At 70.5% G+C, this 230,686-nt stretch carries 180 protein-coding genes, 1 tRNA gene, 3 rRNA genes, 4 pseudogenes and 1 riboswitch (2 of these 189 only partly in view); of the genes and pseudogenes, 128 read left to right on the top strand and 60 right to left on the bottom strand.

Annotated features, from left to right (window positions below; translation table 11 throughout):
• From OG440_RS09700 to OG440_RS09660, 9 genes are all read left to right on the top strand, one after another.
• A protein-coding gene (locus OG440_RS09700; protein ID WP_406006438.1) for an RNase A-like domain-containing protein crosses the window boundary here: on the top strand, positions 1-1,430 show its 3' portion. It extends 322 nt beyond the left edge of the window; only the last 1,430 of its 1,752 coding nucleotides appear in the window; its start codon lies off the left edge, out of view; its stop codon occupies positions 1,428-1,430.
• Positions 1,431-1,447: 17 nt separating this feature from the next.
• The gene (locus OG440_RS09695; protein ID WP_406006437.1) at positions 1,448-2,011 is read left to right on the top strand and encodes a hypothetical protein; all 564 of its coding nucleotides are present in this window, start codon (positions 1,448-1,450) and stop codon (positions 2,009-2,011) included.
• 60 nt (positions 2,012-2,071) lie between these two features.
• Complete coding sequence (locus OG440_RS09690; protein WP_406006436.1) at positions 2,072-2,371, top strand: RNase A-like domain-containing protein; 300 nt, start codon at positions 2,072-2,074, stop codon at positions 2,369-2,371.
• A gap of 23 nt (positions 2,372-2,394) precedes the next feature.
• Complete coding sequence (locus tag OG440_RS09685; RefSeq protein ID WP_406006435.1) at positions 2,395-3,060, top strand: contact-dependent growth inhibition system immunity protein; 666 nt, start codon at positions 2,395-2,397, stop codon at positions 3,058-3,060.
• A 223-nt stretch (positions 3,061-3,283) separates the two neighbouring features.
• Positions 3,284-3,718 (top strand): hypothetical protein, encoded by a 435-nt coding sequence (locus OG440_RS09680; RefSeq protein WP_406006434.1) that lies wholly within the window; start codon positions 3,284-3,286, stop codon positions 3,716-3,718.
• Entirely contained in the window at positions 3,718-5,448 is a 1,731-nt protein-coding gene (locus OG440_RS09675; protein ID WP_406006433.1) for a hypothetical protein, read from the top strand. The genes OG440_RS09680 and OG440_RS09675 overlap by 1 nt, the downstream gene beginning before the upstream one ends.
• A 202-nt stretch (positions 5,449-5,650) precedes the next feature.
• Positions 5,651-6,751, top strand: a complete 1,101-nt coding sequence (locus OG440_RS09670; RefSeq protein WP_406006432.1) for a S8 family serine peptidase — start codon at positions 5,651-5,653, stop codon at positions 6,749-6,751.
• Positions 6,752-6,793: 42 nt separating this feature from the next.
• A complete protein-coding gene (locus OG440_RS09665; protein WP_406006431.1) occupies positions 6,794-7,132 on the top strand; it encodes a WXG100 family type VII secretion target in 339 nt (112 codons plus the stop codon).
• 49 nt (positions 7,133-7,181) lie between these two features.
• The gene (locus OG440_RS09660; protein ID WP_406006430.1) at positions 7,182-7,487 is read left to right on the top strand and encodes a WXG100 family type VII secretion target; all 306 of its coding nucleotides are present in this window, start codon (positions 7,182-7,184) and stop codon (positions 7,485-7,487) included.
• 167 nt (positions 7,488-7,654) lie between these two features.
• Here OG440_RS09660 and OG440_RS09655 read toward each other — a convergent pair whose 3' ends face one another.
• From OG440_RS09655 to eccCa, 4 genes are all read right to left on the bottom strand, one after another.
• Positions 7,655-8,203 carry a hypothetical protein gene (locus OG440_RS09655; protein ID WP_406006429.1) on the bottom strand — a complete coding sequence of 183 codons (549 nt, stop codon included), beginning with the start codon at positions 8,201-8,203 and terminating at the stop codon, positions 7,655-7,657.
• Between the two features lie 68 nt (positions 8,204-8,271).
• Positions 8,272-10,536, bottom strand: a complete 2,265-nt coding sequence (locus OG440_RS09650; protein WP_406006428.1) for a DUF6571 family protein — start codon at positions 10,534-10,536, stop codon at positions 8,272-8,274.
• The gene (locus OG440_RS09645) at positions 10,536-11,054 is read right to left on the bottom strand and encodes a hypothetical protein (protein ID WP_406006427.1); all 519 of its coding nucleotides are present in this window, start codon (positions 11,052-11,054) and stop codon (positions 10,536-10,538) included. Before OG440_RS09645 ends, OG440_RS09650 begins: the two co-directional genes overlap by 1 nt.
• 234 nt (positions 11,055-11,288) lie before the next feature.
• Entirely contained in the window at positions 11,289-15,254 is a 3,966-nt protein-coding gene (gene eccCa, locus OG440_RS09640) for a type VII secretion protein EccCa (RefSeq protein ID WP_406006426.1), read from the bottom strand.
• A 257-nt stretch (positions 15,255-15,511) separates the two neighbouring features.
• On the opposite strand from eccCa, the gene eccD reads away from it, so the two are divergent.
• Positions 15,512-17,023, top strand: coding sequence for a type VII secretion integral membrane protein EccD (eccD, locus tag OG440_RS09635; protein WP_406006425.1), 1,512 nt, complete (start codon positions 15,512-15,514; stop codon positions 17,021-17,023).
• Positions 17,024-17,234: 211 nt separating this feature from the next.
• Here eccD and OG440_RS09630 read toward each other — a convergent pair whose 3' ends face one another.
• The gene (locus OG440_RS09630) at positions 17,235-17,531 is read right to left on the bottom strand and encodes a DUF397 domain-containing protein (RefSeq protein ID WP_406006424.1); all 297 of its coding nucleotides are present in this window, start codon (positions 17,529-17,531) and stop codon (positions 17,235-17,237) included.
• Positions 17,532-17,901: 370 nt separating this feature from the next.
• Between OG440_RS09630 and rpsO the strand changes: the two genes are divergently transcribed.
• From rpsO to OG440_RS09605, 5 genes are all read left to right on the top strand, one after another.
• The gene (rpsO, locus tag OG440_RS09625) at positions 17,902-18,189 is read left to right on the top strand and encodes a 30S ribosomal protein S15 (protein WP_020128575.1); all 288 of its coding nucleotides are present in this window, start codon (positions 17,902-17,904) and stop codon (positions 18,187-18,189) included.
• A gap of 426 nt (positions 18,190-18,615) precedes the next feature.
• On the top strand, positions 18,616-20,835 hold the full coding sequence (locus tag OG440_RS09620) for a polyribonucleotide nucleotidyltransferase (RefSeq protein ID WP_406006423.1): 2,220 nt from the start codon (positions 18,616-18,618) through the stop codon (positions 20,833-20,835).
• Positions 20,832-22,211, top strand: a complete 1,380-nt coding sequence (locus OG440_RS09615; protein WP_406006422.1) for a M16 family metallopeptidase — start codon at positions 20,832-20,834, stop codon at positions 22,209-22,211. The genes OG440_RS09620 and OG440_RS09615 overlap by 4 nt, the downstream gene beginning before the upstream one ends.
• Before the next feature lie 44 nt (positions 22,212-22,255).
• Positions 22,256-23,008, top strand: coding sequence for a 4-hydroxy-tetrahydrodipicolinate reductase (dapB, locus tag OG440_RS09610; protein ID WP_406006421.1), 753 nt, complete (start codon positions 22,256-22,258; stop codon positions 23,006-23,008).
• Between the two features lie 7 nt (positions 23,009-23,015).
• The gene (locus tag OG440_RS09605; protein WP_406006420.1) at positions 23,016-23,471 is read left to right on the top strand and encodes a hypothetical protein; all 456 of its coding nucleotides are present in this window, start codon (positions 23,016-23,018) and stop codon (positions 23,469-23,471) included.
• A gap of 94 nt (positions 23,472-23,565) precedes the next feature.
• Here the strand turns inward: OG440_RS09605 and OG440_RS09600 are convergent, their stop codons facing one another.
• Both OG440_RS09600 and OG440_RS09595 read right to left on the bottom strand, forming a co-directional pair.
• Positions 23,566-24,117 (bottom strand): hypothetical protein, encoded by a 552-nt coding sequence (locus OG440_RS09600; RefSeq protein WP_406006419.1) that lies wholly within the window; start codon positions 24,115-24,117, stop codon positions 23,566-23,568.
• Between the two features lie 124 nt (positions 24,118-24,241).
• On the bottom strand, positions 24,242-24,478 hold the full coding sequence (locus tag OG440_RS09595) for a hypothetical protein (protein ID WP_406006418.1): 237 nt from the start codon (positions 24,476-24,478) through the stop codon (positions 24,242-24,244).
• Positions 24,479-24,665: 187 nt separating this feature from the next.
• On the opposite strand from OG440_RS09595, the gene thyX reads away from it, so the two are divergent.
• From thyX to OG440_RS09555, 8 genes are all read left to right on the top strand, one after another.
• Entirely contained in the window at positions 24,666-25,406 is a 741-nt protein-coding gene (gene thyX, locus OG440_RS09590) for an FAD-dependent thymidylate synthase (RefSeq protein ID WP_406006417.1), read from the top strand.
• A gap of 204 nt (positions 25,407-25,610) precedes the next feature.
• On the top strand, positions 25,611-26,510 hold the full coding sequence (gene dapA, locus OG440_RS09585) for a 4-hydroxy-tetrahydrodipicolinate synthase (RefSeq protein ID WP_406006416.1): 900 nt from the start codon (positions 25,611-25,613) through the stop codon (positions 26,508-26,510).
• 127 nt (positions 26,511-26,637) lie between these two features.
• Positions 26,638-28,323 carry a ribonuclease J gene (locus OG440_RS09580; protein WP_406006415.1) on the top strand — a complete coding sequence of 562 codons (1,686 nt, stop codon included), beginning with the start codon at positions 26,638-26,640 and terminating at the stop codon, positions 28,321-28,323.
• A gap of 521 nt (positions 28,324-28,844) precedes the next feature.
• Positions 28,845-30,370, top strand: a 16S ribosomal RNA gene (locus OG440_RS09575).
• A 314-nt stretch (positions 30,371-30,684) separates the two neighbouring features.
• A 23S ribosomal RNA gene (locus tag OG440_RS09570) occupies positions 30,685-33,807 on the top strand.
• Between the two features lie 91 nt (positions 33,808-33,898).
• A 5S ribosomal RNA gene (rrf, locus tag OG440_RS09565) occupies positions 33,899-34,015 on the top strand.
• The 16S, 23S and 5S rRNA genes sit together here, the layout of an rRNA operon.
• Positions 34,016-34,129: 114 nt before the next feature.
• Positions 34,130-34,792: a DegT/DnrJ/EryC1/StrS family aminotransferase gene (locus OG440_RS09560; RefSeq protein WP_406011304.1), complete on the top strand. Its 663-nt coding sequence runs from the start codon at positions 34,130-34,132 to the stop codon at positions 34,790-34,792.
• A gap of 75 nt (positions 34,793-34,867) precedes the next feature.
• Positions 34,868-34,943, top strand: a tRNA-Thr gene (locus OG440_RS09555).
• Between the two features lie 58 nt (positions 34,944-35,001).
• On the opposite strand, the gene OG440_RS09550 is transcribed toward OG440_RS09555, so the two are convergent.
• On the bottom strand, positions 35,002-37,743 hold the full coding sequence (locus tag OG440_RS09550; RefSeq protein WP_406006414.1) for a SpoIIE family protein phosphatase: 2,742 nt from the start codon (positions 37,741-37,743) through the stop codon (positions 35,002-35,004).
• A 375-nt stretch (positions 37,744-38,118) separates the two neighbouring features.
• On the opposite strand from OG440_RS09550, the gene OG440_RS09545 reads away from it, so the two are divergent.
• From OG440_RS09545 to OG440_RS09505, 9 genes are all read left to right on the top strand, one after another.
• Positions 38,119-43,581: a HAMP domain-containing protein gene (locus OG440_RS09545; RefSeq protein WP_406006413.1), complete on the top strand. Its 5,463-nt coding sequence runs from the start codon at positions 38,119-38,121 to the stop codon at positions 43,579-43,581.
• Between the two features lie 271 nt (positions 43,582-43,852).
• Positions 43,853-44,539 carry a two-component system response regulator gene (locus OG440_RS09540; protein ID WP_406006412.1) on the top strand — a complete coding sequence of 229 codons (687 nt, stop codon included), beginning with the start codon at positions 43,853-43,855 and terminating at the stop codon, positions 44,537-44,539.
• A 164-nt stretch (positions 44,540-44,703) separates the two neighbouring features.
• The gene (locus tag OG440_RS09535) at positions 44,704-47,415 is read left to right on the top strand and encodes a DNA translocase FtsK (protein WP_406006411.1); all 2,712 of its coding nucleotides are present in this window, start codon (positions 44,704-44,706) and stop codon (positions 47,413-47,415) included.
• Positions 47,416-47,682: 267 nt separating this feature from the next.
• Complete coding sequence (locus OG440_RS09530) at positions 47,683-48,522, top strand: helix-turn-helix domain-containing protein (RefSeq protein ID WP_406006410.1); 840 nt, start codon at positions 47,683-47,685, stop codon at positions 48,520-48,522.
• 89 nt (positions 48,523-48,611) lie between these two features.
• Positions 48,612-50,081, top strand: coding sequence for a 30S ribosomal protein S12 methylthiotransferase RimO (gene rimO, locus OG440_RS09525; RefSeq protein WP_406006409.1), 1,470 nt, complete (start codon positions 48,612-48,614; stop codon positions 50,079-50,081).
• Positions 50,078-50,878 carry a CDP-diacylglycerol--glycerol-3-phosphate 3-phosphatidyltransferase gene (gene pgsA / locus OG440_RS09520; protein WP_406006408.1) on the top strand — a complete coding sequence of 267 codons (801 nt, stop codon included), beginning with the start codon at positions 50,078-50,080 and terminating at the stop codon, positions 50,876-50,878. Before rimO ends, pgsA begins: the two co-directional genes overlap by 4 nt.
• Positions 50,875-51,420: a CinA family protein gene (locus OG440_RS09515; protein ID WP_406006407.1), complete on the top strand. Its 546-nt coding sequence runs from the start codon at positions 50,875-50,877 to the stop codon at positions 51,418-51,420. The genes pgsA and OG440_RS09515 overlap by 4 nt, the downstream gene beginning before the upstream one ends.
• A 109-nt stretch (positions 51,421-51,529) precedes the next feature.
• On the top strand, positions 51,530-51,910 hold the full coding sequence (locus tag OG440_RS09510) for a helix-turn-helix domain-containing protein (protein WP_020125026.1): 381 nt from the start codon (positions 51,530-51,532) through the stop codon (positions 51,908-51,910).
• Positions 51,911-52,114: 204 nt separating this feature from the next.
• Positions 52,115-52,585, top strand: coding sequence for a Dps family protein (locus OG440_RS09505; RefSeq protein ID WP_406006406.1), 471 nt, complete (start codon positions 52,115-52,117; stop codon positions 52,583-52,585).
• Between the two features lie 1,218 nt (positions 52,586-53,803).
• On the opposite strand, the gene OG440_RS09500 is transcribed toward OG440_RS09505, so the two are convergent.
• The 3 genes from OG440_RS09500 to OG440_RS09490 all read right to left on the bottom strand — a co-directional run bounded on the left by OG440_RS09500 (position 53,804) and on the right by OG440_RS09490 (position 60,571).
• Positions 53,804-54,568: an SDR family NAD(P)-dependent oxidoreductase gene (locus OG440_RS09500; protein ID WP_406006405.1), complete on the bottom strand. Its 765-nt coding sequence runs from the start codon at positions 54,566-54,568 to the stop codon at positions 53,804-53,806.
• A gap of 106 nt (positions 54,569-54,674) precedes the next feature.
• Positions 54,675-55,517: an Fpg/Nei family DNA glycosylase gene (locus OG440_RS09495; RefSeq protein ID WP_406006404.1), complete on the bottom strand. Its 843-nt coding sequence runs from the start codon at positions 55,515-55,517 to the stop codon at positions 54,675-54,677.
• Between the two features lie 44 nt (positions 55,518-55,561).
• Positions 55,562-60,571: an ATP-dependent helicase gene (locus OG440_RS09490; RefSeq protein ID WP_406006403.1), complete on the bottom strand. Its 5,010-nt coding sequence runs from the start codon at positions 60,569-60,571 to the stop codon at positions 55,562-55,564.
• Positions 60,572-60,793: 222 nt separating this feature from the next.
• On the opposite strand from OG440_RS09490, the pseudogene OG440_RS09485 reads away from it, so the two are divergent.
• The 3 genes and pseudogenes from OG440_RS09485 to OG440_RS09475 all read left to right on the top strand — a co-directional run.
• Positions 60,794-61,552: pseudogene (locus OG440_RS09485) on the top strand (AraC family transcriptional regulator); the annotation flags it as partial.
• Positions 61,453-62,208 carry an AzlC family ABC transporter permease gene (locus OG440_RS09480; RefSeq protein WP_406006402.1) on the top strand — a complete coding sequence of 252 codons (756 nt, stop codon included), beginning with the start codon at positions 61,453-61,455 and terminating at the stop codon, positions 62,206-62,208. The pseudogene OG440_RS09485 and the gene OG440_RS09480, both read left to right, overlap by 100 nt.
• On the top strand, positions 62,205-62,513 hold the full coding sequence (locus OG440_RS09475) for an AzlD domain-containing protein (RefSeq protein ID WP_406006401.1): 309 nt from the start codon (positions 62,205-62,207) through the stop codon (positions 62,511-62,513). Before OG440_RS09480 ends, OG440_RS09475 begins: the two co-directional genes overlap by 4 nt.
• A 130-nt stretch (positions 62,514-62,643) precedes the next feature.
• Here OG440_RS09475 and OG440_RS09470 read toward each other — a convergent pair whose 3' ends face one another.
• Positions 62,644-63,588 (bottom strand): hypothetical protein, encoded by a 945-nt coding sequence (locus tag OG440_RS09470; protein ID WP_406006400.1) that lies wholly within the window; start codon positions 63,586-63,588, stop codon positions 62,644-62,646.
• A gap of 79 nt (positions 63,589-63,667) precedes the next feature.
• Here OG440_RS09470 and OG440_RS09465 point away from each other — a divergent pair, with 79 nt between their 5' ends.
• Together OG440_RS09465 and OG440_RS09460 are read left to right on the top strand one after the other, a co-directional pair.
• Positions 63,668-63,862, top strand: coding sequence for a DUF3046 domain-containing protein (locus OG440_RS09465; RefSeq protein WP_406006399.1), 195 nt, complete (start codon positions 63,668-63,670; stop codon positions 63,860-63,862).
• A 60-nt stretch (positions 63,863-63,922) separates the two neighbouring features.
• Entirely contained in the window at positions 63,923-65,182 is a 1,260-nt protein-coding gene (locus OG440_RS09460) for an AI-2E family transporter (protein WP_406006398.1), read from the top strand.
• 13 nt (positions 65,183-65,195) lie between these two features.
• Here OG440_RS09460 and OG440_RS09455 read toward each other — a convergent pair whose 3' ends face one another.
• Positions 65,196-66,038 carry a hypothetical protein gene (locus tag OG440_RS09455; protein WP_406006397.1) on the bottom strand — a complete coding sequence of 281 codons (843 nt, stop codon included), beginning with the start codon at positions 66,036-66,038 and terminating at the stop codon, positions 65,196-65,198.
• 354 nt (positions 66,039-66,392) lie between these two features.
• On the opposite strand from OG440_RS09455, the gene recA reads away from it, so the two are divergent.
• From recA to OG440_RS09430, 5 genes are all read left to right on the top strand, one after another.
• Positions 66,393-67,523, top strand: a complete 1,131-nt coding sequence (gene recA / locus OG440_RS09450; protein WP_406006396.1) for a recombinase RecA — start codon at positions 66,393-66,395, stop codon at positions 67,521-67,523.
• Positions 67,524-67,525: 2 nt separating this feature from the next.
• Positions 67,526-68,317 carry a recombination regulator RecX gene (gene recX / locus OG440_RS09445; RefSeq protein ID WP_406006395.1) on the top strand — a complete coding sequence of 264 codons (792 nt, stop codon included), beginning with the start codon at positions 67,526-67,528 and terminating at the stop codon, positions 68,315-68,317.
• Positions 68,318-68,440: 123 nt separating this feature from the next.
• The gene (locus OG440_RS09440) at positions 68,441-69,166 is read left to right on the top strand and encodes an ArsR/SmtB family transcription factor (protein ID WP_406006394.1); all 726 of its coding nucleotides are present in this window, start codon (positions 68,441-68,443) and stop codon (positions 69,164-69,166) included.
• Positions 69,163-71,700 carry an FtsX-like permease family protein gene (locus OG440_RS09435; protein ID WP_406006393.1) on the top strand — a complete coding sequence of 846 codons (2,538 nt, stop codon included), beginning with the start codon at positions 69,163-69,165 and terminating at the stop codon, positions 71,698-71,700. Before OG440_RS09440 ends, OG440_RS09435 begins: the two co-directional genes overlap by 4 nt.
• Before the next feature lie 270 nt (positions 71,701-71,970).
• Positions 71,971-72,948, top strand: coding sequence for a sugar ABC transporter substrate-binding protein (locus OG440_RS09430; RefSeq protein WP_406006392.1), 978 nt, complete (start codon positions 71,971-71,973; stop codon positions 72,946-72,948).
• A 21-nt stretch (positions 72,949-72,969) separates the two neighbouring features.
• On the opposite strand, the gene OG440_RS09425 is transcribed toward OG440_RS09430, so the two are convergent.
• The 8 genes from OG440_RS09425 to OG440_RS09390 all read right to left on the bottom strand — a co-directional run bounded on the left by OG440_RS09425 (position 72,970) and on the right by OG440_RS09390 (position 79,416).
• On the bottom strand, positions 72,970-73,398 hold the full coding sequence (locus OG440_RS09425) for a rhodanese-like domain-containing protein (protein WP_406006391.1): 429 nt from the start codon (positions 73,396-73,398) through the stop codon (positions 72,970-72,972).
• Entirely contained in the window at positions 73,395-73,925 is a 531-nt protein-coding gene (locus tag OG440_RS09420; RefSeq protein ID WP_406006390.1) for a cysteine dioxygenase, read from the bottom strand. Before OG440_RS09420 ends, OG440_RS09425 begins: the two co-directional genes overlap by 4 nt.
• A 102-nt stretch (positions 73,926-74,027) precedes the next feature.
• Entirely contained in the window at positions 74,028-74,099 is a 72-nt protein-coding gene (locus tag OG440_RS09415) for a putative leader peptide (RefSeq protein ID WP_309544753.1), read from the bottom strand.
• A gap of 131 nt (positions 74,100-74,230) precedes the next feature.
• Positions 74,231-75,862 (bottom strand): FAD-dependent monooxygenase, encoded by a 1,632-nt coding sequence (locus OG440_RS09410; protein WP_406011303.1) that lies wholly within the window; start codon positions 75,860-75,862, stop codon positions 74,231-74,233.
• A 175-nt stretch (positions 75,863-76,037) separates the two neighbouring features.
• Entirely contained in the window at positions 76,038-76,940 is a 903-nt protein-coding gene (locus OG440_RS09405) for an amino acid ABC transporter permease (protein ID WP_406006389.1), read from the bottom strand.
• Positions 76,937-77,602, bottom strand: coding sequence for an amino acid ABC transporter permease (locus tag OG440_RS09400; protein WP_406006388.1), 666 nt, complete (start codon positions 77,600-77,602; stop codon positions 76,937-76,939). Before OG440_RS09400 ends, OG440_RS09405 begins: the two co-directional genes overlap by 4 nt.
• Before the next feature lie 112 nt (positions 77,603-77,714).
• Positions 77,715-78,575, bottom strand: coding sequence for a glutamate ABC transporter substrate-binding protein (locus tag OG440_RS09395; RefSeq protein ID WP_406006387.1), 861 nt, complete (start codon positions 78,573-78,575; stop codon positions 77,715-77,717).
• A 64-nt stretch (positions 78,576-78,639) separates the two neighbouring features.
• A complete protein-coding gene (locus tag OG440_RS09390; protein WP_406006386.1) occupies positions 78,640-79,416 on the bottom strand; it encodes an amino acid ABC transporter ATP-binding protein in 777 nt (258 codons plus the stop codon).
• A 314-nt stretch (positions 79,417-79,730) separates the two neighbouring features.
• Between OG440_RS09390 and OG440_RS09385 the strand changes: the two genes are divergently transcribed.
• Together OG440_RS09385 and OG440_RS09380 are read left to right on the top strand one after the other, a co-directional pair.
• Positions 79,731-80,417 (top strand): response regulator transcription factor, encoded by a 687-nt coding sequence (locus OG440_RS09385; protein ID WP_406006385.1) that lies wholly within the window; start codon positions 79,731-79,733, stop codon positions 80,415-80,417.
• A 12-nt stretch (positions 80,418-80,429) separates the two neighbouring features.
• Positions 80,430-81,836: an ATP-binding protein gene (locus OG440_RS09380; RefSeq protein ID WP_406006384.1), complete on the top strand. Its 1,407-nt coding sequence runs from the start codon at positions 80,430-80,432 to the stop codon at positions 81,834-81,836.
• 9 nt (positions 81,837-81,845) lie between these two features.
• Here the strand turns inward: OG440_RS09380 and OG440_RS09375 are convergent, their stop codons facing one another.
• The gene (locus tag OG440_RS09375; protein WP_406006383.1) at positions 81,846-82,844 is read right to left on the bottom strand and encodes a TAXI family TRAP transporter solute-binding subunit; all 999 of its coding nucleotides are present in this window, start codon (positions 82,842-82,844) and stop codon (positions 81,846-81,848) included.
• A 99-nt stretch (positions 82,845-82,943) separates the two neighbouring features.
• On the opposite strand from OG440_RS09375, the gene OG440_RS09370 reads away from it, so the two are divergent.
• Entirely contained in the window at positions 82,944-83,351 is a 408-nt protein-coding gene (locus tag OG440_RS09370; protein ID WP_406006382.1) for a MazG nucleotide pyrophosphohydrolase domain-containing protein, read from the top strand.
• Between the two features lie 150 nt (positions 83,352-83,501).
• Here the strand turns inward: OG440_RS09370 and OG440_RS09365 are convergent, their stop codons facing one another.
• The gene (locus OG440_RS09365; protein ID WP_406006381.1) at positions 83,502-84,725 is read right to left on the bottom strand and encodes a cation:proton antiporter; all 1,224 of its coding nucleotides are present in this window, start codon (positions 84,723-84,725) and stop codon (positions 83,502-83,504) included.
• Between the two features lie 4 nt (positions 84,726-84,729).
• The gene (locus OG440_RS09360; RefSeq protein WP_406006380.1) at positions 84,730-85,215 is read right to left on the bottom strand and encodes a cation:proton antiporter regulatory subunit; all 486 of its coding nucleotides are present in this window, start codon (positions 85,213-85,215) and stop codon (positions 84,730-84,732) included.
• A gap of 389 nt (positions 85,216-85,604) precedes the next feature.
• Here OG440_RS09360 and OG440_RS09355 point away from each other — a divergent pair, with 389 nt between their 5' ends.
• From OG440_RS09355 to OG440_RS09340, 4 genes are all read left to right on the top strand, one after another.
• Positions 85,605-86,612 carry a sensor histidine kinase gene (locus tag OG440_RS09355; RefSeq protein ID WP_406006379.1) on the top strand — a complete coding sequence of 336 codons (1,008 nt, stop codon included), beginning with the start codon at positions 85,605-85,607 and terminating at the stop codon, positions 86,610-86,612.
• Positions 86,609-87,310: a response regulator gene (locus OG440_RS09350; RefSeq protein WP_406006378.1), complete on the top strand. Its 702-nt coding sequence runs from the start codon at positions 86,609-86,611 to the stop codon at positions 87,308-87,310. The genes OG440_RS09355 and OG440_RS09350 overlap by 4 nt, the downstream gene beginning before the upstream one ends.
• 122 nt (positions 87,311-87,432) lie before the next feature.
• Entirely contained in the window at positions 87,433-88,962 is a 1,530-nt protein-coding gene (gene miaB, locus OG440_RS09345) for a tRNA (N6-isopentenyl adenosine(37)-C2)-methylthiotransferase MiaB (protein WP_406006377.1), read from the top strand.
• 61 nt (positions 88,963-89,023) lie between these two features.
• Entirely contained in the window at positions 89,024-89,740 is a 717-nt protein-coding gene (locus OG440_RS09340; protein ID WP_406006376.1) for a class III extradiol dioxygenase subunit B-like domain-containing protein, read from the top strand.
• Positions 89,741-89,948: 208 nt separating this feature from the next.
• On the opposite strand, the gene OG440_RS09335 is transcribed toward OG440_RS09340, so the two are convergent.
• Both OG440_RS09335 and OG440_RS09330 read right to left on the bottom strand, forming a co-directional pair.
• Complete coding sequence (locus tag OG440_RS09335; RefSeq protein ID WP_406006375.1) at positions 89,949-90,218, bottom strand: antitoxin; 270 nt, start codon at positions 90,216-90,218, stop codon at positions 89,949-89,951.
• A 24-nt stretch (positions 90,219-90,242) separates the two neighbouring features.
• Positions 90,243-90,572 carry a hypothetical protein gene (locus tag OG440_RS09330; RefSeq protein ID WP_406006374.1) on the bottom strand — a complete coding sequence of 110 codons (330 nt, stop codon included), beginning with the start codon at positions 90,570-90,572 and terminating at the stop codon, positions 90,243-90,245.
• 180 nt (positions 90,573-90,752) lie between these two features.
• Between OG440_RS09330 and miaA the strand changes: the two genes are divergently transcribed.
• The 6 genes from miaA to hflX all read left to right on the top strand — a co-directional run bounded on the left by miaA (position 90,753) and on the right by hflX (position 99,083).
• Positions 90,753-91,691: a tRNA (adenosine(37)-N6)-dimethylallyltransferase MiaA gene (gene miaA, locus OG440_RS09325; protein WP_406006373.1), complete on the top strand. Its 939-nt coding sequence runs from the start codon at positions 90,753-90,755 to the stop codon at positions 91,689-91,691.
• A 108-nt stretch (positions 91,692-91,799) separates the two neighbouring features.
• Entirely contained in the window at positions 91,800-92,309 is a 510-nt protein-coding gene (locus tag OG440_RS09320) for a hypothetical protein (RefSeq protein ID WP_406011302.1), read from the top strand.
• Positions 92,310-92,385: 76 nt separating this feature from the next.
• Positions 92,386-93,255, top strand: coding sequence for a diaminopimelate epimerase (dapF, locus tag OG440_RS09315; RefSeq protein WP_406006372.1), 870 nt, complete (start codon positions 92,386-92,388; stop codon positions 93,253-93,255).
• A gap of 301 nt (positions 93,256-93,556) precedes the next feature.
• Entirely contained in the window at positions 93,557-95,761 is a 2,205-nt protein-coding gene (locus tag OG440_RS09310) for a RelA/SpoT family protein (protein ID WP_406006371.1), read from the top strand.
• 181 nt (positions 95,762-95,942) lie between these two features.
• The gene (locus tag OG440_RS09305) at positions 95,943-97,454 is read left to right on the top strand and encodes a M1 family metallopeptidase (RefSeq protein ID WP_406006370.1); all 1,512 of its coding nucleotides are present in this window, start codon (positions 95,943-95,945) and stop codon (positions 97,452-97,454) included.
• A gap of 135 nt (positions 97,455-97,589) precedes the next feature.
• Entirely contained in the window at positions 97,590-99,083 is a 1,494-nt protein-coding gene (gene hflX, locus OG440_RS09300; RefSeq protein WP_406006369.1) for a GTPase HflX, read from the top strand.
• Between the two features lie 75 nt (positions 99,084-99,158).
• Here the strand turns inward: hflX and OG440_RS09295 are convergent, their stop codons facing one another.
• The gene (locus tag OG440_RS09295) at positions 99,159-100,358 is read right to left on the bottom strand and encodes a hypothetical protein (RefSeq protein ID WP_406006368.1); all 1,200 of its coding nucleotides are present in this window, start codon (positions 100,356-100,358) and stop codon (positions 99,159-99,161) included.
• A gap of 264 nt (positions 100,359-100,622) precedes the next feature.
• Positions 100,623-101,846, bottom strand: coding sequence for a trypsin-like serine peptidase (locus tag OG440_RS09290; RefSeq protein ID WP_406006367.1), 1,224 nt, complete (start codon positions 101,844-101,846; stop codon positions 100,623-100,625).
• Between the two features lie 360 nt (positions 101,847-102,206).
• Between OG440_RS09290 and OG440_RS09285 the strand changes: the two genes are divergently transcribed.
• The 4 genes from OG440_RS09285 (at position 102,207) to OG440_RS09270 (ending at position 109,161) form a co-directional block, all read left to right on the top strand.
• Complete coding sequence (locus OG440_RS09285) at positions 102,207-104,147, top strand: diaminobutyrate--2-oxoglutarate transaminase family protein (protein WP_406006366.1); 1,941 nt, start codon at positions 102,207-102,209, stop codon at positions 104,145-104,147.
• 163 nt (positions 104,148-104,310) lie between these two features.
• A complete protein-coding gene (locus OG440_RS09280; RefSeq protein ID WP_406006365.1) occupies positions 104,311-106,251 on the top strand; it encodes an IucA/IucC family protein in 1,941 nt (646 codons plus the stop codon).
• A gap of 95 nt (positions 106,252-106,346) precedes the next feature.
• Entirely contained in the window at positions 106,347-106,967 is a 621-nt protein-coding gene (locus OG440_RS09275; protein ID WP_406006364.1) for a GNAT family N-acetyltransferase, read from the top strand.
• 172 nt (positions 106,968-107,139) lie between these two features.
• Positions 107,140-109,161: an ATP-dependent DNA helicase gene (locus OG440_RS09270; RefSeq protein ID WP_406006363.1), complete on the top strand. Its 2,022-nt coding sequence runs from the start codon at positions 107,140-107,142 to the stop codon at positions 109,159-109,161.
• Between the two features lie 137 nt (positions 109,162-109,298).
• Here the strand turns inward: OG440_RS09270 and lexA are convergent, their stop codons facing one another.
• The gene (gene lexA, locus OG440_RS09265) at positions 109,299-110,078 is read right to left on the bottom strand and encodes a transcriptional repressor LexA (protein ID WP_406006362.1); all 780 of its coding nucleotides are present in this window, start codon (positions 110,076-110,078) and stop codon (positions 109,299-109,301) included.
• A 582-nt stretch (positions 110,079-110,660) separates the two neighbouring features.
• Here lexA and nrdR point away from each other — a divergent pair.
• Both nrdR and OG440_RS09255 read left to right on the top strand, forming a co-directional pair.
• On the top strand, positions 110,661-111,230 hold the full coding sequence (gene nrdR, locus OG440_RS09260; protein ID WP_406006361.1) for a transcriptional regulator NrdR: 570 nt from the start codon (positions 110,661-110,663) through the stop codon (positions 111,228-111,230).
• Positions 111,231-111,395: 165 nt separating this feature from the next.
• Entirely contained in the window at positions 111,396-114,296 is a 2,901-nt protein-coding gene (locus tag OG440_RS09255) for a vitamin B12-dependent ribonucleotide reductase (protein ID WP_406006360.1), read from the top strand.
• Between the two features lie 127 nt (positions 114,297-114,423).
• Here OG440_RS09255 and OG440_RS09250 read toward each other — a convergent pair whose 3' ends face one another.
• A complete protein-coding gene (locus tag OG440_RS09250; protein ID WP_406006359.1) occupies positions 114,424-114,957 on the bottom strand; it encodes a TerD family protein in 534 nt (177 codons plus the stop codon).
• Positions 114,958-115,113: 156 nt separating this feature from the next.
• Between OG440_RS09250 and OG440_RS09245 the strand changes: the two genes are divergently transcribed.
• The 3 genes from OG440_RS09245 to OG440_RS09235 all read left to right on the top strand — a co-directional run bounded on the left by OG440_RS09245 (position 115,114) and on the right by OG440_RS09235 (position 117,442).
• Positions 115,114-115,719: a YdbC family protein gene (locus OG440_RS09245; RefSeq protein ID WP_406006358.1), complete on the top strand. Its 606-nt coding sequence runs from the start codon at positions 115,114-115,116 to the stop codon at positions 115,717-115,719.
• 130 nt (positions 115,720-115,849) lie between these two features.
• The gene (locus tag OG440_RS09240) at positions 115,850-116,509 is read left to right on the top strand and encodes a histidine phosphatase family protein (RefSeq protein ID WP_406006357.1); all 660 of its coding nucleotides are present in this window, start codon (positions 115,850-115,852) and stop codon (positions 116,507-116,509) included.
• 12 nt (positions 116,510-116,521) lie between these two features.
• Positions 116,522-117,442: an ADP-ribosylglycohydrolase family protein gene (locus tag OG440_RS09235; protein ID WP_406006356.1), complete on the top strand. Its 921-nt coding sequence runs from the start codon at positions 116,522-116,524 to the stop codon at positions 117,440-117,442.
• A gap of 408 nt (positions 117,443-117,850) precedes the next feature.
• Here the strand turns inward: OG440_RS09235 and OG440_RS09230 are convergent, their stop codons facing one another.
• Complete coding sequence (locus OG440_RS09230; RefSeq protein ID WP_406006355.1) at positions 117,851-119,398, bottom strand: MFS transporter; 1,548 nt, start codon at positions 119,396-119,398, stop codon at positions 117,851-117,853.
• A gap of 187 nt (positions 119,399-119,585) precedes the next feature.
• On the opposite strand from OG440_RS09230, the gene OG440_RS09225 reads away from it, so the two are divergent.
• From OG440_RS09225 to OG440_RS09215, 3 genes are all read left to right on the top strand, one after another.
• On the top strand, positions 119,586-120,209 hold the full coding sequence (locus tag OG440_RS09225; protein WP_406006354.1) for a TetR/AcrR family transcriptional regulator: 624 nt from the start codon (positions 119,586-119,588) through the stop codon (positions 120,207-120,209).
• Positions 120,210-120,303: 94 nt separating this feature from the next.
• Entirely contained in the window at positions 120,304-121,005 is a 702-nt protein-coding gene (locus OG440_RS09220) for a ribonuclease HII (protein WP_406006353.1), read from the top strand.
• Between the two features lie 68 nt (positions 121,006-121,073).
• Positions 121,074-121,712, top strand: coding sequence for a hypothetical protein (locus OG440_RS09215; RefSeq protein WP_406006352.1), 639 nt, complete (start codon positions 121,074-121,076; stop codon positions 121,710-121,712).
• Positions 121,713-121,930: 218 nt separating this feature from the next.
• Here OG440_RS09215 and OG440_RS09210 read toward each other — a convergent pair whose 3' ends face one another.
• Complete coding sequence (locus OG440_RS09210; RefSeq protein WP_356253066.1) at positions 121,931-122,551, bottom strand: hypothetical protein; 621 nt, start codon at positions 122,549-122,551, stop codon at positions 121,931-121,933.
• A gap of 344 nt (positions 122,552-122,895) precedes the next feature.
• Positions 122,896-125,061, bottom strand: coding sequence for a RecQ family ATP-dependent DNA helicase (locus OG440_RS09205; RefSeq protein ID WP_406006351.1), 2,166 nt, complete (start codon positions 125,059-125,061; stop codon positions 122,896-122,898).
• 163 nt (positions 125,062-125,224) lie between these two features.
• On the opposite strand from OG440_RS09205, the gene OG440_RS09200 reads away from it, so the two are divergent.
• From OG440_RS09200 to OG440_RS09170, 7 genes are all read left to right on the top strand, one after another.
• Entirely contained in the window at positions 125,225-127,228 is a 2,004-nt protein-coding gene (locus OG440_RS09200) for a DUF4192 family protein (protein ID WP_406006350.1), read from the top strand.
• A gap of 813 nt (positions 127,229-128,041) precedes the next feature.
• A complete protein-coding gene (locus OG440_RS09195; RefSeq protein WP_406006349.1) occupies positions 128,042-129,961 on the top strand; it encodes a glycogen debranching N-terminal domain-containing protein in 1,920 nt (639 codons plus the stop codon).
• A 129-nt stretch (positions 129,962-130,090) separates the two neighbouring features.
• Entirely contained in the window at positions 130,091-130,858 is a 768-nt protein-coding gene (locus OG440_RS09190) for an NUDIX domain-containing protein (RefSeq protein ID WP_406006348.1), read from the top strand.
• A gap of 129 nt (positions 130,859-130,987) precedes the next feature.
• Complete coding sequence (locus OG440_RS09185) at positions 130,988-133,357, top strand: ATP-binding cassette domain-containing protein (protein ID WP_406006347.1); 2,370 nt, start codon at positions 130,988-130,990, stop codon at positions 133,355-133,357.
• Between the two features lie 160 nt (positions 133,358-133,517).
• Positions 133,518-134,405: a FadR/GntR family transcriptional regulator gene (locus OG440_RS09180; RefSeq protein ID WP_406006346.1), complete on the top strand. Its 888-nt coding sequence runs from the start codon at positions 133,518-133,520 to the stop codon at positions 134,403-134,405.
• A 435-nt stretch (positions 134,406-134,840) separates the two neighbouring features.
• Positions 134,841-136,379, top strand: coding sequence for an RNA polymerase sigma factor (locus tag OG440_RS09175; protein WP_406006345.1), 1,539 nt, complete (start codon positions 134,841-134,843; stop codon positions 136,377-136,379).
• 134 nt (positions 136,380-136,513) lie between these two features.
• Positions 136,514-137,374, top strand: a complete 861-nt coding sequence (locus tag OG440_RS09170; RefSeq protein ID WP_406006344.1) for a S1 family serine peptidase — start codon at positions 136,514-136,516, stop codon at positions 137,372-137,374.
• Between the two features lie 138 nt (positions 137,375-137,512).
• On the opposite strand, the gene OG440_RS09165 is transcribed toward OG440_RS09170, so the two are convergent.
• Positions 137,513-137,743, bottom strand: a complete 231-nt coding sequence (locus OG440_RS09165; protein WP_406006343.1) for a hypothetical protein — start codon at positions 137,741-137,743, stop codon at positions 137,513-137,515.
• Between the two features lie 445 nt (positions 137,744-138,188).
• Here OG440_RS09165 and OG440_RS09160 point away from each other — a divergent pair, with 445 nt between their 5' ends.
• From OG440_RS09160 to OG440_RS09135, 6 genes are all read left to right on the top strand, one after another.
• The gene (locus OG440_RS09160) at positions 138,189-140,309 is read left to right on the top strand and encodes a type IIA DNA topoisomerase subunit B (protein ID WP_406006342.1); all 2,121 of its coding nucleotides are present in this window, start codon (positions 138,189-138,191) and stop codon (positions 140,307-140,309) included.
• Positions 140,310-140,504: 195 nt separating this feature from the next.
• Positions 140,505-141,029, top strand: a complete 525-nt coding sequence (locus tag OG440_RS09155) for a DUF1453 domain-containing protein (RefSeq protein WP_406006341.1) — start codon at positions 140,505-140,507, stop codon at positions 141,027-141,029.
• A complete protein-coding gene (locus OG440_RS09150; RefSeq protein ID WP_406006340.1) occupies positions 141,026-142,177 on the top strand; it encodes a sensor histidine kinase in 1,152 nt (383 codons plus the stop codon). Before OG440_RS09155 ends, OG440_RS09150 begins: the two co-directional genes overlap by 4 nt.
• Positions 142,174-142,857, top strand: a complete 684-nt coding sequence (locus OG440_RS09145) for a response regulator (RefSeq protein ID WP_406006339.1) — start codon at positions 142,174-142,176, stop codon at positions 142,855-142,857. Before OG440_RS09150 ends, OG440_RS09145 begins: the two co-directional genes overlap by 4 nt.
• Before the next feature lie 80 nt (positions 142,858-142,937).
• Positions 142,938-143,513, top strand: coding sequence for a DUF485 domain-containing protein (locus OG440_RS09140; RefSeq protein WP_406006338.1), 576 nt, complete (start codon positions 142,938-142,940; stop codon positions 143,511-143,513).
• Entirely contained in the window at positions 143,510-145,102 is a 1,593-nt protein-coding gene (locus OG440_RS09135; RefSeq protein ID WP_406006337.1) for a cation acetate symporter, read from the top strand. The genes OG440_RS09140 and OG440_RS09135 overlap by 4 nt, the downstream gene beginning before the upstream one ends.
• 63 nt (positions 145,103-145,165) lie before the next feature.
• Here OG440_RS09135 and OG440_RS09130 read toward each other — a convergent pair whose 3' ends face one another.
• Positions 145,166-145,858, bottom strand: coding sequence for a response regulator (locus tag OG440_RS09130; protein ID WP_406006336.1), 693 nt, complete (start codon positions 145,856-145,858; stop codon positions 145,166-145,168).
• A gap of 161 nt (positions 145,859-146,019) precedes the next feature.
• Between OG440_RS09130 and OG440_RS09125 the strand changes: the two genes are divergently transcribed.
• Genes OG440_RS09125 through OG440_RS09115 form a run of 3 tightly spaced genes read left to right on the top strand, consistent with a single transcriptional unit; the run spans position 146,020 to position 148,810 of the window.
• Positions 146,020-146,835, top strand: coding sequence for an ABC transporter ATP-binding protein (locus OG440_RS09125; protein WP_406006335.1), 816 nt, complete (start codon positions 146,020-146,022; stop codon positions 146,833-146,835).
• Positions 146,825-147,688, top strand: a complete 864-nt coding sequence (locus OG440_RS09120; protein ID WP_406006334.1) for an ABC transporter permease — start codon at positions 146,825-146,827, stop codon at positions 147,686-147,688. The genes OG440_RS09125 and OG440_RS09120 overlap by 11 nt, the downstream gene beginning before the upstream one ends.
• A gap of 60 nt (positions 147,689-147,748) precedes the next feature.
• On the top strand, positions 147,749-148,810 hold the full coding sequence (locus OG440_RS09115) for an ABC transporter substrate-binding protein (RefSeq protein WP_406006333.1): 1,062 nt from the start codon (positions 147,749-147,751) through the stop codon (positions 148,808-148,810).
• A 74-nt stretch (positions 148,811-148,884) separates the two neighbouring features.
• Here the strand turns inward: OG440_RS09115 and OG440_RS09110 are convergent, their stop codons facing one another.
• The 4 genes from OG440_RS09110 to OG440_RS09095 all read right to left on the bottom strand — a co-directional run bounded on the left by OG440_RS09110 (position 148,885) and on the right by OG440_RS09095 (position 153,792).
• Complete coding sequence (locus OG440_RS09110; protein WP_406006332.1) at positions 148,885-149,565, bottom strand: response regulator; 681 nt, start codon at positions 149,563-149,565, stop codon at positions 148,885-148,887.
• On the bottom strand, positions 149,562-151,232 hold the full coding sequence (locus OG440_RS09105; RefSeq protein WP_406006331.1) for an ATP-binding protein: 1,671 nt from the start codon (positions 151,230-151,232) through the stop codon (positions 149,562-149,564). The genes OG440_RS09110 and OG440_RS09105 overlap by 4 nt, the downstream gene beginning before the upstream one ends.
• 129 nt (positions 151,233-151,361) lie before the next feature.
• Positions 151,362-152,303, bottom strand: a complete 942-nt coding sequence (locus tag OG440_RS09100) for a sucrase ferredoxin (protein ID WP_406006330.1) — start codon at positions 152,301-152,303, stop codon at positions 151,362-151,364.
• 232 nt (positions 152,304-152,535) lie between these two features.
• Positions 152,536-153,792: a citrate/2-methylcitrate synthase gene (locus tag OG440_RS09095; protein WP_406006329.1), complete on the bottom strand. Its 1,257-nt coding sequence runs from the start codon at positions 153,790-153,792 to the stop codon at positions 152,536-152,538.
• A gap of 98 nt (positions 153,793-153,890) precedes the next feature.
• Here OG440_RS09095 and OG440_RS09090 point away from each other — a divergent pair, with 98 nt between their 5' ends.
• On the top strand, positions 153,891-155,060 hold the full coding sequence (locus tag OG440_RS09090; protein WP_406006328.1) for a citrate synthase/methylcitrate synthase: 1,170 nt from the start codon (positions 153,891-153,893) through the stop codon (positions 155,058-155,060).
• 78 nt (positions 155,061-155,138) lie between these two features.
• Here the strand turns inward: OG440_RS09090 and OG440_RS09085 are convergent, their stop codons facing one another.
• Positions 155,139-155,378, bottom strand: coding sequence for a hypothetical protein (locus OG440_RS09085; protein ID WP_230194432.1), 240 nt, complete (start codon positions 155,376-155,378; stop codon positions 155,139-155,141).
• 265 nt (positions 155,379-155,643) lie between these two features.
• Complete coding sequence (locus tag OG440_RS09080) at positions 155,644-156,201, bottom strand: DUF6082 family protein (protein WP_057605691.1); 558 nt, start codon at positions 156,199-156,201, stop codon at positions 155,644-155,646.
• 324 nt (positions 156,202-156,525) lie between these two features.
• Here OG440_RS09080 and OG440_RS09075 point away from each other — a divergent pair, with 324 nt between their 5' ends.
• Positions 156,526-157,641, top strand: coding sequence for a CobW family GTP-binding protein (locus OG440_RS09075; protein ID WP_406006327.1), 1,116 nt, complete (start codon positions 156,526-156,528; stop codon positions 157,639-157,641).
• Between the two features lie 62 nt (positions 157,642-157,703).
• On the opposite strand, the gene OG440_RS09070 is transcribed toward OG440_RS09075, so the two are convergent.
• Positions 157,704-160,175: a DNA topoisomerase (ATP-hydrolyzing) subunit A gene (locus tag OG440_RS09070; RefSeq protein ID WP_406006326.1), complete on the bottom strand. Its 2,472-nt coding sequence runs from the start codon at positions 160,173-160,175 to the stop codon at positions 157,704-157,706.
• A gap of 270 nt (positions 160,176-160,445) precedes the next feature.
• Between OG440_RS09070 and OG440_RS09065 the strand changes: the two genes are divergently transcribed.
• The 4 genes from OG440_RS09065 to OG440_RS09050 all read left to right on the top strand — a co-directional run bounded on the left by OG440_RS09065 (position 160,446) and on the right by OG440_RS09050 (position 165,193).
• Positions 160,446-161,795, top strand: coding sequence for a M16 family metallopeptidase (locus OG440_RS09065; RefSeq protein WP_406006325.1), 1,350 nt, complete (start codon positions 160,446-160,448; stop codon positions 161,793-161,795).
• Positions 161,792-163,180, top strand: coding sequence for a M16 family metallopeptidase (locus OG440_RS09060; RefSeq protein WP_406006324.1), 1,389 nt, complete (start codon positions 161,792-161,794; stop codon positions 163,178-163,180). Before OG440_RS09065 ends, OG440_RS09060 begins: the two co-directional genes overlap by 4 nt.
• Positions 163,181-163,382: 202 nt before the next feature.
• Positions 163,383-163,551: riboswitch (cyclic di-AMP (ydaO/yuaA leader) on the top strand.
• A 14-nt stretch (positions 163,552-163,565) separates the two neighbouring features.
• On the top strand, positions 163,566-164,309 hold the full coding sequence (locus OG440_RS09055) for a M23 family metallopeptidase (protein ID WP_406006323.1): 744 nt from the start codon (positions 163,566-163,568) through the stop codon (positions 164,307-164,309).
• A gap of 188 nt (positions 164,310-164,497) precedes the next feature.
• Positions 164,498-165,193, top strand: a complete 696-nt coding sequence (locus OG440_RS09050) for a GntR family transcriptional regulator (protein WP_406006322.1) — start codon at positions 164,498-164,500, stop codon at positions 165,191-165,193.
• 150 nt (positions 165,194-165,343) lie between these two features.
• On the opposite strand, the gene OG440_RS09045 is transcribed toward OG440_RS09050, so the two are convergent.
• Entirely contained in the window at positions 165,344-165,625 is a 282-nt protein-coding gene (locus OG440_RS09045; protein ID WP_406006321.1) for an HPr family phosphocarrier protein, read from the bottom strand.
• Positions 165,626-165,802: 177 nt separating this feature from the next.
• On the opposite strand from OG440_RS09045, the gene OG440_RS09040 reads away from it, so the two are divergent.
• The 4 genes from OG440_RS09040 to OG440_RS09025 all read left to right on the top strand — a co-directional run bounded on the left by OG440_RS09040 (position 165,803) and on the right by OG440_RS09025 (position 171,308).
• Positions 165,803-168,619 (top strand): GNAT family N-acetyltransferase, encoded by a 2,817-nt coding sequence (locus OG440_RS09040; protein ID WP_406006320.1) that lies wholly within the window; start codon positions 165,803-165,805, stop codon positions 168,617-168,619.
• Between the two features lie 169 nt (positions 168,620-168,788).
• Positions 168,789-169,385, top strand: a complete 597-nt coding sequence (locus tag OG440_RS09035) for a DUF5998 family protein (RefSeq protein WP_406011301.1) — start codon at positions 168,789-168,791, stop codon at positions 169,383-169,385.
• Positions 169,385-170,590 carry an alkaline phosphatase family protein gene (locus OG440_RS09030; RefSeq protein ID WP_406006319.1) on the top strand — a complete coding sequence of 402 codons (1,206 nt, stop codon included), beginning with the start codon at positions 169,385-169,387 and terminating at the stop codon, positions 170,588-170,590. The genes OG440_RS09035 and OG440_RS09030 overlap by 1 nt, the downstream gene beginning before the upstream one ends.
• Before the next feature lie 70 nt (positions 170,591-170,660).
• Positions 170,661-171,308 (top strand): thymidine kinase, encoded by a 648-nt coding sequence (locus tag OG440_RS09025; RefSeq protein WP_406006318.1) that lies wholly within the window; start codon positions 170,661-170,663, stop codon positions 171,306-171,308.
• A gap of 25 nt (positions 171,309-171,333) precedes the next feature.
• Here OG440_RS09025 and OG440_RS09020 read toward each other — a convergent pair whose 3' ends face one another.
• Entirely contained in the window at positions 171,334-172,134 is an 801-nt protein-coding gene (locus OG440_RS09020) for a VOC family protein (RefSeq protein WP_406006317.1), read from the bottom strand.
• Positions 172,135-172,353: 219 nt separating this feature from the next.
• On the opposite strand from OG440_RS09020, the gene OG440_RS09015 reads away from it, so the two are divergent.
• Entirely contained in the window at positions 172,354-173,205 is an 852-nt protein-coding gene (locus tag OG440_RS09015) for a sulfurtransferase (protein WP_406006316.1), read from the top strand.
• Between the two features lie 127 nt (positions 173,206-173,332).
• On the opposite strand, the gene sepH is transcribed toward OG440_RS09015, so the two are convergent.
• Entirely contained in the window at positions 173,333-174,370 is a 1,038-nt protein-coding gene (gene sepH / locus OG440_RS09010) for a septation protein SepH (protein ID WP_406006315.1), read from the bottom strand.
• Positions 174,371-174,841: 471 nt separating this feature from the next.
• Between sepH and OG440_RS09005 the strand changes: the two genes are divergently transcribed.
• Positions 174,842-175,657, top strand: a complete 816-nt coding sequence (locus tag OG440_RS09005) for a hypothetical protein (RefSeq protein WP_406006314.1) — start codon at positions 174,842-174,844, stop codon at positions 175,655-175,657.
• On the opposite strand, the gene OG440_RS09000 is transcribed toward OG440_RS09005, so the two are convergent.
• A complete protein-coding gene (locus OG440_RS09000; protein WP_406006313.1) occupies positions 175,581-176,909 on the bottom strand; it encodes a D-arabinono-1,4-lactone oxidase in 1,329 nt (442 codons plus the stop codon). The genes OG440_RS09005 and OG440_RS09000 overlap by 77 nt on opposite strands.
• Positions 176,869-178,107, bottom strand: coding sequence for an MFS transporter (locus OG440_RS08995; protein WP_406006312.1), 1,239 nt, complete (start codon positions 178,105-178,107; stop codon positions 176,869-176,871). The genes OG440_RS09000 and OG440_RS08995 overlap by 41 nt, the downstream gene beginning before the upstream one ends.
• Positions 178,108-178,339: 232 nt before the next feature.
• Between OG440_RS08995 and OG440_RS08990 the strand changes: the two genes are divergently transcribed.
• Together OG440_RS08990 and OG440_RS08985 are read left to right on the top strand one after the other, a co-directional pair.
• A complete protein-coding gene (locus OG440_RS08990; RefSeq protein ID WP_406006311.1) occupies positions 178,340-179,467 on the top strand; it encodes a ferrochelatase in 1,128 nt (375 codons plus the stop codon).
• An 8-nt stretch (positions 179,468-179,475) separates the two neighbouring features.
• On the top strand, positions 179,476-180,291 hold the full coding sequence (locus OG440_RS08985) for an inositol monophosphatase family protein (protein WP_406006310.1): 816 nt from the start codon (positions 179,476-179,478) through the stop codon (positions 180,289-180,291).
• A gap of 74 nt (positions 180,292-180,365) precedes the next feature.
• Here the strand turns inward: OG440_RS08985 and OG440_RS08980 are convergent, their stop codons facing one another.
• The gene (locus OG440_RS08980) at positions 180,366-180,539 is read right to left on the bottom strand and encodes a hypothetical protein (RefSeq protein ID WP_406006309.1); all 174 of its coding nucleotides are present in this window, start codon (positions 180,537-180,539) and stop codon (positions 180,366-180,368) included.
• Positions 180,540-180,954: 415 nt separating this feature from the next.
• On the opposite strand from OG440_RS08980, the gene OG440_RS08975 reads away from it, so the two are divergent.
• From OG440_RS08975 to OG440_RS08960, 4 genes are all read left to right on the top strand, one after another.
• On the top strand, positions 180,955-181,608 hold the full coding sequence (locus OG440_RS08975) for a response regulator transcription factor (protein ID WP_020125132.1): 654 nt from the start codon (positions 180,955-180,957) through the stop codon (positions 181,606-181,608).
• Positions 181,609-181,614: 6 nt separating this feature from the next.
• On the top strand, positions 181,615-182,856 hold the full coding sequence (locus tag OG440_RS08970; RefSeq protein WP_406006308.1) for a sensor histidine kinase: 1,242 nt from the start codon (positions 181,615-181,617) through the stop codon (positions 182,854-182,856).
• 397 nt (positions 182,857-183,253) lie between these two features.
• Positions 183,254-183,550: a DUF4193 domain-containing protein gene (locus OG440_RS08965; RefSeq protein WP_003993510.1), complete on the top strand. Its 297-nt coding sequence runs from the start codon at positions 183,254-183,256 to the stop codon at positions 183,548-183,550.
• Positions 183,551-183,563: 13 nt separating this feature from the next.
• On the top strand, positions 183,564-184,565 hold the full coding sequence (locus tag OG440_RS08960) for a hypothetical protein (protein ID WP_406006307.1): 1,002 nt from the start codon (positions 183,564-183,566) through the stop codon (positions 184,563-184,565).
• Between the two features lie 7 nt (positions 184,566-184,572).
• On the opposite strand, the gene OG440_RS08955 is transcribed toward OG440_RS08960, so the two are convergent.
• The gene (locus OG440_RS08955) at positions 184,573-185,037 is read right to left on the bottom strand and encodes a DUF3093 domain-containing protein (protein ID WP_406006306.1); all 465 of its coding nucleotides are present in this window, start codon (positions 185,035-185,037) and stop codon (positions 184,573-184,575) included.
• 58 nt (positions 185,038-185,095) lie between these two features.
• Here OG440_RS08955 and OG440_RS08950 point away from each other — a divergent pair, with 58 nt between their 5' ends.
• The 8 genes and pseudogenes from OG440_RS08950 (at position 185,096) to OG440_RS08915 (ending at position 193,088) form a co-directional block, all read left to right on the top strand.
• Positions 185,096-185,680, top strand: a complete 585-nt coding sequence (locus OG440_RS08950; protein ID WP_406006305.1) for a PaaI family thioesterase — start codon at positions 185,096-185,098, stop codon at positions 185,678-185,680.
• Positions 185,677-186,228, top strand: a complete 552-nt coding sequence (dut, locus tag OG440_RS08945) for a dUTP diphosphatase (protein WP_406006304.1) — start codon at positions 185,677-185,679, stop codon at positions 186,226-186,228. The genes OG440_RS08950 and dut overlap by 4 nt, the downstream gene beginning before the upstream one ends.
• A gap of 1 nt (position 186,229) precedes the next feature.
• Positions 186,230-186,994, top strand: a complete 765-nt coding sequence (locus OG440_RS08940; RefSeq protein WP_394640247.1) for a DUF3710 domain-containing protein — start codon at positions 186,230-186,232, stop codon at positions 186,992-186,994.
• 195 nt (positions 186,995-187,189) lie between these two features.
• Positions 187,190-188,369, top strand: a pseudogene (locus OG440_RS08935) (alginate lyase family protein).
• A 211-nt stretch (positions 188,370-188,580) separates the two neighbouring features.
• Positions 188,581-191,139, top strand: coding sequence for an ATP-binding protein (locus tag OG440_RS08930; RefSeq protein ID WP_406006303.1), 2,559 nt, complete (start codon positions 188,581-188,583; stop codon positions 191,137-191,139).
• Positions 191,133-191,849, top strand: a complete 717-nt coding sequence (locus tag OG440_RS08925) for a response regulator (RefSeq protein ID WP_406006302.1) — start codon at positions 191,133-191,135, stop codon at positions 191,847-191,849. The genes OG440_RS08930 and OG440_RS08925 overlap by 7 nt, the downstream gene beginning before the upstream one ends.
• Before the next feature lie 57 nt (positions 191,850-191,906).
• Positions 191,907-192,305, top strand: a complete 399-nt coding sequence (locus OG440_RS08920; RefSeq protein ID WP_406006301.1) for an OB-fold nucleic acid binding domain-containing protein — start codon at positions 191,907-191,909, stop codon at positions 192,303-192,305.
• Positions 192,306-192,308: 3 nt separating this feature from the next.
• Complete coding sequence (locus OG440_RS08915) at positions 192,309-193,088, top strand: DUF3159 domain-containing protein (protein WP_406006300.1); 780 nt, start codon at positions 192,309-192,311, stop codon at positions 193,086-193,088.
• Between the two features lie 199 nt (positions 193,089-193,287).
• Here the strand turns inward: OG440_RS08915 and OG440_RS08910 are convergent, their stop codons facing one another.
• Both OG440_RS08910 and OG440_RS08905 read right to left on the bottom strand, forming a co-directional pair.
• Positions 193,288-193,965: a TrkA family potassium uptake protein gene (locus OG440_RS08910; RefSeq protein ID WP_020125145.1), complete on the bottom strand. Its 678-nt coding sequence runs from the start codon at positions 193,963-193,965 to the stop codon at positions 193,288-193,290.
• Entirely contained in the window at positions 193,965-194,633 is a 669-nt protein-coding gene (locus OG440_RS08905) for a potassium channel family protein (protein WP_405766125.1), read from the bottom strand. Before OG440_RS08905 ends, OG440_RS08910 begins: the two co-directional genes overlap by 1 nt.
• 414 nt (positions 194,634-195,047) lie before the next feature.
• On the opposite strand from OG440_RS08905, the gene OG440_RS08900 reads away from it, so the two are divergent.
• The 3 genes from OG440_RS08900 (at position 195,048) to OG440_RS08890 (ending at position 200,264) form a co-directional block, all read left to right on the top strand.
• Entirely contained in the window at positions 195,048-197,141 is a 2,094-nt protein-coding gene (locus tag OG440_RS08900) for an APC family permease (RefSeq protein WP_406006299.1), read from the top strand.
• Positions 197,142-197,266: 125 nt separating this feature from the next.
• Complete coding sequence (locus OG440_RS08895) at positions 197,267-198,607, top strand: class I SAM-dependent RNA methyltransferase (protein WP_406006298.1); 1,341 nt, start codon at positions 197,267-197,269, stop codon at positions 198,605-198,607.
• A gap of 451 nt (positions 198,608-199,058) precedes the next feature.
• Positions 199,059-200,264 (top strand): PP2C family protein-serine/threonine phosphatase, encoded by a 1,206-nt coding sequence (locus OG440_RS08890; protein ID WP_406011300.1) that lies wholly within the window; start codon positions 199,059-199,061, stop codon positions 200,262-200,264.
• 161 nt (positions 200,265-200,425) lie between these two features.
• Here the strand turns inward: OG440_RS08890 and OG440_RS08885 are convergent, their stop codons facing one another.
• On the bottom strand, positions 200,426-201,307 hold the full coding sequence (locus OG440_RS08885) for a helix-turn-helix domain-containing protein (RefSeq protein ID WP_406006297.1): 882 nt from the start codon (positions 201,305-201,307) through the stop codon (positions 200,426-200,428).
• 171 nt (positions 201,308-201,478) lie between these two features.
• On the opposite strand from OG440_RS08885, the gene OG440_RS08880 reads away from it, so the two are divergent.
• The 7 genes and pseudogenes from OG440_RS08880 to OG440_RS08850 all read left to right on the top strand — a co-directional run.
• Positions 201,479-202,495, top strand: coding sequence for a zinc-dependent alcohol dehydrogenase family protein (locus OG440_RS08880; protein ID WP_406006296.1), 1,017 nt, complete (start codon positions 201,479-201,481; stop codon positions 202,493-202,495).
• Between the two features lie 85 nt (positions 202,496-202,580).
• Positions 202,581-202,784: a hypothetical protein gene (locus OG440_RS08875; protein WP_406006295.1), complete on the top strand. Its 204-nt coding sequence runs from the start codon at positions 202,581-202,583 to the stop codon at positions 202,782-202,784.
• Positions 202,785-202,951: 167 nt separating this feature from the next.
• The gene (locus tag OG440_RS08870; protein ID WP_406006294.1) at positions 202,952-203,299 is read left to right on the top strand and encodes a cyclophilin-like fold protein; all 348 of its coding nucleotides are present in this window, start codon (positions 202,952-202,954) and stop codon (positions 203,297-203,299) included.
• Positions 203,300-203,479: 180 nt separating this feature from the next.
• Positions 203,480-204,736, top strand: coding sequence for an MFS transporter (locus OG440_RS08865; RefSeq protein WP_406006293.1), 1,257 nt, complete (start codon positions 203,480-203,482; stop codon positions 204,734-204,736).
• Between the two features lie 17 nt (positions 204,737-204,753).
• Positions 204,754-204,834, top strand: a pseudogene (locus OG440_RS08860) (oxidoreductase); the annotation flags it as partial.
• A 36-nt stretch (positions 204,835-204,870) separates the two neighbouring features.
• Complete coding sequence (locus tag OG440_RS08855) at positions 204,871-205,284, top strand: cupin domain-containing protein (RefSeq protein WP_406006292.1); 414 nt, start codon at positions 204,871-204,873, stop codon at positions 205,282-205,284.
• Between the two features lie 122 nt (positions 205,285-205,406).
• Positions 205,407-206,284, top strand: a pseudogene (locus tag OG440_RS08850) (XdhC family protein); the annotation flags it as partial.
• 39 nt (positions 206,285-206,323) lie between these two features.
• Here the strand turns inward: OG440_RS08850 and OG440_RS08845 are convergent.
• The 3 genes from OG440_RS08845 to OG440_RS08835 form a co-directional block, all read right to left on the bottom strand.
• Positions 206,324-208,060, bottom strand: coding sequence for an RICIN domain-containing protein (locus OG440_RS08845; RefSeq protein WP_406006291.1), 1,737 nt, complete (start codon positions 208,058-208,060; stop codon positions 206,324-206,326).
• A gap of 316 nt (positions 208,061-208,376) precedes the next feature.
• Entirely contained in the window at positions 208,377-208,892 is a 516-nt protein-coding gene (locus OG440_RS08840) for a hypothetical protein (RefSeq protein ID WP_406006290.1), read from the bottom strand.
• 287 nt (positions 208,893-209,179) lie between these two features.
• On the bottom strand, positions 209,180-210,811 hold the full coding sequence (locus tag OG440_RS08835; protein ID WP_406006289.1) for a subtype B tannase: 1,632 nt from the start codon (positions 210,809-210,811) through the stop codon (positions 209,180-209,182).
• A gap of 445 nt (positions 210,812-211,256) precedes the next feature.
• Between OG440_RS08835 and OG440_RS08830 the strand changes: the two genes are divergently transcribed.
• From OG440_RS08830 to OG440_RS08820, 3 genes are all read left to right on the top strand, one after another.
• The gene (locus OG440_RS08830; RefSeq protein ID WP_406006288.1) at positions 211,257-212,609 is read left to right on the top strand and encodes a hypothetical protein; all 1,353 of its coding nucleotides are present in this window, start codon (positions 211,257-211,259) and stop codon (positions 212,607-212,609) included.
• Between the two features lie 612 nt (positions 212,610-213,221).
• The gene (locus OG440_RS08825) at positions 213,222-214,910 is read left to right on the top strand and encodes a carboxylesterase/lipase family protein (RefSeq protein ID WP_406006287.1); all 1,689 of its coding nucleotides are present in this window, start codon (positions 213,222-213,224) and stop codon (positions 214,908-214,910) included.
• Between the two features lie 55 nt (positions 214,911-214,965).
• The gene (locus tag OG440_RS08820) at positions 214,966-216,735 is read left to right on the top strand and encodes a tannase/feruloyl esterase family alpha/beta hydrolase (protein WP_406006286.1); all 1,770 of its coding nucleotides are present in this window, start codon (positions 214,966-214,968) and stop codon (positions 216,733-216,735) included.
• Between the two features lie 188 nt (positions 216,736-216,923).
• Here the strand turns inward: OG440_RS08820 and OG440_RS08815 are convergent, their stop codons facing one another.
• The 4 genes from OG440_RS08815 to OG440_RS08800 are packed head-to-tail and all read right to left on the bottom strand — an operon-like array spanning position 216,924 to position 223,447.
• On the bottom strand, positions 216,924-217,682 hold the full coding sequence (locus OG440_RS08815) for a hypothetical protein (RefSeq protein WP_406006285.1): 759 nt from the start codon (positions 217,680-217,682) through the stop codon (positions 216,924-216,926).
• Positions 217,683-217,689: 7 nt separating this feature from the next.
• Entirely contained in the window at positions 217,690-222,459 is a 4,770-nt protein-coding gene (locus OG440_RS08810; protein ID WP_406006284.1) for a putative T7SS-secreted protein, read from the bottom strand.
• Positions 222,460-222,461: 2 nt separating this feature from the next.
• Positions 222,462-223,118, bottom strand: a complete 657-nt coding sequence (locus OG440_RS08805; RefSeq protein ID WP_406006283.1) for a hypothetical protein — start codon at positions 223,116-223,118, stop codon at positions 222,462-222,464.
• Entirely contained in the window at positions 223,115-223,447 is a 333-nt protein-coding gene (locus OG440_RS08800) for an SseB family protein (protein ID WP_406011299.1), read from the bottom strand. Before OG440_RS08800 ends, OG440_RS08805 begins: the two co-directional genes overlap by 4 nt.
• 464 nt (positions 223,448-223,911) lie before the next feature.
• On the opposite strand from OG440_RS08800, the gene OG440_RS08795 reads away from it, so the two are divergent.
• On the top strand, positions 223,912-224,556 hold the full coding sequence (locus OG440_RS08795) for a TetR/AcrR family transcriptional regulator (RefSeq protein ID WP_406006282.1): 645 nt from the start codon (positions 223,912-223,914) through the stop codon (positions 224,554-224,556).
• Between the two features lie 601 nt (positions 224,557-225,157).
• Positions 225,158-226,879, top strand: a complete 1,722-nt coding sequence (locus tag OG440_RS08790; protein WP_406006281.1) for an MFS transporter — start codon at positions 225,158-225,160, stop codon at positions 226,877-226,879.
• Between the two features lie 267 nt (positions 226,880-227,146).
• Here the strand turns inward: OG440_RS08790 and OG440_RS08785 are convergent, their stop codons facing one another.
• The gene (locus OG440_RS08785) at positions 227,147-227,701 is read right to left on the bottom strand and encodes a MarR family winged helix-turn-helix transcriptional regulator (protein WP_406006280.1); all 555 of its coding nucleotides are present in this window, start codon (positions 227,699-227,701) and stop codon (positions 227,147-227,149) included.
• 114 nt (positions 227,702-227,815) lie between these two features.
• Here OG440_RS08785 and OG440_RS08780 point away from each other — a divergent pair, with 114 nt between their 5' ends.
• From OG440_RS08780 to OG440_RS08765, 4 genes are all read left to right on the top strand, one after another.
• Complete coding sequence (locus tag OG440_RS08780; protein WP_406006279.1) at positions 227,816-228,328, top strand: YceI family protein; 513 nt, start codon at positions 227,816-227,818, stop codon at positions 228,326-228,328.
• Positions 228,329-228,588: 260 nt separating this feature from the next.
• Entirely contained in the window at positions 228,589-228,978 is a 390-nt protein-coding gene (locus tag OG440_RS08775) for a cell division protein SepF (RefSeq protein ID WP_406006278.1), read from the top strand.
• A gap of 438 nt (positions 228,979-229,416) precedes the next feature.
• The gene (locus tag OG440_RS08770; protein WP_406011298.1) at positions 229,417-230,613 is read left to right on the top strand and encodes an ATP-binding protein; all 1,197 of its coding nucleotides are present in this window, start codon (positions 229,417-229,419) and stop codon (positions 230,611-230,613) included.
• Positions 230,610-230,686, top strand: the 5' end (the start) of a protein-coding gene (locus OG440_RS08765; RefSeq protein WP_406006277.1) for a nucleotide pyrophosphohydrolase. The gene runs 253 nt beyond the window's last position; 77 of the gene's 330 nt are visible here — the first part of the coding sequence; its start codon is at positions 230,610-230,612; its stop codon lies off the right edge, out of view. The genes OG440_RS08770 and OG440_RS08765 overlap by 4 nt, the downstream gene beginning before the upstream one ends.

The following is a 230,686-nucleotide window of genomic DNA, read 5'->3' as shown; positions in this document are numbered from 1 at the left end:
CCGACACCGCCAACAAGTACACCCAGGCCGACTGGGCCGCCCGCAAGATGTACGGTCCGCCGCCTGTCGAGAAGCCGCCGCCCGTCGTCATCGAGAGGCAACCCGGATACGGCCCGGTCAACGACATCAAGTGGTCGGGCACCGGGGAGGACGCGGACTCCTGGGACATCTCCGGAATCCTCGGCGAGGTTCCCGATTTCCTCGCCGACGTCATCCGGCCCGCGATCGAGCACGGCCTCAATCTCGGCAAGATGCACGAGATCACCCCGGGCGCCAGAGACGAGGAGCTCAAGGGCATGGCCACGGCCTGGCGCGCGGTCGAGAAGGACGCGAAGGCGGCGTCGGACAACTTCAACGGTGCCATCAAGTTCATCACCAACAACAAGGGCAACGACGAGTGGCAGGGCGCGATGAAGGCGTTCTGCCAGACCATCTGGGGCACCACCGAGTGGGGCAGGACCTACGACGCCCAGGGCAACCGGGCTTCCATGGGACGCAGTTGGAAGACGAACCGCAGCGTCGTCCCGGCGAAGCAGCGGCCCATCATCGAGATTCTCCGCCAGACCGCGACCACCGTGCAGGAGAGTCTCGACCATCTGGCCGACGTCCGTCTCAAGACTGCGGAGACGACCACCCGACTCGGCAAAGAGGCCGCGAAGGCGACCGTCAAGGACCTGACCACCGGCCTCGACCTGTTCGAGCTGACCCGGCTCGCGGCGACCATGGCATTCGGCGAGATCGTGCTGACGTTCCGCTCACACATGGACAAGGGGGCAGCCGACAAGGCGGTCGAGGAATATCACCAGGCCTTCAGCGACGCCGCAACCACGCTGAAGACACTGGAGACCGATCTCGACGAGGCACTGCTCAGTGTGCCCACGTTCCGTGCGGAGGCGGCCCGCGCGGAGGCGTACGGCGCACGCTCCCTGAACGACTTCAAGAAGGAACACATCTGGCAGCGCACAGAGAGCCAGATCCCCTACAAGTACTCCATCGACCTGGCCACGGAGGAGGAACTGAGCGGCGGCCACAGCATCGACAAGCATGTAGGTCTGACGGACGCCCAGCTGACCCAGCGATTGCGGGACGAGGCGACCGGGGCGGGGAAGGTCGATATTCCTGCGGCTTCCTCCTTCACCGACCTGGAATCGGCGCAGTATTACACTCAGCACAATGTCCGTAGCAATACGGCAGAAATCGACAAGTGGCTTACAGGTCCGCCTCCTCCGGTTCCGGGTGAAAAGCAGGACTTCTCCGTGGATGCGGTGCCCTCGGGGCCTCTGGGGATTCCGGCGGTGACAGGGCGCACGGCGCCGGTCGTGAACGATCGGGCGACGGCGCCACAGGACGCTCACGGCGTTCTGACCGTACTCAAATACGATCCGAACCTGGACCCGCCGTTCGTAGTCCTGACGTCCATGCCCCAATGACGAGTGAGGAGACAACGATGGCCGAAGCCGATGAGCGTTCATGGTCCGATGCGATCGACATGTACGAGCGTCGGGCGACCATCGCCAAGGTGACGAGCAGGGAGCACGAGAACTGGGTGCTCGACCTGTCCACCTTGATGCACGGCGATACCCGCGACGCGCGCGGCTGGCGCACGGTGGACATCTGGGACGGCGAACTCGAAAGGCTCGACGAACCGTCCTACCCCTTCGCCATGCCTCCGGAGGCCATCGCTACGGCGGACGCCTGGAAGCCATACCTGCATGAGATCCCGCGTTCTCAGGCCGTACGGTTCCTCGTGGCCCTTTCCACGCCCTGGATCGATGTCACAAAGGAACCGGATTTCGAGGAGCGCAAGGAAGACCTTGAAGCGAAGGCCCGCGTCATCCTGTCGCGCTTCCCAGAAGGCTCCCACTTCTATGCGAACACCGGGCACGGCAGCGATACCCGTGACTACTATCAGAGAGTTTCGCGGTGGTACTCCTTTTCCGTGCGCACCTGCGACTTCGGTTTGGTGCTCGTGTCGGAGACGGAAGTCGGGATGGTCTGGTCATTCCGCTGATGTGACGCGATCCGCCCCTGCCGCCCCGACCCTCCGTTCCGCCCACGATGGAGAAGCCCCTTGCGCACCCGCACTGCCAGCTATCAGGACCGTGAAGCCGCCCAATGGGCCACCCAGCAGGTCGTCACCGCCAATGAGCAGGTCATCCATCGCTGGCTGGCCGGATCCACGCGGCGGCGTCTGACCATCGAGGCATCGTGGCCCTCCCGGACCGAGCCGGTGGGGCGAGTGCTGCTGCAGGCGATGATGCTGGCTGGCCGGGAGCCCGTTGACGTGCGCGCGGCCCGGGTGGTCCTCCAGCGGGACACAAGCCGCCCCCACGGTTTCGCTGTTCACGCCACCTTCCCCGTCTACCTGTAGAAACCCTGTAGAGGCTGCCGACCGTGCCCCTGAGCCCCCTAGAACACGACCGCCGCTACGGCGAGCTGGACCAGGTGATCCGTGCCTATGCCGGCCGGCCGGCGGACGACACCCCCGACAGGACCAGCGATGCCCTGACCGCCTACCTCCGCCAGACCTGGCACACCCGCCCCTGGGCACTGGCCGTCGCCGAGCGTCAGCTGCGCGAGTACGCCGACAACCCGCCCGGCCGACTCCGTCTCCGCTTGGGCGAGTTCTACGCGATCCCGGACGTCGGTCTGCCCGAGGGCGAGATCCAGCAGTGGCTGTACCACCTGGCCGATCACATCAGGCACAGCATCGAACAGGGCGAGGTCCCGCCCCCGGCCGTGCCGGCCACTCACTGGGAGTGGCACGCCCGCTTCCCTGAACTGGGCCAGTTCCTCGGCGGCTGGTTCTCCCAGGACATGCCGGACGAGTTCGACGACCACGACGCGGCCGTCGACGACTACCGCGCCACGACCGACCGGCACCTCGTGGCCCGTCTGGTCGGCGAGTTGCGCGAGCTGCTCGCGCTCTCCCTGGACGAGTCCGACTACGCCGTGGCCGTCGCCGAGTTGGGTATGGAGGTCGACCCGCCGGCGCCGTACGCGCCCAGCGGCTGGCTCGCGTTGGCCGCCGACCGGCTCACCTCCCCGGCCGAGCACTGACCGCACCCACGGCCGGTCCTCCCGCCGCCACGGCTCGCAGGAAAAATCATCCCGAACGTGAGAAACGGGCCACGTGCGCAGCAGCGGTGACGCGGTTGTTGCATAAGGCAGTTGGGGCTGTCAGAGGGAGTCATTACAGTGGTTGCGTTGCGGTCATGAACACGTGAAAGGCGCGGGCGGTGCCGCCCAGGACGGGCGGCGGACAACGGGGAGAGTGGCTGTCGTGATTCCTGCGGACATGGGCGGGGGCTCCGCCGACGTACGGCGCGGTTATATGGCGCTCTCGACGTTCAAAAAGCGGGTGGACGACCTGCTTACTGCCTTCGAGAAATCGGCCGGCGGCTCGGCGAAGGTGGCGGACCACAGCCTCGCGGAACACACCTTCGGTGCGGGGAACTTCCCGGAGGCAAAGACGCTGCACCTCCAGTACGAGCGCGTCCACGAACGCATCACGACCCTCTCCAGGTCGCTGGGCCTCCAGTTGGAGGCCATGCAGATCGCCGTGCACGGCGTGGACGTCACGTTCGACAACCTCGAAGACGATCTCCGGTACCGGTTCCACGAAATCCGCACCGAGGTCAACCGGGATCGCGAAGAGGCGCTGGACAAGCAGACCGACCGCACCAACGACGCCGACCACAGCGGCACGGGGTACTGATGAGCGGCGACAAGAAGAAGCCGGACCACTATCAGGCGGAGCGCCAGGTCGCCGTCGAGCAGAACACCGGCGTGGACGACGCCGTGAACAAGGCTGTGGTCATCAGCCCCGGGTCCCTCAGCAGCCCGGGCGGATTCGGCAAGACCAGCTTCGAGGGTTACGACCTCAACGCCATGATCGACATCGTCGAGTCGGCGAACCCGGAGACCCTGGAAAGCGCGGCCACGGCCCTGGTCGACGCCCGGGACGCCATCAACGACGCCGCCAACGAGCTCAGCCGCAACCTGGGCGACGTCGACTGGGAGGGCGAGGCCCACACAGCCTTCTACACCTGGGGCATGAACCTCACCACCACCGCCCTCGCGCTCGCCAGTTACACCGACGAGGTGGGCACCCAGGTCCTGGCGGCAAGCTCAGGCCTGGCCTCCGTACGCAAGTCGATGCCCCCGCGCGACAGTCGCCTCGTCCCCAAGAAGGTCGAGGACATCCCGACGCCCCAGCAGGTCGAGGGCAACGAGGAGTACACGGCGGCGGTCAAGGCCGAGAAGGACCGCCAGGAAGCGATCAACCAGATGTACCGGCTGGCGTCGTTCTACACGGTGTCGAGCGGAATGATGGAACTGGCGGAGGAGCCGGTGTTTCCGGAGATGCCGGCGGTGGGGGTGCCGGAGCCGCCGCCCGGTTACGAGACGCCAGCCCCTCCAGGGGAGCGCAACATCGGCCTTGGTACGGGCACGAACGGCTCGGAAGCAGCACGAAGTCATTCGCCGGCTGACAGGACCGGGCCGTCCCAGCCGGACGACTCGTTGCCATCCGTCAGGGGACTGGACGACCCCCTCACCCGCCCGGAACACCACGTCGGCACGGAGATCGACAGCGTCGGCACTGTGCCGCCGCAGGATTCGGCGAAGCCGACGACCGTTGTGCCGCACCCGACAGCGGGTCCCGGCGCAAGTCCAGGGGGAGCGGTTCCTCCCTTTGTCCCCACCGGGGTACCACCCGCGCTCCGAGGGCCGGTCGGACGGCCCTCAGGATTCGGCGGGGTGTCGGGCAGCCGACTTCCAGCCTCGGCGCAGGGGCGTGTCGGTGGTGTGCCCGGCGCTACCTCGGCAGGGCGTACGGGAACCGGCCCCATGGGGCAGACGGGACGTACCGCCGCAGCAGGTAAGTCCGGTGGCCGCACCACTGGCCCCATGGGTCGCAATGTGGTCGGCGGGGTGCCCAAAACCGGCGGGCAGTCGGCGGCAGGGCGTCCTGGCGGCGCCCCACGCGGATCTGTGTCCGGCATGGGTGCCACGCCCCCCGGACGTTCGGGCGTCGGGCGCACCGGTGCCGGACGTACGCGCGATGGCGTTGTGGGCGGGAAGCCTGTCACCGGGGGTACCGCCGGAGCCACCGGTTCCAGGTTGCCGCGAGGCACGGTCGTCGGCGGTGAAGGCGCATCCACTTCGCGCGCTGCGGGCGAGAAGCCTGGTCGACGTGGAGTGATCGGGACCCCCGGCTCGACGACGGGTGCTGGAGCAGGACATGGGGCTCGCCGCCCGGTCGGAAACCCTGACGGTGTGGTCGGAACGCCAAAGGGGAGAGTCCCCGGAAACAAAAGCAAAAGCGGCGGGGAAGCCCCTGGCGGCTCACGCGCGGCACGTGGTTCGGCCGCGCGCAACCAGGGCTCCGGTAAACCGCGTTCACGCCGTGACGAACGGCGCGATGACGCGTCGACAACCGACTGACCGGACAAGAGTGAGGACAGACAGAGGCATGGCGCCAGGGATCAGTCGACGCGGCGGGCGGAGCGCGTCTTTCGCGGGACGAGGCGGAAGACGGGTTTCCGCCGTCTGTTCAGCTCTAGGGGCCTTGGCCGTCCTTTCGGCAGGTCTGGCTCCCCATGCGTCGGCCGCTGATATCCAGTCGCGACAGTGGTACCTGTCGGCTATGAAGGCCGACGAAATGTGGAAGGTGAGTACCGGCGAGGGCGTCAAGGTTGCGGTCATAGATTCGGGCGTCAATGCAAACACCTCTTCACTCAAAGGACAGGTGCTCGCCGACGAGGTCCCGGCTGCAGTAGCCTACGGCGCCACGAGTGACTACACGGGTCACGGAACGACCATGGCGGAACTCATTGCTGGTACAGGTACAGGCGACGGCCTGAAAGGGATAGCGCCTGGAGCCAAGATCGTTCCGTTCCGTATCGTAGCCGACAGCCTGAAAGACAAGGCAGAGATAAAGAAGACCGCGAGCTCGGCGAAGGCAATTAGGGCAGCCGCTGACAGCGACGTAAAGATCCTCAGCATGTCCTTCGGGAGCCCGGGTGAAGATCCAGAGGAAGCGGCGGCAATCAAATACGCCCAATCCAAGGGAAAATTGATGTTCGCCAGCGTCGGCAATGATGCTGAGACGAAGAACCTGATCGGCTACCCCGCTGCCTATCCGTACGTGATCGGAGTTGCTGCTTCCGACAAATCCGGGACAGCCGGAAAATTCTCGGAGTACGGCAACTATGTTGACCTGGCCGCTCCCGGGCTCAACATCCCCGGCTGGTGTGACGCGACATTCCGCTCCTACTGCGACAGTGCGGGAACGAGTATGTCGGCCGCCATCGCCTCCGCCTCCGCCGCCCTGGTCTGGTCCGCCCACCCCGACTGGACGGCCAACCAGGTCCTCGCCAGCCTGATCGACACCGCCGGACGCGACTGGGCGAAGGACGATCCGAGCACGTACCTCGGCTACGGCTTGATCCGCCCCCGCCTGGTGCTGGAGCAGAGCAACTTCAACCCCGGCCCGGCCGGCACCGACCCGCTCGCCAGGGAGAACGCGACGGGCGTCACGGACGAGGCGGGCAACGCGCCTTCCGCGTCGGCGTCGACCTCGCCCCCGTCCGCGAAAGCCACCGCCGGCGGCCAGACCTCGGCGGCAGCATCGACGTCCGACACCTCCGACAACACCACGATGTGGATCGCGCTCGGAGCAGCGGCGGCCGTTCTGGTGATCGGGGGCGGAGCCTTCGCGGTGATCCGCTCTCGGCGAGCCACATGACCCACGCATGACGAACCTCGACGTACGAAAGGGAGTGCCGAAATGGTCGACCGCAAGCTAAACGACGGCGACGTACAGAAGCTCCAGAAGGAAGTCATCGATCGCTACGACAACATCCGGGGTTCCCTCGCGAAGTTGCAAGGCACGATCGACATGATCGAGAGGGCGTGGACGGGCCAGGGAGCCAACGCCTTCAACGTCAAGCAGACGGAGATCAACGGCCATATGGTCGCGATCGGCAAGATGCTCGACGACTTCCTCGACGGCATCCACATGACCAAGACCGACAAGCAGAACCTCGAGGACCAGATCACCGCCGACATGAACAAGATCTCGGTCGAGGATCTCGGCGGAAAGACTTCGGCGCTCAACAGCTACTGACCATCGATCCGGCGAAGTCCGGCTGAAGTCTTCAGAGAAACGAGGGGAAATGCCTTCCGGAGCCCATTACGAGGAACTCGCCGTCACCTACGGCACCATGGACGCGCTCGCCACCGAGCTCGGCGACCAGGCCAAAAAGCTCGAGGAGGACCTCGAAGCGCTGCGCCAGGCCGTGCTCAACGTGTCCTCGGGCTGGGGTGGCGAGGCGTTCCAGCAGTTCCAGAGCAAGAGCGAGGAGTGGAACAAGCACGCCCGCGGCATCCACGCGGCGCTGCTCCAGATCTCGCACCAGGTCCACGGCGCCGGCGGTGACTACCGCGGCGGCGACCTGAAGGGCGCGAGCTACTTCATGTAACAGCGAGTACGTCACAACACCAGGGTGGGCACGCACGGGAGGTGCCCACCCTGTGCTGTAACCGAAGAGGCGTGGCAGGCGGGGGACGCTGGGAGAGCGCGGAGCACGCACGAGCACGCACACTCGTGCGCCGGTGTCCGCCTGATCGAGTTGAGCCCAGATCCAGGTCAGGTGCAGTCCTTCCCTTTCCGCACCTGCCCGGTGTATTCGGTGATAAGACGCTTCATCGTGGACGAGCCCCCCCGGCCGGAGGCGTAGACCTGGACAACGGTGAAGAGGGCCTGATCCGGGTGAGTGGAATCCGTACACCCCTGAACTTTCCCGACCGCGCCGGTGTCCGAATAGAGGAACGTGTCGCCGCTGCTCACGTCGCCCTTGCTGACCTGAGCATGCACGGCGGCGACGTCGGCAACGCTTCCTGTCTTTTCCCACCACAATCGACCTGTCACAAGGGCGAGTTCACCGTCTACGCTTACGTTGCAGCGCTCGGTTCCACCGTTGGGTGTCGTCTGCCGGGTGGAAACCGATTCTCCGGGCGGCAGGAACGGTGCCAGAAGGTCGGGGTCCACGGGCACCCCGCACAAGGACTCCGGGAGGGAATAATCCCTCTCCTCGCCGCTTGTGCATCCGGACAAGGCGGTTCCGGCTGCGAGCGATATCGTCAGGATTGAAAGCCGACGAAGCGTCGTCGACAGCGGAAGCGATATGCGCTTCAAGGTCAGGGACCTCTCTGGACGGGTGGATCCTCGTGCGGGTGTACGACTCGTGCGGCCGGGGCTCAGCATCAGACATCCGTCTTCAGATCGGAGGCCATGACAGTGACGTTCGTCCCGGAATCCTTGAAACCGCGAGCTGCGCTGACTCGGGCCCATTCTCCGACACTCGGTATATCGACCCTGCCGTGGTTCTTCGCTGCGGTCTCTGCCGCCTTCTCGGTGTAGCCACTGTTGCTGTCGAGGCCGCTCTCCCAGTACTCGCCCATAAGGGGCCCGGCATTGCCCAGTTCCTTTCCTTCTGCGTCCTTGAATAGCTCTTCCAGGATCACGCTGGTCGCGGTACCTGCTATACCACCGGCTGCCGCACCCCCAACCGGGCTGACGATGAAGGTCGTTCCCACCCCCGTGACGGTGCCGACCGTTCCGGAGATGACGTTCTTCCACTGAGCCACCGAGTGCTCGTAGGCCTTGTCCGCGTCTTCGCCCTCGTGCGCGACGACTTCGGCGCGGCCTTGAGCCAGCGTTCCGGATACCTCGCCCGATCCGCTCGCGATCTGTTCGACGACGAACTGGGAATCGGTGGCATAGCGCTCGCTCGCCGAGAGGTGGGGGTCGAGGTGATATTCCATCAGATTGCCCATATAGGCTTTCTGACCCACCTCCACGGCGGCGTACCCTTCGGGGTTTTGTCCGACAGTGAAGAGGAGCCGTGTCACGTCTCGGTGGTTGAACGTCGCCTCGGCGCCGACGATCGGGAAGAGCCGGTCCGTGTCGCCGTCGGAGTCGTTGGTCATGGCCCGATTGATGTCCGGTAGGTATTCCGATGCGATCTGGCCGATGCTGTCGCCCATGTAGCCGTAGTCGGTGACGCGTGACGGCTGTTCCGAGACGGACGCCACCAGGCTCTCCATCAGCTTCGCCTGCTCCGCATTGTGCGGCGGGGTGTCCGCCGTGGGCATCTCGCCCGCCGGATGCCCCGTGGTGGCGGCCTCCAGGGCGAGAGCCAGGTTGTTCCGCCCGGCGATGCTGTCCTCGCCCTTGTCGTCCTGGTCCGGCGGCCAGTCCCGCTCCTCGAAGAGGTAGTCGAAGTTGGTCAGCGACGCCCGCTTGCCCTTGTCGTCCTTGAAGTCGTGGTCCTCGTCCTTGGTGACGAAGGTGTCGTTGAGGAACTCCGTGGCCGCGTCCGGGCTGTTCGAGAGGGCTTTGAGATAACCGGTCATCGGGTCCCAGCCGGAGTCGGTGCCGGTCCGGTTGAGGAGGGGGTCCGCGCCCGTGCGCTGCCAAGCGCCGTGCCGTCCGTTACCCGTGAACTTCTTCTCCGTCTCGATCAGCTTGTCGCCGTAGTCGACGAGGAACCGGTCGTCGAAGTCGCCCCATCGCATGAGGTTGGTCATGACCTGCCCGCCGAGGGGGAAGCCGCCGGTGCGGCCGACCGGCTTGTCGACCAGGTCGATCATCGTGGACTTCCACTGGGTCATGTCGGCGTTGTCGCTCTGTGACGCGGTGGCGAGCGTGAGGCCCAGGTTCTTCTGGAGGTCGTCGTACTGGTCGACCCGCTGCTGCCCGATCTTCCACGCACTGTGCGGGTCGTTGATGCCCGTCCAGAAGTCGAGGGTTCCCCGCGGTCCCAGCCGCGTGGCGAAGCGTTCCGCGAACAGTGGGTCGTCGGCGTAGTCCTTGAGCCCCTTGTCGAGCCGGTCGAACTCGGCGACCGACAGATCCTCGGGTTTCTGTTTCGCCAGGTCGGCCAGCTCCTCGGCCTCCTCGAGCGCCTTGGCCGCGGAGTCCCGGTCGGTGTAGTCGACGTCCGAGAAGCCGAGCGTGCTCTGGTCGGCGATGGCCATGAGGACGGCGTTGGCCGAGTTGTCACTCGTGGCGGCCTGTTCCAGGATCTTCTGGATCTCGTCCCGCAAGGCGGTGATGGCGCCCCGGTTGTCCTGGTCCTGTCGGGTGCGGCCCTCCGGCGGGACGTTCGTGGTGACCGTGAACCCGCCCTCGTAGCCGATGACCGTCAGGTTCTGCCGACGACCACGCTCGATGGCGTCGTCGAGCTGCCCCTTGTACTTCTTCAGCTCGTCCCGGGTGTCCTGGAGGATCTTGTGGATGGACGAGGCCTGGCTGTGCGCGTCGGTGAACTCCCCGGCGGTCTTGCCGATGAACTCCTTGGAGACGGTGGCGTTGTACCCCGCCCAGCTCGCCTGGTTCGCGGCGCCGCGCAGGCCCTTCTCGGCCGCGTCCATCAACGTCTCCAGGTCGACCACCATCGTCGACCAGTCCTCGACCGCATCGTCCAACAGGCTGAACTCGGCGTTGCGAAGGGCGTCGAGATCCATCAGCTCTTGCCCTTTTTGTCGTCCTTCTCGCCGTACACCGGGTTGTGCTTGCCGGCTTCGCCGACGCGTTCGTCGAAGCCGGCGTCGAGCACGTCGATGCTGCTCATCTGGCGGCGGATGTAGTGGTCGTCGCCGGCATGCAGCTTCGTCGTGACGGTCATGTGGTTCGAGATGTGCGCGCACGCGTCCCTGAGGGAACCCAGCTGCTCGTCCCAGCGCAGGGCGACATGCTGGAGTGCGCTGCCCAGGGCGAAACCGCCCTTGCCGAGGGCGCCCGCGGCGCTCTCACTGGTGGGCACCGCTCTGCGGCCCTTGTCCCAGAGGTCGTTGTACAGCTTGAACGCGTTCGTGCCGATCTTCGCGAGATCACTCTGGTTGGCTCGCAGCTCGCCGTACCGACCGGGATCCGGCGCGGGGCGTACCGGCCCGCTTCCGGGATCCAGCTGGTTCAGCCGCATGTGGGGTGCGGCGCCCGAGGCCGCATCCGCCTTCAGTTGCTCCCACTCGTCCCACGCCACGCCGCGAACCCCTTCCCCGTATCCCCGTATCCCCGTGTCCCCGTGGAGCCCGCACCTCGGGCGGGCCAGGCGCCCAGGCCACCAACAGGCCAGATCCATGAACCCGGTTCAAGCGAGTTCACAGATCTCACCCTACTTTCCCCAATTCACCGCCGTACGGTTGACGACGGCGAAGCCGAGTCCTCCGAATTCAGCATCGAGGAAGCCTTGAGGACGGCAGCGAAAACGCGCCCGTCACCCCTCCTCCGGCACCCACCCCACCTGCACCAACGGCTTTCCCCGTCGCCGGGAGACGAAGATCCCCCGGCCCGGGGGCATCGGACGGGGCCGGACCCCGCCGAGGAGGTCGCCCTCCCCGGGGTCGCCCGCCAACACCACGCCCTGGGCGCCCAGTTCCTTGATGCGCTGCATGAACGCCTCGTACGACGCCCGCCCGGCGCCCGCCGTCGACCGTGCGACGATGAACCGCACGCCCACGTCCCGGGCGAACGGCAGCAGCTCCGTCAGGCCCGCCAGCGGATTGCCGCTCGACGTCGCCACCAGGTCGTAGTCGTCGACGACGACGAACACCGTCGGGCCACGCCACCAACTGCGGTCCCGGAGTTGCCGTGCCGTCACGTCGGCCGTCGGGGCGCGGCGCTTCATCAGGTCGGCGAGCGCGGCCATGTGGTGGTCCATGGCGTTGGACATGGGGATGTACTCGGCCAGGTGGGAGTCCGGCGTCGCGTCCAGCAGGGAACGCCGGTTGTCGACCACGAACAGCTTGCACTCGTCGCCGGAGTAGCGCTGGGTCAGTTGCCTGATCAGCAGCCGCAGCAGATTCGACTTGCCGGACTCGCTCTCGCCGAAGACGAGGAGGAACGGATCCTGCTCGAAGTCGACGTAGACCGGCTCAAGGCGGTCCTCGTCGAGGGCGAAGGCGACCCCGCGGCGCGGGAAGCGGTCACCCGGAGGCAGCGAGCCGGCCGCGAACTCCCTCGGCAGCAGCCGTACTTCGGGCGCGGGCGCCGCCTGCCACTGCCGGGCGACCTCCGCCGTCAGCGCCTGCGTGGCGTCGGCGAGGTCCGTGTCGGAGGTGACGCCGTCGATGCGCGGCACCGCCCCCATGAAGTGCAGCTTCTGCGGCGACTGGCCACGGCCCGGCACGCCCGACGGGACGTTCGCGGCGACCTTGCGGTCGATCTCGGAGTCCATCGTGTCGCCGAGCCGCAGTTCGAGACGGTTCATCAGATGGTCCTTGAGAGCGGCCCTGACCTCCATCGAGCGCGAGGCCGTCAGCACCAGGTGGACGCCGTAGCCGAGCCCGCGCGCCGCGATGTCGAGGATCACCTGGTCCATCGCCTCGTACTCGGAACGGAAGTTGCCCCACCCGTCGACGACCAGGAACACATCGCCCCAGGGCTGGTCGGTGACCGAGATGTCCCCGCGGGCCCGCCTGGCCCGGAACTCCGCGATCGACGGGATCCCGGCCGAGCGGAAGTACTCCTCGCGCCGCGTCAGCACGCCGTACACCTCGGCCACCGTGCGCCGTACCCGCTCCGGGTCGAGCCGGGAGGCGACCCCGCCCACGTGCGGCAGGCCGGCCACCGACGCCATCGCGCCGCCCCCGAAGTCGAGGCCGTAGAACTGGACCTCGTGCGGTGTGTGGGTGAGGGCGAAAGCGCAGATCAGCGAGCGCAGCAGGGTCGACTTGCCGGACTGCGGGCCGCCGACGATCTGCATATGGCCGGCCGCGCCGGAGAAGTCCACCCAGAGGGAGTCGCGCCGCTGCTCGAACGGCTTGTCCACCAGGCCCACCGGCACGACCAGCCGGCCCGCACCCTCGTATCCGGGCTGGGTGAGGCCGCGGCCCGGTACCGCGGTGAGCCCCGGCAGCAGCGCGTCCAGCGAGGGCGGACTGTCCAGCGGCGGCAGCCACACCTGGTGCGCCGCCGGGCCCTGCGCCTCCAACCGCCGCACCACGACGTCGAGCACCGTGTCCGCCAGCGCGTCGTCGACCTCCGCGTCGCCGGACGGGCGGGCCTGAGGCACGGCCGCGTACCGCACCGGAACCTCCGCCGAGGTGAACAGCACCGGCCGCCGGTCCACCGGCAGCGGGCCGCCCCCCGGCGCCGTCCGCTGGGCGCCGGAGCGGTAGACCCCGGACACGTAGGCCGCCTTGAAGCGCACCATCTCGTCCGTGCCGAACTTCAGGAAGCCGGAACCCGGCACGTTCGGCAGCGAGTACGCGTCGGGCACACCCAGCGCCGCCCGCGACTCCGCCGCCGAGAAGGTGCGCAGACCGACGCGGTACGACAGATAGGTCTCCAGGCCGCGCAGCCGGCCCTCCTCCAGGCGCTGCGAGGCCAGCAGCAGGTGCACACCGAGCGAGCGGCCGATCCGGCCGATCTGCACGAACATCTCGATGAAGTCCGGCTTCGCCGTCAGCAGCTCGCTGAACTCGTCGATCACCAGCACCAGGGAGGGGATCGGCTGGAGGGCGGCTCCCGCGGCCCGCGCCTTCTCGTAGTCGTGGATGTTGGCGTAGTTGCCCGCGTCCCGCAGCAGCTCCTGACGGCGGTTGAGCTCACCCCGGATGGAGTCGCCCATCCGGTCCACCAGCGTCAGGTCGTCCGCCAGGTTGGTGATCACGGCCGCCACGTGCGGCATCTGCGCCATGCCGGCGAAGGTCGCGCCGCCCTTGAAGTCGGCGAGGACGAAGTTCAGCGTCTCCGAGGAGTGCGTGACCGCCAGGCCCAGCACCAGTGTGCGCAGCAGCTCGGACTTGCCGGACCCGGTGGCGCCCACGCACAGTCCGTGCGGGCCCATGCCCTCCTGTGCCGCCTCCTTGAGGTCCAGCATCACCGGACGGCCGTCCTCGCCCACCCCGATCGGCACCCGCAGCCGCTCCGCGAGTGAACGCGGCCGCCAGGTCCGCCGGGTGTCCACGGAGGCGGCGTCCCCGAGGTTCAGCAGGTCGGTGAACTCCAGGTTGGCCAGCAGCGGTTCGTCGTCGTCCCCGCCGGAGGCCATCCGCAGCGGGGCGAGCTGCCGGGCGAGCGCCTCGGCGGACTCCGGGGAGAGCGCGTCGGGCGTCCCCTCGTAGACGGCGCCCTGCCCCGACTCCAGCCGCAGCATGCCCGGCTGTACGACGATGTCGAGCTCGCCGCCGGCCCCCGTCGGCTCACCGGGGACGATCTCGAGGACCGTCACACCCTGGAGCCCCTCGGGATTGGCCAGCACCGAGTCCGGGGGGAGGGAGACGCCGTCGAGGACGACGACGATGTGCGGTTCGTCGGGCAGCGGCGTCGCGTGCGGATGGAACCGCGGGCGCCCCGTCAGCCGAGCCCCGAGCAGGTTCTCCAGCTCGCGGGTGTCGGTGCCGATCAGCCGGCGGCTGCCCGCCCCGTCCACGGCCCCGGACGCCTGGACGTGCGGCAGCCACTTCGCCCACTCCCAGTGCGGCAGCTCCTCCCGGCCCGCCGCGACGACGAGAACCAGGTCCTCGGACGAGTGCAGCGCGGCCAGCGAACCGGCCAGGGCGCGGGCGCAGGAGCGCACCGACCGAGGCTCACCGCTGACGGTGACGTGGTAGAAGGCGCGCAGCGAGACGGCCATCGGCAGGTCGTCGAGGCTGTCGTGGACGGCGAGGAAGCGTTGCAGCGCGCCCGCGGTCAGCGGCTCCAGCTGCTCCACGGGGCCGGTCTCGGGGGCGATCAGCGGGGTGGCCAGGGACTGCGCGCCGAGGCCGACGCGGACCTGGGCGAAGTCCTCGTCCCCGGGCCGTCGTTCCCACACCCGGCTGCCCTCGGCGACCAGCGCCCACAACTGCTCGGGGGAGGGGTGCAGGTAGTACTGCGCGTCACGCTGGGCCCGCGCGGTGTCGAGCGCGGTGCGCCGGATCTGCGCCAGATAACTCAGGTAGTCGCGGCGCATGTCCGCCAACTGCCCCTGCGACCCGCGCCGGAAGCGCACCACCATCGCGATCGACATGGCCACCGTCGAGGCGATCATGACCATGCCCATGATGCGCATGAACGGTTGCCCGCTCGTGAAGAAGAAGACCACCGAGCCGCCCATGCCGAGCGTCGGCAGCAGTTGCATCAGCACGCTCTCCTGATGGCCCCGCGGCAGCTCCGGCGGAGGCTGGAGGACGACCTCACCGGTGGGAACCTCGGACGGCAGCGCCCGTGGCTGGCGCTTCACGACGATGTGGCTCACGGCTCACCAATCCCCTTGCGAGGCCCCGAATCCCCTTGCGCGGCCCCGGAAAACCTCGTCCGCCGCCCCGTCCCGGACGGACGCAGGCCGCCGCGTGATCCTACTGACTGCCTGTCCTACCAAGGGGCGGTAGGGTGCCGGATGTTCGCGTGAGCACACCCGCGGGACGCGCCGCGCACCAACCGGCGCGGAACCTTCACACCGCCGACCGACACCGAACACGCCGACGCGGAACCATCACTGAGGGGGAGCAGCAGGTGAGTATCGCGGCCTCCGCGGCAGCCACCGGAGAAGGGCGCGGCGCCGGAGCCGCGCCCACGGCGGGGACGGGACTCGGCTTCTGCCGGGTCACCATCGTCGCCCCCGACAGCCGGATCGACGTGGCGCTGCCCGACGACGTGCCCGTCGCCGACATCCACCCGGAGATCCTCCGGCTCTCCCGGCAGAGCCCCGCCGAGGGCGCTCCCGTCGGCTACCACCTCGTCCGCCGGGACGGCACCGTCCTCGACAGTTCCCGTTCGTTCGCCGCCCAGCACATCCTCGACGGCGAGCTCCTCACCCTGCGCCCCTTCGCCGAGTCGCTGCCGCCCGCCGTCTTCGACGACGTGTCGGAGGCGGTCGCCGCGGCGGTGACGCGCGAGCACACCCTGTGGAGCGGCGAGCTGACCCGCGCCGCGGGCCTCGTCGGCGGAGGGGTCCTGCCGGCCCTGCTCGCCTTCGTCGCCTGGACCGGCGACCCGCGACACGACATGCACGGCCTGCCCGGCATCCTCGCCGGGGTCGTCGGTGTCCTGCTGATCGCCCTCGCCTGCGTCCGGGCCCGCGTCTACGACGACCGGGGCTCCGCCGTCGCCCTCGGGCTCGGCGCGCTGCCCAACGTGGCCGTGGCGGGCTCCGGGCTCCTCCCGCTCGCCGACGGTCAGGGCATCGGCCGGCTCCAGTTCCTGCTGGCCTGCGCCGCGGTACTGCTCGCCGCGGTGCTGCTCACCCTGTGCTCACCGCGCGGGGACGGCCCCTTCGTCGCCTTCGTGGTCGCCTCCGGTGCCGGCCTGGCGGCGGTGTTCGCGGCGATCCTCGCGCACTGGACGCCGGCCGAGACCGCCGCCCTGTGCGCCCCCGTCGGAGTGGGCGCGCTGGCGTTCCTGCCCGGCCTGTCCATGCGCTTCGCCCGGCTGCCGATCGGCTTCGACGCCCCGGCCACCGCTCCGCGCAGCGCGTACGGCGCCGATCCCACCCCGCGCGAGCCGGTCGACGCCGAGCGGATCGCCGCCCAGGCCCGCCGCGGACACGAGCTCCTGGTCGGACTGGTGGGCGGCTGCGCGGTGGTCACGGTCGGAGCCTGCGCGGTTCTCGGGTTCTCCGACGACGTCTGGGCCCGGCTGCTCGCCCTGGCCGCGAGCGTCGCCCTGCTGATGCGCGCCCACCTGTTCCGCTACACCGCCCAGGTCGCCCCCGTGCTGGCGGCGGGCCTCGGTGCCCTCGTCCTGCTCGGACTCGGTCTGGCGCTGAACCCGCCGCACTCGGTGATCCGGGACGCGCTGAGCGGCGACCGCACCGACCTGGAGATCCGTACCGTCTGGCTGGTCGCGGCGATCGCGGCGGCGTCGGCGATCGTCACCGCGATCGGCCTGATCGGCTCGCGGGGCGGCCTCACCCCGTTCTGGGGCCGCTTCACGGAGCTCGCCGAGGGCTTCGTCCTGCTGACGCTCGTCCCGCTGGCACTGGCCGTCTTCGACGTGTACGCGACGGCCCGGTCGATGACGGGCTGACCCGCGGGCGGCGACGAGGAAACGCCGCCCCGGCCGCCTACCGCGGCGGCGAGCCGGTCCCGGAACCAAGCACGGTGCCGACGACACCCGCAACGACGGCCGTGACCACGGCCGGGCCGGCACCCGTGACCACGGCCGGGACGGGACCCGTGACGACCGACGACGCCCGGGGCGGGCAGCGGCGGCCGGCACACACCGGCCGCCGGTCCGGCTACCGCGCGGCGGACTCCCCGTCGTGCCGTGCCGGCTCCAGATCGAACTCGCCGTCGCGGGCCCCGAGCACGAAGGCCCGCCACTCCGCCTCCGTATAGCGCAGCACCGTCTCCGGGTCGAGCGAGGACCGCATCGCGACGGCCCCCGCCGGCAGGTAGGCGATCTCGACGCGCTCCTCGTGCTCCTCCGTGCCCGGGGCGCACTGCCACTCGGCGCCGGAGATGTCGAGCGCGTACAGCTCGTCCCGCTCCCGCTCCTTGCGCGCTTTGACCTCTTCGTCCTCGGCATCGGCCATGTCGGCTCCGACCCTTTCCCCTGGGTTCCCGCTGTTCCAACGAGCTGTGGCATCACCCTACTTGCCGGCGTTCCCCCAGCTCAGAGGTTCTTCCTTTACCTTCCGGCCCGGCGCCGTCGCCCGTACACTGCCCCCCGTCGGCACGGCACCGCCGGCCCGTCCGCGGCGATATCCCGGACAAGCCCGGCGCCCCGGCCTGCTACCCTGGCTTTCGGCCGTTTGTGTACGCACCCCCGGAAACACCCTCAGGGAGTCCCTGAAGGTTCTGGAGGTCGCGCTCAGCGGATCCCCGCCTCCCGAGTAACGGAAGCTCCCCCGAGACCTAGACCGGGGGCACTCGATGGCCCTGAAAAGACTACGAGGAGTACGCGTGCCGCTCGACGCCGCTACGAAGAAGCAGCTGATCACCGAGTTCGGTCAGAAGGAGGGCGACACCGGCTCCCCCGAGGTCCAGGTCGCCATGCTGTCCCGCCGGATCTCGGACCTGACCGAGCACCTCAAGACGCACAAGCACGACCACCACTCCCGTCGTGGTCTGCTGATCCTGGTCGGTCAGCGTCGCCGCCTTCTCCAGTACCTGGCCAAGAAGGACATCCAGCGCTTCCGTGCGCTGGTCGACCGCCTGGGCATCCGCCGCGGTGCGGCGGGCGCCAAGTAGCACGCCGTGAGGGGAGCGGTTCCCGGACCATCGGGACCGCTCCTTTTGCTGTACGTACCGGTACGCGGTGGCACGCATCGGCACCCGCCGGTACGCGCCGTGGACCACCGGCGCCGGGGCCCGTCGTACGCCCCCTCGCCCTACGGAAACGTGCGGAGTGTCACCAACGCTTTGTAGTGTGGTAGCACAACGCCTTACGTACGACACAGCGTGATGACGTGTACTCGCTGCGGGTAAACGTCACCACGCCCACCGAACGAGGAGAAGCGCGCTTCGCCGCCGCCGGTCCTCGGTAGTGGCCCCCGGGAAAGAGATCCCCGGGTGCTTCGATCGAAGACCGGCCCGCACCGAGCGTTTCTCCGCAACCGTCCCCCTGCCACACGGGCAGCGAGGGACGAAAGACGACAAGTAACGGAGAAAATGCTAGTGGAGAACGAGACCCACTACGCCGAGGCCGTCATCGACAACGGTTCCTTCGGCACCCGCACCATCCGCTTCGAGACGGGCCGCCTCGCCAAGCAGGCCGCCGGCTCCGCCGTGGCGTACCTGGACGACGACACCATGGTGCTGTCGGCCACCACCGCCTCCAAGAACCCCAAGGACCAGCTCGACTTCTTCCCCCTCACGGTGGACGTCGAGGAGCGGATGTACGCCGCCGGCAAGATCCCCGGCAGCTTCTTCCGCCGTGAGGGCCGTCCCTCCGAGGACGCCATCCTCACCTGCCGCCTGATCGACCGCCCGCTGCGCCCGTCCTTCAAGAAGGGCCTGCGCAACGAGATCCAGGTCGTCGCCACGATCATGGCGCTCAACCCCGACCACCTGTACGACGTCGTGGCGATCAACGCCGCCTCCGCGTCCACGCAGCTGGCCGGTCTGCCCTTCTCCGGCCCGATCGGCGGCGTCCGCGTCGCGCTGATCAACGGCCAGTGGGTCGCGTTCCCGACGCACACCGAGCTCGAGGACGCCGTCTTCGACATGGTCGTCGCCGGTCGCGTCCTGGAGGACGGCGACGTCGCGATCATGATGGTCGAGGCCGAGGCCACCGAGAAGACCATCCAGCTCGTCGCGGGCGGCGCCGAGGCGCCCACCGAGGAGGTCGTCGCCGCCGGTCTGGACGCCGCGAAGCCCTTCATCAAGGTGCTCTGCAAGGCCCAGGCCGACCTCGCCGCCAAGGCCGCCAAGCCCACCGGCGAGTTCCCCGTCTTCCTCGACCACCAGGACGACGTCCTGGAGGCGCTGTCCGCCGCCGTCCGCCCGGAGCTCACCGCCGCGCTGACCATCGCGGGCAAGCAGGACCGCGAGGCCGAGCTGGACCGCGTCAAGGCGCTCGCCGCCGAGAAGCTCCTGCCGGAGTTCGAGGGCCGCGAGAAGGAGATCTCCGCCGCGTACCGCTCGCTGACCAAGTCCCTGGTCCGTGAGCGCGTCATCAAGGAGAAGAAGCGCATCGACGGCCGCGGCGTCACGGACATCCGTACGCTCGCCGCCGAGGTCGAGGCCATCCCGCGCGTGCACGGCTCGGCGCTGTTCGAGCGTGGCGAGACCCAGATCCTGGGCGTCACCACCCTCAACATGCTCCGGATGGAGCAGCAGCTGGACACCCTCTCCCCGGTGACCCGCAAGCGCTACATGCACAACTACAACTTCCCGCCGTACTCCGTCGGCGAGACCGGCCGCGTGGGCTCGCCCAAGCGCCGCGAGATCGGCCACGGCGCCCTCGCCGAGCGCGCCATCGTGCCGGTGCTGCCGACGCGCGAGGAGTTCCCCTACGCGATCCGTCAGGTGTCCGAGGCCCTCGGCTCCAACGGCTCGACGTCCATGGGCTCGGTCTGCGCCTCCACCATGTCGCTGCTGAACGCCGGTGTGCCCCTCAAGGCCCCCGTCGCCGGTATCGCCATGGGTCTGATCTCCCAGGAGATCAACGGTGAGACGCACTACGTCGCCCTCACCGACATCCTCGGTGCGGAGGACGCCTTCGGCGACATGGACTTCAAGGTCGCCGGCACCAAGGAGTTCGTCACCGCCCTCCAGCTCGACACCAAGCTGGACGGCATCCCGGCCTCCGTCCTGTCCGCGGCCCTCAAGCAGGCCCGCGACGCCCGCCTCCACATCCTCGACGTGATGATGGAAGCGATCGACACGCCGGACGAGATGTCCCCGAACGCCCCGCGGATCATCACCGTCAAGATCCCGGTGGACAAGATCGGTGAGGTCATCGGCCCGAAGGGCAAGATGATCAACCAGATCCAGGAGGACACCGGCGCCGAGATCACGATCGAGGACGACGGCACCATCTACATCGGTGCCCAGGTCGGCTCGCAGGCCGAGGCCGCCCGCGCCACGATCAACGGCATCGCCAACCCGACCATGCCGGAGGTCGGCGAGCGCTACCTGGGTACGGTCGTCAAGACCACCACCTTCGGTGCGTTCGTGTCGCTGCTCCCGGGCAAGGACGGTCTGCTGCACATCTCGCAGATCCGCAAGCTCGCCGGCGGCAAGCGCGTGGAGAACGTCGAGGACGTGCTCGGTGTGGGCTCCAAGGTCCAGGTCGAGATCGCCGAGATCGACTCCCGCGGCAAGCTCTCCCTGATCCCCGTGATCGAGGGCGAGGAAGCTGACGAGGACACGAAGGACGACTCCGACAAGTGACGTCGAGTAGCTCCCAGGCGACGGCCCGCACCTCTTCGGAGGCGCGGGCCGTCGCCCGTACCCAAACCCTGATCAAGGGCACGGCCGGCATCGGTGTCGTCCGCAAGACCACCCTCCCGGGCGGCCTGCGCATCGTCACCGAGACCCTCCCCTCGGTCCGCTCCGCCACGTTCGGCATCTGGGCGCACGTCGGCTCCCGCGACGAGACGCCGTCCTTGAACGGCGCCACGCACTACCTGGAGCACCTCCTCTTCAAGGGGACGAGCCGCAGGTCCGCGCTGGACATCTCCTCCGCCATAGACGCGGTCGGCGGCGAGATGAACGCGTTCACGGCGAAGGAGTACACGTGCTACTACGCGCGCGTGCTCGACGCCGACCTGCCGCTCGCCATCGACGTCGTCTGCGACATGCTCACGGGCTCCCTCATCCGCGAGGAGGACGTCAACGTCGAGCGCGGCGCGATCCTCGAGGAGATCGCGATGACCGAGGACGATCCCGGCGACTGTGTGCACGACCTGTTCGCGCACACGATGTTCGGCGACAACGCCCTCGGCCGCCCGGTCCTCGGCACCGTCGACACGGTCAACGCCCTCACCGCCGACCGCATCCGCCGCTTCTACAAGAAGCACTACGACCCGACCCACCTCGTGGTCGCGGCCGCCGGCAACATCGACCACAACAAGGTCGTACGCCAGGTCCGCGCCGCGTTCGAGAAGGCCGGCACCCTCACGAACCCGGACGCCACGCCCATCGCCCCGCGCGACGGCCGGCGCACGATCCGCTCGGCCGGCCGCGTCGAGCTGATCGGCCGCAAGACGGAACAGGCGCACGTCGTCCTCGGCATGCCGGGCCTGGCACGCACGGACGACCGCCGCTGGGCGCTCGGCGTGCTGAACACCGCCCTCGGCGGCGGCATGTCCTCCCGCCTCTTCCAGGAGGTCCGCGAGAAGCGCGGCCTGGCCTACAGCGTGTATTCGTACACCTCGGGCTTCGCCGACTGCGGCCTCTTCGGCGTGTACGCGGGCTGCCGCCCGAGCCAGGTGCACGACGTGCTGAAGATCTGCCGGGACGAACTCGACCAGGTCGCCGAGCACGGCCTGTCCGACGAGGAGATCGCTCGCGCGATCGGCCAGCTGAGGGGCTCCACCGTCCTCGGCCTGGAGGACACCGGCGCGCTCATGAACCGCATCGGCAAGAGCGAGCTCTGCTGGGGCGAGCAGATGTCGGTCGACGACATGCTGGGCCGGATAGCGGCGGTGACCCCGGACGAGGTCCGCTCGGTGGCCCGCGACATCCTGGGACGGCGCCCGTCGCTGTCGGTCATCGGCCCGCTCAAGGACAAGCAGGCCTCCCGGCTGCACGACGCGGTCGCCTGACCCTTCGGCAGTCCTTCGGCAACTTCGGTAAGGAAGCACAACAGATGAGCAAGCTGCGTGTGGCGGTCCTCGGCGCCAAGGGCCGGATCGGTTCCGAGGCGGTACGAGCGGTCGAGGCCGCCGAGGACATGGAGCTGGTGGCCGCCCTCGGCCGGGGCGACAAGCTCGGGGCGCTGACCGAGAGCGGCGCCCAGGTCGTGGTCGAACTGACCACGCCCGACTCGGTCATGGACAACCTCGACTACTGCGTGGGGCACGGCATCCACGCCGTGGTCGGCACGACCGGCTGGACCGAGGAGCGTCTCGCGCACCTGAAGGGCCGGCTGGCCGAGTCCCCGGAGACGGGCGTGCTCATCGCGCCCAACTTCTCCATCGGCGCCGTCCTGACCATGAAGTTCGCGCAGATCGCCGCGCCGTACTTCGAGTCCGTCGAAGTCGTCGAACTGCACCACCCCAACAAGGTGGACGCGCCCTCCGGCACCGCCACGCGCACCGCCCAGCTCATCGCCGAGGCCCGTCGCGAGGCGGGCACGGCCCCGGCGCCGGACGCCACGCAGACGGGTCTGGAGGGGGCGCGCGGCGCGAACGTCGACGGCGTCCCGGTGCACGCCGTCCGGCTGCGCGGGCTGCTGGCCCACCAGGAGGTACTCCTGGGCGGCGAGGGCGAGACGCTCACGGTCCGCCACGACTCGCTGCACCACAGCAGCTTCATGCCGGGCATTCTGCTGGGCGCCCGCCGGGTGGTGTCGACGCCGGGCCTCACCTTCGGCCTGGAAAACTTCCTCGACCTCGGCTGAGGCTGACATGCGCGCCAAACTCTCCTACGCCCTCACGGCCGCCGTCCTGGTCTTCTACTTCGTCCTGGTCGGCAGCCGCGGCGTCATGCTCATCCAGTCCGGCACCCTGCTGACCGTCACCTTCGGCGTGGCGGTGCTGATCCTGCCGGTCATCGGCGTCTGGTTCCTGTGGAAGAACACCCAGTTCGTCCGCCGGGCCAACGCCCTCGCCGTCGAACTCGACGCCGAGGGCGGACTGCCCGTCGACGAACTGAGGCGCACCCCGGGCGGCCGCGTCGACCGCGACTCCGCCGACGAGGTCTTCGACCGGCGCAAGGCCGAGACCGAGGCGGCCCCCGACGACTGGCGCACCTGGTTCCGCCTCGCCGTCGCCTACCACGATGCCCGCGACACCCCCCGGGCCCGCAAGGCGATGCAACGCGCGATCAGCCTGCACGACGGCAAGCCGGTCCAGACCGCCTGAGCCGTACGACACAGACCGCGCAGACGCCACAGACCACGAAGGGGCCGGCCCGCACGGTTGCGGACCGGCCCCTTCGGGCGTCTGACAAGCGGGATCAGCCGCGCCGGTTCTCCGCGGCCCACGCCTCGATCGCGTCCGCCGCCCGGTCGAACGCCTCGGCGCGCCCCAGGAAGTCCGCCCCGTGGCTGGTCAGCAGCTGCGTGGCCTCCTCGGGACGGTCCCGCCGTCCGTGGGTCAGGGCCTGCCCCTGGACGGTCCGCGGCAGCCCCAGCCACCGCACCGGCTGCTGCACGGTCCGCACCGCCACGACCCGCTCCCAGGGCAGCGTGCGGGTGAGCAGGAAACGCACGTGCCGCAGCCCGCGGTCGCTCACCCAGACACCCATACGCAGCAGCCGCAGGGCGGCGCCGATCACGAGCAGGGAGCAGCCGAAGACGGCACCGGCCTCGGACGCCGACCCGGTCAACGCGATGATGACGGCCGCGAACAGCACGTACGAGGCGAGCAGCAGCGCCAACGCGGCCACCCCGACCCGCCAGGGTCCGGGCCGGTAGGGGCGCCGCCAGCGCTCCCGGTCCTCGAAGGGCAGCGCGACGTCGTCCGCCGCCTCGAATGCGCGGTCGGCCGTCAGGAAGGGCAGGGGCACGGCTGGTCCTCACTCGTCCATGCGTGGGCTGTGCCCGGTGAGGTTATCCGCCTGTGTCCCGGCTCACCACCATCGGGGGTCCGCAGGGGGTTCCCGGCGCGCCCTTCGGGCGGTGGGAGAGGCGTCAGCGCCCCTGGGACGCCTGCGACTGCTGCGTGGGCGCCGAGTGATCCAGGCTCAGCGCCGGCATCCCGATGACCAGCGACCCCACCAGCGCGGCCACGACGGTGAGCCCCAACAGCCAACGACCGGCTATCTGACCGGCGGAGGAGTGCTCGGACGGCGGGGGAGTGACATTGCTACGGAACCGGTCGGCCTCGGCGAGGAAGGCGAAGGGTACGGGTTCGCGCCGGCGGAACATGATGGGTACGTCCTCCTGAGGCTTTCGATCGGGCGCTTCACTGATACAGACGAGCGGGTGCCCGAAAACGTGCCCCATATCGCCAGACGTCCCGCACGAATCCCGCGGCACGCCCGTGGACGTCCCGCTCGGCGGCCCCCGTAGAGTTGGCGCCGCTCCGAAGACGCGACGGAAGGACCCCCGCACAGTGACCGACAGCCCCGCCGACGACCTCAAGCCCGGTTTCCGCAGCGACGTCACCGTCGAACTGGTCAAGCACACCGCGTCCGACGCCGACGTACTCTTCGCCGCCCGTGTCTCGACCGTCGGCGAGCAGTCCCTGGACGAGCTGGGCAAGGACCCGGAACGCTCGAAGGGCCTGATCAACTACCTGATGCGGGACCGGCACGGCAGCCCCTTCGAGCACAACTCGATGACCTTCTTCATCAGTGCCCCGATCTTCGTCTTCCGCGAGTTCATGCGCCACCGCGTGGGCTGGTCGTACAACGAGGAGTCCGGCCGCTACAGGGAGCTCCAGCCCGTCTTCTACGTCCCCGGCGAGTCCCGCAAGCTCGTCCAGCAGGGCCGCCCCGGCAAGTACGTCTTCGTCGAGGGCACGCAGGCCCAGCAGGAGCTCGTCGGCCGCACCATGGAGGACTCCTACCGCCGGGCCTACGAGGCCTACCAGGAGATGCTCGCCGCCGGAGTCGCCCGCGAGGTCGCCCGTGCGGTCCTGCCGGTCGGCCTGTTCTCCTCGATGTACGCCACCTGCAACGCCCGCTCGCTGATGCACTTCCTCGGCCTGCGCACCCAGCACGAGCTGGCGAAGGTCCCGTCCTTCCCGCAGCGGGAGATCGAGATGGTGGGCGAGAAGATGGAGGCCGAGTGGGCCAAGCTCATGCCCCTCACGTACGCCGCCTTCAACGCCAACGGGCGCGTCGCCCCGTAGGCGACACGGCTACGGAGACGTATGTACGGATCATCCGCGCGAAGTGTCCGTATTGCGGCATTTAGAGAAGTTCATCTAGCCTGATCAAACGGACCCGGCACTGCTTGAACCCCCGAGCAGGCAGTGCCGGGTTCCATCTTTGTCATGACTTTTCGCACCCCCCGAGGGCAGACCTCACGGTGAGCAACGAGTAGCGTGTCACCCATGGCTCCGACCTCCACTCCGCAGACCCCCTTCGGGCGGGTCCTCACCGCCATGGTCACGCCCTTCACGGCGGACGGCGCACTCGACCTCGACGGCGCACAGCGGCTCGCCACCCACCTCGTGGACGCAGGCAACGACGGCCTGATCGTCAACGGCACCACCGGCGAATCCCCCACCACCGGTGACGCGGAGAAATCGGACCTGGTACGAGCCGTCCTGGAGGCCGTCGGAGACCGTGCCCACGTTGTCGCCGGCGTCGGTACCAACGACACCCACCACAGTGTCGAACTCGCCCGCTCGGCCGAGAAGGCGGGCGCGCACGGCCTCCTGGTCGTCACCCCGTACTACAACAAGCCCCCTCAGGAGGGTCTGTACCGGCACTTCACGACCGTCGCCGACGCGGCGGAGCTGCCGGTCATGCTCTACGACATCCCCGGCCGCAGTGGTGTCCCGATCAGCACCGAGACCCTGGTCCGCCTCGCGGCGCACCCGCGGATCGTCGCCAACAAGGACGCCAAGGGCGACCTGGGCCGCGCGAGCTGGGCCATCGCCCGCTCCGGCCTGGCCTGGTACTCCGGTGACGACATGCTGAACCTGCCGCTGCTCTCCGTGGGCGCGGTCGGTTTCGTCTCCGTCGTCGGTCACGTGGTCACCCCGGACCTGCGCGCCCTCGTCGACGCGTTCACCGCCGGGGACGTGCAGAAGGCGACCGAGATCCACCAGAAGCTGCTCCCGGTCTACACAGGCATGTTCCGCACCCAGGGCGTGATGACCACCAAGGCGGCGCTCACCCTGCAGGGCCTGCCGGCCGGCCCGCTGCGTTCGCCCATGGTCGAGTGCTCGCCCGAAGAGATCGAACAGCTCAAGATCGATCTTGCGGCGGGCGGGGTACAGCTCTGACAACAGACTTCACAACTGAATAGCAGGCCACCGGTGCCTGCGATCCACAACGACAACTGCTACTGCACGAACGTCACGCGCGCCACGTGCCCACCGGTACGTGGCGTGTGTGGTTGAGGAGAGTCTTTTGAGTCATCCGCATCCCGAACTTGCCCCGCCCCCGCCGCTCCCGGCGGGCGGCCTCAGGGTCACGCCGCTCGGCGGCCTCGGCGAAATCGGCCGGAACATGACGGTCTTCGAGTACGGCGGCCGCCTGCTGATCGTCGACTGCGGCGTGCTCTTCCCCGAGGAGGAGCAGCCCGGAATCGATCTGATCCTGCCGGACTTCACGTCCATCCGGGACCGCCTCGACGACATCGAGGGCATCGTCCTCACCCATGGTCACGAGGACCACATCGGTGCCGTCCCGTACCTGCTCCGGGAGAAGCCGGACATCCCGCTGATCGGCTCCAAGCTGACCCTCGCCTTCATCGAGGCCAAGCTCCAGGAGCACCGGATCCGTCCGTACACCCTCGAGGTGACGGAAGGACACCGGGAGCGCATCGGCCCCTTCGACTGCGAGTTCATCGCCGTCAACCACTCGATCCCGGACGCCCTCGCCGTCGCCATCCGTACGCCGGCGGGCATGGTGGTCCACACCGGCGATTTCAAGATGGACCAGCTCCCGTTGGACGGTCGGCTCACGGACCTGCACGCGTTCGCACGTCTGAGCGAGGAAGGCATCGACCTTCTTCTCTCCGACTCCACGAACGCCGAGGTCCCCGGTTTCGTGGCGCCCGAGCGGGACATCTCCAACGTCCTGCGCACGGTCTTCGCGAACGCCCGCAAGCGGATCATCGTGGCCAGCTTCGCCAGCCACATCCACCGCATCCAGCAGATCCTGGACACCGCGCACGAGTATGGCCGCCGGGTCGCCTTCGTGGGCCGCTCCATGGTCCGCAACATGGGTATCGCCCGCGACCTGGGCTACCTCAAGGTCCCGCCGGGCCTGGTGGTGGACGTCAAGACGCTCGACGACCTGCCCGACCACGAGGTGGTCCTGGTCTGCACGGGCTCCCAGGGCGAACCGATGGCGGCCCTGTCCCGTATGGCCAACCGCGACCACCAGATCCGCATCGTCCCCGGCGACACGGTGATCCTGGCGTCGTCGCTCATCCCCGGCAACGAGAACGCGGTCTACCGCGTGATCAATGGCCTGACCCGCTGGGGCGCGCACGTCGTCCACAAGGGCAACGCCAAGGTGCACGTCTCGGGCCACGCGTCCGCGGGCGAGCTCCTGTACTTCTACAACATCTGTCGCCCGAAGAACCTGATGCCGGTCCACGGCGAATGGCGCCATCTGCGCGCCAACGCCGAGCTGGGCGCCATGACCGGTGTCCCGCACGACCGCATCGTGATCGCCGAGGACGGCGTGGTCGTCGACCTCGTCGAGGGCAAGGCGAAGATCTCCGGCAAGGTCCAGGCGGGATACGTCTACGTCGACGGCCTCTCGGTCGGCGATGTGGGTGAGCCGGCCCTCAAGGACCGGAAGATCCTGGGCGACGAGGGCATCATCTCGGTGTTCGTCGTCGTGGACTCCTCCACCGGCAAGATCACCGGCGGCCCGCACATCCAGGCCCGCGGTTCGGGCATCGAGGACTCGGCCTTCTCGGCCGTCACCCCGAAGATCGCCGAGGTCCTGGAACGCTCCGCCCAGGACGGCGTGGTCGAGCCCCACCAGCTCCAGCAGCTCATCCGCCGCACCCTGGGCAAGTGGGTCTCCGACACCTACCGCCGCAGGCCGATGATCCTCCCGGTCGTGGTCGAGGTCTGAGCGACGTACGGCGCCTCGTAGGCGTGAACCCGGAGCGGGGCTCCTCGATTTGCATCGAGGAGCCCCGCTCCAGTACGTTTACGGCTCCGCCTGAGCGGGAACCCCAGATGCTTCGCGCGTCGGAGGGCTCCCCGGAGGGGCCGGGAAATCCGACTCAGAACTTCTGATAAAGTCGGAACCGCCGGAAAGGAAACCGCGAAACAAAAGCGGGAACCTGGAAAGCACCGAGGAAATCGGGTCGAGAAAAGATCTGATAGAGTCGGAAACGTAAGACCGAAGGGAAGCGCCCGGAGGAAAGCCTGAGAGAGTCTCTCGGGTGAGTACAAAGGAAGCGTCCGTTCCTTGAGAACTCAACAGCGTGCCAAAAATCAACGCCAGATATGTTGATACCCCGTCCCCGGCAGTGATAGCCGGAGATGAGGTTCCTTTGAAACAAAACACAGCGAGGACACTGTGAACGGCCGGGCTTATTCCGCCTGGCTGTTCCGCTCTCGTGGTGTCGTCCCGATTACGGGAAAACATTCACGGAGAGTTTGATCCTGGCTCAGGACGAACGCTGGCGGCGTGCTTAACACATGCAAGTCGAACGATGAACCATTTCGGTGGGGATTAGTGGCGAACGGGTGAGTAACACGTGGGCAATCTGCCCTTCACTCTGGGACAAGCCCTGGAAACGGGGTCTAATACCGGATAACACTTCCACTCGCATGGGTGGAGGTTAAAAGCTCCGGCGGTGAAGGATGAGCCCGCGGCCTATCAGCTTGTTGGTGAGGTAATGGCTCACCAAGGCGACGACGGGTAGCCGGCCTGAGAGGGCGACCGGCCACACTGGGACTGAGACACGGCCCAGACTCCTACGGGAGGCAGCAGTGGGGAATATTGCACAATGGGCGAAAGCCTGATGCAGCGACGCCGCGTGAGGGATGACGGCCTTCGGGTTGTAAACCTCTTTCAGCAGGGAAGAAGCGAAAGTGACGGTACCTGCAGAAGAAGCGCCGGCTAACTACGTGCCAGCAGCCGCGGTAATACGTAGGGCGCAAGCGTTGTCCGGAATTATTGGGCGTAAAGAGCTCGTAGGCGGTCTGTCACGTCGGATGTGAAAGCCCGGGGCTTAACCCCGGGTCTGCATTCGATACGGGCAGACTAGAGTGTGGTAGGGGAGATCGGAATTCCTGGTGTAGCGGTGAAATGCGCAGATATCAGGAGGAACACCGGTGGCGAAGGCGGATCTCTGGGCCATTACTGACGCTGAGGAGCGAAAGCGTGGGGAGCGAACAGGATTAGATACCCTGGTAGTCCACGCCGTAAACGGTGGGAACTAGGTGTTGGCGACATTCCACGTCGTCGGTGCCGCAGCTAACGCATTAAGTTCCCCGCCTGGGGAGTACGGCCGCAAGGCTAAAACTCAAAGGAATTGACGGGGGCCCGCACAAGCAGCGGAGCATGTGGCTTAATTCGACGCAACGCGAAGAACCTTACCAAGGCTTGACATACACCGGAAACGGCCAGAGATGGTCGCCCCCTTGTGGTCGGTGTACAGGTGGTGCATGGCTGTCGTCAGCTCGTGTCGTGAGATGTTGGGTTAAGTCCCGCAACGAGCGCAACCCTTGTTCTGTGTTGCCAGCATGCCCTTCGGGGTGATGGGGACTCACAGGAGACTGCCGGGGTCAACTCGGAGGAAGGTGGGGACGACGTCAAGTCATCATGCCCCTTATGTCTTGGGCTGCACACGTGCTACAATGGCCGGTACAAAGAGCTGCGAAACCGTGAGGTGGAGCGAATCTCAAAAAGCCGGTCTCAGTTCGGATTGGGGTCTGCAACTCGACCCCATGAAGTCGGAGTTGCTAGTAATCGCAGATCAGCATTGCTGCGGTGAATACGTTCCCGGGCCTTGTACACACCGCCCGTCACGTCACGAAAGTCGGTAACACCCGAAGCCGGTGGCCCAACCCCTTGTGGGAGGGAGCTGTCGAAGGTGGGACTGGCGATTGGGACGAAGTCGTAACAAGGTAGCCGTACCGGAAGGTGCGGCTGGATCACCTCCTTTCTAAGGAGCACTTCTTACCGATCCCTTCGGGGTGAGGTCAGAGGCCAGTACATCGGCGTACGTCCGATGCTGGTTGCTCATGGGTGGAACGTTGATTATTCGGCATTCTCAGTCATCTCGGGCTGCAAGTACTGTTCTTCGGAGCGTGGAAAGCATGATCATGAGTGGCGAGGGTGCCGGGCACGCTGTTGGGTATCTGAGGGTATGGCCGTATGGCTGCCTTCAGTGCCGGCCCCAGTGAACTCGCCGAGTGTGGCGGGGTGATGGGTGGCTGGTCGTTGTTTGAGAACTGCACAGTGGACGCGAGCATCTGTGGCCAAGTTTTTAAGGGCGCACGGTGGATGCCTTGGCACCAGGAACCGATGAAGGACGTGGGAGGCCACGATAGTCCCCGGGGAGTCGTCAACCAGGCTTTGATCCGGGGGTTTCCGAATGGGGAAACCCGGCAGTCGTCATGGGCTGTCACCCGCTGCTGAACACATAGGCAGTGTGGAGGGAACGCGGGGAAGTGAAACATCTCAGTACCCGCAGGAAGAGAAAACAACCGTGATTCCGGGAGTAGTGGCGAGCGAAACCGGATGAGGCCAAACCGTATACGTGTGAGACCCGGCAGGGGTTGCGTGTGCGGGGTTGTGGGATCTCTCTTTCACAGTCTGCCGGCTGTGAGACGAGTCAGAAACCGTTGATGTAGGCGAAGGACATGCGAAAGGTCCGGCGTAGAGGGTAAGACCCCCGTAGTCGAAACATCAACGGCTCGTTTGAGAGACACCCAAGTAGCACGGGGCCCGAGAAATCCCGTGTGAATCTGGCGGGACCACCCGCTAAGCCTAAATATTCCCTGGTGACCGATAGCGGATAGTACCGTGAGGGAATGGTGAAAAGTACCGCGGGAGCGGAGTGAAATAGTACCTGAAACCGTGTGCCTACAAGCCGTGGGAGCGTCGGACGGAGAGCTTGCTCTTCGTCTCGTGACTGCGTGCCTTTTGAAGAATGAGCCTGCGAGTTTGCGGTGTGTTGCGAGGTTAACCCGAGTGGGGCAGCCGTAGCGAAAGCGAGTCCGAATAGGGCGTTTCAGTAGCACGCTCAAGACCCGAAGCGGAGTGATCTAGCCATGGGCAGGTTGAAGCGGAGGTAAGACTTCGTGGAGGACCGAACCCACCAGGGTTGAAAACCTGGGGGATGACCTGTGGTTAGGGGTGAAAGGCCAATCAAACTCCGTGATAGCTGGTTCTCCCCGAAATGCATTTAGGTGCAGCGTCGTGTGTTTCTTGCCGGAGGTAGAGCACTGGATAGGCGATGGGCCCTACCGGGTTACTGACCTTAGCCAAACTCCGAATGCCGGTAAGTGAGAGCGCGGCAGTGAGACTGTGGGGGATAAGCTCCATGGTCGAGAGGGAAACAGCCCAGAGCATCGACTAAGGCCCCTAAGCGTACGCTAAGTGGGAAAGGATGTGGAGTCGCACAGACAACCAGGAGGTTGGCTTAGAAGCAGCCACCCTTGAAAGAGTGCGTAATAGCTCACTGGTCTAGTGATTCCGCGCCGACAATGTAGCGGGGCTCAAGCGTACCGCCGAAGTCGTGTCATTCATACAATAGGGCCAACGCCTGTATGGATGGGTAGGGGAGCGTCGTGTGCCGGGTGAAGCAGCCGCGGAAGCGAGTTGTGGACGGTTCACGAGTGAGAATGCAGGCATGAGTAGCGATACACACGTGAGAAACGTGTGCGCCGATTGACTAAGGGTTCCTGGGTCAAGCTGATCTGCCCAGGGTAAGTCGGGACCTAAGGCGAGGCCGACAGGCGTAGTCGATGGATAACCGGTTGATATTCCGGTACCCGCTGTGAAGCGTCAAACATCGAACCAGGCGATGCTAAGTCCGTGAAGCCGTTCCGGACCCTTCGGGGAAAGGAAAGTGGTGGAGCCGACGAACCAGACTTGCAGTAGGTGAGTGATGGGGTGACGCAGGAAGGTAGTCCATCCCGGGCGGTGGTTGTCCCGGGGTAAGGGTGTAGGACGAACGGTAGGCAAATCCGCCGTTCACATAGTCTGAGACCTGATGCCGAGCCGATTGTGGCGAAGTGGATGATCCTATGCTGTCGAGAAAAGCCTCTAGCGAGTTTCATGGCGGCCCGTACCCTAAACCGACTCAGGTGGTCAGGTAGAGAATACCGAGGCGTTCGGGTGAACTATGGTTAAGGAACTCGGCAAAATGCCCCCGTAACTTCGGGAGAAGGGGGGCCATCACTGGTGAGAGGACTTGCTCCTCGAGCTGGGGGTGGCCGCAGAGACCAGCGAGAAGCGACTGTTTACTAAAAACACAGGTCCGTGCGAAGCCGTAAGGCGATGTATACGGACTGACGCCTGCCCGGTGCTGGAACGTTAAGGGGACCGGTTAGTCACTCTTCGGGGTGGCGAAGCTGAGAACTTAAGCGCCAGTAAACGGCGGTGGTAACTATAACCATCCTAAGGTAGCGAAATTCCTTGTCGGGTAAGTTCCGACCTGCACGAATGGCGTAACGACTTCTCGACTGTCTCAACCATAGGCCCGGTGAAATTGCACTACGAGTAAAGATGCTCGTTTCGCGCAGCAGGACGGAAAGACCCCGGGACCTTTACTACAGTTTGATATTGGTGTTCGGTTCGGCTTGTGTAGGATAGGTGGGAGACTTTGAAGCGGCCACGCCAGTGGTTGTGGAGTCGTCGTTGAAATACCACTCTGGTCGTGCTGGATGTCTAACCTGGGTCCGTGATCCGGATCAGGGACAGTGTCTGATGGGTAGTTTAACTGGGGCGGTTGCCTCCTAAAGAGTAACGGAGGCGCCCAAAGGTTCCCTCAGCCTGGTTGGCAATCAGGTGTTGAGTGTAAGTGCACAAGGGAGCTTGACTGTGAGACCGACGGGTCGAGCAGGGACGAAAGTCGGGACTAGTGATCCGGCGGTGGCTTGTGGAAGCGCCGTCGCTCAACGGATAAAAGGTACCCCGGGGATAACAGGCTGATCTTCCCCAAGAGTCCATATCGACGGGATGGTTTGGCACCTCGATGTCGGCTCGTCGCATCCTGGGGCTGGAGTCGGTCCCAAGGGTTGGGCTGTTCGCCCATTAAAGCGGTACGCGAGCTGGGTTTAGAACGTCGTGAGACAGTTCGGTCCCTATCCGCTGCGCGCGCAGGAATATTGAGAAGGGCTGTCCCTAGTACGAGAGGACCGGGACGGACGAACCTCTGGTGTGCCAGTTGTTCTGCCAAGGGCATGGCTGGTTGGCTACGTTCGGGAGGGATAACCGCTGAAAGCATCTAAGCGGGAAGCCTGCTTCGAGATGAGTATTCCCACCCCCTTGAGGGGTTAAGGCTCCCAGTAGACGACTGGGTTGATAGGCCGGATGTGGAAGCCCAGTAATGGGTGAAGCTGACTGGTACTAATAGGCCGAGGGCTTGTCCTCAGTTGCTCGCGTCCACTGTGTTGGTTCTGAAACCACGAACAGCCCCATGCCATGGTCACGGTGTGGTGCGGCTGCATGTGTTTCACAGTGTTTCGGTGGTCATAGCGTGAGGGAAACGCCCGGTTACATTTCGAACCCGGAAGCTAAGCCTTACAGCGCCGATGGTACTGCAGGGGGGACCCTGTGGGAGAGTAGGACACCGCCGAACAATCATTCAAAGGGTTGGTCTCTGAACTTCGGTTCAGGGACCAACCCTTTTTTGTTTTCGGCCACTTGAAGTTCATGTTCCGGCTCCAGCATCCACGGCATGGGTACTGCCGCAATGCTCAGGGCCGCCGGAGTCGGAATCGGTGACGAGGTCGTCGTGCCGGCCTTCGGAAATGTGGAAGTCGCCGGAGCGGTTGCCCTGGTGGGTGCGCTTCCGGTGTTCGCCGACGTCGATCCGGAGACGTACTGCCTGGACCCGGCAGCCGTCGAAGCGGTCCTAACTCCGCGCACCGCGGCGGTTGTTGTCGTGCATCGCTTCGGCCGGCCGGCGGATGTCGGGCGGTTGCACGGCGTGGGGCGGCGGCACGGGCTGCTGGTGTTGGAACAGGCGGAGTCCGAGGCGCCGTACGACGAGGTCGCGCAGCGTCGGGAGCGGGCGGCCTACCTGGACGGGCGGTTGCGTGGGGTGCGGCTGCCGGACGGCGGGGCCGGACACACGTATCAGCAGTACGTCGTGCGGGTGCCCGGGAACGGTCGGCCCGACCGGGATGCCTTCGCACGGGCCTTGCGGGGAAAGGGAGTCGAGTGCCGGGTGCCGGTGAAGACGCCGTTGCACCGGCTGCCCGAGTTCCGGCGGTGTGTGTCGCTGCCGGAGACCGAGCTCGCCGCGGACGAGACGCTCGCGCTGCCGGTGGACGCCTCGTTGACGAAGCGGGACATGCAGCGGATCGTGTCCGCCTGCAACGCGCTCGGCGGACTGCTTCAGCCCGCCTTCTGAACAAGTTTGGGAACACCGGCCACTTCGGGGTACGATCTGTTCTGTTGCCGCGAGGGAAACCTCGAAAAGCGACAGGCCCTCTTAGCTCAGTCGGTAGAGCGTCTCCATGGTAAGGAGAAGGTCAACGGTTCGATTCCGTTAGAGGGCTCCACAGAGAAAGCCCCCGCCCTTCCGGGCGGGGGCTTTTTCATGCTCTGCGTACTCGCTTTTCACGCCACTCGCATGGCCAGGATCGCCATGTCGTCGGACGGGGCGTCGGACGCGAAGCGTTCCACCGCGCGCATGATGCGGGCCGCGACCGCGCCGGCCGTGAGACCCGTACACGTGGTGAGGACGTCGGCGAGACCGTCGTCCCCCAGCATGCGGGTGCCCTCGCGGCGCTCGGTGACGCCGTCCGTGACGCAGAGCAGGACGTCGCCCGGGTCGAGGGTGACCGTCTGCTCGTACAGCTCCAGGTCCTCCATGACGCCCAGCAGCGGCTGCGGCTCGGCGGCCGCCTCGACGGTGCCGTCCTGGCGCAGGCGCAAGGGGAGCGGGTGGCCGGCGCAGACCACCTTCAGCTCGGCGCTGCCGTCCTCCTGCGGACGCATCTCGCCGTACAGGAGGGTCAGGAAGCGGCTGCGGGCGCCCTCGTCGAGGATGGCCGAGTTGAGGCGCTCCAGGACGGCAGGGCCGCTCAGGCCCTCGCGTGCCAGCAGACGCAGGGCGTGGCGGGCCAGGCCGGTCACCGCCGCCGCGTTCGGGCCCGTGCCGCAGACGTCACCGATGGCGAAGCCGTAGGCACCGTCGCTGATGGGGAAGACGTCGTAGAAGTCACCGCCGACCTCGTTGCCCTCGCCGGCCGCGCGGTAGATGACCTCGACCTCGACACCGTCGATGGCGGGGAGTTCCGGGGGCAGCAGGCTGCGCTGGAGGGCCTGGCTGATGGCCGTGCGCTCCGAGTAGAGGCGGGCGTTGTCGAGGGCGAGGGCCGCTCGGCGGCTCAAGTCCTCGGCCAGTTCCAGGATTTCCTGGCGGAAGTGTTCGTCGGTGGGCTTGCCGAGGGTCAGCATGCCGATGACGCGGTTGCGGGCGACCAGCGGGAGCACGACCGTCTCGCCGCCCACCGCCGAGGCGGTGGCGAGCGTGGGGCCGATGCCGGACGCCACCTGGTGGGTCGGGCCGCCGGTCAGGCCGAGGCTGCGCATGGAGCTGCGCAGGGCCGCGTCGTGCGCGGCGGCGGCAGGGGCCGCCCAGACCCGGGCGCCCGGGGTGGGAACCGGGTCCGGCGGTGCGATCTTCGACAGCAGCGACTTGATGCCGTCGATGAACTCCTCGTCCTCGTGCAGGACGTACGACAGGTAGGGATCGGAGGCCTGGTCGGCGATCGTGTAGACCGCGCACCAGGTGGCCAGGGTCGGAACCGTCATCTGGGCCATCAGGGCCAGGGTCTGGTCGCGGTCCAGGGTGCCCGCCAGGAGGTCGGAGGCCTCGACGAGGAAGCTGAGGGAACCTCGGCGCAGGCGTTCCAACTCGCCCAGGCGCGCCGACTCCACGGCCAGGGCGATGCGGTCGGCCGCGAACTGGAGACGCAGGGCCTCCTCGTTGGAATAGCGGCCGGAAGCCTCCGCCGCCACGCCGAGGGAGCCCGTCAGGCGGCCCTCGACCTTCAGCGGGACCGTGACGACGGAGCGCATGCCCGTGCCGTTGAGCAGCGGCACGGCGCCGGGGACGGCCAGGAGGTCCTCGTGGACGGCCGGCATGCGGGCCGAACCGTAGCGGCCGGGTCCCGCCTCGACGGGCACGCGCGCGAAGCGCTGGCGGGCGGAGGGCAGGCCCGTGGAGGCGCGGACCTCCAGCTCCGTCTCGTCGTCGGTCGCCAGGAGGAGGAAGGCGGAGTCGCCGTCGAGCATGTCGCGGGCGCGCTCGACCGTGCGCTGGAGGAGGCCGTCGAGGTCGTCCGGCGCCGGGGAGCCGATGAACACCTCGAAGGGGTCGGTGTTCTGACCGTCCGAGGTGGTGGCCGAGTCGGCGGCCGGGCCGCGCGACGGGGTCTGGAGGACCGCGCGCTCGTGATCGCGGACAAGCAGGCAGACGGTGGAGGGCTCGCCGTCGGTGTCGCGGACGCGCAGGTGGGAGGCGTACACGGGTGTGACACGGCCGTTGGCACCGCGGATGCCGTAGCTGCCCTCCCAGCGGGAGAGCTGGAGGGCCTCGACGATGCCGGTGCTCGTGCCGGGCGTGTGCGGCCAGGCGGCGAGGTCGGTGAGGGGTTTGCCGGTGACCTGGTCGGCCGGGTAGCCGAAGAGTTCCTCGGCGTCCTCGTTCCAGGCCGAGATGGCGCCCGTGCGGTCGATCTGGACGACCGCCACGCGCACGCGGCTGTCGGCGAGCGGGAGGAGGTCCGCCGGGAGGGAGGGGCCGGCCGTGCGGGTGCCGACCGGGCGGTCGGGGAGGTCGAGCTGGAACCAGACCTGCTTGTGGGTGGGGGTGTACTCGACGCCCCAGCGGCCGGCGATGGCCGCGCACAGTTGGAGACCGCGGCCGCCCTCGCGGTCCGGGCTGCCCATGGTGGCGAGGGAACCCTGGAGCGGGATCTCCCGTTCGGGATACCGGTCGGACACCTCGACGCGTACGCCGTCGGCGCTGCGCAGACACAGGACGTCGGCGTGCGTGCCCGCGTGGACGACCGCGTTGGTCACCAGTTCGCTGGTGAGGACCACGGCGTCGTCGATGATGTCGGCGAAGCCCCAACCCTGGAGGGTGTCGCGGACGAAGGCGCGGGCGGTCGCCACCGATCTCCCGACAGGCTCGAAGCTGGCAGCCGCGCGCGCGGTGATCACTGAACTCCTCGGCCGGTCGTCGACGTGCGGGGCGCCCTGGCCGGTCAGGGCGCCTCGCTGGTGGGGCGGGCGCGTGCCGGGAGGCCGGGGGTCCGGGGTCTGTCCCCCCGGGATCAGTCCGGTGGTCATGTGTGCGGCCGCCCCTCCGATGCCCGCTCGTGCTCGTGCCACCGCCCAGGCCGGTCGGACCGGCGTGGCTGGACAGCCGCATGCAAGGTTACTTACCTTCCCGGTCCGTACGGATGCCGGTCGCCAGTGTTTCCGCCCGAGGGTGTGCGGACGATGTGCGAAGCTGCCGAACTGTTATGGCCTGGTTCGGCAAGGGTGAAACACTGGGCAGGCTTCTTGTGAAGGTCCGGGCAGACTGGGTGTCTTCTGAGCACAGGGGGCAGCAGCCCCCCGGGTCCGCCTGATTTCATCGGGCGGAACGCCGAGTGGCAACAGGCACGGCGAGCAGTAGCACCCAGGCACAGAGGTAACGGTCGATCCCTGTGGGAGGGACAAGTGGAGTCTGGCGCAGCGACGCGGGGCACTAAGACGCGCGCGAAAGGCGGACAGTCTCTGAGCAGGCCGCGCACACCACGGGGTGGGACGACCGTCGTGGACACGGCGGCCCTGAACCGGCTGCTGGGGGCCCTCGGCTCCATGCGGGACGGTAATTTCCGCAAGCGGCTCACGGTGTCCGGGGACGGCGTGATGTCGGAGATCGCGGCCGTGTTCAACGAGGTCGCGGACCGGAATCTGCATCTCACGGGTGAGTTGTCGCGGGTCCGGCGCATGGTGGGACGTGAGGGAAAGCTCACCGAGCGGCTCGAGACGGGCGCCTGTGAGGGGTCCTGGGCGACGGCCGTCGACAACTCGAACGCGCTGGTCGACGACCTCGTACGACCTGTTTCCGAGGTCGGGCGGGTGCTGTCGGCGGTCGCCGAGGGTGATCTGTCGCCGCGGATGGAACTCAGGACGCAGACGCCGGAGGGGACCGGGCATCCGCTGCGCGGTGAGTTCCTGAAGGTGGGGCGGACGGTCAACAACCTCGTGGACCAGTTGTCCACGTTCACCGACGAGGTCACGCGTGTGGCCAGCGAGGTGGGGACCGAGGGCAAGCTGGGCGGCCAGGCCCAGGTGCGCGGGATGTCCGGTTCGTGGAAGGACCTCACCGAGTCCGTCAACACGATGGCGTACCGGCTGACGGCGCAGGTGCGGGACATCGCGCTGGTGACGACGGCCGTGGCCAAGGGTGATCTGTCCCGGAAGGTGACGGTTCACGTCGAGGGCGAGATGCTCGAGCTGAAGAACACCGTCAACACGATGGTGGACCAGCTCTCCGCGTTCTCGGTCGAGGTGACCCGGGTCGCCCGCGAGGTGGGCACCGAGGGCATTCTCGGCGGCCAGGCGCAGGTGTCGGGCGTCGACGGCGTGTGGAAAGAGCTCACCGATTCGGTGAACACCATGGCCGGGAACCTGACGGCCCAGGTGCGCGGGATCGCGGAGGTGACGACGGCGGTCGCCAACGGTGACCTGTCGCAGAAGGTGACGGTGTCGGCGCGCGGGGAGGTCGCGCAGCTCGCCGACACGATCAACCAGATGACCGAGACGCTGCGGACCTTCGCCGACGAGGTCACGCGCGTGGCCAACGAGGTGGGGGCCGCGGGGCAGCTGGGCGGCCAGGCGAACGTGCCGGGCGCGGCGGGTACCTGGAAGGACCTGACGGACTCCGTCAACACCGTCTTCAGGAACCTCACCACGCAGGTGCGCGACATCGCGGCCGTGACGACGGCCGTGGCCAGCGGTGATCTGTCGCAGAAGGTCACGGTGGACGTGGCCGGCGAGATGCTGGAGCTGAAGAACACCGTCAACGGGATGGTCGACCAGCTGTCGGCCTTCGGCGCCGAGGTGACGCGCGTGGCGCGCGAGATCGGGGTCGAGGGTGAGCTGGGCGGCCAGGCGCAGGTGTCGGGCGCGGCCGGGACGTGGAAGGACCTGACGGACTCCGTCAACACGGCGTTCCGGAATCTCACCGGACAGGTGAGGAACATCGCGCAGGTCACCACGGCCGTGGCCAACGGCGACCTGTCGCAGAAGGTCACGGTGGACGTCTCCGGCGAGATGGCCCAGCTGAAGAACACCGTGAACACGATGGTCGACCAGCTGTCGTCGTTCGCCGACCAGGTGACCCGGATGGCCCGGGACGTGGGCACCGAGGGCCGGCTGGGCGGGCAGGCCCGGGTGGACGGTGTGTCGGGCACCTGGAAGGAGCTGACGGACTCCGTCAACTCGATGGCCGGGAACCTGACCTCCCAGGTGCGCAACATCGCGCAGGTGACGACGGCCGTGGCCCGTGGCGACCTGTCGCAGAAGATCGACGTCGACGCGCGCGGGGAGATCCTCGAGCTGAAGAACACCATCAACACGATGGTCGACCAGCTCTCCGCGTTCGCCGACCAGGTGACCCGGGTGGCGCGGGACGTGGGCACCGAGGGGCGGCTCGGCGGGCAGGCGCAGGTGCCGGGCGTCGCCGGTGTGTGGCGGGACCTGACGGACTCGGTGAACGGCATGGCCGGGAACCTCACCGCCCAGGTGCGCAACATCGCGCAGGTCGCCACCGCCGTGGCGCGCGGTGACCTGTCGCAGAAGATCACGGTGGACGCGCGCGGGGAGATCCTCGAGCTGAAGAACACCCTGAACACGATGGTCGACCAGCTGTCGTCGTTCGCCCAGGAGGTCACGCGGGTGGCCCGTGAGGTGGGTACGGAGGGGCAGCTCGGCGGGCAGGCCGAGGTGCAGGGTGTCTCCGGCACCTGGAAGGACCTCACGCAGTCCGTGAACTTCATGGCGAACAACCTGACGATCCAGGTGCGTCAGATCGCCGAGGTCACGACCGCGGTCGCCAAGGGCGACCTGTCGAAGAAGATCACGGTCGACGCCAAGGGCGAGATCCTGGAACTCGTCACCACCGTCAACACGATGGTGGACCAGCTGTCGTCGTTCGCCGAGCAGGTGACCCGGGTGGCCCGTGAGGTGGGCACCGAGGGCATCCTGGGCGGTCAGGCGCACGTGCCGGGCGTCACGGGCATCTGGAAGGACCTCAGCGGCAACGTCAACCTGATGGCCAAGAACCTGACCATGCAGGTGCGCAACATCTCCCAGGTCGCGGCGGCCGTCGCCAACGGCGACCTGACGCGGCAGGTGACGATCGAGGCGCGCGGCGAGGTCCAGCAGCTCGCGGACACCTTCAACACCATGGTGAAGACGCTGAGCTCGTTCGCCGAGCAGGTCACCAAGGTGGCCCGTGAGGTGGGCACCGACGGCATCCTGGGCGGTCAGGCGCATGTGCCGGGTGTGGCGGGCACGTGGAAGGACCTCACCGACTCGGTGAACGGCATGGCATCCAACCTGACCGGTCAGGTGCGCAACATCGCCATGGTCACGACGGCCATCGCCAAGGGTGACCTGACGAAGAAGATCGACATCGACGCGCGCGGGGAGATCCTCGAGCTGAAGACGACCATCAACACGATGGTCGACCAGCTGTCCTCGTTCGCCGAGGAGGTCACCCGGGTCGCCCGTGAGGTGGGTACCGAGGGGCAGCTGGGCGGTCAGGCACGCGTGCGTGACGTCGACGGCACCTGGCGCGACCTGACCGAGTCCGTGAACGAGATGGCCGGGAACCTGACCCGGCAGGTGCGTGCCATCGCGCGCGTGGCGACCGCGGTGACCCGCGGTGACCTGAACCTGAAGATCGACGTGGACGCGTCCGGGGAGATCCAGGAGCTCCAGGACTACATCAACAAGATGATCGCCAACCTGCGCGACACCACGATCGCGAACAAGGAGCAGGACTGGCTCAAGGGCAACCTCGCGCGCGTGTCCGCCCTGATGCAGGGCCGGCGCGACCTCCAGGACGTGGCCTCCCTGATCATGAGCGAGCTGCCGCCCCTGGTGGCCGCGCAGCACGGCGCGTTCTTCCTGGCGATGCCGCCGGCCGAAGGCGACGCGGATCTGTACGAGCTGCGGATGCTGGGTTCGTACGGCTACTCGATGGGCTCCATGCCGACGTCGTTCCGGCCCGGTGAGGCGCTGGTGGGGACGGCGGCGGAGGAGAAGCGGACGATCCTCGTCGCGAACGCCCCGACCGGCTACCTGAAGATCTCCTCGGGGCTCGGCGAGGCGCCGCCCGCGCAGGTGATCGTGTTGCCCGTGCTGTTCGAGGGCCAGGTGCTCGGGGTGATCGAGCTGGCGTCGTTCACGCCGTTCACCCAGATCCAGAAGGACTTCCTCAACCAGCTCGCCGAGATGATCGCGACCAGCGTCAACACGATCTCGGTCAACACCAAGACGGAGCAGCTGCTGAAGCAGTCGCAGGAGCTGACCGAGCAACTGCGGGAGCGGTCGGCCGAGTTGGAGCAGCGGCAGAAGGCCCTCCAGGCGTCCAACGCCGAACTCGAGGAGAAGGCCGAGCTGCTGGCCCAGCAGAACCGCGACATCGAGGTGAAGAACACCGAGATCGAGGAGGCGCGGCAGGTCCTGGAGGAGCGCGCCGAGCAACTCGCGGTGTCGATGCGGTACAAGAGCGAGTTCCTCGCCAACATGTCGCACGAGCTGCGCACGCCGCTCAACTCGCTGCTGATCCTGGCCAAGCTGCTCGCCGACAACGCGGACACCAACCTGACGCCGAAGCAGGTCGAGTTCGCGGAGACGATCCACGGCGCGGGTTCCGACCTGCTCCAGCTGATCAACGACATCCTCGACCTGTCGAAGGTCGAGGCGGGCAAGATGGACGTCTCGCCGACGCGTATCGCGCTCGTCCAGCTGGTCGACTACGTGGAGGCCACCTTCCGTCCGCTGACCGCGGAGAAGGGCCTCGACCTGTCCGTGCGGGTGTCGCCCGAGCTGCCGGCCACGCTGCACACCGACGAGCAGCGGCTGCTGCAGGTGCTGCGCAACCTGTTGTCCAACGCGGTGAAGTTCACCGACTCCGGTTCGGTCGAGCTGGTGATCCGTCCGGCCGGGGCGGAGGTGCCGGTGGCGATCCGGGAACAGTTGCTGGAGGCCGGTTCGCTGACGGACGCGGACGCGCCGCTGATCGCGTTCTCGGTGACCGACACGGGGATCGGGATCGCGGCGAGCAAGATGCGGGTGATCTTCGAGGCGTTCAAGCAGGCGGACGGCACGACCAGCCGTAAGTACGGCGGTACGGGCCTCGGGCTGTCGATCTCGCGGGAGATCGCGCAGTTGCTCGGCGGTGAGATCCACGCGCAGAGCGAGACGGGCCGTGGTTCGACGTTCACGCTCTATCTGCCGCTGCACCCGAGCGAGCTGCCGCCGCAGGGCTACCAGCAGGTCGTGCCCGCCCTGGAGGCCGGTGACCTGGTGGCCTCGGAGAACGGGACGCGCGAGCTGTCGGAGCTGTCCGAGGCGGAGATCGAGATGCCGGCCGAGGTGCGGTCGTACCAGGACGCGCAGAACGGTCCGGCGGCGCTCTTCCGGCGCCGGCGCCGTCTGGTGAGCGGTGGCGAGCAGGTGGGGCGGCCGGAGCAGTGGCCGGCTCGCGTGCAGGAGCCGGGGGCGCAGGCGCGCGAGGGCATCCGGTTCGGCGGCGAGAAGGTGCTGATCGTCGACGACGACATCCGCAACGTGTTCGCGCTGACCAGCGTTCTGGAACAGCACGGACTGTCGGTGCTGTACGCGGAGAACGGCCGCGAGGGCATCGAGGTCCTGGAGCAGCACGACGACGTGGCGGTCGTCCTGATGGACATCATGATGCCCGAGATGGACGGCTACGCGACGACCACGGCCATCCGCAGGATGCCGCAGTTCTCCGGGCTGCCGATCATCGCGCTGACCGCGAAGGCGATGAAGGGCGACCGGGAGAAGGCGATCGAGTCGGGGGCCTCCGACTACGTGACGAAGCCGGTCGACCCCGATCACCTGCTGTCGGTGATGCGGCAGTGGATGCGGGACGAGTGAGGGGCGCGGACATCGACCGCGGCGTGACGGGAACCTTCCGGAGGCGCCGGGAGTTGCTGACTCAGGGTGTCCGCTGCCGTGTAGCCGGGTGGAAATCGGGGAACCTTCTGGTCTCCTGCTGCGTTCCTGCTACGTGCACAGTGACATCACGGTGACAGGGTGTGGCGACGGTCGGGGTGCGGCTACCATGACCGGCACAAGGAAGGGCGGCGCAACGGAGTCGTCCCCAGGGGCGGCGCCCGGTGCACTGCCGGGGCGAGGAGGGCGGGCCATGGTGCAGAAGGCCAAGATCCTCCTGGTCGATGACCGGCCGGAGAATCTGCTGGCGCTGGAGGCGATCCTCTCTGCGCTCGATCAGACGCTGGTGCGGGCATCGTCCGGGGAAGAGGCGCTGAAAGCACTGCTGACGGACGACTTCGCGGTCATTCTGCTGGATGTCCAGATGCCGGGCATGGACGGCTTCGAGACGGCCGCGCACATCAAGCGGCGGGAGCGGACCCGGGACATCCCGATCATCTTCCTCACCGCGATCAACCACGGGCCGCACCACACCTTCCGCGGGTACGCGGCGGGCGCGGTGGACTACATCTCCAAGCCGTTCGACCCGTGGGTGCTGCGCGCGAAGGTCTCGGTGTTCGTCGAGCTGTACATGAAGAACTGTCAGCTGCGTGAGCAGGCGGCGCTGCTGCGGCTCCAGCTGGAGGGCGGTGGCGGCAAGGCCGCCGTCGGCGGTGTCAAGGAGTCGGCGGGGCTGCTCGCCGAGCTCTCCGCGCGGCTCGCGGCCGTGGAGGAACAGGCCGAGGCGCTGTCCAAGCAGCTGGACGACGAGTCCGCGGACGCGGCGGCGGTGGCCACGGCGGCGCATCTGGAGCGCAAACTCACCGGGCTGCGCAGGGCGCTGGACGCCCTGGAGCCGGGTACCGGCAGCGGCACGGCCGCGGTGCCGTCACCGAACTGATCGGAACTGACGCGTGCGACGCGGCGAGTTGTATGTGAGGGCGCGTCAGTTCCCTCCCCGCCGAAGGCGGACGTGTCAGTTCGGTGCCTTCGGGAGGGCGACACGAACGGGTGAAGCAGTGGGCACACGTGTCCGCTGTGGCCTCCACCGGTAACCTCACACCCATGGCCTCACGTCCCTCCGCAGCAAAGAAGCAGCCCGCCAAGAAGGCCGCTGCTCCCGCGAAGAGGGCCGCCGCCAAGAAAGCCCCGGCGAAGAAGGCCCCCGCCAGGAAGGCCGCGGCCAGGAAACCCGTGCCCGCGCCCGCCCCCAGTCCCACGGGCGGTGTCTACCGGCTGGTGCGCGCCATCTGGCTCGGACTGGCGCACGCCGTCGGCGCCGTGTTCCGCGGCATAGGGAACGGCGCGAAGAACCTCGACCCGGCGCACCGCAAGGACGGCGTCGCGCTGCTGCTGTTCGGCCTCGCGCTGATCGTCGCCGCGGGGACCTGGGCCGACCTGCGTGGCCCCGTCGGCGACCTCGTCGAGATCCTGGTGACCGGCTCCTTCGGACGGCTCGACCTGCTGGTGCCGACCCTGCTGGCCGTCATCGCCGTGCGCTTCGTCCGGCACCCCGAGAAGCCCGAGGCCAACGGCCGTATCGTGATCGGCCTGTCCGCACTCGTCGTCGGTGTGCTCGGCCAGGTCCACATCGCCTGCGGCGCGCCCGCCCGCAGCGACGGCATGCAGGCCATAAGGGACGCGGGCGGACTCATCGGCTGGGGTGCGGCCACCCCGCTGACGTACACCATGGGCGAGGTGCTCGCCGTACCCATGCTGGTGCTGCTCACGGTCTTCGGGCTGCTGGTGGTCACGGCGACCCCGGTCAACGCCATCCCGCAGCGGCTGCGGCAGCTCGGGGTGCGGCTGGGCGTGCTGCACGACCCGGCTGCGGACGAGTACGACGACCTCGACGACGACGCGCGCTACGACGAGCAGTGGCGCGAGGCGCTGCCCGGGCGCCCCCGCCGGCGCTCGGGCGCCCCCCAGGCGTACGACCCGGAGGACGCCGAGCAGGAGGCGCTCTCCCGGCGGCGTGGCCGCCCCCGGCGCTCCGCGGTGCCGCAGCCGGCCATGGACCGGCGGATGGACGCGGTGGACATCGCCGCGGCCGCCGCGGCCGACCTCGACGGCGCCGTCCTGCACGGCATGCCGCCCTCGCGGATCGTCGCCGACCTCACCCAGGGGGTGAGCGTCGGCGACGGCGAGCCGACCACGCCGACGCCCGTTCCGGCACCGGCCTCCCGGCCCAGGCAGGAGAAGCTCAGGACGGGCGGGGGAGCCGTCCCCGACCTGACCAAGTCGGCCCCGAAGGAGACCCGCGAGCTGCCCCCGCGCGCGGAGCAGCTCCAGCTGTCCGGTGACATCACCTACTCGCTGCCCTCGCTCGACCTCCTGGAGCGCGGTGGACCCGGCAAGGTGCGCAGCGCGGCCAACGACGCGGTCGTCGCCTCGCTGACGAACGTCTTCACCGAGTTCAAGGTCGACGCCGCCGTCACCGGCTTCACCCGGGGGCCGACGGTCACCCGCTACGAGGTCGAGCTCGGCCCGGCCGTCAAGGTCGAGCGGATCACCGCGCTCGCGAAGAACATCGCGTACGCCGTCGCCAGCCCCGACGTGCGGATCATCAGCCCGATCCCCGGCAAGTCCGCGGTCGGAATCGAGATCCCCAACACCGACCGGGAGATGGTCAACCTCGGCGACGTGCTGCGGCTCGCCGAGTCCGCCGAGGACGACGATCCGATGCTGGTCGCCTTCGGCAAGGACGTCGAGGGCGGCTATGTCATGCACTCGCTGGCGAAGATGCCGCACATGCTGGTCGCCGGCGCCACCGGCTCCGGCAAGTCCTCCTGCATCAACTGCCTGATCACGTCCGTGATGATAAGGGCGACCCCCGAGGACGTCCGGATGATCCTGGTCGACCCCAAGCGCGTCGAGCTCACCGCCTACGAGGGCATCCCGCACCTCATCACACCGATCATCACCAACCCCAAGCGGGCCGCCGAGGCGCTCCAGTGGGTCGTACGCGAGATGGACCTGCGCTACGACGACCTCGCCGCGTACGGCTACCGGCACATCGACGACTTCAACCGCGCGGTGCGCGAAGGCACCGTGAAGCCGCCCGAGGGCAGCGAGCGCGAGCTCCAGGCGTACCCGTACCTGCTGGTGATCGTCGACGAGCTCGCCGACCTGATGATGGTCGCGCCGCGTGACGTCGAGGACTCGATCGTGCGCATCACGCAGCTCGCGCGCGCGGCCGGCATCCACCTGGTGCTCGCCACCCAGCGCCCGTCGGTCGACGTCGTCACCGGCCTGATCAAGGCGAACGTGCCCTCGCGGCTCGCCTTCGCCACCTCCTCGCTCGCCGACTCGCGGGTCATCCTCGACCAGCCGGGCGCCGAGAAGCTGATCGGCAAGGGCGACGGGCTGTTCCTGCCGATGGGCGCGAACAAGCCGACCCGTATGCAGGGCGCCTTCGTGACCGAGGCCGAGGTCGCGGCCGTCGTACAGCACTGCAAGGACCAGATGGCGCCGGTCTTCCGGGACGACGTCACCGTGGGCACCAAGCAGAAGAAGGAGATCGACGAGGACATCGGCGACGACCTCGACCTGCTGTGCCAGGCGGCCGAGCTGGTCGTCTCCACGCAGTTCGGATCGACGTCCATGCTCCAGCGCAAGCTGCGCGTCGGCTTCGCCAAGGCCGGCCGGCTGATGGACCTCATGGAGTCCCGGAACATCGTCGGGCCCAGCGAGGGTTCCAAGGCGCGTGACGTTCTCGTGAAGCCGGACGAGTTGGACGGCGTAATCGCCGTGATCCGGGGGGACTCCGCGGGGTAGACGTCGGAGTAGACGTCAGTCGGGGAAACGGAGGCGGACCGTGACTCACCCGTTAGAGAGCGGTGGGCAACCGTTTCCCTTTGCCGTACGTCCAGTTGAGCGAGAGGACAGGTGCGGCTCCCCGCCGGGGTCGTAACCGGCCCGTCATCGGTGTGACCGGCCATACCGATGGCGTACAAAGTCGTACCGCCCGGTTGCCCCTCCCTTTGGCACCCCCCCTAGACTGAACCTCCAGCACAGGTGGCTACACGCTCGAAAGGCGCCCCCGTGTCCATCGGCAACTCCCCTGAAGACGAGCGTCCCTTCGAAGACCCGTCCGAGGAAGCCCCCCTCTCCATCGGCCGCGCCCTGAAGCAGGCCCGTATCGCGGCCGGGCTGACCGTCGATGACGTCAGTTCCGCCACCCGGGTCCGCATCGCCATCGTCCGCGCCATCGAGTCCGACGACTTCGCGCCCTGCGGCGGGGACGTCTACGCACGCGGGCACGTCCGGACCCTGGCCCGGGCCGTTCGTCTCGACCCCGCCCCGCTGATCGAGCGATACGACGAAACCCACGGCGGCCGTCCGGCACCGACCCCGGCCGCGCCCCTCTTCGAGGCGGAACGTATCCGCCCCGAGCGGCGCGGGCCGAACTGGACCGCGGCCATGGTCGCCGCGATCGTCGCCGTGGTCGGTTTCGTCGGCTTCACCGCGTTCACGGGCGGTGACGACGACGGATCGAAGGAGCAGACGGCCGAGGGTGCCACCCCCGCGGCCGGCAAGACCGCCTCACCCACGACGAAGACCGACAAGCCCGTCGACGAGAAACCGGAACCCTCCGACAGCGCCATCGCCGCGGCCCCCCAGGACAAGGTGACCGTCCAGGTCAGCGCCGTGGACGGCCGCAGCTGGGTCGCCGCCAAGGACCACAACGGCCGACTCCTGTTCGACGGCCTGCTCAAGCAGGGCGACTCCAAGACCTTCCAGGACAGCGAGAAGATCAACCTCGTCCTCGGTGACGCCGGTGCGATCGATCTCTTCGTCAACGGCAAGAAGCTCGACGACGATTTCCGGCCCGGCGCCGTGGAGCGGCTGACCTACACCAAGGGCGACCCCCAGGTCGGCTAGGCCAGGCGCGGCAGGGGGTGTACGGGGTTGGCGAAGATCGCCAACCCCGTCGACGTTCGGTGCCGGTGGGACAAAGTAGTCTTGAGCCCATGCCTGAACGCCGTACCGTCGCACTCGTCACCCTTGGCTGCGCCCGTAACGAGGTGGACTCGGAGGAGCTCGCAGGCCGTTTGGAGGCGGACGGCTGGCAGCTCGTGGAGGACGCCGAGGACGCGGACGTCGCCGTCGTCAACACCTGCGGTTTCGTCGACGCCGCCAAGAAGGACTCCGTCGACGCCCTGCTGGAGGCCAACGACCTCAAGGGGCATGGCAGAACCCAGGCCGTCGTGGCGGTGGGCTGCATGGCCGAGCGGTACGGCAAGGAACTCGCCGAGGCCCTGCCCGAGGCCGACGGTGTGCTCGGCTTCGACGACTACTCCGACATCTCCGACCGCCTCCAGACCATCCTGAACGGCGGAATCCACGCCTCCCACACCCCGCGCGACCGGCGCAAGCTGCTGCCGATCAGCCCGGCGGAGCGGCAGGAATCGGCCGCGTCGGTGGCCCTGCCCGGACACGGGCCCAACGACCTTCCCGAGGGTGTCGCCCCGGCCTCCGGCCCCCGCGCGCCCCTGCGGCGCCGGCTCGACGGCGCCCCGGTCGCCTCGGTCAAGCTCGCCTCGGGCTGCGACCGGCGCTGCTCCTTCTGCGCGATCCCGTCCTTCCGCGGCTCCTTCATCTCGCGCCGCCCGAGCGACGTGCTGAACGAGACGCGGTGGCTGGCCGAGCAGGGCGTCAAGGAGGTCATGCTGGTCTCCGAGAACAACACCTCGTACGGCAAGGACCTCGGCGACATCCGGCTGCTGGAGTCGTTGCTGCCCGAGCTGGCGGACGTCGACGGCATCGAGCGGGTGCGGGTCAGCTACCTCCAGCCGGCCGAGATGCGGCCCGGCCTGATCGACGTGCTGACCTCGACGCCCAAGATCGCGCCCTACTTCGACCTGTCCTTCCAGCACTCGGCGCCCGGCGTACTGCGCGCGATGCGCCGCTTCGGCGACACCGACCGCTTCCTGGAACTGCTCGACACCATCCGGAGCAAGGCGCCCCAGGCGGGTGTCCGCTCCAACTTCATCGTGGGCTTCCCCGGTGAGTCCGAGGCCGACCTGGCCGAGCTGGAGCGCTTCCTGAACGGTGCGCGGCTCGACGCGATCGGGGTCTTCGGCTACTCCGACGAGGACGGCACCGAGGCCGCGACGTACGACGACAAGCTCGACGTGGACGTCGTCGCCGAACGGCTCGCACGGGTCTCCCGGCTCGCCGAGGAGCTCGTCTCGCAGCGGGCCGAGGAGCGGGTCGGCGAGACCGTGCACGTGCTGGTCGAGTCGGTGGACGACGAGGGCGTGTTCGGCCGCGGGGAGCACCAGGCACCGGAGACGGACGGTCAGGTGCTGCTCACATCGGGCGGAAACTTGAGCGTCGGTCGTATGGTCGAGGCGAAGGTGGTCGGTACCGAAGGTGTCGACCTGGTCGCCGAGCCCCTGGCGGGCTCGTTCGGGTGTAGCGAGGAGGCGGGCAGATGACGGGTGTTCCGGCATCGGCTGCGGGCGGCTCCTCGCAGGCTTCACCGGCTTCGCAGACCTCACCGGGTCCCCAGGCTTCGCACGCCGCGCAGGCGGCGGGCGCCGTGGTGACCCCTGCGGGAGCGTCCGCCGACGGGGCCGCGATGTCCGACCCGGAGGATGCCGGGAGGCCGCCGCGGGGCGCGAAGCTGGCCGCCGCCGCCGTCAACCAGGCGAGCGTCTGGAACATCGCCAATCTGCTCACCATGCTGCGGCTGATCCTGGTGCCCGGCTTCGTCGCGCTGATGCTGGCCGACGGCGGCTACGACCCGGCGTGGCGCGCGTTCGCCTGGGCGGCCTTCGCGATCGCCATGATCACCGACCTGTTCGACGGGCATCTGGCACGGAGATACAACCTCGTCACCGACTTCGGGAAGATCGCCGACCCGATCGCCGACAAGGCGATCATGGGAGCGGCGCTGATCTGTCTCTCCTCGCTCGGTGACCTGCCGTGGTGGGTGACGCTCGTGATCCTCGGCCGGGAACTCGGGATCACGCTCCTGCGTTTCCTGGTCATCCGGTACGGGGTCATCCCGGCGAGCCGGGGCGGCAAGCTGAAGACGCTCACGCAGGGCATCGCGGTCGGGATGTACGTCCTGGCGCTGACGGGCTGGCTGGCCACCCTGCGGTGGTGGGTGATGGCAGCGGCGGTCGTCCTGACCGTGGTGACCGGGCTCGACTACGTACGACAGGCCATTGTGCTGCGCAGGCAGGGAATCGCCGAGCGCAAGGCCGCGTTGGAGGAGACGCAGGCGTGAATTCCCCCGCCACCGATGTGGTGCGACTACTCACGGTGAAGGAAGAGACGCTCGCTGTGGCCGAGTCGCTCACTGGTGGCCTGGTCGCGGCGGAGATCACCACGGTCCCCGGAGCGTCCAAGGTCTTCCGCGGCTCGGTCACCGCCTACGCCACCGACCTCAAGCACGGACTGCTCGCCGTGGACGCGGATCTGCTGGCCGCGTGCGGAGCCGTGGACGCGCAGGTCGCGGCGCAGATGGCCGCCGGAGTGCGGAAGGCGCTGGGGGCCGACTGGGGCATCGCGACCACGGGCGTCGCCGGCCCCGACCCACAGGACGGACAGCCGGTGGGGACGGTTTTCGTGGCGGTGGACGGCCCTTCCGGGGCGCTGTCCGGTTGCGCCGGCGGCGGAAAAGTGGAGGCCCTGAGGTTGAACGGCGACCGGGCGGAAATTCGTAGAGAGAGTGTACGGAGCGTACTCGCACTGCTCCTGACAGAGCTTGCGGGCGAACACACCGGGAATGAGCGGGCACAGGATACGGAACAGAACGGGGGGTTTTGATGTTTGCAGCCCTGAGTGAACACGACATCGCTCCCCGCACGGCCGCAGCGCAAGGCGGTACGGTGGGGCGTGAAGGATGCGGCTACGCGGTCCGAGGAGGGAGCCACCGATGATTCTGCTCCGTCGCCTGCTGGGTGACGTGCTGCGTCGGCAGCGCCAGCGCCAGGGCCGTACTCTGCGCGAAGTCTCCTCGTCCGCCCGAGTCTCACTCGGCTATCTCTCCGAGGTGGAGCGGGGGCAGAAGGAGGCTTCCTCCGAGCTGCTCTCCGCCATCTGCGACGCGCTGGACGTACGGATGTCCGAGCTCATGCGGGAAGTGAGCGACGAGCTCGCTCTCGCCGAGCTGGCTCAGTCTGCTGCCGCCACCCCCCGCGAGCCTGTACCGGCGTCGGTTCGTCCGATGCTGGGTTCCGTGTCGGTGACCGGTGTGCCACCGGAGCGGGTGACCATCAAGGCACCCGCCGAGGCGGTGGACGTGGTCGCCGCGTGACATTCACGCGCGCGGGCGTGTGACGCGTGGGTATGTGACGCGACGCAGGCACGTAGGAAGCATGTGTGAGGCCCCGGCCGGGGCTTCTCCGGGAGGACCGGAGAGGATGCGGTCGGGGTTTTCGCGTGGGTCGTCCGTTTGCCGGTGCGAGGTGCCGAGGTCATCGTGGAGGGGCACGACGGGGGCCAACCACCGGAGGTACCGATGTACGTCGTGAAGAGTCCCCTGCCCGACGCCGACCTGAAGACCGTCTCGGAGGCGTTGCAGGGCGCGCTCGTCGACCTGCTCGACCTGTCGCTCGTCGCCAAGCAGGTCCACTGGAACGTCGTCGGGCCCCGTTTCCGATCCGTCCATCTCCAGCTCGACGAGGTCGTGGACGTCGCCCGCGGCCACTCCGACACCGTTGCGGAGCGTGCCTCGGCGCTGGGCGTCTCGCCGGACGGGCGTGCGGCGACGGTGGCGGCCGGCAGCGGGATCGGTGCGGTGGCCGGGGGCTGGGTCAAGGACTCCGACGCGGTGGGCACGCTCGTCGCCGCTCTGGGTGCGGTGATCACCCGGATGCGGGAACGGGTGTCGGCCACGGCGGACGCGGATCCCGTCAGCCAGGACCTCTTCATCGGCATCACCGCCGATCTCGAGAAGCATCACTGGATGTTCCAGGCGGAGAGCGCGTGAGGCGACAGGGGCGCGGGCGGCGGCTCGGCTCCGCCGATGCGCCCCTGTGCCGCCCGTGCGCCCAGCCGGGTGCGGGGACGGCCGTCTAGCGTCGGCCTCCGCACAGGCGCGGGGGCTACTGGATGTCGTGGTGAGGCTCGGGCTGGAGGTGACGGCCATGGTGGGGCGAATAGCGGGGCGAGGGGCCGTGCTGGGGCTCGGCCTCGGGCTGGGCGGGATGTGGTGGTGGGCCGTGTTGCGGCTCGCCGTGGCGCCCGACGCCGGAATGCTGGAGGGCGCGGTCGCCGCCGGAGGCTGGGGACTGAGCCTGCTCCCGGTGCACTGCGTCGCCAAGGCGCGTGCGGCGGGGGCCGTCGAGGACGGGCGATGGCGGGCCGCTTGGCGGGGAGTCGCGGTGGCGGGGGACGGGAGCGGGAGCGGCGGCTGTTGGGACGGTGGAGGTGGGGGTGGGAGATCTGGTGGGTGGGGAGGCGGCGGTGGGGGCGCTGGGGACGCCGGCGGCGGGAGTGCTGGGGGTGGGACCGGGGGAACCGGTGGTGGCGTGGCTGGGAATGGGGGCGGGGCTGGGGGAGAGGCGCGAGGGTAGGTGTCTGGCGGGGGGTGGGTGTTCGCGGGGGCGGTGTCTGGCCGGGGTGGGTGTCCTGCGGGGGTAGGTGTCCCGCTGGGGGAGTGCCGCGAGTGCCGCGCGAAGGTGGGTGTCCGTGGAGCGGGGCGATCGCCCTTGGGCGGGTTGAGTGGGGTGGTCGGGCTTCGTGACTCCCGCTCGGTACGGTGCTCGGTCTGGGGTGGGGCTTCGTGGTTGGCCGGGGGCTCGGGCCGGTGTGCGGCCTGGGGTGGGGTCTCGTGGTGGGCCGGGGGCTTGGCGTGGTGCTCGGCGCGGTGCTCGGTCTGGGGTGGGGTCTGGTGTTGGGCTGTGGCTCGGTCCGGTGTGCGGCCTGGGGTGGGGTCTCGTGGTGGGCCGGGGGCTTGGCGTGGTGCTCGGCGCGGTGCTCGGTCTGGCGTGGGGTCTGGTGTTGGGCTGTGGCTCGGTCCGGTGTGCGGCCTGGGGTGGGGTCTCGTGGTGGGCCGGGGGCTTGGCGTGGTGCTCGGCGCGGTGCTCGGTCTGGGGTGGGGTCTGGTGTTGGGCTGCGGCTCGGTCCGGTGCGCGGCCTGGGGTGGGGCTTCGTGGTTGGCCGGGGGCTCGGGCCGGTGCTCGGCCGGGTGTTTGGCCCGGTGCTTTTACCAGGGCATGGCCACTCCGCCGTTCGGGCGGAGGATCTGGCCTGTGGTGAACGACGACGCGTCCGAGGCCAGATGGAGCACGGCGTGGGCGATGTCCTCCGGTTCGCCGACCCGGCCCAGGGGTGACATCCGGGCCATGAGCGCCTCGGTGTGCGCCTGTGCGCCTGCGTCGTGGCGGTCGGTCATCGGGGTGCGGATCCATCCGGGGGCGACGGCGTTGACGCGGATGCCGTGCCGGCCGACCTCCGTCGCCAGCGTCTTCGTCAACTGGACCACGGCCGCCTTGGCGACGCCGTAGCAGAGCAGACCCGGACCACCGGTGTCGACCGCTCCCGAGGCCATCGTGACGATGCTGCCGCCGGTTTCGCGGGCCAGCATCAGGCGGGCCGCCTCCTGACAGGCGTACAGCACACCTTTGAAGTTGACGGCCAGGACCCGGTCGAGGTCCTCGTCCCGGGTCTCCAGGACCGGGCTGCTGTGCATGATCCCGGCGACGGCGGCCATGACGTCCAGCCGCTCGCAGGACTCGACGGCCTGCCGGACCTGGACGCGGTCGGTGACGTCGAGGTGGTGGGTACGGGCTGTGCCGCCCCGGTCCTTGATCAGGGTCGCCGTCTCGTGCAGGCCCCGGTCGTCGCGGTCCGCGCCGTGCACGGTGGCGCCCGCCTGGGCGAGCAGCAGGGCGCAGGCGCGCCCGATTCCGCTCGCGGCGCCGGTGACGAACGCGGTGCGTCCGGTGAGGTCGTACGCCTTCACGGCCATGAAGTGACGGTACGAGGGTTTCTGACGGCCCGTCAATTGCGTGGCGCCTGCCCGAGGCTGAGGGCTGCTCGTCAACGGGGTTGCAGGGGGCGGTCGTCGAGGGCCGTCACCTGGTGGTGCGGGGGCGGAGACGGCGCGTCGGCGGGGAGCCCGGTGCCGGGGCGGGTCCGGCCTGGCAGACGGGGCACCAGTAGGTCGGGCGCTCGCGGGAGCCGTCGCCCTGGTCGGCGACCCGGACCTGGGTGCCGCAGCGCAGGCAGGGCCGGGGTGTGCGGCCGTAGACGAACAGGTTCTGGCCGCGGCGCCCCGTGGTGTTGCGGATGGGACGGTCGCGGTTGGCCTCCAGGATCTTCTTCGCGACGGCGGGCAGCTTCGCGGCGCGGTCGGCGGGAAGGGCGCCGACGGGGAGCCATGGGGTGACGCCGAGCAGGAAGCAGAGCTCGCTCTTGTACACGTTGCCGATGCCGGCGAGGTTGCGCTGGTCGAGGAGGGCCTCGCCGAGAGCGCGGGCGGGGTCCGTGAGCAGGTTGGCCAGGGCTCGCTCGGGGTCCCAGTCGGGGCCCAGCAGGTCGGGGCCGAGGTGGCCGACGGCTCGTGACTCGTCGGCGGTGCGCAGCAGTTCGAGGACGGGGAGGCGGTATCCGACCGCGGCGCGGTCGTCGGTGCCGAGGATCGCCCGGATCTGGTGCGCCGGGCCGCCGGTCCAGGGCTGCCCGTTGGTGAACACCCTCCAGGAGCCGTCCATCCGCAGGTGCGAGTGGAGCGTCAGGTCCCCTTCGACGCGGGTGAGGAGATGCTTGCCGCGCGCGGTGACGTCCAGGACGGTGCGTCCGGTGAGGTCGGCGGTGGCGTATTTCGGCACCCGGAGATCCGAGCGGGTCAGTACCTTGCCCGCGAGCGCGTCGTGCAGTCGCCTCGCGGCCTGCCAGATCGTGTCACCTTCGGGCATGGGTCAAGGGTGACATGCCGGTCGCTCCGGGCGGGGTGCGGTGGTCATGCGCGCAGTCGCAGGCCACGCGGTGTCGCGATGAAGCCCGCTCCTTCCAGCAGGGTGCCGATGGGGGAGGTGAGAGCCGAGGCGCCGTTGACGCGCTCCACCGTCACCGTGCCGAGCGAGCCCGCACGCGCGGCCTCCGCGAGGGCCTGCGCGGCGGTGTGCAGGCGTGGGTCGTCGGTGGGGCTGTCCTCGCCGTCCGCGGTGGAGGGCCAGGCCAGCAGGGTCTTCCCGCCGCGTTCCATGTAGAGCGTCAGTTCGCCGTCCACGAGCACCACCAGGGAGCCGGCCTTGCGGCCCGGTTTGTGCCCGGCGCCGCTCGGCGGCTCGGGCCAGCCCAGGGCGGCGCCGTACGCGTTCGCCGGGTCGGCGGCGGCGAGGACGACGGCGCGGGAGCCACCCGATGTGGCTCCGTGACGGTTGCGGTTCTGGGCACGCCGGGGGTCGTGATCGGGGAAACCCGGGCCGGACGGGAAGCCCGGGCCGTTGGGCCTGCCCGAGCCGTTCGGACCGCCCGAGCCGCTTGGGCCACCCGTACCGCTCGGGAAAGCGTTGCCCCCGCGAGGGCCACCGGCGCCCGGGGAGGAGAAGTCGCGGGGGGAGACGTACTCGTCCGGCGAGGCGGGGGTCGCCGCGTTGAAGGGGGAAAGCGGGTCGGCGTCGGGGCCGGGAAGGTCCCAGATGTCGTCGGCCGGGGGGCCGTCGGGGAAGGAGAAGCCGTCCGAGGGGCTCGCCGGCGGGGGGTTCGGGCCGGGCAGCGGCTCACCTCGGTCGCGGGCGTTGGCCACCGCGCGCAGCCGGTCCACGGCACCGTCCATGGCGAACTGCGCCGCGCCCAGGCCCTCGACGACATAGCCGCGACGGGCCTGACCGCTCTCCTCGAAGACGGACAGGATGCGGTACGTCGCCGAGAAGCCGCCTTCGACGCCCTCGGCCGCGACCGCGCCCCGCGTCACCACTCCGTGCCGGTCGAGCAGCGTACGGGCGAGGGCGTGGGCACGGACCGTGGGGTCGGACTCGTGGGCCGGCAGCAGGGACCAGCGCCCGGCGACGGTCGGGGGACCGGTGCGGGAAGCGGGGCGGGCCGCTGCCGTCAGCGAGCCGTAGCGGCCGCGCGGCACCGCGCGCTTGGCACGGTGGGCGGTGGAACCGGCCGTGCGCCCCGAGCCCAGCAGGGCGCGCAGGGGGGTGAGCGTGTCGTTGGTGAGCCGGCCGGACCAGGCCAGGTCCCAGACGGTGTCGGCGAGCTGTGGGTCGGTGGCCTCGGGGTGCGTGGTGGCGCGGACCTGGTCCGCGATCTGGCGGAAGAACAGGCCGTAGCCCCCGGAGAGGGCGTTTAGTACCGACTGGTGCAGTGCCGTCAGCTCCAGAGGGTGAGGCGGCGGCAGAAGCAGGGGCGCCGCGTCCGCCACGTACAGGGAGATCCAGCCGTCCTTGCCGGGGAGGGCGCCCGCGCCGGCCCAGACCACCTCTCCGGCCGCGGTGAGTTCGTCGAGCATCGCCGGCGCGTAGTCCCGCACACGGGACGGCAGCACGAGCTTCTCCAGGGCCGAGGCGGGGACCGAGGCGCCCTGGAGCTGCTCGAGGGCGCGCACCAGTCCGTCGGTGCCGCGCAGGGAGTGGCCCTTGCCGATGTGCTGCCACTGGGGCAGGAACTGGGCCAGCGCGGGCGGCGGGACCGGCTCCAGCTCGTGCCGCAGGGCGGCCAGGGAGCGGCGACGCAGCCTGCGCAGGACGGTCGCGTCGCACCACTCCTGGCCGATGCCGGCCGGATGGAACTCGCCCTGGACGACGCGCCCGCCGGCCGCGAGTCGTTGGAGCGCGCCCTCGGTCACCGCCGCGCCGAGGCCGAAGCGGGCGGCGGCGCCTGCCGAGGTGAAGGGGCCGTGGGTGCGTGCGTAGCGCGCGAGGAGGTCGCCGAGCGGGTCCTTGACCGGTTCCGTGAAGGCTTCCGGCACACCTACCGGGAGCGCCGTGCCGAGCGCGTCGCGCAGCCGGCCCGCGTCCTCGATCGCGGCCCAGTGGTCGACGCCCGCGATGCGGACCCGGATGGCGCGGCGGGCGGCGGCCAGTTCCTGCGCCCAGTGGGGTTCGGCGCCGCGCTCGGCCAGCTCGGCGTCGGTGAGCGGACCGAGAAGGCGCAGGATGTCCGCGACGCCCTCGGTGTCCTTCACCCGGCGGTCCTCGGTGAGCCACTGGATCTCTCGCTCCAGTTCCGTGAGGACCTCGGCGTCGAGCAGTTCGCGCAGCTCCGCCTGGCCGAGCAGCTCGGCCAGCAGACGCGAGTCCAGGGAGAGGGCGGCCGCACGGCGCTCGGCGAGCGGGGAGTCGCCTTCGTAGAGGAACTGGGCGACGTAACCGAAGAGGAGGGAGCGGGCGAAGGGTGAGGGCTCCGGGGTGGTGACCTCGACCAGGCGTACCTTGCGGGCCTCCAGGTCACCCATCAGCTCCACGAGCCCGGGAACGTCGAAGACGTCCTGGAGGCACTCGCGGACCGCTTCCAGGACGATCGGGAACGAGCCGAACTCGCTCGCCACCTGGAGCAGCTGGGCGGCGCGCTGGCGCTGCTGCCACAGCGGGGTGCGCTTGCCCGGGTTGCGGCGCGGCAGCAGCAGCGCGCGGGCGGCGCACTCACGGAAGCGGGCCGCGAACAGCGCCGAGCCGCCGACCTGGTCGGTGACGATCTGGTCGACCTCGCCCTTGTCGAAGACGACGTCGGCCGCGCCGACCGGTGCCTGCTCGGCGTCGTACTCCGTGCCCGCCTTCGAGGGCTCCCGGTCGAGCAGGTCCAGGCTCATGAGGTCGGCGTCGGGCAGCCGCAGGACGATGCCGTCGTCGGCGTGCATGACCTGGGCGTCCATGCCGTAGCGCTCGGAGAGCTTGGCGCCCAGTGCGAGGGCCCAGGGAGCGTGGACCTGGGCGCCGAAGGGGGAGTGGACGACGACCCGCCAGTCACCCAGTTCGTCCCGGAACCGCTCCACGACGATCGTGCGGTCGTCCGGGATGTGCCCGCAGGCCTGGCGCTGCTCGTCCAGGTAGGAGATCACGTTGTCGGCCGCCCAGGTGTCCAGGCCCGCGGTGCGCAGCCGGAGCCGGGCGTCCTCCTTGGGCAGGGAGCCGACCTCACGCAGGAACGCGCCCACCGCGCGGCCGAGCTCCAGCGGGCGGCCCAGCTGGTCGCCCTTCCAGAACGGCAGCCGGCCCGGGACCCCGGGGGCGGGGGAGACCAGGACGCGGTCGCGTGTGATGTCCTCGATACGCCAGGAGCTGGTGCCGAGCGTGAAGACGTCGCCCACGCGCGACTCGTACACCATCTCCTCGTCGAGCTCGCCGACCCGGCCGCCGCCCTTCTTGGGGTCGGAGCCCGCCAGGAAGACCCCGAACAGGCCCCGGTCGGGGATCGTGCCCCCGGAGGTGACGGCGAGACGCTGGGCGCCGGGACGGCCGGTGATCGTGCCGGCGACGCGGTCCCACACCACGCGCGGGCGCAGCTCGGCGAAGGCGTCGGACGGGTAGCGGCCGGCCAGCATGTCCAGGACCGCTGTGAACGCGGACTCGGGGAGGGCGGCGAAAGGGGCGGCACGGCGGACCGTGGTCAGCAGGTCGTCGACCTGCCAGGTGTCGAGCGCGGTCATCGCGACGAGTTGCTGCGCCAGGACGTCCAACGGGTTGGCGGGGACCCTCAGGGACTCGATGGAGCCCGTGCGCATCCGCTCGGTGACCACCGCCGCCTGGACGAGGTCACCGCGGTACTTCGGGAAGACCACACCGGTGGACACGGCGCCCACCTGGTGTCCCGCGCGGCCGACGCGCTGGAGGCCCGAGGCCACCGAAGGCGGGGACTCGACCTGGACGACGAGGTCCACCGCGCCCATGTCGATGCCCAGCTCGAGGCTGGAGGTCGCCACCACGGCGGGCAGCCGGCCCGCCTTGAGGTCCTCCTCCACGAGCGCGCGTTGTTCCTTCGAGACCGAGCCGTGGTGGGCGCGCGCGATGACGGGCGGGGCGCCCTGGGCCGCGCCCGAGCCACCCATGAGCTCGGCGGGCGAGTGGTGTTCGTCCAGCGGCTCGCCGGTGGCCCGCTCGTAGGCGATCTCGTTGAGCCGGTTGCACAGGCGTTCGGCGAGACGGCGGGAATTGGCGAACACGATCGTGGAGCGGTGGGCCTGGACGAGGTCGGCGATCCGCTCCTCGACATGCGGCCAGATCGAGGGGCGCTCGGCCCCTTCCGATCCTTCGGCGACCGGGGAGCCGCCCAGCTCGCCCAGGTCCTCCACCGGGACGACGACCGAGAGGTCGAACTCCTTGCCGGACTTCGGCTGGACGATCTCCACCTTGCGCTGGGGGGACAGGTACCGCGCCACCTCGTCGACCGGCCGGACCGTGGCCGAGAGGCCGATGCGGCGGGCCGGCTTCGGAAGGATCTCGTCCAGCCGCTCCAGGGAGAGCGCCAGGTGGGCGCCGCGCTTGGTGCCCGCGACCGCGTGCACCTCGTCCAGGATCACCGTCTCGATGCCCGTCAGCGCGTCGCGCGCGGCCGACGTGAGCATCAGGAACAGCGATTCGGGGGTCGTGATCAGGATGTCCGGGGGGCGGGTGGACAGCGCGCGGCGCTCGGCGGGCGGGGTGTCCCCGGAGCGGATGCCGACCTTGACCTCCGGCTCGGGCAGGCCGAGACGCACGGACTCCTGCCGGATGCCGGTCAGGGGGCTGCGCAGATTGCGCTCCACGTCGACCGCGAGGGCCTTGAGGGGCGAGACGTAGAGGACCCGGCAGCGCTTCTTCGGGTCGGCGGGAGGGGGCGTCGAGGCGAGCTGGTCCAGGGCGGCGAGGAAGGCGGCCAGGGTCTTCCCGGAGCCGGTCGGGGCCACGACCAGCACGTCCGATCCCTCGCCGATGGCCTGCCACGCGCCCGCCTGGGCCGCGGTGGGCGCGGAGAAGGCCCTCGTGAACCAGCCGCGGGTCGCGGGGGAGAAGCCGTCGAGGGCTCGGCGTGCGGAGCTGACCATGCGTCCATCCTGCACCCGGCCACTGACAATTGCCCTGACCTGCGCGGATACGGCGTCTCTCGGGCCCGGGGCGGTCGGCGTTCGCCGTGCGGAGGGGGCCGGTGGGATGTGGCGCGGGGCACGGAAGCGGCAGAGGGCGGCGGGGCGGGGCGCGGAGGCGGCGGGGGTGGTGGGGCGCCGTAGCGGAGGCGGTGGGCCGTCGGCCCGGTGCGGTGGTCCGGTAATCCGGACACCCCGCACACCGGGCGGGCGGGGGTGCCGGAGGGCTGGCGGTACGGAGCGGTGTATCCGTCGCCCGACGTGGTGGCCGAGATCGCGGCCGAGACCACGACCCTTCGGGGCACCCCGGGATTCGTCAGTCCCGTGCTGGACGACACGTACGCCGTCGGGCTGGTCCATCAGGTGCTCCGAGCCGCCGAGGAGGGCAACGCGCTGGCCGCCGACACCCTGCTGCGGGTGGCCGTGACGCGGCTGCTGCGGCTCAACGGCGGACCGCTGCCGCAGCGGGAGGTGCGGTCGGCAGGGGCACGGATCGCCGCACGCGCGCGTGGCGTGCTGGAGGAGCGGTTGGCCGATCCGCCGGCGCTGGAGGAACTGGCCGCGGGTCTCGGAACCAGCTCGTTCGCACTGCTGCGGGCCTTCCGGGACGCGTACGGACTGCCGCCCCATGCCTGGCTGACCGATGCCCGCGTGCGGCGGGCGCGGCGGCTGCTGGACGCGGGGACCGCACCGGCGGAGGCGGCCGTCGCCGTGGGATTCGCCGACCAGCCGCACCTCAACCGCCATTTCGCCCGGATCGTCGGGGTCCCTCCCGGGGCGTACCAGCGCGAGCGCAAGAACGTACAAGACCCGGCCGCAGGTCTGCTCCTACCCTCGTGGGCGTGGCAGAACAGACAGCTCTCACGGACAGACGAGCCGACGGCGGGGGACGGCCGGACGCCGCCGTCGTACGGGACGCACTCGGGGTCGGGATCGCCGTAGGACTCTCCGGGTTCGCCTTCGGGGTGACCTCGGCGGGCAGCGGACTCACGGTGTGGCAGACCTGCGCGCTCAGCCTTCTCGTCTTCACGGGAGCGTCCCAGTTCGCGCTCGTCGGGGCGCTGGCGGCGGGCGGCAATCCCCTGACGGCGGCCGCGGGCGCCTTCTTCCTGGGCGTACGCAACGCCTTCTACGGTCTGCGTCTGTCGCAGTCGCTGGCGCTACCGCGCGCGGTGCGCCCGTTCGCCGCCCAGTGGGTGATCGACGAGACGGCGGCGGTCTCGCTCGCCCAGTCCGGGCGGCGTGCCGCGCGCATCGGCTTCGGTGTCACCGGGCTGACCCTGTACGTGCTGTGGAACCTCACCACGCTGCTCGGCGCCCTGGGCGCCGAGGCCATCGGGGACACGGACGCGTGGGGGCTCGACGCGGCAGGGCCCGCCGTCTTCCTGGCGCTGCTCGCGCCGATGCTGAAGACCACCGCCGAGCGGGCCGTAGCCGGGCTCGCGGCGCTGCTGGGGCTGGGCCTGCTGCCCGTGCTGCCCGCCGGAGTGCCCGTGCTGACGGCCGCGCTCGCCGTGCCGGTCGTCCTCTATCTGGAGGGGCGGCGGCAGGCCGCCCGGGCGGCCGGTGGGGTCGGCACGGGGGAGGAGGAGCGGTGAACATATGGATCGCGATCGGCGCGACCGCTCTGGGCTGCTACGCCGTCAAGCTCGCCGGACTGCTCGTCCCCGCGGGCCTTCTCGAACGTCCCCTCGTCAGGCGGTGCGCCGCCCTGCTCCCCGTCGCCCTGCTCGCCGCCCTCACCGCCCAGCAGACCTTCGCCGACGGGCACGCGCTCGTGCTCGACGCGAGGGCCGCGGGGCTCGCCGCGGCCGTCGTCGCCCTCATCCTGCGGGCTCCCTTCCTGCTGGTCGTCGGGGCCGCCGTGGTGGTGACGGCCGGGGTGCGGGCCCTGGGCGGGTGAGGGACGAAGGAGGCCGGTCCAGGTGAGGGCCGGCTGTCGGCGGCGCGGAGGGATGCCATGGCAGTGCGGGGCAGCCCATGGCAGGGCGGGAGCGGCCGATGGCGCGGCGGACCAGGCGACGGCGCGCGGGTCAGCCGATGGGGCGGCCGTAGGCCCTGAGGGTGCGCAGGGCCTCGATCGTCACCATGGGGCGTGCCTCCAGGGCGGTGCCGGGTGCCCAGCGGCGCCACCGCACGGGCCAGCCGCCGTCCTGCTGCTGATCGTCGGCGAGGTGGTCCAGGGAGCGCGCCATCTCGTCGTCGGTGAACCACGCCCGCGCGAGGGAATGCGGTGTCCGCGCGAAGTCGTACGGGAAGTGGTGCTCGCCGGGGGCGTAACCGGGTGCGACCGGATACGCGTCCAGGTGGTCCGGGTCCAGCGCGGCGAGCCGGTGCTCGCGTACCAGGCGGCCCAGCCGGTCGGCGGCCGCCTCCGCGCGCGGGCGGTCGGTCGCGGAGTCCAGGAAGGCCACGGCGGCCTGGATCTCGTACGGGTGGGACCGTTCCAGGGAGTCCACCGCCTGCCAGCAGAAGTCCGTGGCCCGGAACAGCCACGCGTGCCAGACGTCGTTGCGGTGCAGCAGGCCCACGATCGGCCCGGTGGAGAGGAGCTCGCTGGGCGGGTCGTCCACGATCGGGATGAAGGGGGCCGCCGGGTATCCGCGCTGGCTCGGATGGATCGCCGGCAGCGCGCCGTCGACGGTCGAGACCGAGGTCAGATAGCCGCACACCCGCTCCACGCGCCGGCCGCCGAGGCGTCCGACGGAGTCCAGGACCCGCAGGGCCCGCACGGTGTGCAGGGGCTGGCTCACCGGGCCCCGCAGGTCGGGCTCCAGCGCGTGGCCGTATCCGCCGTCCTCGTTGCGGTAGGCGTCGAGGGCGGTCTCGACGGGGTCTGCGCCTCCGTGCAGGAAGTCGTGTGCGAAGAGGTGCTGCTCCAGCACGCGCGCGGTGAGCCATACGAAGTGCTCGGCGCGGAAGAGCGGGGAGCGCGCCGGGGGCGTCGGGGGGAGTGGGGATGCTCCGGATTCGGCCATGCGTCAGACCGTAGGGCGGAAAGCGGTCTCCGCAGGCGGTCCCGGCGAGGGCCACCCCCTCGCGCGGGATACTGGTGTCATGCGGTTGACGGTCTTCTGGCAGCGAATGGACGAGCACTTCGGCGCGGGGTACGCCGAGACGTTCGCGCGCGATCACGTGATGGCGGAACTCGGCGGACGCACGGTGCACGGAGCGCTGGCGAACGGCTGGGAGGCCAAGGACGTGTGGCGGGTGGTGTGCACGGTGATGAACGTTCCCCAGGAGATGCGCTGATCCCACGAGATGAGCGCAGGCGGTTCTCCGATTGTCGGTGCCGTAGGCGAGACTTGCCCCGTGGCACCCACTGACGAGACCGGGCAGACCGCCCGGCACGCATCCCCGCTCGGCGCGACGCCGCCCACCGGACCGCCCCCGGCCGACGGCGGCGCCGAGCAGGGTGCGCGCATGCCGCGCTGGCTTCCGCGCGCCATGGTGCTCGCGCTCGCTCTCATCGGTGTGTTCCAGCTGGGCCTCTGGGCTTTCCATCAGCTCATCGGTCTACTGCTCAACATCCTGATCGCGTTCTTCCTGGCCCTCGCCATAGAACCGGCGGTCAGCCGGCTGTCGGCCCGCGGGATGCGCAGGGGGCTGGCCACCTTCCTGGTCTTCTTCGGCCTGCTGATCGTGGCCGCGGGCTTCTTCACGCTGCTCGGTTCGATGCTCGCGGGTCAGATCATCAAGATGATCGAGGGCTTCCCGGAGTACCTCGACTCGGTGATCAACTGGATCAACACCACGTTCCACACCGAGCTCAGGCGCGTGGACATCCAGGAGGGCCTGCTCCACTCCGAGTGGCTGAAGAAGTACGCCCAGAACAGTGCCGCCGGGGTGCTGGACGTCTCCACGCAGGTCCTCGGCGGTCTCTTCCGGCTGCTGACCATCGCCCTGTTCTCGTTCTACTTCGCCGCCGACGGGCCGCGCCTGCGCCGCGGGCTGTGCTCCGTGCTGCCGCCCGCACGGCAGGCCGAGGTGCTGCGGGCGTGGGAGATCGCCGTCGACAAGACCGGCGGCTATCTGTACTCGCGCGGACTGATGGCGTTGATCTCCGGCGTCGCGCACTACGTCCTGCTCGAGGCGCTCGGCATCCCGTACGCGCCCGTGCTCGCCGTCTGGGTGGGTGTGGTCTCGCAGTTCATCCCCACCATCGGCACCTATCTCGCGGGCGCCCTGCCCATGCTGATCGCCTTCACCGTCTCGCCCCTGTACGCCCTGTGGGTGCTCATCTTCGTCGTGGTCTACCAGCAGTTCGAGAACTACATGCTGCAGCCCAAGCTGACCTCGAAGACCGTCGACATCCACCCTGCCGTCGCCTTCGGCTCGGTCATCGCGGGTACCGCCCTCCTCGGCGCCGTCGGCGCGCTGGTCGCCATCCCGGCGGTCGCGACGCTCCAGGCGTTCCTGGGCGCCTACGTGAAGCGTTACGCCGTCACGGACGACCCCCGCGTCCACGGACACCGGGGACACGGGGGCGGGCCGGGACCGCTCACGCGCGCGCGGCGGCTGTGGGGGCGGGCGCGGCACCGGCAGGACGGCGCGCCGGACGAGTCCGGCTGACGCGGAGCGGCAGTCAGTACCCGAGGACCGCCCACACTCCGGCCGCGGCGACCGCGACCGCGTAGCACCCCACCGCCGCGGACACGATCCGGTGGCGCGCGGCCTCGCTCCAGGGCGTGCGGGACAGCAGCCAGGCCAGCGCCGGCAGCACCAGGACGGCGTGCAGACTCACCCCGTGCAGGGGCTTGAGCGAGGCCGTCGAGTGATACGCCGCCTCCTGGTGTCCCGTGCGGGTGAGCACGACACCGCGCGCGATCATCGCCGCCCCCGAGGCGAGCGCGACGAGCAGGATCGCGAAACCGGAGCGCACCGCGAGGGCCATCCCGGCCGGCCCCGTCGGCCGGTGCCGGAAGGACGCCACGGCGAACGCGGTGAGCAGCACCACGAGGACCCCGCCGCCGACCGCCAGCGTCATGGACACGCCCGTGTCGAGGGGCGTCTCCATGTCCAGGTGCGAGGGCACCCCGCGCCACGCCTGGAGGGTGATGCCCGCCACCTCCACGACACAGTCGGCGGTGAACACCCCGAGCAGCGCGGCGCGCAGCCGTGGCCCGACCCGCACGTACGAAGTGACCCGGACGACCGCGAGGAGCGTCACTCCGAAGGAGATCCCGAAGGTCACCGGCTTGCGCCAGGAGACCGGCCCGTTCCAGGGGCCGCCGTCGACGGCGAACACCACGAGGTGGACGAGCCCGGAGAGGATCAGCAGGAGCGCCGTCGCCTCGTAGAGGCGATATCTCGGGTATCGGGGGTACCGGAGGTACGGGTGGTGCCGACTGTCCGGGGGGTGCGGGTGAGGGACCGGGTACCCGGTGTCGCCTTCACCGCGCGAGGGCGCGGTCTTCTGCCGGTGCATGCACCGAGCCTCCCGGTCGCGTCGTACGCCGTCGTCGTCCTGCCGGAGACACCCGGTGTACGCCCGGGGAAGTAGCCGGGAGCGAGCGGACGAAGGGGCGTGTGAGCCGATCGGGGGGTGTGGGCGGCGGGTGAACGTAGCCTCGGAAGTGCCGCGTGGTGCGCTTGACACGAAAATCGAACATCCGTTCTCATTGAGGTTCCGGTGAGACGCTGGTCGGGTGTTCTGTCCTGTTTCGGATGGAGAAGCACCCGAGTTATCCACAGGCCGGACCGGCGTCGGGGCGCATTGTCAGTGGCAGGCGTTAGCGTCTTTGACGTGAAGCGATCGACTCAAGCAAACCGGGTGGAACCCATGGCAGGAACCGACCGCGAGAAGGCACTGGATGCCGCACTCGCACAGATTGAACGGCAGTTCGGCAAGGGCGCCGTGATGCGTCTCGGCGAGCGACCGAACGAGCCCATCGAGGTCATCCCCACCGGGTCGACCGCACTCGACGTCGCTCTCGGCGTCGGCGGGCTGCCGCGCGGCCGCGTGGTGGAGGTGTACGGTCCGGAGTCCTCCGGTAAGACGACACTGACGCTGCACGCCGTGGCGAACGCGCAGAAGGCCGGCGGACAGGTCGCCTTCGTGGACGCGGAGCACGCCCTCGACCCCGAGTACGCGAAGAAGCTCGGCGTCGACATCGACAACCTGATCCTCTCGCAGCCGGACAACGGCGAGCAGGCCCTCGAGATCGTGGACATGCTGGTCCGCTCCGGCGCCCTCGACCTCATCGTCATCGACTCCGTCGCCGCGCTCGTCCCGCGAGCCGAGATCGAGGGCGAGATGGGTGACAGCCACGTCGGTCTCCAGGCCCGTCTGATGAGCCAGGCCCTGCGGAAGATCACCAGCGCGCTCAACCAGTCCAAGACCACCGCGATCTTCATCAACCAGCTCCGCGAGAAGATCGGCGTGATGTTCGGCTCCCCGGAGACCACGACCGGTGGCCGGGCGCTGAAGTTCTACGCGTCGGTGCGCCTCGACATCCGCCGCATCGAGACCCTGAAGGACGGCACGGACGCGGTCGGCAACCGCACCCGCGTCAAGGTCGTCAAGAACAAGGTCGCGCCGCCCTTCAAGCAGGCCGAGTTCGACATCCTCTACGGCCAGGGCATCAGCCGCGAGGGCGGTCTGATCGACATGGGCGTGGAGAACGGCTTCGTCCGCAAGGCCGGCGCCTGGTACACGTACGAGGGCGACCAGCTGGGACAGGGCAAGGAGAACGCCCGTAACTTCCTGAAGGACAACCCCGACCTCGCCAACGAGATCGAGAGGAAGATCAAGGAGAAGCTGGGCGTCGGCGTGCGTCCCGAGGAGCCCGCCGCCGAGCCGGGCGCGGTCACCGCGGCTACCGCGGGCACGCCCGCGGACGACGCCGCCAAGGCGGTTCCGGCCGCCGCGGCCAAGACCGCCAAGACCAAGGCCACGGCTGCCAAGAGCTGACCGTGACGCGACGAACGGACTGGGCCGAGTACGTCTCCCCCGACACCCCCCGGGGGACGGTGGGCGGGGCCGACGGCGGCCCCGCCCAGGCCGGCGAGGACCGGCCGGACAACGGCTCACAGCGCGATGAGGGGACGGACGGCGACGGCCGGCCCCGTGGCGGACGGGCGCGGCGCGGTCGCGACGGAGGTCCACGCGCCGGGCGTGGGGGCCGCCGACGCGGCTTCGGGGAAGCGCCCACCGAGGACGGAGGCGCCTCTTCCTCGTCGAGGGCCGAGAGGGGGGAGCCTTCAGGGGACCCGGCTGAGCGGGCACGGGCGATCTGCCTGCGCCTGCTCACCGGGACCCCGCGCACCCGGAAGCAACTCGCCGACGCCCTGCGCAAACGGGAGATCCCGGACGACGTGGCGGAGGAGGTGCTCTCGCGGTTCGAGGAGGTCGGACTGATCAACGACGGCGCCTTCGCGGAGGCCTGGGTGGAGTCCCGGCACCACGGCCGGGGACTGGCCCGGCGGGCGCTCGCCCAGGAGCTGCGCACCAAGGGGGTCGATGCGGAGCTGATCGAAGAGGCCGTCGCCCAGCTCGACTCCGATCAGGAAGAGGAGACGGCGCGCGAGCTTGTCGCCCGCAAGCTGCGCTCGACCCGCGGCCTCGACCGCGACAAGCGGCTGCGCCGCCTCGCCGGAATGCTCGCGCGCAAGGGTTATCCCGAGGGCATGGCCCTGCGGGTGGTCCGGCAGGCACTGGAGACGGAGGGCCAGGACACGGAGTTCCTGGACGGCGAGGCGTTCTGAACGAGGGGCGCCGAACAGGGCGTTCCTCCAGCGCAGCAAGGCGTTCTCCCACGGTGGGGTGGGGATAACCCCCCACTGAGGACGCCGGACCACCGCAGTGCACACAGGTCTGTGCACAGGCGAGTGTGTACGCATGCCCCAGGAACCCGTGCCCACGAGCCCCCGGACGCGGAACACGCCTCCGCGGCTCCCGTCGAACTCGGCGACGTCGCCGCGCTCAGGGCGCTCGCCCAGCCGCGACGGCAGCGCATGCTCGAACACCTCACCCTGCACGGCCCGGCCACCTCGGCGACCCTTGCGCGCGCCCTCGGCCTGAACACCGGGTCCACCAGCTACCACCTGCGTGAGCTGGCCAGGTACGGCTTCGTCGAGGAGACGGACGCGGAGAAGTCCGCGCACCGGGGCGAGAACCCGGCCGCGGCGAGGCGCGCGGAGCCGTCCGCGCATCGGGAGCGCTGGTGGCGGGCGGTCCCCGGGGACCGGCGGTTCCCGCCGCGCAGCCGTCAGAGTCCCGAGATGCGGCTGGTCATGGACGAGCTGAACCACCATGCCTACGCCGCCGATCTGGACCTCTTCGAGCGGCTCCAACGGGACGCGGAGGACGACGACCCGTGGGCGGACGCGTTCCCCTACTCGCGCGGCACCATCCGGCTCACCCTGCCCGAACTACGGGAATTCTTCGAGGAGTACATCGCCCTCCTCAACCGCTACAAGCGACCCGAGTCGGCGACCCCCACGGGCGCGCGCACGCTGCTCACCCGCTTTCTCGCCTTTCCCGCCGCCTCTCCCGCGCCCGACCCCTTCGTCACCCCCTCCGTCAGCGACGCGAGAGAGGCCGATCCCTCATGATGCTGCGCTATGCCCTGAGAACCGTCCGTGCCCGCAAAGCGGGCTTCCTGGGCGCCTTCCTCGCACTGCTGTGCGCGGCCGCCCTGATCAGCGCATGCGGCACTCTCCTGGAGACCGGGCTGCGAGGCACCATCCGCACCGAGCGCTATGCCGCGGCCCCGGTCGTGGTCTCCGCCGACCAGAACGTCCACCAGACCACCGTCAAGCACAAGAAGGGCAAGACCAAGGTCAAGCACAAGGCCAAACCCATCGCCGAACGCGCCTGGCTCCCGGCCGGCCTCGAACACAGGCTCGCCGTCACACCCGGCGTCGCCCGGGTCATCCCCGAACTCACCTTCCTCGCCGAGCCGTTGACCCCCGCCGTCACCCCGGTCTCCGACGACAGGCCCGCATACGGACACGCCTGGGACTCCGCCGCGCTGACGCCGTACCGGCTCACCGCGGGCACCCCTCCCGCGGCGGCCACCGACGTGGTCGTCGACCGAGACCTCGCCGCGCGCGCCCGCCTGGCCCCCGGCGCCCGGCTCACCGTCCAGTCGACGCAGGCCCCGCGCACCTACCGCGTCTCCGGCATCGCCGCACCCGGCACAGCCGTACGCCACCAGAGCGCCCTCTTCTTCTCCACCGGCGAGGCCCGCCGTCTCGCCGCACACCCCGGGCAGGTCACCGCGTTCGGCGTGCTGCCGAAGGCCGGCGTCGAGCCGAGCCGGCTCCGCGAGGCCGTGGCCACGGCGCTGCACGGCACCGGAGCCCAGGTCGGTAGCGGTGACGACCGGGGGACCGTCGAGTTCCTGGACGCGGCCGCGGCCCGGGTCAAGCTGGTCAGCATGGGTGGCGCGATGGGCGGCACCTCGCTGCTCGTGGCGGTCCTGGTGGTCGTCGGGACCTTCACGCTCTCCGTCCAGCAGCGCCACCGCGAACTCGCCCTGCTGCGTGCCGTCGGCGCCACCTCCGGGCAGATCCGCCGCCTCCTCGGGCGCGAAGCCCTGATCGTCGCGCTCGCCGCCGGCACGGCCGGAGCACTCCTGGGGCTTCCCCTGGGTGGCCTGCTGCACGACAGGTTCGTCGCCCTCGGCGCCGTACCCGCCACGCTTCAGCACACCGTGAGTTTCCCCCCTCCGCTCGCCGCGGTCGTCGCGACCCTGTTCGGCGCCTGGGCCTCAGCGCGGATCGCCTCCCGCCGCGTCGCCCGCATCCGCCCGGCCGAGGCGCTGGCCGAGGCCCGCACCGAGCGCACCCGGCCGGCCTGGGGGCGCCTCCTCGCCGGTCTGCTGTCGCTCGCGGCCGGGGCCGTCCTCGTCTCCCTGCTCGGCTCCCTGCGCACCGAGCCCGCGTCGACGCCCGTGACCTTCCTCGCCGTCGTCGTACTGTCCACCTCCGTCGCCCTGCTCGGGCCGCTCCTGGTCAGAGCGGCCGCTTTTCTTCTCGCCGGTCCCCTGCGGCTGACCGGCCCCGGCGGCAGGCTCGCCACCGCCAACCTGCACGGAAACGCGGTCCGGATGGCCGCCGTCGTCACCCCTCTCACCCTGCTGATCGGCATGACCTGCACGGTGCTGTTCGTCCAGCCCACCCTCGGCGACGCGGCCCGCGCCCAGGTGCGCGAGGGCGTGCGCGCCGACTGGGTCGTCGTCTCCCAGGGCCCCGGTGTGCCCGCCGAGGCGGCACGGCAACTGCGTACGCACCACGATGTCGTCACCGAAGTGGTCCGTACGACCGTCCGGGTCGGTCTCGACAAGTACGCGGCCCAGGGCGTCACTCCGGCCGCCGTCAGCCGTACCTGGGACCCGGATGTGACCGCCGGCTCCCTCGACGGGCTCACCGAGCACACCGTCGCCATCAGTGAACTGGCCGCGGACCAACTCCACCTGGCGCCTGGACGCACCCTGAAACTCACGCTCGGCGACGGCACGCCCGCCACACTCACCGTCGCCGCCGTCTACGCCCGGGGTCTCGGCTTCGGAGACCTCACCTTCGCGCACGACCTGGTCGCCCGCCACATCGACAACCCTCTCGCCTCCTCCCTGCTCGTCAGCACGCCCCGTACACAGAGACAACTCGCGACTACGTTGCGTGAGTTCCCGGGGCTCAGGGTGATTTCTCCGGCGGTGGCCGACTCGCTGCGAGCCGAACGGCAGCAGGCGAACACCGAGGTCAACCTGCTGGCCATGGGACTCGTGCTGGCGTTCACGGCCATCGCCGTGGTCAACACGCTCGCCATGTCGGTCGCCGAGCGGGTGCGGGAGTTCGCGCTGTTGCGCCTCGCCGGGGCGACCCGTCGTCAGGTGCTGCGCATGCTGCGCACCGAGGCCTTGTCGGTCCTGCTCCTCGCCGTCGTCCTCGGCAGTGCCATCGCCGTGGCGGTCCTGACCGCGTTCAGTATCGGCATGACCGGACGAGCGGCCCCGGCGGTCGTCCCGCTCGTGTACGCCACGGTGGTCGCCGGGGCCGGACTGCTCGCCCTGGTCGCCACCGCCGTGCCGGGACGCGTGGCGCTTAGGGCGCGCGCGGTGACGGTGGCGACGGCGAAGGAGTGAGTGACGGTGGCGTCGGCGAGAAGTGAGTGACGGTCACCTTCCACCCCGGGAGGGGTCTTCGACGATCACCCTTCCACCCCGGGAGGGGTCTTCGACGATCACCCTTCCACTCCGGGAAGGGTGATCGTCGAGACCCCCAGGGAGCGCACGATTACCTTGCGCTCCCAGAAGGGTGAGTTCGTCCGGCCTGCCGGTACCGTCTGCTGCCGCCCGTGAACTCCCCTCTCCTCCCAGGGGGTTGTCTCCCGCACCTCGAAAGGCGGCCTTGCCATGCCCGTGCCCACCCGCTCCCGAAGACCGCTCGTCGTCTCGGTCCTCGGCGCCGGCCTGCTCGTCACCGGCTGTGGGATGTGGCCGACGCAGGCCACGGCACCCGCGGGAGCGGTCACAGGCCGGATCACGCTGGGCTTCGTCAACGGCGGTACCACCGAGTTCCATACGTGCCTTCAGGAGTCCGTCGAGCGGACGGCCCGCAACAACAGCGTCCGGCTCGTCACGGCCAACTCGCGCCAGAACGGTGATACAGAGGCCTCCAACATCGAGGACATGATCGCCCGCAAGGTGGACGCGCTGGTCGTGCAGACCGTCGACGTCAACGCCCTCAAGAGGGACATCGCCAAGGCGAAGGCGGCCGGCGTGCCGATCTTCCTCACCTCGGTCGCCCCTGACGACACGTCCGACCTCCTGGGGGCCGTCGTGGTCGATCTGAAGGAGGTCGGAGAGCTCGACGCCGAGTGGATCGAGCGGGACTCCGCCGGCCGCGAGGTGAGCGTCGGCGTGATCGCGGGAGCCCCCGGTGCCGCCTCCGACCTGCTGACCGAAGCCTTCACCGAGCGGCTGCCGGACACCGCCGCGGTCGTCGCGAGCAAGCCCGGCATGTACGACCCCGCCAAGGCGCGGACGGTCGCCGCGGACATGATCAAGGAGATTCCCGGCCTGGACTACGCGTTCGTGGCCAACGAGGAGATGGCGTTCGCCGCCCGCAAGGCCTTCGACGCGGCCGGTGCCGAGGACGTGAGGATCGTGACGGTGAACGGTACCGACGAGGCGCTGGCCGCACTCAAGGCCGGCAGCCTCGCCGCCACCGTCTCCAACTCGGCCGCGGACACCGGCGAACTGGCGGTACAGAACGTCATCTCCCTGCTCCGCAAGGACGACCGGGCCGACAGGATCGAAAAGACGCCCGTCCGTCTGGTCACCAAGGACAACGCGGACACGGCCCCGCTGTACTGCCCGCCGCAGGACTGAGCCCGGCGCGCCGCCGGACCGCTACGACGTCACCGGGAGCCCCGCCGCCCGCCACGCCTGAAAGCCGCCGACGAGGTCGGTGGCCCGGTGCAGCCCCAGCTGGTGCAGGGACGCGGCGGCGAGGCTCGACGCGTAGCCCTCGTTGCAGATCACGACCGCCCGCACGTCATGACTCGTGGCCTCGGGCAGGCGATGACTGCCCTGCGGGTCGAGCCGCCACTCGAGTTCGTTGCGCTCGACGACCAGGGCGCCCGGGATGAGGCCGTCCCGCTCGCGCAGCGCCGCGTACCGGATGTCGATGAGCAGCGCCTCGCCCGCGCGGGCGGCCTCGTACGCCTCCCGTGCCTCCACGCGCGCGTACCGCGCCCGCACCCGCTCGAGCAGCTCGTCCACGCCCGGCGGCCGTTCGCCCGCCGGGCGCCCTTCCCGAGGTGCGTCCGGGGCGCTCACTGCCAGTCCTCCGGGCGCTCGACCTGCTCCAGCCGCAGGACGTGTCCCGTACGGCTGTAGCGGCGGATGCGCGGCAGCGGGGGGTAGTAGGCGTGGACGGAGACGGCGTGTTCCTCGGTGGACAGGTTCAGGACCTCGTGGACGTGGTGGTGTCCGAAGGAGCGGCCGCGGCCGGCGGTCAGTGTGCGCTCCCGGTCCACGCCTTCCGTCAGCTCGAGGGTCTTCCAGCCGTCGGTGGGCAGCCGCGCGGCGAGCGAGTACTCCTTCAGCTCGCCCCGCGCGGTAAGGAAGGCGCCGACCGAGTCGGCGTGGTCGTGCCAGCCGGTGCCGGTGCCGGGCGGCCAGCCGATCAGCCACGCCTCGCTGCCGCCGGGACCCTCCAGGCGCACCCAGGTGCGGCCTTCCGGGTCGAGGGGGAGCGAGGCGATCAGCTCGGCGTCGGCGGCCGTGCGCCGGACGAAGTCGAGGAGGTCGGCCTGGGTGGGCGCGGCGACCGCGGCAGTGGATACGGAAGGAGAGACAGACACGGATACCGTCCTGAGAACGTTCGCGGGGAGCGCGCGGCCGCGCACGAGGCGAGGTGCGCATCGGCGGCGCGCGCCGGTGGGGAAGAGGATGCGAAGGCGAATTCAGCAGGACGGGCGACACACGCAGCCCGCATAGCGGACGAGGTCCATATGGACCCTCCGCCACAGGCGCACATCGGTGTCGGTCACGATCCGGAGTACACCACGCCGGTGTACCCCGGTCAACTCACTGTCACGATGTGGACCGCACGGTCACAGCCGGTGCAGGTCGTACGGACGGGCGCCCGCCACGGCGCCCCGTACCGTCACTTGGCCGCTGAGCCCGCCGTGGCTCCCGCTCCCGCTTCGGCGGACGTTTGCCGTGAACCCGAAGGCCCGCCCACCGTCGCCTCCGCCGCCGCGTACAGGTCGGCCGCGCGTACTCCGCTGAGCGCGGTGACCAGATGGCCGTCGGGCCGGATCAGCAGAACGGTGTGCGCGGCCGCGCCCGGATAGCTCTCGGCCACCAGCAGCTCGGCCGGGCTCGGCAGGGCCGTCACCGCGGCGGCGAGCCGGGGCATGATCCCGGCGCCCACCCAGTGCCTGCGCTCCCACACGCCGGTGCCGGGCGCGATCAGCAGGACGAGCAGGGCGCCGCGCCCCAGGCGGTCCCGCAGCCGGACGAACGAGCCGTCCTCCGCGGTCACACGGACGTCCTCGACGGGCGCGCCCACAGGCGTGTCCACCGGCGTCTCCGCCTCCAGGTGCCGGGGTGCGAGCGGCGAGCCGTCGTAGGTGCCCGGCGCGCCCAGCGGACCGCGGCCGAGGTGGCCGTCGGTGAGCAGCACGTCGTGACCGCGGGCCGTGCCGGGCACGTACGCCCTTATGCCCGCGCCGCCGCGCAGCAGGGGCAGTGCCTGGTCGGCGGCGCGCAGCCGGGCGGCGACGGCCGCGCGCCGCTCCGCCTGGTAGCTGTCGAGCAACGCCTCGTGCGACCCGTGGTGCCAGGCCAGGGCCAGCTTCCAGGCCAGGTTGTCGGCGTCCCGCAGGCCCTCGTCGAGGCCCTGGGTGCCGAGTGCGCCGAGCAGGTGCGCGGCGTCCCCGGCGACGAAGACCCGCCCCACGCGCCAGCGGCGGGCCAGCCGGTGGTGCACGGTGTGGACGCCGGTGTCGAGCAGCTCGTAGGGGGGCGTGGAACCGCCGCTCCAGCCCGCCAGGGTCTCGCGGATACGTGCCACGAGCAGCTCGGGCGTGACGAGGTCCTTGCCGGGCGGCAGCAGCCAGTCCAGGCGCCAGACGCCGTCCGGCAGCGGGCGTCCGGTGACTTCCCCGGCGGAGGGGCCGGTCACCCGCCACGGCGGTGTCCGATGGAGCAACGCCTCGTCGGGCCACGGAAGTTCCGTGCGCAGCGCGGCCACGGCGTGTCGTTCCACCGCGGTGCGGCCGGGAAAGCGGATGTCGAGGAGTTTGCGGACCGTGGAGCGCGGGCCGTCGCAGCCGACCAGGTGGCTGCCACGCCACCAGGTGCCCTGGGGGCCGCGGGTGTGGGCCGTGACGCCTGAAGGTTCCTGCTCGATGCCGTCGAGGCGGCTGTCCGCGGAGATGCTCACCAGCCGCTGACCCGCGGCGGCGGCGCGCAGGGTGCCCGTCAGGACGTGCTGGGCGATGTGCAGGGGGGCGGGATCGGTCGCGTCGTCGAACCGGACCTCGCGGGTCACCTGCTTGCGCCGCATCGACCGCCATCCGGCCCAGTGGACGCCGGCCCCGTCGAGGGACGTTCCGGTCAGCCGCTCGACGAGCGCGGCGGTGTCCTCCCGCAGGACGACGGTGCGCGCGAGCCGCGGCTCGTCCTTGCCGGGGCCTTCGTCGAGAACCACGGAAGGCACCTGCTGGCGGGCCAGCGCCAAGGCGAGCGTGAGCCCCACCGGCCCAGCTCCGACGATGATCACCGGGTCCACGGCGTGCCGCCCCCTGCCCACGACGGTGTCCTCAGGGACGTAAGGGAACAAGAGGTAGGAGCAGGGTGCACGATCACAGAACGTATGCAACCCATTGCCGCTGCTTGCGTCAAGTGACGGAGGCAGCGGCGCGCGCGCCACTGCCTCCGTACAGGTCACACCACGTGAGCGGGCGTCAGGCGGACGCGCCGCTTCCGAAGCCGCCGCCGACCTCGGCCGCGTTCAGGTCGTCCACCTTGTCGACGCCCAGGACCGCGCCGGTACTGCGCTTGCTGCGCCGCAGGTAGCTCTCCAGCCAGCTCGCGAAGCTGGTGAGAATGAAGTTCAGCACGATGAACATGATCGCGACGACGATGAAGCTCGGGATCACGTTGGCGTAGTTGGCCGCCAGCGTGCCGCGGGAGTTGAGCAGCTCGGGGAACCCGAGCATCACGCCGCCGAGCGCGGTGTCCTTCACGATGACCACCAGCTGGCTGACGATCGCCGGGAGCATCGCTGTGACCGCCTGCGGAAGCAGGATGCTGTTCATCGTCTGGCCCTTGCGCAGACCGATCGCGTACGCGGCCTCGGTCTGTCCCTTGGGCAGGGAGAGGATGCCGGCCCGGACGACCTCGGCGAGGACCGAGGCGTTGTAGAGCACCAGGCCGGTGACGACGGCGTAGAGGGGCCTGTCCTCGCTGGTGACGTCCGTGGAGCGGGCGTAGAACTCGTTGGCGAACAGCATCAGCAGCAGCACCGGGATCGACCGGAAGAACTCGACCACCGTGCCGGACACGGCCCGCACCCACCGATGGTCGGACAGGCGGGCGATACCGAAGACCGCGCCGAGCGGAAGGGCGATCACCATGGAGAGCGCGGCTGCTTTGAGCGTGTTCTCGAGGCCGGGCAGCAGATACGTCGTCCAGGCCTCGGACTCGGTGAACGGTTTCCACAGCGCGGAGGTGAGCTGGTCCTTGTCCTCCATCTTCTGCCACACCCACCACACGAACAGGGCGAGGAGGACGAAGAAGACCACCGAGAAGAGGACGTTGCGCCGCCTGGCGCGGGGTCCGGGAGTGTCGTAGAGGACCGAGCTCATCGCTTCACCGCCAGTCGCTTGCTGAGCCAGCCCAGGATGAGGCCGGTCGGCAGGGTCAGTACCACGAACCCGAACGCGAAGACCGCGCCGATGAGCAGTGTCTGCGCCTCGTTCTCGATCATCGTCTTCATCAGGTAGGCCGCTTCGGCGACGCCGATGGCGGCCGCCACCGTGGTGTTCTTGGTCAGGGCGATCAGGACGTTGGCCAGCGGTCCGATGACCGAACGGAAGGCCTGCGGGAGCACGATGAGCGTCAGTGTCTGGGTGAAGCTCAGACCGATGGCCCGGGCGGCCTCCGCCTGTCCCATGGGCACCGTGTTGATGCCGGAGCGGATCGCCTCGCACACGAAGGCGGCGGTGTAGGCGATCAGACTGAGCACGGCGAGCCGGAAGCCCTGGACCTTGAAGTCCTCGGCGCCCAGGGTCATACCGAAGACGTCGGCGAGGCCGAGCGAGCTGAAGAGGATGATGACCGTCAGGGGGATGTTCCGGACGATGTTGACGTAGGCGGTGGCGAACCCGCGCATCAGCGGGACCGGGCTGACCCGCATCCCGGCCAGCAGAGTGCCCCAGATCAGGGAGCCCACGGCGGAGAGGGCGGTGAGTTTCACCGTCATCCAGAACGCCCCTAGGACGTCGTAGCCTTCAAGAAAGTCGAACACGATCTCCCGCGCTTCCGGGTGGGTGACGTATGTGGAGGGCGGGGCGCGCCGCCGCCGTGATCGCGACGGACGGCGGCGCACCGCGAAATACCCCGCTCGGCTGAGCCGTGGGTTACGAGGCGTTCGGGACGATGACGCCGATCTTCGGGGCGGCCTCGTTCTTGTAGCCCGCCGGGCCGAAGTTCGCGTCGACCGCCTTCTGCCAGGAGCCGTCGCTGACCATCTTCTCCAGGGCGGCGTTGATCTTGTCGACGGTCGCGGTGTCGCCCTTCTTGACGCCGACGCCGTAGTTCTCGTTGCTGAGCTTCAGGCCGGCGAGCTTGAACTTGCCCTTGTACTGGTCCTGCGAGGCGAAGCCGGCGAGGATCGAGTCGTCGGTGGTGACCGCGTCCACGGAGCCGTTCTGGAGGCCGGCGATGCACTCCGAGTAGGAGCTCACCTCCTTGAGGTTCGCCTTGGGGGCGATCGACTTCTGCACGTTCTGCGCCGAGGTCGAACCGGTCACGGAACACAGGTTCTTGCCGTTGAGGTCGTCACCCTTGGCGATCTTCGAGTCCGACTTGACCAGCAGGTCCTGGTGGGCCAGCAGGTACGGGCCGGCGAAGTCGACCTTCTTCTTGCGCTCGTCGTTGATCGAGTAGGTGGCCGCGATGAACTTCACGTCACCGCGCGCGAGGGCGTTCTCGCGGTCCGCGCTCTTGGTCTCGACGAACTCGATCTGGTCGGGCTCGTAGCCGAGCTGCTTGGCGACGTAGGTCGCGACGTCCACGTCGAAGCCGGCGAAGGACCCGTCGGGCTTCTTCAGACCGAGGCCGGGCTGGTCGTACTTGATGCCGACCTTGATCTTGCCGCCGCCGCCGCTGGAGCTGCTGCTGCCGCTGTCGTCCTTGTTGTCGTCGCCGCCGCACGCGGTCGCGGTCAGGGCGAGGACGAGGGCTACCGCGGAGGCGGCGGTGACCTTGCGAAGCTTCATGAGGGACTTCCTTAGAAGAGTGGTGAAGTACTGCGTGCGGTGTGGGTTCCGTCAGTGATGCAGGTCAGTGGTGCAGGATCTTCGACAGGAAGTCCTTGGCACGGTCGCTGCGCGGATTGCTGAAGAACTGGTCGGGCGCAGCCTCTTCGACGATGCGTCCGTCCGCCATGAACACCACGCGGTTTGCAGCCGATCGTGCGAAACCCATCTCATGGGTGACGACGATCATCGTCATGCCGTCCCTGGCCAGCTGCTGCATGACTTCGAGGACCTCGTTGATCATCTCGGGGTCCAGAGCCGACGTCGGCTCGTCGAAGAGCATGACCTTCGGGTCCATCGCCAGCGCCCGCGCGATGGCGACACGCTGCTGCTGACCGCCCGAGAGCTGTGCCGGGTACTTGTCGGCCTGGGAGCCCACACCGACCCGGTCGAGGAGGGTGCGCGCCTTCTCCTCGGCCTTCTTCTTGTCGGCCTTGCGGACCTTGATCTGGCCGAGCATCACGTTCTCGAGCACGGTCTTGTGCGCGAACAGGTTGAACGACTGGAACACCATGCCGACGTCGGCGCGCAACCGGGCCAGTGCCGCGCCCTCCTGGGGCAGCGGCTTCCCGTCGATGGTGATCGCGCCCTCGTCGATCGTCTCCAGGCGGTTGATGGTGCGGCACAGCGTCGACTTACCGGACCCGGAGGGTCCGATGACCACGACGACCTCGCCGCGGTGGATCGTGAGGTCGATGTCCTGGAGAACGTGCAACGCGCCGAAGTGCTTGTTGACGCTCCTCAGGACGACCAGTTCACCGCTCGCGACCGCGTCTTCCTTGGTCACCGATACTTCGGTCATCGCTCTGGTGCTCCGTCCTCCTCGGTTTCGGAGGACAGTAGTGACCTGCCGCGACCAGCGTCATTACATCTGAGGGGAATCTGAGCATCACGATCCGATAGCAATCGGACACGTGTCGTAGCACTTGTGACCTGGGGCCGTATCGGGCGGATAACGGAAGCCCGACGCAACCGGAACCCCCTTGACGGCGTCCTCGTCCATCAGCGTGACTGCCATGATGCACACACGCGCGTGGCCGCGTTCTTCCGACCGGAGAACCGAACACCTGTTGTAGTGGGTCAGACCGTATGCACGATGAACCGGAGGAGGCCGGCATGAGACTGCTGCTCGTCGAGGACGACAACCACGTCGCCGCCGCGCTGTCCGCGGTCCTGAAGCGGCACGGTTTCGACGTCACCCACGCGCGCAGTGGCGAGGAGGCGCTCCAGGCGCTCGTCCCGGAGGGCGCCGGCTTCGGGGTCGTCCTGCTCGACCTCGGCCTCCCCGACCAGGACGGATACGAGGTCTGCGGCAAGATCCGCAAGCGCACCGCCACGCCGGTGATCATGGTGACCGCCCGCTCCGACGTCCGCTCCCGCATCCACGGTCTCAACCTGGGCGCCGACGACTACGTGGTGAAGCCGTACGACACCGGGGAGCTGCTCGCCCGCATCCACGCCGTCAGCCGCCGCACCGTCCACGAGGACGCGGAGGGCGGCGGGGAGGACGCGCTGCGCCTGGGCTCCGTACACATCGAGCTGCCCACCCGGCGCGTCACGGTGGACGGTTCGGTCGTCCAACTGACCCGCAAGGAGTTCGACCTCCTGGCGCTGCTCGCCCAGCGTCCCGGCGTCGTCTTCCGCCGGGAACAGATCATCAGCGAGGTGTGGCGCACCAGCTGGGAGGGGACCGGGCGCACCCTCGAGGTGCACGTGGCCTCGCTGCGCGCCAAGCTGCGCATGCCCGCGCTGATCGAGACCGTACGCGGCGTCGGCTACCGGCTCGTCGCGCCCGGCGCGTAGCGGGGACCGCTGTTGCGTACTCGTCTTCTGCCGCTGCTCATCGTGCTGATGGCGGCCGTGCTGCTGGCCCTCGGGGTGCCGCTGGCCGTCAGTGTGGCGGGCGCCCAGCAACAGAGCGTGGTCGTCGACCGCATCGACGACACCGCGCGGTTCGCGGCGCTGGCCCAGTTCGTCACCGCCTCGTCGGGCGTCAACGACTCCGCGTCGGCCACGAACGAGCGACGCGCCACGCTCAGCCGGGAACTCGACAGCTACTACGACGTCTACGGCATTCGTGCCGGGGTCTTCTACGGCACCGACACCCCCATGGCTCATGCCCCGAGGGACTGGTACCTCCCCGAAACGGGGGAGGTGCGGGAGGCCTTCGAGGAGGCGCTGCTCAGCCGTCGCAGCCACGATCCCCGGCAGGTGTGGCCATGGCAGCGCAACCGGCTCGTCGTGGCGTCGCCGGTCATCCGGGACGGTGACGTCGTCGCCGTCGTCGTCACCGACTCGCCCACCGGGCCGATGCGGTCGCGGATCCTGCACGGCTGGCTGGTGGTCGGCGCGGGCGAGATCGCCGCGATGCTGCTGGCCATCGGCGCCGCCCTGCGGCTGACCGGCTGGGTGCTGCGGCCGGTGCGGGTCCTGGACGCCACCACCCACGAGATCGCCAGCGGCCGCCTGAAGTCCCGGGTCGCGGTGGCCGGCGGGCCCCCGGAACTCCGGCGGCTGGCCGGGGCATTCAACGAGATGGCGGACAACGTCGAGGACGTGCTGGAGCAGCAGCGCGCCTTCGTCGCCGACGCCTCGCACCAACTGCGCAACCCGCTCGCCGCCCTGCTGCTGCGCATCGAACTGCTCGGTTACGAACTCCCGGAGGGCAACGAGGAGATCGCTTCCGTCCAGAACGAGGGCAAGCGCCTGGCCCAGGTCCTGGACGACCTGCTGGATCTGGCCCTGGCCGAGCACGCCGAAGCCGACCTGCGCGTCACCGACATCGGCGCGCTGGCCGCGGAACGCGTCGCCGCCTGGGCGCCCACGGCCGAGGCCAAGGGCGTACGGCTGGTCGGCGACTGCCCGCCCACCACGGCCTGGGCGGACCCGGTGACGCTGTCCAGCGCCCTGGACGCCGTGATCGACAACGCCGTGAAGTTCACGCCGGAGGGGGAGGACGTCACGGTCACGGTCGCGGCCGACGGCGACACGTCCACCGTCGTCGTCACGGACAACGGTCCGGGGCTGACCGACGAGGAACTCACGCGCGTGGGCGACCGTTTCTGGCGCAGCGGCCGACACCAGAACATCAAGGGTTCGGGGCTCGGCCTGTCCATCTCCAAGGCCCTGCTCGCGGCGGGCGGCGGCTCCCTCTCCTACGACCGTCACGAGCCCGGCGGACTGACCGCGACCGTGTCGGTGCCTAGGTCGCCGACGTCGTAGCCAGGGGCCCTACGGCTTGACGGAGCGGTAGTAGCGCCGGGCGCCCTCGTGCAGCTTCAGCGGGTCGGTGTAGATGGCCGTGCGCAGGTCGACCAGCTGCGCGGAGTGCACGTGCGCGCCGATCCCGTCCCGGCTCTTGATCACCGTCCGGGTCAGCCACTCGGTCAGGCGGGGCGCCATGTCCGTACGGGTCATCAGCAGGTTGGACACCGCGATCGTGGGCACGGTGGAGCCGTTCTGGATGGTGGGGTAGGCCGACTCCGGCATGTTCGCGGCCCGGTAGAACCCGGTGGCGTCGTCCTGGTCGTGCATCTTGGCGACGAGGTCGGGCGGGATCGGCACGAACCGGAAGGTGAAGGTGTCGGCCAGCGACTCCAGCCCGGCCGTCGGCACCCCGCCGGACCAGAAGAAGGCGTCGATCTTGCCCTTCCTCAGCTCCTCGGGACCGGTGTCGATGCCCCGCGACACGGCCCTGATGTCCTTCGCCGGGTCCAGGCCGGCCGCCTTGAGCACCCGCTCGGCGATCAGCCGCACGCCCGAGCGGGGCAGCCCGGTCGCCACGGTTCGGCCTCGGAGATCCGCGACGGACCGGACGTCCGAGTCGCGCGGCACCACGAGCTGGACGTAGTCGTCGTAGAGCCGGGCCACCCCGCGCAGCCGGGCGGCCGAGCCGGGATGCTGACGCTCGTACGTCTCCACCGCGTCGGCCGCGGCGATGGTGAAGTCGGCCTCCCCGGTCGCCACGCGCGCGACGTTCTCCTGCGATCCGTTGCTGGTCGACAGTTTCACGTCGAGGTCGGGCATGTCGCGGGCGAGCTCCGCGCGCAGGCGGCTGCCGTACTCGTAGTAGACGCCGCTCGTCGTGCCCGTACTGAAGGTGATCGACCCGCTCGGCGGATCCTCGCCCAGGGGCAGCAGCCACCACAGCAACAGCCCGAGGGCGACGACTGCGGCGGCCGTGCCCTGGAGGGCACGGCGCCTGCCGACACGGGAGAACAACGAGGACATGGGCGCGATCCTGCCAGTCGGCACGAGGTGCTGACCAGGGCGGGGCCCGCCGGGCCGGTTCCGGACCGGAGTGTCGGTGGCCGTCGTTACAGTCGGTGCATGAGTTCCTCGCCCGCCGAACTGGTCCGTGAGTTCCACCGCGCTTTCGGGCTCGACGTCCGCGGTACGCCGACGGAGGTGTCGCCCGGCCTCGCCGCACACCGCGGCGAGCTCCTCGCCGAGGAGGCGGCGGAGGTCGCCGAGGTGTCGGTCGGAGGCCCGCTGGACCGGCTCGCGCACGAGCTGGCCGATGTCGTCTACGTCGCCTACGGCACGGCCCTGGTGCACGGGATCGACCTCGACGCGGTCCTCGCCGAGATCCACCGGTCGAACATGACCAAGCTGGGCCCCGACGGCCAGGTCGCCCGCCGCGCCGACGGCAAGGTCCTCAAGGGGGAGCACTACGAGATACCGGACGTGGCCGCGGTGCTGCGCCGCCAGGGCTGGACGCCTGACGACGCGGCCTGAGGCCGGGCTCCGGCGATCCGGCAGACCGGCGACCCGGCAGACCGGCGATCCGCTCAGCAGGCTGACGCGCCGGACGCCGGCGGTCACCCGTACCGGTCGCGGGCGCGCGCCGGCGGTGTGCGGCAGACGAGCCTCGGTCGTCGCCGAGCCTCAGTCGCGCACCGGCGTCTGCGTCCTCGCCTCGGGCAGCCGGTCCGCCGTGCCGTGATCGTGGGGCGTCCGGCGCCGCGCCCACCAGGCCGCCAGTGGCTCGGTGTAGCGGGCGGTGAGCGGGCCCACCACGACCAGGATCAGGACGTACGCCGTGGCCAGCGGCCCGAGCGAGGGCTCGATCCCGGCGGTGACCGCCAGCCCCGCGATGACGATCGAGAACTCCCCGCGCGCCACCAGCGCGCCGCCCGCCCGCCAGCGTCCCTTGACCGATATCCCGGACCGCCGGGCCGCCCAGTAGCCGGTGGCGATCTTCGTCGCCGCGGTGACGACGGCCAGCGCGAGGGCGGGCAGCAGGACGGGAGGAATGCTCGCCGGGTCGGTGTGCAGCCCGAAGAACACGAAGAAGACGGCGGCGAACAGGTCACGCAGCGGGCTCAGCAGGGTGTGCGCGCCCTCGGCGACCTCCCCGGACAGCGCGATGCCCACCAGGAACGCCCCGACGGCCGCCGACACCTGAAGCTGCTGTGCCACCCCGGCGACCAGGATCGTGAGCCCCAGCACGACGAGGAGCAGCTTCTCCGGGTCGTCGCTCGACACGAACCGGGAGATGACCCGGCCGTAGCGCACGGCCGCGAACAGCACGAGCCCCGCGACGCCCAACGCGATCGCCAGGGTGACGCTGCCGGCCGCCAGCCCGACCCCGGCCACCAGCGCGGTGACGATGGGCAGGTAGACCGCCATGGCCAGGTCTTCGAGGACCAGCACGCTGAGGATCACCGGGGTCTCCCGATTGCCGACCCGGCCGAGGTCGCCCAGCACCTTGGCGATCACCCCGGACGAGGAGATCCAGGTGACGCCGGCCAGCACCACGGCCGCCACCGGCCCCCAGCCCAGCAGCAGAGCGGCGGCCGCGCCCGGCAGGGCGTTGAGGGCGCAGTCCACGAGACCGGCCGGATAGTGGGCCTTGAGGTTGGAGACCAGATCGCTCGCCGTGTACTCCAGGCCGAGCATCAGCAGCAACAGGATGACGCCGATCTCGGCACCGGTGGCGACGAACTCCTCGCTCGCGCCGAGCGGCAGCAGCCCGCCCTCACCGAAGGCCAGACCGGACAGCAGGTAGAGGGGGATCGGCGAGAACCGGAAGCGGGCGGCGAACCGGCCGAGCAGGCCGAGGCCGAGGATGATGGAACCGAACTCGATCAGCAGAACCGCGGAGTGCACTCGATCACTCCCGACCGAGTATGGCCGCGGCCGCGTCCACACCTTCGCGGGTGCCGATGACGATGAGGGTGTCGCCGCCCGCCAGACGGAAGTCGGGCGCCGGGGACGGGATCGCCTCGGCCCGCCGCAGTACCGCCACGATCGAGGAGCCGGTCTCCGTCCGCATCCGGGTGTCGCCCAGCAGCCGCCCGTTCCAGCGGGAGGTGGCCGACACCTCGACCCGCTCGGCGACCAGTCCCAGGTCCGTCGTGTAGAGCAGGCTCGCGCTGTGGTGGGACGGCTTCAGCGCGTCGATCAGCGAGCCCGCCTCGGCACCGGTCAGCCGCAGGGACTGGGCGCAGGAGTCGGGGTCGTCCGCCTGGTACAGGCCGACCGTCCGGGTGCCGTCGCGGTGGGCCACCACGGACAGGTGGCGCTGCTCCCGCGTCACGAGGTCGTACTGGACTCCGATACCTGGCAGCGGTGTCGTCCGGAGGCGTGGAGCAGACACGTTTCTTCCCCTTGCTGGTCGTTGCCGGTGGTTGTTCGTCGTTGCGTGGGCCGTCTGGGACGAGTGCCCAAAGGCGTCATGCTGCCATCCCCCCGTACGGTGACGACATGGGTGTCGTGACGGATGGACAGGGCCGACGATGGACGGAGAGGCTGGCCACGGCGGTGCCCTGGAGACGCGGCCGGGCCCGGCACGAGCCGGGAACCGGAACGACCTCAGGGACCGGAGCGGCTGGAGGGACCGGAGCGACTGGATGGGCAAAGAGAGCGGCACGAGCCGCAGCCGACGGACGAGCCGGGCGGGTCGGTCGAACCAGGCACGTCGAGTACCGCGAGCAGGCCGATCAAGCCGAGCGAGTCCAACGAATCGGGCGAGGAGGGGTCGCGCACATGTCGCTGTTCTGGCGGATCTTCGTGCTCGACGCCGTCGGTCTGGTCGTCGCGGCCGCGCTGCTGCTGGGCCCGGTCACCGTCTCCACGCCCATACTACCGGGCGAGGTCCTCGTCGTGGTCGCGGGGCTGGCCGCGCTGCTGACCGTCAACGCGGTCGTGCTGCGCGTCGGACTGGCCCCGCTGGGGCGGCTGGGACGGGCCATGGCCGACGCCGACCTGCTGCATCCCGGCGCCCGTGCCGTGGTCTCGGGACCGGTCGAGACGGCCGAGCTGATCACGACGTACAACGCCATGCTGGACCGGCTGGAGGCCGAACGCGCCGCCAGCGCGGCCGGGGCGCTGTCCGCCCAGGAACGCGAGCGCCACCGTATCGCCCGTGAACTCCACGACGAGGTCGGCCAGACCCTCACCGCCGTGCTGCTCCAGCTCAAGCGCGTCGCCGACCGGGCCCCGCGGGATCTGCGCGGGGAAGTGGGCCAGGCGCAGGAGGCCACCCGGTCCGGCCTCGACGAGATCCGCCGCATCGCCCGTCGGCTGCGCCCCGGCGTCCTCGACGAACTCGGACTGCTCAGCGCCCTGCGCTCGCTCGCGGGCGAGTTCACCACCCATGGACTGACGGTGCGCCACGACCTCGGCACCGGGCTGCCCCCGCTGACCGAGGAGACGGAACTCGTGCTCTACCGCGTGGCCCAGGAGGCCCTCACCAACACCGCCCGGCACTCCGGCGCCGACCGCGCCGAACTCCGCCTGCGCCCGGTCACCGACGGCGTCGAGCTCCTCGTACGGGACAACGGCAGGGGTCTGGGCGCGGCGGGCGGGGAGGGCGCCGGAATACGGGGGATGCGGGAACGGGCCCTGTTGATCGGCGCGACCCTCACGGTGTCGTCCAGGGCGGACGGCGACGGCGGCACGGACATCCGCCTGCGGGCGGACACGAGGGCCGGGCGGACGGCCACCGGAGGCGGCCGGGCGGACGCGACGGCCGCCGTCGGAAGCCGCCGATGACGGACGGCACGGCCCCGGCCGCACCCTCGGCGGCGTCGCCCGCACCGATCCGCGTCCTGCTCGCCGACGACCACACCCTCGTACGCCGGGGCGTACGGCTCATCCTGGACGGTGAGCCCGACCTGACGGTGGTCGCCGAGGCCGGGGACGGCGCCGAGGCGGTCGAGCGCGCCCGGGCCGGCGACATCGACCTGGCCGTCCTCGACGTGGCCATGCCCCGGATGACCGGGCTCCAGGCGGCCCGTGAACTGTCCCGCCGTCTTCCGGGCCTGCGCATCCTCATCCTGACCATGTACGACAACGAGCAGTACTTCTTCGAGGCGCTCAAGGCCGGAGCCGGCGGGTACGTCCTGAAGTCGGTCGCCGACCGGGACCTGGTCGAGGCGTGCCGGTCGGTGGTACGGGACGAGCCGTTCATCTGTCCGGGCGCGGAACGGGCCCTGGTCCGCTCCTATCTCGACCGGCTGCACCGCGGCGACGGCGTCGACGGGCTGCCCGAGCGGCCCATCACCGAGCGCGAGGAGGAGATCCTCAAGCTCGTCGCCGAGGGGCACACCTCCCGGGAGATCGGCACGCTGTTGTTCATCAGCGCCAAGACCGTGGAACGGCACCGCGCCAACCTCCTGCACAAGCTCGGCATGCGCGACCGGCTGGAGCTCACCCGCTACGCGATCCGCGCGGGCCTCATCGACCCCTGACGTCCCGCGCGGGCGCGCGCGTCGACCGTCGATGTCCGTGCCGCAGGGGGCGTCCGAGCCCGGGCCCGGGCCTCGCGACGGAGGCTGACGGGCGTCCTCCGGGGAGCGCCTACCCTTGAGCCATGACCAGCAGCAGCGACCGGAGCCTCGCAGTGGACGTTCACACACCCAAGAGCTACGAGATCCGCACCTATGGGTGCCAGATGAACGTCCATGACTCCGAGCGATTGTCCGGGCTGCTCGAAGACGCCGGATACGTGCGGGCCCCCGAGGGGTCCGACGGCGACGCGGACGTCGTCGTCTTCAACACCTGCGCGGTGCGCGAGAACGCCGACAACCGTCTCTACGGCAACCTCGGCCGGCTCGCGCCGAGGAAGGCGAGCCGGCCCGGGATGCAGATCGCGGTCGGCGGCTGCCTCGCCCAGAAGGACCGCGACACCATCGTGAAGAAGGCGCCCTGGGTGGACGTCGTCTTCGGCACGCACAACATCGGCAAACTCCCGGTCCTGCTGGAACGCGCGCGCGTGCAGGAGGAGGCCCAGGTCGAGATCGCCGAGTCGCTGGAGGCCTTCCCCTCCACCCTGCCGACGCGGCGCGAGAGCGCCTACGCGGCATGGGTGTCGATCTCCGTCGGCTGCAACAACACCTGCACCTTCTGCATCGTCCCGGCTCTGCGGGGCAAGGAGAAGGACCGTCGCACCGGCGACATCCTCGCCGAGATCGAGGCGCTGGTCGCCGAGGGCGTCTCCGAGATCACCCTGCTCGGCCAGAACGTCAACGCCTACGGCTCCGACATCGGCGACCGCGAGGCCTTCGGCAAGCTGCTGCGCGCGTGCGGCACGATCGAGGGTCTGGAGCGCGTCCGCTTCACCTCCCCGCACCCGCGCGACTTCACCGACGACGTCATCGCGGCCATGGCCGAGACGCCCAACGTGATGCCGCAGCTGCACATGCCCCTCCAGTCCGGTTCGGACACCGTCCTGAAGGCGATGCGCCGGTCCTACCGGCAGGATCGCTACCTGGGGATCATCGAGAAGGTGCGGGCCGCCATCCCGCACGCGGCGATCACCACGGACATCATCGTGGGCTTCCCCGGTGAGACCGAGGAGGACTTCGACCAGACCCTGCACGCGGTCCGCGAGGCCCGTTTCGCGCAGGCGTTCACCTTCCAGTACTCCAAGCGCCCCGGCACCCCGGCCGCGACCATGGAGAACCAGATCCCCAAGGAGGTCGTGCAGGCGCGCTACGAGCGCCTCGTCGCCCTCCAGGAGGAGATCTCCTGGGAGGAGAACAAGAAGCAGGTCGGCCGCACCCTGGAGCTGATGGTGGCCGAGGGCGAGGGCCGCAAGGACGGCGCCACCCACCGCCTCTCCGGCCGCGCCCCCGACAACCGCCTGGTCCACTTCACCAAGCCGGAGCAGGAGGTGCGCCCCGGCGACGTCGTGACCGTCGAGGTGACGTACGCGGCCCCGCACCACCTCCTGGCCGAGGGCCCCACCCTGCACGTGCGCCGCACGCGCGCGGGGGACGCGTGGGAGAAGCGCACCGCCGAGAAGGCGGCGAAGCCCGCCGGCGTCCTGCTCGGCCTGCCCAAGATCGGTGTGCCCGCCCCGCTGCCGGTGGTGACGGGCAGCGGCTGCGGCTGCGACTGACAGCCGCCGCGATGCCCGGCGGGCGACCCCGTCGCTCTCGTACGGGGTTACCCTGCCGATCATGCTTGTCGCCGCCGCAGTCTGTCCTTGTCCGCCCCTCCTGGTACCCGAGATCGCCGCGGGCGCCGCTGCCGAGCTGGATGCCGCGCGAGCCGCCTGCTCGGACGCGCTGGCCGTGCTGGCCGCCGCCCGGCCCGACCGGCTCGTGGTCGTCGGACCGGCCGAGCAGGCCGCGCGCGGAACGCATCCGGAGGGCGGACGGGGCTCGTTCGCCGGCTTCGGGGTGGATCTCACCGTTCGGTTGGGCCGGGGCGGCGGGGACACGCCGTCCGCACGCGAACTGCCGCCGTCCCTCGCCGTCGCCGCCTGGCTGCTCGAGCGGACGGAGTGGTCGGCCGCCCCGATCGAGGGACTCGGCGTCGGGGAACCGCTCGCGGCCGAGCGGTGCGTCGAAGTCGGCCGGGGCATCGGCGCGACGGCGGAGCGGGTCGCGCTGCTGGTGATGGGGGATGCCAGCGCCTGCCGCACGCTGAAGGCGCCGGCCTACCTCGACGAGCGCGCGGCACCGTTCGACGCCGAGGCCGCGCGTGCGCTCGGCACGGCGGACCTCGAGGCCCTCAAGGCGATGGACGCCGAGCTGGCGTACGCGCTCAAGGCCTCGGGACGGGCGCCCTGGCAAGTGCTGGCGGGTGCGGCCGAGGACGCCGGACTGACGGGCGCACTGCTCTACGAGGACGCGCCCTACGGGGTCGGATACGTCGTCGCGACCTGGTCGTAGGCGGCCCTCGGGCCGTCGGGCGGTGTCGTGCGACTCGCGTCATACGGCGGTGTCGTACGGCTGTGTCGTCGTACGACGGTGGCTTCGTCCTTCGGCCGGCTGCCCCACAGAGCCCTGGTGAGCCGTGGCGTCGTGAAACGGCGGACGGCCGCGAGCGTTTCCGCTGCGCGGCCGTCCGTCGAGGGGCCGGCGTGAGGTGCTGTGCTGCTCAGGAGGCCGGCGGGGGAGTGTTCGGCGGGGTGAAGGTGTCGCCGCCCCCGGCGGGTTGGTCCTTGTGCGCGAGCCGGTCCATGGCGCCCTTGGCCTTACCCGTACCCGACTGGATCTTGTCGCTGTACTTGCCCTTGGTCTTCTCGTCGACGACCTTCGCGGCCTTGTCGAGACCGTGCTGGACCTTGTCCCCGTGCTGTTGCGCGAGGTCCGAGACCTTGCCCTTGGCCGGGGAGAGCCTGGCCTTCAAATTGCCCAAAAGACCCATGGAGCACCTTCCTCGCGGGTTCCGTTACGTGCGGGCGCCTTCGCCCGCTTCGCTGTCGGCCGCCTCGTCGGCGGACTGCTGCCGGGGGATCTCGACCCCGTCGGTGGCGGTGACGACAACCGGTTCCGTCGTGTTCTCCGGCTCCGGATCCGGTGCGGCGCCCTTTCCGGCCTCCGCCGCGTCTGCGGCCTCCGCGCCCTCGGCCGGCTCCTGCGCCGACGTCGGATCGCCGGTCCGCTCCGCCTCGACGCCGTCCACCGGCGTACCGGTCGGCGCGTCGGCGGCGCTCGCCGTCTCCGCCGTCGCCTCCTCCGTCGCCCTCGACCTCCGAAAAATTCGCGCCAATACGCCCATATCCACTCCATACGGTACTCGTGCGGGCGAAATCCCGCGTTGGCCGGTGCGTCCGTTTCCGTCACCGGGGTCACCGCCCCCGCGAAGGGTGACGGGAATCTCGCAACGGCAACGACGTCGGACCGGCGCCGTCACGTAACTCGTTCGAGGGCGGGGGTCGGGGTTTGCGAGACTGGTGCCGTGAGCAGCGCACCCCCCGCCCCCCGCGTCATCGCCGTCGTCGGACCGACCGCGGCCGGAAAGTCCGATCTGGGCGTATTCCTGGCCCAGCGGCTCGGCGGCGAGGTCGTCAACGCCGACTCCATGCAGCTCTACCGAGGGATGGACATCGGCACCGCCAAGCTGACGCCCGACGAGCGCGGTGGCGTCCCGCACCACCTCCTGGACGTCTGGGACGTGACGGAGACCGCCTCCGTCGCCGAGTACCAGCGGCTGGCCCGCGCGAGGATCGACGCCCTGCTCGCCGAGGGCCGTTGGCCGATTCTCGTCGGCGGCTCCGGGCTGTACGTCCGGGGCGCCGTCGACAACCTGGAGTTCCCCGGCACCGACCCCGAGGTGCGGGCCAGGCTGGAGGAGGAGCTCACGCTGCGCGGCTCGGGCGCGCTGCACGCCCGGCTGGCCGCCGCCGACCCCGAGGCCGCGCAGGCCATCCTGCCCGGCAACGGCCGCCGTATCGTCCGGGCCCTCGAGGTGATCGAGATCACCGGCAAGCCCTTCACGGCGAACCTGCCCGGTCACGACTCGGTCTACGACACCGTCCAGATCGGGGTCGACGTGGCGCGCCCCGAACTCGACGAGCGCATCACCCGCCGCGTCGACCGGATGTGGGATGCCGGGCTGGTGGACGAGGTCCGCGCGCTGGAGGCGCAGGGCCTGCGTGCGGGGCGCACGGCCTCACGCGCGCTCGGCTACCAGCAGATCCTCACCGCCCTGACCGGTGGGTGCACCGAGGACGAGGCGCGCGCCGAGACGGTCCGTGCCACCAAGCGCTTCGCGCGCCGTCAGGATTCGTGGTTCAGGCGCGATCCGCGGGTGCACTGGTTGAGTGGGGCCGTAGCCGACCTCGCAGAACTTCCGGAGCTCGCGTTGGCGTTGGTGGAGCGACCGGTCACAGCCTGATCACGTCATGGCATCGGGACGCCCAGGCCGTCATCCGGGCCTCCGACGCCGTGCCATCATCGAGCTTCGATCGACCAAGTGGAGTCCGAGTTGGGAGGGCGCGTGGCGATGGAGGCCGGCCCTCGCGACACCGCAGAAGGCACCGAACACCTCACCACCGAGCGTGGTGAACCGGAGCCCGAGGAAGGCCGTCTGAGCCCTGACGGGCCGGACGAGGACGACACCCGGGACGGCGTGAGCGACGACGGCCCCGAGCCCGAGGAGATGTTCGCGGGCGGCCCCGAGGTCGAGGTCGAGCTGCGCCCGCAGCGTCGGCTCCGGATCTGGCAGCTCGCGCCCATCGTGGCGCTGGCCGCGGTCGGCTCCCTGATGTTCGCCTTCCCGCTCGCGTTCGACTTCGGTGACAGCGGCGCCATGATCGCCATGCTCGGGCTGCTGATCTGCTCCTGTGCGGCCGGCTGGGGAATGACGGCCGCGCGCCGCGTGGGTTACACGTGGCCCGGACTGCCGCAGCGGGGCTCCGGGCGCCGCCCCGACTGGCGGGTCGCCCTCGGGTACGTCCTGCTGGTCGCCGCGGTGGTGGCCCTGGCCGTGGGGCGGGTCGCGCGGCTGCGCTGAGTTCCACGCGCGTGAGGGGCCCGTCTGCGCCGCCGCCCCGGGACGCTGTGTTCGTGCCACCCCGTACGATCGGGGAATGAGCACGCGGATCGCCTTCCTCAAGGGTCACGGCACCGAGAACGACTTCGTGATCGTCCCGGATCCCGAGAACGCCGTCGACCTCCCCCCGGCCGCCGTCGCCGCCCTGTGCGACCGCCGGGCGGGCATCGGCGGGGACGGGCTGCTGCACGTCGTGCGGTCCGCCGCCCATCCCGAGGCGAAGGACATGGCGGCCGAGGCGGAGTGGTTCATGGACTACCGCAACGGCGACGGCTCCATCGCGGAGATGTGCGGCAACGGTGTCCGGGTGTTCGCGCGCTACCTCCAGCACGCCGGGCTCGTCACCGAGGGGGACCTCGCGGTCGCCACGCGCGGGGGCGTGAAGCACGCCCACCTCGACAAGGAGGGTGACGTCACCGTCGGCATGGGCCGGGCCCGCCTCCCCGAAGGGGACGTCACGGTGAGTGTCGGCGAGCGCAGCTGGCCCGCGCGGAACGTGAACATGGGCAACCCGCACGCCGTCGCCTTCGTGGCGGACCTCGCGCACGCCGGCGACCTGTTCGCCCCGCCGCCGTTCACCCCCGCCTCCGCCTACCCGGACGGGGTCAACGTCGAGTTCGTCGTGGACCGCGGCCCGCGACACGTCGCCCTGCGCGTGCACGAGCGCGGGGCCGGCGAGACCCGATCGTGCGGCACGGGCGCGTGCGCCGTCGCCGTGGCGGCCGCGCGCCGGGACGGCGTCGACCCGGCGGCCACCGGTGTACCGGTGACGTACGTCGTGGACGTCCCCGGCGGACGCCTGGTGATCACCGAGCGGCCCGACGGCGAGATCGAGATGACCGGCCCCGCAGTGATCGTCGCCACAGGTGAGATCGATGCGGGATGGCTGGAAACCGTCGCCCGCTGATTCCGCCGAAAGCTTGGCATCGGAGGTGGGAGCGATCCGACGGCCTGGAGGGTCGCCCCCCGAGGGCCGGTGGCGGGCTCGAATTCACGGGCGAGATCAGGTCAGGCGGCTCAAAACCGTAAACCCCCGATCCGTCGCTCGAATGGGTGATCCGTTTCACGCTCGGCGAGAGGCGGTCAGTCGCGCGTGATGGGCTCGGTAGCATCAAGCACCGGCCCGGACGGGGGACCGTTCACCAGTCCCCTGAGCCGTGTCCGCCCTGGGACACCCCGTCCGCCGGTCCACGCAGCCGGAGGTGCCCATGAGTGCGGAGGCCACGAATCCCGCGACCCCAGGCCCGGTAGTGCCGTCAGCGCCCCGCAGGCGCAGTCGCCCCCGGATCGACCTGCGTCGCCTCGGCCGGGCCGCGCTGCTCGGCCCGGCTTCCCGCGGCCGGCTGCCCGACGCGATCGGCCACGTGGTCGAGGCCCATCGCGCCCACCACCCCGACGCCGACCTGGAACCGCTGCACCGCGCCTATGTGCTCGCCGAGTCCTCGCACCGCGGCCAGATGCGAAAGAGCGGCGAGCCCTACATCACCCACCCGCTCGCCGTGACCCTGATCCTGGCCGAACTCGGCGCGGAGACCACGGCACTGACGGCCTCGCTGCTCCACGACACGGTCGAGGACACCGATGTGACGCTCGATCAGGTCGGCGAGGAGTTCGGCGCCGAGGTGCGCTATCTCGTCGACGGCGTCACGAAGCTGGAGAAGGTCGACTACGGCGCCGCCGCCGAGCCCGAGACCTTCCGCAAGATGCTCGTCGCCACCGGCAACGACGTCCGTGTGATGTCGATCAAGCTCGCCGACCGGCTGCACAACATGCGCACCCTCGGCGTGATGCGCCCCGAGAAGCAGGAACGCATCGCCAAGGTCACCCGCGACGTCCTCATCCCGCTCGCCGAACGCCTCGGGGTCCAGGCCCTCAAGACCGAGCTGGAAGACCTCGTCTTCGCGATCCTGCACCCCGAGGAGTACCAGCACACCCGCCAACTGATCGTCGACAACGCCTCCCGCGCGGACGACCCCCTCGCGGAGTTCGCCGAGGCGATGCGCACCGTTCTGCGCGACGCAGACATCCAGGCCGAAGTCCTCATCCGCCCACGGCACTTCGTCTCCGTGCACCGCGCGTCCCGCAAGCGCGGCCGCATGCGGGGCGCCGACTTCGGCCGGCTGCTGGTGCTGGTGAACGAGGACGCCGACTGTTACGCCGTCCTGGGCGAACTGCACACCTGTATGACGCCGGTCGTCTCGGAGTTCAAGGACTTCATCGCCGTTCCCAAGTTCAACCTGTACCAGTCGCTGCACACCGCCGTCGCCCGCGAGGACGGCCAGGTCGCCGAAGTCCTCATCCGCACCCATCAGATGCACAAGGTCGCCGAGGCCGGCGTCATCGCCCTCGGCAATCCCTACACGGCTCCGGCGGAGGAGCAGGCCCGGGGGAGGGGCCCGGCCGACGAGGAACGCGTCGACCCGACCCGGCCCGGCTGGCTCTCCCGCCTCCTGGACTGGCAGGAGGCCGCGCCCGATCCCGACACCTTCTGGTCCACCCTGCGCGAGGACCTCGCCCAGGACCGCGAGATCACCGTCTTCCGTCCCGACGGCGGCACGCTCGGCCTGCCCGACGGAGCCACCTGCGTCGACGCCGCGTACGCGCAGTACGGCGAGGACGCCCACGCCTGCATCGGCGCCCGGGTGAACGGCCGTCTGGCGACCCTCAGCACCGTTCTGCGGGACGGCGACACCGTCCAGCTCCTCATGGGCCAGGACCCCGCTTCGGAGCCCTCCAGGGAGTGGCTGGAGCACGCCCACACCCCGGCCGCCCGCATCGCCATCCAGCGGTGGCTCGCGACGCACCCCGCTCCCGCCGAGCACGAGGGCGCGGGGAGGGGCGGGGGCGCGGAGACCGCGGAGGACTCCGGGGCCGCCAAGGTCGCCGAAGCGACCGCCCGCTCCGCGGCCGACCCGACCACGCCGGACGCCCCCGCCTCGCGGCCCGGCGCCGCGATCACCGTCGTCGACCGGCCGGGCGCCGGCGTCCGGCTCGCCGGCTGCTGCACGCCCGTGCCCCTCGACGAGGTGACCGGCTTCGCGGTACGCGGGGGCGTGGTGACCGTGCACCGCACCGAGTGCTCCGCCGTGGCGCGCATGGCGGACGCCGGCCGTGAGGAGGTCGCCGTGAGCTGGGGCGACACCACCGGATGCCGGGTGACGCTGGTCGCCGAATCGTTCGGCCGCCCCCATCTGCTCGCCGACCTCACCGAGGCCATGGCGCTGGAGGGCGCGGAGATCGTCTCCGCGACCGTCGAGCCACCGAGCCAGCAACGGGTGCGCCACACGTACACCGTGCAACTCCCGGACGCCGGCCACCTGCCCACCCTCATGCGCGCCATGCGGAACGTCCCCGGGGTGTACGACGTGGGCCGCGCGCAGCATCACGCTCCGGCCTCCCCGGAACCGGCGTAGGCCGCGCCCACGCGCGCGTGAGTCCGTGGGCCATCGCACCGAACGTCCACGCGCGCGTGGACGCGAGAGCGGCGCGCGGTCGCCCTCCCGAGCGTCAAGTACGGGCGCGTGCGCAATCCGTTCGGGTGGGCCGGGTGCGCGTCGCCGACGGGACGGACGTGCGCGCTGGTAGCGGTGGTGCATGCTGCTCACCCCTCGCGCCCGGCTGAAATCCGCGCTCCTCGCCTCGGCCGTCTCCGTCTGCCTCGTCGCCGCGAGCGCCCCGGAGGTCCCGCTCGGCGTCGGCGACCGTCTCTTCCCCCTCCTGGGCAACCCCGGGTACGACGTCGCCTCGTACGATCTGGCCTTCTCCTACTCCGGCACCAACACCAAGCCTCTCCAGGCGGTCACCACCATCGACGCCTGGACCACCACGGACCTGGACCGGATCAACCTCGACTTCGCCCAGGGCAAGGTCGAATCCGTGGAGGTCGACGGCACCCCCGCCACCTTCGGCAGCGCCGGCGACGACCTGGTCGTCACTCCGGAGGACGCGCTGCCGGCCGGCAGCTGGATGCGGATCACCGTGCGGCACACCAGCGATCCCGTCAGCAGCGACGGCCGGGACGGCGGCTGGGTCCGGACCGCGGACGGCCTCGCCATGGCCAATCAGGCCGACGCCGCGCACCTGGTCTTCCCGTGCAACGACCACCCGTCCGACAAGGCGATGTTCACCGTCCGGATCACCGCTCCGAACGGCTACACGGCCGTCGCGGGCGGGCTGCCGACCGGTGTCGAACGGGCCGGCAAGGCGACCACCTGGACCTATCGCACCCAGCACCCCATGGCCACCGAACTCGCCCAGGTGAGCATCGGCCGCTCCACGGTCGTGCACCGCGAGGGGCCGCACGCGCTGCCCGTGCGAGACGTCGTGCCCACCAAGGACCGCGAGGTCCTCGAACCGTGGCTGAAGAAGACCCCCGACCAGATCGCCTGGCTGGAGGGCAAGGTCGGCCCCTACCCGTTCGAGACGTACGGCCTGCTCATGGCCGAGGCCTCCACCGGGTTCGAACTCGAGACGCAGACCCTCTCCCTCTTCGAGCGGGACCTCTTCACCGAGCCCGGCTACCCCAAGTGGTACGTCGAGTCGATCATGGTGCACGAGCTGTCCCACCAGTGGTTCGGCGACAGCGTCAGCCCGCGCACCTGGTCCGACCTGTGGCTGAACGAGGGACACGCCACCTGGTACGAGGCGCTGTACGCCGAGGAGAAGGCGGGGCGCACCCTGGAGGCGCGGATGAAGGCGGCGTACGGCGCCTCCGACCGCTGGCGCTCCACGGGCGGCCCGCCGGCGCAGCCCAAGGCCCCCAACCCCGGCCAGAAGATCAGCATCTTCCGGCCCAACGTCTACGACGGCGCGGCTCTGGTGCTCTACGCACTGCGCCAGGAGATCGGCCGGGCGGCGTTCGAGCACCTGGAGCGGGCGTGGGTCCACAACCACCGGGACTCCACGGCGAGCACGGCCGACTTCGAGCGCCTCGCCCAGGAGATCTCGGGACGTGATCTGGCCCGGTTCTTCAAGGACTGGCTGTACGGCGAGAAGACCCCCGCGATGCCCGGCCACCCGGACTGGAAGCAGGCGGCGCCGGTCGCGAAGGGCGAACCGAAGGCCGCGCCGAAGGTCGCCCCACCGGCGGCGCGGGCCGCGAAATAAGGCCGTGACGAGACGGGCCGTACCGTGCGACCATCGTGAGGCCGGTGCAGCGCGGGACACGGGAATCTCCCGGGGCGCTCGCGCGTTGACCACCATGAAGGCCGCCGCACCGGCATCCAACGACGTAAGGACCCAATGACCTCCTCTTCTTCCCCTTCCCAGGACACCCAGCGCGTTTCGCACGCCTACCCCGAAGGTCTCCGGGCCGATGCCCTGATGGAAGAGGACGTCGCCTGGAGCCACGAGATCGACGGGGACCGGGACGGCGACCAGTTCGACCGCTCCGAGCGCGCGGCCCTGCGCCGCGTGGCGGGCCTCTCCACCGAGCTCGAGGACGTCACCGAGGTCGAGTACCGCCAGCTCCGCCTGGAGCGGGTCGTGCTCGTCGGCGTCTGGACCACGGGAACCGCCCAGGACGCGGACAACTCCCTCGCGGAGCTGGCCGCCCTCGCGGAGACGGCGGGCGCCCTGGTACTCGACGGCGTCATCCAGCGCCGTGACAAGCCCGACGCGGCCACCTACATCGGCTCCGGCAAGGCCGAGGAGCTGCGCGACATCGTGCTCGAGACGGGCGCGGACACCGTCATCTGCGACGGTGAGCTCAGCCCCGGCCAGCTGATCCATCTCGAGGACGTCGTCAAGGTCAAGGTCATCGACCGTACGGCCCTGATCCTGGACATCTTCGCCCAGCACGCCAAGTCCCGAGAGGGCAAGGCGCAGGTGGCGCTCGCGCAGATGCAGTACATGCTGCCGAGGCTGCGCGGCTGGGGTCAGTCGCTGTCCCGGCAGATGGGCGGCGGCAAGGGCGGCGGACTCGCCACCCGTGGCCCCGGTGAGACCAAGATCGAGACGGACCGGCGCCGGATTCGCGAGAAGATGGCGAAGATGCGCCGGGAGATCGCGGACATGAAGACCGGCCGCGAGATCAAGCGCCAGGAACGCAAGCGTCACAAGGTGCCGTCCGTCGCCATCGCGGGCTACACCAACGCGGGCAAGTCGTCGCTGCTCAACCGCCTCACGGGCGCGGGCGTCCTGGTCGAGAACGCCCTGTTCGCGACCCTGGACCCGACCGTGCGCCGGGCGGAGACCCCGAGCGGCCGTCTGTACACGCTGGCCGACACGGTCGGCTTCGTGCGGCACCTGCCGCACCACTTGGTCGAGGCGTTCCGCTCCACCATGGAAGAGGTCGGCGAGTCCGACCTGATCCTGCACGTGGTGGACGGCTCGCACCCGAACCCGGAGGAGCAGCTGGCCGCCGTACGCGAGGTGGTCCGGGACGTCGGCGCCACCGGCGTGCCCGAGATCGTCGTGATCAACAAGGCGGACGCGGCCGACCCGCTGACGCTCCAGCGGCTCATGCGCAACGAGAAGCGCTCCATCGCGATCTCGGCGCGCACCGGCCAGGGCATCGACGAGTTGCTCGCGCTGATCGACAGCGAGCTGCCGCGGCCGTCCGTCGAGGTGGAGGCGCTCGTGCCGTACACCCACGGCGGCCTGGTGGCCCGTGCCCATACCGAGGGCGAGGTGATCTCCGCGGAGCACACGGCGGAGGGCACCCTGCTGAAGGTGCGGGTGCACGAGGAGCTGGCGGCGGACCTCGCGCCGTACGTGCCGGCTCCGCTCGGCTGAACCGTCACGGCCCTCTGACCGCCCGAAGGCCCGCCTCCCGCTGCATGCGGGAGGCGGGCCTTCGGCGCGCTCGGCTCACCGACCGCCGTACGTCCGGCTCATGTTCTCGTAGAGCGCCTCGGCCTCCTGGCCGAGCTGGGGCCCCGCCAGCCAGCTGTTGTCGGCCGGGCCGATCGAGGTGTTGGACACCAGCTCGGTCCTGCCGTCCACCACCCGGAACCATCCGCCGCCGGACGAGCCGCCGGTCATCGTGCAGCCGATGCGGTACATCGTCGGCAGCGACGGGTCGAGTGAGAACCGTCCGGGCCGGTCGAGGCACTTGAACATCTTCAGCCCGTTGTAGGGCGGTGCCGCCGGGTACCCCCAGGCGCCCATCGACGCGACCTCGGTCACGGACGGTGCGGAGAAGTCGACGTCCAGCGCCGCGCCGACCGTCTCCTCCAGCGACTTGGAGCCCTGCTCCGGTGTCACGTGCAGCACGGCGTAGTCGTACGCGGCTCCCGCGCCGCCCGTGTCCGATCCGCCGGCGATCCACTCGTTCGACGTCGACGCCCAGTCGGCCCACCAGTTGCCGTAGGGGGCGATCTCGGACGCCGAGGCATCGCCGAGCCGGTCCTCCGTCCTGCCGAGGTCGTTGTAGGCCGGAACGAAGACGAGGTTGCGGTACCAGCCACCGTCGCCCCCGGCGTGCACGCAATGCCCGGCCGTCCACACGAGGTTGGACTTGCCCGGGTGGTTCACGTCCTTGACGACGGTGCCGGAGCAGACCATCGCGCCCTCGGGCGAGTCGAAGAAGACCTTGCCGACCGGGGCCGCGTTCTCGTGGTAGGGCGTCTTCTCGGCCTCCGCCTTCACGGCCGTCGGGGCCGGGTCGCCGACGCCCTGGTCGGCGGCGGCGTCCTTCGTGGTGACGGTCTTGTTCGCCTCCTGCGCGGACTGCATCCGCGCGGGCTTCCACAGCCCCTCGATCACCGGATTGACGAAGTCCTTGGCCGCGCTGAGCCACTTGTCCTTGTCCCAGTCCTGCCAGCCGCCGTCGGCCCACTTGTCGACGTCGACGCCGTGCTTCTGGAGCTTGTCGGCGATGTCGGCAGGGATCTGTGCCTTGTCGTCGCCGGAGCCCGTGGCGGTCGGAGAGGCGGTGGCGTCGGCCTTGGCCTCGTCGGAGCCGTTGCAGGCGGTCGCCGTCAGAGCCAGGGCGGTGACGAGCCCGGCCGCGAGCAGGGTGCGCCGTCGGCCGTGTGGGTGTGCGGCGGGCGTACGTGTGGAACGCATGGTGCGAAGTCCCCCGTTGAAGCATGGATGTGGAGCGTGTGCAAATGGGACGTATGGAGGTGGAGGGTATGGATGCGGAGCGTGTGGATCGTTGAACGCGTGAGCGCGAGCGCGAGGCGGACCGGAATGTCATGAGCCTGACAGGCTGGGACGGAGACGGTACGGCGCGTTCCCGCGGGCAACACCCCACTATGCCCGTGGAGTTCGGGACGTACGGCGGTGGGACGGTGAAGGTTCCCGTCAGACGTCCCACCGCTGATCAAGCTACTGACCGGCGAACTTGTCACTCACCGAGTCGAACACACCCTTGGCCACGTCACCCAGCCGCGGTCCCGCGAGCCAACCCGCGTTCACCGGGCCGATCGAGGTGTTGGACACCAGCGCCGGCTTCCCGTCCGACCCCTTCGCGACCCAGCCGCCGCCCGACGAACCACCGGTCATCGTGCAGCCGATGCGGTACATCGTCGGATCCGAGGAACTCAGCGAGAACCGCCCCGGCTTGTCCTGGCACTGGTAGAGCTTCTGGCCGTCGTACGGTGCCGCCGCCGGGTAGCCGGTCGCGGTGATGCTGCTCACCTTCGGTACCGCCGGGGCCTTGAAGTTCACCGGCAGCGCCGAACCGACCGTCTCCTCCAGGGACTTGCCCGTTCCGCCCTCCTCCGGTGTCACATGGATGACGGCGTAGTCGTAGGAGGCGCCGTCACCACCGGTCTGCCCGCCCTGCGCGATCCACTGGTCGGACGTCTTCGTCCAGTCGCCCCACCAGACCCCGTACGGAGCCGCCTGCTCCTTGGTGGCCGTCTCCAACTGCTCCGACGACATGCCCGAGTCGTTGTACGACGGCACGAACGCGATGTTGCGGTACCAGCCGCCGCCCTTGCCGGCGTGCACACAGTGGCCGGCCGTCCACACCAGGTTGGACTTCCCGGGGTGAGCCGGGTCCTTCACGACCGTCGCCGAGCAGACCATCGTGCCCTCGGGGGAGTCGAAGAACACCTTGCCCGCCTCGGCGGCGTTCTCGTGGTACGAGGGCGAGACGGCCTTCGCGTCCACCGCCTGCGGCGTCGCGTCGGTCACGCCCTGGTCGCCGGAGAGGTCGCTCTCGTCGACGCTCCGGTCCGGGTCGTCGGCCTCGCGCATCCGGTCCGGGTCCCACAGCCCCGCGATGATCGGGTTGACGTAGTCCTGCGCCTCACGCAGCCAGTCGTCCCTGTCCCAGTTCTTCCAGGCGCCGTTCTTCCACTTGTCGAGGTCGATCCCGTGCTCTTTGAGCCTGTCCTTGATGTCGTCCGGGATCGTGATCTTGCCGTCGGTGCCGGTCGACGCCGCCGCGGAGGCCTGACTGTCCGCTTCGTTGTCACCCGAGCCGCAGGCGGTCGCGGTGAGCGCGAGCACCGAGGCGAGGGCCACGGCGCCCAGTACGGGGGAGATTCCGCGGCGCGCGTTCCTCCCCCGCCGAGCGGCGAACGACGGCCGTATGGATCGCATGATCTGACTCCCCCTGCTGTCAACGAACGTGAAGTACCGGCCGCTCCCGCGCAGCGAAACTCATGGTGATCTCACACCGAGTTCAAGCGGGTCTCACGGCCATGTGTGATGCCACCACACGATATGCGGTCGCCGCGGGCGACTCCCGACCGAATGGCAACTGTTCCGCCACAGACCACCGACGGGACGGGCCGGGCGTGGGACCGAGGTGGGCTGGACGGGCGCGAGCGGGCGTCGGGGCGGGCACGGTCATTCTCGTCACGACCCGTAACCAGCAGGGCCGTTCGGTGTTGGTAGCGAGGGGGATTGTCGTGCGTGCCGGCCCTTCGACCGGCGGGAGGGGCAGGGGAAGGCGTGGCCATGACCGAGCCAGCACCCGAGGAGGCCTCCTCGGCGCGGACCACCACCGGCACGGACTCCGACGAAGCCTCTGACACGGGATCCTCCGTCACGGGAGCCCGGGTTGCCGCGACGGCGGACGTGGCGGACCGGACGGGTGGCCGGCCCGCTCACGAGGGGATCCTGCGGCGCCAGTCGGCTCGCGAATCCGCGGCGCGCACCTACGCGCGGGCCCTGCCGATCGTGCCGGTACGGGCCCGCGGACTGACCATCGAGGGCGCGGACGGCCGCCGCTACCTCGACTGTCTCTCGGGCGCCGGAACCCTCGCGCTCGGCCACAACCATCCCGTGGTGCTGGAGGCCATCCGCAAGGTCCTCGACTCGGGGGCTCCCCTGCACGTCCTCGACCTCGCCACCCCGGTCAAGGACGCCTTCATCACCGAACTCTTCCGGACGCTGCCGCCGGGGCTCGCCGACCACGCGCGCGTGCAGTTCTGCGGACCGGCCGGCACGGACGCCGTGGAGGCCGCCCTCAAGCTGGTCCGGGCCGCCACCGGCCGCACCGGCGTCCTGGCCTTCACCGGGGCGTATCACGGGATGACCGCCGGCTCCCTCGAAGCCTCCGGGGGCGCCTTCGACGTACGGGTGGCACGGCTGCCCTATCCGCAGGACTACCGCTGTCCGTTCGGGGTCGGCGGCGAGCACGGCGCCGAACTCGCCGCCCGCTGGACCGAGTCCCTCCTCGACGATCCCAAGTCGGGGGTACGGCAGCCCGCCGGGATGATCCTCGAACCGGTCCAGGGCGAGGGCGGCGTGATTCCCGCGCCGGACGGATGGATGCGGCGCATGCGGCAGATCACGGCCGAGCGCTCGATCCCGCTGATCGCCGACGAGGTGCAGACGGGCGTGGGACGGACGGGCGCCTTCTGGGCGGTGGAGCACAGCGGGGTCGTCCCCGATGTGATGGTCCTGTCCAAGGCCATCGGGGGCAGCCTGCCGCTCGCCGTCGTCGTCTACCGTGACGCCCTCGACGTCTGGCAACCCGGCGCCCACGCGGGCACGTTCCGCGGCAACCAGCTCGCCATGGCCGCTGGTACGGCCACCCTCGCCTACGTCCGCGAGAACCGCCTCGCCGAACGCGCGGCCAGCCTGGGCGCCCGCATGATGGGCCAACTCCGCCTCCTCGCTGAGGACTTCCCCTGCATGGGAGACGTGCGGGGGCGCGGGCTGATGATCGGGGTCGAGATGGTGGACCCCGAGGGAGAAGGCCGGCCGGGCGTGAACGGCGCCCCGCAGGTCGCCGCGCGCGGAGACTGGGCCGGTGGCGAGCCCGGCGGGTCGGCGGACGGCGACCACGCCCGTGACGTCCCGCCCCGCCCGACGCCGCGCTCTGCTCCCGCGCCCGCCCCCCACCCGGCCGCGCCCGCGCTGGCCGCAGCCGTCCGACGGGAGTGCCTGCGGCGGGGCCTGATCGTCGAACTCGGCGGACGCCACGCCAGCGTCGTTCGGCTGCTCCCGCCCTTGACGATCACCGACGAGCAGGCCGTCGCGGTCCTCGACCGACTGGCGGACGCGATGGCGGCGGTGTCCCGCGGTCACCTTCGCGGCGCGGACCGAAGAGTGCCCGATCAGCCGAACCGCCGGGCCCAGCCCGAGCCTCGTCCTGGGTCCGAGCCCCGCCCTGGGTCCCCCTCCAGGTCTGAATCCGAGCCTCGCTGTGAGTCCCGGTCCAGGCCTGGGTCCGAGCCCCGCTGTGAGTCCGAGCCTCACCCTGGGTCCGAGCCACGCCCTGAGTCCGAGACCCGCCCTGAGCGCGAGGCCCAGTCCGAGCCCCCGCCTGAGCGCGAGCCCCAGTCCCCGACGCAGCAGCACGGCCAGCACCAGCACCAGCACCAGAGCGGGCCGAGCCTGCCGTCCGGGCCGGACCGGCCACAGGGCGGCCATGCCGAATGGGCGGGCTAGCTCCGGGCGACCGCCCGCGTACCCCCGTGACGGCGACCACCGGCGCCGGCGGTTCCGGTGTCGGTCCCTCCGTCGGTGCGCGACGCCCACGCGACGCGCGGGCACGCAAGCTCCGCGCGCCTGCCTGCTCGCGGCCGACCCCACGACCTCACGAGGAACGACCATGACCACCTCCTCCGCCCAGTCCACCCCGCTCACGTCCCCCGTCCCGCACCAGCAGGGAGACGCCTCCCCGACGGCCCCGCCGAGCCGCCCCGACGATCTCCTGGACCACCCCGACCCGCTCACGGCCGCCAACGCGGCCGCCGTGGAGAACCTGTTGCGCTGCTGGGTGCGCGAAACGGGCCTGCCCGCACCCCAGGACGGTGTCCTTCGCCTGCCGCTGCCCGCCAGCGGCATCACCCTGCTCACCCCCGTCCACTACTGGTCCCCGACCGGCTGGCACCGCTTCGGCCTCCCGCGTCCCGCCGGCGCCCCGGAGCAGTCACCGCCCGCGGACGCCGTCATGGTCGCGGCCCTGCTGGCCCGCGAGACGCTCCGGGACGGTTGCCCGTCCGACGGAGCCGCCGATGCCGTGCGGCCGTCCCACGCCGCTGTCCTCCCGGCGGAGCCCGGCACTTCCGTCGAGCCGGCACCCCGTCCCGCGCAGATCAACACCAGTAGCGGGGAAGGTACCGACCTCGTCGCACGCGTCGCCGACTCGGTCCGGCGTACCGCGGTGTTCATCGGCGAGCGCCGGAAATGCGCCGTCGACGAATCCGACCTCTTCCTGACCGCCGAACAGGCCCTGCTGCTCGGACATCCGCTGCACCCGACGCCGAAGAGCCGGGAGGGCCTCTCGGACGGCGAAGCGCGCCTGTACTCACCGGAGTCGCGCGGCTCCTTCCCCCTTCACTGGCTCGCCGTAGCTCCTTCCGTGGTCGCCACCGACTCCGCCTGGACCGAAGCCGGACGCCCCGTCCCCGCCGCCCGGTTGACGGCCCGACTCGCCGGCGCCGGGCTGCCCCTGCCGACCGGCTTCGCCGCCCTGCCGGTGCACCCCTGGCAACTGCGCGAGGCGCGGCACCGTCCCGAGGCCGGGGCCCTGTTCGACGCCGGACTCCTCCAGGACCTGGGCGCCCGTGGTCCCTTGTGGCATCCGACCTCCTCTGTACGCACCGTCCATCGGCCGGGAGCCCCCGCCATGCTCAAACTGTCGCTGGGTCTGCGCATCACCAACTCCCGTCGCGAGAACCTCCGCAAGGAACTCCACCGTGGTGTCGAGGTGCACCGTCTTCTGCGCGCCGGTCTGGCCAAGGAATGGCAGGCGGCCTACCCCGGCTTCGACATCGTCCGCGATCCTGCCTGGCTCGCGGTCGACGGCGCGGACGGCCTCCCGCTGACGGGCCTCGACGTGATGATCCGCCACAACCCGTTCGCCCCGGCGGACGACGTCTCCTGCATCGCCGGTCTCGTGGCACCCCGTCCGGACTCGGCTGCCGACCACCGCTCCCGGCTGGCCGCGATCGTCGGCCATCTCGCCGCACGGACGGGCAGGCCCCTGTCGGCTGTCGCCTGCGAGTGGTTCCTGCGCTACCTGGAGCAGGTCGTCCGCCCCGTCCTGTGGCTCGACGGTGAGGCAGGGATCGCCCTGGAGGCGCATCAGCAGAACACGCTCCTCCTCCTGGACCCCGACGGCTGGCCCGCCGGCGGCCGCTATCGCGACAACCAGGGCTACTACTTCCGCGAGTCCAGCCGCGCGCGACTCGATGCCAGGCTGCCCGGTGCCGGTGAGCGCAGCGACACCTTCGTGTCCGACGACGTCACCGACGAGCGTTTCGCCTACTACCTCGGCATCAACAACGTGTTCGGGCTGATCGGCGCGTTCGGTTCCCAGGGGCTCGCCGACGAGCAACTGCTGCTCGCCGCCTTCCGGCGCTTTCTCGGCGGTGCCGCTTCCGGCCCCCGCCGGCTGCGAGGTTCGCTCCCCGCCCGACTGCTCGACTCGCCCCGCCTGCGCTGCAAGGCGAATCTGCTGACCCGGTTGCACGGCCTCGACGAACTCGTCGGCCCCGTGGACACCCAGTCCGTGTACGTCACCATCGCGAATCCCCTGTGTTCCTGAGCCGTCGTTTCACCGGCCCCGACCCCCTGCCACCCCTGACACCCCTGCCCTCCTCCGACGTACATGCGCCGCCCGACCTGCTGAGAGGAGCTGCCGTGGCTCCCGTCGAGTCAGCCGCCGACAGCCGTACTCCGCCCGCCGCCTCCGACCTGCTCGACCGTGTCGGCGACTGGGGGCCTGTCGCCACCCCGGCCGGCACGCTCCACCTGCTACCCGTACGGGTCGAGAGGGACCTCGCCCTCGTCACCCGGTGGATGAACGACCCCGTTGTCGCGGCGTACTGGGAACTGGCGGGTCCCGAATCCACGACGGCGCGACACCTGTGCCGCCAACTCGACGACGACGGGCGCAGCGTCCCCTGTCTCGGGGTGCTGGACGGTCGGCCCATGAGCTACTGGGAGATCTACCGGGCGGATCTCGACCCGCTGGCCTGCCACTATCCGGCCCGACCGCACGACACCGGTATCCACCTCCTCATCGGCGGTGACGCCGACCGCGGGCGAGGCCTGGGCAGTGGTCTGCTCAGAGCCGTGGCCGACCTGGTCCTCGACAGGAGGCCGGACTGTGCCCGAGTCGTCGCCGAACCCGACTGTCGCAACATTGCGTCCATCGCCACCTTCCTGAGCGCGGGCTTCCGATTCCTCGCTGAGATCGACCTGCCCACCAAGCGGGCCGCCCTCATGGTCCGGGACCGGGTCCCGTCCGAGCTTTCATGACGCTGAGTAATCACGCCGTCACATCTGGAACGCTCCTCGCGGCGCGTCAGTTCCCGCCCACGCCGAAGCCCGGCTTCCCCACCCTCACCGAGAGACCCACCGTCTTGATCCGCTCCCTCCCGTCCGCCGTGACCACACGTTTGTCAGTGCCGCGCCGTAGGGTGGTCGCGCTATGACGAAGCCCTCACTCCCCGAACTCCTGCACGCTGCCGTCACCGCCGTCGGCGGCACGGAGCGTCCCGGCCAGGTGACCATGGCCGAAGCCGTCGCCGAGGCGATCGACGACGGATCCCATCTGCTGGTCCAGGCCGGCACCGGCACCGGTAAGTCCCTCGGCTACCTCGTGCCCGCACTCGCGCACGGGGAGCGAGTCGTGGTCGCGACCGCCACGCTGGCCCTCCAGCGCCAGCTCGTGGAGCGGGACCTGCCGCGTACGGTCGACGCGCTGCACCCGCTGCTGCGTCGCCGCCCGGAGTTCGCCATGCTCAAGGGCAGGTCGAACTACCTGTGCCTGCACCGACTCCATGAGGGCGTCCCGCAGGACGAGGAGGAGGGCCTCTTCGACCAGTTCGAGGCGGCGGCGCCCACCAGCAAGCTGGGCCAGGACCTGCTCCGGCTGCGGGACTGGTCGGACGAGACCGAGACCGGTGACCGGGATGACCTGACACCCGGTGTCTCCGACCGTGCCTGGGCGCAGGTGTCGGTGTCCTCCCGGGAGTGTCTGGGAGCCACGAAGTGCGCCTACGGCGCCGAGTGCTTCGCGGAGATGTCCCGCGAGCGCGCCAAGCTCGCCGATGTCGTGGTCACCAATCACGCACTGCTCGCCATCGACGCCATCGAGGGTGCTCCGGTCCTTCCGCAGCACGAGGTGCTGATTGTCGACGAGGCGCACGAGCTGGTCTCGCGGGTCACCGGTGTGGCCACCGGCGAGCTCACGCCCGGCCAGGTCAACCGGGCCGTACGCCGGGCGGCGAAGCTCGTCAACGAGAAGGCCGCCGACCAGCTCCAGACCGCCGCCGAGGGTTTCGAGCGGCTCATGGAACTGGCGCTGCCCGGTCGTCTGGAGGAGATCCCGGAGGATCTCGGGTACGCCCTCATGGCACTGCGTGATGCCGCGCGGACCGTCATCTCGGGCATCGGCGCGACCCGCGACAAGTCCGTCCAGGGCGAGGACGCGGTCCGCAAGCAGGCCCTCGCGTCCGTGGAGTCCGTGCACGATGTGGCGGAGCGGATCGTCAACGGCTCCGAGTGGGACGTCGTCTGGTACGAGCGGCACGACCGTTTCGGTGCCTCCCTACGTGTCGCGCCCATGTCCGTGTCGGGCCTGCTGCGGGAGAAGCTCTTCGCCGACCGCTCCGTGACCCTGGCCTCCGCGACCCTCAAACTGGGCGGGGACTTCAACGGTGTGGGTGCCTCGATGGGGCTGGCGCCGGAGGGCACCGAGGGCGAGGACGTTCCGCAGTGGAAGGGCCTCGACGTGGGGTCGCCCTTCGACTACCCCAAACAGGGCATCCTCTATGTGGCCAAACACCTGTCGCGCCCCGCGCGGGACGGCGACCGCGGCGACATGCTGGACGAACTGACGGAGCTGATCCAGGCGGCCGGCGGACGCACGCTCGGCCTGTTCTCCTCCATGCGCGCCGCTCAGCTCGCCGCGGAGGAACTGCGCACGCGTGTCCCCGAGTTCCCGATCCTCCTCCAGGGCGAGGAGACACTCGGCGAGCTGATCAAGAACTTCGCGGCGGATCCGAAGACCTGCCTCTTCGGCACGCTGTCGCTCTGGCAGGGCGTCGACGTCCCCGGTCCCAGCTGCCAGCTGGTCGTCATGGACAAGATCCCGTTCCCGCGCCCCGACGACCCCCTGATGAGCGCCCGCCAGAAAGCTGTGGAGGACGCCGGCGGCAATGGCTTCATGGCCGTCGCGGCCACCCACGCGGCCCTGCTGATGGCCCAGGGCGCGGGCCGGCTGGTGCGGGCGTCGGGCGACCGAGGTGTGGTCGCCGTGCTGGACCAGCGGCTGGCGACGGCCCGCTACGGGAGCTATCTGAAGGCGTCCCTGCCGGACTTCTGGTACACCACGGACCGCAATCAGGTCCGCAGGTCGCTCGCGGCGATCGACGCCATGGCCCAGCAGGCGGAGGCCAAGCGGGCGGAACCGGCGGAGGTCGAGCAGGCGGAGGCGGAGGCGGAGTGAAGGAGGGGGCCGTCCCGCTTCCGGGACGGCCCCCTCCTTCATGGTCCGTCGGCGCAGCACAGGGCCCCGGAACCGGCGCAGGGATCCCGGGGCCCAGTCTCGGGGGGTGGACGAAGGTGTCCCGTCCACCGCCGTACTCAGATGCGGCGGAGTACGGCCACCACCTTGCCGAGGATGGTCGCGTCGTCGCCGGGGATCGGCTCGTAGGCCGCGTTGTGCGGGAGGAGCCACACATGGCCGTCCTCGCGCTTGAAGCGCTTGACGGTGGCCTCGCCGTCCAGCATCGCCGCCACGATGTCGCCGTTCTCGGCGACGGGCTGGCGGCGGACGGTGACCCAGTCGCCGTCGCAGATCGCGGCCTCGATCATCGAGTCACCGACGACCTTCAGGACGAACAGCTCACCGTCACCCACCAACTGCCTCGGGAGGGGGAAGACGTCCTCGACCGACTCCTCGGCGAGGATCGGACCACCGGCGGCGATGCGGCCGACCAGCGGGACGTAGGACGCGGCGGGCTTGCCGGCGGTGTCCGTGGGCTGCGCGGAGCTCGCCTGGTCGGAACCTCGTACCTCGTAGGCGCGCGGCCGGTGCGGGTCGCGGCGCAGGAAGCCCTTCCGTTCCAGTGCCATCAGCTGGTGGGCGACCGACGACGTGCTGGACAGGCCGACCGCCTGACCGATCTCCCGCATGGACGGCGGGTAGCCGCGCCGCTGTACGGAATCCCTGATGACCTCGATCACTCGGCGCTGCCGGTCGGTGAGTCCCGAGCTGTCGGCGCGGATGCCTGGAGGTCGTCCAGGCAGGGAGCGCTTGTGTCCCTCGGGATTCACGGCTTCGTTCATCGCATGCACCGGCTCGAGTCGGCCCTGGGAGCGGTCCTGGGCAGTGATGGTGGCACTGTCTGCGGTGGTGGTCACGTCGGCCCCTCTCGATTGTCTCCCTGCTGGACAACGGTAGTTGCTTTCGAAAGGTTGCGCCAAACACACGTTCGAGTGAAAAAGCGCGGATAACCTGACTTGATCACGTAGCTGGGTGTATACGCTCACGAGCTGCCCGGCGGACATAAGGGCTCATTGTGTACTCTTCACCGCCGAGACGGACGACCTGGTGAGGCGCCGCCTCAGTCTGCCACCCGGCGTCCCGCAGGCCGAGAAGCGGCCCGGCTCTGTGCGAGAGTCCCACTTCTTCTCCCTGCGGCGCTCACGGTATCGCCGTATCCGCGTGTCCTCGCGGGTGCACGCGCGCGTGCACGGATGGTTTTCGGGTGCTGGGTGTGACGGCGGGATCGCGAGCGGTGAGCGCGCCGGACGCGACACGCGATACAGCCTGGATGTATGAGCCAAGCCCCCATATGTAGTGGTTGGATTGCGGCAGCGGCCCAGAAGTTGTGGTCCCCGGTGTCTTCGGATGCTCATGGATCCCCTATGCTTGGGGCTGCTTCGAGGGGCCCATGAGGTCCGGCGAGGCCATTGAGTCTGCTGTGAGGAGGGTTGGAGTCCATGCACTGCCCCTTCTGTAGGCACCCCGACAGCCGTGTCGTCGACAGCCGTACGACGGATGACGGCACGTCGATCCGCAGGCGCCGCCAGTGCCCTGACTGCTCCCGTCGTTTCACGACCGTGGAGACGTGCTCGCTCATGGTGGTGAAGCGGTCCGGAGTCACCGAGCCCTTCAGTCGTATCAAGGTCATCAACGGCGTGCGCAAGGCATGCCAGGGGCGGCCTGTCACGGAGGACGCTCTGGCCCAGCTCGGCCAGCGGGTCGAGGAGGCGGTGCGGGCCACCGGAAGCGCCGAGTTGACCACCCATGACGTGGGGCTGGCCATACTCGGCCCGTTGCAGGAGCTCGACCTCGTCGCCTATCTGCGATTCGCCTCCGTCTACCGGGCGTTCGACTCGCTCGAGGACTTCGAGGCCGCCATCGCGGAACTGAGGGACCAGACGGCACGCCCCGCCGCGGACGACGACGACCGCGGGGGCGACGCAGGGGCCGTCGTGGGGAGCCGGGAAGAAGAAGGCGGGTCGGGAGGGACCGTGCAGGTCCCCGAGCCCGCTCACGCCGCCGACTGACCGGAGAGCCGGAACCGGGGTTGTGAGACCGGGGACGGCCGGGCGGCGGCGGACCAAGACCTGTTGTGGGCGACAGCGCGTGGGTGCCCACAGCACAAGACAGAACACCGTGTCACGGGAACAACGTGGCATTTTAGGGCGTTTTCGCCCGTAGAGGGAGGCGGCATGACAGAGACGGCGAGCGGTCCGGCACGAGGTTCCCGAGCCAAGGGAGCCAAGACCACCAAGGGCCTGCGCATCGAGCGCATCCACACGACCCCCGGAGTGCACCCCTACGACGAGGTGGCCTGGGAGCGTCGTGACGTCGTCATGACCAACTGGCGCGACGGCTCGATCAATTTCGAGCAGCGTGGCGTCGAGTTCCCCGACTTCTGGTCGGTGAACGCGGTCAACATCGTCACCAGCAAGTACTTCCGCGGTGCCGTCGGCACCCCTCAGCGCGAGACCGGTCTCCGGCAGCTGATCGACCGCATCGTGAAGACGTACCGGAAGGCCGGTGAGGACCACAGCTACTTCGCCTCGCCCGCCGACGCCGAGATCTTCGAGCACGAGCTGGCGTACGCCCTCCTGCACCAGATCTTCAGCTTCAACAGCCCGGTCTGGTTCAACGTCGGTACCCCGCAGCCCCAGCAGGTCTCCGCCTGTTTCATCCTGGCCGTCGACGACTCCATGGAGTCGATCCTCGACTGGTACAAGGAAGAGGGCATGATCTTCAAGGGCGGCTCCGGCGCCGGCCTGAACCTCTCCCGGATCCGCTCCTCCAAGGAGCTCCTCTCCTCCGGTGGCAACGCCTCCGGTCCGGTCTCCTTCATGCGCGGCGCCGACGCCTCGGCCGGCACCATCAAGTCCGGTGGCGCCACCCGCCGCGCCGCCAAGATGGTCGTCCTGGACGTCGACCACCCGGACGTCGAGGACTTCATCGCCACCAAGGTGAAGGAAGAGGAGAAGATCCGCGCCCTGCGCGACGCGGGCTTCGACATGGACCTGGGCGGCGACGACATCACGTCCGTCCAGTACCAGAACGCCAACAACAGCGTCCGCGTGAACGACGAGTTCATGACGGCCGTGGAGAACGGCACCGAGTTCGGCCTGCGCGCCCGCATGACCGGCGAGATCATCGAGAAGGTCGACGCCAAGGCGCTCTTCCGCAAGCTCGCCGAGGCCGCGTGGGCCTGCGCCGACCCGGGCATCCAGTACGACGGTGTGATCAACAACTGGCACACCTGCCCCGAGTCCGGCCGCATCACCGCGTCCAACCCGTGCAGCGAGTACATGCACCTGGACAACACGTCCTGCAACCTCGCCTCGCTGAACCTGATGAAGTTCCTCAAGGACGACAGCAAGGGCAACCAGTCCTTCGAGGCCGACCGTTTCCAGAAGGTCGTCGAGCTCGTCATCACCGCGATGGACATCTCCATTTGCTTCGCGGACTTCCCGACCGAGAAGATCGGCGAGAACACGCGCGCGTTCCGCCAGCTCGGCATCGGCTACGCCAACCTCGGCGCCCTGCTGATGGCCACCGGTCACGCCTACGACTCCGACGGCGGCCGCGCGCTGGCCGGCGCCATCACCTCCCTGATGACGGGCACGGCCTACCGCCGCTCCGCCGAACTGGCTTCGGTCGTCGGTACGTACGACGGCTACGCCCGCAACGCCGACGCCCACAAGCGCGTCATGAAGCAGCACTCCGACGCCAACGGGACGGCCGTCCGCATGGACGACCTGGACTCCCCGGTCTGGGCCGCCGCCACGGAGGCCTGGCAGGACGTTCTGCGGCTCGGTGAGAAGAACGGCTTCCGCAACTCCCAGGCGTCCGTGCTCGCGCCGACCGGCACCATCGGTCTGGCGATGTCCTGCGACACCACCGGCGTCGAGCCCGACCTCGCCCTGGTCAAGTTCAAGAAGCTGGTCGGCGGCGGCTCGATGCAGATCGTCAACGGCACCGTTCCGCAGGCCCTGCGCCGCCTGGGTTATCAGGAGGAGCAGATCGAGGCGATCGTCGCCCACATCGCCGACAACGGCAATGTGGTCGACGCCCCCGGCCTCAAGCCGGCGCACTACGAGGTGTTCGACTGCGCCATGGGCGAGCGTGCCATCTCCCCGATGGGCCACGTCCGCATGATGGCCGCGATCCAGCCCTGGATCTCCGGTGCCATCTCCAAGACGGTCAACATGCCGGAGACGGCGACCGTCGAGGAGGTCGAGGAGATCTACTTCGAGGCCTGGAAGCTCGGCGTCAAGGCGCTCGCGATCTACCGCGACAACTGCAAGGTCGGCCAGCCCCTCTCCGCGAAGACCAAGGAGAAGGAGAAGACCGAGGTCACCGAGAAGGCCGAGGAGACGATCCGCGCCGCGGTCGAGAAGGTCATCGAGTACCGCCCGGTCCGCAAGCGTCTGCCCAAGGGCCGTCCCGGCATCACGACCTCCTTCACGGTCGGTGGCGCCGAGGGCTACATGACCGCCAACTCCTACCCGGACGACGGTCTCGGCGAGGTCTTCCTCAAGATGTCCAAGCAGGGTTCGACCCTTGCCGGGATGATGGACGCCTTCTCCATCGCGGTCTCCGTGGGCCTCCAGTACGGCGTGCCCCTGGAGACGTACGTCTCGAAGTTCACCAACATGCGCTTCGAGCCGGCCGGCATGACCGACGACCCGGACGTGCGGATGGCGCAGTCGATCGTCGACTACATCTTCCGTCGTCTGGCGCTCGACTTCCTGCCCTTCGAGACGCGCTCCGCGCTCGGCATCCACTCCGCCGAGGAGCGTCAGCGCCACCTGGAGACCGGTTCGTACGAGCCGAACTTCGAGGAGGAGAACGTCGACGTCGAGGGGCTCGCACAGTCGGCTCCGCGGCAGACGGACCTGAAGGCCGTCGCCACTCCGAAGGCCGATGTCGAGGTGGCCGAGCCCGCCCCGAAGCAGGCTCACACGAGTGCCGAACTGGTGGAGATGCAGCTGGGCATCCAGGCCGACGCCCCGCTGTGCTTCTCCTGCGGTACGAAGATGCAGCGGGCCGGTTCCTGCTACATCTGCGAGGGCTGCGGTTCGACCAGCGGTTGCAGCTGATCAGCGTGACGCCGGTCAGGTCGCGATGACCTGACAAAGGGCGGTGGAGCCGGTTCTCGGCTCCACCGCCCTCGGTGTTCTCCGGAGGTTCCACCGTCGCGAGACGTCGGTGGGGTCCTCCGAGCGTTCAGGAGTGGCGCACCTGGCCCATGGTCCTCGTGAACGTCGCCGGGTCGTCCTCGAAGCCCTGGACGCCGGGGTGGAACGACCATCCGTCGGACGACTCGCGCAGGAACTCGCCGACCGTCGCCGCGGTCGCGCCGAGGACATCGGCGAAGTCGTCCTGGTCCAGGACGGTGTAGCCCTCCCGTATCCGGAAGCCGGGGTTGAGCACACCGACGAACGTCCGGTGCTCCGGGTTCTGCTGGATGACCACACCGACGACCACGCGCGCGTACCGCGCGTCCAGCCGGTCGAGCTCCAGCGTCATCACCTCGTCCCAGCCGAAGCCCTTGCCGTCCTTGCTGTCACGGTTGAGATAGATCGTTCCGTCGGGGGAGCGACTGTCGAAGTGCACGACATAGGCAGGGGCCCCGTGCGGATCGCTCGCCAGGTAGGTCGCGGCCACGATGTCCAGGTCGGTGGGCGGCTGCCCTGTCGGACTCGGGTCCCACTTCAGCGCCATCTCGACCTTGCGGATTCCCTTGTTGAGGCCGCTCACCGGAATTGCCCTCCCCGTTTCCCCGTCTGACATCGCCCCGAACCCACCGACTTTCAGGGTCGGTTGTCCATCCTGCCACGCGCGCGTGCGCCATCGCAGCGTCGCTCTGTGAACAAGGGTGACCAACGCCACGCCCACTGGCCTTACCATGGCGCGGTGCTGGTCAAGTGGATTCGCTGCACCGTGGTGGACCGCCGCGGTTTCGAACGGGGACAGCGAAAGTGGGCGGGGCTTCTGGGGGAGCCGGGGTTCCGGGGGCAGGGCGGGGGCTGGAGCAGAGCGCGGCCCTCCGTCGCGCATGTCTTCGCGTTCTGGGAGAGCCGCGCCTTCTACGACTCCTTCATGGCGCGTTCCCATGACCGGCTGGCCGTGGCTCAGTCGGGCACGTTCAAGGACGCCCAGGTACGGCTGTTCGACTACCGCTTCGACGTGAAGACGGGCTTCGAACCCCGCTTCACCGACTCCGACCTGCTGCGGGTGGCCCTGTGCCGGGTCCACGAGGAACGTGCCGAGCACTTCACCCTCATGCAGGAGAAGGTCTGGAACCCCGCGATGGCCGGCTCACCCGGCATGATCCGGGGAATGTTCGCCGAGGCACCCGGCCACGAGTTCATGGTGCTGTCGATGTGGCGCTCGGAGGCCGAGCACGGGAAGTACCGGACCGAACGCGTGGAGCGGCTCGCACTGCGCGCCCAGACGGAGACGGACATATCCGCCCTCACCGGTGACATCGTCGAACTCGAGTCGACCTGGACGGTTTGAAAACCGGACGCACCAGCGGGTCCGGTGATCGTGCGCTGCATGCGCTTTTTGGTGCGGGATTTGTGTGACCTACGCTGTATGGAGGCCGTACGAGTGCTCGATCGGCCGCGACGCGATCTAGGGTTTTGGCATGGCACGACCACGGCGCATCGTCCTTGTCCGGCACGGGGAGTCAACGGGCAATGTTGATGACACCGTCTACGAGCGTGAACCCGACCACGCACTGGCCCTGACCGAGCGAGGGTCGCAGCAGGCCGAGGAGACGGGTAAGACCCTGCGGGAGGTGTTCGGCCGCGAGCGGGTCAGCGTGTACGTCTCCCCCTACCGGCGTACGCACGAAACGCTCCGGGCCTTCCACCTGGACACGGAACTCATACGGGTACGCGAGGAGCCCCGGCTGCGCGAGCAGGACTGGGGAAACTGGCAGGACCGCGACGACGTACGGCTGCAGAAGACCTACCGGGACGCCTACGGGCACTTCTTCTACCGTTTCGCCCAGGGGGAGAGCGGCGCCGACGTCTACGACCGGGTCGGCGGCTTCCTGGAGAGCCTCTTCCGCAGCTTCGAGGCCCCCGATCACCCGCCGAACGTCCTCATCGTGACCCACGGCCTCGCGATGCGGCTGTTCTGCATGCGCTGGTTCCACTGGACGGTCGCGGAATTCGAGTCCCTCGCGAATCCGGGGAACGCCGAGATGCGGATGCTCGTTCTCGGGGACGACGACAAGTACACACTCGACCGGCCCTTCAACCGCTGGCGAGATCCGGAACCGTACGGGATCACCGGATAGGGTGGCAGATCGATGACCGCTGACTCCTCTCCCGACCGGCGCCTGGAGCGCGCGCTGGCCAGCCTCCGTGGCCTTGCCCTGGGTGACGCGCTGGGCTCACAGTTCTTCGTGCCGGTGAACTATCCGCTCCTCCAGCGCCGCGAGCTGCCGCCCGGTCCCTGGCAGTGGACCGACGACACCGAGATGGCCTGCTCCGTCGTGGCGATTCTGGCCGCCCATGACCGCATCGATCAGGACGCGCTGGCCCAGTCCTTCGCCGAGCACCACGACTTCGACCGCGGGTACGGGCCTGCGGTCAACCGGCTGCTGAGACTGGTCAGGGAGGGTGCCGACTGGCGTGAGCTGGCGGCCGCCCTGTTCAACGGACAGGGGTCCTGGGGCAACGGCGCGGCGATGCGCGTCGCCCCGCTGGGGGCCTGGTACGCGGACGATCCCGAGCAGGCGACCCACCAGGCCGAGATCTCCGCCTACCCCACGCATCAGCACCGGGAAGCCGTGGTCGGAGCCATGGCGGTCGCCGCTGCCGCCGCCCTGGTGGGCGCCCCCGCAGGGCCGCCCAGCGCCGAGGCGCTCCTGGACGGCGTCGTCGCCCTCGTCCCGAAAAGCGCCGTGGGCGCGGGTCTGCGGCGCGCCAGGGACATGCTCGACTACGCCGACGCGGCCACCGTGGCGGCAGTGCTGGGCTGCGGGAGGCGGACGTCGGCTCACGACACCGTGCCCTTCGCGGTCTGGTCGGCGGCCCGCGCCCTCGGTGACTACGAGTCGGCGTTCTGGACGACCGCGCAGGTCGGCGGCGACGTGGACACGACCTGCGCCATCGTGGGCGGCATCCTCGCGTCCGGCAGGGCTGGGGCTCCTCCGCAGACATGGGCGCAGCAGGTGGAGGCGCTGCCCGGCTGGATGCCCGCGCGCCGAGTGGTGCCCGAGGTCTGAGAGCGACGCCCGGCGTGCGACCGCCGACGCCCCGCTCGCCTCATCCGCCTCACCACGGGCCGACGTCGTCGCACCGGCCGAACAGTGCGCGCGGGCCCGGCCCCGGGCGGTCGTTGAAACTCTCCGTGCCCGATGGGAACTCTGCGTGACCGTCAGCGCGTTGTTCGGACATCCGCTGTGCGCGTCACGTCGTGCGAGCCGTGCGGGCGGATGAGGGGCCGGGTGGCCGTGGACATGGAAGAGGGGGTGGGCGTGCGGTTCAGCCTGAGGACGATCGTGTCGGTGTCGGTGTCGGTGTCGGTGTCGGTGTCGGTGTCGAGAGACCGCGCGGGCCGACCCGGAAGCGGTGGACTCGCCTTCGGTGTGACAGGCGGTGACCTTCCCGGGCCGACCGGCGGTGCCGTTCCGTCAGCCGGCGATGGGCCCCGCCGTGCCGGACAGTGCCTCCAGGTCGCTCTTCTGGACACGGATGACGAAGAAGGCCGTCGCCAGGGCGAGTACGGCCATCGCGACGGCCGGGACGAAAGCCGTCGAGATGCCATGGGCGAGCACCTCGTGTCCCCAGGGGGCCGGCAACCGGTGCGTCTTGGCGAACTCCGCCTTCTGCTCCGGGGTGCCGTCCGTGAGGAACCTCGGCAGCTGCTTCTCCGCCTCGTCCTTGCTGGCCGTGCCGAAGACGGTCGTCAGGATCGACAGACCGAGCGAACCTCCCACCTGCTGGGTGGCGTTGAGCAGGCCGGACGCGGCGCCTGCCTCGTGCGGGGCGACACCCGAGACGGCGGTGACCGTCACCGTCACGAAGTTCAGCCCCATGCCGAAGGCGAAGACCACCATCGGCCCGAGGATGCCCCCGACGTAGGAGCTGTCGGGACTGATGAAGGCCTGCCAGGTGAGGCCGAGCGCCACCAGCGCGGAGCCGGCGAGCATGAACGGCTTGGGGCCGAACGTGGGGAGGAAGCGCTGCGACAGACCCGCGCCCGCCGCGATGGCCACCGTGACGGGGAGGAACGCGAGGCCCGACTTGATCGGGCTGTAACCCAGCACGTTCTGCACGAAGAGCACGATGTAGAAGAACATGCCGAACATGGCCGCCGCGAGGCTGAGCATGATCACGTACGTGCCGGAGCGGTTGCGGTCGGCGAACATCTTGAGCGGTGTGATCGGCTCCTTGGCCCGCGCCTCCGTGAAAACGAAGGCGACCAGCAGGACCAGCGCGACCGCGAAGGCGCCGAGCGTCAGACTGTCCCCCCAGCCCTCCTCCGCCGTGCGGATGAACGCGTACACCAGAGAAACCATGCCGAGCGTCGAGGTCAATGCGCCGGCTATGTCGAAGCGTCCGGGGTGGCGTTCGGACTCGCTGATGTAGAGCGGGGCGAGGAAGGCGATGAGCACCCCGATGGGCACGTTGACGAACAGCACCCACCGCCAGTCGAGCCATTCGGTGAGCATGCCGCCCGCGAGCAGACCGATGGCGCCGCCGCCCGCGGAGACCGCCGCGAAGACGCCGAAGGCCCGGTTCCGCTCCGGTCCCTCGGGGAACGTGGTGGTGATGAGCGCGAGCGAGGTGGGCGACGCGATGGCGCCTCCCATGCCCTGGAGGGCGCGCGCGGCGAGCAACTGCCAGGGTTCCTGGGCCAGTCCGCCCAGAAGCGAGGCGAGGGTGAAGAGAAGGATGCCGGTCATGAACACGCGGCGCCGGCCGAGGATGTCACCGGCTCTGGCGCCGAGCAGCAGCATGCCGCCGAAGGTGAGCGTGTAGGCGCTGACGACCCAGGTGAGGTCGGTGGTGCTGAACTTGAGCGCGTCCTGAATGTGCGGGAGGGCGATATTCACAATCGTCGCGTCGAGTACCACCATGAGCTGGCAGGCCGCGATCACGGTCAGTGCGATGCCGGGGTGTCCTTCCCGGCGGGCCGCCCCGGGTTTCTGGTTCTGAGTCAGCTGAGAGGTTGTCACTATGAGTCCCCCACAAGAGCATTAGTGAACGATGGCGTTCACTGGCCCGTCAACGGTAGTGAGTCTCTCGGAGTGAACGCAAGCGTTCACTCGCGACGTCGCCTCCCGGCGTGTCCCCCGTCGCGGTCACACGAGCCTCGCGCCACCCCCGGCATCCCCGCTTCCTCTGCTCGCTGGAGATACTCGAATGGTTACTTCGCGCTGGACGGCCGCCCCCGCCCGGGCGTCCTCTCCCCGCCGGCGCGGCGCCGTGCTCGAACGTGCGATTCTCGATGCCGCGCTGGAGCAGTTGGGCACCGTCGGCTGGAACGGCCTCACGATGGAGGGGGTGGCGGCCGGTGCCCAGACCGGCAAGGCCGCCGTCTACCGCCGCTGGCCCTCCAGGGAGGCGCTGGTCGCGGACGCCCTGCGGGCCGGACTGCCCCGGCTGGACGCCGTACCCGATCTGGGCAGCGTGCGCGAAGATCTGATGGCGTTGTGCCGTGACGCCCGTGACGCGATGTTCTCCCGCCCCGGTCTCGCCTTGCGTTCGATCATTCACGAATGCGATCCGGTTCGGGCCGAGCGCTTCCATACCCTGATCATCGAGGGTGTCGTGGAGCCGACCGTCCAACTACTGCGCGAGGTCGTGAACCGCGGAATCGAGCGCGGAGAGGTACGGGCTGACGCGGCGAACGGCTATGTCTTCGATGCTATTCCGGCCATGATGATGTATCGGTCGAAGATGTGCGGGTGCGAATGGAATGACCGTGAACTCGACGAGATGATCGACGGGCTGATGCTGCCGCTGCTGCGGCCCGCCCTGCCCTGAGCGCGGAATCGGCGGCCTCGCGATCGGCCGGCGAGGCCCCGGCGCCGACCGGGGGTGTCGCGACGGGATCCCGGCGGCGTAATCTAAGGGCGCCATGCCGTACGAACCACCCACTCACACCGTCGAGCGCTCCCTCCGCGCCACGACCGGAGCGAAGGTCATTGCCGGTGTCGACGAGGTCGGCCGCGGCGCCTGGGCCGGTCCCGTCACCGTCTGCGCGGCCGTCACCGGACTCCGCCGGCCCCCCGCAGGTCTCACCGATTCCAAGCTGCTCACCGTCAAGCGGCGCAACGAGCTCTCCCAGGAACTGCTGACATGGGTGACGTCGCACGCCCTGGGGCACGCCTCCCCGGAGGAGATTGATGATCTGGGGATGACCGCCGCGCTCAGGCTCGCCGCCGGGCGGGCCCTGGCTGCCCTCCCGGTCCGCCCGGACGCGGTGATCCTCGACGGGAAGCACGACTACCTCGGCACGCCGTGGAGGGTCCGCACCGTGATCAAGGGCGACCAGTCCTGCGTGGCGGTCGCGGCGGCCTCGGTGATCGCGAAGGTCCAGCGCGACAAAATGATGGCCGAACTGGGTATCGACCATGCAGACTTCGGTTTTGCGGACAACGCCGGGTATCCGTCGCCTGTGCACAAGGCCGCACTGGAGGAGCGGGGACCCACTCCGCTCCACCGGTTGTCATGGGCGTATCTTGATGCGCTGCCCCGGTGGCGGCACCTCAAGAAGGCCCGTACCTGGGCGAACGGGAACGTTCCGGCAGTCGAAGGTCAACTCGGCTTCGACTTCTGACCATCCCGGTCGCACTGATGTACCACCCGCTGGCGCTTGCCGCGCCAACGTTTGATAGATAACAGCTCATGCCTCTCATTCCCCAGGAGCCTCAGATTCACGAGAGTGCCCAGGGTCCCCGCGCCACTCCGGCCAGTGGCCGCACAGCGCCGACCCCTCGACCTGTACCCGGACCCCGTCCCGCGGCTCCGTCGCGTCCCGGTCGTCCCGGACCCGTCCGGCCCACGCCACCGGCGCAGCGCGCCCCGCGTGACGTGCCCGCCAAGCCCGGGCCCTCGGCCCCGGCCGCCCCTGCCGTCGCGGCGCCCGCTTCGGTGACTCCTCAGATCCAGTTGATCCCGGCCTCGGCCGAGGGCGCGCTGGACGCCGCCGAGGAGGCCGTGGACCTCCTCCTGGACTCGGGCCGTACTCCGGGGGACGTGCTGGTGGTCACCACCGGCGAGCAGCACCCGTGGGCCACCCATGAGCTGTCCTTCGGCGAGGCGCCCTACTGGGCGCAGCACGACGCGGGAGACGACGTCTTCTACGCCGACGCCGCGGTGGTGGACCGGGCGGGCGTGCGTCCCGTCGTGGTGGTCGCCGTCAACGGCGGTCCCGACAGCGTGCCCGCCACCGTTCTGCCGCTGGCGCGCGCTCGGGCCGCCGCCCTCCTGATCGTCTGTGGCAACCCGCAGCAGATCAACGCGGCGTTGGGCGCGGGCGTCTGAACCGGTTCCGGTAGGCACGGAGGCAACGCCGTCACGGAGGCAACGCCGTCACGGAGGCGTCGCTGTTGCGGCGCCTCCGCGGTGTGCCCTCGCGATACGACTGTGCGCGTGCGCGGACGGACCGTGTCTCGGCGCGCGACGATACGCAGCGGCCCTCGGGAGGCTCGAGCCTTCCGAGGGCCGACGTGTTCGCGGGTCGGTGACCGATCACCCGCTTCTCAGCGGGCGGCCGCGCGGCGCAGTACTTCGGAGGCGGAGCCGCCGGTCCTCGGCAGCGGCGGCGGGGCCTCGGACAGGGCGAAGGGTTCCGGAGTCGAGTCCGCGTGCGGCCGCCGGCCGCCGCGGCCCTCGCCGAGGACCTGCCAGCCGTCCCTGGTCAGAGTGATGTACGCGCCACAGCGCAACCCGTGCAGTGTGCAGGCATCACGCAGCCCCCACATCCACGCACCGTCCTCCTCCGTCCAACGCGCGTCGCCGTCCCGGCAGTAGAGCAGTACGGCGGTGCGCACGGGCGTACGCAGCCGCAGGTCGTGCGGGATGACCCGACGCAGCTGGGCGAGCAGGGCGTTGCGGAACATCCAGCCGTCGGACGATGCCTGGCGCCGGGTGAACGAGGCGCTGGCCCGCACCCGTTCGTCCGGGTCGAGCACGGCCACGATCGCGGTCGCCGGCCGTGGCCGGTGCCGTGAGTGCAGTCCGCTGACGACTTCCCGCGGGTTGCGCAGCAGCGGGATGCCGGCCGCTGCCCATTCGGCGGGTTCGAGCAAGCGGGTGGCGGAGGTGGCGGACGTGGACGTCGACAGCGATGCCGCCGAGGACGGAGCGAATCCGAAGGTCACGATCCTCCCTTCGGCTACGGCCCACACTGCGGGCGGGTCGGGTTCGGGGGAGCGCACGCCGCAGCAGAGCCCTACCGGGCTACGGTCGAGCCGTGCGGGGAGCGGACTTCAATTCTTCCTGCCGAACTTGGATGCGGCAACGAGCAATTGGGGTCACCGACCGTTATGTGACGATGAGTGACTTATATCCTTACCCACTGATTCGCGGAAGGACACGTGAGCCGGCAGCTCACGCCTCGTGCGCGCTTCCGCAGCGGTGGATTCGACGGCACGTTGCCGCCGGAGCGCCGCCGGAAGGCGACCGGGGGCGCCTCGGGGCGGGCGTCGTCCGTCGCCACCTGTGGTCACCCTTGCACGGCGAGTACCAGAGGCAACACCCCGGGCGCACCCGCGCGACGGAGCATCCGGGCCGCGACCGCGAGGGTCCAGCCCGTCTCGGTGTAGTCGTCCACGAGCAGAACGGGCCCCGAGGACTCGGTCAGCGCGGTGGCGAGGGCCGGCGGCACCTCCAGCATGCCGTGGAGCGCCTTGAGGCGTTGGGCACTGTTGCTGCGGGAGATCGGCGAGGCGTCGGCGGTGTACTCCACCGAGCCCAGGAACGGCAGGCGGCCGACCTCGGCGATACGCGCCCCCAGCGAGTGGATCAACCGCGGTCGGGTGCGGGAGGCGATGGTGACCACGCCGACCGGACGCGGTGAGGCGTCGGCCACCGCGGAGGCCCAACCGCCGGGACCCTTCGCCCAGTCGGCCAGGACCCCCACCACGGCCTTCGCCACATCGTCGGGAGCCGGCTCGTCGGCAGCCTGGGAAGTGAGCATCGGGCGCAGCCGGTTGCCCCACCCGATGTCGGAGAGGCGCCCCAACGCTCGCCCGGTCGAAGCCTGTTCACCGGCCGGGATGCGCCCCTTGAGCTCCACGCCGATCGCCGGGAGACCGGTCGGCCACATACGGCGGGGCTCCACCTCGACTCCCGCGCGGCCCAGGTCCACTCGCGCGGCATCCAAGGCCGCCGTGGACGTCTCGGCGGTGTATCGCGCTCCCGCGCAGTTGTCGCAGCGGCCGCAGGGCTTGGCGCCTTCGTCGTCGAGCTGGCGCTGAAGGAACTCCATCCGGCAGTCCGTCGTCGACGCGTACTGCCGCATCGCGTCCTGCTCGGCCTTGCGCTGCCGGGCAACCCACTCGTACCGCTCGGTCTCGTACGTCCACGGCCGCCCGGTCGCGAGCCAGCCACCCTTGACGCGCTTGACCGCCCCGTCCACGTCGAGGACCTTCAGCATGGTCTCCAGGCGGGAGCGGCGCAGCTCCACCAAGGGTTCAAGGGCGGGCAGCGACACAGGCCGCTCCGCGCGCGCGAGGACGTCCAGGGTGCGGCGCACCAGCTCCTCCGGCGGGAAGGCGAGCGACGCGAAGTACTCCCAGATCGCCTCGTCCTCCTTCCCCGGCAGCAGCAACACCTCCGCGTGCTCCACACCACGTCCCGCGCGGCCCACCTGCTGGTAGTAGGCGATGGGGGAGGAGGGCGAGCCCAGGTGCACGACGAACCCGAGGTCGGGCTTGTCGAAGCCCATGCCGAGCGCGGAGGTGGCGACCAGTGCCTTGACCTTGTTGGCCAGCAGGTCCTCCTCGGCCTGCTGCCGGTCGGCGTTCTCCGTGCGTCCGGTGTACGAGGCGACGATGTGGCCGCGCTGCCTCAGGAACGCGGTGACCTCCTCCGCGGCGGCGACGGTGAGTGTGTAGATGATTCCGGATCCGGGCAGGTCGTCGAGGCGATCGGCGAGCCAGGCCATCCGGTGCGCGGCGTCGGGCAGCCGCAACACGTTCAGACTGAGGCTCTCGCGGTCCAGCGGGCCGCGCAGCACCAGGGCGTCGGAGGTGCCGCCGGTGCCGAGCTGTTCGGCGACGTCGGACGTCACGCGCGCGTTGGCTGTCGCGGTCGTCGCGAGTACCGGTACACCCGGCGGGAGATCGGTGAGCATGGTCCGCAGCCGACGGTAGTCCGGGCGGAAGTCGTGACCCCAGTCGGAGATGCAGTGGGCCTCGTCGACCACCAGCAGTCCGGTCGCCGCCGCGAGTGCGGGCAGTACCTCGTCACGGAAATCCGGGTTGTTGAGCCGCTCCGGGCTGACCAGCAGGACGTCGACCTCGCCGGCGGCGATCTCGGCCTGCACGGTGGCCCATTCCTCGGTGTTGGAGGAGTTGATGGTCCGTGCGTGGATACCGGCCCTGGCCGCGGCCTCGACCTGGTTGCGCATCAGCGCGAGCAGCGGAGAGACGATCACGGTGGGGCCGGCGCCGCGGGCTCGGAGCAGTGAGGTCGCCACGAAGTAGACGGCGGACTTGCCCCATCCCGTCCGCTGCACCACCAGGGCCCGGCGCCGGTCCGCGACCAGCGCCTCGATCGCCCGCCACTGGTCCTCGCGCAGCCGTGCCACGCCCGTGGCGTCACCGACGAGGCGGGCTAGGACGGTGTCGGCGTCGGCCCGGAGATCCGCGTTGCTCGTGTGCTCCATGCCTCCATACAACAGGACGGCGCTGACAATCCGGTCGGTGCCGGGAGGCAGCACGCGTCGCTCAGCGGTCCCGCAGCCATCCACTCCCCACGTCTGACGTGTCCCTGATCCGACTTATCCACAGGCCTAAGCGGAACTTCATGATCCGCGAGATCGTCGGCGCATGACGAATCACAGCGAAACCACTGGATCCTCCGAAAACGGCGACATCACCGGACGGGACGGACGGGACGGACGAGACGGAGGGGATGGCGGCGACGGACTGGAGCACCAGCACCCGGCCTATGTCAGCCACACGAGGTACGACGGAGACGTCGGGTACGGCACAAGCCCCGCTGACCACCAGGTCACCCTGCGTACTCCGGGGGAGCTGGCCGACGCGCTGCCCTACCTGCTCGGGTACCGGCCGGAGGACAGCATCGTCCTGGTCGCCCTGCACGACCGCGGCGGGCGAGGCAGGTTCGGGGGCCGGGCCCGGCTCGGCATTCCCGCGAACCCGGACGATTGGGGAGCCGTCGCCCAGCAGCTGGCGCAGGGGCTCGTGAAGGGCAGCGAACGCCGCGGTACCCGTCCCGCGAGCATGGTCGCCTACCTCTGCCAGGAACCGGGGAAGGGGGAGACCGGCCGTCAGGTGATGGAGCGGCTTCAGCCGCTGGCCCACCGGCTGCGTATCGAATGCGGCCGCCTCGACGTTCCCGTGATCGAGGCGCTCTGCATCACCGACGGCCGTTTCTGGTCGTACTGCTGTGGAGGCAAGGGCTGCTGCCCGGTCGAGGGGGTGCCGATGGGGCTGCCCGGTACCTCCGTGCTGGCCGCGGCCGCGACCTACGCGGGGATTCAGGTGCGGGGCACGTTGCGCGAGTTGCGTGCCCGGCTGCTGCCCCTGGAGACCGGTGCCGCGGTGGAGCAGGAGATCGCCTTGGACGCCGTCGGCATGGCGCTCATCCCGAGGATCCTCGACGACGCGACCCGCGCCGCGGTGGCCGAGCAGACGCTGGAACTGGCTGAACGGCTTGTGCGCCGCCTCGCCGAAGCGCCCGTCGTGCCGGGTGTGCACCTGGCGGACCGCCGAGATGACGAACTGCTCGGATCCGACGAAGCCGCGGCGTTGATTCTCGGCCTTCAGGACCGGGCGACGCGGGACCGGGCGGCCGGGTGGATGGAGGGTGACGAGGCGGCCCCGGCCCTGCGTCTCTGGCGGGCCCTGTCACGGCGCTGCGTCGGACCGTACAGCGAACACGCGGCGGCAGTGCTCACCCTCGCCGGCTGGGTGGCCTGGTCCAGCGGCGATGATCTGGAGGCAAGGGAGGCCTTCGCCATGGCGCTGGGCGTGGACCCCGACTATCTGTTCGCCCGCCTTCTGCACCAGGCCTGCAACGAAGGCCTCGACCCCGAGTCGGTACGACGCTGCCTGCGCGCCGACCGCGAGCCACGCGAGCTGTCCACGGCTGTGGAGACCCGTGGGGATACGGCGGCCGCGGCCGACGACTCCGACGGCTCCGGGGGATCCGCGACCTCCGAGACCTCCGACGGCTCACAGGACAGGCACGGGAAGGAGCTGCGCGCAGGACTGTACGGAACAGGGAGTGGCGGCGACGGGGCCACGGACCTCCGAGGTCCGGTAGCGGAGATCCACTCCGGCGAGGGAGACCGCCCGGCCCGGGGGAGTCGCTCCGGCGAAGGGGACGGTTCCGACGAACCCGACCTCGCGCGCGGCTCCGGCGAATCCGACGACGTGAAGGGCAGTGGCGACCCCGAGGATGTGCATGGCTCCGCCCAAGCCGAGCACGAGGACCGACCCGGCGAGGGGAAGGACGCCTCCGGCTCGGTCCCGCACACTTCAGCCACCGGCACCTCGGAACCCGGGCCGACATCCGCCCCCACCGCTGCTCGCAGGCGTCGCCGCGTCCGTCCCACCGGCGCCGACGCGGATCACACCCAGGCAACGCCCGGAGCGCAAGAGCAAGAAGGTCGGGAACCGCAACGCCGCGCTCAGGGAGCGAACGCGCGTCGTGTTCACACGCCGAGGTCGCACGTCACGCGCCCGGCCACCCCGAGCCGAGGAGGATCCCGCAACCGACCCGCGGGGAAGGCCACCGCGCGGCGTCGTGACGACTGCCCTGACGGTCTGCGGTCCGACAGCGACAGCACCAGCGGGACGGGGTGACACCCCTGCCGCATGGTGAAGAGGGGGTCCCGCGTGGGGAATCGGCGATCACCGAAGCCGGGGGCGGGTTGACATCCTGCCCTGCCCGGTGAGCGCCTGTGGCCAGGACCTGGAGCCAGCCACCTGAAGCGGGCTCACCTGAAGCCGGTCCCCCTACGGCCGGCCCCCTACGGCGGTCCCTTGCGGACACACGTCCCGAAGGGGACGGGTGACCCCGCAGTTGGTCCGGCGTGCTGCCAAGCCGACGCCGGCCCGGCGTGCACCGAAGCAGGCGCCGCCGGTCCGGATCCGGCGGCCATTCGGTGGGGCTGCGGCCCGGGAGCGTGACCTGGGGGAGCCCCGCCCCGTTCACCTGAGTGGCGGAACGCCCGCACGGGTCGTGCCGCCGCAGCGCACCCGCCCTGCCGGAGCCGTCCACCCGGCCTCGACCATGCCCGAGGCGCACAAGAGAGCAGAAGAAGTCACCGCATGCATCAGCCGACTCCGCCCTCCGCCGCCGACGAACGCTCCGGTTACGACATCTCGACGCCGACCCCTGGCGCGGGGACCGGCCCACCGCTTGCGGACGGACCGGGTCCGCCCCGGGCCGGGTTTCCCGCCGAGAGCCGCCGCACCTCGTCATCCTCTCCGCTCGTCGGGCCGGAGGAGGGCCCGCGCTTGTCCGCCGGCCCAGGCGCCCGCGGTACGTCCCCCTTCCAGTCGTCGGCCGGCACAGTGCGTCGCCCGCCGACGTCCTCGTCCAGAGGCGCCGGGCCTCCACCCGGCGCGCCGACCCAGCCTCGCTCCGTCGGTCTGCCACCCGCTCACACGGCGATGATCTGCGTCGCCCTGCCGGGCCTCGCCGTCTCGACGGAACAGGGGCAGCTGACGGGCCATGGCCTGGAGGGGTTCTACCGGGCGGGGCGGCGCATCCTGTCCCGCTGCCAGGTGCGGGTGGCGGGACGCGAACCGCTGGCGGTCCAGGCCCGGATGACCTCGGCCGACCGGGCCCGCTTCGTCGGCACGCTCCGTGTCACACCGCACGGTGGCCCGGACCCGGACGTCATCGTGGAGCGGACCCGCTGCGCCGACGGTACGGAGCTGATCACGCTGCACAGTGCCGCCGCCCGGCCCCTGCGCCTCCCCGTCGAGGTGGCACTCGGCACGGATCTGGCCGACCTGGGGGCGATCGCGTCCGGCACCGTGGGGCCCGAACTGGCCGCCAGTGTCCACGATTGCGGTCTGCGGTGGTCCTGTGCGGCCGGGGCGTCGAGCGTCACGGCCGACCCGCCCCCGGCTGACGCGATCGCCTCCGCGGGATTGCTGCGCTGGGAATTCGACGTGCCTCCCGGTGGCACCATCCGTGTGGAGTTGAGGGTCCGCCTGGACGGTGCGGGGCCGGTCCGGGCCGTGGGACGTGCGGCCACGAGCCCGTTGGCGGCGGCACAGGCGACGGGCGACGACCCGCGCGTGGGGGCACTGCTGGCGACGAGCGTGGCGGATCTTCAGGCCCTGTTGGTGCGCGACCCCGCGCATCCCGCGGACACCCACTTCGCGGCAGGGGCGCCGTGGCGTTGCGGCCTGGCGCCGGCAGACGCGCTTGCCGCGGCCCGCATGGCCCTGCCTCTCGGGACCCGCCTCGCCGTGGGCACGCTGCGCATCCTGGCCCGCACGCAGAACACCGCCCCGGGGCCACGGTGCGGCATGATCCCCGGCCCCCGGCGGGATGCGGGTGCGCATCTCCCGCCGGTCTGTACGAGCACCGAGGCCACCCTGCTCTTCCCGGTACTGCTCGCGGAGGCACGCCGATGGGGCCTGACCGACCTCGAGACGGAGGAACTGCTGCCGGCGGCCGAGCGCTGCCTGACCTGGCTGCGCACCGCGGTCGGCGAGGGGCCGTATCTGGGCGACCTCCAGCCCGGTGGCCCCGTCCGCTGCGAGACACAGGCTCACGCCTACCGGGCCGCACTGCTCGGCGCCGACCTGCTCGAAGCCCGCGACAGACCGGGCGGGGGCGCGCTACGGGAATGGGCCCGCAAACTGCGGGCCACCTTCCGGCGGGACTTCTGGATCGACGACCCCGGTGGCGGCCGGCCCGCGGCCGCCCGCACCGCGGACGGGCGGCCGCTTCCCCACCTCTGCGCGACGACCGTCCATCTCCTCGACACCGGGTTGCTCGGCGGTGGCGCCCATGCCCCCGGGCTGCTGGACCGGGTGCAGACCGAGCAACTCGCCCGGCTGCTCGGCAGCCCCGTCATGGACTCGGGCTGGGGGCTCCGTGGCCTCGGCGCGAACGAGGCCGGCTACAACCCCTTCGGCCACCGCAGCGGTGCGGTCCGGGTGCAGGAAACGGCGATCGCCGTCGCGGGCCTGGCCGCCGCGGGATTCGAGAAGGAGAGCGCCGTGCTGCTGCGAGGCGTACTGACGGCGGCCGAAGCCTTCGGGCACCGGCTCCCGGAGATGTACGCGGGGGAGCAACGTGGTGACGGCAGAGCCCCGCTTCCCCATCCGGCCGCCTGTCGTCCCGCCGCCACCGCGGCGGCGGCCGGTGTCCTGTTGCTGACCACCCTGGCCGGCGTGCGGCCCGACGCCCCGGCCGGAACGGTCACGCTGCGCCCCCTGCGCGGCGCACCCTTGGGTGAGATCGGCCTGAGCGGGCTGCGGGTGGCCGGCGCCCCCTTCTCCGTACGGGTCAGTCGGCTCGGTCTCGCCCTGGTGGAGGAAGCGGCCGACGGCCTGCAATTGGGAGTGTGACCTCGTACGACGCAGCTCGAGGCGCGGCCGGAGCGGGTGACGACCGCCGTGCGGCACCGAAGTGGATCAGCCATCGAAGCGGCCGACGAAGGGAGTGTTTATCGTCAGGAAGACGACTATGATCGCCGCATGCCCTACGACCCGTCAGCCTTTCCGCCCTTCGCCGTCACCGTGGACCTGGTCGTGCTGACCGTGCGCCGCCATGCCTTGTGCGCGCTGGCGGTGCGCAGGGGCGAGGCGCCGTTCCAGGGGCGGTGGGCGCTCCCGGGCGGCTTCGTACGGGCCGACGAGGACCTCACCCAGGCCGCGGCGCGCGAACTGGCCGAGGAGACCGGCCTCCACGCCCACGACCCCTCGGTCCCGGCTCACGACAACGGCGCCCACCTGGAACAGCTCGCCACGTACGGCGACCCCAAGCGTGACCCCAGGATGCGCGTCGTCAGCGTCGCGCACCTGGCGCTCGCCCCCGACCTGCCGGCGCCGCGAGCGGGCGGAGACGCCAGCAACGCGCGGTGGGCGCCGGTCGAGGAACTGCTTCAGCACGGCGGTTACGACCGCGACGGGGAACCGGTCGCCCCGGAAGCACCGCTCGCCTTCGACCACGCGCAGATCCTCGCGGACGGCGTGGAGCGGGCCCGTTCGAAGATCGAGTACTCGTCACTCGCGACCGCGTTCTGCCCGACCGAGTTCACGGTCGGCGAGCTGCGCCGGGTCTACGAGGCGGTCTGGGGGGTGGCACTCGACCCACGCAACTTCCACCGCAAGGTGACGGGCACGCCGGGCTTCCTGGTGCCCACCGGTGGCACCACCACTCGGCAGGGCGGCCGCCCCGCCCAGCTGTTCCGGGCGGGCGGCGCGACCCTGCTCAACCCGCCGATGCTGCGGCCCGAGGTCTGAGGCGGGCCTACCGCACCCACTGACGGACGGGGAAGGCCCGCCGGTCGGCGATCCGCTACTGCGCAACGGCGGATGGCGTCACCGTGCGGTGAACGGAAAAAAGGGATATAACGCGCTATCTTGCTACGGGTGATCCAGGCCTTCGGACTGACCAGCAACTCCCGCAAGGCGCTTCCGCCCGCCGTCGACGATGTCTCCTTCGAGGCGTGCGCGGGCCGCGTCACCGTGCTGCTCGGAGCGCCGGGCGCGGGCAAGACCACGGCGCTGAGACTCATGCTCGAACTCCAACAGGGGCGCGGACTGGCCTACTTCCGTGGTCGTCCGCTGCACCGCATCGCCCATCCCTCGCGTGAGGTCGGCGTCCTTCTCGGCGATGTGCCCGGGCACCCGGCCCGCTCGGTCCGGGGCCACCTGCGCATGTTGTGCGCGGCCGCGGGCGTCCCGGGGTGGCGGGCCGACGAAGTGCTCGAGGTGGTCGGCCTCGTCAGCCTGCGCGACGAACGCCTCGACAGCCTGTCCCGCGGTATGGACCGGCGGCTGGGCCTGGCCTGCGCTCTTCTCGCGGACCCGCACACCCTGGTCCTCGACGATCCGGCCCACGGTCTCTCCGGGCGGGAGAACCGTTGGCTGTACGGCATGCTGCGCGCCCACGCGGACCAGGGCGGTACGGTCCTGACGACCACCACCGATCCCAAAGAGGCCGCCCGCAACGCCGACCGGGTCATCACCCTGGACCGTGGCACCCTGGTCGCCGACCAGGAGGCCGCCGACTTCGCCCGCACCCGGTTGCGCCCCCGGGTCGCAGTCCGCAGCCCGCACGCCGTCCGCCTGGCCGCCGTGCTCGCCAGGGAGGCCCGAGCCGCACAACGCTCCGTAGAGGTGGTGCAGGAGGACGGCAACCGGCTCTCCGTGTACGGCAGTAGCTGTGCCCACATCGGCGAGACGGCGTTCCGGCACGACATCCTGGTCCACCAACTCGCGGACGAGGCAGGCGACATGGGGCCGGGGGCCGGAGCGACGCCTGCGCGGCGGACGCACTCCGAGACGAAGCCGGGCCCCCCGGGGCGGACGGGCCAGGACCCCTCGGGCGGGCAACCGCCCACCGTCGTCGTCGACGATCCGGGCACGCAACGCACGGAGGCTCCGGGAGACGCGCGCGTGGCGGGTGAATCCCGGTACGCACGCGACGTGGACGCGCCGCGCGGCCCCGACGACGATCCGCCGCCGTCCCCGGAGCCGTACCGGCCGGTCGACGCGGCGCCCCGCGACCGCGCCCTGGCGCCCGCCGACGGCGACTTCCCGTCCGGCCCGACGGCACCGACTGCCGTCGGACGGACCGCGGGCACCCCGGAAGCGACGGCGTCCCCGACCGGCCGTGACAGGCACCCCGCCGACGTGCCGGCCGCCTCGGCAGGCACGCTCCTCGATGAACTCCGGCGGCCCGGCGAAGCCGATACCACCGACGGCGCCACCTCAGGCGCCTTCGTTGCCGAGGCCACCACCTCAGTCGACCGCCTTGCCGACGACACCACCTCAGGCGACCACCCCGTCGATGGCGCCACCTCAGGCGACCACCCCGTCGATGGCGCCACCTCAGGCGACCACCCCGCCGCCCCCTCCTCTGCGGCCTCGTCTGTCATGCCCTCAACCCGGCGCCCCATCCGACCCCTCGCGTCGCGCGGAGTCGACACCCTGTCCGCCCTGCCACCTCCCATCTCCGTCCGCTCGGCCCCCAGCCCCCTGCGTCCGCTCCGCTACGAACTCCGGCGCGCCACCGGGATCGGTACCGGATTCACCACCGGTGCCGCCGTGCTGATCGTCTCCGCCCTCACCTCGGTATTCCTGGCCCGCGCCGGCCACACCGCGCAGACCCGGCTGCTGACCGCGTGGCCCACGGAGCTTCCGCTGCCGCCCGCCGCACTCGGCGCGGGACTGCTCGGCGCGCTCGCCTTCGGAGACGAGTTCCGTCACCCCGCCCTGGCCGCGGACCGCGGAACCGTGCCCCGGCGGCTGGGACTGCTCACCGCCAAGCTCCTCGTCGCCGCTCTCACCGCACTGATGCTGGCCTTCGTCACCGTGGGCTGCGACGCCGAAGCGCTCTATCTCGTCTACGGACGGGAGGTCGCCCAGGTTCCCGCGGACTGGCTCTCGCTGAGCGCGAGTTGGATCGGCCTCGTGGTCGGCTGCGCCTGGACCGGGGTACTGGCGGCCGGTGTCTTCCGATCCGCCGCGGCCGGGCTGGCGGCGGTGGTCGCCATGCCCGTCGTCGTTCTGCCCGTCGTACAGAAGGCCGTGGAGAGCACGTCCGTGCGGACGGCGGCCGGATTCTCGATGAGGTTGCGCGAGCTGCTCCTGGTGCAGTGGCCCTTCGGCGGAGAGCGTTATCTGACCGCCGCGGCGCGCGTGATCGCCCAACCGGTCGGCGGCGCAATGACGTTGTCGCTCGCGACTCTCCTCTGCGCGTACCTGCTCACAACCTTGCGAAACAGGGTCCGATGACCACCGTGGGCCGATCCGATCCCGGCGTGTGCGCAACTCCCCGAAGAAAGCCCATTTCTTTCCGATAAGGCGTCAATTGCGACGGGGTGAGCGATCACCCTTTCGTGTGCTTTTCACCAAAGACCTCAAGGGAGTTGGGAGCAGCGCCGACAAAGGATCCGTGAGTACCCTTGCGCACACCATGATGACCGCCGCCCGCTCCACCGACTCCGGTCTGGCCGGCCCGGGCGAACTCGACCGCTATCCCTTCGCCGAGGCCCCGGGGGCCGAACGCGTCGGAGCCTCCGTCTGGGATTCCGCGGAGCCTGAGCTCGGCCGCGTGGGCCGCCGCACCGCGGGCAGCCGTGGGCGCGGACTGCACGGCCAACTCGTTCAGCAGCTCGGTCAGATGATCGTCGCGGGCGACCTGGGCGCCGACCGCCCGCTGGTGCCCGAGGAGATCGGTCAGCGGTTCGAGGTGTCCCGCACCGTCGTCCGCGAGTCGCTGCGCGTGCTCGAGGCCAAGGGCCTGGTCAGTGCCCGGCCGAACGTCGGCACGCGCGTGCGTCCCGTGAGCGACTGGAATCTTCTCGACCCGGACATCATCGAGTGGAGGGCGTTCGGCCCCCAGCGCGATGATCAGCGGCGTGAGCTGAACGAGCTGCGCTGGACGATCGAGCCGCTTGCCGCTCGTCTCGCCGCGGGGCACGGTCGGGCCGACATCCAGCAGCGACTGGGCGACATGGTCGAGATCATGGCGCACGCCATGGGGCAAGGTGACGCGCTCACCTACTCCCGGGCCGACGCCGAGTTCCACTCGCTGCTCATCCAGGTCGCGGGCAACCGCATGCTGGAGCACCTTTCCGGGATCGTGTCGTCCGCGCTTCAGGTCTCCGGTGGGCCGGTAACGGGCTGTGACCGACCGAACGACGCGTCGCTGGGACATCACGGCCGGATCGCGGACGCCCTCGCCGCGGGCGACGGCACCGCGGCCGAGACGGCCATGCGGCAGCTGCTCACCGTTCACCCCGAGGTGGAGCGAGTCGTGCCGGCGCCACGCGAACACTGACCGCGGCGCGCGCGGGGGGAACGCTCGGGGGCGTCTTCCCCCTCCCGCGCCGTCCTCGGCCGTGCTTCACCCGCACCACTCCCGTCGGACCCCGCAGAACCCGCCACGGGGCCTGCGGGGTCCGACGGTCGACGGGGCGGCACCGGTCCCGGCGGCACCGGTAGGCTCCATGGGTGACCTCTTCTGTCCGCGTCTGATCTCTTTTGCGCACTTACGGGGTGTGACTCGGGCCACGAAGATTGGGCGTAACGCTTGTGGAAACAACGCGATGACCTAAGAGGTGACTGCCGCAGAGGGAATACGGACGCCGTTCAAGGCGCTGTGCATCCTCCCGGCCCCCGCCCGCACCGTCGGCCCACCCCCAGGCCGGTGGTCGGCTCCTGTCCGTCACGGACGGGGCCGGAAGCCGTTTTCCAACGTTCCGAGAGGTTGTTCGTGTCGGCCAGCACATCCCGTACGCTCCCGCCTGAGATCGCCGAGTCCGTCTCTGTCATGGCGCTCATTGAGCGGGGAAAGGCTGAGGGGCAGATCGCCGGCGACGATGTGCGTCGGGCCTTCGAAGCTGACCAGATTCCGGCCACTCAGTGGAAGAACGTACTGCGCAGCCTCAACCAGATCCTCGAGGAAGAGGGTGTGACGCTGATGGTCAGTGCCGCGGAACCCAAGCGCACCCGAAAGAGCGTCGCAGCGAAGAGTCCGGCCAAGCGCACCGCCACCAAGACGGTCGCGGCGAAGGCGGTGACCACGAGGAAGGCCACCGCCACGGCCGCCCCGGCCACCCCGGCCGCTCCCGCTGTGGACGATTCCGCAGACGAAGCCGCCCCCGCCAAGAAGGCGGCTGCCAAGAAGACGACCGCCAAGAAGGCGGTCGCGAAGAAGACCGTCGCCAAGAAGACGGCGGCCAAGAAGACCGCGGGCAAGGACGACGCCGAGGCTGTCGAGGAAGAGGTCCTCGAGGACGTCAAGGCCGGCGAAGAGGAAGAGGAGGGGACCGAGAACAAGGGTTTCGTCCTCTCCGACGACGACGAGGACGACGCGCCCGCCCAGCAGGTCGCCGTGGCCGGTGCCACCGCCGACCCGGTGAAGGACTACCTCAAGCAGATCGGCAAGGTCCCGCTGCTCAACGCCGAGCAGGAGGTCGAGCTCGCCAAGCGCATCGAGGCCGGTCTGTTCGCCGAGGACAAGCTGGCCAACGCCGACAAGCTGGCCCCGAAGCTCAAGCGCGAGCTGGAGATCATCGCCGAGGACGGCCGGCGCGCCAAGAACCACCTGCTGGAGGCCAACCTCCGCCTGGTGGTCTCCCTGGCCAAGCGTTACACCGGCCGCGGCATGCTCTTCCTGGACCTCATCCAGGAGGGCAACCTCGGTCTGATCCGCGCGGTCGAGAAGTTCGACTACACCAAGGGCTACAAGTTCTCCACGTACGCCACCTGGTGGATCCGTCAGGCGATCACCCGCGCGATGGCCGACCAGGCCCGCACCATCCGTATCCCGGTGCACATGGTCGAGGTCATCAACAAGCTCGCGCGCGTGCAGCGTCAGATGCTCCAGGACCTGGGCCGCGAGCCCACCCCGGAGGAGCTGGCCAAGGAACTCGACATGACCCCGGAGAAGGTCATCGAGGTCCAGAAGTACGGCCGTGAGCCCATCTCCCTGCACACCCCGCTGGGCGAGGACGGTGACAGCGAGTTCGGTGACCTCATCGAGGACTCCGAGGCCGTGGTCCCGGCCGACGCGGTCAGCTTCACGCTCCTCCAGGAGCAGCTGCACTCCGTCCTCGACACCCTGTCCGAGCGCGAGGCGGGCGTCGTCTCCATGCGGTTCGGTCTCACCGACGGTCAGCCGAAGACCCTCGACGAGATCGGCAAGGTCTACGGCGTGACGCGCGAGCGCATCCGTCAGATCGAGTCCAAGACCATGTCGAAGCTGCGCCACCCGTCCCGTTCGCAGGTGCTGCGCGACTACCTCGACTAGGTCGTAGCCGTACGAAGCCGAAGGCCCGGTCCCCGTAAGGGGGACCGGGCCTTCGGCTTCGCCGCGAGGGTGCGGGGTGCCGCGCGCTGGATGACTCTGGGTGTCCATCAGTCACTCCAGAGTGAGGAGCGCGCATGCGTCGTCTCTTTGTCCGGGCCTTGTCCCGGCCGTTGATCCTGGCGGCCGCGGCGGTGGCCATACCCTTGGGCTCCGCCGCCCCGGCGGCCTCCGACGGTGTGGTCGTGGGCGGCTTCCCGGTCGACGTCTCCCAGAGCCCGTGGACGGTCGCCCTGTCCAGCCGTGACCGGTTCGGAGGTATGCGCTCCGGGCAGTTCTGCGGAGGCGTGGCGGTCGGCCCGTCCACAGTGCTCACCGCGGCCCACTGCATGGGCGAGGACGTCCTCGGAGCGCCGCCGGGGGAGCTGGCCGACCTGAAGGTCGTCGCGGGCCGCACGGACCTGTACGGGGACACCGGGCAGGAGGTCTCCGTGCGCAGCGTCTGGGTGAATCCGGGCTACGACAGCGCCGGCAACGGCGGCGACTTCGCGGTGCTCACCCTCGCCCGGTCCCTTCCGGCGGCCGCCGTCATCGGCATGGCGCCCGAGGGCGACCCGGCATACGCGGCGGGCACGGACGCCGTCGTCTACGGCTGGGGCGACAAGACCGGGTTCGGTGCGTACGCCCACAGTCTGCGGGCGGCGCGTGTCCATGTGATGTCCGACGCGTCCTGCGAGCGGGCCTATCCGGGCACCTCCGACGGCACCTACGACGCGAGCAGCATGGTGTGCGCCGGGGAGGAACGGGGCGGCCGTGACGCCTGCCAGGGGGACAGCGGCGGGCCGCTGGTCGCACAGGGTCGACTCATCGGGCTCGTGTCGTGGGGCAGCGGCTGCGGGCGGGCGGGAAGCCCGGGCGTCTACACGCGCGTGTCCGACGCCCTGAAGACCCTCGGCTGGGCGGGCGCGGGCACTGGGAGGGGTCAACCGGCCCCCTGAGGGCGTCGGAGCGAGCTCTGCCGCCTCGCGGCCGTGGTCGGGCGGTCTCGGGCCACACGAGCGGGCGGCCGCCCCCGGGAGGGGACGGCCGCCCGTATACCGGCCTGTGCCGGTCTTGGCTCGTCGTGGACGCGCAGATCAGCGCTCTTCTTCCGAACTGGAGCCCGGAACGGTCGTCAGCCGCTCTGTCTCGTCCTGTATCTCAGCGGCGATCTTCTTGAGTTCCGGCTCGAACTTGCGGCCGTGGTGGGCGCAGAAGAGCAGTTCTCCGCCGCTGAGCAGCACGACGCGTACGTACGCCTGGGCGCCGCAGCGGTCGCAGCGGTCAGCGGCCGTCAGCGGGCTCGCGGGGGTCAGAACAGTAGTCACGTCGCCTCTTCTCTAGCTCGACGAGCTGTCGTACCAGGGTCAACATCCAACCAGCCCCAAAACGTTCCCGCTCGTGGCTTGTCCTCGAAAAAATCTTTCCGAGGTGGCCGTCTGCTGCCGGTTTGGCGGCGAATGTGCCGTATTGCGTGGTCTGTGGTGCTTACGGTTTCGCTCTGTCGGTCATGGTTCGGTCCTCCCGGCCGGCTTGCCGGTTTGTTCATGAGGACGTGCCCGGAGCCTAAATGGTTCATGCCCCGAAGGGAACGTGATATGTACTTCACTCCATCGAGGGATCGAACACGCATGCGACGCTGGACTAGTCTGAGTTTCGGACGAGGGTGGCGTTACAACGGCTCTACCAGGCCTCGGTACCCTCTTGGCGGCTACCCAAGCCGCGCCCTTACCCAGAAGGGCCCCAAGTGAAATTCAGCGAGGAGCGAACCGCGTGACCGCCGAAACGTCCGTGCCGTCCACAGCGCTGCTGGCAGGAGCAGACCGGGACGGTTCCAACTACACCGCGCGGCACCTGCTCGTCCTCGAGGGCCTCGAGGCCGTGCGGAAGCGCCCGGGTATGTACATCGGCTCGACCGACAGCCGTGGTCTGATGCACTGCCTGTGGGAAATCATCGACAACTCCGTCGACGAGGCCCTGGGCGGTTACTGCGACCACATCGAGGTGATCCTCCACGACGACGCCTCGGTGGAGGTCCGCGACAACGGCCGTGGCATCCCCGTCGACGTCGAGCCCAAGACGGGTCTGTCCGGCGTCGAGGTCGTCATGACCAAGCTGCACGCCGGCGGCAAGTTCGGCGGCGGCTCCTACGCCGCCTCCGGCGGTCTGCACGGCGTCGGCGCCTCCGTGGTCAACGCCCTGTCCGCCCGCCTCGACGTCGAGGTGGACCGAAGCGGCCACACGCACGCGATCAGCTTCCGGCGTGGAGTCCCGGGCGCCTTCGCCGCGGACGGCCCCGACTCCAAGTTCGAGACGGGAGGCCTGCGGAAGGTCAAGCGGATCGCCAAGAACCGGACCGGCACGCGCGTGCGCTACTGGGCCGACCGCCAGATCTTCCTCAAGGACGCCAAGCTCTCGCTGGAGAACCTCCACCAGCGTGCCCGCCAGACCGCGTTCCTGGTGCCCGGCCTGACCATCGTCGTCCGCGACGAGTACGGCCTCGGCGAGGGCGGAAGCAAGGGCGAGGAGTCCTTCCGCTTCGACGGTGGCATCAGCGAGTTCTGCGAGTACCTGGCCACCGACAAGCCCGTCTGCGACGTCCTCCGCTTCACCGGGCAGGGCACCTTCAAGGAGACGGTCCCGGTCCTGGACGAGCACGGGCAGATGACCCCGACGGAGGTCACCCGTGAGCTCGGCGTCGACGTGGCGCTGCGCTGGGGCACCGGCTACGACGCGAACCTCAAGTCGTTCGTCAACATCATCGCCACGCCCAAGGGCGGCACGCACGTCGCCGGCTTCGAGCAGGCGATCGCCAAGACGATGAACGAGGTGCTGCGCGCCAAGAAGCTGCTGCGCGTCGCCGAGGACGACATCGTGAAGGACGACGCTCTGGAGGGCCTGACCGCCGTCGTCACGGTGCGTCTCGCCGAGCCCCAGTTCGAGGGCCAGACCAAGGAGGTTCTCGGTACCTCGGCGGCCCGGCGCATCGTGAACACCGTGATCTCCCGGGAGCTCAAGGCGTTCCTGACCTCCGCCAAGCGTGATGCGGCAGCTCAGGCGCGGGTCGTCATGGAGAAGGCGGTCGCCGCCGCGCGGACGCGTATCGCGGCCCGGCAGCACAAGGACGCCCAGCGCCGCAAGACGGCACTGGAGTCCTCGTCCCTGCCCGCCAAGCTGGCCGACTGCCGCAGCGACGACGTCGAGCGCAGCGAGCTGTTCATCGTCGAGGGGGACTCCGCGCTCGGTACGGCCAAGCTCGCCCGGAACTCCGAGTTCCAGGCACTGCTGCCGATCCGGGGCAAGATCCTCAACGTCCAGAAGTCGTCCGTCACCGACATGCTGAAGAACGCCGAGTGCGGCGCGATCATCCAGGTCATAGGAGCGGGCTCCGGGCGCACCTTCGACATCGACGCGGCCCGTTACGGCAAGATCATCATGATGACCGACGCCGATGTGGACGGCTCCCACATCCGGACGCTGCTCCTGACGCTGTTCCACCGCTACATGCGGCCCATGGTCGAGTCCGGTCGGGTCTTCGCCGCGGTGCCGCCCCTGCACCGCATCGAGCTCACCCAGCCCAAGAAGGGCCAGGACAAGTACGTGTACACGTACTCGGACCGTGAGCTGCGCGACAAGCTGATGGAGTTCCAGAGCAAGGGCGTCCGGTACAAGGACTCCATCCAGCGCTACAAGGGCCTCGGTGAGATGGACGCCGACCAGCTGGCCGAGACGACGATGGACCCGCGCCACCGCACCCTGCGCCGCATCAACCTTTCCGATCTGGAGGCGGCCGAGCAGGTGTTCGATCTGCTCATGGGCAACGACGTGGCGCCCCGCAAGGAGTTCATCTCCAGCTCGGCGGCGACGCTGGACCGGTCCCGTATCGACGCATAGCCGCGGTGCCCGGCCCGGCCGGGTCCCGGGCACGTAGGGCTGAGGGTTCTCCACCCGCGGGTGGAGAACCCTGGCCTCCGGAGATCCACCCATGATCCACCCCCGCTCCGATCTGCGGACCGGCTCGTTTCCGTAGCGTCGAAGGTGTCGGCAGCGCTCGCTGCCGGCTTCCCCTTCCCGCTCACGGAGGCCGCGATGTCCGGGTTCGTCGACGCACTGGTGATCGTGGCTGTGGCCGCACTCGTGATCGTGCGGCAGTTCAGCGCCAGCCGTATCGACACGGACCGGAGATGGTGGCTCCTTCCGGGAATCCTGCTGATCACAGCGCTGCGCGAACCCGATCTGCTCGACGCCCGGCACCCCACCGGATCAGCCCTCGTCCTCGGTGCCGAACTGATCGTCGCTCTGGCCATGGGAGCCGCCTGGGCCTGGACCACCCGCGTCTGGGTGGCGCCCGGTGGCGCTGTGTGGAGCAAGAGCACCAAAGCGAGCGTGGCCGTCTGGGGGGCCGGCATAGCGCTGCGGGCGGGCCGGTTCGGGGTCGGCGCACTGCTGGGCATCCACCAGGAAAGCGCCGCCCTGATGCTCGGACTCGCCGCCACCTTGCTCGTCCGTTCCGGGATCCTGATCTGGCGCGTACAACCACTGAAGCAGGTTCCCGCGCAGGCCGCGGCGTACGGTGACCACCTGCCCCGGTCCCCGCGGAAGGAGCGCGTGTGACGCAGAGTGTCTGGACACGCTGGCCCTCACGGGAAGCGCTGGGCCCCCGGGGGGCATCGCGCCCCAGGCGGCTGCTGGCCTGGGCCGTAAGGCTGCTGGTCCTGGGAGCACTTTTCTGGAGCGCCGTCCACGACAGCCGCATCCAGGGGTGGGTGGCGGTCGCCGGAGCCGGCGGTGTTCTTGTCGCGGGTGGGCTGGCATGGGCCTTGTTCCGGACCACACTCGAGCACCGACTGTGGCCGTCCCTGGCGGCTCTCCTCATGCTGCTGGGGCTGGCGGCCGGCGCCGAGGCCGCGGACTTTCGTTCACCCGCCGCCGTGCTGTGGTGCGGTTGCGCGATCGCGGCTCTGGAGCGGCTGCCGCTCGGCGCGGCACTGCCGGCGGCTTCCATCGGGTTCGCGGCCTTCGCCGTGGTCAACGACGACTCGGGGGTGACGTCGGCCGTCGCCATCGCGGGCATGGCCCTCGCCGGATACGCACTGCGTCTGGACGCCGAAGCCAGAGGCACCGCACAGCGACTGCTCACCCAGGAGCGGGCCGCACGCGTCGCCGAGGCCGAGTCGGCCGCACTCGCGGAGCGGGCTCGCATCGCCCGGGAGATCCACGATGTCCTGGCCCACAGCCTCTCGGCGCAGCTCGTGCACCTGGAGGCGGCCCGGCTGCTGATCGAGCGGGGCGCGGACCGCGAGCAGATTCTCGACCGCGTGGTGGCCGCGCGGGGGATGGCCCGCGACGGTCTGGAGGAGACCAGGCAGTCGCTTTCCGCACTACGGGGCGAACTGACGCCGCTGGAGGACTTTCTGACCGAGCTCGTCCGCACGTCCGACGGTGCCGAGGTCATCGTGGGGGGCGAACGCAGAGCGCTGCCGGCCGAGGCGTCGCAGGCCGTGCGCCGGGTCGCTCAGGAGGCCTTGACGAACGCTCGCAAACACGCGCGGGGCGCCAAGGTGCGGGTGCGGCTGGAGTACGGCCGACATGAAGTGACGCTGGACGTGCGGGACTCGGGCGGTTCGCCGGGCGAACTCGCGGAAGCCGGAGGCGGGTACGGTCTGCTGGGGATGCGGGAGCGCGCCGAACTGCTGGGCGGATCGCTCGCCGCCGGACCGGACGAGGAAGGGTTCGCGGTGACGCTGAAGGTGCCGGTATGACGGAGGAGGCGGCGAGGAAACCCGCCAGGGTCGTGGTCGCGGACGATCAGACAGTGGTCCGCGAAGGCATCGTGATGCTGCTCGGGCTGCTGCCGGGAGTCGAGGTCGTGGGCGCGGCCGGCGACGGGGAGGAGGCCGTGCGGCTCGTCACCGAACTGGCGCCCGACGTCGTGCTGATGGACCTGCGCATGCCTCGCTGTGACGGAGTCGAGGCGACCCGGCGCATCCGGTCCGAGTACCCCGGAACGCAAGTCGTGGTCCTCACGACCTACGCGGACGACGAATCCCTGTTCCCGGCGCTGAAAGCGGGCGCACGGGGGTACCTCACCAAGGACGCGGGCGGGGACGAGATCGTAAGGGCCGTGCACAGCGTGCTGTCCGGGGACGCCGGGCTGTCGCCGAGTGTCCAGCGAAGGCTGCTGGAACGTCTGTCGGCGCCCGAACCGGAGCCGCCCGCGCCCGCGGTCGTCCCCGACGGGCTCACGACACGCGAGGCGGAGGTGCTGGTACTGATCGCCGAGGGGCTCAGTAATCAGGAGATCGCACGCAGGCTGAGCGTGTCCACCGCGACGGTGAAGACGCACATCAACAACATGTTCTCCAAGACGGGGCTCAAGGGCCGAGCCCAAGCGGTGCGTTACGCGTACGGGAAGGGGCTGGTCCGGCCGCCCGCGGGGTGAAGGGCGCTTCGGTCACCTGATGGGGTGAAGTGTTCGGGGAACAATAGTCGGGGATCTTCCCGTTCTGTCCATCCTTGGGCATGCAGTCAAGCAACGGTCGTGCCCGCGCCGACGGGGACGGTCCCGACAGCGATGCCCCCACGCCACACGTGCACGAACACTTCCAAGGCCAAGCCCAGGCGTACGCCGAGCCGTCCGCCGACGTGCGCTACGAGGACCCGTGGTACGACGCGCTCGCCTCGGGCTGGGGCGAGTCGGCCATCATGAGCACGCCCGGGCCGGAGGTTCCCGCGGCCCGTCGGCGGGAGACCGGAACCGAGGCAGCGGCTCAGATCTACCTCGAGGTGCAGCGCAGTGCGGCCTTCCAGGAAGTACGCAGCAGGTACCGGCGGTTCGTGGTGCCCGCCGCAGCCGGGTTCCTCATCTGGTACGTCGCGTACGTGGTGGCGGCGACGACCGCGCCCGGCCTGATGGCACGGCCGGTGGCGGGCGCCGTGAACGTCGCACTGCTCGCCGGGCTTGGCCAGTTCCTCAGCACGTTCCTGCTCACCTGGGCCTACGCCCGGCACGCGCGGCTGCGCCGGGATCGCGCCGCGCTCGAACTCCGTTGGGAGACACAGGAGTTGACCAGGGGAGCGCAGGGTGGTGCGTCGTGACCGGGAACCATCAGGCGCTGGTGTTGCTGTTGTTCAGTGCCTTCGTCGCGGTCACATTGGGGATCACGACCTGGGTCAGCCGTAACCGCCATGGTTCGGAGGAGGAGTTCTACGTCGGTGGGCGGCTGTTCTCCCCGATGGAGAATGGTTTTGCCATCGCCGGCGACTACATGTCGGCCGCCTCCTTCCTGGGCGTCACCGGACTCATCGCGCTGTTCGGGTACGACGGGCTGCTGTATGTGGTCGGCTTCCTCGTGGCCTGGCTTGTCGTGCTGTTCCTCGTGGCCGAACTGGTGCGCAACTGCGGGCGGTTCACGCTCGCCGACGTGGTCGCCGCGCGGATGAGCGAGCGGCCGGTGCGAATCGCGGCGGGGACCGCGTCGGTCACCGTGTCCGTGCTCTATCTGGTGGCGCAGATGGTGGGCGCCGGCAGTCTCGTCGCGCTGCTCCTCGGCAACACCGACGAGGCGGCCCAGTCCTGGGCCGTCATCGGGGTCGGGGCGCTCATGGTGATCTATGTGTCGCTGGGAGGGATGCGGGCGACCACGTGGATCCAGATCGTCAAGGCGGTGCTGCTGCTGGCCGGCACCATCGCCCTCACCGTGCTCGTCCTGGTGCGCTTCCACGGTGACTTCGACCAGTTGCTGCGCACGGCGGCCGAGCGCAGCGGGCACGGTGACGCGTTTCTGGCGCCCGGGCTGAAGTACGGCGGGGACTGGACCGCGCGGTTCGACTTCATGAGCCTGGGGCTCGCGCTGGTGCTGGGCACGGCGGGACTGCCGCACATCCTGTCCCGCTTCTACACTGTGCCGACCGCGCAGGCCGCCCGTCGCTCGGTCGTCTGGTCGATCGGGCTGATCGGCGGTTTCTACCTGATGACGATCGTCCTCGGCTTCGGTGCGGCCGCGATCGTCGGCCCGGAGGCGGTGCGCGGTTCGAACGCGGCCGGGAACACGGCGGTTCCCCTTCTGGCACTCGACCTGGGCGGCGGCGCCGACTCCACCGGCGGAGCGGTGCTGTTCGCGATCGTCGGGGCCGTCGCCTTCGCCACGATCCTCGCAGTCGTCGCCGGGATCACGCTCGCCTCCTCGGCGTCGGTGGCGCACGACCTGTACGCCTCCCTGCGCCGCCGTAAGGCCAGACCCCGCAGCGAGGTCGCGGTGGCGCGAGTCGCCGCCGTGGGCGTCGGCGTGGTCGCCATCGCCCTCGGCCTGCTGGCCCGCGACCTCAATGTCGCGTTCCTGGTCGGGCTCGCCTTCGCCGTCGCCGCGTCCTCGAATCTGCCGGTCCTGATGTATTCGCTGTTCTGGCGGAGCTTCACCACGCGGGGCGCCGTCTGGGCGGTGTACGGAGGGCTGGTTCCAGCGCTGGCGCTCGTCGTGCTGTCGCCGGTGGTGTCCGGCAGCCCCGAGTCGCTCTTCCCGGACGTGGACTTCCAGTACTTTCCGCTGCAGAACCCCGGCCTGGTCTCGATTCCGCTGGGCTTTCTCGCGGGCTGGCTCGGCACGGTCACCTCGGCCGAGGTCGCGGACGAGGCCAAGCACGCGGAGACGGAGGTGCGGTCACTGACCGGGGCGGGCGCCGCGTAGCCGTCGGCCCTCATTACCGTCGGCGGGCGGCTCCTCACCGTCGTGTCGCGTCCCGGCGCCCGGCTACGGCGCCACCCAGGCGTACCGGTGCTCCGGGCGGCCCGTGTCCCCGTACTTGAGGGAGAGGTGCAGGCGTCCGGCCTGTTCCAGGTGGCGGAGGTAGCGCTGGGCGGTGGAGCGGCTCAGGCCGGTCTCGGCGGCCACCTCGTGGGCCGACAGCGGATGGTTAGCGCGGTGCAGAACCTCGCAGATCAGGTCCGTGGTCGGTTCCGAGTGGCCGCTCGGCAGGCCGGGTGAGGACGGCGCCGGCCCGGTGCGCAGGGCGCCGAAGATCCGGTCGACCTGCTCCTGGCCGGCGATGCCGTGCCCGCCGACCCGCTCCACCGTGCGGCGCAGGGCGGCATACGAGTCGAGGCGGGTGCGCAGGGCGGCGAAGGTGAACGGCTTGACCAGGTAGTGCAGCGCGCCCAGGCGCATCGCGGTCTGGACCGTCGTGACGTCTCCGGCCGCCGTGATCATGATGACGTCGGTGCCATGGCCCTGTTCGCGCATGCGGTGAATGAGCTGGAGACCGGTCTGGTCGGGCAGGTAGTGGTCGAGCAGCACCAGGTCGATGGTTCCGCGCTCGATGGTTCCCAGTGCCTGGGCGGCACTGTGCGCGCGGGCGGCCACCCGGAATCCGGGAACCTTTCCCACGTACTTGGCGTTGATCTCGGCGACGCGGAAGTCGTCGTCCACCACCAGGACGTCAATCATCGGGCCTCTCTCCGTCAAGGCCAGGCGGGCGTTGAGCCCGTGTTTCGGCTTCGCTGTTCTAGCGCGAGCAAAACGAGCACAACAGGCTACTGCAGGCAAAAGAAGCGCATGCGCCCAGAAGGCTGATGCAGCCTCCCGGGTCGCCTCTACCGTCCCCGGCCATGAGCGCACACACCAGCCCCGCCATCGAGCTGCGGGGCGCGAGCAAGGTCTTCAGGACCCCGTCGGGGGCTCCGCACACCGCCGTGCGGGAACTCGACCTCACTGTCGGGCAGGGCGAGTTCGTGGCCGTCGTCGGCCCGACCGGCTGCGGTAAGTCGACCACGTTGACCCTGGTCAGCGGTCTGGAAGAGCCCACCCAGGGCGAGGTGATGGTCGGCGGGCAGCCCGTGCGTGGCGTCGGTGACAAGGTCGGCTTCGTCTTCCAGCAGGATGCCACCTTCCCCTGGCGTACGGTCCTGTCCAACGTCATGGCAGGGCCCCGCTTTCGCGGTGTGCCCAAGGCGGAGGCGAAGCGGAAAGCGCGCGAGTGGCTGGCCCGGGTCGGGCTCACCGCGTTCGAGGACCGCTATCCGCACCAGCTCTCCGGCGGGCAGCGCAAGCGCGTGGCCCTCGCCGCGACCTTCGTGAACGACCCCGAGATCCTCCTCATGGACGAGCCGTTCTCGGCGCTCGACGTGCAGACCAGGGCCCTGATGTCGGACGAACTCCTCGAGCTGTGGGAGGGCACGGGCGCGTCCGTCGTCTTCGTCACCCACGACCTGGAGGAGTCCATCGCGCTGGCCGACAAGGTCGTCGTGATGACCGCCGGTCCGGCCACCGTGAAGCAGGTCTTCGACATCGACCTGCCGAGGCCGCGCAAGGTCGAGTCGGTGCGGCTGGAACCGCGGTTCATCGAGATCTACCGCGAGATCTGGGAGTCCCTCGGTGAAGAGGTCCGCATCACCCGCGAAAGAGGTGCCGCCAGTGTCGCCTGAAGTGCTCAGCACCCCGGTCGTCGACACGGCCAAGGCCCCTGACCGCGCCCACTCACGCGCGCGTGCCGCTCGCCGACGCAAGGCCGTCGTGACGGCGTCGCGTGTCCTGCTCCTGGTGGCGGTACTCGCCCTGTGGGAGGCGCTCTCCCGGGCCGAGGTCATCGATCCCTTCAACTTCTCGATGCCCACGAAGATCTGGGACCAGATCTGGACCTGGGTGACGCACGGGACCGCGCTCGGCTCCCTCGGCGAGCAGATCTGGTACACGCTCTACGAGGCGCTGCTCGGCTGGGTCATCGGTGTGGTCGCCGGCGTCGTGTGCGGTATCGCCCTGGGGCGGATCACCTTCCTCGCCGACATCCTTGGTCCATACATCAAGGTGCTCAACTCCATTCCCAGGATCGTGCTGGCCCCGATCTTCGTGATCTGGTTCGGCCTCGGCCCCGCCTCCAAGGTCGCCTCGGCCGTCGTCCTGGTGTTCTTCCCGGTCTTCTTCAACGCCTTCCAGGGCGCCCGCGAGGTCGACCGCAATCTGGTCGCGAACGCCCGCATCCTCGGAGCGAGCGACCGCAGGGTGACGCTCCAGGTGGTCGTCCCGTCCGCCACCTCCTGGATCTTCACCAGCCTGCATGTCAGCTTCGGCTTCGCCCTGATCGGCGCGATCGTCGGCGAGTACATCGGTGCGACCAAGGGCATCGGCCTGCTCGTCGCGCAGTCGCAGGGCACGTTCAACGCGGCGGGTGTCTACGCCGCGATGGTCATCCTCGCCGTCGTCGCCCTCTTCGCGGAGGGCCTGCTCACCTTCGCCGAGCGCCGCATCTTCCGGTGGAAGCCGTCGGGCTCCGACAGCTGACCCTCCTCCCCACTCCCGTTCCCCCCTCGCATCGCCCTCTCACAAGGACGTGAACCCGCCATGCGCACAACCGCCAGATACACGGCCCTGGCCGCCGCCGGCCTGCTCGCCCTCTCCACGCTGACCGCCTGTGCCGACGACGCGGCGAGCACCGCGTCCACCGGCTCCGGGAGCAAGGGAGACGGCAAGGGCACCAAGGTCAAGATCATGGTCGGTGGCCTCGACAAGGTCATCTACCTGCCCGCCATGCTCACCCAGCGTCTGGGCTACTTCGACGCCGAGGGGCTCGACGTCGAGATGCTGAGCGAGCCCGCCGGTGTCCAGGCCGAGACGGCGCTCGTCTCCGGCCAGGTGCAGGGAGCCGTCGGCTTCTACGACCACACCCTCGACCTCCAGGTGAAGGGCAAGGAGGTGGAGTCGGTCGTGCAGTTCTCGCACGCGCCCGGAGAGGTGGAGATCGTCTCCACCAAGGCGGAGGACGACATCAACTCGCCCAAGGACTTCAAGGGCAAGAAGCTCGGGGTCACGGGCCTCGGTTCCTCGACCGACTTCCTCACCAAGTACCTCGCGGTCAAGAACGGCGTGAAGGTCAGCGAGTTCACCCCGGTCGCCGTGGGGGCGGGGCCGACCTTCATCGCCGCCCTCCAGCAGGGCGCCATCGACGGCGGCATGACGACCGATCCGACCGTGGCGACCATTCTCGACAAGAAGGCGGGCAAGGTCCTGCTCGACATGCGCACGCCGCAGGGCTCCGAGGAGGCGCTCGGCGGACCGTATCCCTCGTCAAGCCTGTACATGCAGACGGACTGGGTCAACAGTCACAAGGACACCGTCCAGAAGTTGGCCAATGCATTCGTCAAGACGCTCAAGTGGATGTCCACGCACAGCGCGGCCGAGATCGCCGAGAAGATGCCGACGGACTACTCCCAGGGGAACAAGCTGCTGTACTCGGTGGCCATCAAGAACACGCTGCCGATGTTCACCAAGGACGGCGTGATGCCCAAGAACGGGCCCGAGACCGTCGAGAAGGTCCTCAAGGCCTTCAATCCCAACATCCAGAACGCCGACGTCGATCTGAGCAAGACCTACACGACCGAATTCGTCGAGAAGGCGGTGGGCTGACGATCGAGCGGCCGGCGGGTCCGGATCCGTACTCCAGAGGGGCACGGTTCCCCCCGCCCCCGAGGACCGTGCCCTCAGGCGCGGGTCGCCCACACGTAACGGTGTTCCGGGCGGCCCGCGTCGCCGTACTTCAGGGTCAGCCGGGCCCGCCCGGTGCGCTCCAGGAGCTTCAGGTAGCGCTGGGCGGTCTGACGGCTCACCCCGGTCCGGTCGGCGATCTCCTGGGCGGACAGAGGCCCCTCGGCGTTCATCAGGGCCTGGCGTACGAGTTCGGCGGTGGTGGGGGAGTGCCCCTTGGGCAGGCCGGGCTCCGAGGGAGCGGACAGCGCGCCGAAGATGCGGTCGACATCGGCCTGTTCGGCCTCCCCGCCGCCGTCCAGTGTGCGGCGCAGCTCGGCGTACGCCTCCAGCTTGGCGCGCAGACCCGCGAAGGCGAACGGTTTCACCAGGTACTGAAGGGCGCCCTGGCGCATCGCCGCCTGCACCGTCGTGACGTCCCGCGCGGCCGTCACCATGATGACGTCGGTCTGGTGGCCGCGCCGGCGCATCTCCTGGACGACCTCGAGACCCGTCTCGTCGGGCAGGTAGTGGTCCAGCAGGACGAGGTCCAGGCGGGGCAGCAGCTCCAGCTGACGCAGCGCCTCGGCCGCGCTGTGGGCCTCGCCGGCGACGTGGAAGCCCGGCACCTTCTCGACGTAGGCGGCGTTGACCTGGGCGACCCTGGTGTCGTCGTCCACGACCAGGACCTCGATCATCGCGCCTCCTCCTCGGCAGTGCTGTTCGCCGGTGCGGACAGGGCGGGTTCCAGGTCGGGCTCGGTGAGGGCCTCGGGCAGGACGACGGTGAACTCGGCGCCCCCTCCGGTCGCCTCGTCCACCGTGGCGTGGCCGCCCTGGCGCTCGGCGAGCCTGCGCACCAGGGAGAGCCCGATGCCCCGCTTGCCGTGGGCCGGCGGCTTCTTCGTGGACCAGCCCTCGGTGAAGATCAACTCGCGTTGCTCGGGCGGGATGCCGGGGCCTGTGTCCCGTACCCGCAGGACCGCCGTACGGCCCTCCGCGCGCAGCTCGACCTCCACGCGCGCGTGCGGTGTGCCGGCGACGGCGTCGAGCGCGTTGTCCACGAGGTTGCCGACGACCGTGACCAGCCCACGCGGGTCGACCAGGCGGTCGGGCAGCCGGGTGCGGTCGGAGACCCACAGGGCGACGGCGCGCTCGGCCGCGACGGTCGCCTTGCCGACCAGCAGGGCGGCGAGCAGCGGGTCCCCGATCTTCTCGGTCACCTGCTCCGCGGTCGCCCGGTGATCGCCGACCACCTCCCCGACGAAGTCCACCGCGTCGTCGTACATTTCCAGTTCGAGCAGCCCCAGCAGGGTGTGCATCCGGTTGGCGTGCTCGTGGTCCTGGGCGCGCAGCGCGTCGATGAGGCCGTGCGTCGAGTCGAGTTCCCGCCCGAGCTGTTCCAGCTCGGTGCGATCGCGCAGGGTGGCCACGGCTCCGCCGTCGTCGGTGGGCATGCGGTTGACGACCAGGACGCGCTGCCCTCGGACGGCGATCAGGTCCGTGCCGGTCACCCGGCCCGCCAGGACATCGGCCGTACGCCCCCCGCCGAGCGCCTCGTCGGGCGATGCGCCGACCGCTTCCTCCCCGATGCCGAGGAGGCGCTGGGCCTCGTCGTTGAGCAGCCGGACGCGGCCGACGCGGTCCAGGGCCACGACGCCTTCCCGGATGCCGTGCAACATCGCCTCGCGCTCGGCGAGCAGCGCCGAGATATCCGAGAAGGCCAGGTCGCGGGTCTGGCGCTGGACCCGCCGGGAGATCAGCCAGGCGGCCAGCGCGCCCACGGCGAGCGCGCCGCCGGCGTAGGCGAACAGCCCGGGGATGGCGTGGATCAGGCGGGCGCGCACGCTGTCGTACTCGATGCCGACCGAAACCGCGCCGATGATCTTGTCGTCGCCGTCGCGCAGCGGAACCTTTCCGCGCGCCGAGCGGCCCAGGGTGCCGCTGTCGATCTCCATGACGTCCCTGCCCGCCAGGGCCTGGCTCGGGTCGGTCGACACGTGGCCGCCGACCTGCGCGGGGTCGGCGTGCGACCAGCGGGTGCCGTGGAGGTCCATCACCACGACGTACTCCGCGCCGCTGGCCTTGCGGATCCGCTCGGCCTCCCGCTGGACCGGTCCGTCGACCGAGGGCCGCGTGCGCTGGAGGTCCTCGGCGAGCTGCGGCACGGCAGCGGTCGTCTGCGCGATGGCGAGGGCTCGGCGCATCGCCTGGTCGTCCAGCTGGTCGCTGAGCGGGGCGAGGAACAGCCCGGTCGCGAGCACCACGACTCCCGCGGCGATCGCCAGCTGCATGAGCAGGAGCTGCGAGAACATGCGCCGCGGCATTCCGAGGCGCAGGCGACGGGCGGGGGGAGTGGGGCTCATACCCAAGACGGTACGTGGGTGGACCGGCGCAGCCGTAGGGGTAGGTGGTGTGGATCTCTTGACCCACTCAAGAGGAAACGATTCCGCCGTGCCCGGGCGACGTGCGGCCGTATCGCGTCGGGAGGTGTGTCAGCCCACCAGGGCCGCTCCGGCCAGCTCGCGTACCGCCACCACGTCCATCCGCGCAGGTGAACCCAGGACCGAGGTGCCGCAGCTCTCCGGCCGGGGCGGGAGCGAGGCACCCTGGGCGACGACGACCTGCCAGTGGCGTCCGTCCGTGTGCGCGACGGTCACCTCCCAGCGCGGTGCGCCGCCCGTCGTCCGGACGACGCTCAGCGCCTCGGCCGCGTTCTCGCCGGTCGCCGAGCGCACCGCCAGTTCCGCCGCCTGGCCGGGCCGCTCCCAGGCCGAACACCCGCGGCACCCCTCCACGACGATCCGCCCGTCCTGGACGCCGTGCAGGACCTCCTTGACGGCGCGGGCCTCGGCGCGGCCGTACGCGTACCCGTACGGCAGGACGAGGAGGGTGGGGGAGAAGCGATGACCCCCCAGATGGGTGACCTCCCAGGCGCCTCGTACCCCCGAGGCGGCGAGTTCGGCGGCCAGTGGCCGGCCGAGGAGCGCGCAGCAGCGGTCGCGCTTGCCGTTGGTGCAGACGAGGGCGAGGGGGTCGCCCGTGTGCGGTCCGCCCCGCAGCGCGGTGTCGAAGGTGCGGTGCTCTCCCCTGCCGAGCGCGGCGAAGTCGAGGTCCAGCAGCTGCCGTGGGTCGTGGGTGACGGCGCTGCGCAGCCACACCTTCCCGGGGACCGTGTGGGCGGCGTACACCTGCCGCAGGGGTGATGCGCCGACGTCCGCGTGGCGCCCGGGGCGGCGGATGAGCGCGATGCGTACGCCCGTGTTCCGCGCGGCTGCGTCCAGGGCACGGCCCAGGGCCGGGTCCAGGTGGCTCGAAACCAGCGCCTCGGCACCCCAGGGGCCGGGCTGTTCCAGGAGGAGCCAGGTCGTTGCCGTGGCCGCGGTTCCGGAAATGGGCTCGTCGAGATCCCGCGAGACGGTCGCGCACGTACTCACAGAGGTGAGCCTAACCTGACTTCCCGGAGCGTGACTTCCGGTGGGGTCACCGGCTCGGCCGCGCGGGTACGCGGGCGCGTGCCACGGGGGATGCGATACCCACGCCCATCCTGGCGTCGCCCCTGGTCGACGCGACGCCGGCCGGCGGAGGGGGCGGCACACGGACCGTGCCGGACGGTCGGCGCCCCGGAGTGTGACGGGCGCAGGCGCGCTCGCGCCCTCTCCGCGTCCCCTAGCGCGGGAGAGGCTGGGGCGGCCTGGGCCCCACGTAGTGTCCGCTCGGGCGCATCCGCAGGGGGCGTTCGCCGTACTCCTCCAGGGCGTGGGCGATCCAGCCCGCCGTGCGGGCGACGGCGAAGATCGTCTCGCTGGCCGTGGACTCCATGCCGCTGGACGCGGTGAGGACGGCGAGCGCCAGGTCCACGTTGGCGTGCAGCGGCGTGTGGCGGGCTGTCGTGGCCACGATGTCCCGGGCCGCCGCGAGGGCCGGCCCAGCAGCGGGGATCTCCTCCAGGAGAGCGAACAGGGCACGCGCGCGTGGGTCCTCGCCCGGGTAGAGCCGGTGACCGAGACCTGGGATGCGGCGGCCCGCGCGCAGCTCCTCGGCGATCACCGGAGCGGCACTGCCGACGTCGAGCACGTCGAGCAGCATGCGGTGGGCCAGCCCGCCGGCCGCGCCGTGCAGCGGCCCCTCGATCACCCCGAGCCCGGCGGAGACCGCCGCGTAGGCGTGCGCACGGGCCGAGGCGGCGACACGCACCGCGAGTGTCGAGGCGGCCAGGTCGTGGTCGACGAGCAGACCGAGCGCCGTGTCGAGAACGCGCAACTGGGCCTTGTCGGCAGGCCTTCCGCTGAGCCGACCCCACAGGCGCGGGGCGAGCGGGCCTTCGTCGCGGTGCGTGGGCACCTTCGGGGGCAGTGCGGCGACGAGGGTGGGGATCAGGATGCGGGCGGTGCCGAGCACGGCGTCCTCGGACAGGTCGAAGCGCAGCGGGTCCGCGGCCGCGGCGGCGACGGCGGCGACCCGCAACCGGTCGGTGGGGCCGGTGTGTTCGGGCAGCGCCTCGACGACGCGTCGGGCGGCCGCGACGGATGCGTCGGGCGCGGTGAAGGCGACGCCGGGCCGCAGCCGACCCGTCCACAGCCACTCCGCGACCTCTTCGTAGGAGTGCCGCGAAGCCAGTTCGACCGCGTCGACGCCCCGGTAGTAGTAGCGGTCCTCCTGGATGAACGTGAGCCGCGTGCGTACGGAAAGTTCCGCTCCGGAGCCCGGACTCCCGCTGCTCTCGCGCTTGTTGCGCCGTGCGAGCGTCTCGACCTCGCCGGCGTCGAAGGTGCTGCCCCGCCCTCCTGGCGTGCGCCGGCTGCTCAGTTGGCCGCGACTGACGTAGGCGTACACGGTCTCGGGCTTCACGCCGAGCAGCTCGGCGGCCTCTTTGGTGCTCAGCCGTCGTTCGGGGTGGCCGGGTCCGGGTTCCTGATCGCGCATGGAGGTCACCGTATCCACAAGACACATAGGTTGATTCAATCAATGTTGACAGAGAATAAGTCAACCATGGACAGTCGAATCAAGTTCAAGGAGGAGACATGTCCGTCAACCTGTCAGCCGCTCCATCCATCGACGTGCCGCGGGGACTCGCGGGTGTCGTCGTCGCGGACACGGAGGTCGGCGACGTCCGAGGGCGCGAAGGCTTCTACCACTACCGCCAGTACTCCGCCGTGGACCTCGCGCGCACCCGCCCCTTCGAGGACGTCTGGCACCTGCTGGTCCACGGCGAACTGCCGGACACGCGACGGAGCGCCGCCTTCGCCGCCGAGACCGCGGCGCTGCGGATGCTCCCCGAAGAGGTGGCCGCCGCCCTGCCCGCGCTGGCGGCGGCGGCCGGTCCGGACGCGAATCCGCTGGCCGGGATGCGGACGGCCTTGTCGTTGCTGGGCGCGGCGAAGGGATTGCGGCCGATGTACGACGTCGGCGCGGACCGGCGCCGCGAGGACACGGTCGCCGCGGCGGCGGCCGTACCCACGCTGCTCACCGCGCTGTACCGGCTGGGGCGCGGTCTCGACCGCGTCGAGCCGCGCGCCGACCTGCCGTACGCGGCGAACTATCTCTACATGTTGACCGGCGTCGAACCCGATCCGGAGCGGGCCCGGGCGATCGAGCAGTACTTGATCGCCACCATTGATCACGGCTTCAACGCGTCAACCTTCACGGCCCGGGTCATCGCCTCGACCGGGGCGGACGTGGCGGCGTGTCTCGTGGGGGCCGTGGGAGCGCTGTCGGGGCCGCTGCACGGTGGCGCGCCCAGCCGGGCCCTGGACGCCCTGGACGCCATCGGCACTCCGGATCGCATCGATCCCTGGATCCGTGAGCGTGTTCTTGCCGGTGAGCGCATCATGGGCTTCGGCCATGCCGTCTACCGGACGGAGGACCCGCGTTCGCGCATGCTCCGTGAGATCGCCCGGCGATTCGGAGGCCCACGGGTCGAGTTCGCCGTCGAGGTGGAGCGGCGCGTGGAGGCGATCCTCGCCGAGCTGAAGCCCGGCCGGGAGCTGCACACGAACGTGGAGTTCTACGCGGGTGTGGTCATGGAGCTCTGCGGGCTGCCCCGCGAGATGTTCACTCCGACCTTCGCGGCGGCGCGCGTGGTGGGCTGGAGCGCCAACATCCTGGAGCAGGCGGAGGACTCGAAGATCATCCGCCCGGTCGCGCGGTACGTGGGGCCGGGGGCGCCGGTAGAGGTGCCGGCAATGGCCTGACCGCGCCCCGACGTCACGCGCACGGAAGGAGGGCCCGGCATTGCGGGCGGACCGGTCGGGCCCTCCTCTCGAAAGTGCCTAAAGGTCCGGAATATCGGCCTTCGCGCGAATCAGGGTTTCGCGAGTGATGACGACAATTCTCTCGTGGTCACCGCGTGAGGCGTCGGAGGGGAGATCCGGGTCCAGTGAGTCCGTGGCATCCGTGCCGATAACGGCGAAATTGCCATCGGCAAGTTCGAAAATATCGGGGCAATTTGCTCCGCTCACGCTTCCCCGAGCGCGCGGAGATGCACCGATTCGACGGATGATCTGACTCACTGTTGCTTCCTTGGGTCCGTTGGTTTGCGCACGACGACTGCGCGGTGCAAGGCGGGCCCTGTGGGGTGCGCTCGTCATCCGGCGGCGTAGGCGACGTCTGGTGGGGCCGCTCTACGCGATCAAGCGCGAGTCAACTCCGTGACGCCCCTCCTAACTCCGGATTTGACCTGTTCGTTATGGGCCGGGGGTGTGATTCCGCAGGAGGGGGTGCGAGCTCCGGGGCGTGAGCCCTCGGCTGCCGGAGTGCGCCGAGGGCCGGGGGAGTTCATGGGCTCGGCGGCTCGCCCACCACCCACCATTCGTCGGCGTCCGACTCCTCGAGTTGTGTGAGGAGTTCGTCCACCATGCGGCCGAGTTCCGCTTCGTCGGAACCGTCGGCAATCGTCGCCCGCTGGTGTCTCGTCGCGTACCAGTACTCCCGTACCACAGGGTTCTGGAGAATGCCGCGAATGTATCCGAAGAACTCCTCGCGGGATATGTTGCCTATCCGGTAATAAAACAGCGCGTTGGTGTAGAGCGCGTTGGCGTAGAGGTACTGGCGCCGCTGCTTGGTGGAGACGGGCGCCTCGAAGAGGTCCAGGACTTCCGCCAGTTCGGGGTCGTCGATCGCTTTGCTGAGCAATTCCCAGTGAAGGCGCTGCTGGTTGGCCAGATTGGTGTGCTGCTGGGAGTGGGCGGTCCGTTCGAGGTGTTCCAGGCGCACCCGCAGTGTCTCCAGCGCATGGCGTTGTGCCGCCATGGTGACGAGGGCACCCGCGGCCATGCCGGCCGCCGCCGCAGCGACGGCACCGAGTCCGCGTACCCCAAACCTCTGTGTGGCCATGTCAAAAACCCCCGATCGAGCGGCCGTGCGCCGGTCGTCGGGGTGCGGGTGGACGTGACGGGGACCGGCGAGCGGTGGGCGGCGCTTGCCGTCTCCCAGAGTGCCGAGCGGCTCTGATCGGCGGGGGAGGCGGAGGGGAGGCGCACGGAGGGAAGCGAGGGTCGCACGCCAGGGCGCCTTGCTCAACGTCTGCCCCGCACACGCTGCTAACAATCGTTCACTTCGCGGTGATTCCTCCGGCTCGTATCCTGAGGCGGCATTCAATCCTCGTACGCGCGCCGGACCCGCGCGCCGGTGCACGCGTAGGTTTCAGAAAGGTCGCACGTGTCGCAGAGCCGCAGTCCGCAGCAGATCCCGGTCGTCGTACTCGCCGGATTCCTCGGCTCCGGCAAGACGACCCTGCTCAACCATCTCCTGCACCACAGCGGGGGCAGCCGCATCGGTGCGATCGTGAACGACTTCGGAGCCATCGAGATCGACGCCATGGCCGTGGCCGGTGCGCTCGGCGACTCCACCGTCTCCCTCGGCAACGGCTGTCTGTGCTGTGCCGTCGACGCCGGCGAACTCGACGTGTACCTCGAACGGCTCGCCAGACCGGCCGTCGGCATCGACGTCATCGTCATCGAGGCCAGTGGGCTCGCCGAGCCCGAGGAACTCGTACGGATGGTGCTGGCCAGTGAGCATCCCGGCATCGTCTACGGCGGGCTCGTCGAGGTCGTCGACGCCGCGGAGTTCGACGAGACCCGGGCGAAGCACCCCGGGATCGACCGGCACCTCGCCCTCGCCGACCTCGTCGTGGTGAACAAACTCGACCGCGCGCCCGACGCCGACCGGGTCCTCGAACTCGTCCGCTCCCTCAGCGACCGGGCCGCCGTCGCCCCCGCCACCTACGGCCGAATCGACCCCGGGTTCCTCTTCGACTGCCGGCCGGGCGAGGAGCGTGCCGGGCAGCTCTCCTTCGACGGCCTGCGCGACCACTCCGAAGACGGTCACGCGGAGCACCTGCACAGCTCCTACGACAGCCTCTCCTTCACGTCCGACGTGCCCCTCGACCCCCGCCGGACCATGGGCTTCCTCGACAGCCGACCGGAGGGGCTGTACCGGATCAAGGGGTATGTCGACTTCGGCCCGCACGACCCGGCCAACCGGTACGCCGTGCACGCCGTCGGGCGGTTTCTCCGCTTCTACCCGGAGCCCTGGCCGGCCGCCGACGCCCGTACGACCCAGCTCGTCCTCATCGGCTCGGGCATCGACACCGACGCCCTCGGCAAGGAACTCGAGGCGTGCAAGGACGACGCCCCACACGCCGACGAGCACGGCATGTGGGGCGTCCTGCGCTACGTACAGGCCCCCGACGACGAGGTCCCCGACGGCCAGGCCTTCCAGGAGACCGAGGCCCCCGCTGATTCCCTGCGGCCCGATCCGCAGCCCAGGCCCTGACTCGGGCGTGGACCTGCCCCCGCTCGGGCCTGGACCTGCCCCGGCTCGGGCCTGGACCTGCCCTAGACCGGCCCCGCCACCACCGAGATCGTCTTCGTCAGCGACACGCCCGAGCCGTCCCGGCGCGGGTCCATCTCCGGCAGCTCGGCGGGCAGACCGTTCTTCTGCGCGGCCTTGGCCGGGACGGGGCCCGCCCAGGCGAGGGACAGGCAGTCCTCGCCCTTCAGGAACCGCTGGCAGCGCACACCGCCGGTGGCACGGCCCTTGCGCGGGTACTGGTCGAACGGGGTGAGCTTGGCGGTCGTCTGCACGGAGTCGTCCAGGGTCCCGCGCGACCCCGCGATCGTGAAGACCACGGCGTCCACCGCGGGGTCCACGGCCGTGAACGAGATCACCTTCGCGCCCTCGGTGAGCTTGATGCCCGCCATGCCGCCCGCCGCGCGGCCCTGCGGACGCACCTGCGAGGCCTGGTAGCGCAGCAGCTGGGCGTCGTCGGCGATGAAGACCAGATCCTCGTCGCCGGTACGCAGTTCGACGGCGCCGACGATCCGGTCGCCGTCCCTGAGGGTGATGACCTCCAGCTCGTCCTTGTTGGTCGGGTAGTCGGGCACGACCCGCTTGACGACGCCCTGCGCCGTGCCGATGGCGAGGCCTGGCGACGACTCGTCGAGCGTGGTCAGGCAGATCACCGTCTCGTCGCCCTCCAGGGAGACGAACTCCGCCAGCGGGGCGCCGCCCGAGAGGTTCGGGGCCGAGGCCGTGTCCGGGAGCTGCGGCAGGTCGACGACATTGATCCGCAGCAGCCGGCCCGATGAGGTGACCGCGCCGATCTCCCCGCGCGCGGTGGCCGGCACCGCCGAGACGATCACGTCGTGCTTGGTGCGCTTGCCGTCCCCGTCCCCGTCCTCGGTGTCGGCCGTGAAGGGCGTGCCGTTCGCCGTGCGGGCCAGCAGGCCCGTGGAGGACAGCAGGACACGGCACGGGTCGTCCGCGACCTGGAGGGGCACGGCGGTGGCCGTGGTACCCGACGACTCCAGCAGGACCGTACGGCGCTCGGTGCCGAACTTCTTCGCCACCGAGGCCAGTTCGGCCGAGACCAGCTTGCGCAGCTCCGCGTCCGAGTCCAGGATCCGGGTCAGCTCGGCGATCTCCTCGTTGAGCTTCTCCTTCTCCGCCTCCAGCTCGATGCGGTCGAACCTGGTGAGCCGGCGCAGCGGGGTGTCAAGGATGTACTGGGTCTGGATCTCCGACAGCGAGAAGCGCTCCATCAGGCGCTGCTTCGCCTCCGCGCTGTTGTCGCTGGAGCGGATGAGGCGGATGACCTCGTCGATGTCGACGAGCGCCGTCAGCAGGCCCTCCACCAGGTGCAGCCGGTCACGGCGCTTGCTGCGGCGGAACTCGCTGCGGCGGCGCACCACGGTGAAGCGGTGGTCGAGGTAGACCTCCAGGAGCTCCTTGAGGCCCAGCGTGAGCGGCTGGCCGTCGACCAGGGCCACGTTGTTGATGCCGAAGGACTCCTCCATCGGGGTCAGCTTGTACAGCTGCTCCAGGACGGCCTCCGGAACGAAGCCGTTCTTGATCTCGATGACGAGACGCAGACCGTGCGCCCGGTCGGTGAGGTCCTTGACGTCGGCGATGCCCTGGATCTTCTTCGAGCCGACCAGGTCCTTGATCTTGGCGATGACCTTCTCGGGTCCGACGGCGAAGGGCAGTTCGGTGATGACCAGACCCTTGCGGCGGGCCGTGACGGTCTCCACCGCCACGGTGGCGCGGATCTTGAACGTGCCGCGGCCGTTCTCGTAGGCGTCCCGGATGCCGGAGAGGCCGACGATCCGGCCGCCGGTGGGCAGGTCGGGGCCAGGAACGAACTTCATCAGGGCGTCCAGATCCGCGCCGGGATAGCGGATCAGATGGCGGGCGGCCGCGATGACCTCGCCCAGGTTGTGCGGCGGCATGTTCGTGGCCATGCCGACCGCGATCCCGGACGAGCCGTTGACCAGGAGGTTCGGGAAGGCGGCGGGCAGCGCGACCGGCTCCTGCTCCTGGCCGTCGTAGTTGGGCGTGAAGTCGACCGTGTCCTCGTCGATCGACTCCGTCATCAGGCTCGTCGCCGCGGCCTGGCGGCATTCGGTGTACCGCATGGCGGCCGGCGGGTCGTCGTTGCCCAGCGAGCCGAAGTTGCCGTGGCCGTCGACCAGCGGCAGCCGCATGGAGAAGGGCTGGGCCATCCGCACCAGCGCGTCGTAGATCGACGCGTCGCCGTGCGGGTGCAGCTTGCCCATGACCTCGCCGACGACCCGGGCGCACTTCACATAGCCGCGCTCCGGGCGCAGGCCCATCTCGTTCATCTGGTAGACGATGCGGCGGTGCACCGGCTTGAGGCCGTCACGGGCGTCCGGCAGGGCGCGGGAGTAGATGACCGAGTACGCGTACTCGAGGAAGGAGCCCTGCATCTCGTCGACGACGTCGATGTCGAGGATGCGCTCCTCGTACGAGTCGTCGGGCGGCGGGGTCTTCGTGCTGCGGCGGGCCATCGCTGCCGGCTCCTTGCTGGGGCGTGATACGGGATCTGACGCGGACCATTGTGGACCGTGGCACTGACAGCGCGGGCGAGGACCCGGCGTCGGCCGTCCGGCCCGAACGCAGAGGCATCTCCTCCACGGCTGCCCGCAGGCTACGCGATCTCGCTCTCGGCGTATGTCGTCCGGGAACTTCGCGGACCGTCCGCACGCTTGCATACAGTGGCAGGACCGGCAGGAAAACCGCGGTTTCGACGACCGCGTCCGCGATCGGAAGGGACGTACATGCCCATGGGTCACACGGCCACAGCCCAGGCAGGCTCCGGGGGCCTGACAGCGACCGAGCACCGTCTGGCCAACGGCCTGCGCGTGGTGCTCTCGGAGGACCACCTGACCCCCGTGGCGGCGGTGTGCCTCTGGTACGACGTCGGTTCGCGCCACGAAGTCAAGGGGCGTACGGGGCTTGCTCACCTTTTCGAGCACCTGATGTTCCAGGGCTCCGGCCAGGTCAAGGGCAACGGCCACTTCGAGCTGGTCCAGGGGGCGGGTGGCTCGCTCAACGGCACCACCAGCTTCGAGCGCACGAACTACTTCGAGACCATGCCCACCCACCAGCTGGAGCTCGCCCTCTGGCTGGAGGCCGACCGCATGGGCTCGCTGCTCACCGCGCTGGACGACGAGTCGATGGAGAACCAGCGCGACGTCGTCAAGAACGAGCGCCGCCAGCGCTACGACAACGTCCCCTACGGCACGGCCTTCGAGAAGCTGACCGCCCTCGCCTACCCGGACGGCCACCCGTACCACCACACGCCGATCGGCTCGATGGCCGACCTGGACGCCGCGACCCTGGAGGACGCGCGCGCGTTCTTCCGCACGTACTACGCGCCCAACAACGCGGTCCTCTCCGTCGTCGGCGACATCGACCCGGAGCAGACCCTCGCCTGGGTCGAGAAGTACTTCGGCTCCATCCCCGGCCACGACGGCAAGCCCACGCCCCGTGACGGCGCTCTGCCCGACGTCATCGGCGGGCAGCTGCGCGAGATCGTCGAGGAGGAGGTGCCGGCCCGTGCGCTGATGGCCGCCTACCGCCTGCCCGAGGACGGCACGCGCGCGTGCGACGCCGTCGACCTCGCGCTCACCGTGCTCGGTGGCGGCGAGTCCTCCCGCCTCTACAACCGGCTCGTGCGCCGCGACCGTACGGCCGTCGCGGCCGGCTTCGGCCTGCTGCGGCTCGCCGGAGCGCCCTCCCTCGGCTGGCTGGACGTGAAGACGTCCGGCGACGTCGAGGTGCCGGTCATCGAGGCCGCGATCGACGAGGAGCTCGCCCGGTTCGCCGAGGAGGGTCCCACGGCCGAGGAAATGGAGCGCGCCCAGGCGCAGTTGGAGCGCGAGTGGCTGGACCGGCTCGGCACGGTCGCCGGCCGCGCCGACGAACTGTGCCGGTTCGCTGTCCTGTTCGGCGACCCGCAGCTCGCCCTCACCGCCGTCCAGCGCGTGCTGGACGTGACGCCCGAGGAGGTGCAGGAGATCGCCAAGGCCCGCCTGCGCCCCGACAACCGCGCGGTGCTCGTCTACGAGCCGACGCCCGCCGAAGCCCCCGCCGACCAGGACGAGAACGAGGAGGCGGCCCGGTGACCGAGCTCGCCACGATGGACTTCCACCCCCAGCCCCGGGCGGGCGAGGCCAAGCCGTGGGCGTTCCCGGCGCCCGAGCGCACCGCGCTCGCCAACGGCCTGACGGTGCTGCACTGCCACCGGCCCGGCCAGCAGGTCGTCGCCGTCGAGATCCTTCTCGACGCGCCGCTGGACGCCGAACCGGCGGGCCTCGACGGCGTCGGCACGATCATGGCGCGGGCCTTCTCCGAGGGCACCGACAAGCACTCCGCCGAGGAGTTCGCCGCCGAACTGGAGCGCTGCGGCGCCACCTTGGACGCGCACGCCGATCACCCCGGCGTCCGGCTGAGCCTCGAGGTGCCGGCCTCGCGCCTGCCCAAGGGCCTCGGTCTGCTCGCCGACGCCCTCAGGGCACCCGCCTTCGCCGACAGCGAGGTCGAGCGCCTCGTCCGCAACCGGCTGGACGAGATCCCGCACGAGCTGGCCAACCCCTCCAGGCGCGCCGCCAAGGAGCTGTCCAAGGAGCTGTTCCCGGCCACCGCGCGGATGTCGCGGCCGCGCCAGGGCACCGCGGAGACGGTCGAGAAGATCGACTCCGCCGCCGTACGCGCCTTCTACGAGCGGCACGTGCGTCCCGCCACGGCCACCGCCGTGGTCGTCGGCGACCTCACCGGCGTCGAGCTGGAGGCGCTCCTCGGCGACACCCTGGGCGCCTGGACGGGCTCCTCGGCCCAGCCGCGGCCCGTGCCGCCGGTGACCGCCGACGACAGCGGCCGGGTCGTCATCGTGGACCGACCCGGCGCCGTCCAGACGCAGTTGCTGATCGGCCGGATCGGCGCCGACCGGCACGACCGGGTGTGGCCCGCGCAGGTGCTCGGCACCTACTGCCTCGGTGGCACCCTCACCTCCCGGCTGGACCGTGTCCTGCGCGAGGAGAAGGGCTACACCTACGGGGTCCGCGCCTTCGGGCAGGTCCTGCGGTCCGCCCCGGACGGCTCGGGCGCCGCGATGCTCGCCATCAGCGGCTCGATCGACACCCCGAACACCGGTCCCGCCCTGGAGGACCTGTGGAAGGTGCTGCGCACCCTTGCCGCGGAGGGGCTGACCGACGCCGAGCGTGACGTCGCCGTGCAGAACCTGGTCGGTGTGGCGCCGCTGAAGTTCGAGACCGCCGCGGCCGTCGCCGGCACGCTGGCCGACCAGGTCGAGCAGCACCTGCCGGACGACTTCCAGGCCACGCTGTACCAGCAGCTCGCCGCCACCGGCACGGTGGAGGCCACCGCGGCGGCTGTGAACGCCTTCCCGGTGGACCGCCTGGTGACGGTCCTGGTCGGTGACGCGGCCCAGATCAAGGAGCCGGTCGAGGCCCTCGGCATCGGCGAAGTGAAGGTCGTGTCCGCCGAGTAGCTCCCGGCAACGGCACGCGCGTGTGGGGGCCCTGGTCGACGAAAGCGTCACCAGGGCCTCCGTATGTCCGAATTGATGCGGAGGTTGCCCGTCTGCCCTGTGGGATGCGCTACAAAAACCGGGATCCGTTTGAGGATTGAAACCCGCGCCGCTTAGCGTCATCCGGGCTGTTCGTCACGCAGTGCGCCGCAGCCGCGGCACCGGACAGTCATCGCCGAGTCCCCGTACGGCGCGAGCCAGGGGAGCCGGGGACCCACTTGTGCAGTCCCTGGGGTGAATCGGACGCCCGCGCGTGTACGCGAGGGGGTCCGTAGGAGACCTTCCTGCTCCGAACCCGTCAGCTAACCCGGTAGGCGAGAGGGAAGGAAAGGACACCCCCGACTTCATGGCGTTCACCTGCGCGCCCGGTAAGCACCGTCGTCCCGGCCGGATGCAGCGGACCACCGCTCGCGCGGCGGGCGTCGCGGCGCTCACCACCACCGGCGTGATGGCCACCGTCGCCTCCGCCCCGGCGTTCGCCGCCGAGCCCAGCCCCGAGCAGACCGGGCTGATCCCCGTCGTCACCGCTTCCGCCGCCGTCGCCGACGAGGTGGACGACCAGGTCGCCGTACAGAAGCAGGCGGCCTTCGAGGAGGCCGCCCGCCAGGCCGCCGCCAAGAAGGCCGTGGAGGAGCGTGAGGCACGCGTGCGTGCCGCCCGCGAGGCCGAGCGCAAGCGCCTCAACACCTTCGTGTCGCCGATCACCGGCTCCTACGTCTCCACCGCCTACCAGGCCAGCAGCTCGCTGTGGTCCTCCGGCAGCCACACCGGCATAGACTTCCACGCCGCGAGCGGCACCTCCGTGCACGCGGTCGGCTCCGGCACCGTGGTCGAGGCCGGCTGGGGCGGGTCCTACGGCAACCAGATCGTGATCAAGATGAGCGACGGGACGTACACCCAGTACGGTCACCTGTCGTCCATCGCGGTGTCGGTGGGCCAGACGGTCACCCCGGGCGAGCGGATCGGCCTGTCCGGCGCCACCGGCAACGTCACCGGCGCGCATCTGCACTTCGAGGCCCGCACCACCGCGGAGTACGGCTCGGACATCGACCCGGTCGCCTACCTCCGCCGGCACGGCGTGAACGTCTGACGACCTGCGGCGACAGATCGTCTTGCCCCGGCCTTACCGGCCGGGGCTTTCGTCGTTTACGGGGCCTTGGTGTCCAAAAAATATCCCTGGATTCCGGCCCGCCATCGGAAATCCCCGCTGATTGCAATAGAGTCACGGAACACACGTCAATCGTCGACGTTTCACGGGGATTAAGGCGGAGGTCCGTCATGCGTATTCCGGCGCACTCGGTGTGCACGGCCATTCGGGACGACATCGTCGCGGGTGTCTACGAGCGCGGCAGCCGCCTCACCGAGGAACTCCTCGCCCGCCGCTACGGCGTTTCCCGCGTCCCGGTCCGCGAGGCGCTGCGCACCCTGGAGGCCGAGGGCTTCGTCGTCACCCGGCGGCACGCGGGCGCGTGCGTCGCGGAACCGACCGAGCAGGAGGCCGCCGACCTGCTGGAGATGCGCATGCTCCTGGAGCCCCTCGGTGCCTCCCGGGCCGCCCAGCGGCGCACCGAGGCCCATCTGAAGGTGCTGCGCGGACTCGTCCGGCTGGGCCAGGAGCGGGCCAGGCGGGGGAACAGCGAGGATCTGCGCTCTCTGGGGGGCTGGTTCCACGAGACGCTCGCCCAGTCCTCCGGAAGCCATGCCCTGACGTCGATGCTCACCCAGCTGCGTCACAAGATCGCCTGGATGTACGCCGTGGAGGCCCCGGCCGACCCCGTGGAGTCCTGGGCGGAGCACGGCGCGATCGTGGACGCGGTGGCGCGCGGCGACGGCGAGCGCGCGCGGGCGATCACGGCACTGCACACCGAGCGCGCGACGCTCGCGCACCGGTTGCGCTTTTCCGGCGGCGCCGATCGCGCCGACCGTGTGAGGACTTCGCAACCTCCCGTAAACATGACGGGTCTGCGGCATTAACACGGGCGCCGTATACAAAGAGGGGATAATTCGCGGGGGATTATTTCCGCTGCCCGTGAACGGGAAATGCGAAGGGCTCGCCCGATAATTCGGACGAGCCCTTCGCGGTGTGCGGGACGCCTATGGAGCGACGAACACCACAGACATCGATCAGACGGTTTCGGGGAGCTCCTCGAGACCCTCGGCGACCAGCTTGGCCAGTCGGTCGAGGGCGGTGTCCGCGCCGTCGGCCTCGGAGGCGAGGACGATCTCCTCGCCGCCCTGGGCGCCGAGGCCGAGAACGGCCAGCATGGAGGCCGCGTTGACGGGGTTGCCGTCGGCCTTGGCGATCGTCACCGGGATACCTGCGGCCGTGGCGGCCCGGACGAAGATGGAAGCGGGGCGGGCGTGAAGGCCCTCGGCCCAGCCGACGTTGACGCGGCGCTCAGCCATGTGATGCTGCCCTTCAGTGTTCAGGTTGTCTAGACCAGTGTTCCACACGTGAAGCGTGTGAGGGAGGGGTCGCGTGGGCCCCTCCGGATGTGGTCGCCGGATCGCGGCCTCGATCCGGCTCGTTCCTCCACAGACTGCCTCGCGCCGTTGTCGTACGCGAGCCGTACTCTGGGCCCCATGCAGAGCGCGTCGGACCGGCACGAGTACCCCGCCCACTGGGAGGCCGACGTGGTGCTGCGCGACGGCGGCACCGCGCGCATCCGCCCCATCACCGTCGATGACGCCGAGCGCCTGGTCAGCTTCTACGAGCAGGTTTCGGACGAGTCGAAGTACTACCGCTTCTTCGCGCCCTACCCGCGCCTGTCCGACAAGGACGTCCACCGCTTCACGCACCACGACTTCGTGGACCGGGTGGGACTCGCGGCCACGGTCGGCGGCGAGTTCATCGCCACCGTACGCTATGACCGCATTGGTGCCGACGGCATGGCGGCCTCGGCGCCGGCCGACGAGGCCGAGGTCGCGTTCCTCGTGCAGGACGCCCACCAGGGCAGGGGCGTCGCCTCCGCGCTGCTCGAGCACATCGCGGCCGTGGCGCGCGAGCGCGACATCCGCCGTTTCGCGGCCGAGGTGCTGCCCGCCAACACCAAGATGATCAAGGTGTTCACGGACGCCGGTTACACCCAGAAGCGCAGCTTCGAGGACGGCGTCGTACACCTGGAGTTCGGCCTCGAACCCACCGAGCGCTCCGTAGCCGTGCAGCGCGCGCGGGAACAGCGCGCGGAGGCCCACTCCGTGGGGCGCCTGCTGGCGCCCGGCTCCGTAGCCGTCGTCGGCACCGGCCGCGCCCCCGGCGGCGTCGGCCGAAGCGTTCTCGGCAACCTCCGCGAGGCGGGCTTCACCGGGCGGCTGTACGCCGTGAACAAGGCCTTCCCCGAGGACCTGAAGGAACTGGACGGGGTGCCCGCCCATCGCTCGGTGCGCGACATAGCGGCGCCCGTCGACCTCGCGGTCCTGGCCGTCCCCGCGGAACAGGTTCCCGAGGCCGTCGCCGAGTGCGGCGAACACGGCGTACAGGGACTCGTGGTCCTCTCCGCCGGTTACGCCGAGAGCGGCCCCGAGGGGCGGGAGCGGCAGCGTCAACTCGTCCGGCACGCACGCGCGTACGGCATGCGGATCATCGGCCCCAACGCCTTCGGAGTCATCAACACCTCCCCCAAGGTGCGGCTGAACGCCTCACTGGCCCCGGAGATGCCGAGGCCCGGCCGGATCGGCCTGTTCGCCCAGTCCGGCGCCATCGGCATCGCCCTGCTGTCCCGCCTCCACCGGCGCGGCGGAGGCGTCACCGGCGTCACCGGCGTGTCCACCTTCATCTCCTCCGGCAACCGCGCGGACGTCTCGGGCAACGACGTCCTGCAGTACTGGTACGACGACCCCGACACCGACGTCGCCCTCATGTACCTGGAGTCCATCGGCAACCCGCGCAAGTTCACGCGCCTCGCGCGACGCACGGCGGCGGCCAAGCCCCTGGTCGTCGTCCAGGGCGCCGGTTCCGCTCCGCAGGGACACGCCGTACGGGCGACGCGGCTGCCGCCCGCGACGGTCTCGGCGCTGCTGCGGCAGGCCGGCGTGATCCGCGTGGACACCATCACCGAACTGGTCGACGCGGGTCTGCTGCTGGCCCGTCAGCCGCTGCCGACGGGCCCGCGGGTGGCGATCCTCGGCAACTCCGAGTCGCTGGGCCTGCTGACGTACGACGCCTGCCTCTCGGAAGGGCTGCGCCCGCAGCCGCCGCTCGACCTGACCACCGAGGCGTCGGCCCACGACTTCCACGCGGCGCTGGCCCGGGCGATGGCCGACGAGACGTGCGACGCGGTGGTCGTGACGGCGATCCCGGCGATCGGCGAGAGGTCGCCCGGGGACGCGGAACTCGCGGAGGCCCTGCGCTCGGCCGCGGCGGCCGCCCCCGCCAAACCGGTGCTCGTCGTGCACGTGGAACTCGGCGGCCTCGCCACGGCGCTGTCCGCCGCGACGAGCACCGCACCGCGCTCGGAAGTGGCCCCGCGCGCGCGTACGGACGCCCCCGACGGCGGCCCGCAGCCGGTGCCCGCCGCCGTCGACGCGCCCGAGGGGATGCATCTCATCCCCGCCTACCCCGCCGCCGAACGTGCCGTCCGCGCGCTCGCGGAGGCCGTCAAGTACGCCCAGTGGCGGCGCGAGTCGGTCGACGCCGGCAAGGTCCCCGAGTACGAGGACATCGACGAGAAGGGCGCCGCCGAACAGATCGGCGGACTCCTCGCGCGCGGGCAGGGACTGACCCTCGGCACCGACGAGACGTGCGAACTGCTCGCCCGCTACGGCATCCGTACCCGCCGGGCCATCCCCGCGCCCACCCCGGACGAGGCCGCGCGGGCCGCGGCCGCCCTCGGCTACCCCGTCGCCCTCAAGGCCACCGCCCCGCACCTGCGGCACCGCGCGGACCTGGGCGGCGTACGGCTGGATGTGGCCGACGAGGAGCAACTGCGCCGGTCGTACGCCGAGTTGACCGAGCTCTTCGGCAAGCCGGAGGAGATCCGTCCGGTCGTGCAGGCGATGGCACCGCGCGGCGTCGACACGGTCGTCCGCGCGGTCATCGACCCGGCGGCCGGCGCGGTCCTGTCCTTCGGCCTCGCCGGCGCCGCCTCACAACTGCTCGGAGACATGGCGCACCGGCTGGTTCCGGTCACCGACCGCGAGGCGACCTCGCTGATCCGGTCCATCCGGACCGCCCCTCTCCTCTTCGGCTGGCGCGGCTCGACGCCCGTCGACACCGCCGCCCTGGAGGAGCTGCTGCTGCGGGTGTCCCGGCTGGTCGACGACCACCCCGAGGTCGTCGCGGTCACCCTGGAGCCGGTCGTCGTCGCCCCGCACGGCCTGAGCGTGCTCGGCGCCTCCGTCCGCCTCGCGCCCCCGCCGGCCCGCGACGACCTCGGGCCGAGGAGGCTGCCGACGTACTGAGCGGACCGTCCGGGGCACGTCGTCGGGCACGCGCGCGAGGACGCGCAGCCCGGGCGGCGGCTCTCCGGTGGAGGCGTCCCCAGCAGACACCGGGGGAGTGCGCCCCGGCCGCGGCCGACGTACCGGAGCGGTCCTGAGCGGTGCCTCGCAGTCAGTGGGTCCCCGTAGGATGGAGGGCATGGCCAAGACCAGTACGACGACCCAGGGGCTGCGCGCGGCGATCGAGCGCAGCGGCTACTACCCGGCCCTCGTGGCCGAGGCGGTGGAGGCCGCCGTCGGCGGCGAGCCGATCCGGTCGTACCTGGTCCACCAGGAGACCACGTTCGACCAGAACGAGGTGCGCCGGCACGTGACCGTGCTGGTCCTCACCGGCAACCGCTTCATCGTCAGCCACACCGACGAGCAGGCCGCCGACACCACCTCCCCGACGCCGTACGCCACGACGTCCACGGAATCCGTGAAGCTCGGCCGGATCTCCTCCGTCGTCCTCAGCCGGGTGGTCGCCAACCCGGAGTCGTACACGCCGGGCTCCCTGCCGCGCGAGGTCGTGCTGACCATCGGCTGGGGTGCCGTCTCCCGCATCGACCTGGAGCCGGCCGCCTGCGGCGACCCCAACTGCGACGCCGACCACGGCTACACCGGCAGTTCGACGGCGGACGACCTCAGCCTGCGCGTGAGCGAGGCCGGCGACGGCCCGGAGACGGTTCGCCAGACGCTCGTCTTCGCACAGTCGCTCTCCGAGGCGACAGCGGACGTAACCCGCTGATGAGCCACCCGCGTCCCCCTGCCGCCACCTCCTGGGACTTCCCCGAACCGCTCGCCGTGGGCTCCGCGCCCGTCCCCGAGTACGGCTCCGGCTCCCTCGCCGACCTGCTGCCCACGCTGGCGGCGGGCATGGGCGTGCCCGGCACGACCGCGGCGATCCCGGAGCTCGCCCCGGCCGACCGCAACTGCGTCTTCCTGATCGACGGCCTCGGCTGGGAGCAGATCAAGAGCCACGCCGACGAGGCGCCCTACCTCCACGCGCTGCTCGGCAGCTCGCGCGGCGGCACCGGACGCCCGCTCACCGCCGGCTACCCGGCGACCACCGCCACCTCCCTCGCCTCCGTCGGCACCGGCCTCCCTCCGGGCGCGCACGGCCTGCCCGGCTACACCGTGCGCAACCCGGAGACCGGCGCCCTGATGAACCAGCTCCGCTGGCAGCCGTGGACGGCCCCGGGCGCCTGGCAGCCGTACCCCACCGTCTTCCAGCTCGCCCACGAGGCGGGAGTGCACGCCGCCCAGGTGTCGTCCCCCACCTTCCAGAACACCCCGCTGACCAAGGTCGCGCTCAGCGGCGGAACGTTTCACGGGCGGCTGACCGGCGAGGAGCGCATGGACTTCGCCGCCGAGCAACTCGCCGCCGGCGACCGTTCGCTCGTCTACACGTACTACGCGGAACTGGACGGTGCCGGGCACCGCTACGGCGTCGCCTCCGACACCTGGCGCGGCCAGCTCATGTACGTCGACCGGCTCGTCCAGCGCCTCGCCGAGCAGCTCCCGCCGCGCAGCGCGCTCTACGTCACCGCCGACCACGGCATGGTCGACGTGCCCTTCGACGAGGAGCACCGCATCGACTTCGACGCGGACTGGGAGCTGCGCGCCGGCGTCGCCCTGCTGGGCGGCGAGGGCCGCGCCCGCCATGTCTACGCCGTGCCGGGCGCCGAGGACGACGTCCTGACCTGCTGGCGCGAGGTGCTCGGCGAGCAGTTCTGGATCGCTTCGCGCGACGAGGCGATCGCCGCGGGCTGGTTCGGACCGCAGGTCGACGAGCGGGTGTACGCCCGCCTCGGCGACGTGATCGCGGCCGCCCGGGACGACGTCCTGATCATCGCCTCCGAGCGGGAGCCCAAGGAGTCGGCGATGGTCGGCAACCACGGCTCGATGACCCCTGCCGAGCAGCTGGTCCCGCTGCTCGAAGTACGCTCCTGACGCCCGGAAACCTTCCCCCGCCTCCTCGACCCGCCACCTTCACCCTTCTCCGAAAGGCGCTCGACTTCCCATGCCCGAGCTGGTGTTCTTCTCCGGAACCATGGACTGCGGGAAGTCGACGCTGGCTCTCCAGATAGAGCACAACCGCTCCGCGCGCGGCCTCCAGGGCATGATCTTCACGCGGGACGACCGTGCGGGCGAGGGCAAGCTGTCCTCCCGTCTGGGCCTGGTCACCGACGCGGTCGAGGTCGAGGACGGCCAGGATCTCTACGCCTCCCTCGTCGAGCACCTCTCGCAGGGCGGTCGCGCGGACTACGTGATCGCGGACGAGGCGCAGTTCCTGGCCGAGGAGCAGATCGACCAGCTCGCACGGGTGGTCGACGACCTGGACATCGACGTCTACGCCTTCGGGATCACCACCGATTTCCGCTCCAAGCTGTTCCCCGGGTCCCAGCGGCTCGTCGAACTCGCCGACCGCGTCGAGGTCCTCCAGGTCGAGGCCCTGTGCTGGTGCGGCGCCCGCGCCACGCACAACGCCCGCACGGTGGGCGGGGTCATGGTCGTGGAGGGCGCCCAGGTCGTCGTCGGAGACGTCGACCAGGCGGACACGGTCGGCTACGAGGTCCTGTGCAGGCGCCACCACCGCCGCCGTATGACCTCGGCGTCGGCGCGCGCGGCGGCCCTGTCGCCGGACGTGCTGCCGGTGCAGCAGGTCTGACCGCCCGCGGCTTCGGGGACCGTCCTCACCGAGGTCCCTGGATCAGGGAGAAGTGGGCCCCCTCGGGGTCGGCCACACTTGCCACGCGCCCGTGCTCGCTGTCCTGAGACGGCTCGAGGACGCGCCCGCCGAGTGCGACGACGTGGCCGAGCGCCGCGTCGGTGTCGGCCACCTCGAAGTACGTCGTCCAGTGCGGTCCCCGGTCCCGGGGCAGAGCGGTGCCCACCCCGTGGATGCCGGCGACCGGGCGGCCGGCGACGTGCAGGGTCACGTGGTCGAAGTCGGGGGAGACCACCGTCTCCTCGTAACCGAAGACCGTCTCGTAGAACTTGCGGACGCCCGCGGCCTCGTAGGTCGTCAGCTCGTTCCAGGCGGGGGTGCCGGGCACGCCCGTGATGGTGGTGCCGACGTGGGCCGCCGCCTGCCAGACGCCGAAGACGGCGCCGGAGGGGTCGGAACCGATGGCCAGCCGCCCGGCGTCGGAGGCGTCCAGCGGGCCGACTCCGACCGTGCCGCCGCACAGCCGGACCGTTTCGGCGGTCGTGTCCACGTCGTCCGAGGCGAAATAGGGCGTCCAGGCGACCGGGAGATGCCGGTCCGGGGGGAGTTGGCCGATGCCGGCCACCTCACGGCCGTCGAGCAGCGCCTGGACGTAGGGACCCAGTTGCTGCGGGCCGGGCCGGAACTCCCAGCCGAACAGCTCGCCGTAGAACTCCTGCGTCGCGGTCAACCCGTGCGCCATCAGACTCACCCAGCAGGGTGTACCGGGCGCGTACCGGCCGTGTGCTGCGCCGGTCGGGCCGGCCGACCCACCTGCCTCGGTCATCGTCACTCTCTCCTCGGCCCCCCGCGGTGGCCGTGTCGCTTCCGCCCTCGGAGGATGCCTGATAGGGGGTTCTCATCGATGTACGCGTGGTTGTCGCCGTATGTCGATCGCCTGCACGGCATGTGCTCGATCCCGTACGCCCCGTGATCGAGCCTGTCCGGCCGAGCAGAGTAGCCGGACACGCGCGATGGGGCCACCCCGTACGCGAGGATGGTGACCATGAACGCCATCATCACCGCATCGGAACTGGCCGGCGACCTGGCGGGGGAGAACCCTCCCGTCGTCCTCGACGTCCGCTGGCAGCTCAGCGTCGCGAAGGCGGCGGGGGAGCCGCCGTTCGACGGGCGCGCCGCGTACGAGGCCGGGCACGTGCCCGGCGCGGTCTACGTCGACCTGGACCGGGAGCTCGCGGGCGCGCCGGGCGGCCGGGGCCGGCATCCGCTGCCCGACCTCGCGCTGTTCGGGTCCGCGATGCGCCGGGCGGGTGTCTCGGCGGGCAGGCCGGTGGTCGTGTACGACGGCGGGCAGGGCTGGGCGGCGGCCCGCGCGTGGTGGCTGCTGCGCTGGACGGGTCACCCGGACGTGCGGGTCCTCGACGGCGGGTTGCCGTCGTGGCAGGGGGACCTCTCGCAGGACGTCCCCGCGCGCGTGGAGGGCGACTTCGAGCCGGCGCCGGGCGCCACGGGACTCCTCGACGCGGACGGGGCGGCCGCTCTCGCCCATTCCGGAGTGCTGTTCGACGCCCGCGCGGGGGAGCGGTACCGCGGTGAGGTCGAGCCGATCGACCGGGTCGGCGGGCACATCCCGGGCGCCGTCTCCGCGCCCACGAACGACAACGTGGGCCCGGACGGCCGCTTCCTGCCCGCCGAGGACCTGAGGGATCGCTTCAAGGCGCTGGGGGCGTCCGACGGCACCGAGGTCGGCGTCTATTGCGGCTCGGGTGTCTCCGGCGCCCACGAGGTGCTGGCCCTGGCCGTCGCGGGCATTCCGGCGGCGCTGTACGTCGGCTCTTGGTCGGAGTGGTCCTCGGACCCGGCCCGGCCGGTCACCGTGGGCCCCGACCCCCGGTAGTCCCGTCGCGCGGACACGTGGGGGAGGGCCGCACCGAACAGGTGCGGCCCTCCCCCACGTATGTACGGGTGTGTTCACCGGATTCTGCGAACCGGCCGACACCTCGGGCGAGTCGCCCGAGGGCCGGTTACTCCTGCTTCTTCCGCCGGGTGCCGAACACGATCTCGTCCCAGCTCGGCACCGCGGCCCGGCGGCCCGGACGGACGCCGTCCGCCTCGGCCTGACGGTCGGTGGCGCCGACGAGACGGTCGCGGTGGCTGCCGACGGAACGCGGCATGAGGACGTCCGCGTAGGCGGATCCGGCGGAGGCGGCCGGCGCCGGGGGTTCCTCGGCGACGGGCTCCTGCTCGTCGGGTTCCTCCGGAGCGGGCTCCGCCGGGCGCTCCGGGACGACCATGTCGCCACGGAAGCTCGGCACCGCCTCCAACAGGCTGGTCAGAGAGTCGCGTTCCCGCTCGCCCGGGCTCTCCTCGGCCGGCTCGGGCGGCTGGGCCGGCAGGCTGGGCCGATCGAGCGTGCGGTCCAGCGGACGGTCGCGCGGCAGCCGTGCGATGCGCGGGACGAACGGAAAACTCGGCTCGGGAGCGGCCAGGTCGTCGGACTCGCCGATCAGCGAACGCGCCTCGTCGTCGACGGCCTGGACGAGCCGCCGGGGCGGGTCGTACGTCCAGCTCGCCGAATGCGGTTCGCCCGCGACCAGGTAGACCAGCAGGACTTCCCAGGTGCCGTCGTCGCGACGCCACGAGTCCCACTGGACGGTGTCCTTGTCGGCGCCGCGCAGCAGCAGGCGTTCCTGGACGGCTTCACCGAGTTGGGGTCCGGCGTTCTCGCCGGGCCGACGGACCGGGGTCTTCCGGGCCCGCTCGGCCATGAAGGCGCGCTCGGCCAGCACGGGGCCCTCGAAGCGGCGCACACGGTCGACGGGGATGCCGGCCATCTGGGCGACTTCCTCCGCGGTGGCACCGGCACGTATACGCGCCTGGATGTCACGGGGGCGGAGATGGCTCTCCACCTCGATCTCGATCTGGCCGAGGCGGGGACGGTCGCCGCGGACGGCGGCGCGCAGACGCTCATCGATCGGAAGCGTGTACTCCGTGCTGTCCGCAGCCTTCAGCACCAGCCGTGTGCCGTCATTCGAGACGGCCACGACACGCAGTTCGGGCATGGGGACCTCCCGGGTGGTGCCTGCCGACGTCACGTGCGTCGCTGCTTCCGCTAGTCGAGTGTGGCCTGCCCGGGTGCAGCCTGCCACAACCTTGCCGAGTTAACCGGCGTGTCGGGCACAGGCCCTGCGCCGCCGTTATGGCACGGTTACCTATTCGCCACGCTGAGTGATCAACCCCGTCACCCTGTGCAACCAGTTCCCCTCAAGCGGTCCAGCGAGGCCCCGGACATCCTGGAGGGAGACCGGGCCCAGGGCTCGCAACAGTACTCCATTTGGGCCACGTGCGTGGATTGGCGCGCCATCCAACTTCTGTGGAGAGGCGGGACTTGGCCGTCCACGGCGGGCATTTGGCGATCTTGGGCGTGGCGTAGTTCACGCAATCTCCCGAAAAGGAACTCTCGGTTTCGCCCGTACGTCCCCTTCTCGTGCAGTTGCTTGATCAAGTGCGGGAAAGGCAGGCAAGCTCCCGGTATGCGTGAAAGGCCCGAAGCCGCTGGTGAGTCGAGCGCCGGGGAGGAGGTGAAACGGAAGCGGATCGACCTGAGCGTGCCGCAGGTCGCCGGCAGCGCCGTGGCCGCGGTGGTGGCCGCGAAACTCGCCTCGTACTTCGGGGTCTACGGCACGATCCTCGGCGCCGGTCTGGTCAGCGTCGTCGCCACCTGCGGCGGTTCGCTCTTCCAGCACTTCTTCAGGCGTACCGGGGAGCAGCTCCGCGACACGCAGACCCGCGACACGAGGGCGGCCGCGAAACCGGGGGACCGGACGCCGCCCGGGCCGGGCGAGTTCACCGAGGGGACCGTGCATCGCGCACGGCTGGGGCGCCGTAAGCGGCCGGTGGTGGCGGCCGCGCTCGTCTTCGGGGTCGCGATGGCCGGCATCACCACCTACGAGCTGGTGTCGGGCGACACCTTCAGCGGAGACCGGGGCACGACGGTCACCGGGGCGGTCACGGGCGGCGGTTCCTCGTCCGGCACGTCGTCCGGCTCGTCCGGCGAGGAGGCGGCCACCACCTCGCCGTCGCCCTCCGTCCTGTCGAGCGGGGAGTCCACTCCCTCGGGCGGTGGCTCCTCCCTGGCAGGCGACGACGGCGAGGAGGACTCGGGCGACGACACCGGCGGTGGTACGACGACGGGCGGCACGCCGACCCCCACGGCCACGGAAGGGGGCACGGGGGCGGACGCCTCGGCGAGCCCCGCACCCACGGCGTCCGCTACGCCCCCAGAACCCTCCGCAGGTAGTCGTTCTGGAACAGACGATCAGGATCCAGCCGATCCCGCAGCGCCGTGAACTCGCCGAAGCGCGGATAGACACCGGCGAAGTACTCCGCGTCCCGCGTGTGCACCTTGCCCCAGTGCGGGCGGCCCTCGTGGGCGGTGAAGATGCGCTCGGCGGCGGTGAAGTACCCCTGATAGGGCGTGCCCTTGACCATGTGGACGGCGATGTACGCGGTGTCGCGGCCGGAGGCCGTGGACAGGGCGATGTCGTCGGCGGGTGCGGTGCGCACCTCCACGGGGAAGCTGATCCGCAGGCCCGAGCGGTCGAGCATCGCCTTCAGCTCGCGCAGCGTCTCGGTCACCGCCTCGCGCGGGACGGCGTACTCCATCTCGACGAAGCGCACCCGGCGCGGCGACGTGAAGACCTTGTAGGGGATGTCCGTGTAGGTGCGCGCGGACAGGGCCTTGCTGGAGACCTGCGCGATCGCCGGGATCGTGGCGGGCACCGCTCGGCCCATCCACTGGGCCACCTGGAAGACGCCGTTGGAGAGGAGCTCGTCCTCGATCCAGCTGGAGACCTGGCTCACGGGTTTGCGGGGGCCCGCGCTGCGGTTGTTGCGCTTGGTGTTGGTGCTGCCGGTGTGCGGGAACCAGTAGAACTCGAAGTGCTCGTTCTCGGCCCACAGTTCGTCGAAGTCGTCGAGGACCTTGTCGAAGGGCATCGGTTCCTCCCGCGCGGTGAGCAGGAAGATCGGTTCGACGGCGAAGGTGATCGCGGTGACGATGCCGAGGGCGCCCAGGCCGATCCGGGCGGCGGCGAAGAGCGCGCGCTCCTCCTCGGTCCCCTTCTCCGAGCAGGTCAGCACCGAGCCGTCCGCCGTGACGAGTTCGAGCCCCTTGATCTGGGCGGCGATCGAGGCGGACTCGCGGCCGGTGCCGTGCGTACCGGTGCTGGTGGCCCCGGAGACCGTCTGTTCCATGATGTCGCCCATGTTGGTGAGCGACAGGCCCTCGCGCGCGAGCGCCAGGTTGAGCCTCTTGAGCGGGGTGCCGGCCTCGACCGTGACGGTCATGTTGTCGCGATCGATGTCGCGGATGCCGGTCAACAGTTGAGGGCGGATCAACACGCCGTCGGTCGCCGCGATCGACGTGAAGGAGTGGCCCGTGCCGACGGCCTTCACCTTCAGTCCGTCCTCGGCGGCCCGGCGCACGGCATCCGCCAGTTCGTCGACGGAGGCGGGCGTGACCTCCCGCGCGGGGCGTGCGGTGACATTGCCGCCCCAGTTACGCCACGTGGCGTTCTTCCCGCTCGCTGTGCTGCTCAACGGTGCCTCCCCGACCCGGCGCCGGCCTGCTCAGCCGGCGGTACCCCAGGAAACCGACCGCGACCGCGACGGCTCCGGACACGGCCGGAACCCCGTACCCGGCCTGTGCGCCGGCCGCGTCGATGACCCAGCCGGCGATGGAGGAACCGAGCGCGACGCCGACCGCGAGCCCGGTGCTGATCCAGGTCATGCCCTCAGTCAGTTGTGCGCGTGGTACGTGCTCTTCTATGAGGGACATCGTGGTGATCATCGTGGGAGCGATGGCCAGACCCGCAAAGAACAGCGCCACGGCCAGAAACGGCAAGTTTCCGACCAGTAGGAGGGGGATCATACTCACGCCCATCATGAACACGCCCAGCAGCCAGCGCCGCTCCGGTGCCCCCTTGAGGTGCAGCAGGCCGAACACGAGCCCGGCCACGCAGGAACCGGCCGCGTACAGCGCGAGGACGACGCTGGCGGCGCCCTTGTGGCCCTGCTCGTCGGCGAAGGCGACGGTGACCACGTCGACCGCCCCGAAGATCGTCCCGGTCGCCACGAAGGTGACCACCAGGACCTGGAGTCCGGGTGAGCGCAGCGCCGAGCCGCCGCCGCGCTGCTCGCGCGGGTGCGGCGCGGGCTCGGTGGCCCGCTGGGCCGTCAGCCAGAAGACGCCGACGGCGAGGAAACCGGCCGCCAGCAGCGGCCCCGCCTCCGGGAACCAGGCCGTGGACAGACCGATGGAGATGATCGGCCCGAAGATGAAGCACACCTCGTCCACCACGGACTCGAAGGAGTACGCGGTGTGCAGCTGGGGCGTGCCCCGGTACACGGCCGCCCAGCGGGCCCTGATCATCGCGCCGAGGCTCGGCACGGCACCGATGCCGGCGGCGCACACGAACAGGACCCAGTCCGGCCACTCGAAGTGCGCGGCCAGCAGCAGCCCGGCCGCGGCGGCGAGCGCGACCAGCGTCGCGGGGCGGAGCACCCTGCGCTGACCGTGCACGTCGACCAGACGCGAGATCTGCGGTCCGAAGGCGGCGGCCGCCAGCGCGATGGTCGCCGACAGCGCCCCCGCGAGCCCGTAGCGCCCCGTGAGCTGGGAGACCATCGTGACGACGCCGATGCCCATCATCGACAGCGGCATCCTGCCGACGAACCCCGCGGCGGAGAACCTTCTGGAGCCGGGGGCGGCGAACAGGGCGCTGTACGGGCTGGGCACGGGGTCTCCGGTGGGTCCGGGCACGCGCGCGTGACGGTTCGGCGCGGCGTGAGGGAAGGCGGCTCGGCGGGGGCTCGGTAGGCGTGCGGTGAGCCCGGCAGGGCCGGTAAGGCGTGAACGCAGCTCATACAGCTTACGAAGTTAGGCAACCCTAACGCATCCGGGTGCGGGCGGCGCCCCTCCGGCACCCCGCCGTTTCCCGCCTGTCGGAGGCGGGTGGCAGGATCGAGTCATGCGAGACGCGCTCGATGCCACCCCCTACGACGCCCTGCTCCTGCTCTCCTTCGGCGGCCCGGAAGGCCCGGACGACGTGGTTCCGTTCCTGGAGAACGTGACGCGCGGGCGCGGCATCCCCAAGGAACGCCTCAAGGAAGTGGGCCGGCACTACTTCCTGTTCGGCGGGGTCAGCCCGATCAACGACCAGAACCGCGCCCTGCTGGACGCCCTGCGCAAGGACTTCGCCGAGCACGGCCTGGACCTGCCGATCTACTGGGGCAACCGCAACTGGGCCCCGTACCTCACGGACACCCTGCGCGAGATGGTCACCGACGGCCGCCGCCGCATCCTCGTCCTCGCCACCAGCGCCTACGCCTCGTACTCAGGCTGCCGCCAGTACCGCGAGAACCTCGCCGACTCGCTGGCCGTGCTGGAGGCCGAGGGCCTGGAGCTGCCGAAGGTCGACAAGCTGCGCCACTACTTCAACCACCCCGGCTTCGTGGAGCCCATGACCGAGGGCGTGCTGCGCTCGCTCGCCGACCTCCCGGACGAGGTCCGGGACGGCGCGCACCTCGCCTTCTGCACCCACTCCATCCCGAACGCGTCCGCCGACACCTCCGGTCCGGCCGGGGACCACGGCGACGGCGGCGCGTACGTGAAACAGCACCTGGACACCGCACGGCTCATCGCCGACGCCGTCCGCGAGCGCACCGGCGTGGACCACCCCTGGCAGCTCGTCTACCAGTCCCGCTCCGGCGCCCCGCACATCCCGTGGCTGGAGCCCGACATCTGCGACCACCTGGAGGAGCGGCACGCGGCCGGCGTCCCGGCCGTCGTGATGGCCCCCATCGGCTTCGTCTCCGACCACATGGAGGTCCTCTACGACCTCGACACGGAGGCCACGGCCAAGGCCGAGGAGCTGGGCCTGCCGGTGCGCCGCTCGGCCACCGTCGGCGCAGACCCGCGCTTCGCCGCAGTGATCCGCGAGCTCGTCCTGGAGCGCGCCGCGGTGGAGAACGGCATCGACGTCACCCCGTGCGCCCTCGGGGCACTCGGCGCGAGCCACGACCTGTGCCCGGTCGGCTGCTGCCCCGCCCGCGCCCCCAAGCCCGCCGCCGCGGGCGCCGACAGCCCCTACGCGTGAGGAACGGCGTGACCGACCCCCTGCACACCGAACTGCTCGAGCTCGCCAAGGAGGCCGCCCGCCGGGCCGGCGAGCTGCTGCGGGACGGCCGCCCGGCCGATCTCGCGGTCGCCGCCACCAAGTCGAGCCCGATCGACGTCGTCACCGAGATGGACATCGCGGCCGAGAAACTGATCACCGGCCTCATCTCCGAGCACCGCCCCGACGACGGCTTCCTCGGCGAGGAGGGCGCCTCCAGTGAGGGCAGCAGCGGCATCCGCTGGGTGATCGACCCCCTCGACGGCACGGTCAACTACCTCTACGGACTGCCCACCTGGGCCGTCTCCATCGCCGCCGAGCAGGACGGCGAAACCGTCGTCGGGGTCGTCGAGATCCCGCTGCGCGGCGAGACGTACCACGCGGTGCGCGGCGGCGGGGCCCGGGGGAGCGGCGCCCGGGAGGGCGAGCGTGCCCTGTCCTGCCGTGAGGCGACGTCCCTCGACCAGGCCCTGGTGTCCACCGGCTTCAACTACGTCACCGAGGTCCGCGCCCACCAGGCCGACGTCGCGCAGCGGCTGATCCCGCTGCTCCGGGACATCCGGCGCAGCGGCTCGGCCGCGGTGGACCTGTGCGACGTGGCGGCGGGCCGCCTCGACGGCTACTACGAACGCGGGCTCCACCCCTGGGACCTCGCCGCGGGGGACCTGATCGCCCGGGAAGCGGGCGCGCTGACCGGTGGGCGGCCCGGAGAGCGCCCCGCACGCGACCTGACGGTGGCTGCCACCCCGGGCGTCTTCGAGCCCCTCCAGCGACTCCTGGAGGACTTCGGCGCCTGGCACGACTGATCCGCCCGTGCGCGGACACGCGAAGGGGCCCCGGCGCTGGATTCGCCGGGGCCCTCCGCGTGCCTGCGTACTGCTCAGACGCTCGCGGCGCCGACCTCCACACCGTGCTCGGCGGCGAGGCGTCGCAGGTCGTCGAGCTCGGCCTGTTCCACCTCGACGAGGAAATCGTCGCCCTCGTCGAGAGCCCGCGTCAGGTCGGACTCGGTCGTCCTTATGCGGTGCAGAAGTCCTGCGGTGAATGCGTCCATGCTGCGCCCCCTCGTCCTGGGTCGTGGGTCGGTGGCACGGGGGTGTGCCGGTTGGGAAGGGGCGATCACGTCTGCCACAGGGTGCCCAGCACTGCCTGCCGGGCGGCGACGGTGCCGGACACCCACGCCCGCTCTGCGGCAAGCGGACCGCGGAGTACCGCATGGTGCTGCGGCACATGCAGAGCGTGATCGCGGGATGTACAGCCGTCCTCCCCCCGCTCCCTTCCACGGAAACCTCAACCTCACGAGAAAATCTCGCATTCCCGGGCTTCACACCCGCCCTTCATCTTCCGCGCACCCGCCTTACCGCCGACTTATGGCCGAAAAGGGCAGGATGGAAGCCCACACCCACCAAGGCCCCTGCCCGCGTGCGCTCAAGAGCGCTACGCGGGTGGACACAGGAAGGACAAGCGACGTGCGCGTACTCGTCGTCGAGGACGAGCAGCTGCTCGCCGATGCGGTGGCCACCGGACTGCGCCGGGAGGCCATGGCCGTCGACGTCGTGTACGACGGTGCGGCCGCCCTGGAGCGCATCGGCGTCAACGACTACGACGTGGTCGTCCTCGACCGGGACCTCCCCCTCGTCCACGGTGACGACGTCTGCCGCAAGATCGTCGAACTCGGCATGCCCACGCGCGTGCTGATGCTCACCGCCTCGGGTGACGTCAGCGACCGGGTCGAGGGCCTGGAGATCGGCGCCGACGACTATCTCCCCAAGCCGTTCGCCTTCAGCGAGCTGATCGCACGCGTGCGTGCCCTCGGCCGGCGCACCAGCCTGCCGCTGCCGCCCGTCCTGGAACGGGCCGGCATCAAGCTCGACCCCAACCGCCGTGAGGTCTTCCGCGACGGCAAGGAGGTCCAGCTCGCGCCCAAGGAGTTCGCCGTCCTGGAGGTGCTGATGCGCAGCGAGGGGGCGGTGGTCTCCGCGGAGCAGCTCCTCGAGAAGGCCTGGGACGAGAACACCGACCCGTTCACCAACGTCGTGCGGGTGACCGTCATGACGCTCCGCCGCAAGCTGGGCGAACCTCCGGTGATCGTCACGGTCCCCGGTTCCGGCTACCGGATCTGATCCCCCGTGGCATCGACACCCGCGCCTCCCCAGGCGCCCCCGAAGCCCACCTGGGACCCCAGGAGCCCGCAGACCCCCTTCCCCTGGCTGCGCCCGACCATCCGGATACGGCTGACGCTGCTGTACGGCGGGATGTTCCTGATCGCCGGCATCCTGTTGCTGTCGATCATCTACCTGCTGGCCGCGCAGGCCCTGCACGAAGGCAGCGGCCAGTCCTTCCGGGTGAGCGGGAGCAATCTCGCCATCAGCAGTACCACCTGCCCGCAGCTGAACGCGGCGACCAACCAGGACCAGATCACCGAATTCCTCAAGCAGTGCGACGCGACCCAGCGCCAGCACGCCCTGGACGACCTCCTCAGCCGGTCCCTGCTGGCCCTCCTCGGCCTCGCCGTGATCGCTTTCGCGTTCGGCTACGCCATGGCCGGCCGTGTGCTGTCACCGCTCGGCCGGATCACCCGGACCGCGCGCGCGGTCGCCGGCTCGGACCTGTCCCGCCGTATCGAGCTGGACGGACCGGACGACGAGCTGAAGGAGCTCGCCGACACCTTCGACGACATGCTGGAGCGCCTCCAGCGGGCCTTCACGGCCCAGCAGCGCTTCGTGGGCAACGCCTCGCACGAGCTGAGGACACCGCTGGCGATCAACCGCACACTGCTCGAGGTGCACCTTTCCGACCCCGGCGCACCGGTGGAGCTGCAACAGCTCGGCAAGACGCTGCTGGCCACCAACGAGCGCAGCGAGCAGCTCGTCGAGGGCCTGCTGCTGCTCGCCCGCAGCGACAACCAGATCGTCGAGCGTAAGCCGGTGGACCTCGCGGAGGTCGCCGAGCAGGCCATCGACCAGGTGCACGGAGAGGCGACGACCAAGGGGGTGGTGATCCGCGGGGAGCAGAAACCCGCCGTCATACAGGGCAACGGTGTCCTGTTGGAGCGGATCGCGCTGAATCTCGTGCAGAACGCCGTACGGTACAACGTGTCCGAGGGCGGCTGGGTCGAGGTGACCACCGAGGTCCAGCACGGTCAGGCGGTGCTCGTCGTGTCGAACACCGGTCCGGTCGTGCCCGCGTACGAGATCGACAATCTGTTCGAGCCCTTCCGTCGCCTGCGTACGGAGCGGACCGGCAGTGACAAGGGGGTCGGGTTGGGCCTGTCCATCGTGCGGTCCGTGGCCCGGGCGCACGGCGGTCATATCGCGGCCCAGCCGCGCGAGGGAGGTGGGCTCGTGATGCGGGTCACCTTCCCCGTCTGAGATCATGTCGCCGACACACGCGGGGATGTTCGCTTTGCGCGGAATTTTCTGGGTCCCTACCCGGGTTTCCCGTGTGTGATCGATCACAAGGGCGAATTGGCCATCATCCACTCTCCGTGATCATGAATGCCGTCGTAAAGCCCGGAAAATCCGGGTTTTCAGGGGTCCTGATCACGGGAAGTACACGGTGAGACGCCTTTGAAGTGCGGCATTCGGACCGTGTACGGTCCCGATCGCCATCCAAGCCGATCACTCGTGAGGAGTTCGGTTGGGTGTCGATTGAGTAACAGACCTTGATGTGAGGCAAAATCTCCGCCTCGAGGCGGGCACAAGTCCGGCCTCTCACGCGTTACGTGCGCTGGAGACACCGCAGAACACCCAGAGGGGGAGAGGCGAAATGGCTACCGATTACGACACCCCACGCAAGACCGACGACGACGTCGACTCAGACAGTCTTGAAGAGCTGAAGGCCAGGCGGAACGACAAGTCCGCCTCCGCAGTCGATGTCGACGAATTCGAGGCCGCGGAGGGTCTCGAGCTGCCCGGCGCAGACCTCTCGAACGAGGAACTGGCCGTCCGGGTGCTGCCGAAGCAGCAGGACGAGTTCACTTGCATGAGCTGCTTCCTGGTGCACCACCGCAGCCAGCTGGCCCGGGAGAAGAACGGCCAGCCGATCTGCCGCGACTGCGACTGAGGCGGGGTCGGCCGTGACTGGCTCGACCCCTCCTCGGAAGCGCCGCTTCCCCCTGCGGGGAACGGACAAGGGGCCCTCCGAGGGCCCTCACGGCGTGCGTGACGACGAGCGAGGCTCATCCGGTACGGGAGTGGTCCCTGCGGGATCGGCCTCGCTCGAACCCGCGGCCGACCGGGCTGACCTCCCGGTCGCCACGGGGAGCGCCGCCCCCGTCGCCAAGCGGCGGGCGGCGGTCATCCGCGACAAGGCGACGGACCTCGCCAGGGAAGGCGTCCGCAAGGGCGGTGCCCGCGCCAGGGCGGGTCTGGGGCACCTCGCCGACCGGATCATCGACCTCGCCCCCCGGGTCCCCGTACGGGACCTCCAGACGCTGCGCAGGCAGTTCCCCGGTCTCGGGCCCGAGCAGCTGGCGGACAAACTCGTGTCGGGCGCGGCGACCGCCACGTCCACCGTGGGCGCCGGTATCGGCGCGGCGGCGATGCTTCCCGTGCCGCCCGCGATGCCGACCGAACTGGCCGCGGAGATCACCGGGGTCGCGGCGATCGAGCTGAAGCTGATCGCCGAACTCCACGAGGTCTACGGCGTGCGGCCGGCGGGCAATCTCAAGGACCGCAGCACGGCGTATCTGCGCTCCTGGTCGGGCGAACGCGGCGTCGACGTGCTGAAGCCCTCCTCCGTCAACTCGGCCCTCGGTGGCCAGATGAAGCGCGAGCTGCGCCAGCAGATCATGAAGCGCATGGTCCGTGACCTGCCGAACCTGATGCCGTTCATGGTGGGCGCCGCCGTCGGCGCGGTCATGAACCGGCGGGACACCAGGAGAGTGGCCGCGAAGGTCCGGGCCGACCTGCGGAAGATGCAGGTGCCCTGGGACGCGCTGCCGGAACTGCCGCCGCTGGAGAGGCCGGCGGATCCCCTCGCCATCGGCGAGATCTCCGAGAACCCTCTGCACGCGCTGGGTTCCGACGACCCCGGGAACCCCGGGAACCGCGGGAAACCCGGCGGATCCGGACGCTGAGCTCCGGTCAGGCCGTCGTTTCCCGCGCCGCCTTCAGCGCCTCTGCCAGGCGCTCCGGCTGCCGCGTCGACAGGTACAGGTAGGGCGTGGGGTCGTCCGGGTCGGTGACCTCGACCCGCAGGGCCCCGGGGATGTACGAGCGCAGCAGCAGGAAGGCCCGGGTGTCGGCCTTGTACGTGCGCCAGGCGCGCGCCTCGTCCGCGTCCAGGATCTCCGCCTCGCCCAGGGCCGCGACCGGGATCTTCGCCTCGCCCGCGATCAGCGAGTCGCCCACGACGCGGATGCGCAGCGAACCGTACGAGCTGGCCACGACCGCCGCGGCCGCGGTGCCGCCGACCAGGCCGCCGAGCAACGGCAGGGTGCCGAAGGGCAGCAGGATCAGGGCCATGGAGACACCCACGAGGAACGAGACGAACCACCACGATCGGGGTGCGGTCAGGCGTTCTTCGTACGGGGTGGTCGAGAGCTGCATGGAGCCAAGCTTGGCACGGTGTCCTGATGTGGCGGACGCGCGGGTAAGGTCTGCGGCTGTGAGTGGTACTTCCGCAGCTCTTGAGCCTCCGGCCGATGCCGTGAAACCCGTCCGGCACCCCGACGCTCCCGTGCCCGGCGAGCTTCTCGGTGCCCACTACGAACACTGTTTCGGATGTGGCGGCGAGCAGACCCATGGGCTGCAACTGGAGGCGCGCGCCGGCGAGGGGGTGACCGTCACCGCCGAGTTCATCGTGCAGCCCGCCCACCAGGGCGCGCCCGGCCTCGCGCACGGCGGGATCCTGGCCACCGCCCTCGACGAGACACTCGGCTCGCTGAACTGGCTGCTGCGGACGATCGCCGTGACCGGGCGGCTGGAGACCGACTTCGTACGGCCCGTGCCCGTCGGCACCACGCTGTACCTGGAGGCCGAGGTGACGGCCGTGGCCAGGCGCAAGATCTACTCGAGCGCCACCGGGCGGATCGGCGGTCCCGACGGGCCGCTCGCCGTCCGTGCCGACGCGCTCTTCGTCGAGGTCGCCGTCGAGCACTTCGTGAGCCACGGCCGGGAGGCGGAGATCCAGGCCGCCATGAGCGACCCGGACCAGATCAGGCGCACCCGCGCCTTCGAGGTGAACCCGTGAGCCGTGATCCCCTGAACGTCCTGCTCCGTCGCGTCGACCCGGACGTACCGCTTCCGACGTACGAGCACCCGGGTGATGCCGGGGCCGATCTGCGCACCACACGCAGCCATGAACTCGCGCCGGGCGAGCGGGCCGTGCTGCCCACGGGGGTGTCCATCGCCCTGCCCGAGGGGTACGCGGCCTTCGTGCACCCGCGCTCGGGGCTGGCGGCCCGGTGCGGCGTCGCCCTGGTGAATGCCCCGGGGACGGTTGATGCCGGGTACCGTGGGGAGATCAAGGTGATCGTGGTGAATCTCGACCCGCGCGAGTCCGTGCGGTTCGAGCGCTTCGACCGGATTGCCCAACTGGTCGTCCAGCAGGTCGAGAAGGTCCGCTTCCAGGAGGTGGCGGAGCTTCCCGAATCGGCGCGGGCCGCAGGGGGCTTCGGGTCCACCGGCGGGCATGCCGCCGTGGGCGGTGAAAGCGGTACAAGCGCCTCGGCCGCCGAGGGCGGCGCGACGGGTGGGAATCGATACGCTTCGGTCGTATCCGACCGGGAAGGACAGTGACGTGTTCGGACGTCGCAAGAAGAAGGGTGCCGCCGAGGACGCGGCCGGCGAGGCCGAGCAGGTCGTCGACAGTGTCGACGCTGAGGCGGACGACGTAGAGGGCGAGCGCGAGCGGGTGAGGCTCGAGCCCGAGCCGCGACCCGACGGTCCCTGGGACGACTCTGAGGTGCGCGACCCCGCCGAGGGCCGCGTGGATCTGGGCGGGATCTTCGTGCCCGGCGTCGACGGCATGGAGCTGCGGGTCGAGGTCGCCGGTGACGCGATCGTCGCGGCGACCGTCGTACTGCGCGACAGCGCCATCCAGCTCCAGGCCTTCGCCGCTCCCAAGCGCGAGGGCATCTGGGGCGAGGTGCGCGAGGAGATCGGCTCCGGCATCACTCAGCAGGGTGGCATCGTCGACGAGGTCGAAGGCCCGCTGGGCTGGGAGCTGCGTGCCCAGGTGCCGGTGCAGCTGCCGGACGGCACGGGTGGCTTCCACGTCGTGCGGTTCGTCGGTGTGGACGGTCCCCGCTGGTTCCTGCGCGGGGTGATCTCGGGCCAGGGCGCGGTGCAGCCGCAGGCGGCCGGTCTGCTCGAGCAGATCTTCCGGGACACCGTGGTGGTCCGCGGCGAGGGCCCGATGGCGCCGCGCGACCCGATCGTCCTCAAGCTGCCGAACGACGCGCAGATGGTCCCCGAGGGCGTCCAGCAGCAGGACGACAGCTCCCGCTTCTCCGGCGGCATGGGCCAGCTCCAGCGTGGACCGGAGATCACCGAGGTCCGCTAGTCCACGACGGCAGACGGCACGGCTGAAAGGGCCGCACCCCGCACGGGGTGCGGCCCTTTCAGCCGTGCCTGCGTCCCGCGTTCTTCTCGTGTGTGAACCCTTGACGGTCCATTGGTCTGGACCTACGGTCTCCGCTCAACGCCTGAGTTCATAAGGGCGCTCTGTGTTCACATACAAGAATGAAACGGAGCTGCTGTGCGCCGAACCGCATTCCTTGTGACCGTCTCCGCCCTGGTCCTGGGCGCTCTCGCGTCCCCGAACGTCCCCCGGGCCCAAGCCGCCCCCGCCGCCTTCGCCCACCCCGGGGTCACCGTCTCCCGGGCACAACTGGACTTCGTCCGGGACAAGGTCGGCTCCGGGGCCCAGCCCTGGAAGGGCGCCTTCGACCAGCTCCTGGCGAGCAAGTACGCCGGCCTGAACCGCACTCCCAAGCCCCGCGCCGTGGTCGAGTGCGGCTCCTACTCCAACCCGAACTACGGCTGCACGGACGAGCGGGAGGACGCGCTCGCGGCGTACACCGACGCCCTCGCCTGGTACGTTCACACGGGACGAGCGGTACGCGAAGAAGGCCATCGAGCTGATGGACGCCTGGTCGGCCGTCGTCAAGGACCACACCAACAGCAACGCGCCCCTGCAAGCCGGCTGGGCCGGCTCCTCCTGGCCGCGGGCCGCCGAGATCATCAAGTACACGTACACCGGCGGCTGGGCCGGCTCCGGCCGCTTCGCGACCATGCTGCGCGACGTCTATCTGCCCGAGGTCATCAACGGCTCCAACTCCAACGGCAACTGGGAACTGTCCATGACGGAGGCCGCGATCGGCATCTCCGTCTTCCTCGAGGACAGGGCGTCGTACGACAAGGCCATGGCGAAGTTCCGCACCCGCACGGCCGCCTACGTCTACCTGGCCTCCGACGGCGAGCTGCCGAAGACCGTGCCGAGCCAGAACCTGAACACCCGGGACAAGGTCGTCGCCTACTGGCAGGGACAGGGCACGTTCGTCACCGGCCTGACCCAGGAGACCTGCCGCGACCTCACCCACACCGGGTACGGCATCTCCGCGATCTCGCACGTCGCCGAGACCAGCCGGATCCAGGGACAGGACCTGTACGGCACCGACGTCGGCGAGCGGCTGCGGCAGGCCCTCGGCTTCCAGGCCAAGTACGAGCTCGGCGCGGCCGTCCCGAGCTGGCTGTGCTCCGGATCCCTGAACCAGGCGCTCGGCCCGGTCACCGAGGTCGGCTACAACGCGCTGCACAACCGTCTGGGCATCGCGATGACCAACACCCAGACGCTGACCCTGCGGAACCGCCCGGCCGGCAGCAACAACCTCTTCGTCGCCTGGGAGACGCTCACCCACGGGGACAATCCCGCCTGACCCGATGCCCGTGACCCGACGTGCGTGACCGATGCGCGTGAACCGATTCGGGGGGCTCGTCCGATGATGGGGTGAGGGGCGCCGGTGATCGTCCGCCGCGTCAGGGTTGCGTCAAAGACGTCCCTCACCTGTCAGCTCGCCCCCTGCGCCGGAACCGCCGGCCGTAGGGTCGACGCTGCGTAGGCGGGAGACACGGGAAGGCGGGAGGGCCATGGCACGCGGAAAGCTTCGGATCCACCTCGGTGCGGCACCGGGCGTGGGCAAGACGTACGCGATGCTGGCCGAGGCGCACCGCCGGGTGGAGCGCGGCACGGACTGCGTGGTGGCGTTCGTCGAGCACCACGGACGGCACCGCACCGAGCTGATGCTGCACGGCCTCGAACAGGTCCCGCGCCGCGAACTGGAACACCGGGGCGGCCTCTCCACCGAGATGGACGTGGACGCGGTCCTCGCCCGTGCCCCGCGCGTGGCCCTGGTGGACGATCTCGCGCACACCAACGCCTCGGGCTCGCGCAACAGCAAGCGCTGGCAGGACGTGCGGGAACTGCTCGCCGCCGGCGTCGACGTGGTCTCGACCGTGAACATCCAGCACCTGGAGTCCCTCGGCGACGTCGTGGAGTCGATCACCGGGGTCCGGCAGGCGGAGACGGTGCCCGACGAGTTCGTCCGGCGCGCCGACCAGATCGAGCTGGTGGACATGTCGCCGCAGGCACTGCGCCGGCGGATGGCGCACGGGAATATCTACCGGCCGGACAAGGTCGACGCCGCCCTGTCCCACCACTTCCGGCCCGGAACCCTCACCGCCCTGCGGGAGCTCGCCCTGCTGTGGGTGGCCGACCGGGCCGACGAGTACCTGAAGCAGTACCGCAGTGAACACCGGGTGTCGGCGATCTGGGGCTCGCGCGAGCGGATCGTGGTCGGACTGACCGGCGGACCGGAGGGGCACACCCTGATCCGGCGGGCGGCACGGCTGGCGGAGAAAGGCGCCGGCGGGGAGGTGCTGGCCGTGTACATCGCCCGCGGCGACGGGCTGACCTCCGCCTCGCCCGAGGAGCTGGCGGTTCAGCGCACCCTCGTCGAGGACCTGGGCGGCTCCTTCCACCAGGTGATCGGCGACGACATCCCGGCCGCGCTGCTCGACTTCGCCCGCGGGGTCAACGCCACGCAGATCGTGCTCGGCTCCTCGCGCCGCAAGGCCTGGCAGTACGTCTTCGGGGCCGGGGTCGGCGCGACGGTCGTCCGGGAGTCGGGGTACGACCTCGACGTGCACATCGTCACCCACGACGAGGTCGCCAAGGGGCGCGGGCTGCCGGTGGCCCGGGGCGCCCGGCTCGGGCGGCGCCGGATCGTCTGGGGCCGGCTGGTCGGTGTGGTGGGCCCCGTGCTGCTGGCGCTGCTGCTGAACACCGTCCACCTCGGCCTCGCCAACGACATGCTGCTGTTCCTGGCCGTGACGGTGGCGGCGGCGCTGCTCGGTGGGCTGCTGCCGGCCCTCGCCTCGGCGGCGCTGGGCTCGCTCCTGCTGAACTACTTCTACACACCGCCCCTGCACCGGTGGATGATCGCCGACCCGAAGAACATCGTCGCCATCGTGATCTTCGTCGGGGTGGGAGTGTCGGTGGCGTCGGTGGTGGACCTGGCGGCCCGGCGTACGCACCAGGCGGCCCGGCTGCGGGCCGAGTCGGAGATCCTGTCCTACCTGGCGGGCAACGTGCTGCGGGGCGAGACCAGCCTGGAGGCGCTGCTGGAGCGGGTGCGCGAGACCTTCGGGATGGAGTCGGCCGCCCTGCTGGAGCGGGCCGACGACACGGCGCCGTGGACCCGCGCGGGCCGTGTCGGGAGCGGACGGCCGGTCGAGCGGCCCGAGGACGCGGACGTGGACGTGCCGGTCGGCGACGACCTGGCGCTGGTCCTCACCGGGCGGGTGCTGCCCGCGGAGGACCGGCGGGTGCTGGCCGCGTTCGCCGCGCAGGCGGTCGTCGTACTGGACCGGCGGCGCCTTCGGGAGGAGGCCGACCAGGCCCGTGCGCTGGCCGAGGGCAACCGCATCCGTACGGCCCTGCTGGCCGCCGTGAGCCACGACCTGCGGACCCCGCTCGCCGGGATCAAGGCAGCGGTGTCGAGCCTCAGGTCGGACGACGTGACCTGGTCCGAGGAGGACCGGGCGGAGCTGCTGGAGGGCATCGAGGAGGGCGCGGACCGCCTGGATCACCTGGTGGGCAACCTGCTGGACATGTCCCGCCTCCAGACCGGCACGGTCACGCCGATCATCCGGGAGACGGACCTCGACGAGGTCGTGCCGATGGCACTCGGCGGGGTGCCCGATCCGGCGGCGAGCGTGGAGCTGGACATTCCGGAGTCGCTGCCCATGGTCGCCGTGGACGCCGGGCTGCTGGAGCGGTCGGTCGCGAATCTCGTGGAGAACGCGGTCAAGTACAGTCCGGGCGGCGAGCCCGTGCTGGTCTCGGCGAGCGCGCTGTCCGACCGGGTCGAGGTACGCGTCGTGGACCGCGGGCCGGGCGTTCCGGACGAGGCCAAGGAGCGGATATTCGCCCCGTTCCAGCGCTACGGCGACGCCCCGCGCGGGGCCGGGGTGGGCCTGGGTCTCGCGGTCGCGCGTGGCTTCGCCGAGGCCATGGGCGGCACCCTGAGCGCCGAGGACACCCCGGGCGGCGGCCTCACCATGGTCCTCACCGTCCGAGCGGCGGGACCGCGCCCCGAGCCGCACACCGCACAGCCCGCACGACCCGAAAGGCACGCCTCATGCTGAGCCCGGCCGAGGGGGCGCCCCAGGCCCCCACGCGAGTGCTCGTGATCGACGACGAGCCGCAGATCGTCCGCGCCCTCGTGATCAACCTCAAGGCCCGCGGGTACGAGGTCGACGCGGCCCCCGACGGCGCCACCGCCCTCCGGCTCGCGGCCACCCACCACCCGGACGTGATCGTGCTCGATCTGGGGCTGCCGGACATGGACGGCGTCGAGGTGATCAAGGGACTGCGCGGCTGGAGCAGGGTGCCCATCCTGGTGCTGTCCGCCCGGCACTCCTCGGACGAGAAGGTCGAGGCGCTCGACGCGGGCGCCGACGACTACGTCACCAAGCCGTTCGGCATGGACGAACTGCTGGCCAGGCTGCGGGCCGCCGTCCGCCGGGCGGAACCGGCCGGGGGCGGCGAGGACGAGGTACTGGTGGAGACCGAGACGTTCACCGTCGACCTGGCGGCGAAGAAGGTCGACCGGGCCGGGAAGGACGTCCGGCTGACCCCCACGGAGTGGCATCTTCTGGAGGTGCTGGTGCGCAACACCGGCCGGCTGGTCGGCCAGAAGGAGTTGCTCCAGGAGGTGTGGGGGCCGTCGTACGGAACGGAGACCAACTACCTGCGGGTGTACATGGCCCAGCTCAGACGCAAGCTCGAGGCGGATCCGTCGCATCCCCGGCACTTCGTCACCGAACCCGGGATGGGATACCGGTTCGAGCGCTAGTGCGATGGGCAGGGCGGTGGCTGCGGCTCCGCGGGCCTGCCCCGGTACCCTTCAGACATGAGTGCTGTCCCTCGTTCCGAAAAGCCGGTGGGCCGGTTCCGGCGCATGCTCGACCGGCTCTCCTCGTCGCAGGAGGACCTGGAGTCCGAGGAACTACGGGAGGACTCCGAAACGGCCGGGTGCACCCGGATCGGCGACTGCCAGGACCGCCAGATCGTCACGGTTACTGGTACCTTGCGCACGGTCACTCTGCGGCCACGCGCCGGAGTCCCGGCCCTGGAGGCCGAACTGTTCGACGGCACCGCCGCGCTGGACGTGGTGTGGCTGGGCAGGCGTTCCATCGTGGGCATAGAGCCGGGACGCAGGCTCATCGCATCGGGGCGGGTCTCCATGAGCCGGGGCCGCCGGGTGCTGTTCAACCCCAAGTACGAACTGAGACCCGTGGGTAGGGAGTAGCCGGTGACGTCGCTCGACAAGCCGACCGAAGACACGACCGCGGACGACACGACCGCGGCCGACGCCCGGGCGGTGACCGAGGCCGCGCTCTTCGAGGCGTTCGGCGGGGTGCGGGGCATGGTCGAGACGGTCGTGCCCGGTCTGCTCTTCGTCACGATCTTCACGATCAACAAGGATCTGCACATGTCCGCGATCGCCGCGCTCGCGGTGTCGCTGATCCTGGTCGTGGTCCGCCTGGCGATGAAGGACACGGTCAAGCACGCCTTCAGCGGCGTCTTCGGAGTCGCCTTCGGTGTCGTCTTCGCGATGATGACCGGCAACGCCAAGGATTTCTATCTGCCGGGCATGCTCTACACGCTGGGTCTGGCCCTCGCCTACATCGTCACGACGCTGTGCGGGGTGCCGCTGATCGGCCTGATCCTGGGTCCGGTCTTCAAGGAGAACCTCTCCTGGCGGACCCGCAACCCCGGCCGCAAGAAGGCGTACGCCAAGGCCAGCTGGGCGTGGGGACTGATCCTGCTCGCCAAGTGCGCGATCCTGTTCCCGCTGTACTGGTGGGCCAACACCGCGCAGCTGGGCTGGGTGCTGATCGCGCTGAAGATCCCGCCGTTCCTGCTCGCCGTCTGGCTGACGTGGGTCTTCCTCGCGAAGGCGCCCGCGCCGATCGACGTGTTCGCGGAGATGGAGGCGGAGGAGAAGGCCGCTGCCGCGGAGGCGGCGGCGTCGGAGGGGTCGCCCGAGGCGGCGTCCGAGGCCGGTGGGCGGCACCGTCGGGACCGGTAGGTTCCGGCGTTCCGGTGACCGGCCCCGGGGGCTGCGCCCCCAGACCCCCGCTTCGGCCCTGAACGGGCCTCGTCCTCAAGTGCCGCACGGGCTGGTAGCAGCCCTACGGCCTTGTTATCGAGGCGCCGCGGCCAGTGACAGGAAAGGGCGCCCCCGATGTCGGGGGCGCCCTTCGCCGTCGTGACCCTCGGACCGAAGGTCAGCTGCCGGTGTCCTCCTTGCGGACCGACAGCAGGTCCTCCAGCTGCTCCTCCCTCGCCTGGGCGGCCACGAAGAGCAGCTCGTCGCCCGGCTCCAGGGAGTCCTCGCGGGTCGGGGTCAGGACCCGGGTGCCGCGGATGATGGTGACCAGCGAGGTGTCCTCGGGCCACTCCACGTCGCCGACCTGGGTGCCGGCCAGCGCCGACTCCTCGGGGAGGGTCAGCTCGACGAGGTTGGCGTCGCCGTGGCTGAAGCGCAGCAGCCGGACCAGGTCGCCGACGCTCACCGCCTCCTCGACCAGGGCCGACATCAGACGCGGGGTGGAGACGGCCACGTCCACACCCCACGACTCGTTGAACAGCCACTCGTTCTTCGGGTTGTTCACCCGGGCGACGACGCGCGGGACGCCGTACTCCGTCTTGGCCAGCAGCGACACGACGAGGTTGACCTTGTCGTCGCCGGTCGCGGCGATCACGACGTTGCAACGCTGGAGGGCGGCCTCGTCGAGGGAGGTGATCTCACAGGCGTCGGCCAGCAGCCACTCCGCCTGCGGGACGCGCTCGACCGAGATGGCGGTCGGCGCCTTGTCCACGAGCAGGACCTCGTGGCCGTTCTCCAGCAGCTCGCCCGCGATCGAACGGCCGACGGCGCCGGCTCCGGCAATGGCGACCCTCATCAGTGACCGTCCTCCTTGGGGCCCTCGGCGAACGAGGCCTCGACCTTCTCGACCTCGTCGCTCCGCAGCATCACGTGCACCAGGTCGCCCTCCTGGAGCACCGTCTGGGAGGTGGGCAGGATCGCCTCGCCGAGGCGGGTGAGGAACGCGACGCGGACGCCCGTCTCCTCCTGCAGCTTGCTGATCTTGTGGCCGACCCAGGACGGGGCGGCGTGCACCTCGGCGAGCTCGATGCCCCCGGTGGGGTCGCGCCACAGCGGCTCGGCGCCCGAGGGGAGCAGCCGGCGCAGCATCTGGTCGGCCGTCCAGCGGACGGTGGCGACGGTGGGGATGCCCAGGCGCTGGTAGACCTCGGCGCGCCGGGGGTCGTAGATGCGGGCGGCGACGTTCTCGATGCCGAACATCTCACGCGCCACCCGGGCGGCGATGATGTTGGAGTTGTCGCCGCTGGACACGGCCGCGAAGGCGCCGGCCTCCTCGATGCCCGCCTCGCGCAGGGTGTCCTGGTCGAAGCCGACTCCGGTGACCCGCCGGCCACCGAAACCGGAGCCCAGCCGTCGGAAGGCGGTGGGGTCCTGGTCGATCACGGCGACCGTGTGCCCCTGTTGCTCCAGGGTCTGCGCGAGGGCGGAACCCACCCTGCCGCAGCCCATGATGACGATGTGCACGACCGTCCTTCCGAGGTCAAGAAGTCAAGAAGTCAATAAAAATTCTGGCCTGGCTTTGAACAGGGTCTCAGACCGTCGACCAAGCTACACACGTGCGGTCGGCGCAGGGCACCCCCTGTGCACCCTTTCCGTGATCAGCGGCGGCTGATGCTCCAGAAACTGAGGAAGGTAAGGATTCCGAGGCCGACGAGGGTGCCGACGGCGCCGATGATCTCCGCGGTCGTGTGCATGGACCCTCCAAGGGGGCGGCAGCGGGCGGGGATTGTCATATAGACATGGGGACCGGCGCGGTCACGGAATCCGCAGCGCGGGCCCGGCCGATTTCACCCGGGAGGCAGACGCGGCACGCCATCACCCGGCTGAGGCCGGGGGAGGGTGGGCGGTCCCGTGTTCGAAGGCCTACGATCCTCTGTTGTGTCCAAACTGACCGACGTGCCCAAACGGATTCTGATCGGGCGCGCACTGCGCAGTGATCGGCTCGGAGAAACGCTCCTGCCGAAGCGCATCGCCCTGCCCGTCTTCGCTTCCGACCCGCTGTCCTCCGTGGCCTACGCGCCTGGGGAGGTTCTGCTGGTCCTGTCCATCGCGGGCGTGTCGGCCTACCACTTCAGCCCCTGGATCGCGCTCGCGGTGGTCGTGCTGATGTTCACGGTGGTCGCCTCCTACCGGCAGAACGTCCACGCCTACCCCAGTGGCGGTGGCGACTACGAGGTGGCCACCACCAACCTCGGCCCCAAGGCCGGCCTGACCGTCGCGAGCGCGCTGCTCGTCGACTACGTCCTGACCGTCGCCGTCTCCATCGCCTCCGGCATCGAGAACCTCGGCTCCGCGATCCCGTTCGTCGTCGAGCACAAGGTGGCCTGCGCGGTCGCCGTGATCGTGCTGCTGACGCTGATGAACCTGCGCGGCGTCAAGGAGTCCGGCAAGCTCTTCGCCATCCCCACCTACGTCTTCGTCGCGGGCGTCTTCATCATGATCGCCTGGGGCGCCTTCCGCGGGCTGGTGCTCGACGACACCATGCGGGCGCCGACCGCCGAGTACACGATCAAGGCCGAACACCAGGGCCTCGCCGGTTTCGCGCTGGTCTTCCTGCTGCTGCGCGCCTTCTCGTCCGGCTGTGCCGCGCTCACCGGCGTGGAGGCGATCTCCAACGGCGTCCCCGCCTTCCGCAAGCCCAAGTCGAAGAACGCGGCGAGCACCCTCGCGGCGATGGGCCTGCTGGCCGTCACCATGTTCTGCGGCATCATCGTGCTGGCCCTGTTCACCAAGGTCCGGATGGCCGAGAACCCGGCCGCCGACCTGTTGCACAACGGCGTCGCGGTCGGCGCCGGATACGTCCAGAACCCGGTGATCACCCAGGTCGCCGAGGCCGTCTTCGGCAAGGACAGTTTCCTCTTCATCGTGCTCGCCGCGGCCACCGCCCTGGTGCTGTTCCTGGCGGCGAACACCGCCTACAACGGCTTCCCGGTGCTCGGCTCGATCCTCGCCCAGGACCGCTATCTGCCCCGGCAGCTGCACACGCGCGGCGACCGCCTCGCCTTCTCCAACGGCATCGTGCTGCTCGCCGGCGCGGCCACGCTGCTCGTCGTCATCTACGGCGCCGACTCCACCCGCCTGATCCAGCTGTACATCGTCGGCGTGTTCGTGTCCTTCACGCTCAGTCAGATCGGCATGGTCCGGCACTGGAACCGACTCCTGGCGACCGAGACCGACCAGCTCAAGCGCCGCCACATGGTCCGCTCCCGCGCGATCAACACCTTCGGCGCCTTCTTCACCGGCCTGGTCCTGGTCGTCGTCCTGGTCACCAAGTTCACCCACGGCGCCTGGGTCGCCCTGCTCGGCATGGTGATCTTCTACGGCACGATGACCGCGATCCGCCGCCACTACGACGGTGTGGCCGCGGAGATCGCCGCTCCCGAGGGCCCCAGCGACGACACCGTCCGGCCCTCGCGCGTCCACTCGGTGCTGCTGATCTCCAAGATCCACCGGCCGACGCTGCGCGCCCTCGCCTACGCCAAGCTGATGCGTTCCGACACCCTGGAGGCGCTCACCGTCAACGTCGACCCGGCCGAGACGAAGACGCTGCGCGCCGAGTGGGAGCGGCGCGGGATCGACGTACCGCTGAAGGTCCTCGACTCGCCCTACCGCGAGGTCACACGGCCGGTCATCGAGTACGTCAAGAGCCTGCGCCAGGAGTCGCCGCGCGACGCGGTGTCGGTGATCATCCCGGAGTACGTGGTCGGCCACTGGTACGAGCACCTGCTGCACAACCAGAGCGCCCTGCGGCTCAAGGGACGCCTGCTGTTCACGCCGGGCGTCATGGTCACGTCCGTCCCCTATCAGCTGCAGTCCTCCGAGGTGGCGAGGAAGCGGGCCCGCAAGCGTCAGGAGTGGAACGCCCCGGGTGCGGTGCGACGCGGTCCCGCGCAGGAGGGACGCCCGAAGCAGCCGTCGGGCACCGGTCCGGGCAGCGCGTCGGGCACTTCGAAGCCGGACGCGAAGGACTGACCCTCGCTCCGGGGCGGGCACTCGACCTCCGCCCCGGCGCATGGTGAACGGCCGGACGACAGCCACGTAGACTGGTGGGCTGTTGTCCGGCCGTTCCTCGTTCGACGTTGTGGAGTCACCCCGCCATGCAGGCAGAACCGAAGAAGTCGCAGGCGGTGTCGCTCGTCGGGCAGGAGTACGAGGTCGAGATCGGCCCCGTCGCCCACGGCGGCCACTGCATCGCCCGGACGGAGGCCGGCCAGGTGCTGTTCGTCCGGCACACACTGCCCGGCGAGCGGGTCGTGGCCCGGGTGACCGAGGGCGAAGAGGGCGCACGCTATCTGCGCGCGGACGCGGTGCGGGTGCTGGAGGCGTCCAAGGACCGGGTCGAGGCACCCTGCCCGTACGCCGGACCCGGCCGCTGCGGCGGCTGCGACTGGCAGCACGCCAAGCCGGGCGCCCAGCGCCGGCTCAAGGGTGAGGTGATCGCCGAGCAGCTGCTGCGGCTCGCGGGCCTCACACCCGAGCAGGCCGGCTGGGACGGCACCGTGATGCCGGCCGAGGGCGACAAGCTGCCGCCCGGCGAGGTGCCCGCATGGCGCACCCGCGTCCAGTACGCGGTCGACCCCGACGGCAACGCCGGTCTGCGGCGCCACCGCTCGCACGAGGTCGAGCCCATCGAGCACTGCATGATCGCGGCGCCGGGCGTCAGCGAGCTGGGCATCGAGGACCGTGACTGGTCCGGGATGGCGTCCGTCGACGCCATCGCCGCGACGGGCTCCCAGGACCGCATGGTCATCCTCGAACCCCGCCCGGGCGCCCGTCTCCCGCTCGTCGAACTCGACAAGCCCGTCTCCGTCATGCGCGTCGAGGAGCACGACGGCGGCATCCACCGCGTCCACGGCCGGGCGTTCGTGCGGGAGCGCGCCGACGGACGCACGTACCGCGTCGGCAGCGGCGGCTTCTGGCAGGTCCACCCGCAGGCCGCCGACACCCTCGTCAAGGCGGTCATGCAGGGCCTCCTGCCGCGCAAGGGCGACATGGCGCTCGACCTGTACTGCGGCGTCGGCCTCTTCGCGGGCGCTCTCGCCGACCGCCTCGGCGACAAGGGCGCGGTCCTCGGCATCGAGTCCGGCAAGCGCGCCGTGGAGGACGCCCGGCACAACCTCGCCGGGTTCGAGCGGGTGCGGATCGAGCAGGGCAAGGTCGAGGCGGTGCTGCCGCGCACCGGGATCACCGAGGTCGACCTGATCGTCCTCGACCCGCCGCGCGCGGGCGCGGGCAAGAAGACGGTCGAGCACCTCGCCTCGCTCGGGGCACGCAAGATCGCGTACGTGGCCTGCGACCCGGCGGCCCTCGCCCGCGACCTGGCGTACTTCCGGGACGGCGGCTACAAGGTGCGGATGCTGAGGGCGTTCGATCTGTTTCCGATGACGCACCACGTGGAGTGCGTGGCGATCCTCGAGCCTGCCGCAAAGGGCGTCTGACCTGCGGATTTGTGTAAGCGGGGGTGATGTCGACGGCGGCTGCACCCCGTTCTCGGCCATGTACCGCCCGCCGAGTACGAACGACTGGTGGCGACAACAGGAAGCCACCCGACAGTCCTGCTGAAAACAAGATCACCGGACTCTACGGAACCCGGGACAGCTCAGACCGTAGCGTCCTGGTGAGGCCGTCGGTACAGCCGTGGCCGAGCAGAACGGCGGATGGACCCACTTCGCAGCCGGGACCGAGGACCTCGGCCTGACTCGTCGAGCATGCCGTGCGCCGGCCGGATCTTGATGGTCGGCGAACGGCGCCGCCGTCCGGTCGAGGCGGTGCGGTCGAAGCATCGCGCGTGATCGGCCGAAGTTGACACCCGACGAGGCAGCTACCACGCTGGTGAGGGGCGGCGAAAGGACCGCGGTCGTGAGTGGTGGGCGCAGTGGGTACCCCGAGCTGCTGACGGCTGCGGAGACGGCGGCGCCGGCGGAGGCCGTCGACGTGTTCGCGGAGGAGTTGCGGCGGCGTTTCGGCGCCGTGGAGGTGTCGTTCCTCATCGTCGATCTGACCGGGAAGGCAGTGGCGCGGCTCTCCACAGCCGAGGCGGTGGAGGGCGCGCGGGATGCGGAGCGGATCCCTCTCTTCGGCAGCGTCTACGAGGTCGTTATCCGGACCCAGCGGCTGTGCCAAGTGGCGATGGACCAGGGGCAGCGGGTGATCGTGCCGGTCACCAACCGCGGAGACGCCATCGGGTTGCTGGAACTGCTCCTGCCGGCGACCCCCGGCCCGGACGTCCTGGAAGCGGTCGAGGAAGCCGCTCACGTGCTGGCGTACGTCGTGATCGCCAACGGGCGCTTCACCGATCTGTACACCTGGGGCAAACGCTCCCGGCCCTCGACCCTGGCGGCGGAGATCCAGTACCAGCTGCTGCCCCAGTCGCTGTCGTGCGAGGCTGCCCAGTTCACTCTGTGCGGGAGTCTGGAGCCCTCCGCAGCCCTCAGCGGCGACACCTTCGACTACGCCCTGGACCGTGACACTCTGCACATATCGGTGACCGATCCCATGGGCCACGACATCGACGCGGCCCTGGCCGCCACGGTCCTGGTGGGCGCCCTGCGCGGTGCCCGCCGGGCAGGAGCCGGCCTCGCCGAGCAGGCCCACCTGGCCGACCAGGCCCTGGCCGGCCACAACCGCGGCCACGCCACCGGCCAGCTGCTGCGCATCAACCTCCATACGGGGCGGGCCCAGCTCGTCAACGCCGGCCACCCATGGCCCCTGCGTATGCGCGACGGGATCACGGAGACGATGACCTGCGAGGTTGACCACCCCTTCGGGCTGTCCGTGGACGTGCCCCACCCCTACCGGGTCCAGGACCTCGATCTGCGCCCCGGTGACCGTCTGCTCATGCTGACCGACGGCATGCTCGAACATCACGGAGAGAAGGTCGATCTGCCTGCCCTGTTGAAGAGGGGCCGGGATCTGCACCCGCGGGAGGCCGCGCTGATGTTGACCTCCGCCGTCCTGGACGCGGCCGGCGGCCGGCTCGAAGACGATGCCACCGTGATGTGCCTGGACTGGCACGGTCCCCAGCACACCCATCGACACGTCAGCTCCGGCGCGGACGCCCGTCAAGCCTCCGCCGCCCGTATCAAGCAGCCGTGACCGCGGGCCTTCTCCCGGAGCATCCTGGCCGCGGACCCGAGTGACGGTGAGGGCGGTCCCGCCCGCTCTTCTCCTGGAGGGCTGCGATGAACGGTGTGTCCGGCGCCGTCGGCGTTCGGATGATCTCTTCCCGCCGCCTTCACGGCGGTGGCCCGTCGAGGTCAGCCGGCGGGGGAGGAGGCCGGCAGGTCCTGGTCGGCGGCCCAGGAAGCCAGGATGCGCAGCCGTTCGTGGGTGGGGGATCCGGGCCCGGCGGTCCAGACGGTGAGGTTCTGGTCGGGGTCGGTGTTGGCGGTGAGGGTGTCCCAGTCCAGGACGAGTTCGCCGACGACCGGATGGTCGAGGGTCTTCGTGCCCACGGTGCGGGCGGCGACGTGGTGATCGCCCCACCAGCGGGCGAACTGCTTGTCCCGAAGGGACAGTTCACCCACCAACTCGATCAGGCGGGGGTCCTCGGGATACTTCGCGGCCTCCATGCGGAGCTGGGCGACGGCGATGTGCGCGGAGCTCTCCCAGTCGGCGTACAGGGTGCGCATGGCGGGGTCCGTGAAGATGATCCGCGGGTAGTTGCGGTGCTTCTCCTCGATGCGGGAGAAGTCGGTGACCAGGGCGGCGGCCAGCGCGTTCCAGGCCAGAATGTCCCCGCGCCGGCCCTGCACGACGGCCGGAGTGGCGGTGAGGTCGTCCAGGACCCGCTGCAACTGCGGCTGGACCTTCTGCCGCCCGCGGCGCCGGGTGCGGGTGGTGGTCTTGCCCGCCAGCTGGAAGAGGTAGCCCCGCTCGTCGTCGTCCAGGTGGAGCACCCGCGCGAGGACGTCCAGCACGGGCGCCGATGCCTGCATGCGGCCTTGTTCCAGGCGGGTGTAGTAGTCGGTGCTGATACTGGCGAGCTGGGCGACCTCCTCGCGGCGCAGCCCCTCCACCCGGCGGGGTCTGTCGGTCTCGGGCAGGCCGACCGTGCGCGGGCTCAGCTCGGAACGGCGCTTCTTGAGGAATTCTCCCAGCTCATTGAGGGGGACGTTGGCGGTCATGCTTCCCAGCATGGCACCGATCGCACCTGCGCAAGGGGGGAGAGTTTCCTCCCCGGATGTTTCCCTCCCGGGATACTTCTCTCCGCTTTTCGCGCCTGTTCTCGCGTGTGACTCTCGATCGTGAGCAGTCGTTCCTGACCGCGGCTGCGGTCCGCAGACCCCCCGCACCGAAGGAAGCACCCCATGCGCGGAGCAGTCATTCACGCCCCCGGCGACGTGCGTTTCGAGAGCCTCGACGACCCGAAGATCATTGAGCCGACCGACGCGGTGATCCGTACGGTCGCCACCTGTGTGTGCGGCTCGGACCTGTGGCCCTACCGCGGCGCGGAACCCATCGGCGACCCGCACCCGATGGGACACGAGTACGTCGGCATCGTCGAGGAGGTCGGCGGCGACGTCACCAACGTCAAGCCGGGCCAGTTCGTGGTCGGTTCCTTCGCCACGTCGGACAACACCTGCGTGAACTGCCTGGGCGGCTGGCAGTCGTCCTGCCTGAACCGTGAGTTCATGAGCACCTGCCAGGCCGACTACGTGCGCATTCCCAACGCGCACGGCACCCTCGTCGCCACCGACGAGCACCCCGACGCCGAGACGGTGCCGAGCCTGCTCGCCGTGTCCGACGTGATGGGCACCGGCTGGTACGCCGCCCTCGCCGCAGAGGTGAAGCCCGGCTCCACCGCGGTCGTGGTCGGTGACGGTGCGGTCGGCCTGTGCGGAGTGATCGCCGCGAGGGAACTCGGCGCGGAGCGGATCATCGCCATGAGCCGTCATGAGTCCCGTCAGAAGCTCGCCCTGGAGTTCGGCGCCACCGACATCGTCAGCGAGCGCGGCGATGACGGCGTCGCCCGGATCAAGGACCTCACCGGCGGCATCGGCGCGGACTCCGTGCTGGAGTGCGTGGGCACCGCCGAGTCCATGAGCCAGGCCCTGCACTCCGCGCGGCCGGGCGGCAACGTCGGCTTCGTCGGCGTCCCCCACGAGGTGGCCGTCGACGGCCAGGAGCTGTTCTTCTCCCAGGTCGGCCTGCGCGGCGGCCCCGCCCCCGTACGCCGCTACCTGCCCGACCTCATCGACCGCGTCCTGACCGGCCGCATCAACCCGGGCAAGGTCTTCGACCTCACCCTGCCCCTGGACCAGGTCGCCGAGGGCTACAAGGCGATGGACGAACGCCGCGCCGTCAAGGCCCTCCTGAAGCCCTGAGCGCGGACGCGTCCGCACCCGGGGCCGCACCGAGGAGTTGCGGTCGCAGACCCGGCAACCACCCGCGCTCACACAAGGACCGACCATGACGACCTTCGTCCCCACCGGCGCCGGCCCCGGTCTCGGGCTGGCCACCGCCCGCCGCTTCGGCGTCGCCGGCCACACCGTCGCCCTCATCGCACGCAGCCCCGAGACGCTGGCACAGCGGCTGTACGACATGCACGCCGAGCGGGACGGCTTCCGCCACCACGCCGAGCCCCTGCCCGACCAGCCACAGGTGACGTCGTGAACCCGGCACCCCTTCGCACTGTCGCCCGCGTGGTCCCGGCCGCCACCCTGCTGCTGATCGTGACCGCCTGCACCGACGACTCCCCGTCCTCCACCGCTTCAGAGCCTGCATCGGCTCAGGCATCGTCAGCCCCGGTCGCCCCCACCTCATCCGGCAGGACAACCGCCATGAACATCCGGCTCACGCTCAACGGCCACTCCGTCGCCGCCACCCTGAACGACAGCGCCACCGCCCGCGACTTCGCCGCCCAGCTCCCGCTCACCCTGTCGCTGCGCGACCTCGACGCGGCTGAGAAGATCGCCGACCTGCCCCGGAAGCTGTCCACCTCCGGCGCCCCGGAAGGGGCCGATCCCGAGGTCGGTGACCTGGCGTACTACGCCCCCTGGAACCAGCTCGCCACGTACTACCGTGACGCTCCCTACGCGGAAGGCCTGGTCATCATCGGACACATGGCCGACGGCGGCACCGAGCAGCTCGCCACCGCCGACGAGATCACCGTCGAAGCCACGTCCTGACCCGCCCCACCGCTCGCCCTCAGAGCGGCGGCCGCACAGGAAGGGGGGAGGAGATCCTCCCCTTTTCGTCCGGTTCGCTTCATGGAACCGTCGAAGAAGTGGCCGAGCCGTCCGCTGTCCGCCGCGACGGCTTCAGGGGCCCCCGATCCGCCGATTTCCACGCAAGGAGAGACCACACGTATGCCTTCCGCGTCCGGGACCACCCCCGGCAAGCTTCCCTTCGTCGTCTGGGTGCTCGCCGCCGGCACGTTCCTGATGGGGACCACCGAGTTCGTCGTCGCCGGCCTGCTGCCGGAGCTGGCCGGTGACCTCGGAGTCAGCGTCTCCCACGCCGGCCTGCTGATCACCGCCTTCGCCATCGGCATGATCATCGGCGCGCCGACCATGGGCATGGCCACCCTGCGCCTGCCTCAGCGCCGGACACTGATCCTCGCCCTGTCCGTGTTCTGCCTCGGACATCTCGTCGCCGCCCTCAGCACGTCCTTCACGGTCGTCCTTCTCGCCCGCGTCGTGACCGCTCTGGCGACCGGTGCGTTCTGGTCCGTCGGCTTCGTCGTCGCCACCAGGGCCGCGGGACCGCGTGACGCCACCCGCGCCACGGGCGTCATGATCGGCGGCCTGACCCTGGCCAACGTCGTCGGCGTGCCGATCGGCTCCTTCGCCGGCCGGTTCACCGGCTGGCGCGGCCCCTTCTGGGCCCTGGCCGTCCTCTCCGGGCTCGCCGCCGTGTTCATCGGCCGCTTCATCCCGGCCCGGGAGCAGCGCGCCGAGGTGTCGCTGCGGGCCGAGGTCCGGGCTCTGCGTCAGGGCCGGCTGTGGCTGGCGCTCGGCGCCGCAACGCTGATCATGGGCGGTGTCCTGGCGACGTACACCTATGTCACGCCGCTGCTGACCGACCGCGCCGGCATCCCCGCAGGTGCCGTACCACTCGTCCTGATCGCCTTCGGTGTCGGCGCCCTGGGCGGTACCACCACGGGCGGCCGCCTGGGCGACCGGCGTCCGATGGTCACCACGATCACGGCCGCCGCCGCCACCGCCCTGGTCCTGTTCCTGCTGATCCCGCTGTCCGGCAACCCGGTGACGGCCACCGTCCTCGTCTTCCTCATGGGTCTGACCGGCTTCACGGTCAACCCGGTCGTGACGGCCCTCGCCATGCGCTTCGCGGGCGACGCTCCCACCCTCACCTCGGCGCTGACCACCTCCGCCTTCAACACCGGCATCGCCGCCGGTTCGTTGATCGCCGGTACGGCCCTGGACTCCTCCCTCGGCCTGACCGGACCGCCGCTGGCCGGCACCGTCATCGCCGCTCTCACGCTGCTGCCCCTGATCGCCCTCGCCGTCCACGGCACTTCCCACAAGGGCCGGATCGTGGCCCGGAGCGGCGCTCCCACGCACATGCGACACGACGAACCGGCGCAGGCGCCGTCGCAGCACTGACCCAGGCCCGGATCCGCGTCCTGTGGCTGTGCAGCCTCGGCGCGGGTTTCGTCGTCGGGGTCGCCCTCCCCGTGGACGGCGGCTACGTCGCCCGCTGAAGACAGCCCACACACGAAGGAGAGCTGAGAGACACCATGGAATTCATCAAGCAGCAGCCCAGCAGCAAGGCCCCGGCGGACTGGTTCACCGGTGACGTGTGGTGGGACGTCATCGTGGCCGGTCAGGAGCCGTCCAGGATGCGCGCCAACCTGGTCCGCTTCTCGCCGGGCGCCCGCACCAACTGGCACTCCCACGCCGTGGGCCAGACCCTGCACGTCGTTTCCGGCGTCGCCCTGATCGGCACCCGGAACGGCACCGTCTTCGAGGCTCACCCCGGCGAGACCGTGGCGTGCCCGCCGAACGAGGAACACTGGCACGGCGCCGCCCTCGACCGGTTCATGGAGCACATCGCCCTGTGGGAGGGCACAGGTGACGGCGCCCCCGAGACCACGTGGGCCGAGCCGGTCACCGAGCAGCACTACAACGGCCGCCGCACCCGCTACCAGTAGCCCCCGGTCCCTCCCGCGCACGCATCCGGGGCTCACTCAGGACCTCACGGCGTCCCGCGGACGGGCCGCCTGCCTCGCCCTGCGCGCACGTGCGCCGATGACGTGGGTCCAGGGAGAACTGCATGCTGAACATCGCGGACACTCTGCACCGCTGGTGCCGCGAGGCACGTCCCTTCGCCCTGGCAACGGTCGTCGGCGTGCACGGCAGTGCCCCTCTGCCGGTCGGTACGTCGGTCGCGGTGGACGAGGACGGCGACGCCGTCGGCAGCATCTCCGGCGGCTGCGTCGAGGGAGCGGTCTACGGGATGTGCCGGCAGGTGCTCCACGACCTGGGCGCTCCGCGGCGGGCCTGGTTCGGCTACTCCGACGACGACGCCTTCGCCGTCGGCCTGACCTGCGGCGGCGAACTCGACGTCTTCGTCCAGCGCATCGATCCCACAGCCCAGCCGCACCTGCCCACGGCCCTCGCCGACATCGATCGAGGGCGACCGGTCGCCGTGGCACAGGTCGTGGACGGCCCGGAGCGCCTCCTCGGCTCCTCGCCGAGCGTGCTCGGCGGCGGCCATGTCGCCTACGGGCGCGTGGACGGCGGCCCGGCGGACCGGGCGGTGGCCGACCGGGCCAGGGCCCTGCTGCGGGCGGGCCGGACCGTCCGCCTCGACATCGGCGGGCAGGCAGACGAATGCCCCGAACGGCTGTCCGTCCTTGTCCATGCGTCCCCGCCGCGCCTGCTGGTCTTCGGCGCCGTCGACTTCGCCGCGGCCCTCAGCCAGGCCGGCCGCTTCCTGGGCTACCGGGTCACCGTCTGCGACGCCCGCCCCGTCTCCGCCACTCCCGCCCGCTTTCCGCACGCGGACGAAGTGGTGGTCGACTGGCCCCACCGCTACCTGGCACGCACCGACGTGGACGAGCGCACCGCCCTCTGCGTCCTCACACACGACGCCAAGTTCGACATCCCGCTGCTCGCCTGGCACTCGACCTGCCCGTCGCCTACCGAGGGGGGCGTCAGTGCGGCTGCCCCACACCCCCGTTGAGGGGGCTACGGGACGAGTTCCCAGTCCTGGGAGCCGTCGCCGGTCGCGGTCTGCAGGGTGAGCTGGCCTCCGGCGGTCGCTCCGGTCAGGTAGAGGCTCGTGTTCTTGACCGACTGCAGTGTGTAGAGGCCGTCGCTGGTCTTGACGAGGTTCCAGCTGCCCGTCTTGCTGTTGTCGACCCACTGGCCGATCTTCTGGCCGGCCGTCGCGCTGCCGGTCCAGATGGCCGCCGCGCGGCCGCCCGACTTGTTGAGCAGGGTCACGCCACCGTTGGGTTCGGTCACCACGTGCCAGTACTGGGTGTCCGGGTTCGCCGCGGAGCCGGGAGCCTCCAGGCGGACGTCGGGCACGTCCGCGTTGCCGATGTTCGCGTCGTTGGTCTTGTTGCCGGTGCCGATCACCTGGTCGGTCTTGCGGTTCACGAGCTGGTAGTAGGCGCCGTCGGACCGGCCGAGGTCGACCTCGGCGAACTTGAGTGTCGAGGTGCCCTGGTTGTTGAGGATCACGATGCGGCCGGTGCCGTCGACGTACTGCAGGTTGCGGCTGTAGGCGGACGGCGAGGTCGTCTGGTATTCCTTCCACGTGCCGTCGCTGCGTCCGCTCTCGTTGACCCAGACGTTGCCGCTGCCGGCGGCGTTGTAGACCAGGCGTCCGCCGGGAAGTCTGACGAGGACCGGACTGCCGCCCGTCGCCAGGGCGTGGGAACCGCCGTCGAGCGGCAGGGAGGTGACGCCCGTGCCCGTGGCAGAGCCCGGGTAGAACTTCAACGGGTCGTCGGCGAGCACGTACTTGGTGTTGACTCCGCCGCCCCAGTACTCGAAGGTCAGGAGCCACTTGCCGTTCGTGGTGCGGACGACGTTCGCCATGCCCGGCCGCCCGCCGCCGATCTCCGTCTTGCCGCCGCCCATGTCCTGGGTCAACCCGGCGATGTCGACGACGGGGGCGCTCCACGCCGTGCTACGACCGTCCCAGGTCTTGTGGGCGAGGATCTGCCCCTGCGAGTCCGTCGCGGTACCGTTCGCGGGGTCCAGGGTCGGGAGACCGGTGGTCGCGTTGAAACCGGTGTAGTCGTTCTCGTCGGAGTAATAGCAGACGAGTTGACCCTTGTAGACCATCAGGTACGGCTCCCAGACGGGGTCCACCTGCCTGTTCGTGTTCGCGGCCGCGATGTTCTGGCCGGTCGCACCCGCGCTGCCGCCCTGCCAGCCACCGGTCGCGACGACGTTGAGGATCTTCCACGTCGCGCCGTCGTCGGTGCTGGAGTACAGGGCGATCGCCAGGTCCTTGCGGTCGCCGTCGTTGGACGGCGTCCAGTTCGGGTCGGCGGCCTTGTGCTCCTTGTAGTAGGAGTCGTCGCCGGACACGACACTGCTGAGGAGCAGGGTGCCCTGCTTGAGGTTCCCGACGTCCTGCGGAAGGACGTAGAGATACGGGTTGGTCCAGTTGCTCGTGTACTTCGCGTACTGCGGGTCGCCGGAGATGTACGCGGGTGCCTTGACCTCGGACAGCGGCTGCCACGACGTGCCCTTGTCGTCGCTCTTGTAGACCGGCAGCGTCTGCTTGTCGGCGCTTCCCGTCTCCGCCACGACGGTGGACTTCTCGAACGCCGCGACCAGACGACCGCTCGGCAGCTGCGCCGACTTCGGGTAGATCGCGCAGTTGCCCCGTCCCTTCAGGCACGGTTCACCGCCGAGCTGGTAGAGGGTCCCGCCCGTCGGGTCGTACGCCTGCGCGCTCGTCATGGGCATCGCCAGCATCGCTGATGCGGCGGTGAAGGTTCCCAGTGCTTGCCCAAGCCTTCTTCTCTTCACGGCTCCTCCTTCGGGGGTGAACACGGTGATGCCTGCGGGGGATGGGTCAGGGGCGGTCGTCTGCGGGGGCAGGGTGCTGTGGCGGCGCGCACGCCGATGCGGTCGCCGGCGTACGGGGTCACGCGGAGCGGGCCACGTGGTGCGGAGACCTGGGCGCGGCAGGAGACACGGGGGTGGAGCGAGCCGGGGAAGGCGACGGAACCGTGTGCGCGGAACGGCTCAGGTCCGGTCCCGGTGCGGGGACTGCTCAGCGGCGGGTGCCGGGGCCTCCGTTCGGGAGCGGCGGACTCGACGTACCGACCGCCGGAACGACGTCCGAGCCGACGACACCGACCTCGGCCGGTCCGCGCCTCGTCCGGCACCCGGACGCCGCCGACCGGTCGCCCCCGACGGCGAAAAGCGCGTGGCTGCCTTGTCTCGTCAGTGCCGCTCGCCGTCCTGCGAGGCGGTCGGGGGCGCCGAACCACCTTTGGTGAGCGGTGAGGTGGTGTCCCGTCACCTCTGCCAGGGCCGACGGATGGTCGGGGGCGGTCGTGTGGCCCGTCGGGTCGACGGCGACTCCGGCGCCGACGGGTCTCGTCGGGTCGCCTTCCGTCGTGTCGACCGCACGGCGGAGCGCGCGGCCCGTGTTCCACACGGCCCGCTCGCCACCGGCGAGAACCGAAACGGGTTTGTGCGGGGCCGTGCCGAGCGTCGTCAGGCGGGAGTCGTCCATGCCGCGGGGCGCGCGGGCGCTCGTATCCCGCCCCGTCTTTCGCGTCATGGTGTTCTCCCGGTGGACCGCGTGATCGAGTTCAGGACAAGAGATCGCTTCTATGACTGCGCTGTCATGTCTACGCAGTCATACGGTCGCCGTCAAGAGTCCGGGATATATGCGGGGACAACGCCCGTGAGGAGAGAGGGTGTGTTCGGGATATCGATCAACGTTCGTGACATCGGGCGGGTGCGCAAGGGCCGGCCGGGCCCGGGTTCGGTGACATGAACCCGGGCCCGGCCGGCCCACACGCGCGCGAGAGGTCGGTCTCGCGTACCCCTGCCGCCGCTCTTCTCCTACTTCTTCCTGCTCTTGTGGCCGGTGACGTCGGCGACCCAGGCGACGAAGTCGGGCAGGTCGATGTTGGCGCCGTGGCCCTGGTCCCAGTAGTAGAGGTGGTCGACCTGGTCGCCGAGGCCCTTGGCGGCGGCCGCGAGGTTGGCGGAGATGACGTGCGAGGTGTCGGTGTCGTTGGTGCCGAGGCGGATCCACCAGTGCTTGGTGCGCTTCGGGTTGGCCTTCTCCACCAGGTGGTACATGGGGTTCATCAGCCGCAGCTTCTCGGGGATGTCGCTGTCGAGGCGGGTGCCGGTGACGCCGGTGGTGTCGTTCTTGAGGCTGTAGGTGGTGAAGTGGCGGGCCTTGGTGGTGCCCACGCCGAACTCGTTGTTCTCGCCGGCGGACAGGTCGAAGGCGTCGAAGGCCGGGGTGGTCTTCTTGCGGGTGCCGACGTGGGTGAGGTAGTCGGCCCAGGTGAAGGTGGCTTTGCCGCCGGACCAGGTGATGAAGGTGTTGGCGGCGAGGTAGGTCTCGCGCTCGGTGTCCGACAGGCCGGCGAGGTAGGTGGTGGCCGACGGCTGGAGGTACTGCTCGACCAGGTACTCGTCGTAGTTGCGGGCGGTGAGCGTGCCGAAGCCGTCCAGGCCGCGCAGCTTGAGCTTCGCCTGGTATTCGGCGAACTGTGACCGGAGGTTCTTGGACACCGTCTGGTCGACGACCTTGCCGGTGGACTGGGTGACGTTGGTGCCCCAGTTCCACTCGTAGGCGCCGTCGGCGTGCTCCAGGTCGGTGATCGGGCACCAGGCGCCGGTCGCGAAGATCGCGTCGGAGGCGTCGGCGGCGCCGATCTCGGTGAGGAGCTTGTCGTAGAGCGGGCTGTCGCCGGAAGCGCCGAGCAGCGAGGACAGGGCGCCGCCCGCGCTGACGCCGACCGAGACGATCCGGTCGGTGTTGCCGGGGATGCGGCCCTTGTTGGACCGCAGGTAGCGCACGGCCGCCTTGAGGTCGACGATCGCGGCGGGGGCGGTGCCGTAGTACTCGCCGGCGGAGTTCGTGGTGGTGCGGCCGCGGGCGCCGGGTTCGACGACGACGTAACCGGCCAGGAGTGCCATCTGCGGCATGGCCTTCGCGCCGCCACCGCCGCCGGCGGGAGCGGAGGCGGAGGCCGAGGGGGCGGGGGAGGCGGACGCCGACGCCGAGGAGGAGGGGCCGCCGCCGCCCGTCGGAGGCGTTCCGCTCATCGCGGCGCCGCCGATACCGGTGGCCTCCGCGACGGAGGACTCGACGTATCCGGCGATGACGTTGGACAGGACGATGGGCGCGTCGGAGGCGTCCACGGCGGTGCCGTCGATCTCGACGGGCACGCTGACGATCAGGCTCTGGTACTTCTCCTCGACCGGCTTGGAGACGTACGTGATGGCCTTCCAGAAGTGGTAGGTCACGTCATGGTCGGTACCGTCGGTGTCCGTGATGGTCGTCGTGATCTCGGTGTAGCCCTCCGGATCGAAGACCAGCTCGCCCGACGAGGACGAGGAGGCGCTCTCGCTCGCCGCCTGCGCGCTGAGGGCCATGCCGCCGACCGCCGCGACTCCGGCGGTAGCACCGATCCCCACGACGACGGACCTGCGCTTGATTGCCTTGTGCTTCACCGTGACGACCTCTCCGGTTGTGTCCCACCTGATCTGCCTCCGTGAAGATAGGCAGGTGTTGACGATAGTGCCAACAATTCGGCCGGATTCATGGGAGGTCCACATGGCCTCACGGGAAATCGACAGCAAGTGCCCTTCCGGCCCACAGATGGATCACCCTTGTGGCGGAATTGCGGGTGGCCGAAACGGGGGTGCACCGGCCCCCATCCATCGAATCTGTCGGCCGACTGTGAATATCTCTTGTCGTCGACGATATTGTTGACGATATTTCCCGGCGCGTTCTACGGTCCCCGGAAGAAACAGGGAGACCCACAGGGGCCGGCGTGAGGCCGGCGTGTGAAGAGGAGACAGGTCGATGAAGCGCCGGAGCCTTCTTGCCGGAATCGTGGCCGCTACCGCCGTCCCTGCCGTGGCCGGGTGTGCCTCGGGCTCGACGCGGCCCAGTGTGACGGGGACGCAGCTGGCCGCCGGTTCCGGTCACGTCGTCGAGGGCACGGCCATCACCGAGGTGTTCGGGGACGGGCAGAAGCTCACCGCCGTGGCCCTGCGGTACGACAAGGAGATCGACGCGTCGAAGCTGTCGCCGTCCACCTTCAAGGTCACCGACAGGACCGTGACCAACGTCTACGCCAACACCTCGGCGGCGAAGGCGGGACACGGCACCAACGGTGAGTACGTCGTCATCGAGCTCTCGCCGCTCGACGAGGCGGCCCGTCTGTACTCGGACGGCTTCTCCGGAGGCTCGTCGTCGTCCACGCCCTCGCAGCAGCCCTCGGCCTCCGCGTCGACCGCCCCGTCGCCGTCCGGCTCGGCATCGCCCTCGGGCGCTCCGTCCGGCGGCCCGGGCGGCCCGGGCGGCGGCATGCAGAGCCCCACGCTGAAGGAGGCGGTGGCCGAGGTGACCCAGGTCGGCACGGTCACCACCAGCGCCGGGGACACCTACGCCGCCGACAGCACAGCCGTCACCACGAGCAAGGTCGACAATCTGATCGTCGACGACTTCCGGCAGGGGCTGAAGTACACGGACGCGGGCACCGGCAACTCCCTGCAGTACAACCTGTTCGTGCCGAAGAACTACGACAAGTCGAAGTCGTATCCCATGGTGCTGTTCATGCACGACGGCGGCACCACCGGCACGAACCCGCTCATCACCCTGACCCAGGGGCTCGGCGCCGTCGTCTGGGCGAGCGAGTCGGAGCAGGCCAAGCGCGAATGCTTCGTCCTCGCGCCGCAGTTCACCAGCGAGGCGGACGAGGGCAGCGACGGCAACGCGGCGGCCCTGCAGACCATCAAGGGGCTGATCGACTCCCTGACCGGCAAGTACAGCATCGACAAGAAGCGCCTCTACACGACCGGCCAGTCCGGCGGCACGATCACGTCGATCGCGCTCGACTTCACCTACCCCGACCTCTTCGCCGCCTCCTTCCTCGTGGCCGGACAGTGGGACGACCTCTCCCAGGTCAAGCCGCTGGCCAAGCAGAAGATCTGGGCCGTCGTGTCGCAGGGCGACGAGCAGGCCTATCCGGGGATGACCGGCATCATGGACACCCTGGCGAAGCAGGGAGCGAAGATCAGCCGCGCGGTCTGGGACGGTCAGCTGACCCCCGGTCAGTTCGCCCCGTACGCCGCGCAGATGCGGGCCGAGAAGACCCCGATCAACTTCACGGCGCTGAAGAAGGGCACCGTGGTGTGGCCCGGCCTGGCGGAGAGCTCCGTCGACAACCACATCTGCACCTGGCGGACCGCCTACGCCATCGAGGGAATCCGCGACTGGCTCTTCGAGCAGAAGAGGAAGTAGTCGAACCGGCTCCCCGACCGGCTCCGCCCGGCTCAATGCCCAGCCCTCCGCCCAGCCCTCCGCCCAGCTCTCCCCCCGGCTCTCCGAGGGCCCTTGCCAGGGTTCTTGTCGCGATTCCCTCGGAGAGCCGGTGCGGGGCCCGTCGACGCGCGCTACGGCCGGCACCGCACACCGCACACCGCCGGCCGCGGAGGGCGTGACCACCGCTGTCGCCTTCGTGCCGGAGACGGCCACGGTGGTGGCGGTCGCCGTCTGGCGCCGACTTTTCTCACTCGCTTGTGCGCAGGGCGTCAACGCTTCGGCCGTTCCTTTGTGCGCCCTCTGCATCGGTCCGCCCGCGGTGACTCCTGGCCGGCCGGGACGCCGGCCGCGGAACACGGCTCCGGCTGTCGGCGGGGTGTGCCCCGCCCGCTGTCAACCCGCACGGAGCACAACCTCATGTTGCGCCAGGAAACCTATGAGTCCCTCCCTGCCCTGTTGTGACTCCCGAGACACGGGGCACAGCATGAAGCGACCTCCCCGAGCCCTGCCGGCAGGGACCGACTCACAGACAGGGGCAGGCGCCGAGCCGTGCACACGAGCGCCCACCTCTCCCCGTCACCAGGAGATTTTTTGAACCGGCGAGATGTTCCGCCCACGTTCCACTCCACCCCGCTCGGCCGCCGCGGCTTCCTCGGTGTCGCCGGGGCGACGGCCGGCGCCGCACTGGTCGGCACCGTGCAGGCCGCCCCCGCCTCGGCGGCCGGCCGAGCCGCCGCCGAACGGCCCGTGCGGACCGACTCCGGCCTCGTCACCGGCGTCCCGGCGGCCCTCGACGGCGTCACCGTCTACAAGGGCATCCCGTACGCGGCCTCCACGGCGGGCGCCAACCGCTGGCGGGCGCCGCGGCCCGCGCCGTCCTGGAAGGGGGTGCGCAAGGCGGACACGTGGGGCGCCGCCTGCCCGCAGCCGGTCACGGGCATCGCCGCCGACAAGGTGCCCCCGCTGAGCGAGGACTGCCTGAACCTCAACGTCTGGACGCCCGGGGCGAGTTCGCGGGAGCGCCGACCGGTCTTCGTGTGGATCTACGGCGGCCGCAACAGCGCCATGTGGGCCTCCCAGCCGGTCTACGACGGTGCCGGACTCGCGGCGAAGGGCGTGGTCGTGGTCACCTTCAACCACCGCGTCGGCGCCTTCGGCGGCCTGGTCCACCCCGAGCTGAGCGCGGAGACCGGCCATGGCGGCTCGGGCAACTGGGGTGTCCTGGACACCGTGGCGGCCCTGAAATGGGTGCGGCGCAACATCGCCGCGTTCGGCGGCGATCCGGACCGCGTCACGATCGGCGGCTGGTCGCACGGCTCGTCGTTCGTGAACATCCTGATGATCTCCAAGCTCGCCCGGGGCCTGTACCACCGGGCACTGCTCGCGGCCGGAGTGCAGTACACCAAGGACCCCGCGCTCGGTCATGTGGCCGGCGGCTACGACACCTTGGCCGCCGCCGAGGCCAACGGCACCGCGTTCACCGCCTACATGGGGGCCTCCTCCCTGGCCGGGCTGCGCGCGCTGAGCGCCGACGAGATCGTGACCAAGGTGTACGCGCCCGGCGCCCCGGCCGCGGGCACCGACTTCGGCAACGTCCTGGACGGCCACGTCCTGCCGACCACGTACACCGACGCCATGGAGTCCGGGACCGAGGCCGACGTCCCGGTCCTCACCGGCAACAACAAGGACGAGAACGGCGCCTCGCCGACCCTGTCCATGACGGTCGCCCAGTTCCAGGCGTACGCGGCCACCACGTTCGGGGACCAGGCCCAGCGGTTCCTGACGCTCTACCCGGCCGGCACCGACGCGGAGGCCGCCGCCCAGTACAACAACTACGCGCGCGACGAGGAACGCGTCTCCACCTTCCTGTGGGGCACGCAGTTCAAGAACACCGCCGGCAGCCGCAGCCCCGTCTACAACTACTGGTGGACGCACGCACCCCCCGGCTCGGACACCACCAACCCGATCGAGCCGGCCAACGGCGTGGGCGCCTACCACGGCGCGGAGAAGTACTACCTCTTCGGGAACCTGTACGGCACCGACCGCCCGTGGACGGACAAGGACCGCGAGATCGCCGACACCACGTCCTCCTACGTGGCCAACTTCGCCGCCACCGGCAACCCCAACGGCCGTTCCCTCCCGGCCTGGCCCGCCCTGCGCACCGGCACACCGCAGTCGATGGAACTCGGCGACGCCTTCGAGGCGATCCCGGCGGCCGACAGCGAGGCCAAGTTCGCCTTCCTCGAGACGTACCTGCTCTCGCAGACCACGCAGTACTGACGGGCCCGTCCGCGATCCGTCATCGTCCCCCCGCTTCTTCGAACGGAGATCAGGCATGCCCGCACTCACCGCATGGTGCCGAGGCAGAACGGCCACCCTCCTCGCCCCGCTGGCCGCCGCGCTCACCCTCGTGATCGGCGGCAACGCGGCGCTCGCCGCCGTCTCCGCGGACGGCACGCAGGCCACCGCGACGGTCGACGCCCAGGCAGCGAGCACCACCACGGCCGGCATCGCGCCGGCCATGACCTGCGCCGGGGTCAGTTCCCTCGACCTGGCCGCCGCCGTCCCCGACGTGCCCTTCGAGATCACCTCGGCCGCCGAGGTGGCCGCCTCCGGCAACACGCTCGGCAACTGGGGCTACTGCAACGTGCAGGGCGTGATCGCCCCGCAGATCCACTTCCAGCTGCGCCTCCCGCTGACCGGCTGGCAGGCCGACTACCTGCAACTCGGCTGCGGTGGCCTGTGCGGCAACGTCAACACCGGCAACGCCGCCGCCTCCTACGGCTGCGTCCCGCTGACCGACGGCGCCTTCGCCGTCGGCTCCAGCGACGAGGGCCACTACCAGGGCGGCGGTCTGTTCTCCACCGACCCGACCCTGCGCGCCGACTTCGGCTACAAGTCCGACCACCTGCTCGCCCAGGTCGCCAAGGCCGTCGTCAAGCAGTACTACGGCCAGGCCGCCACCCACTCCTACTTCGACGGCTGTTCGCAGGGCGGCCACCAGGCACTGACCGAGGCCCAGCGCTACCCGACCGACTTCGACGGCATCGTCGCCGGCGCACCGGCCAACAACTTCACCGCGCTGAACACCTTCTCGCACGCCTGGACCGCCCAGTCCGTCTACCTCGACGGCGGCCCCGCCACCATCACGACCGCCGACCTGGCCCCGCTGCACGCGGCGGTCCTCGACGCCTGTGGCGCGCCCGCCGACGGCATCCTCGCCGACCCGCTCGCCTGCACCTGGGATCCGGCGAGCATCCGGTGCGCGGCCGGACAGACCTCCACGACCGCGGACTACTGCCTGACCGCCGACCAGGTCACCACCCTGCGCCGCATCTACGCGGGCCCGACCGACGAGCACGGCGAACTGCTGTACCCGGGCTACCAGTTGCGCGGCTCCGAACTGAACTGGGCCGGGATCATCGTGCCCACCACGGCGACGGGCACCACCGGCGACCAGAGCTTCGTCCGGGAGACCCTCCGCTACCAGATCTTCGACAGCCCGCAGCCGGCCCTCACCTACAAGGACGTCAAGTTCACGGCGGCCTACTTCAAGAAGGTCATGCAGCCCAACGAGGGCATGTACGACGCGACCGACCCCGACCTGAGGGCGTTCAAGAAGGCCGGCGGCAAGCTGATCCTGTGGCACGGCCTGGGCGACCAGCACATCCCGGCGGTCGGCACCATGGCGTACTACAAGGCGGTGCAGAAGGTCATGGGTGGCACCGCGGCCACCACCGACTTCGCCCGGCTGTTCCTGCTCCCGGGCGTCGCCCACTGCGGCGGCGGCCAGGGCCCGGACAAGCTGGACGCGCTGACCGCGATCGTCGACTGGGTCACCCAGGACAAGGCCCCCGCCAGCCTGCTGACCAAGGCCGTCGACAGCACCGGCAAGGTCACCTCCTCCCGCCCGGTCTACCCCTTCCCGTACGTCGCCAAGAACACCACGGGCGGCTCCTCGGACGACCCGGCGTCCTACACCCCCGTCAAGTCCACCGCCGAGGCGAACCTGACCCTGAACTGGCTCGGCTCCTTCCGCTCCGGCTACGAGACGGTGGGCAACTGGGTCCACGGCAAGTGGGTGGTGAGCAAGGGCAAGGCGTGACCTGGCCCCCGCCGACGATCAACGGCCCGAGGGACCCACTGCCAGAGGAACCCAAGGCCCGAAGGACCGACGGACGACGGCCCGATCCACCGGCCGACCCCGCCCCGCACACGGCTCACGCGTGTGCGGGGCGGGGTCGGTCCGGAGACCGGACGGTCTGCCCGCCCGAACCGGGCGGCCGTCGACCGTCACCCGTTCCCGTAGTCCTCGACCAGTGTGGCGATCAGTGCGAGCAGCGCGTCGGCCCGGTGGCGGTCCTCGGGCTGGGCGCGCAGGGACTCGTCGGCGGCCCGGAGCCGGGCCAGGGCGCGGGGTTCGCCGTCCATCACGTCCTCGATGAGCGGCGTGGTGATCAGGTCCAGGCACTCGGTGAACAGGCGGCGGGTGGCGGGCGAGGGCGGGCCGGGGTCGGGGGCGGCGAGTCCGGGGGTCAGGTACCGGGCCGGGTCGGTCAGGCTCCAGCCGACGACGGTGCCCCGCTGGACGAGGAGTGCCACGTCGGGGGCGATGCCGATGCGGGCGTCCAGCGGCTCGTCGAGGACGTCGAGGTCGCGCAGGCAGGTCAGCACGGCGTCGTCGGGGGAGCGGCACAGCACCGTGCACGTCTCGTGCCGGAAGTGCGTGACCTCGGCCGCGCGGAGGCCGCCCGGGCGTACCGCGGGTGTGCCGGGAAGGCGGGCGGAGTCCTCGGCCGGGGCGGCCTCCTCCGGGATCCGGAATTCGGCCCCGACCAGCTGCCGGCCGTCGGGGTCGAAGCGGAAGACGTCGGGGAGGTCCCACAGCCAGTCCTGGCTGCCGAACGTGTCCGCGAGGAACTTCTCCCTCTCGACCCTGTCCCCGTAAGGGGCGACGATCAGAGTCGTGCCCAGGAGCCGGGGGACGAGGGGGAGCGGTTCGTCCGTCACGGTCGCGCGCCAGCCGCCGTCGAACTTAAGTTCGGTCGTCATCGCCGCCTCATCTGATCCGTACTGCCGGAGGCTGGAAACCGCCGTCCTTGGCGGGAATCCTGCCCGTCACGATGGCCTCGTCGGTCACCGGCGCACCGGGGTCCGTGGGTTTGCCGCCGAGCGCCTCGGCTCCGGAGCCGCCCTTGATGCCGGACGGTCCGTAGGCCGTGATCGCCTGGCCCTGAGTGGTGCCGGGGCCGTCGATCACGACGATGTCCTCGCCTTGCCTGAAGGTGAACGTCCCGGCCTGGCCCGTCGAGTGGTACACGGCGTCCGGGTTCTTCAGGATCTCGATGACCCGTTCGTCGCTGAAGTCGTGCCGGGTGTCCCCGTGGTAGTCGAAACGCTTCTTGAACTCCGCGTTGTTCGCCCTCTCGACGATGCCGTCCACGATCTTGTCGATCCGTTTCCGGGCCCGCTCCTCCCGCGTGTACTTGGGCATCAGACCCCACGGGTCGCACCCGGTGTGCGGGTTGTCCACGTACGCGAGGGGGTTCGGGGCGGGGGCGAGACCGAGCGGGTCCGGCGAGAGGTAGCGGCCGGTCTCGGGGTCGTAGTGGCGGAAGCAGTTGTGGTGCAGGCCGGTCTCGGGGTCGTAGTACTGGCCGGGGAAGCGGAGCGGGGTGTAGGCACCGCTGTCCCGGGACCAGGCCGTGGTGCCCCAGAGCGTGCTGCGGGTGCGCCAGGCGATGTCGCCCGTCTCGTCGACGAGTTCGGTCGGTGTGCCGACGAGGTCCGTGGCGATGGCGAAGAACCGCCGGTCGATCTCCTCCTGGCGGTCGTCGGCCGTCAGGAGGCGCTCGGTCTGCGCCAGGGGCACGACATCGCGGTGGTCCCAGGTGAGGGCGACCGTGTGCGGGACGTCCGGCTGATGGCTGGTCTGTTCGCACAGGGTCAGGCCGTCCCAGGTGAACCGGATCTCCTCGACCACGCTCTCGCCGTCGTCCGCCAGGCGCTGTTTCGCGGTGCGGCGGCCGAGCGGGTCGTGACGGTACCTCCACCGGGTTCCGTCGGGCGTGGTCACGGAGGTGAGGCGGTTCTCCGTGTCCCACGTGTAGCGCCAGGTGTCCGGCTTGCGGGAGAGGCGCGTCTTCTGCCGCAGGACGACGCGGCCGAGGGCGTCGTGCTCGAAGCGGACGTCTCCGGCCCGGGTGAGGGTGGTGCCGGTGTAGGCGCGCGATCCGGTGGCCTCGCCGCCGGGGTGGCCGGAGGGCCAGGACGCCGAGGTCTGGTTGCCGGCCTCGTCGTAGGCGTACCGCTCCGTCCAGTCCTGGGCGTGGACGGCGGTGACGCGGCCCACGCGGTCGAGGTCGAAGGTGCGGGCGCCCGACAGCCGGTCCACGACCGAGGCCAGGTGTCCGTCGGCGCGATAGGAGTAGGCCCGGCTGTTGACGTCACGGCCCCCGGCGGTGATCTGCTGCGTGGCGAGGCGTCCGGCGTCGTCCCAGGCGGAGGTCATGGTGATCGCGTCGCCGAAGACGCGGGCGAGCTCCCGGCCGGCGGCGTCGTGCGTGAACTCGACCCGGTGACCGCCGCTGGTCAGACGGTGGGGGAGCCCGTCGGCGCCGTAGGAGTAGGAGGTGACGTGACCCGTGGGCGTGGTGCGGCGCGTCCGGCGGCCCAGGACGTCGTAGGCGTACAGGAGGGCGCGGCCGTCGACCAGTTCCGCCTTGGTGAGTCCGCGACGGTCGTACTGATAGCGCAGTTCACCGTCCGGTCCGGTCGCCTCCAGCAGGCGCCCGGCCCGGTCGTAGGCGTACGTCGTCACCCGGCCGTCGACGTCCTTGCGGACCGCCCGCCCGAGCTGGTCGCGTTCGAACGAGATGGTTCCGCCGAGCCCGTCGACACGGGCGGCCAGCCGGCCCGCGGCGTCCATCCGGTAGGTGAGGGTGCGGCCGTCGAAGTCGGTCTCCGAGACGACGTTGTCGGCGGCGTCGTACGCGTAGGTCCAGGTCAGCCCCTGCGGGTTCGTGACGCGGGTGAGGCGCAGCCCGGCGTCGTGCTCGAACTCGTAGCGCGCGCCGTCCGGCCGGACACGGGCGACCGGCAGGTCGAAGTGGGTGTACTCGAAGCGCGAGACACCACCGGCCGCGTCGGTGCGGCTGAGCAGGTTGCCCTCGCCGTCGTAGGTCCACGACTCGGTGGCGCCGTCCGGACCGGTACGGCGGGCGAGTTGCCCGTCGGCGGTCCACTCCAGGCGGGTGACGCCGCCCACCGGATCGGTGACGCGGACCGGCCTGCCGAGGCTGTCCCGCTCCGTGCGGGTGAGGGCGCCGGCCGGGTCGGTCACCTCCACGGGCAACCCCGCCGCGTCGCACACCACGTGTGTCGTGGCTCCGAGCGGGTCCGTGATCGAGGTGAGGCGGCCCGCCCGGTCATGGGTGTAGCGGGTGGTGGCACCGGCCTGGTCGGTGACCGCCGTACGGTTGCCGCGTTCGTCGTACGCGTGCAGCGTGCGGGTGCCGTCCGGGCCGACGACCTCCACCGGCAGGCCGAACGGGCCGCGCACCGTGCGCAGTTCGCTGCCGTCGGGGCGGACGACGGAAACGACCCGGCCCTCCGCGTCGTAGGAGAAGACGGTGGTGAGACCCAGCGGGTCGGTGCGGCTCACGAGGTTGCCGCTGCGGTCGTGGCCGAACCGGGTGGTGTGACCGAGCGGGTCGGTGAGGGCGAGGCGACGGCAGCCGGGGCCGTACAGATGGCGGGTGACCCGCCCGTCGGCGGTGGTCAGGACCGTCGTGCGGTGACCGGTACCGGCCTCCGGTTCGCTGTAGGACAGGGTGATCTGGACGTGGCCGGCCTCGCCGCCCTCCGCCACGACGCGATCGCGGTCGTCGTAGACGTAGTCGTAGCGGCTGCCGTTGGAGTCGATCCAGGCGATGACGCGGCGACGGTCGTCGTAGACGAAGGTGGTGACGGCGCCCGACGGCTTGGTGACCGTGACGAGGTCGCGGTCCCGGTAGCCGTAGCCCATCAGGGGCAGATCCGCCCCGCCCTCGCCCCCGCCGGCCAGGGAAAGGCCGGTGACCAGGCCGTCCTCCACGGACAGGTTCACCCGGTGACCCGCCGAGTGGACCAGGGCCAGCGGCAGTCCGTCCTCGTCGCGGTGGACGTCGACGGCGTGGCCGTTGCGTTCGCTGACGCCCGCCAGCCAGGCGACGCCGTCACCCCCCGGTTCGGCGCCGGACGGGGCGGCGAAGTGGAAGGCGAGACCGCTGTCGAGGGCGGTGACCGTGTAGCCGCCGTCGGTGTCACGGGCCAGCAGTGTGCGGGCCCGGCCCGCCTCCGGCCGGGTGGGCGCACCGGGGGCCGGGTGCGGGTACGGGACCAGGAGCCCCTCGGCGGTGACGTGCAGGACACCGACGGCGTCGACCTCCAGACGCTCGTCGACGGTGGACGACCAGGCGGGCCCCAGGAAGCGGCCGGTCGCGGTGCCGGACTCGGTGCGACGGGTGAAGACCAGCGGCAGGACGCCCGGGATCTCCAGGTCGGTCTGGGGCAGGAACATCCGGCCGGTGGCGAGGTCCACCGGGTCCGTGCCGTCGGTGGGGCGCTCCCCGTCCGGCCGGCTGTGGGTCCCGTCCGGGGCGTCGTCGATCAGCCGGCGCAGCCGCGCGGCGTCGGCGGCCTCCTCGGCGACGCGCACGCCCTTCACCGCCGCGCCGCCGCCCCCCGTGGCCACGGTCAGCGCCACGTCGGGCAGCAGCCGGCCGAAACCCTCGGCCGGGTCCTTCATGAAGTCGCCGATCATCTGCTTGCCGGTGCCGACCGGGTCGTTGGCGGCCACCACCAGGCCCGCGGCCAGGCTGTTGAGGGACGTGGCGTACTCCGCCGGGTGCGTGATGTTGTACGGGTCCAGCGGGTTGACGCCGCGGACGAAGTTCAGCAGCCCCGCCGTGCCCTTGACGACACCGCCGCCGACGTGGTCGCCCATCAGTTGGAGTTCCTGCATCCCGTCGCCCAACTGCTCGGCGTAGGACGGCTTCTGCGGGGCCGTGTCGCGGGCGGCGCGGACCGCCGTGCGCGCGGTCTCCGCCGCCGAGTTGCGCTGCTTGCGGGCCTCGGCCAGAACGTTCTGGGCCTCCTGCATCAGCTTCTTGCCGGGGTCGTCGAACGTCGCCGCGGGCTTCGGGGGCAGCGAGGCCGGGTCACGCCGGTCCGCGGGCTGCGCGTTGTAGCGGTCCACGGCGCCGTTGTAGTCGTCGACCTTCTTGCGGTGGGCGTCGGCGGCGTCCTCGGACGCCTTGACGCCCTCCTTCCACTTGTCGATCGCCGTCTGCGCCTGGCCCTGCGCCCAGGTGACGGTCCCGGCGAACGCGTCCAGCGCGGCGGCCGCCTTCGTGCAGGCGTCGGCGGCCGTGTACCACTTCGGTGGCTGGGTGCTCACCGCGGTGCGCAGCGCGTCGGCCGTCTCCCCCTCGAGCCGGGACGAGTCGAGGCCCTTGAGACCGTCGCCGGCGCTGTCGAAGGCCGACTGGAACGCGCGCAGTCTCGTGGCGGTGGAGGTGATCTCGCTCGGGCTGCCGTAGATCAGCTTGGTCTTGTCCTCGGTCTGCCCGAGGTCCATCTCGTCGACCTCGGCGCCGAGCCGGTTGGCGACCGACCGGGACTGTTCACGCACCCAGTCCGCGCCGGACTCCCAGCCGACGTCGTCCAGCCGGTCGGCGGTCCAGTCGCCCGCGTCCTCGACCCGGTTGCCCACCCACTCGACGCCGTCCTCGACCGCGTCCTCGACCGAGTCGGGCGTGATGTCACTGATGAAGTCGCCGATGCCCACCGTCAGTTCCCCCCGGAGTCACCCTGTTGCCGCTCCTGCTGGGCGCGTTCCTCCGGCGAAGGGCCGAAGGTGTCGTCCAGAGCCTGGTTCCACTGGTCGTCGGAGATGCCGAGAGCGTCGTTGAGCACCTCGGACTGCCGACCGCCGCGCCCCTCGGTCAGCACGGTGCGGCCGGTGTCCTTCCAGGTCTGCTCCATGTCCTGACCGGCCTTGTCGAACGACTCGGCACTCCAGTCCGGGTCCAGGTAGTCCGGCGTGAAGATGTCGCCCCAGTCCTGCTGGGCGATCTCCTCCTCACTGGCGTGCGGGTTCCCGCCGAACAGCGAGTTGGCGCCCACCTTGAGCGTGGACGCGACGTACTGGTCGTGCTCCCACTGGGTGCCCGCCGCCAGGCCGAGGCGGTTCGCGAGCGCGCTCGCGTCGTGCACCAGGGCACGCACCCCCCACTCCCAGCGCTCGCAGAAGTCCTCGAAGTCGACCGCGAGGCCATGATGCCCGGCCTCCATCCCGGTCATCGCCAGCTCCGAGAAGCCCTTTCCGAGCACCGACCCGGTCGCGCCGCCGAGGTCCCCGAGCTGATCGATGGTCGCGCCCACGCCTTTGGTGAACTTGGCGACGGACGCCTTGTCGAGCCGCAGGTCCGGTCCGTCACCGCTCATCGCGGCGGCCTCTCTCCCGCCGCACCGCCGTCGACGGCGACCGCGTCCGGAACGATGCCGACGACCGGCGGGAAGAACATCGACCCGTCCTCGGTGGCGATGTCCACGGCGAGACCGGCGGGCTCCCCGAGGGAGGGCACGATCTCGTCGACGATGCGCGCACCCAGCAACGCCGCGTAGTCCATGGGCCGGTCACCGCGTGTGTGGTGCGGCGCGAACCGGGCCAGAGCGGCCTCGTCCGTGAACCCGCAGATCCACCGCACCCCGCCCGAACGCACCGACCAGAGACCCCCGTCGGCCACCGGAACCAGGAGGACCGAGCGTCGCATCTCGCCGACCAGGGCGCGGGGGTCGTCACCGCCCGCTCTCCGCTCGGCGATGCGTTCGGCGAGTGCCGCCTTCGGCTGCTGCACGCTTCCTCCCCGGTCGTGGGCGACTGTCACAGGTGACTGATGACAACTGATGGCACCGTAGAGCAGGACGCGCACGAAGAAGCAAGCGGTTCTCCCCCGGCAGGTGTGGGGGTTCGGTCGTGGTGCCCCCGCGAGGGTCTGCCGACGCCCGGGCGGGAGGGGCCGAGGCGTTCGGCCGTGGCTTGAAGGTGGACATGCGGCCTCGCCTTCCGGCCGACGCGTCGGGGGTTCGTCCGGGGTCGCACCCGAGTCGTGCCAGGGCCGCGTCGGGGGCGCATTCGGGCCGCTTTCGGGCCGTGCCCGAGTCGCCCCGGCGGCGAGGATCCGCCACAATGGCGCCCGTCGTCCGTCAGTCCGTACCGAACCACCTGAGGTTTCCCGTGACCCACTCCGTGGCCCGCGAGCCGCAGCGGCGTAATTCGCGGTCCAACCGGGCGCGCATTCTGGCCACGGCCCGGCAGGAGCTCGGCCGGAATCCGGACGTCACCCTGGAGGAGATCGCGCGGGCCTCCGGCGTCGTACGACGGACCCTCTTCGGACACTTCCCCGGGCGGGCGGCGCTGTTGGAGGCGCTCGCGGACGAGGCGTCCGAGGCGCTGCGTGGCGCGCTGGCGGTCGCGGTGGCGCCGCAGGAGCCCGCCGAGCGGGCGCTCGCGCACTTCGTGCACACGATCTGGCCGGTGGGCGACCGCTACCGGCTGCTCCTCGCGATGGCCCGGCGGGACCTGGGCGACGAGCGGGTCGCCGAGATCCTCGCCCCGGCCCGGGCCGAGGTCACCGCCATCCTGGCGCGCGGGCAGCGCGACGGTGTCTTCCACACGCAGCTGCCGCCCGCCGTGCTGAGCGCGGGGCTCGAGGCGATGCAGGTCGCGCTGCTGGAAGAGGTCAACACCGGTGCCCTGGAGGACGACGGGACCCGGACGGCCGTCGTGACGCTCGTCGCGGCGGGGGTGCCGGAAAAGCGGGCCCTGGCCGTGGTCGACGAGGTCGTCTCGGCGACGGCGGGCGTCGAGCCGGAGGCCTGAGCCGTCCGCTTCGGTGCAGGCCTCGGTAGGTCTCGGTAGGTCTCGGCAGGCCTCGGTGAGTCTCGGAAGGTCCCGGTAAGTCCCGGCAGGTCTCAGGTCCCTGAAGCCCTGCCTTTGCCCTGCCCCGCGGTGCCCTGCCCTGCCCTGCCCCGCCCTGCCCTGCGGTGCCGTGCGTGCCCTGCCGTGCCGCGTTGTGCCTTGCCATGCTTTTCCGTCCCGTGCTCTCACGGGCCCTGGTTGGACGACGCCTCGACGCCGCCGTGAGTGCGTGGTCACGGTGGCCTCCGCCGTTCGCGACTCCACCCGTGCCGTCACCAGTCGGTCGACCGTGGCGGGAACCACGTCAACGACAGCGGGCGCGCCCCACGCGCCGCCGCCCGCGAGGTGAGGACGGAGCGTGCCAGGGCACCCGTGGCGTCGGCGAACTCGGCGCGGCCGGCGTCGGCGTCATGGCTCGGCTTTCGCGAGGGCGGCCGATCGGCTGGTCACGGGGTGGGTGGCCAGAGAGGGCAAGAGAGGCGGAGGAGTATTTGCACATCGATGGGCAATAAACTAGCCTGCACATCAATGGGCAATTAACTCGTACTCTTAGGAGCCCCCCATGCCCTTCCCCGTCAACACGCCCATCGAGAAGATGACCGGGCCGTATGCGAAGCGCTGGTCGGCGCTGCTCGTGCTCTGCCTGAGCCTGTTGATCGTGGTCATGGCGAACACCTCGTTGATCGTGGCCGCGCCGGACATGACCACGGACCTGGGTCTGAGCAGCAGTGATCTCCAGTGGGTCATCGACGGCTACACGGTCCCGTACGCCGCGCTGATGCTCGTGCTGGGGTCGATCGGCGACAAGTACAGCCGTCGCGGCGCCCTCGTCACCGGGCTGCTGGTCTTCGCGGGCGGTTCGGTGATGGGCAGTCTCGTGGACCGGACCGAGTTGGTCATCACGGCTCGCGCGATCATGGGTGTCGGTGCCGCGGTCGTCATGCCGGCCACGCTGTCGCTGCTGGTCGCGATCTTCCCGCGGAGCGAGCGGGCCAAGGCCATCACCGCCTGGACGGCCACCTCGGGGCTGGCCATCGCCGTCGGTCCGCTGGTCGCCGGCTGGCTGCTCCAGGACCACGCGTGGGGCTCGACCTTCCTGATCAACGTCCCGATCGCGGTCGTCGCCGTCGTCGGCGCGCTCGCGCTGATCCCGCCGTCCAGCGCGGCCGGCATGGGCCGGATCGACTACGTCGGCGGACTCCTGTCGATCGTCTCCGTCGGCTCGCTGGTCTACGCGACCATCGAGGGCCCGCACTTCGGCTGGGGCGCCGGCCCGATCGCCGCGGCCGTGGTCGCCGGCGTCGGCCTGGCGGGGTTCGTGGCCTGGGAGCTGCGGCATCCGCATCCGATGCTGGACGTCCGCAGGTTCCGGCTGCGGCCCTTCAGCGGTTCGATGCTCGCGGTGCTGTTCTTCTTCTTCGGCACCTTCGGCGCGATCTACTACTCCACCCAGTTCCTCCAGTTCGTGCTGCACTACGACGCGTTGGAGACCGGTGTACGACTGCTGCCGCTGGCCGGTGCCGTCTTCGTCGGCGCCGCGGTGACCGGGCGGCTGACCCCGAAGCTGGGCGTACGGGCGATGGTCGTGTCCGGCATGGTGATCGGCACGGTGGGCGTCTTCCTGCTCACCCGGGTCGACACGGCCTCGACCTACGCGGACTTCCTCGCGCCGATGATGATGCTGGGCTTCGCGATCGGCCTGAGCGTGTCGCCGGCGACCGACACGATCATGGGGTCGTTCCCGGAGAGTGAGCTCGGCGTCGGCGGCGGCGCCAACGACACCGCGCTGGAGCTGGGCGGATCGCTCGGCATCGCGATCCTCGGCTCGCTCCTGGGCACCGCGTACCGCGACGAGCTGACGGACCTGGTCGGCGGCAACCTGCCCGCCGCCGCGCTGGATACCGCCAAGGACTCGGTGGGCGGTGGCCTGGCGGTCGCCGAGCAGGTTGCGAAGGACCCCGCCGGTGGGGCGCAGCAGGCGCAGGCCCTGGTCGAGGCCGTGCACGAGGCCTTCGCCCACGGAGTCGCCCAGACCAGCCTGGTCGGCGGGATCATCATGGCCGCCGGCACGCTGATCGTCTTCGCGGTCCTGCCCGGCCGTAAGGCCTTTGAGGGCACGGAGAAGACGGACGGGTCGGACGGGGCGGACGGGTCGGACGGGTCCGAGGTGTCGGACCGATCGGATGGGTCGGATGGGCCGGAGGCGACGAAGGAGTCGGAGAGTTCGGAGAGGTCGGAGGAGACGGCGGCCACGGAGGCGTATTCCGACGCCTCCTCCCGTTAGGACGGTCGGCCCCGCCCCCGGCTTTCTCCCGTCCCGCCGTCCCTGATGCTGTTCTGTTGTCCTTCCGCCCCGCCCTGCCGTGGTGTTCCTCGGAACTCCGCCGGCGGGGCGCCCGACGTTCGGGCTTCAGTCGGGAGCGGCGGCAGTGGCAGTGGCAGAAGCGGAGTTGGAGGAGGTGGCGGCGGCGGTGTCGGGCTCCTGGTCCGGTGTCCCGGCGGCCTCAGGCTCGACTGCCCCGGCCGTCAGCGGCCTTGGGGCCTCGGCCGCTCAGGCCTCGGCCGCCTCGGCCACGTCGGACTCGGCCGTCGCTGACTCGGCTGCCTCGGACTCGGCTGTCTCGGCCGCCTTCGGGATCAGCCCGCGCATCGCGGCGCACTGCTCCGGTCCCATGACGTGGGCCAGCGCTCCTCTCACCGTTTCGGCCAGCACGGCGGACGTCTCCCGGAGCATGCCTCGGGCCTTCTCGGTGAGGGCCACTTCCACGCCGCGCTTGTCGCCGCAGACCGACTTCCGGGTCACCAGGTCGGCGTGCTGAAGACAGGCGACCTGATAGGTCAGCCGCGTCTTGGGCCGGCCCAGGAGCTCCGCGACGCGGGTCATGCGGAGGCCTTCCCCGGGCTGCTCCGCCAGCAGGCACAGGATGAGGAACTCGTCGTGAGAGACGTCGAGCCGCTCCTTGACCACCGAGCGCAGCCGCTGTTCCACCGCCCCGGTCGCGGCCAGCAGGAGCATCCAGCCGCGCAGTTCGGCCGGCAGCAGTCCGGAGCCCTGCGCGGACGGACATGAGGGCAGGTCGGTGGGGTGCTCAGCGGGGTCTGCCATGGCAACGAGTGTATCCGTGGTCCAAATTTGCACGACCATGTTGTTCATTTTTGGATTACCGGCTAGCGTGAGTCTCCCAGCTTCGTCCAAATTTGGATTATCAAGGAGAACGCCATGACCGTCGCCGTGGAAACCGGACTGTGGCAGCTCGACACGGGTGCCTCCACCGTCGCGCTGAGGCACAAGGCGATGTGGGTCCTGGTCGCCGAGGGAGTCTTCGCGACCGTCCGTGGCGGGGGCGAGGTGGCCGCCGACGGAACCGTCACCGGCACCCTGGTCCTGGACACGGCCTCTCTCGACACCAGGAACGGCATGCGGGACAAGCATCTGCGCGGCGCCGATTTCCTCGACGTCGAGAAGTACCCCGAGATCACCTTCGCGGTGCGCGCCGCCGACCTCGGCGCCGACGGGGACGTGAAGGTGTCCGGTGAGCTGACGGTTCGCGGCATCAGCCGGCCGCAGACCTTCACCGCTCGCCTGAGTCAGGCCGACGCCGACGCGGTCACCCTGGACGCCACGTTCACCGTGGACCGGAACGAGTTCGGGATCACCCTGAACAGGCTCGGCATGATGGGCGGTCCGACGACGATCACCACCACGCTCCGCTTCACGCGCACGGCCGCCTGAGGCAGCGCCGCCGGATCCCGCCTGCGGAACGTGTTTCCAGCCCTGTTTCTGTCGAGCTGCGCCGAGCAACCGGTTTCGCAACGTAGTCGGGGCTGGTGAGCGAGGTGTGACCGCGCGCGAAGTGTCCCGTGAGCAGCGGTGAGAAGCCGCTGCTCGGCCCTCGAGGCGGTGGCGGTCCGTGTCGCTGTTGGGCTGAACGGGTGACTTGGCGTAAGAATGGCTGGTGCAGGCATGGAAAGCGAGTCAGTTCGGGGGGTGCGGTGAACCGTTACGACGTCACCGATGAACAGTGGGAAGGGCTCGCTCAGGTCGTTCCGCTGCGGGGCCGGGACGCGTGGCCGTCGGCGGTGAGCCACCGCTCGCTTCCCGACGCGGAAACAGAGACCCGGCGCCGTTTCGTCGTGTTGCGGGTCAACGTCTTCGCGGACGCCCGCGAGGTCGCCGAGACGCTGATGGCGGGCATCCCGGTGCTGCTCGATCTGACCGGCGCGGAAACCGACACCGCCAAGCGTGTCCTGGACTTCTCCACGGGAGTCGTCTTCGGCCTGGCCAGCGGCATGCACCGGGTCGACCGCAACGTCTTCCTGCTGACCCCTCCGGGCACCGAGGTCAGTGGACTCATGGAAGGCGCGGGAGTTCCCGGAGTCTGAGCGGAGCCCGAGCGAGCTCCGAGCCGACCTCGGGTGCGGAGCGAGACCGCCGACCGTGCCGGCCGCGCCGAGTGCGTCGACCGCGCCGAGCGTCGTGGGCGACGCGGTCGGTGCAGGCGGCGTGCGGTCGTCGTGGTCGCTCGATCGTAGGAAGCTTCTCGGGGCGGAACGGTTCGTCTGGCGACGGAGTCCTACGGTCCGGATATGCCCTCGCCGTTCGCCTCCAGCACCGCCTCTACCGCCTCCTCCGCCACCGCAGCCCCCTCCACCGCCTGTACCGCCTCCGCTTCCACCGCGGCCCCCTCCACCGCCTCCGCCGTGGGCGGCTTTTCCTCCCCGGCTCCCTCCGACGCATCCTCGGGTGCCTCCTCCGCGCCTTTACCTCACCTGACGCACCCGGCGTCCGACGGGCCGCCGTCCGGGGACGTGTCCCGTACCGTGCCCGCGCAGGCGCCTTCCGTGGCGGAGCGCCGTACCACGCCCCCCGCGCCGGATCCTCGTACCGCGTCCGCCCAGGTGCGGCACGTCCGGCCCTGCGTCACCGAACTGCGGCTCTCCGCCTTCGCGGGGCACCGTCGGGCCCGGTTCCCGCTGGGGGCGGTCACGCTGTTCGTCGGCGCCAGCGGGAGTGGTAAGAGCAGCGCTCTGCGGGCCTACGAGGCGCTGGCGCGACTCGGGGGCGGGGCCCCGCTGGGCGAGGTGTTCGCCGATCCGGCCGCGTGCGTGCCGCAGGGGGCGCGGCCCGACGCCCAGCATCGCCGGGGGTTCCGCATCGGATGCACGGCCGACGGACCCGGCGGCCCCGTCCGGCTCGACGTCGCCGTGCAGGCCGAACCCGAGCTGCGCATCGTGGGGGAGCGGCTGAGCGCGGCGGGTGTCGTGCTGCTGGAGACGGCGCTGCGCGACCCCGGGCGCCGTGCCGTACAGGCCGCCTGGCACACCGGCGGCTCCGCACCGGTGACGCGCGCCCCGCTGCCCGACGACCGGCTCGGCACCGCCCTGCTGCCGCTGCGCGTGGCCGGCAGGACCGACGGACAACGGCAGGTGCTCGCCGCCGCGGAACAGATGGTCGTCGCCCTGCGGTCCGTCTTCGCCTGCGATCCGCAGCCGGACTGGATGGGGGTCCCCGTCCCCACCGGCTCCGGCCGGCTGTTCAGCGGCTGCGACAACCTCGCCGACGTCCTCTGGCGCACCCGCGAGGAGTGCGGGCGCCGGCACGCGCTGCTGGTGGCCGCGCTGTCCGCCGGATCCACCGGGCCGGTCGTGGACCTGCGTGCCGAGCCGCTGGCCGACGGCACGGTCCGCGCGCTGCTCCACCGCGCCGACGGCAGCCGCACGGAGCTCGCCCGGCTGGGATACGGCGAGCTGCGCTACATCGCCCTGGCCCTGGTGCTGCTCACCGGGCCGGGCGTCCTCGACGTGGACCCGGCCGGCGAGATCCCCGCCGCGTTGCAGACCCTCACCCTGCTCGCGGACGGCCTCGACCGGGGACTCGACGTACGACAGCGCACCGAACTGCTGCGGCTGGCGGTGCGGATGGCCGAGCGCGGGCACATCCGCTGCGTCGGCGCGGTGGGCGACGGGTACGGGGCCACCCCTACGGAGGGAGTGACGGTGGTACACCTGGGTCCGTGACAGAACAACACCTCGACGTGGCGAAACTCCAGCGCAGGCTCGCCGAGTTCGCGGCCGCGCGGAACTGGCAGCC

This window comes from Streptomyces sp. NBC_00637 (assembly GCF_045161545.1).
Lineage (GTDB): Bacteria > Actinomycetota > Actinomycetes > Streptomycetales > Streptomycetaceae > Streptomyces.
The sequence above is the reverse complement of the archived record's forward strand: the minus strand, read 5'-3'. Positions and strand labels throughout refer to the sequence as shown.

Excerpts from the sequence above, each read along its gene's own strand:
- OG440_RS08980 (WP_406006309.1), bottom strand. The coding sequence starts at position 180,539 with ATGGACGCATTCACCGCAGGACTTCTGCACCGCATAAGGACGACCGAG.
- OG440_RS09070 (WP_406006326.1), bottom strand. The coding sequence starts at position 160,175 with ATGGCCCGCCGCAGCACGAAGACCCCGCCGCCCGACGACTCGTACGAG.
- OG440_RS09205 (WP_406006351.1), bottom strand. The coding sequence starts at position 125,061 with ATGGAGCACACGAGCAACGCGGATCTCCGGGCCGACGCCGACACCGTC.
- OG440_RS09310 (WP_406006371.1), top strand. The coding sequence starts at position 93,557 with ATGAGTGCGGAGGCCACGAATCCCGCGACCCCAGGCCCGGTAGTGCCG.
- OG440_RS08865 (WP_406006293.1), top strand. The coding sequence starts at position 203,480 with ATGCCTTCCGCGTCCGGGACCACCCCCGGCAAGCTTCCCTTCGTCGTC.
- OG440_RS09405 (WP_406006389.1), bottom strand. The coding sequence starts at position 76,940 with ATGAGCTCGGTCCTCTACGACACTCCCGGACCCCGCGCCAGGCGGCGC.
- OG440_RS09215 (WP_406006352.1), top strand. The coding sequence starts at position 121,074 with ATGCCTCTCATTCCCCAGGAGCCTCAGATTCACGAGAGTGCCCAGGGT.
- OG440_RS09020 (WP_406006317.1), bottom strand. The coding sequence starts at position 172,134 with ATGACCGAGGCAGGTGGGTCGGCCGGCCCGACCGGCGCAGCACACGGC.
- OG440_RS09005 (WP_406006314.1), top strand. The coding sequence starts at position 174,842 with ATGCGTGAAAGGCCCGAAGCCGCTGGTGAGTCGAGCGCCGGGGAGGAG.
- OG440_RS09605 (WP_406006420.1), top strand. The coding sequence starts at position 23,016 with ATGCGCGCCAAACTCTCCTACGCCCTCACGGCCGCCGTCCTGGTCTTC.
- OG440_RS09255 (WP_406006360.1), top strand. The coding sequence starts at position 111,396 with ATGACAGAGACGGCGAGCGGTCCGGCACGAGGTTCCCGAGCCAAGGGA.
- OG440_RS08965 (WP_003993510.1), top strand. The coding sequence starts at position 183,254 with ATGGCTACCGATTACGACACCCCACGCAAGACCGACGACGACGTCGAC.
- OG440_RS09390 (WP_406006386.1), bottom strand. The coding sequence starts at position 79,416 with ATGACCGAAGTATCGGTGACCAAGGAAGACGCGGTCGCGAGCGGTGAA.
- OG440_RS09305 (WP_406006370.1), top strand. The coding sequence starts at position 95,943 with ATGCTGCTCACCCCTCGCGCCCGGCTGAAATCCGCGCTCCTCGCCTCG.
- OG440_RS09195 (WP_406006349.1), top strand. The coding sequence starts at position 128,042 with ATGATCTGCGTCGCCCTGCCGGGCCTCGCCGTCTCGACGGAACAGGGG.
- OG440_RS09510 (WP_020125026.1), top strand. The coding sequence starts at position 51,530 with ATGATTCTGCTCCGTCGCCTGCTGGGTGACGTGCTGCGTCGGCAGCGC.
- OG440_RS08870 (WP_406006294.1), top strand. The coding sequence starts at position 202,952 with ATGAACATCCGGCTCACGCTCAACGGCCACTCCGTCGCCGCCACCCTG.
- OG440_RS09030 (WP_406006319.1), top strand. The coding sequence starts at position 169,385 with ATGAGCCACCCGCGTCCCCCTGCCGCCACCTCCTGGGACTTCCCCGAA.
- pgsA (WP_406006408.1), top strand. The coding sequence starts at position 50,078 with ATGACGGGTGTTCCGGCATCGGCTGCGGGCGGCTCCTCGCAGGCTTCA.
- dapB (WP_406006421.1), top strand. The coding sequence starts at position 22,256 with ATGAGCAAGCTGCGTGTGGCGGTCCTCGGCGCCAAGGGCCGGATCGGT.
- OG440_RS09340 (WP_406006376.1), top strand. The coding sequence starts at position 89,024 with ATGCTTGTCGCCGCCGCAGTCTGTCCTTGTCCGCCCCTCCTGGTACCC.
- OG440_RS09535 (WP_406006411.1), top strand. The coding sequence starts at position 44,704 with ATGGCCTCACGTCCCTCCGCAGCAAAGAAGCAGCCCGCCAAGAAGGCC.
- OG440_RS09350 (WP_406006378.1), top strand. The coding sequence starts at position 86,609 with ATGACGGACGGCACGGCCCCGGCCGCACCCTCGGCGGCGTCGCCCGCA.
- OG440_RS09660 (WP_406006430.1), top strand. The coding sequence starts at position 7,182 with ATGCCTTCCGGAGCCCATTACGAGGAACTCGCCGTCACCTACGGCACC.
- OG440_RS08925 (WP_406006302.1), top strand. The coding sequence starts at position 191,133 with ATGCTGAGCCCGGCCGAGGGGGCGCCCCAGGCCCCCACGCGAGTGCTC.
- OG440_RS09320 (WP_406011302.1), top strand. The coding sequence starts at position 91,800 with ATGGAGGCCGGCCCTCGCGACACCGCAGAAGGCACCGAACACCTCACC.
- OG440_RS09670 (WP_406006432.1), top strand. The coding sequence starts at position 5,651 with ATGAAGGCCGACGAAATGTGGAAGGTGAGTACCGGCGAGGGCGTCAAG.
- OG440_RS09370 (WP_406006382.1), top strand. The coding sequence starts at position 82,944 with ATGAGTTCCTCGCCCGCCGAACTGGTCCGTGAGTTCCACCGCGCTTTC.
- OG440_RS09035 (WP_406011301.1), top strand. The coding sequence starts at position 168,789 with ATGGAGGGCATGGCCAAGACCAGTACGACGACCCAGGGGCTGCGCGCG.
- OG440_RS09065 (WP_406006325.1), top strand. The coding sequence starts at position 160,446 with ATGCCCATGGGTCACACGGCCACAGCCCAGGCAGGCTCCGGGGGCCTG.
- miaB (WP_406006377.1), top strand. The coding sequence starts at position 87,433 with ATGACCAGCAGCAGCGACCGGAGCCTCGCAGTGGACGTTCACACACCC.
- OG440_RS08800 (WP_406011299.1), bottom strand. The coding sequence starts at position 223,447 with ATGCGACGCTCGGTCCTCCTGGTTCCGGTGGCCGACGGGGGTCTCTGG.
- OG440_RS08855 (WP_406006292.1), top strand. The coding sequence starts at position 204,871 with ATGGAATTCATCAAGCAGCAGCCCAGCAGCAAGGCCCCGGCGGACTGG.
- rimO (WP_406006409.1), top strand. The coding sequence starts at position 48,612 with ATGCCTGAACGCCGTACCGTCGCACTCGTCACCCTTGGCTGCGCCCGT.
- OG440_RS08920 (WP_406006301.1), top strand. The coding sequence starts at position 191,907 with ATGAGTGCTGTCCCTCGTTCCGAAAAGCCGGTGGGCCGGTTCCGGCGC.
- OG440_RS09630 (WP_406006424.1), bottom strand. The coding sequence starts at position 17,531 with ATGGCCGATGCCGAGGACGAAGAGGTCAAAGCGCGCAAGGAGCGGGAG.
- OG440_RS08780 (WP_406006279.1), top strand. The coding sequence starts at position 227,816 with ATGACCGTCGCCGTGGAAACCGGACTGTGGCAGCTCGACACGGGTGCC.
- OG440_RS09130 (WP_406006336.1), bottom strand. The coding sequence starts at position 145,858 with ATGATTGACGTCCTGGTGGTGGACGACGACTTCCGCGTCGCCGAGATC.
- OG440_RS08820 (WP_406006286.1), top strand. The coding sequence starts at position 214,966 with ATGCCCGCACTCACCGCATGGTGCCGAGGCAGAACGGCCACCCTCCTC.
- OG440_RS09170 (WP_406006344.1), top strand. The coding sequence starts at position 136,514 with ATGCGTCGTCTCTTTGTCCGGGCCTTGTCCCGGCCGTTGATCCTGGCG.
- OG440_RS09550 (WP_406006414.1), bottom strand. The coding sequence starts at position 37,743 with ATGACCACCGGACTGATCCCGGGGGGACAGACCCCGGACCCCCGGCCT.
- OG440_RS09055 (WP_406006323.1), top strand. The coding sequence starts at position 163,566 with ATGGCGTTCACCTGCGCGCCCGGTAAGCACCGTCGTCCCGGCCGGATG.
- OG440_RS09385 (WP_406006385.1), top strand. The coding sequence starts at position 79,731 with ATGAGACTGCTGCTCGTCGAGGACGACAACCACGTCGCCGCCGCGCTG.
- nrdR (WP_406006361.1), top strand. The coding sequence starts at position 110,661 with ATGCACTGCCCCTTCTGTAGGCACCCCGACAGCCGTGTCGTCGACAGC.
- OG440_RS09500 (WP_406006405.1), bottom strand. The coding sequence starts at position 54,568 with ATGGCCGTGAAGGCGTACGACCTCACCGGACGCACCGCGTTCGTCACC.
- sepH (WP_406006315.1), bottom strand. The coding sequence starts at position 174,370 with ATGCCCGAACTGCGTGTCGTGGCCGTCTCGAATGACGGCACACGGCTG.
- OG440_RS08815 (WP_406006285.1), bottom strand. The coding sequence starts at position 217,682 with ATGACGACCGAACTTAAGTTCGACGGCGGCTGGCGCGCGACCGTGACG.
- OG440_RS09430 (WP_406006392.1), top strand. The coding sequence starts at position 71,971 with ATGCCCGTGCCCACCCGCTCCCGAAGACCGCTCGTCGTCTCGGTCCTC.
- OG440_RS09040 (WP_406006320.1), top strand. The coding sequence starts at position 165,803 with ATGCAGAGCGCGTCGGACCGGCACGAGTACCCCGCCCACTGGGAGGCC.
- OG440_RS08880 (WP_406006296.1), top strand. The coding sequence starts at position 201,479 with ATGCGCGGAGCAGTCATTCACGCCCCCGGCGACGTGCGTTTCGAGAGC.
- OG440_RS09015 (WP_406006316.1), top strand. The coding sequence starts at position 172,354 with ATGAACGCCATCATCACCGCATCGGAACTGGCCGGCGACCTGGCGGGG.
- OG440_RS09190 (WP_406006348.1), top strand. The coding sequence starts at position 130,091 with ATGCCCTACGACCCGTCAGCCTTTCCGCCCTTCGCCGTCACCGTGGAC.
- OG440_RS09495 (WP_406006404.1), bottom strand. The coding sequence starts at position 55,517 with ATGCCCGAAGGTGACACGATCTGGCAGGCCGCGAGGCGACTGCACGAC.
- dapA (WP_406006416.1), top strand. The coding sequence starts at position 25,611 with ATGGCTCCGACCTCCACTCCGCAGACCCCCTTCGGGCGGGTCCTCACC.
- OG440_RS09695 (WP_406006437.1), top strand. The coding sequence starts at position 1,448 with ATGGCCGAAGCCGATGAGCGTTCATGGTCCGATGCGATCGACATGTAC.
- OG440_RS09595 (WP_406006418.1), bottom strand. The coding sequence starts at position 24,478 with ATGTTCCGCCGGCGCGAACCCGTACCCTTCGCCTTCCTCGCCGAGGCC.
- dapF (WP_406006372.1), top strand. The coding sequence starts at position 92,386 with ATGAGCACGCGGATCGCCTTCCTCAAGGGTCACGGCACCGAGAACGAC.
- OG440_RS09140 (WP_406006338.1), top strand. The coding sequence starts at position 142,938 with ATGCAGTCAAGCAACGGTCGTGCCCGCGCCGACGGGGACGGTCCCGAC.
- OG440_RS09375 (WP_406006383.1), bottom strand. The coding sequence starts at position 82,844 with ATGTCCTCGTTGTTCTCCCGTGTCGGCAGGCGCCGTGCCCTCCAGGGC.
- OG440_RS09280 (WP_406006365.1), top strand. The coding sequence starts at position 104,311 with ATGACCACCTCCTCCGCCCAGTCCACCCCGCTCACGTCCCCCGTCCCG.
- OG440_RS08930 (WP_406006303.1), top strand. The coding sequence starts at position 188,581 with ATGGCACGCGGAAAGCTTCGGATCCACCTCGGTGCGGCACCGGGCGTG.
- OG440_RS09465 (WP_406006399.1), top strand. The coding sequence starts at position 63,668 with ATGCGGTTGACGGTCTTCTGGCAGCGAATGGACGAGCACTTCGGCGCG.
- OG440_RS09095 (WP_406006329.1), bottom strand. The coding sequence starts at position 153,792 with ATGCGCGATCAGGAACCCGGACCCGGCCACCCCGAACGACGGCTGAGC.
- OG440_RS08885 (WP_406006297.1), bottom strand. The coding sequence starts at position 201,307 with ATGCTGGGAAGCATGACCGCCAACGTCCCCCTCAATGAGCTGGGAGAA.
- OG440_RS09155 (WP_406006341.1), top strand. The coding sequence starts at position 140,505 with ATGTCCGGGTTCGTCGACGCACTGGTGATCGTGGCTGTGGCCGCACTC.
- OG440_RS09235 (WP_406006356.1), top strand. The coding sequence starts at position 116,522 with ATGACCGCTGACTCCTCTCCCGACCGGCGCCTGGAGCGCGCGCTGGCC.
- OG440_RS09435 (WP_406006393.1), top strand. The coding sequence starts at position 69,163 with ATGATGCTGCGCTATGCCCTGAGAACCGTCCGTGCCCGCAAAGCGGGC.
- OG440_RS09115 (WP_406006333.1), top strand. The coding sequence starts at position 147,749 with ATGCGCACAACCGCCAGATACACGGCCCTGGCCGCCGCCGGCCTGCTC.
- OG440_RS09145 (WP_406006339.1), top strand. The coding sequence starts at position 142,174 with ATGACGGAGGAGGCGGCGAGGAAACCCGCCAGGGTCGTGGTCGCGGAC.
- OG440_RS09110 (WP_406006332.1), bottom strand. The coding sequence starts at position 149,565 with ATGATCGAGGTCCTGGTCGTGGACGACGACACCAGGGTCGCCCAGGTC.
- OG440_RS08955 (WP_406006306.1), bottom strand. The coding sequence starts at position 185,037 with ATGCAGCTCTCGACCACCCCGTACGAAGAACGCCTGACCGCACCCCGA.
- OG440_RS09675 (WP_406006433.1), top strand. The coding sequence starts at position 3,718 with ATGAGCGGCGACAAGAAGAAGCCGGACCACTATCAGGCGGAGCGCCAG.
- OG440_RS08840 (WP_406006290.1), bottom strand. The coding sequence starts at position 208,892 with ATGACGCGAAAGACGGGGCGGGATACGAGCGCCCGCGCGCCCCGCGGC.
- OG440_RS08805 (WP_406006283.1), bottom strand. The coding sequence starts at position 223,118 with ATGAGCGGTGACGGACCGGACCTGCGGCTCGACAAGGCGTCCGTCGCC.
- OG440_RS08785 (WP_406006280.1), bottom strand. The coding sequence starts at position 227,701 with ATGGCAGACCCCGCTGAGCACCCCACCGACCTGCCCTCATGTCCGTCC.
- OG440_RS08990 (WP_406006311.1), top strand. The coding sequence starts at position 178,340 with ATGCGAGACGCGCTCGATGCCACCCCCTACGACGCCCTGCTCCTGCTC.
- OG440_RS09285 (WP_406006366.1), top strand. The coding sequence starts at position 102,207 with ATGACCGAGCCAGCACCCGAGGAGGCCTCCTCGGCGCGGACCACCACC.
- OG440_RS08845 (WP_406006291.1), bottom strand. The coding sequence starts at position 208,060 with ATGACGAGCGCGCAGGCGTACGACCCGACGGGCGGGACCCTCTACCAG.
- OG440_RS08910 (WP_020125145.1), bottom strand. The coding sequence starts at position 193,965 with ATGAGGGTCGCCATTGCCGGAGCCGGCGCCGTCGGCCGTTCGATCGCG.
- OG440_RS09045 (WP_406006321.1), bottom strand. The coding sequence starts at position 165,625 with ATGGCTGAGCGCCGCGTCAACGTCGGCTGGGCCGAGGGCCTTCACGCC.
- hflX (WP_406006369.1), top strand. The coding sequence starts at position 97,590 with ATGACCTCCTCTTCTTCCCCTTCCCAGGACACCCAGCGCGTTTCGCAC.
- OG440_RS09650 (WP_406006428.1), bottom strand. The coding sequence starts at position 10,536 with ATGGATCTCGACGCCCTTCGCAACGCCGAGTTCAGCCTGTTGGACGAT.
- OG440_RS09490 (WP_406006403.1), bottom strand. The coding sequence starts at position 60,571 with ATGGTCAGCTCCGCACGCCGAGCCCTCGACGGCTTCTCCCCCGCGACC.
- OG440_RS09455 (WP_406006397.1), bottom strand. The coding sequence starts at position 66,038 with ATGCACCGGCAGAAGACCGCGCCCTCGCGCGGTGAAGGCGACACCGGG.
- OG440_RS09200 (WP_406006350.1), top strand. The coding sequence starts at position 125,225 with ATGACGAATCACAGCGAAACCACTGGATCCTCCGAAAACGGCGACATC.
- OG440_RS09050 (WP_406006322.1), top strand. The coding sequence starts at position 164,498 with ATGCGTATTCCGGCGCACTCGGTGTGCACGGCCATTCGGGACGACATC.
- OG440_RS09090 (WP_406006328.1), top strand. The coding sequence starts at position 153,891 with ATGTCCGTCAACCTGTCAGCCGCTCCATCCATCGACGTGCCGCGGGGA.
- OG440_RS09665 (WP_406006431.1), top strand. The coding sequence starts at position 6,794 with ATGGTCGACCGCAAGCTAAACGACGGCGACGTACAGAAGCTCCAGAAG.
- OG440_RS09505 (WP_406006406.1), top strand. The coding sequence starts at position 52,115 with ATGTACGTCGTGAAGAGTCCCCTGCCCGACGCCGACCTGAAGACCGTC.
- OG440_RS09540 (WP_406006412.1), top strand. The coding sequence starts at position 43,853 with ATGGTGCAGAAGGCCAAGATCCTCCTGGTCGATGACCGGCCGGAGAAT.
- recA (WP_406006396.1), top strand. The coding sequence starts at position 66,393 with ATGGCAGGAACCGACCGCGAGAAGGCACTGGATGCCGCACTCGCACAG.
- OG440_RS09560 (WP_406011304.1), top strand. The coding sequence starts at position 34,130 with ATGCTCAGGGCCGCCGGAGTCGGAATCGGTGACGAGGTCGTCGTGCCG.
- OG440_RS09025 (WP_406006318.1), top strand. The coding sequence starts at position 170,661 with ATGCCCGAGCTGGTGTTCTTCTCCGGAACCATGGACTGCGGGAAGTCG.
- OG440_RS09240 (WP_406006357.1), top strand. The coding sequence starts at position 115,850 with ATGGCACGACCACGGCGCATCGTCCTTGTCCGGCACGGGGAGTCAACG.
- OG440_RS09335 (WP_406006375.1), bottom strand. The coding sequence starts at position 90,218 with ATGGGTCTTTTGGGCAATTTGAAGGCCAGGCTCTCCCCGGCCAAGGGC.
- OG440_RS08895 (WP_406006298.1), top strand. The coding sequence starts at position 197,267 with ATGCAGGCAGAACCGAAGAAGTCGCAGGCGGTGTCGCTCGTCGGGCAG.
- OG440_RS09105 (WP_406006331.1), bottom strand. The coding sequence starts at position 151,232 with ATGAGCCCCACTCCCCCCGCCCGTCGCCTGCGCCTCGGAATGCCGCGG.
- OG440_RS09290 (WP_406006367.1), bottom strand. The coding sequence starts at position 101,846 with ATGCGATCCATACGGCCGTCGTTCGCCGCTCGGCGGGGGAGGAACGCG.
- OG440_RS09330 (WP_406006374.1), bottom strand. The coding sequence starts at position 90,572 with ATGGGCGTATTGGCGCGAATTTTTCGGAGGTCGAGGGCGACGGAGGAG.
- OG440_RS09220 (WP_406006353.1), top strand. The coding sequence starts at position 120,304 with ATGCCGTACGAACCACCCACTCACACCGTCGAGCGCTCCCTCCGCGCC.
- OG440_RS09470 (WP_406006400.1), bottom strand. The coding sequence starts at position 63,588 with ATGGCCGAATCCGGAGCATCCCCACTCCCCCCGACGCCCCCGGCGCGC.
- OG440_RS09355 (WP_406006379.1), top strand. The coding sequence starts at position 85,605 with ATGTCGCTGTTCTGGCGGATCTTCGTGCTCGACGCCGTCGGTCTGGTC.
- OG440_RS09395 (WP_406006387.1), bottom strand. The coding sequence starts at position 78,575 with ATGAAGCTTCGCAAGGTCACCGCCGCCTCCGCGGTAGCCCTCGTCCTC.
- OG440_RS09225 (WP_406006354.1), top strand. The coding sequence starts at position 119,586 with ATGGTTACTTCGCGCTGGACGGCCGCCCCCGCCCGGGCGTCCTCTCCC.
- OG440_RS08875 (WP_406006295.1), top strand. The coding sequence starts at position 202,581 with ATGACGACCTTCGTCCCCACCGGCGCCGGCCCCGGTCTCGGGCTGGCC.
- OG440_RS09125 (WP_406006335.1), top strand. The coding sequence starts at position 146,020 with ATGAGCGCACACACCAGCCCCGCCATCGAGCTGCGGGGCGCGAGCAAG.
- OG440_RS09080 (WP_057605691.1), bottom strand. The coding sequence starts at position 156,201 with ATGGCCACACAGAGGTTTGGGGTACGCGGACTCGGTGCCGTCGCTGCG.
- OG440_RS08790 (WP_406006281.1), top strand. The coding sequence starts at position 225,158 with ATGCCCTTCCCCGTCAACACGCCCATCGAGAAGATGACCGGGCCGTAT.
- OG440_RS09270 (WP_406006363.1), top strand. The coding sequence starts at position 107,140 with ATGACGAAGCCCTCACTCCCCGAACTCCTGCACGCTGCCGTCACCGCC.
- OG440_RS09295 (WP_406006368.1), bottom strand. The coding sequence starts at position 100,358 with ATGCGTTCCACACGTACGCCCGCCGCACACCCACACGGCCGACGGCGC.